The organism is Aquabacterium sp. A7-Y (assembly GCF_026153205.1).
In the GTDB taxonomy this organism is placed as follows: domain Bacteria; phylum Pseudomonadota; class Gammaproteobacteria; order Burkholderiales; family Burkholderiaceae_C; genus Caldimonas.
Map to the genome: position 1 here is coordinate 56,024 of NZ_JAPFBW010000001.1, position 223,596 is coordinate 279,619.

Below are 223,596 nucleotides of genomic sequence, written 5' to 3' on the forward strand. Positions count from 1 at the left end.
TCGGCGACGGCCTGGAGGCTGTCGTAGCTGCGCAGTTCCACCGGCTGCTTCAACTCGTCGAGCCACTTCGCGTAGCGCTTGGGTGCCTGTTCAGGGTGGCTGTCGGGCAGGCCGAAACCTTCGAGGTTGATGAGGCGGCGCACGCGCTGCGACCGCACCCCCGCGTAGAACATCGCGACGTTGCCGCCCATGCTGTGGCCCAGGAGGTCGATGGTCTGGCCGGGCAACAGCTGGTCGAGCAGGGCGTCGAGGTCGGCCAGGTAGTCGGGGAACCAGTAGGTGTCGAGGCCCGGACTTTGCGTGAGACCGAAACCGCGCCAGTCGGGCGCAAGCACGTAACGCTCCGTCTGCAGCGCATCCACCACAAACTGGAAGGAGGCAGCGACGTCCATCCAGCCGTGCAGCATCACCAAAGGGGGGCGCCCCGGAGAGACTGCCTCGGGTGATCCCCAGCTGCGGATGTGGTAGCGCAGGCCGCGCACTTGGGCGATCACCGAGGTCGAACGGCGGGCTGGGCTGTAGGGAGGCAGGTCTGCCTTCGTTCGCGCTTGTGCTTCTGCGTGCGTGGGCTGGTTCGGCTGCATGTCTACTCCATGGCCTGCGCGGCCACCATGCCTGCATACAGGCCGCCGCGCTCCATCAATTCCTTGTGTGTACCGGCTTCCACCACACGGCCGTCCGAGAGCACGTAGATGCGATCGGCATTGCGGACGGTGCTGAGGCGGTGGGCGATGAGGATGAGCGTCTTCTCGCCGTGCCACTGCTCGATGGACTGTTGCACGATCCGCTCGGATTCGGTGTCCAGGGCCGATGTGGCCTCGTCGAAGATCCAGACCTTCGCATTTTTGTAGAGGGCGCGGGCGATCGCCAGGCGCTGGCGTTGTCCTCCCGAGAGGCGGCTGCCGTTGGTGCCGACCATCGTATTGACGCCGTCGGGCTGTGCTTCGACGAACTCCCAAAGATTGGCGGCTTTCAGGGTGGCTTCGATCCGGTCTGCGTCCTTGGGTTGGGCGTATGCGACGTTGTCTGCAATGGAGCCGTCGAACAAGACGATGTCCTGGGAAACGACGGCAAACTGTTTTCGCAAGGACGCCTTGCGTATGGTTTGCACGTCAATGTTATCCAAAAGGATAGTGCCCGCGGTCGGTGCGACGAAGCCCAGTAACGCGCTGACGGCCGTAGTCTTGCCGGCACCTGAGGATCCAACCAAGGCGATGGTCTGTCCTGCAGGCACCGCGAGATCGAGGCCGTTCAGCGCTTTCTGCTCGCTGTCCTGATATACCACGCTGACGTGATCGAACTGGATCGCTCCCGAACAGGTCTCGAGCTCCTGGGTACCGGAATCGGGCTCGGGCGGAGTATCCATCAATTCGAAGCTCGCGTTCGCGGTGATGAGGCCGTTGATGATGGGTTGGGTGACATCAGTCAAGTGACGCATAGGCGAGATGGTCATCAACATCGCTGTGATGAAGGCCACGAATTCGCCCACCGTCGTCGCGCCCTTGTTCGCGTCGATCAAGGCAAGCGTGAGGATCAACGCAACGCCGGTGCTCGCCACCACCTGTGTCAGCGGTGTCATCATGGCACCAGCGGCAACGCTCTTCAGCGTAGCTCGCCGCAGTTTGGCTGCTTCGTCCGCGAAGCGCCGGCGTTCAAAGTCGCCGGCATCGAAGGTACGTACTACCCGCCAGGCCCTGGTGATGTCGTCGACAATTCCCACCAGTTTGACCTGAGACTCGTAGGACTGCCCGCCGACTTTCATGACCCGCTTGTGTACCCTGCGGACCACGAAGCCGAGCAAGGGCATGGTCACCAACGAAATGAGCGTCAGTTTCCAGTTCAAGTAAAACAGATAACCGAGCAGCGCTACCAGCGTCGTTCCATCGCGCAGAATGCTGGTGAGTGCGCTGGCCAGCGCTCCAGTGGCGCTTTGCGGGTCGTTGATGACCTTGGTGGCGGCCACCCCAGGACTGATACGGCTGTAGAGGCTGGCATCGGCTCGCATCACAGCCGTCACGAGATCGGTGCGGAGGGCCATTACGGCCTGCGAGGTCGACCAATTGAACAGGTATGTACCGGTGAACGCCAGGAGACCCCGGGTCGCGAACAGGCCGATGATCACGACGGGCACAAGCCAGGTGGGAAAGCCCAGGTCGGCTTTGAAGCCGCTGTCCAGCAGGGCTTTGAATAGAGCGGGAACCAGCGGCTCGATGGCGGCCGATAGGAAAAAACAGATGACGCCGAGGATCACGCCCGTTCCGTGTGGACGGATGTAGGCGAGCAGTCGCTTGGCGGCGGGTTTGAGGTTCATAGGTCTCTTCCATGAGCAGGCGCCGTTAGGCGTCCTGCAGGAGGTGCACAGTTGAGCCGGCGCAACCGTCAATAGCCGGTGATGGAGAGTCCCAGTCTCTTGCGCAGGCTGCGGATCCATTTGCGGCGCCGCTTTGCCCATTTGCCCTCGGAGAGGGATGCAGGCGACTGTTTGACGACAATGCTTTCCAGCGAGGCGGAACGGATCCGTCGGTTTTCATCTCTCAAATGAGCGATCGTCTTCGTGGCTGCCTGATACAGTTCCCACAGTTCGATGGCACCGCGGAACGACTGCGGCGCATAGGACAACGAGAGCGTAAGGGGAGCCGGTCCCCAACGTCCGACGTAATACGCGCAGGAGGCGGGCGTCGCGGCAGTGTTCTCCTGGGCCGGCAGTACCCATGTTCTCACGTGGTCGACACGACCTTTCATGATGTCGCGCGGCGAATCGGCTACCACGGGCGACGGGTGCAGCGGGAGGTGGCAGTGGCCGATCGCGGGGGTACCAAGGATCCACTCGTCAGCTTTTCCCAATACGCCTTCTGCAAGGGCCTGAAAATCGGCCAGGGTGTATTTGACGAGATGGAAGGGATTGTCAATCCACTCGTGGGCATGATCGTTGGGGCAACTCACGATCAAGGTACCGCCCGGAGCGAGTAGAGCGCGCAATGTCTCGAGGAACATCTTTGCATCGGGAACATGCTCGATGGTTTCCAGCGAGACGATTACGTCGAACCGCTCCTGCCCGAGGATGGAAAGAAGATCAGTGCCGTCGGTTCGAAGATAACGGACGTTCTCCCCGCTGAAGTACTTGTTCGCAGCAGCAATCGCCTCAACTGAAACGTCCACTCCGGTCACGGTGCTAGCGCCCCATTGACTCAGCAATTTGCTGCCGTAACCTTCCCCGCACGCTATGTCGAGGACCTTCTTCCCCTTGCAAGCCTCGGCTGCCACTGCGTAGCGGTTGAAATGCTCGCTGAAATTAAGCGCCTGGTATGTAGAACCGGAATCGGAAAAGCTCAGTCGTTCTTCAATCATTGCAAAAACCGCTCATTATCGGAGGACTCTAATATCTGCAGCGCCTGGTTGTGATGCACTTCGGGGCTGCGCTGTCGGTCGATGAGTTCGACCGCGATCGTGCTCATGCGCACAGCACCTTCGAAGTCGGCGTAAAAATCCGCGAGAGCGGATCGATAGTTGAGCGCCATGCGCTCGTCGTTGAACTCATGCGGCACAAGCTTGCCGCACCCTTCTCTCAGCACTTCACCGATCCCACCAACGTCTGGGGCGACAACTGGGAGCCCGTGAGCCAGGGCTTCGAGAATCATATTTGGCATCCCATCGAACCAGGAGGTGTAGAGCAGTCCGTCGTAGCGCGAAACGTCGATGTCCCCTAGCTTCGCGAAGGGCGGATTCACCGACACGTTTGGGGAAGCGATGAAAAGACTTCTCAGCTTAGCATGTTGTTCGGTCGCACCATACACATCGATGGAGATGGGGAGGCCCGTTTTGCGTGTCAGTGCCGCAATCATGACGAGGAGTTCGACGCGCTTTTGGGCGTCGATCCGTCCCGCCCAGACCATTCTTCCAGAGAACCTGCGCTTGTTCTGGTACGCCGGCGCGATGCCTACTGGTTTGTTTGCGTACGCGGGAAGGATATAGTAGTTCGGAAGTTTCTGCCCCAGCAGAAACTCGTCATCGCGCAAAATGCTTTCGCAATCGCAGATGATCTTGTTGATACGAGGGCGCATCCGGTCCAGCAAGGCGATGCTCCCCGGATTCTTATATTTTGCGCCCATGAAGTCGTTCATGCCATCGCACCACCGATAGTAGATGAACTTACATTCGGGCAGATGGATGGCATGTTGCTCGACGAAAGTATGTCCGAATTCCGATGGTTTGATGTGGATGCGGCTTCCCTGGGCGCTCGCCTGAATGAGGCGTAACACGGCTGACATCGCCGCAGCCTGGCTGAAGCTGGCGTAGTCGGAAAGCGGTAGGAAGGTCGTTTTGGAAGAGAGCCTTGTCCGCCAAATGTGGCGGGCCTGAGCCGAGGTGCCGACGACCAGCACACGGTTGTCGGCCCTTTGCTCAACGGCCTCGATCATCTGCAGCAGGTACTTTTCGCCGCCCCCGATTGACAGATCCGGAAGGAGAAAAACATCGGTGAATCGCGGGCCGCTCTTCTGCTCCAGTTGCTTGCAGATGTGATAATAAAGGCGACCTGCTCCATCGTTGCCCCGATATGCCAGATAAGGTTGCTGCCGAGTCGCCGTACCGGGGTCAATAGTGGGGTCTATGCCGGCGGCGAGCAGCACTGCGGAGACGACCTCCGGCGTTCCCCAGAATGTCTCGGCCACTTTGGCGGCAGTTTCTGAAGTGCTCACCACCCCCGCGGGAGCCGCGTTCATCTCGCCTGCGCACGCGGCAAGGTAAGCCGCCGGCTCAAACAGCCGGCTGTAGGCCTGCACCGGGCAGAAGGACTGCAGCCGAATGTCGGCCATGATGCTGCCGTGGCGCTGGCGGTAAAACAAGACGGTGTCTAGCGCAATCACGAAACGCCAGCCGTGCGACGCCGCTTCACAGTTGAAGTGCCAGTCTTCGAAAGCGTAGCCAAGTTCCTTCTGCGGATGCACATGCTGCAGTTGTTGGAACAACTCAGCTGGAGCGCATATCTGAGAAATATAGGGGTGCTGGTCGATCAGCAGGAGGTTCGGTGCTGCGTCGTAGCGTCCTACGAAGGATTTGACGCCGAAGGCAAGGATGTAGTGTGGCAGGACGATCGACTTGGGATTTGCTTGAGCCGTCGCGACCTTCTGCGACAAGGAGTTGAAGGACCAAAGGTCGTCCGCATCGGCGAGGCAGATATAGCGACCGCGTGCGACCCGGCAGCCGGCGTTGCGCGATTCCGCGAGAGAGCGGTTGCAGCATTCGACGAGCGTGAAACTGTCCCAATAGCCGAAGTCCCATCCTCGCACAAGGTCACTCGTGGCAGCGTCCGCGTCGTCGAGGACGATGACCAATTCGCAGGAGATGCCTCGCGCCTGGGCGTGGATGACGGTGTCGTACAGCGAACGGAGCGATCGGGCGATGTATACCGACTCCCGATGGGCGTTGAGCACGACCGAGATATCAATAGGGGGCAGTGCGGTCATGGAGTGACAGCTGTAGTGATGTCAATGTGGCAGAGCTTGAGGCGCCTTGTGGCTGCACGAAACCTTTTGGAAGCATGAAACCGGGATTTGGCGACTACTCGTGAGCGTAGGAGGTCGAAATGAAGGAGAAGAGACCTTTGTGTGCGACGCTCTTGAAGATGCGATAGATGGCTCGTCTCTTCTGAAGCGAACGGATGACCCGCGCAAGTGGTGGAAGAGATGTGACGATCTCCGCGCGCCCCGTCGGTACGATCGTCGATTCGAGCTCCCAGTCATGCTGCACGACGGGGGGGGAAATGAGCAAGGATTGCAGCCCGTGGCGCCAATACAGATTGAACTCGCGGTCTATCGGCAGGCACGGTTCCGAAATGACCGACAGCAGGCGCCGTGCCCCGGCGAGCGAGAGCAGGTAGCCCTGCGTACCGAACGGGTCCTTGGTGGGAAGGATCAAGGTTCGATCGTTCGCAAGCTGGCGTATCGGCTTTCCGATTTGCGGCTCAAGGCTCGACAGGCGCACCAGATCGAAGCTCAACGGCAGTGCGGCGAGTTCGGTGCAGACCGAAGCCAGGTCGCCGTGCAGGTCGACGTCGTCCTCGAGAACAAGTGCGAACGGGATGTTCTCGTCGGCGATCTTTCGCCAGACGCCTACGTGGCTGAGGTAGCAGCCCAGTTCGCCGTCCGAGAGCTGCGCTGCTTTTGCCCATAGTGAACGAGAGTTACGTCGCAACGTCCGGCCGTTCACGGCGTCGAAAAACTCCGCTTCGAGGCCCGCCTTTGTCAAACGCTCGGACATCAACGAGCGCCTTTCTGCCGATTCGGCCAGGCTGATGACCAGCGTTCTAATATTCGTGTTTCCCATGCCGCAGCAACCGAGTCTTGTGTAGTCATTCCGGCGCCGTCCTGGGGGCGCCCCTCCCGTTCCTCCGCGGCGCGGAAGCATGTCCTGATCCGACATCTTTCAGCTTGCGAGGCTCAGCCCCTCAGTGCACGCCATACATCGTCGACCGCGATGTCTTCGAGGCGATCGGCGCACAGCCCCTGGATGAGCGGGTCATGATCGAGCGCCGGACGATTCCCAAGCAGAACAAAGGTCCTGCATCCGGAAGCGGCCGCGATGCTGATCGCGCCGGTATCGTTGCCGACACACGCGTTCACAGAGTGAAGTGCCGCAGCGGTGTGTACCAGCGGGACTTGAGTCAGCGACATTATCGCGCGTGGTCGCTCCTGTCCGGCTGCCGCTTCGATTTGCTCGGCGAGTTGGCGCTCCCCGGGACCTCCAAGGAGCACCACGCCGCAACCGGTCCGCAGGAGACGACGCGCGAGGGCTGCGAACTTGTCCAAGCCCCATTGCTTGTGAGGTTCCGACGTTCCGATTGCGAAAGCATAGAGCGGTCTCGGGAGATGACTCAGCCGCTCCGACATCTCGGCGACAAGTTCCGCCGGCACTCTGATCCTCGGAACGATCGCGTCTTCGCAGAAGCCCTGAGCGATCGCGAACGCCGTTGCTTCTTTGTAAACCGCGACTGCCGGCCCCCGATACCGGGGGATGAACGGCGGTTCGGTCAGGAAAATTCGCTGCAGCCAGTGGTAGCCGTACCCGCTGCGTCGCGGTATGCCGGAAAGCGCCGCCAGCAGGCCTCGGCTCGGACGTCCGGAAAACAGGACGAGCCGGTCGAACTTCAGCTCACGAAGCTGCTTCGCCATGCGCCACATGCCTGTCAGTCCGCCATGAGCCGACGCTCGTCCTTCCGAACGCCGTCGTCGGTGGTCGTGATCGATGACCTCGGTGAGCCAGGGTTCATGCGCCAGCAGATCCCGTGCGAGCGTCGATGGTTGAGCGATGACGGCGACCTGACCGTCGCGGCTTTGGCGGGCGACGGCCTCAAAGTAGGGAATGTGCCAAACCAGATCGCCGATGCCGGTGAACTGATGTAGAACGGCTGTTTTGGGTCTCGTGTCCATCTGCCAGCTTCAAATTACTCCGGCGTACACGGCGCGGTTGCCGGCCACCATTGCCTGCACTGAAAATTCCTTCAGCGCCAGGATCCTGCCCGCTTCTCCGTATTCGCGACGGCGCTGTGGGCGCCCAAGCAGCTCGATGATGGCGGAGGCAAGTGCGGATGCGTCGCCCGGAGCCACCAACTCGCCGTTCACGCCGGACCGGACGATTTCCGGGATGCCGCCTGCGGCACAGGCGACGATCGGAATTCCGCAGGCTGCGGCTTGCAGCAGAGCCACGCCGAGGCCTTCCATCTCAGCGGGATGCGCGACGAGGTCGACACAAGGGAGCACCCGGTGCAGGTCACTGCGGAAACCAGCGAAAATCACGCGGTCCTGCAGCGGGCGCGCGCTCGCCAGCTTCTTGATTTCCGGCACTTCCGGGCCCTGGCCGAACAGCAGCACCCTGACTCTGGGGAAAGCCGCGAGGATGTCGGGAAGCGCCCGCAGCAAAACCCTGTGGCCCTTCCGGGGGATGAACTGCGCCACCATGGCGATCGTCAATTCATCGTTCATGAGGCCGAACTCCCGCCGGAACCAGCCTTGGTCAGCACCGTCGGGTGAATAGCGCTGTGTATCCACGGCGCTGTGCACGCAAACGACCTTGTCGGGCAGGACCCCCTCGCTCAGCAGCACTTGCCGAATGCCCTCAGAGATCGCAATGACGCGCTGGTAGAGTCGGTACTTGGCGGACGCCCAGGCGCGCGGCTCACGATTGTCTACACGTCGGCTGAGGACTGCAGGGACACCTTCAAGCCGTGCCGCTATGCCGCCCCACAGGTCGCAGCCCCGTCGACTGTGCAGGTGGACAACGTCAGGCCGTTCCTCGCGGATCAGCCGGCGCAGCCGGCCCACCATGCCGACGTCAGCGTCGCCCCTCATCTCGATCTCGTGCACACGCGCTGCATGCGCCCGCGCCGCCTCGGCAATCGCGCTGCCCCGCGGGCAGACCAGCACATGCTCGTCGCTTGGCCGGCGCAAGCCTTCCAACAGGAACACCACCTGCAGGGCCCCCCCGTACAGGTGCTTGCCGGCCTCCACGTGCATGACTTTCATGCAGACATCTCCATTTGCCTTCGTGCCTGCGCCAGTACACGCTCGACGGTGTGAAGCCGCATGCAATCGAAGCGGCCGCCGCAAGTCGGATGGCGTCGGCAGGGCGAGCAGGGCAGCACTTCATAGAGGACCGCAGTGCGTGGGGAGCCGCCGTCTTGATAGGGGCAGGTTGATCCGAACAGGGCCACAGTGGGTTTGTGAAGTGCGCTGCCCATGTGGGTCAACCCGGTGTCGACGCCGATCAGCAGGCGAGCCGATTCGATGGCCGCTACCGACTCGTCCAGCTTCAGCTCGCCGGCCAGGCTGACCAGCCCGGGAACTTGAGCGACGATGCGCTGTGCCGCTTCCCGGTCGGCCGGTCCGCCGAGCAGGACCGGCTGCAGGCCTTGGTGAAGCAGGCCCTGGGCCAACTCCACCCAGCGGTCTTCGAACCAGTGCTTCTGGGGCCGCGTGGTGAAGGGACACAACACGGCGTATCCGCCTTGCACACCCTGCCTCAGCAGGGCCGCATGGGCCACGTCGCGGGCGGCGCCGGCGACGACGAGGTCGAGCCGGTAGGCTTCGGGCGGCGCGCCTAGATGGCTCGCCAGGTAGCGGTATTCGGCGCCCAGCAGACGCGGCCTGCGGGGCGTGTCGCCAACGGCCGGGTGCAGGCACTCGGTGGCCAGACGATGGCTGCCCTCGCGGCCCTCCAGGCTGATGCGCCGGGGGGCTCCGCTCAGCCAGGACCACAGGCCGCTCTTGAGCAGCCCTTGCGTGTCCAGCACGAGGTCGAAGCGGCGCTCACGCAGTTCACGGCGGAAGATTCGAATCCGTTGCCATAGTTCGAGCCATCTGCGCTTGCGCCACAGTTCCTTCCATTGCCCGCGCTGCCAGACGATCACCTCGTTCAGCCGTGGGTTGTGGGTGAGCAGCGGCGCCGCGGCCGGCTCGACGAGCCAGGCGAGGTGAGCGTCGGGGTACAGCCGGCGTAGTGATGGAATGAGGCCCGAAGCCATCACCACGTCGCCGATGGCCGACAGGCGGATCACCAGGATGCGCGGCGCCGTCGTCGTCATGCCTTCGCCTCCATCTGCGCGCGGTACAGCGCGGCGGTGCGCTCCACCATCTGCTTGACGGTGAAGCGCTGGAGGTACTGGGCGTGCGCGGCCTGGCCGAGTGCCTGGGCCAACTGCCGCTCCTGCACCAACCGGCTCAGCGCGCCGTTCAGCGCCGCGGCGTCCTCGGTAGGCACCAGCAGACCGGTGCGACCGTCGACGACCAATTCGGGCACGCCGCCGACGGCGGTGGCGACGATCGGCAGCGCAGCCGCCGAGGCCTCGACCAGGGCGAGCGGAAAGGCCTCCCGCCGCGAGGCCGAGACATAGGCGTCAAAGGCTGGCAGCAGGGCCTGAACGTCGTCGCGATAGCCGAGAAAGCGGATGCGCGGGTCCTCGCCGGCAAGCGCCCGCACCTCCGCGCCGAACGGCGTCGCGGTGTCCCCGGCCAGAAACAGGCTCCAGCGTGTCCGGGACTGCCGCAGCGCCCGCACCATCAAGTCCTGCCCCTTGTCCCGGATGAAACGCCCGGCGCTGAACACCGCGAAGGTGTCGGGCCGGATGCCCAGTGCAGCGCGTTGTGCCTCCCGTTGCGGGGGCGGTCCGGGTGGCATGCCGTTGTGGATGACCGTCACGCCCGTGGTCGGGTAGCCGTGCCGTACCAGGTTGGCCTTGACCGCATCGGACACCGCAATGATGTGCCGGCAGCGCCGCATGTGCTTGGCCGCCGTGGTCGCGTGGGCGGTGCACAGTGCAGTCACACCGGGCAGGCGCGTCGCGGCGAGGCCGACGTACTGCGCGCCGCGCACCAAGTGCCCATGCGCAATGTCGGCCCGCCAGTCCTGCAGCAGGCGCCTCAGCTTGAGGTAGGAGGGCAGGTCGAAGAGCCCGGACATGCGCAGGCCTTCCGTCGAGAAGCCGGCACTGCGGCAAGCCTGTGCCAGCCAGCCGTCCTGCGGCCCGGCGTACAGCACCTCGTGGCCCTGCTCGCGCAGTCCTTGCATCAAGGTCAGTGCGTGACGTTCGGCCCCGCCATAGCCGTGGCTGTGCAGCACCTGCACGATGCGCATCGGGCGGTTCGGGGCAACCATCGACCAGGGGGGGAGGGGCCTGCGCTCGCCCATCAGTCGTAGACGTCCGGACCGGCACCGGGCCTGTCCTTGCGCGCGTGTTTCATGTGCAGCTTCCAGGCGTAGCCGAGGAGGTTGTCGCCCCAGGAAATCGCCTTGCGGGGGATCTCGAAGGCATTGTCGGCGGTGTTCGCCGCGCCCCGGATGCAAGTCAGGGCGAGCCGGTAGCCCGCCTCTGCGGCAAGATCGCGCGCCCGCACGTCGTAGTCGCCATAGGGATAGCAGAGATCGGGCACCGGCGCGCCGAGAAGGTCCTCCAGTGCCGCCTTGCTGTCGAAGATCTCCCGTCGCATCTGTGCCTCGGGCAGCTGCGAGAGGCGCGGATGGCTGAGCGTGTGCGAGCCGAAGTTCACGCCTTCGCCGGCGAGCCGGCGCACCGTTGCGCCGTCCATCAGGCGAGCCTTCTGAAAGCTGCTGTCCAGCCAGGCCGAATCCTTGCCGATCAGGTCGGTGACGAGGAAGACCGAGGCAGGAAAGCCGTGGCGCTGCAGGATCGGCCAAGCGTGCTCGCGGAAGTTCTCATAGCCGTCGTCGAAGGTGAGCACCACCGGTCGCGCCGGTAGGGACGCGCCCTCGAACACGCCACGCCACGCCTGCTCGAGGCTGATCACGCCGTAGCCGCCCCACTTGAGGAAGTTCATCTGCGCGGCGAAGCGCCGCACGTCGCAGAAGACGGCCCGGTGCGCCTTGGGCCGAGGGAACACGCCGACCTGGTGGTACATCAGCACCGACACTGGCGGCTGTCCGGTCACGGGGGGCTTCATCGGGACGATTCCTGGATGCGTTGCACGATGCCGCTGGTCGAGCGCCCTTCCACGAAGGGCAGGATGCGGACTTCACCGCCGCGCGCCAGCACGCCGCGGTGGCCGGCGATCTGTTCGACTTGGTAGTCGCCGCCCTTGACCAGCACGTCGGGCCCGACCGCGTCGATCAGGCGCTCAGGTGTGTCCTCGGAGAAGGGCACCACCCAGTCGACCGAGCGCAGGCCAGCCAGCACGGCCATCCGGTCCTCCGCCGGCACGATAGGCCGACTCGGGCCCTTGAGGCGTCGGACCGAGGCATCGTCGTTGACGGCGACGACCAGACGGTCGCCCAGTTGGCGGGCCTCGGCCAGGTAGCTCACGTGGCCCGGGTGCAGGATGTCGAAGCAGCCGTTCGTCATCACGACACGTTCCCCGCGGCGACGTGCCTCCTGCACCTGCTGCAGCAACTGGGCCTCGTTGACGATGCCCTGGCGGGACACGGCACGGTGCGGCGCTTCCGCCGCGTCGCAGAGCTCCTGAAGACTGACGGTGGCCGTGCCCAGCTTGCCGACGGCAATGCCGGCGGCGAGATTGGCCATCGCGACGGCCGAGGCCCAGCTCTCGCCAGCGGCACGTGCTGCGGCCAGCACCGCGATCACGGTATCGCCGGCGCCGGTAACGTCGTAAACCTCGTGAGCCTGCGCAGGCACATGGACCGGTGGGCGGTGCCGCTCGAGCAGGGTCATGCCCTCTTCGCTGCGGGTGATGACGAGAGCCTCCCAACCCATGGCCTCCAGCAGCTCTCGGCCCTTGGCGATCAATTCCTCTTCGTTGCGGCACACGCCGACGGCCCGCTCGAACTCGGCCCGATTGGGGGTGATGACGGAGGCGTGTCGGTAGACTCCCAGGTCGACCTGTTTCGGGTCTACCAGCACGGGCTTGCCGGCCGCGCGAGCGGCCTGGATGAGGTCCTGGACGTTCTGCAGGGCGCCCTTGCCGTAATCGGACAGGATCACGGCGTCGACACCTGACAGCTGGGCCTGGAAGGCGTCCAGCCGTACAGCGGCCGCCGGGGTCGGTGGGTCTTCGAAGTCCAGGCGGATCATCTGCTGGTGGATGCTGATCACCCGGAGCTTGGTGATGGTCGTCAGGCTGCGGTCCGACTCCAGCTCGCATTGCACCCCGCCGGCACGCAGCACCTCACGCAGGGTGGCCGCCGCTTCGTCCTGGCCGATCCGGCTGAGCAGGGTGACCGGCGTGCCGAGCGCCGCCAGTCCGAGGGCGACGTTGGCGGCGCCGCCTGCGCGCTGTTCCGCGCTGCGGATGTTCACGACGGGAACCGGCGCCTCCGGCGAAATGCGCGACGTCTTGCCCGACCAGTAGCGGTCGAGAATGACGTCTCCTGCCACGAGCAGGCGATGCTTGGAAAAATCAGGAATACGCATGACAGGACTTGTTCTCGGCGGACGTCCGCCTTCCCGGTGAGCCTCCGACCGGCGCTCGCCGGCGGCGCGAAGGATGCAAGGCGCGAAACCCCCAATTTTGCCTCGGATGGCCCGAGGGCCGCCGGCGCAGGCCCCTCGGACCGGTCAGATTGCTCGGCGGCCCGCTTGTTTTGACAGCGAATTCAGCGCCACGCGGTCTCCTGCCAGCGGCGCGGTGATGGCCTCGTGAGGCGCCCCGAAACTCACGGTGTGGCGTCGCCCCTGCAGGTTCCGCCAGGCTGCGGCACACTTGCCGCTTTGTTCTGGAGCCTGAACGATGGAGTTGAAGACGCTGGGCCGCAGTGAGCTGAAGGTGAGCCCGATCTGCCTGGGCACGATGACATTCGGAGAGCAGGTCGGCGAGGCCGCGGCCTTCGAGCTGCTCGACCATGCCGTCGCGCGCGGCGTCAATTTCATCGACACGGCCGAAATGTACTCGGTCCCGGCGCGCGCCGAGACCTTCGGTGCCACCGAGGCCATCCTGGGCCGCTGGTTCGCGTCCCGCCCCGGTTTGCGTGAGCGGGTCGTGCTGGCGTCCAAGGTGGCCGGGCCATCGCGCGGTTACGACTGGATCCGCAACGCCAGCCCCGACCTCACCGGCGCCGACATTCTGGCCGCCTGCGACAACAGCCTCAAGCGCCTGCGCACCGACCGCATCGACCTCTACCAGATCCACTGGCCGGCCCGGCACGTGCCGATGTTCGGCGGCGTCTACTTCGACCCGAAGCGCGATGTGCCGGTGGCGTCCATCCATGAGCAACTGCAGGCGCTGGACCGGCTGGTGCGCGAGGGTAAGGTGAGGGCGATCGGGCTGTCGAATGAAACGCCCTATGGCGTCGCCGAGTTCGTGCGGCTGGCCGAGCAGCACGGCCTGGCCCGCATTGCAACGGTGCAGAACCCGTATTCGCTGGTCAACCGCACCGTCGAGAACGGCCTCGACGAGCTGATGTACCGCCACGAGGTGTCGCTGCTGGCCTATTCACCGCTGGCCTTCGGCAGCCTGACCGGCAAGTACGACGAGGCGGGCCTGGCCGGCCCCGCGGCCGCCAGGGGGCGCCTGGCGTTGTTCGACAGCATGAAAAAGCAGCGTTGGGCCCGGCCCGAGACCCTGGCCGCCGCGCGTCGCTACAACCGCCTGGCTCGCGAGCACGGCCTCACGCCGACCCGCATGGCCTTGGCCTTCTGCTACACCAAGTGGCAGGTGGCGAGCACCATCATCGGTGTGACCAGCCGCGCCCAACTGGACGAGGACATCGATGCCTGGGGCAGCACCCTGAGCCCGGAAGTGCTGACCGAGATCGACCGCATCCGTTGGGAACAGCGCGACCCCGCACAGTGACACAGACCATGGCACGCAAGGACCACGCGAGCGAGACCCCGGCCACCACCTTCCTGCGCCAGCACGGGGTGACTTTCGAGCCGCACCTCTACGAGTACGAGGAACACGGCGGCACCAAGGTGTCAGCCCGCGAGCTGGGGGTGGACGAACACCTTGTCGTCAAGACGCTGGTGATGGAGGACGAGCGCAAACAGCCGCTGATCGTGCTGATGCATGGCGACATGACGGTCTCGACCAAGCAGCTGGCGCGCGAAGCGAAGGTCAAGACCGTCCAGCCCTGTCAGCCGGAGGTGGCGCAGCGCCACACCGGTTTTCTGGTGGGCGGGACCTCGCCCTTCGGCACCCGCAAGGCCATGCCGGTCTACATGGAGGCGAGCATCGCCGCCCTGGAGCACATCTACATCAACGGCGGGCGGCGGGGTTTTCTCGTGCGCATCGACCCCAGGGACGCGATCCGGCTGCTGACCCCGACCCTGGTGCAGGTCGGGGCGCGCTGAAGGGCGCCGCTCAGGGCAGGTCGCTGCCGGAGCCGCCGTTGCTGCCCGGCTCCTGCGAGTACTCCTTGAGCCGGTTGTAGAGCGTCTTGAGGCTGACGCCCAGGGCGGCCGCCGTCTTCTCCTTGTGGCTGCCGAAGTGCTGCAGGGTGGCCAGGATCAGCGAACGTTCGACGTCGGCCAGCGGCGTGCCGACACGCACCGACAGGTAGGGGCCGCGCGGCTCCTGGACCGCCGGGGTGTCGAACACCAGCCAGTCGTCGCCGATGACCGGGCCTTCCTCCATCACGTAGACGCGCTGCACCACATTGCGCAGCTCGCGCACGTTGCCCGGCCAGCGGTAGCTGCGCATCTTCTCGAGGGCCTGCGGGCCGAAGCGCTTGTTTTCGCCTTCGCGCTTGCAGACGTCGTGTAGGAAGTGCTCGGCCAGCAGGGTCACGTCCTCGGTGCGGTCGCGCAGCGGCGGCAGGTGGATGGGGAAGACGTTGAGGCGGTAGAGCAGGTCCTCGCGCAGCTTGCCCTGCTGCACCGCCTGCTCCGGCACCCGGTTGGTGGCGGCGATCACGCGCACGTCGGCTTCCTGCGACTGCGTGGAGCCGACCCGCATGAAGGTGCCCGTTTCCAGCACGCGCAGCAGCTTGACCTGCAGCTCGAGCGGCATCTCGGTGATTTCGTCGAGGAACAAGGTGCCGCCGTGGGCCCGCTCGAAGAAACCCTGGTGCATGCGATCGGCACCGGTGAAAGCGCCTTTTTCGTGGCCGAAGATCTCGCTCTCGATCAACTGCGGCGAGATGGCGCCGCAGTTCACCGCCAGGAAGGGCTTCTTGCGACGGCGGCTGAGTTCGTGGATGGTCTGCGCCACGACCTCCTTGCCGGTGCCGCTCTCGCCGGTGATCAGCACCGTCACCGCCGTGCTGGAGACCCGGGCCACCTGTTCGTAGACGCGCTGCATCGGCGCGGAACGTCCCCACAGCAGGCCGAAGCGGCCGCTGCGTTCGAATTCGGCCTTCAAGTCAGCCAGCTCGGCCTTCAAGGTCGAGGGCCGCATCACACGCGACAGGATGCCCTGCAGCTGCTTGATGTTGACCGGCTTGATCAGGTAGTCGGCCGCCCCCAGGCGCAATGCCTGGATGGAGGTGTCCAGGCTGGCATGGCCGGTGATCAGCACCACCTCGGTGTTTGCCAGGGTCTCGGGCTCGTTGAACAGTTCCATGCCGCTTCCGTCAGGCAGCATCAGGTCCAGCAGCACGATGTCGGGCTCCTGGAGTGCCAGCTGCCGCCGCGCGTCACGCAGGCTGTTTGCAGTCGCTGCCGTGAAGCCCTCGCTCGCGATCAGCGCTGCCATCATTTCGGCCGAATCCGCATCGTCTTCGACGATGAGTGCGTGCCCCATCTTCTTCCTCCGTGATCAGGCCCCTGCACGGTGGCATGGAGCCTGCGTTTGAACCCAGGGCCGCTCTCGGTGAGCGGCCCGCTCGCCGCCGCACCAGCGCAACGACGAGCAAGAAAAGCACCTGGAACCCTTGCGCGACCCTTCGAGCCACCAGAGTGAAACGTCGCGGGGGTATCCCTCATAGCTTGTTGTTCGGCTGCTCCCTGTCACAAGCCTCCGCTCCCTCGCCGCCCGCGCCTCGCTTTTCCGGACTGGAAGACCGGGGCGAAACGGGCATGCGCCTGGCCCGGGGCGGCTCCGGCGTGCAGTGTTCGACTGCACGCCTTGGAACCTGGCTTGCCGGGCATCGGCGGGTGCTGCGTTGCGAGCGTCAATTATGAGGCGCGGCGACGCCATTGCAACGCAGTGTCTGTCATTGTCGGCCGGCGAAAGACGAACGCAACCATTGCAAGATGTGTCGTTTCTCAGGCGCGCTGCGCCACGCGCTCCTGCCCGGGCCCTGGCCACGCTCACGATGGGGACGGGACCGCTTCGCGGCCAGTGACCATCTCGAGCAGCGTCTCGATCAGCACGGCGGAGTCGATCGGCTTGCCGATGTGGGCGTCGAAGCCCGCCGCGAAGGCCTTGGCGCGGTCGCGTGCGCTGGCGAAGGCCGTCAGGGCAACCGCCGGAACACGCTTCAGGCCCTGACGCAGCTCCTCGGCTCGCCAGCGGCGGATGAAGCTGTAGCCGTCCTCGTCGGGCATCGCGATGTCGGAAATCAAGGCGTCGGGCTGCTGCTGCGCGGGCAGTTCGGCGAGGTAGCGGAAGGCCGCCGCGGCATTGTCGAAGCTCGCGAGGTCGGCGTTCTGGTCGCGCAGGATGAAGGACAGGATCTCGCGGCCGTCCTGGTCGTCCTCGACCACCACGATGCGCTTGCGGGCCAGCGGGTGGGCGCGGCCGTCCTGGCTGCGTTGGCCGGCCGGCACGTCCTGGCGTGCCGCTTCGGCGAGGCGGCGCGGCAGCTCGACCACGAAGGAGGCGCCCCGGCCCGGGCCCTCGCTGCTGGCGCGCAGGCGACCCCCGTGCAGCTCGACCAGCTGGCGGGCCAGCGACAGCCCCAGGCCCAGGCCGCCCTGGCGCCGGGTGCTGGAGCCGTCAGCCTGGTGGAAGCGGTCGAACACTTGCGGCAGCAACTGCCTGTCGATGCCGATGCCCGAGTCGCGCACCTCGATTTCCAGCGCGTGCGGGCCCAGGTGGGTGGACACGCAGACACGGCCTTCGGACGGCGTGAACTTGATGGCGTTGGAGATCAGGTTGGCCAGCACCTGGCGCAGCCGCTCGACGTCCATGTCGACCATGCCGATCTGAGGATCGTGCGAGACGCTCAGCTGGATGTGCTTGGCCTCGGCACCGGGCCGGAAGTTCTCGACCGCCTGCTCGACCACCGGTGCCAGCGCCGCGCAGCGCGTCTCCAGATTGAGCTTGCTGCGCAGCAGTCGCTGCGTGTCCAGCAGATCGTCAACCATGCGCGCCTGCGCCTGGGTGTTGCGGTCGATCGCGTCGAGCGCGCGCAACTGCGCCGGGCTGAGCTCGCCGGTCTGCCTCAGCACGTGGGCCCAACCGCGAATGGCGTTGAGCGGTGAACGCAGCTCGTGGGAGACCACCGCGACGAATTCGTCCTTGGCCGAGGCCAGCGCCTCCGCCTCGGCGCGAGCGGCCCGTTCACGCTCCAGCAGCGCCTCGCGCTCGATCTCGCGCTCCTTGCGTTCGGTGATGTCCTCGGCGATGCCGCCGATGCGCACCACCACGCCGTCTGCGTCACGCAACTGGAAACGCCGGTCCCGGATCCAGCGCAGCTGGCCGTCGGCGCGGCGAATGCGGTACTCGCGCAGGGCGTCCTGAGTGCCGGGCGGCGCCGTCTCGGAGAAGAAGGGCGTTCCCAGGCCGGCTGCCTCGGGAGCCACCAAGGCATCGCGCCAGAGGCCGGGGTCGGCCTGCAGGGCCTGGCAGGGCCGGCCCCAGACCCGCTCAAAGGCAGGGCTGACATAGAGCAGCTGGCCGCCGCTGACGTCGGCGAGCCAGAAGACGTCGTCGCTGCTTTCGGCGAACTGGCGGAAACGCTGCTCGCTTTCCTCCAGCGCCGACACGGCGTGGCGGCGCTGCGTGATGTCGTAGGCGATGCACAGCACCGTCTCGACATGGCCCTCGCGGTCGAACTCCGGGATCAGGCGGCAGATGTAGTGGCTCACCGGGCGCGCCGGGTCCTGGCGCTGCACGCTGAACTGGCATTCCTGTTCCTGACCGCTGCGCAGCGCGGCGAGCGCCGTGCTGCGCCATTCCTCGGCCACCACGGCCGGCAGGCCCGCCTGGCCGCTGGTGCGGCCGATCAGGCCGGAAGGCGGCAGCCCGAAGGCGGTCTCGATGGCCCGGTTGGCGTAGACGTGGCGCAGCTGGCGGTCGAGTCGGGTGATGACGTCGGGCGCGTTTTCGACCAGGGTGCGGAACTCGCGTTCGCGCTGGTCGAGCGCGTCTTCCACCCGCTTCTGGTGTTCGATCTCGGTCGCCATGCCGGCCCACAGCAGCGGTTCGCCGCGGTGGTCGCACATCAGCTGGGCCCGCGACAGATGCCAGCGGAACTGCCCGCGCGCATCGCGCAGACGGAACTGGCCCTCGAACTTGCCGTCGTGCGCGTGCGCCTGCCGCCATTGCTCGACCAGCGCCAGGTGGTCGTCGGGGTGGACCAACTCGAGCCACTCGTCGGCGAGGGAGCAATCGTTGGCCAAGCCCGTGTATTCGAACCAGTGCTGGTTGACATACACCGCACTGCCATCCGGCGAGCAGGCGAACAGCAGCGCCGGCACCGCATGCGCGACGCCGGCGAAAGGCAAACCCGTGAGGGCCGGCAGCGGGGCCTGTCCGGCCGTGCCGGTGGCCCGCAGTGTATGGAAGCTGACCAGCCAGGCCGGCGCCGTCATGGTGTGCAAGGGCTGAACCTGCACATAGCCCTGGGTGTGGGTGCTGGTCCGCAGGCGCGCCACCGAGGCATGCGTCCCGGCCGCCGGGGGCAGGCCTTCGGCGTCGTCGAGCAGGCTGGTCGCGCCTTCGAGGAGCTCATCCAGGGGTTGGCCGATCACTTCGTCGGCCGGCAGTCCGAGGAGGTCTTCGAGGGCGCCGCCCGCGCTCGCGACACAGGGGCGGGCATTCGGGCCGCTTTGCATGGCCACGAAAAACAGTTCGCCGAGTGCCACCCCGGCGTCGGTGAGCATGGGGGCGGCGGCCGCGCTTGGGTGCGGTTGTGCTTGCATAGGTCCTCAGCAGGTGCCCGACGGGCGGCGCGAACGGCAGGGCAGTGGGCAGGTCGGCAACAAGTGCGGCAAGGAGGGTGGGGCACTAGCGGTAGCGGGTGGCACGCTCCCAGGGCTGCGGCAGGCTGCGGCGCGGGGCGTCCTCGCCCGGCTTCGGGCCCTGAGGGAGCCGGCCGTCCCGCGCGGTGTCAGGGCTGGCACCGGGCGGCGGCTCTAGGCCCTCCAGCACGCCGGGGGCACGCGTCACGCGGCCCGGCGGCGCGCCGAAGACATCATGGGCGGTGGAGCTGGCCATCGAAAATCTCCTGCACGAAGTCGCTGCCGACGCTGCGAGCGAGGAGCTTCCGGGCACCTGGCGCGCGCATCGGGGAATCAAAACTCCTCCCTCCAGACCCGCGCAAGCGGCAATTCAGACACATCGCGGCGGGTCCGGAGGGAGTGCACAACACGCTACAACGCAAACAGCGTGCCTGCCTTGCCCGGGCCCTCGCGAAGCGCCGCCGCAGGGCGGGCGGGATGGCGTCCCGGCACAGCTTGGCGCTCCGGGTTGGCAGTGCAGGAGAAACCCGCAGGGCTTACACCTGGTTGGGCATTTCGTTCGGTCGCTGCCCGTGTTCGGCGCCTCCTTGCAGGGCGCCCGGGACACCTCGCGGCACGCCGGTTGCTGCAGTCCCCAGTGTGAGAGGTGCAGTTGTCCGGCCTTTGTCAAGAGGCACTCGACTGCTGCTTCACACGACACTTCCCACCAACTCTGACAGGAGCCTGCCCGTGATCAACTTCATCATCTGGTTAGTTGTTGGCGGCGTGATCGGCTGGATCGCCAGCATGATCATGCGCACTGATGCCCAGCAAGGGGTCATCCTCAACATCGTGGTCGGCATTGTCGGCGCCGCGCTCGGCGGCTGGCTGATCTCCCCGCTGGTCGGCGTTCCAAGCATCAACCAGGACGCCTTCAGCCTAGGGGCCATGCTGGTATCCCTGGTGGGCGCGGTCGTCCTGCTGGCGGTCGTGAACCTGGTGCGACGCGGCAGCATGCGCTGACGCTACGGGCGGGGTGAGCAAACGGCCATCCCGCCCGGTGCAATTCTCTCTGCAATTCCTACCCAACCGCGGGCCTCGGGCCCGTCTACGGAGCACACTCATCATGGAAAACCAGCCTAGCACCTCCATTGGAACCTCTGGCGTCGGCAGCACCGGCTCGAGCAACGGGATCGGCTCGACCTCGGGCCTGGGCAGTTCCGCGGCGGGCGCCGGCAGCAGCTCTGCGTCCAGCATGGGCTCCACGGCCTCCAGCTCGAACGTGGTGGACCGCATGGCGCAGACCGCGCACGAGGCCGTCGACCGGGTCGCTGCCAAGGCCGGCCCCACGCTCGAGCGGCTGCGCGGCAGCGCCACGACGGCGCGCGAGCAGTTCAACGTCAAGCGCGGCGAATTCGGCGCCATGGAAGAGCAGTGGGTCGAGGCGGCCCGCGGCTATGTGCGCGAGCACCCCTTCACCGCCGTCACGGTGGCGGCGCTGGCCGGCATGCTGATCGCCCGCATCACGAGCCATCGCTGACCATGGGGCCCGCGACGTCGACCCAGGCGCCGGGCGCGATGGACGGAGCCGCCGCCCACCAGGCGGCAGCCGTCCATCAAGCGGCAGCCGTTCATCAAGCCGCAGCAGCCGCTGCCCCGGCCGAGTCCTTCGCCCGCGCTGCCGGTTCACTCTGGCATGAGCTGCGGGCTTCGCTGCAGGAGCGCGCCAAGCTGTTTTCGCTGGAGGCGCAGCGCACCGGGCTGACCCTGGTGCAGCTGGTGCTCTACGCGGTGCTGGCGGCGGTCCTCATCGTGACGGCCTGGCTCGGCCTCATGGGCGGCCTCGCTGCCTGGATGGTGATCAATGCCGAGATCCATTGGGGCCTGGCGCTGCTGACGGTGGTCGCGCTCAACTTGGTGGTCGCCGGCGTGCTCGCCTGGGCGATGCGCGGGCTGGTCCACCGCATGGGCTTCCCGGCGACGATACGGCAGCTCAAGCCCTTCGCCCAGCAGCCGAACACCCCGTGACTTCTATCACCGCTGGAGCCCACATGCTTCGTTCCCTCCTGACCCAGATCGACGCCCGGATCGAGCAGTCCGAGGCCCAGGTGCGGCTGCAGGACGCACGCACCTTTGCCAGTTGGCAGCAGGCTCAGCGAGCCGGCAAGCAGCGTGTGAAAGCCCTGGCGATCGGCGGCGCCACCACCCTGGTGACGGGCTGGCTGTGGCGGCGCCTGACGCGCGGCAAGGGCGGCGGCAAACGCGAGCGCCGGCGCAGCAGCTGGACGCGGACCCTGTTCGGGCCGGCCGTGGTACCGCTGCTGGCGTCGCTGGCGACGCCGCTGCTCGGACGCAAGGGCTCGGCCTTCCTGGCCGGGCTGGGGCTGCCGTTTGCGCAGCCGGAACTGGTGGCGCTGGGCACCGCTGCCCAGCTCAGCCTGGACCAGTACTGCGGCGTCTGGTACGAGATCGCGGCGCTGCCCCCGGCGCGCACCGAGGAGCTGGGTGCCAGCGACGTGGTCACCGTTTTCGAGCCGCTGCCCGATGGCGGCCTGAAAGTGACCACCGAATGCCTGCGCGGCGACGGCAGCGTACGCCGCGAGGAGGGCACGGCCCGCATACCCGATCCGGAACACCCGTCCCGGCTGGAGCTGAGCTTCGCGCCCGCGTGGTTGCGCTGGTGGCCCGGCTCGTGGACCGACTACTGGGTGTTGCACGTCGAAAGTGACTACTCCGCGGCGCTGGTCGGCACGCCGGAGCGCGACGGGCTGTGGCTGCTGTCGCGCACACCGACACTGGATGCCGGGACCTTCGACGACTTCGTCCGCCTGGCCCAGCAGGAAGGCTTCGACGTCAAGCGCCTGATCCGCACCGCGCACACCTCGGCGGCCGGGACCGACCCGACCCAGCCGCGCGCCGCGACGACAGCGCCGCTGGCCCCTGGCGAGTCGGACCGCCCGACGACCTACCACTGAAACAGCGCCGTCCCGGGGGACATGTCGGATCTGTTCGCCATCCGCGTGCCGCTGTGGGAGCTGGTCCTGCGCGGCACGCTGACCTACTGGTTCCTGTTCCTGATCTTCCGTTTCATCATGCGACGCGACGTCGGCTCGGTCGCCATCGCCGACGTGCTGCTGCTGGTGCTGATCGCCGATGCTTCGCAAAACGCGATGGCAGGCGGCTATGCGACCCTCGCCGAAGGTGCCGTGCTGGTGGGAAGCATCGTCGGCTGGAACTTCCTGCTGGACTGGGCCAGCTTTCGCTACCCGCTGGTGCGGCGTTTCGCCGAGCCGCCGCCCCTGCCGCTGGTGCGCCACGGCCAGGTGCTGCACCGCAACCTGCGCCGCGAGTACCTCTCGCTGGAGGAGTTGCAGAGCAAGCTGCGCCAGAAGGGCGTCGAGGATCTGACCGATGTCAAGGCAGCCTACATGGAGGCCGATGGCAATGTCAGCGTGATTCACGCCAAGCGCCGCGCGCCGCGTTCCAGCGCGCCCGGCGCCGAGGGCAGGGCACCCTGATTGCTGAACAAGCAGGGAACCCACAGCCACAGGAGCACACACCATGGCACAGAGCAGCATCCTCGGCGGACGCCGCGCGCCGCAACGCAACGAAGCCAGCCGCACCGGCATGCTGGGCCCGAGCGACACGTCCGACAGCGGCAGCGATGTCCAGGGCGGACCCGGGCTGGTGGACGCCCAGGCGCTGGGGCTGGACAGCGGCCCCACCTCGGACCTGGACCGTCGCGCTGGTGCCGGCGCGGACCTGGGTGACAGCGACCTCGACAGCGACAGCGATTCCGGCGGCAGCGGCGAACGCGCCCTGGCCGACCGCGACGGCGGCTGGGTCGAGGGCGCCGACATCGCGCCCGACCGCATCGAAGGCGGGGATGAACTCGCGCTCGCGGCAGAGGACGAAGAGCTGGAGGACATGACCGCGGACGAGCTGTCGCCCGAGGACGACGTCGACAACACCGACGAGCAGGGCCGACTGAAGGGCACCCATTGAGGTCCGGGAGCGTGGGCCTCCGCCTGCGCGCCTAGCTTTCGGCCAGGAAACGCTGCAACTCGCCCAGGTCGATGGGCTTGACCAGGTGGGCGTCGAAACCGGCCGCCAGGGCCCGCTCGACGTCCTGGGGCTGGCCATATCCCGACAGCGCCACCAGCCGGGTGCTGCGTCCTGCGGCGCGCAGTCGCTGCGCCACCTCGTAGCCGTTCAGGCCGGGCAGGCCGATGTCGACCAGGGCCAGGTCGGGCTGGCAGTCCATGACCTTCTGCAAGCCGGTCTCGCCATCCTCGGCCACCGTGACCCGGTGGCCGGCCAGGGTCAGCAGGTTCTCGATCGCATTGCGGGCGTCCTCGTTGTCCTCGACCACCACCACCTCGCGGGCGCCCGCGTTCATCGACGCGGACAGCGCCACCACCGCGGCCGGCGGGGTAGCGCGCTTCAGCCGCACCGTGAAGCAGCTGCCGAGATTGGGCCCGGGGCTCTCGGCCTCCACGGTGCCGCCGTGCAGTTCGACAATGCGCCGCACCAGCGTCAGGCCGATGCCCAGGCCGCCCTGGCGGCGGTCGAGCGCCCGCTCGCCCTGCACGAACAGGTCGAAGACCCGCGGCAGCAGGGTCGCGGGCATGCCCATCCCGCTGTCGCGCACCACCAGCACAGCATCCTCGCCGTCGACCTGAACGCGCACTTCAATGCGGCCGCCGCCTGGGGTGTACTTCACCGCGTTGGTCAGCAAGTTGGTGACGACCTGCTCGATGCGCATCGAGTCGACCTCCACCCAGACGTCCTCCAGTTCGACATCCAGCGTGTGCTGTTTCAGTGAGCCCGACACTTCCAAGGCGCCGATCGGGCGCTGAACCAGCTGCGCGAAGTTCAGGCACTGGCGGCTCAGCGTGATCTTGCCCGCGGTGGCGCGCGCCATGTCGAGCAGGTCGTTCATGAGGCGCGCCAGGTGGTGGGTCTGGCGGCCGATGATGCGCCGGGCGCTCTGTGCGGTGTCGTTCTGCGCGCCGACCCGGTTGAGCACCTCGACGGCCGCAGCGATGGCGCCGAGCGGGTTGCGCAGCTCGTGCCCGAGCATCGCGAGGAACTCGTCCTTGGCGCGGTTGGCGCTTTCGGCGTCGCGGCGGGCCACCTGCTCGCGCGCGACGAAGGCTGCGCGCTCCTGTTCCACGGTCTTCTGATCGGTGACGTCCACGCTCACGCCGATCATGCGGGCGGCCCGTCCCTGCTCATCGTAGGACAGCAGCACCCGGCTGGCGAGCCAGCGCAGCGAGCCGTCCGGGCGTTGCACGCGGAATTCGAAGGTGGTCTGCTCGGCGCGGCGCGCGACGGCGTCGTCCACCGCCTCGCGCACGACATGCACGTCTTCGCTGGCGAGCAGGCGGCTCCAGCCCTCCCAACTCGATTCCAGCGCTTCCGGACTGACCCCGCACAGCTTGGCGAGCCCCGAGGTCCATACCACCGCGTCCTCGGCAAAGTGGTAGTCGAAAAAGCCGACGTGGCCGGCTTCCTGGGCCAGCTCCACGAGGTTCTGGCTTTCGCGCAGCTTGCGCTCGGCGCTGATCAGGCGCTCCTCGGCGTGCTTGCGCTCGGTGATGTCGACGAAGGCGCCGATCGCGCCGCGCGGCAGGCCGCGGGCGTTGCGCAAGGGAACGGCATAGGCCAGCACGTTGACGGTGTGCCCGTCGGGATGCACGACGTCGAGCTCGACGTCGCTCAGCTCCACACCTTCAGTGCAGGCGCGCTGGATCGGCAACTCGTTGACGGGCAGCTCGCGGCCGTGTCGGAACACGTGAGGTGCACCGGGCGCCGGCGGCTGGCCGGGCAGGGGCAGTTCGTTACGGCCGGCCCGGGTGTTGAACATGGCGGCGAGCGCCGCGTTCATCAACACCGCCCGGCAGCCGGCGTCCTGCGCGATGGCCAGGCCGATCGGGCTGCTGGTGAACAAGGCCTCGAACTCGTCGGCCTTGGCCTGCAGCCGCTGCCGGGCCACCTCGCGCTGCTCGGCGGCCGACACCAGCGCATCGCGCAGCACCGCGATCTCGCGCACCACGATCTTGCCGCGGGCCGAGGCAGGCCCCTCGTTGGCCAGCTGCAACAGCGGGTCGGTCACCTGGCGGGCCACGATGAGGGCCAGGATCAGCCCGAGCGAGAGCGACAGGGCGCCCGCGCCCACCGCCGAAGCGACGGCCGAAAGCTGGGCGCGGTTGAGCGGCGCCGCGGCAATGCCCACCCCCACGCCCCAGCCCGCGATGGCCACCCGCTGCCAGGCCGCATAGGCGGCACTGGCCCCGACAAAGGGGGCCTTCTGCAGCCCGCCGGGGTCGCCTGCGATGGGCTGGCTGTCGTTCAGGTCCGCCCCGACCAGCTGGTCGGGGTGCAGGCTGTGGGCGATGATGCGCGAATTGGCGTCGAACAAGGACAGGAAACCGCCCTTGGGAACGCTCGCGTTGTGCATCAGCGCCTGCCAGTTCGAGGCCGTGATGCGCGCCCCCAGCACATAACGCAGCACGCCGTCGGACACCACCGGGACCTGCACCGCGGTCACGAGCTGGTCGCTGTCGTGCCCCAGCACCAGGTCGGTCACCACCGGCTGGCGGGTGCTTTTCAGCCGCTCGAACTCGGGCGAGCCTTCGACGTTGCCCAGCGTGTCGCCGAGCGGCCGGTCGGTCGAGAACAGCATGTCGCCGTTCGGCGCCACCAGGTAGGCACTGCTCCAGGTCGCGCGCAGGGTCGGCTGCTGGGTGAGCGTGCGGTAGAAGCCCGCGATGTCGTTGCGCTGCAGCGACTCCGAATAGGCGAGGATGGACAGCGCGTCGACGGAGGACACGATCTCGCGCTCCACCGCCAGCGCGAAGGTGTCGGCGGTGCGCTTCAGGCCGTCCTCCATCTGCGTGCGGCCGGTCAGCGTCTCCTGGTAGATCAAATAGGACACGAACACCGCCAGCGGCACCGTCGCTACCAGGATGACGATCACGAAGTAGACCCGCAGCGAGGAGGCCGGCCACTGGATGACCCGGCGCCACCGGCGGGTGTCCGCTGTGCGGGGTTGGGGCAACCAGCGGCGCCACTGCTTTGCTTCGAACATGAAAAGGGCGGAAATGGGAAATCGCAAGGGGACCAAGGCTGCAGCGCCTGCGGGCGCCAAGCGTGATGGTGCGCACCTTCGGGGCCCCAGGACCGAACTGAATGTAACCAAGCTGACCGCCGGCGCCCGGTCCCGATCGGCGCCCGGCGGGCTCCGACGGGCATATGCCTTGCCGCGCAGGAGCTGAGAGCTTCGTGTCGCGCGGTGCCCCAAGCGCAAACGTTTTTTCTGGGCACAGCCGCCGGCACCCGCGAGTTCTCCTTTACGAATCAAGCGAAAGGAGCCAGCGATGGACAGCAATATCTCGGGCCAGGGCGCCCGCATCGACATCAACAACAGCGGACCCGGTCCGCGTCTCATGACCGCGGACACCTTGACCGGTGACAAGGTCGTCAACCGCCAGGACGAAACCCTGGGGACCATCAGCGACATCATGCTCGACGTACCGCGGGGCCGCATTGCCTATGCCGTCATGACCTCCGGGGGCTTCCTGGGCCTGGGCGACAAGCTGTTCGCGATTCCCTGGAGCGCGTTGACGCTGGACACGGACCGCAAGTGTTTCGTGCTTGATGCCGACAAGAGCCTGTTCTCCAACGCCGAGGGCTTCGACAAGGACCACTGGCCGAACGCCGCCGACATCAGCTGGCACCAGAACCTGCACACGCTGTACAAGTCGCGGCCGTTTTGGGAGTGAAACATGGACAGCGCAGAGTTCAACCTCGAAACCGGCAAGCGTTTCATCGAGCGTGCCCGCGACTCCCTGATGAGCCGTGGCGCTGCCCTCCAATCCAACCGGGGCCTGTGGATCGCCCTCGCCCTGGGACTGATCGCCGGCGCCAGCGTGGCGGCGTGGCGGGTGCGTGAGAAACGCCGCCAGGCGGCTGCCGAGCCTGACTACCTGCAGCGGGGCCGCGGCTCCGAGGGCTACCTGCAAGGCGACGCCTCCGCGGAACCGTCGGCCACGCGCGGGCTCGGGGCCGACGAGAGGACCAGCCTGTCGCGTGCCTCGGATACCTATGGCAGCAATCGCGGCACCGACACACTGAAGACCGCACCGGGTAGCAGCACGCGCCAGTAGCCCGGGGTCGCGCGCAGAGAGGCCGGGGCAGCCGTCGTCAAGGCTGCGCCGGCCTTTTTTCCGTGCCCGCCGACTCACTCCCATCCCGCTAGGGAAGATTTACCGGCGGGCGCCCGCCACTTACCGGGACGCCGGGGCGAAGGACCTTCTCCCGTCATGGCGACCGAACGCGGCACGCCATTTGCCTCGGGGCGGTATCACTTCTAACGATGGATCACCATGAGATCACCCTCCAAACGATCCGCGCTGAAGATCGCACTCATCAGCGAACACGCGTCTCCGCTGGCCACCTTGGGCGGCATCGACGCCGGCGGCCAGAACATTTATGTGATGCATGTCGCGCAGTGCCTCGCACGTGCCGGCCACCACGTTGACGTTTTCACCCGGCGTGACGACGTCAGCCTGCCGACCGTCGTGCACCTGCGCCCCGGGCTGCGGGTGATCCATATCGACGCCGGGCCGCCGCGGTTCGTGCCCAAGGAACAGTTGCTGCAGTACATGCCCGAATTTGCCCGGGCTTGCGAAACCTTGTGCCGCAACGCCGGCGGCTACGACGTGGCGCACGCCAACTTCTTCATGTCCGGCTGGGTTGCCCTGCAGCTCAAGAACAACCTCGGCCTGCCTTTCGCGATCACCTTCCATGCGCTGGGCCTGGTTCGGCGCGAGCACCAGCGCGGCGCCGACGCCTTCCCCGAGGAGCGCATCGAGATCGAGAAGACCCTCGTCGAGGAGGCCGACTGCATCATCGCGGAGTGCCCGCAAGACCAGCAGGACCTGGTGCGCTTGTACGGCGCCGACGAGCACAAGATGGTGATGGTGCCCTGCGGCTTCGACCCCGCCGAGTTCGCCCCGATGGACCGCGGCATGGCCCGGCGCGAACTGGGCCTGGACGAGAACGAATTCGTGGTGCTGCAGCTCGGCCGCCTGGTACCGCGCAAGGGCATCGACAACGTGATCCGGTCGCTGGCCCACCTGGCCAGGGAGGTGCCGGCGCGCCTGCTGGTGGTCGGCGGCGAATCGGACCAGCCGGACGAAACCGTCACGCCCGAGATCGGCCGCCTGCGGCGCATCGCCGAGGACGTCGGCGTCGCTTCGCGCGTCACCTTCACCGGCCGGCGCCAGCGCGAGCAGCTGCGGCGCTACTACTGCGCCGCCGACGTGTTTGTCACCACCCCCTGGTACGAGCCCTTCGGCATCACACCGCTGGAGGCGATGGCCTGTGGTACCCCGGTCGTGGGCAGTGAGGTGGGCGGCATTCAGTACACCGTGATGCAGGGGGTCACCGGCTACCTGGTGCCGGCGCAGGACCCGGCGGCGCTGGCCGAGCGCCTCAGTCACCTGCATGCCAACCCGACGCTGGCGCGCGCGCTGGGCCGTGCCGGCATCCGGCGGGCGCGCTCGCTGTTCACCTGGGACCGCGTTGCCATGCAGCTGGGCGCGGCCTTCAGCACCTTGCACGCCACAGCCGCGCGTTCCGCGGTGGTGGTGCCGATGCGTCGCGGCACGGCGCGGCTGACCGCGGTCCAGACCGCCGCCACCTGATTCTTTCTCTCAACCCCGCTCCAGGAGATCCCTTCAGATGACAACCGCTTCAGCTCCCCAGATGACCTCGCTGGAAAACCAGACGGCCCTGGTCACCGGCGCAGGCAGTGGCCTGGGCGCCGAGATCGCACGTGCCCTCGCTGCCGCGGGCGCGCGTGTGGTGGTGGCCGACCTCCAGGGCGCCAAGGCCGACAAGATCGCTGGCGAAATCGATGCCGCCGGCCAGCACGCGCTGCCGATCACCCTCGACGTGGCCGATCCCAAGGCCGCCAGCGAAGCGGTCCTGCGCACGGTGGGGCATTTCGGCTCGCTCGACATCCTGATCAACAACGCCGGCACCGACGTCACCAAATCCATCGATGAGCTGAGCTTCGAGGAATGGGATCGTGTCATCGCGACGAATCTGCGCGGCCCCTTCGTGATGAGCAAGGCTGCCGTCGAGGCCCTCCGCCAGGGCGACCGCGGGCGCGGTGGCCAGATCGTCAATGTCGCCTCGACCGCGGCCAAACGTGCCTGGCCCAACGCGAGCGCGTACCACGCCAGCAAGTGGGGCCTGGTGGGCCTCTCGCATGCCTTGCATGCGGAGCTGCGGCCGCAGGGTGTGCGGGTCTCGACCCTGATCGCCGGCGGCATGCGCACCCCCTTCCTGCTGGACCGCTTCGAGGGCATCGACCAGAGCAAGCTGCAGGACCCGGCCAATGTCGCCGTGGCGGTGCGCATGCTGTTGCAGATGCCGCGCGAGTCGGTGATTCCTGAACTGATGGTGCTGCCGCTGCTGGAGACGTCATGGCCCTGATGCAATCCGGGGCCGCCAGCGGCCTCGCCAAGGCGGTTTTCCTGGACAAGGACGGTACCGTCGTCGAGAACGTGCCCTACAACGTCGATCCCGCCCAGCTGCGCTTCACGCCGCACGCCGTCGAAGGACTGCAGATGCTGGCCGACGAAGGCTACCGGCTGATCATGATCACCAACCAGCCGGGCGTCGGCCTGGGCTTGTTCGACATGGCCGCGCTGACCCGCCTGCAGCACGCTTTGGCCGAACGCCTGGCGCAGCACGGTCTGGTGCTGGACGGCTTCTACGCCTGCACCCATGCGCCGGGCTTGGACGCCTCGCGCGCGCCCTGCGAATGCCGCAAGCCGGCGCCCGGCCTGCTGCTGCAGGCGGCGCAGGAGCTGGGCCTGGACCTGGAGCAGTGCTGGATGGTGGGCGACATCCTGGACGACATCGAGGCCGGGCGGCGCGCCGGCTGCCGCACCGTGATGCTGGACGTCGGCAACGAGACGGTGTGGCGCACCTCCGAGCTGCGTGTCCCGCACCATCGAGCCCCCGACCTGGGCGAGGCGGCCCGCCTGATCCTGCGGTCCTCGCCGGCGGGTTGGCCGGCAGCAGTGAACCGGGACCTCGCGCATGCCACCCCCGCGAGGCTCTGAGGAGTCGGTGCGCGAGCGCTGGGGCCGCGTGCGGCGGCTGCTCGCGGTGCGGCTGGACAACCTCGGCGACGTCCTGATGACGACGCCGGCGCTGGCGGCTGTCCGGCGCAGCCTGCCCGGGGTCCACCTGAGCCTGCTGTGCTCGCGCTCGGGCGCCGCCGCGCGGCCCCACCTGGCCGACGTGGACGACGCCATCGTCTACGACGCGCCCTGGTCCAAGGGCAGCGCGCCGCGCGATCCGGCCGCCGACCGGCGGCTGCTGCAGCAGCTGGAGCAGCGCGGCTTCGACGCGGCGGTGATCTTCACCGTGTACACCCAGAGTGCGCTGCCGGCGGCGCTGATGTGCCGTCTCGCCGGTATCCCGCTGCGGCTGGCGCACAGCCGCGAGAACCCGTATGAGCTGCTGAGCGACTGGGTGCCGGATCCCGAGCCGGCACAAGGCATCCGCCACGAGGTCGAGCGGCAGCTCGCACTGGTCGCCGCGGTCGGGCTGCACTGCGACGACGACCGCCTGCGTTTCGCCTGTCGGGAGGCCGATGCCCAGGCCTTGTCGGCCCGTCTGGCCGCCGCGGGCATCGGGCCGCAGGAGCCGCTGCTGGTGGTGCACCCGGGTGCGACCGCCGCCTCGCGACGTTACCCGGCCGCGCATTTCGGCCTCGCGGCCGAGCGCGTGGCGCGCGACAGCGGCTTGCGTGTCGTGTTCACCGGCGGCGCGGACGAGGCCGGCCTCGTCGCCGAGGCGCGCTCCGTGATGCAGCAGCCCTCGCTGTCGCTGGCCGGCCTGCTGTCGCTGGGCGAGTTCGCGGCGCTGCTGCGGCGCGCCCGGGTGCTGCTGTCGAACAACAGCGGGCCGGTGCACATCGCCGCCGCCCTCGGCACGCCGGTGGTGGACCTGTACGCGCTGACCAACCCGCAGCACACGCCCTGGCGGGTGCCGGCGCGGGTGCTGAACCACGACGTGCCCTGCCGCAACTGCCTCAAGAGCGTCTGCCCGCAAGGCCACAACGATTGCCTGCGCAAGGTCGAGCCGCAGCAGGTCGCCGACGCGACCCTGGAACTGCTTGCCGAGTCCGGTGCCGCGCCCGCCCTGGCCCCCCTCTCTTCACCACCCATCGCCTACGCATGATCACACTCGGCATCAACGCAGCCTTCCACGACAGCTCCGCGGCCCTGGTGGTCGACGGTGTCCTCGTCGCCGCGGCGGAGGAGGAGCGTTTCACCCGCATCAAGCACGGCAAGCGGCCGCTGCCCTTCTCGGCCTGGGAGTTGCCTTTCCACGCGATCGACTACTGCCTGGCACAGGCTGGCCTCACGCTGGCAGAGGTGGACCACGTGGCCTACAGCTACGACCCGCAGCGTTTCATCCGGGAGCGTGTCCAGGGCGATACGGTGAGCTTGCCGATGCAGCCGTCGGCCCACGCGCCGGGAGCGTGGGAGAGCGTCTGGGACCCGCTGTTCGCCAGCTACATCGTCAATGCACCGCGCCAGCTGGCCTCCGGCGCACCGCACCACCTCAAGGCGCGCTTCGCCGGCGTGCGGCACGACGGGCCCTACCGCTGGCATTTCGTCGATCACCACCTCTCGCACCAGGCCAGCGCCTTCCTGGCCGCGCCCTACGAGCGCTGTGCCGTGATGACGCTGGACGGCCGGGGCGAGGAGGCCACCACCACCTACGGGCGTTATGCCGACGGGCGCTACGAGCCGCTCGGCGAGGTGACCATGCCGCATTCGCTGGGCATGCTGTACGAGCGCATCACCAGCCACCTGGGCTTCCTGCATTCGAGCGACGAATACAAGGTGATGGCGCTGGCCGCCCTGGGGCAGCCGCGCTATCTCGACACCTTCCGCGACCTGGTGCGGGTGCGGGAGAACGGCCGCTACGAGATCGCCCGTTTCGAGCCGGCCGCGCTGTTCGGTCCGGCGCGCGAGCGCGGCGCCCCGATGGAGCAGCGCCACTTCGACATCACCGCGTCGTTGCAGGCGGTGCTGGAGGACAGCGTGCTGGAACTGGCGCGCTGGCTGCGCCAGGCGAGCGGCGAACGCCAGCTCGCGATGGCCGGCGGCGTGGCGCTGAACTGCGTGATGAACGCGCGTGTACGCGACGCCGGCATCTTCGACGAGGTGTGGGTGCAGCCGGCCGCGGGCGACGCCGGCACCGCCCTGGGCGCGGCGTTGTGGATCGACGCGCATGAGCGCGCCGGCGGGAGCGCGGCGCTGGCGCCGCGGACCTGGAAGATGGAGCATGCCTACTGGGGCCCGGCCTACGACGACGCGGCCGTCGAGCAACTGCTGCGTTGGGCCAAGCTGCCCTACCGCCGCCTCGACGACGTCGCCGGCGAGACCGCCCGGCTGCTGGCAGAAAATCGCGTCATCGGGTGGTTCCAGGGCCGCATGGAGTTCGGGCCGCGGGCGCTCGGCGCGCGTTCCATCCTGGCCTCGCCGATCGATCCCGGCATGCAGGCGCGCCTGAACGAGCTGAAGGACCGCGAGGACTTCCGCCCGGTGGCGCCGGTGGTGCCTGAGGACGACCTGCCCGACTGGTTCACCCCCGCCGCGGCCAACGGCGGTTCGGCGCCCTTCATGCTGTTCATCTACGACGTGCTGCCCGGGCAGGCAGCCAGGATCCCTGCGGTCTGCCATGCCGACCACACCGCGCGGGTGCAGACGGTGCGGCGCGACACCAACCCGCCCTACTACGATCTCCTGAAGGCCTTTGCGACATTGACCGGCGTGCCGGTACTCGTCAACACTTCCTTCAATGTGCGCGGCGAGCCGGTCGTGTGCACGCCGCGCGATGCCATCAACGCGTTCTACAGCACCCCGCTGGACGCCTTGGTGATCGGGTCCTTCCTTTTGGAGAAAAACGCATGACGCTTCGTGTGTCGGTGGTCATCCCCACCTACAAACGACCGCAACTTCTGCTGCGCTGCCTCGAAGCCCTGGTGGACCAGAGCTTCGAGCCCACCGCCTACGAGGTCATCGTCGTCGACGACGGCCAGACCGACGACACCGAGGCCGCGGTGGCGCAGATCGCCGAGCTGACGCGCGGCTCGCCCGAGATCCGCTACCTGCGCCCCGAGGGCACCCGCGGCCCGGCCGCGGCGCGCAACCGAGGATGGCGCGCCGCCGAATCGCCGGTGATTGCCTTCACCGATGACGACACCATCCCCGATCGCGACTGGCTGCGCTACGGCATGCTGGCGATGACCATGGACCGCGCGGCGGCCTGGGGCCGGGTGGTGGTGCCGATCTCGGACCACCCTACCGATCACGAGAAAAACACCCGCGGGCTGGAGGACGCCGAGTTCGTCACCGCCAACGCCTTCGTCCGGCGCGACGCGCTGGAGGCGGTGGGCGGATTCGACGAGCGCTTCAAGCGCGCCTGGCGTGAGGACGCCGACCTCTACTTCTCGCTGCTGCAGCGTTTCGGCACCGTGGACCCGGTGCCGGCGGCGCTGGTCATCCACCCGGTACGGCCGGCCCGTTGGGGCATCAGCCTGTCGCAGCAGGCCAATATGTTCTTCGACGCGCTGCTCTACAAAAAACACCCGCGCCACTACCGCGAACTGATCCGGCGTTTGCCGCCCTGGCGTTACTACCTGATCGTGAGCTGCGCAATCGGTGCGCTGATCGCCGGGCTGGGCGGCTCGCCGGTGCTGGCCATGCTGCTGGCGATGGTGGCCTTGGGTTTCATCGGCGCCTTCGCCTGGCAACGCCTGCGCCACACCTCGCACGAGCCGCGCCACGTCGCAGAGATGGTGGTCACCTCGGTGGCGATCCCCTTCCTGTCGGTGTTCTGGCGCATCGCCGGTGCCGTGCGCTTTCGCGTGCCCTTCATCTGAGGTTCGCCGTCCATGCCCCTTGCCACCGCCGCTGTCCCCGGCCCGCTCGCTCCGTTGGCGCCGCCGCTGCCACGCTTTGCCCAGATCGAGCCGACCGGCAGCTGCAACCTGGCCTGCCGCATGTGCACCGTCACGCACCGGCCCGACGCCGGCGGCATGCTGAGCCTGGCGCAGTTCGAGCGGCTGCTGGAGCAGTTGCCCCAGCTCGAGGAGCTGCACCTGCAAGGCCTCGGCGAGCCCATGCTCAATCCGGCGTTTTTCGACATGGTGGAGCTGGCGGTGGCCAGGGGCATCCGCGTGACGGCCAACACCAACCTGACCCTGCTGACGCCCGAGCGGGCTGCACGCTGCGTCAGCAGCGGCCTGCACACGCTGTCGGTTTCGATCGACGCGGCGCGCCGTGAGCTCTACGAGGCGATCCGGGTCAAGGCCTCCTTCCACAAGGTGGTGCGCAACCTGGAACGCCTGTCGCAGGCCCGTCGTGAAGCCGCCGGGTCACGGCTGCAAGTGCGCCTGGTGATGGTGCTGATGCGCCAGAACCTTGACGAACTGGCCTCGGTGCTGCGGCTGGCGCAGCGCGTCGGCGTGCGAGACGTGCTGGTGCAACGGCTCTCCAGCGACCTGGAGCAGCCCGACCTGCCGGAGCGCTACATCCCGATCCGGGACTATGTCGAGCAGGCCGAGCTCGTCGCTTCCGACCGGCCGCATGCCATCCAGGTTTTTGCGCATGCCTCGCGGCTGGCCGCTGCGCTGGGCGTCACGCTGCACCTGCCGCGCTTGTCCGCCAAACCCGGGGCGCGCGGCTGCAGCTGGCCCTGGGATCAGCTCTACCTGACCGCGCGCGGCGACATGCTGCCCTGCTGCATGGTCGCCACCCCCGACCGCGCCAGCTTCGGCAATGTGCTGGAGGAGGGCCTGACGGCGCGCTGGCACGGCGAGGCGGCGCAGCGCTTTCGCGCCGAGCTGCAGAGCGAGCAGCCGCCTCCGGTGTGCCGGCACTGCGCGCTGTACCACGGCGCATTCTGAGGTCGAGCGCGATGGACAGGGCGCACACCTCGGTCTCGCGCAGCCTGCCGGTGCCCGGGCCGACGCAGCCCGTGCTGCCGGCCGCCGGCGTGCGGCGCATCCTGGTGTTCCGGGCCCTGATGTTGGGCGACCTGCTGTGCGCGGTGCCGGCGCTGCGCGCGCTCAAGGCCGCCTACCCGGAGGCAAAGCTGACCCTGGTGAGCCTGCCCTGGGCGCGCAGCCTGGCCGAGCGGCTGCCGCAGGTGGACGACTTCATCGCCTTCCCCGGCCACCCGGCGCTGCCCGAGCTCCCCGCCGACATGGCGGCCTGGCCGGACTTCCTGGAGCAGGTGCAGGCCTGCCGCGCCGACCTCGCGGTGCAGCTGCACGGCAGCGGCGGCATCGCGAACACGCTGGTGGCCTGCTTCGGCGCCCGCCGCATGGCCGGCTTCTGGCAGCCCGGCGCCTGGTGCCCCGACGAGCAGCTGTTCACACCCTGGCCCGAGGGCGGCCACGAGATCGAGCGCCTGCTGGCGGTGGTCGAGCGGCTGGGGCTGCCGCGCCGCGGCGAGCAGCTGGAGTTTCCGCTGCGCGATGAGGACCGCGCCGGCCTGCGGCGCGTCTGGCCGGAAGCGCCGCAGGGCGCTTATGTCTGTGTCCACCCCGGCGCGCAGCTGCGCTCGCGGCGCTGGCCGGTGCTGCGTTTTGCCGCGGTTGCCGATGCGCTGGCCGCCCAGGGGCTGCATATCGTGATCACCGGCACCGCTTCCGAGGCGCCGCTCGCGGCCCAGCTGCAAGCGGCGATGCAGGCGCCCGCGACCAACCTGGTTGGCCGCACCAGCCTGTGGGAGCTCGGTGCACTGATCGAGGGAGCGCGGCTGGTGCTCAGCAACGACACCGGCATCTCGCACGTCGCCGTGGCCTTGGGCTCGCCCAGCGTGGTGGTCAGCTCCGGCGGGGAGGTGCAGCGCTGGCAGCGCATGGACGCGCAGTTGCACCGGGTGTTGTGGGGCGACGTCGCCTGCCGCCCCTGCAGCCATGAACTCTGCCCGAGTGCGCACGAATGCGCGCTCGCCATCACCCCGGAGGCGGTCATCGCCGCTGCCCGGCACACCTTGTCCTCAGGAGCAAACGCCCATGTCCCGCAGTAAGCGGCTCAGGATCCTCACTTGGCACGTGCACGGCAACTATCTCTGGTACCTCACCCAGGTGCCGCACGACTTCTACCTGGTCACCGACGCGACACGCTCCCCGCACCACACCGGCCGCAGTGGCACGCTGCCATGGGGCGACAACGTCTTCGAGGCACCGGCGGAGCAGATCCGCGACCTGCAGTTCGACGTGGTGCTGTTCCAGTCGCGTGATGCCTGGGACGTCGGCCAGCACCAGCTGCTGAGCCCGGCGCAGCAGCGCCTGCCGCGCATCTACCTGGAGCACGACCCGCCCCAGGAGCACCCGACCAACACCCGGCACTGGGTGCAGGACCGGGAGGTGATGCTGGTTCACTGCACGCCCTTCAACGCGCTGATGTGGGACAGCGGCGTGACGCCGACCCGGGTGGTCGAGCACGGCGTGAAGCTGATGAGACCGGCGCGCTACAGCGGCGAGAAGGCCGAAGGCATCGTGGTGGTCAACAACCTGCAGCGGCGTGGCCGCCGCCTCGGGCTGGACGTCTACCGCCACGTGCGGCAGGCGGTGCCGCTAAGCCTGGTGGGCATGGGCGCCTCCGAGTTGCAGGACATCGGCGGGCTCGGCGAGGTCGAGAACCACCGGCTTGCCGAGGTGATGGCGCAGTACCGCTTTTTCTTCAATCCGATCCGCTACACCAGCCTGGGCCTGTCCATCATCGAGGCGATGATGGTGGGCCTGCCCATCGTCGGGCTGGCCACCACCGAGCTGGTCAGCGTGATCCGCAACGGTGAAAACGGCTATATCGACACACGTCCGCAGCGGCTCGTCGAGGCGATGCAGCGCCTGCTGGCCGATCCGCTGGAAGCGCGCGAGTGGGGCGCTGCAGCGCGCGAGACCGCGCTGCAGCGTTTCGGCATCGAGCGTTTCGTCGACGACTGGCTGGATGTGTTCCGGAGCGTCGCCGGCTGAAGCCCGAGGGCGGGGCTCAGGGGTAGAGCCCGCGTTCCTGGCGCGCCATCAGGATGCGCTCGCAGGCGACCGCGAAGGTCGCGGTACGCAGGGAGATGCGATGGCGCTCGGCGGTGTCCCAGATCTTCTTCAGGGCGTCGACCATGATTTTGTCGAGCCGCACGTTGATCTCGTCCTCGCTCCAGAAGAAGCTGGAGAAGTCCTGCACCCATTCGAAGTAGCTGACCGTCACGCCGCCGGCATTGCAGATCACGTCCGGCACCACCAGGACGCCGCGCTCCTGCAGCACGTCGTCGGCCGCGCGCAGGGTCGGGCCGTTGGCGCCTTCGAGCACCAGCTTGGCCTTGGTGCGGTTGGCGCGGTCGGCGGTGAGCTGGCCTTCCAGCGCCGCCGGGATGAGGATGTCGCAGTCGACGTCCCAGAAGGACTCGTTGTCGACGCGCTCGGCCTGGCTGTAGCCGCCCACGCCGCCGTCGGTGTGCAGGGTGTGCATCAGCGTGGCCATGTCCATGCCCTTGGCGTTGACGATGCTGCCGGTGTGGTCCTGCACCGCGACCAGCTTGGCTCCGGCCCCGACGAACAGCTCGGCCGCCGCGCTGCCCACGTTGCCGAAACCTTGCACCGCGACACGCGCGCCGTCGAGATTGAGGCCGATGCGGCGGGCCGCTTCGCGCCCGGTCACGAACACGCCCCGGCCGGTCGCCTTGACACGGCCCAGCGAGCCGCCCAGGTGGATGGGCTTGCCGGTGACGACACCGGTCGCCGTGGCGCCGACGTTCATCGAGTAGGTGTCCATCATCCACGCCATGATCTGGGCGTTGGTGTTGACGTCGGGGGCGGGAATGTCCTGCTGCGGGCCGATGATGAGGCCGATCTCGCTGGTGTAGCGGCGCGTCAGCTTCTCGACTTCCTTCAGCGACAGCTGCTTGGGATCGACCCGGATGCCGCCCTTGGCACCGCCGTAGGGCAGGTTCACCGCGGCGTTCTTCACCGTCATCCACGCCGACAGCGCCATCACCTCTTCCAGCGTGACGTCGGGGTGGTAGCGCACGCCGCCCTTGCCGGGACCGCGCGAGAGGTTGTGCTGGACGCGGAACCCTTCGAAGTGCCGCACCGTGCCGTCGTCCATCTCGATGGGGATGTCCACGACCAGCGCACGCTTGGGCCGCTTCAGCGTCTCGGCCCAGCGTGCCAGCGGCCCGAGATAGGGGATGACCCGGTCGACCTGCGAGAGGTAGGTGCCCCAGGGGCTGTCGGTGGAGGGCGTCACGTAAGACAAGGAGCTCACGCCATTTCCTTTCGATGAAAAGCTTCTTTCGGTTGGCCCGGCCTCGTGGGCCGTGCGCGTACCGAGACTGTAGGCTGGGCCGACCCCTTAAAGCCGACGGGGTCATGCAACTTATGCATGACCCCGTGGCATAGCGCTTCATGTCTGGTGCACCGCACCAAATGGCCGGTGTGCTAAGGCTGCTTCGCGCCGCAGAGCGCGAGGAACAGCATCAGCCTTTGCTCCGCGGCGGGCAGCCGGGTGGGGACCCGGATACGCCGGCAGGGGCGGCAGGTCTCGGCCAGCGTGCCGGCGACAAAACACTCCAGCACCCGAGGGTGCACATAGGACTTGCGGCACACGGCGACCGTGTTGCCAAGGCGCGAGGAGACGGCAGTCAGCGCCTCCTTGATGAGGCGGCGCGCCTCGGCCTTCGTCGAAGCGGCCAGGGGCAGCAGCCACTGCAGCGCCTGGGTCGAAGCGTGCCAGGTGCGGAAGTCCTTGGCGGTGAAGTCGGAGCCAGCGATCTCGCGCAGGTAGTCGTTGACGTCGCTGGAGCCGATGCTGCGCACCTCGCCGTCCTCGTCGAGGTACTGGAACAGCTCCTGCCCCGGCAAGTCCTGACAGCGTCGCACCACGCGCGCGATGCGGCGGTCGCTGACGCTGACCTCGTGCAGCACGCCGCTCTTGCCCTTGAACTTCAGCTTGAGCGTGTCGCCCTGCACGTCGGCATGCCGGTCGCGCAGGGTCGTGAGGCCGTAGGAGCCGTTGGTGCGCGCGTACTCGTCGTTGCCGATACGCAGGTAGGTGGTGTCGAGCAGGTGGACGAGGGTGGCGAGCACCTTCTCGCGTGACAGGCCGGGCAGCGCCAGGTCGCGCTGCACCCTGGCCCGCAGGCGCGGCAGCGCGGCGCCGAAGGCCGCCATGCGGTCGAACTTGTCGGCGTCGCGCTGCGCGTGCCAGCTCGGGTGATAGCGGTACTGCTTGCGTCCGCGGGCGTCGCGCCCGGTGGCCTGCAGGTGCCCCTCGGGCAGCGGGCAGATCCAGACGTCGGTATAGGCGGGTGGGATGGCGAGCTGACGAATGCGCTGCAGCTCGGCCTTGTCGCGCACCGGCCGGCCCTCCGCATCCAGGTAGGCGAAGCCCTTGCCGCGCCGCACACGGGTCAGGCCCGGCAGCGTGTCGGTCACGTACTCGAGCTTGACCGGCTCGGGCTGGAGCGCCTTCGCCAGCGCCGCACCGACGGCCTTGGCCGCCCGGCGCCTCGACGGGGTTTTGTCTCCGGCGGGCAGGGCCGCAGTCACGACTCCCATGGCCTGGCTCCTCAGCCCCCCGAGGCGCGCGGTAGTTTCTGCGCCGCGGCGAGGTGCTCGCGCAAGGCCGGCAGCATCTTGGCGGCGTAGGCCTTCACCTCGGCGTCTTTTGCCCCAGCGGCGGTCTTCTCGAACAGCCCGATGTCAGTCTTGTGGTTGTCGATGCCCACCGTCTGCACGAAGCCGCGGTCGAACTCGGTCCCCTTGGCCTTCAGCAACTGGTCGAGTGCAGGACGGCGGCCGGCCGGCACCTCCGACGCCAGCGCGACCTTCTTTCTGGCGGCCAGCGCGCGCAACTCGTCGAGCGCTGCCGTGTGGTCCTTCAACAAGGTCGCGGCATACCGCTTGACCTCCGCGCTGCCTGCGCGTTCGCCGGCGGCTCGCGCTGCATCGATCTGGTAGAGCGCAGAGCTGGCGGCGGTGGTCATGAAGTTCTGGTCTTCGAGCGCCAGCGCGCTGGGGTCGGTGGTGGCCGGCGAGGGCGCCGGCGTGGCCGTGTCGCTGACACCGCCGGTCAGCAGGTTGTTGCGTGCCGGGTTCGCTCGCGGGGAGTCGGCGCCTGCTCCAGCACCGCTGGCTGCGGGCGCCGCAGTGCTGCGGTCCATCGTTGTGCCGGCCCCCGCATCGGCGCGACGGGTGTCACCCCGCGCGCCGCCCGGAGAGTCGGCCGGCGGTGTGCCTTGCGCGCCGCGTTCCTGGCCGGTGCCGGTGGCCGCATCGGCCGAACCGCCGGTCGGCCCGGTACCGGTCGCTCCCGCCGTGCCGGTGTCCGAGGGACTGCCCGCCGCCCCGGTCGAAGTCGGCCCGGTCGGCGTGGGCACCGGTTGCGGCGCGCTGTCGGCCGGCCCGTCGGCCGTGGTGGACGGGGGGGCTTCCTTTTTCCCGCAGCCGGAAAGCGTCAGCAGGCCTGCGGTCGCCAGCGCGAGAAACAAGGCGTCGAAACGTCGCATGGGGTCTCCTGAAAAAAGTACAGCCTGCGGCAGTTTTGGGATCGGGTTTCGGCATGCAGTCCGAGGCCTCCAGGCCGGTCTGTAAGTGCTTGATGTCGACCCTCCTGCCGGCCTTGCCGGGGCACAGGAGCGGGGCTATCCACCTGCCCTGGCAGGGGCTGCAGGTAGGCGCTCACCCCCTGCCTAGACGGGCCGATCGGACTGGCGCCCCGCGTTCGAGCTGCATTCGTGAACCCGGCTTGTCCCGTCCCGGACCGCGGCCGGCCGGGGGGCCGCCGCGACGGCCGAGCGTGAAGAAAGCGCTCACTCGACCGGTGCGCCTTCGAAACATCGAAAAGTCTGATCGCGCACTCCTTGACTTTCAGGCCCGATCGATTCTCCGGCCCGGGCAGCAGCAAGGTGGCAGGTGGCGTGCCCGAGGTCTGGCAGGCACACCGTTTGCCTTTCGAGTGTGCTTCGGGGGTGCCGAGGGTGTCTGCTGCGTGACGCCCGAAGTGGGTCCGCGCCTTGATGGCGCGCCATTAGCCACACATTGCAAGAGGGAGCCCCATGAACCATCCGCGGCGGGCTGTTGAGCGCTCAGTTACCGAAACCCATATCTGGTTGCCTGCCCAACGGCAGGTGGACTTCGTCTGGGAAGCTTCCATGAACTCACCGAGCAAGCCGCGTGCAAGGCTGCTCGGCGGGGTGAGCGCCCGCTGGGGCGTCCGGCCGGCTGCAGGAGCGTGACATGGGCACCATCCATCTTGCCGACGTGACGATGTTCTGGAGCACCGCCAGCGGGGGCGTGCGCCGCTACCTGCATGCCAAGCGGGCCTGGCTGCAGCGCCACACCGGCTGGCGTCACACGATCGCCGCACCGGTGGTCGACACTGAACGGATGGTCCGCATGCCTGCCGTGCCCTTGCCGTTTTCGCACGGCTACCGCATGCCGTGGCAGCGAACCGCTTGCGCCGACAGGTTGGCCGGTCTCGCGCCCGACCTGATTGAGGCGGGCGATCCCTACCGCCTTGCGTGGTCCACCCTGGATGCGACACGCCGGCTGCAGATCCCCAGCATCGCCTTCTGCCACTCCAACCTCGCCGCCATGGCCGAGCGCGTCGGTGGCCGGCCGGCGGCGGCGCTCGCGCGGGCCTACATGAAGCGGCTGTACCGCCAGTTCGACCTGGTGCTGGCACCGAGCGAAGCCATGCAGGCCCACCTGGTCGACCTCGGGCTGGCCAATGTCGAGCGCCAGGCCCTGGGCGTCGACACGCACGTCTTTCACCCCAAGCGCAGCGACGCCGTCTGGCGCGCTTCCTTGGGGCTGCCGCCCAATGCGCGGGTGCTGGTTTATGCGGGGCGTTTCGCGCCGGAGAAGCACCTCGACCTGCTGTGCGGCGCGGTGGCCCGGCTCGGCCCGCCCTATGTCCTGCTGGCGCTCGGTGCCGGGCCCACTCCGCCCAGCGGGCCGCGTGTGATCGTCAGGCGCTTCGAGCACGACAGCCTGCGCCTGGCACGCGTGCTGGCCAGCGCCGACGCTTTTGTGCATGCCGGCGACCAGGAGACCTTCGGCCTGGCGGTCCTCGAGGCGCTCGCCTGCGGCCTGCCCGTGGTGGCGCGCAAGGCGGAAGGGCTGGCGGAACTGGTCGACGAGCAGGTGGGCATCGGTGTCGACCGTCCGCATGCCGACGATTTCGCGCAGGCGATCGAAGCCTGTTTCTCCCGCGACCGCCAGGTCCTGGCTCGCGCGGCACGCGCCAGGGCCGAGTCCTACGACTGGTCGAGCGTGATGCCCTCCCTGATGGCCCGCTACCACCGCCTGCTCACGCGGCGTGCGGCGGCGGTGCCCAGCTTGTCGCTCTCATCCCAAACGGAGGCTTGATGGAACCGAGTCTTTGTGTCGTGCTCCACGACGTCGCGCCCAGTACCTGGGCAGCGTGTCAACGGGTGATCGACGCCGTGGGCGAAGTCGCGCCCGTTCCCTTGACCCTGCTGGCCGTGCCGCGCTACCACGGAGCGCCGCGCACCCCCGAATTCGAAGAGACCCTGACGCAGCGCCATGAATGCGGCGACGAACTCGCCCTGCACGGCTACACGCACCAGGACGATGGCACGCCGGCCGGTCCGATCGACCGGCTGCGGCGCCAGTGGTACACCGCCGGCGAAGGCGAATTCGCCGACCTGAGCCGCGAGGCGGCGACCCAGCGCCTGGTCGCCGGGCTGCGCTGGTTCCAGGCCAATCGCTGGCCGCTCTACGGCTTCGTGGCGCCGGCCTGGCTGCTCAGTCCCGGCACCTGGGAGGCCTTGTCGGTCATCCCGCTGAGCTACACCAGCACGCTGCGGAAGATCTACACGCTGCCGCAGCGCCAGTCCATCAACAGCCCCAGCGTCGTCTACTCGACGCGCGCGGGCTGGCGGCGGCTGGCCTCGATCTGCTGGAACAACGCGCTCTACCAGGCGGGGCAGGACTCTCAGCTGCTGGTGCGCTTCGAGTTACACCCCCACGACGCCGATCACTTCTGGGTGCGGCGTTCGTGGCAGAAGCTGCTGGCCTGGCATCTGCAGTACCGCCGCGCGATGACGGTGGCCGAGTTCGTGCGGCAGTGGCAGGACAGCGCCTGCGCCAACACCCTGCCGGCGACCTACTGGCATCCTGTCGAGGAGGCGGCGCTCGCGCCGCCGCTGGTGGCCCCGGCGCTCGCCGCTCAGAACAGCCTCAGCACGCCGGCCGCCATCAACGCGCCGATCACCGCGCCGGCCAGGACATCGCTGGGGTAGTGCAGGCCCAGCACCACGCGCGAAAGCGCGATCAGCAGGGTGAAGGGCACCAGCACCACTGCCAGCAGCGGGTAGTACTGCAGCAGCACCACCGAGAAGGCCACCGCGTGCAGCGTGTGGCCCGACGGGAAACTGAACTGATCGAGCGCCCGGGTGCAGGCGCGGATGTCGGCGCAGGCGACGAACGGCCGGGGCCGGCCGGCCCAGCGCTTGAGCAGCAGATAGAGCGTGAGGTTGAGCAGTCCCAGCGCCATCATGCGCAGCGAGCAGGCCCAGCCGCGCGAGCCGCCCAGCAGCGGCAGCAAGGCCATCCCTGCATACCAGAGCACCCCGTTGCCGAGCCGGCTCACGAGCGCCAGCAGCAGCACCAGCGAGCGGTGGTTCGCGGCGCGGTGCAGGCGGCGGGTCCACAACAGGTCATGCTGAGCCCACAGCGCGCAGCGCTGCCGCAGTCCGCTCGCCTCAAGCCGGGCAAGCGGCCCGTGGGTGCGTGGCTTCCATTGCATGCGCGGCGTCCAGCAGGTGGGCTTCGAAACGTGTCAAGACCGAGCGCCACGTCGCCTCCAGCGCGGTGCGTCGGGCCGCTTCGCGCATCCAGCGCAACTGCGGCAGCTGGGCGGCCAGCGAGCAGGCGGCGGTGACGAAGCTGGCCTCGTGGCCAGGCCGCACGAGCAGCCCGCTTTCGCCGTCCTCGAGGTGCTCGCCGGCCGCTCCGCAGTCGTAGGAAACGACCGCCAGACCCGAAGCCATGGCCTCCAGCACCACATTTCCGAAGGTGTCGCTGAGACTGGGGAACAGGAAGATGTCGGACGACGCGTAGTGCTCGGCCAACTCGGCGCCCCGCAGCGGGCCGACGAAGCGGGCCGCCGGAAAGGCGTTCTCCCAGCGCCTGCGCATCGGACCGTCGCCGACCACCACCATCTGTGCGTGGGGCTGGCGCGCCCGGATTGCCTCGAAGGCCTGCAGCGCCAGCGGAACATTCTTCTCGGCGGCCAGCCGACCGACATAAAGCACCACCGGCGTGGTCCGCCCCGCGCCCCACTGCCGACGCAGGGCCTGGCTGCGCTGCTCGGGCGAGAAGCGCTCGGTGTCGACGCCTCGGCCCACCACGGCGAGCCGCTCGAAACCTTGGCGGGCCAGGCCGCGGCGTACCGCATAAGTCGGCACGAAGGTGCGGTGTGCGCCATTGTGCAGGCGGCGCAGGTAGCCGCACACGAGGCTCTCGCACCAGCCCAGTCCGTAATAGTGACTGTATTGATGGAAATTAGTGCGGAAGTCGCTGGTGACGGCCAGACGCAGGGAGCGCGCTGCACGGACCGCTGCCCAACCCAGCGGGCCCGGCGTCGCGACATGCACCAGCTGCGGCCGGCTGCGCTCCCAGCGCTGCTTCAGCGTGCGGCCAAGGGCCAGGCCGAAGCGCAGATCCCGGTACATCGGGATCGGCAGGCCGGCGGTGCGCCACTCCTCACGGTCGTCGCGCGGGGCCTCGTGGGGCTGGCGCGGCCGCACCAGTTCGACCTCGTGCGATGCGTCCCGCAGGTGGCCGACGCTGCGTTCGACGGTGAGAGCCACCCCGTTGAGTTCCGGCGGATAGGTTTCGGTGATGTAGGCGATGCGCACGGTGGACCCCTGGGAAAGACGCCCGAGGTGTTAGGCAAGCGATGTGCCCGTCCTGTCGCCAGGCAGCAGGAGCTCCAGACCCGAAGTGAGGCAAAACATTGCGACAGAGCGATGACAGGCGGGGGCATGAGACCTGCTGCACCGGCCCGGTGGGTTTTCCTCAACGGGGGGCATGCGTGAACCTGGATCTCTGGCTCGCTCGCCTGAGCGCCTACGACATCAGGCTGTTTTCCTTCAGCGGCACCACCTTCACGGCGCTGTCGCTGCTGCAGCTCGCCTTCGCAGTGGTGCTGCTGTTTTTCGCCGCCGGGACGCTCAAGCGCTGGATGGTGGCGCGGGTGCTGGTGCGCTTCCAGATGGACCTCGGCACGCGCCAGGCGATCGGCTCCATCGTGCGCTACCTGGTGCTGATCATCGGCTTCGTGGTCATCCTGCAGACCGCCGGCATCAATCTCACCGCCTTCAACGTCGTCGCCGGTGCTCTCGGTGTCGGGGTGGGTTTCGGGCTCCAGAACGTCTTCAGCAACTTCATCAGCGGGCTGATCATCATGTTCGAGCGGCCGATCAAGGTCGGCGACCGCATCGAGCTGACCAACATCGAGGGTGTGGTCCATGACATCGGCGCCCGCCGCACGACGGTGGTGACCAACGACAACGTGACCATCCTGGTGCCCAACCAGCGTTTCATCATCGACAACGTCGTGAACCTGGTCTACCTCGCCAGCCCGGTGCGCCTGCGGGTGCCGGTCAACGTCGCCGGCGCCAGCGATATCACGCTGGTGCGGCAGCTGCTGCTGGAGGCCGCGGCGGACAACTCCCAGGTGATGGCCGAGCCGCCGCCCTCGGTCTTTCTGCTGTCGCTCGGTGGCGGCGCGATGAGTTTTGAATTGCTGGTGTGGTACCAGCCGCGCGAATGCACGAGGCAACTGCTTACGAGTGAGCTCAACTTCGGGATTGGCGCCAAGCTGCGGGCGCACGGCATCAACAACGCCTGAGCGGCCTGGCGAGAGCCGCCCGGCTCTTCAAATCGCTTGAAGGCGGCATATCGATTGCTGCTGGTGCGTGAGCACGACTACTGCGAAAGCTGTCATGACACCACGCCCCATCCTGGTCGCCGGCGGAGCCGGTTTTCTCGGCAGCCATCTGGTCGACCGCCTGATCCAGGCCGGACAGGAGGTGCTGGTCCTCGACAACTTCTGCACCGGTTCGCCGCGCAACATCGAGCACCTCTCGAGGCACCCGCGTTTCGGTCTCAAGGTCCACGACGTGGTCGAGCCGATCTCGCTCGATGCCGACCGCATCTTCAATTTCGCCTGCCCGGCCAGCCCCGAGCACTACCAGCGCGATCCGGTCCACACCACGCTGTCCAGCGTGGTCGGCGTGCACCACATGCTGGAGCAGGCGCGGCGCTGCGGCGCGCGCATCTTCCAGTCCTCCACCAGCGAGGTGTACGGCGACCCGGAGGTGCATCCGCAGGTCGAGAGCTACTGCGGGCACGTCAACATCCTCGGTCCGCGCGCCTGCTACGACGAAGGCAAGCGCTGCGCCGAGACCCTGTGTTTCAACTACCACCGGCAGTACCGCGTGCCGGTGCGCATCGCCCGCATCTTCAACACCTACGGCCCGCGCATGCAGCCCGGCGACGGCCGTGTGGTGAGCAACTTCATCGTGCAGGCCCTGCGCGGCGAGGACATCACCATCTACGGCCGGGGCGAGCAGACGCGCAGCTTCTGCTATGTCGACGATCTCATCGAAGGCATCCTGCGCCTGATGGACGGCGAGGTCGAAGACCCGCTCAACCTCGGCAATCCTCACGAGAGCACGGTCTTGGAGCTGGCCGAGCTGGTGTTGCGCATGACCGGCAGCCGCTCACGCCTGGTGCACCGGCCGCTGCCCGCCGATGACCCCCGGCGGCGCTGCCCCGACATCGGTCGCGCGAAGACGCTGCTCGACTGGCAGCCGAGCGTCACCTTGGAGGACGGGCTGCGCGAGACCATCGCCTATTTCCGCCACCTGCTCGACACCGGTCGGCCGGTGGTGTCCCTGCCCGCCGCCGCGGGCGCAGAGGACGGCGAGGAGCTGGCGCCCGAATGGCTGGTGGCCGCGCAGGCGGCCTCGCAGCTGGCCGCGCAGCGCCTGGCCTGAAGCGGCGAGCCGGGCAGGGGCTTGCCCCTGGCGCTACTGCAGCGGACCGAGCCGTTGTGTCAGCCAGGCCAGCGTGCGGGCCTGCCAGCCGTCGACGGAGCCCGGCTCCGCACGAAGCTCCCGGCTGCGGCCCAGCTCCTGCAGGAACACCGCCTCGACGGCTTCGCCGAAGCCGTGGTCCAGCACCACCAGCTTGGCGTCGGCGCCCGGTCGCAGCAGCCGGGAGCCGTCGAATGGCCCCGAGCCCACCGTCGCCCAGACGCCGTCGATCAGCGCCAGGGCCAGCGCCGCCCGGGGCAGTTCGGCGCGGCGCTCGAACAGGCGCACGCCGGCGTCCAGCAAGGCCCGTTCACGCCCCTGCAGGGCAGGCCGGTCGGCGCGGGTCGGGCCGGGCAACACCACGCGCACATCCACACCGCGCCGGGCCGCCTCCGCCAGCGCGCGCTGCAGGCGCCGCGAGGGCAAGGGGCCCGAGGCGGCCAACAGGTGGACAGCTTGCTCGGCCGAGTCGATCGCTCGCAACAGCGCGCTGCCATACGGGTGGCGGCGGCGGCCCGCGTCGCCTGCGGCAATGGCGACCTGGTGCTCGCCGGCTGCCGCCAGCGGGGGAAAGTAGCGCGCCTTCTGCACCGCGGCACCTCGGGCGCTGCACCAGTGGTCGAGGAAGAGGCGCTGCAGGGTGGCCACCACCGGCCCTTCCACACGCAGGTGGGTGTCGAGCCAGGCCTCTCCGGCATGGGCTTCGGCGCGGACCAGCGCCGCGGCCTCGCAGCCGCCCGTGATGGCGATGCGGCCGTCGACGATCAGCAGCTTGCGCCGCTCGAGCGACGGCGGCTGGCTGCCGAGGGCCCGCTGCCAGCCGGTGGGCCGGTTGTATTCACACAGCTGGACGTCCGCGCGCCGCAGTGTTTCCAGCCACTCGCAGTCCTGGCCGCGCGCGCCGCAGCCGTCATAAAGAAGGTTGACCCGCACCCCCTCGCGCCGGCGGTCGACCAGCCGGCGCGCGAACTCCTGCGCCACGCCGGGCACTTCCAGGAGGCAGCACTCGATGTTGATGTGATTGCGCGCGGCGGCGATGGCCTGCAACATGGCCCTGCAGGTCGCGGACGCCTCGAGCAGCAGTTCGACCCGGTTGCCAGGGGTGACCGGCTGGTCCAGCGCATTGGCCAGGGTGGTGACGTGCCGAGCCAGGTGCCTCAACTCGCCGCCGTCGGCGCGTGGGCTGTCCGGCGCCGCCTCGGCACGCGGCCGACCTCCGGGCAGGGGTGGCATGGGTCTGAGACGCGGGGGCCGGGCGGGATGCCAGGCACCGGAAGCCATACGGGTGGAAGGCATAAGGGAAGACTGCACAGTCAGCGTTCGAGCTTGTCAGCAAGCGATGTGCCCGACCCTCCGGCACGGGCCTTGCCATCCCGGGCTGGGGAAGGCTGCCGGCGTGCGTGCGGGCGGCTTCCCGTCTTCGTTCAAAAGGAAGGAGCCGAGATGAGACGCCACCTGATGTCAGCGTTTTTCTGGATCGCCGCGGTTTGCGGCGCCCACGCCCAGACGAGTCCCGGCAGCCTGCCCGGCAGCCGGCCGGCTCCGGACACCTTGCCGCCGCCGGTGACCCAGCCGGACGCGGTCCGGCAGGCCGGCGGCAACGAGGCCGAGCGCTCGCAACCCAAGCTGTCGAGCACCGAGCGGGCCGAAACCCAGGCGCCGACCGCCCTCTCGCACTGCACCAGCCGGCCCCGCGAGTCGCGGGCCGACTGCGTGCGCCAGGTGCTGGACCTCGACGAGCGCGCCGAGCGCGACAGCGGCGCGGCGCGGGACGGCGGCAGCGGCATGAACCCGCCCCGCGAGCGCGGGATGTCGCTGCCGCGCTGAGGAGGGACCGGCCGGGTGCCTGGCCAATGAAGCAAAAGTGACCGACCCGCACGGCGGGCCGGTCACAGCGGGGCGCCGCGCGAGGCGGCGCTGCCTCTCTCAGGCGGCGATGGTGGTTTCGTTGGCCGCTTGGTCGGCCGCCTGCACCGTCACGCCGTCCGCATTCTGGGCTGCCTCGGCTGCCGCAGCGCCTCGGTAGAGCTCGACGAACATCGGCTGGCGCTCCAGCAGTTTCTCCACGCTGCCCACGTCCACCACCCGGCCGGCCGCCATCAGCACCACCTTGTCGAAGTGGGCCAGCAGACTCATGCGGTGCACCGAGGCGACGATGGTCGCGTCGGGGAAGGCGTCTTCCATGCGGTGATGCACATGCAGTTCGGTCAGCGGATCGAGCGCGCTGGTGGGCTCGTCCAGCAGGATCATCGAGCTGCGGCTCGCGGCCAGCACGCCGCGGGCGAGCGCCAGGCGCTGGCGCTGGCCGCCGGAGAGGTTGAAGCCGCGCTCCGAGATCGGCGTCTCCAGGCCCATCGGCAGGCGGTCGAGCACCGCATCGAAGGCGCTGACGTGCACCGCCTGCGCCACTGCCGTCTCGGGCGTCGGCATGTCGAAGGTGATGTTCTCGCGCACGCTGGCCTCGAAGATCTCGGCTTCCTGCGGAATCAGGGTCGAGATGCCGCCGAGGTGGCGCAGGCCCAGTTGTGCGACACCGTCCACCTCGTAGTGGCCGTGATGCGCGTCGTAGAGGCCGGCCAGCACACGCAGCAGGGTGCTCTTGCCCGAGCCGCTCGGGCCCACCAGCGCCACGCGCTCACCGCGTTCCAGCGTGAAGGACAGGTGCTTCAGGCCGCCGCGGTCCGCATCGGCACCGGCGTGGCTGTAGCTGATGTCGGCCAGCGCGATGCGCTGCCAGCCGGGCTCGATCTCGGGACCGGTGTGGGCGCGTTCGGGAGCGTCCCAGATCGGCGTGGAGGCGGCGAAGTTGGTGCGGATGCGGGCGAAGTTCTGGTAGTTGGAGGCCAGCGAGCCGACCACGCCGCCGGCCTGGTTGGCGTACTGATAGATCATGAAGAGGCTGCCCAGCAGCAGGGTGGAACCGGCACCGGCGACCTGCCAGGCGAAGCTCACCACCAGGCCCCAGGTCAGCGCGAGAGTCAGCAGGTCGACCGCACACCACTTGAACTCGGTCAGCACGATGGTGCGGCGCAAGGGGGCGAAGACGGCCATCAGGCGCTTGTCCAGCAGGCGTTGCGAGGCGGCCTGCAGGCGCAGGCTCATCACGGTGGAAATGTTGCCGACGAAGTCGAGCAGGCCCGCGGCATAGCGGCGGCCGGCCCGGTTCTCCTGCGAGGCCAGCACCATCAGCGCCTTGTCGAAGCGCACGATCACCAGGCCCACGAGCACGTAGCCGACGATGGCAATGCCGCCGGTCATCTGGGACAGCAGGCTCAGCGCGATCAGCGGGCCGAGCAGGTTGACGGCGTTCTGCAGGTAGATGAACTGGTTCTGTGCGAAATCGAACAGCGCGTGGCTGGCCTGGTCGACCCGGTGCTGCACATCGCCCGAATGGTGCTTGTCATGCCAGGCGAGCGGCACGCGGGTCAGCTTGCCGTAGAGCGCGTCGGCGACGCCGCGGCGCACCTTCACGCCGACCGAGCGTTCCATCACGCGGCCGGGGCCATGCATGCACCAGGCGCCGACGTAGACGCCGATGATGGCGGCGATCCACCAGCCGGCACGGGTGAGGCCGGCCATGCCGCCGGTCTGGATGGCGTTGATGGCCTGGGCGGCCAGCCAGGGCACGCTCAGCTTGATCAGCTGGGAGCTGACCAGCAGGCCCATGGCCAGCGTCCAGCGCAGCCGCACGCCGTCGGCGTAGTGCCAGACGCGGCGGTACAGATCGGCGATGCCGGTGGATTCGAGGACGGCGGACTGGCTCATTGCGATGGGCGTTCGAAAGGAGGCCTTGGTGGCAATGCCGGCCACTGTAGGCATCGTCTCGAAGCGGCAACAGTCGGGGCTGGGCCAGAGAAGTTGTCAGGCACTTTCCGACAGACGGTCGGGGCGACGTGGTGTCGCGGGGCCTGATGCGGCCCCCGGCGCGGCCTACGGGCCGTTCCCGCCTCAGAGGTCGTGCACGTCGCGGGGGTCGCTGATGTAGTTGCGCAGCAGCCGCAGCCGGGGCACGCGCCGGGCCACCGCGCGCAGGCCGAGCAGCATCGGCACCGCGATCAGGGCGCCGGCCATGCCCCAGATCCAGCCCCACAGCATCACCGACAGGAACACGAACACCGGGTTCAGCCGCAGCCTGCGGCCCATCAGCCAGGGGCCGACCAGGTTGCTCTCGATCGCGTTGAGGACCAGGAAGGCGAAGGCCGGCGCGAGCATCAGGGCGGCCGAGCTGAAGGTGGAGATTCCGGCGAGCAGCAGCAGCACCGTCATCAGCACCGGCCCGATGTAGAAGATGAAGTTGAGCACCGCCGCCAGCGTGCCCCAGAGGATGGGGTTGGGCAGGCCCAGCGGGTGCAGCACCAGGGCGGTCGCGACACCCAGACCGATGTTGAGCAGCGTCATGGTGCCGAGGAAGCGGCCGATGTCGCGTTGCGCCTCGCGCATGCCGGACAACACCAGCACGCGGGTGCGGCGCTGCCGCAGGGCCCTCACGGTGCAGTCGACCAGCCACTGTTCGCTGGCGAGCATGAAGTACAGCAGGATGACGGTGGCTGCGCCGGAGATCAGGAACTGCCAGAGCTCGCCCAGCACCACGCGGGTCAACAACAGGCCCTCGGTGCGCAATTGTTCACGCAGCTCGGCGCTGTCCGGGCCGCTGCTGCCGGCGCCGCCCGGCAGCGCCGCGCGCAGCCGCTCGATGGCCTCCATCAGCTGCTGCAGGTTGGCGGGGGCCCGCTCCCACCAGACGGCCGCCGGTGCCACCAGGGTGCTGCCGAACAGCAGCAGCGTGCCGAGCAGCGCCACCAGCACGAGACCGGCCCCCAGCGGCGGGGGCACGCCGGCGCGCTGCAGGCCGCGCACCGGCGTCGCGAGCACGAAAGTCATCATCACCGCGACCGCGACCGGCAGCGCCACCGACTTGCCGAGCTTGAGCAGCAAGACCAGCGCGATGCCCAGGAGCGCGAAGCCCACCCAGGCCGGCACGCTGCGTGACGGCGCCGGCCCGGGCGGCGGCGCGCTCGAAGGGAGCGGGTCGCTCACCGCGGCTCGATCTGGCCTTGCTCGTCGGAGAACAGCAGTTCGACGCGCCGGTTCAGCTGCCGGCCGGCAGCGGTCTCGTTGTTGGCGACCGGGTAGGCCTCTCCGCGCGGCTGCACCTCGATGCGCTCGGCGCCGACGCCGCGTGCCGTCAGCACCCGTTGCACCGCTTCGGCGCGCTGGCGCGACAGCTCCAGGTTGGTGGTTTCGCTGCCGGTGCTGTCGGTGTAGCCTTCGATCAGCAGGCGCCGCTCGGGGTGCTGCTTGAGCAGTTCGGCGACACGTTCGAGGGTGCGCTCCGCACCGGGCTTGAGGGTGGCCTGGCCGACGTCGAACAGCACGTCCTGAAGGGTCACCACCATGCCGCGGTCGGTGTTGCGGGCCGACAGTTGCTGCAGCTCCTGTTCGAGCGCGCGAGCCTGCTGCTGTGCCATCGTGGCCTGCTGCTGCGCGCTGTCCGCGCGCGCATGGGCGACCCGGGCCTCGCTGCTGCGCGCGTCGGCGCGCACCCGCTCGCGCTCGGCGCTGGCCTGCTGCACCCGGGCTTCGGCCTCGCGCTGGGCGCCGGTCTCCATCGCCACCACGGTGAGTTGCTTGGCGAGGTAGGCCAGGTGGTTGGTCTCGGCGCTGTCCCGGTTGTCGGTCCAGGCCTGGTCGGCCCGGTTGAGTGCCTGGCGCGCCCGGTCCAGCTCGACCGCCGCGCCCTTGGCGACCGACGGGCTGTTGCTGGTACGGCCATACAGCTGGCGCGCTTCCTCCAGGGCGGCGTTGGGCTGGGTCGGCGTGCTGCCGCATCCGGCCAGCAGTCCGCTGGCCAGCGCCAGCGCGGACAGACTGAATTGATGGTTCATGGCGTGCTCCTGTTGTTCTGTTCAAGACGCGGGGCGCGTGTTCGGCCGCGCCATCTCCTCGCGCAGCATGCGGATGCTCTGCTCGATCTCGGCGACAGCCTTGCGCGATTTTTCGGCATTGGCCTTGGCGCTGGCCGCCTGGGCATCGACCTCGGCCTGCTCCGCCAGGCGGCGCGCGGTCAGGGGGTCGTCGGTGCGCGCAGCGTTTTTGGCGCTGTCGAGCTTCTGCCGGGCCTGGTTGAGCTCCAGCGGGGCATGCTCGACGGCGCCCGCCGTCACGGCGGCATCGACGGCGGCCTGCGAGACCGCCATCTGGTCGGTGGGAGCAGCGGGTTTGCCGGCGCAGGCCACCAGCAGGGCCGCGGTGGCCAGTGGCAGCGCGAGCCGCCAGCAGATCGGTGAAGAGTCCTTCATGCACGTCTCCTTCTTTGACGGGGTGGAAGACGTCATCCAGGCAGCAGGTTTTGTTCCTGTCCTGTCAGGGGCGCTGCCCGGCAGGCGCCGGGGCCTGCCACAATCCGCGCCATGCCCGATCTTCTTTCTGCGGCGGCTCCCGTGCCGCAAGCCCCCTTGGCCGAACGGTTGCGGCCGCGCACCCTGGACCAGGTGATCGGCCAGCAACACCTGCTGGGGGCGGACAAGCCGCTGCGCGCTGCCTTCGAGTCGGGCCAGCCGCACTCGATGATCCTGTGGGGCCCGCCCGGCGTCGGCAAGACCACGCTGGCGCGCCTGATGGCCGATGCCTTCGACGCCCAGTTCATCCAGATCTCGGCCGTGCTGGGCGGCGTGAAGGACATCCGCGAGGCGGTCGAGCAGGCGCAGGTGGCGCGCAGCATGGGTCGCCAGACGATCGTCTTCGTCGACGAGGTGCACCGCTTCAACAAGTCGCAGCAGGACGCCTTTCTGCCGCACGTGGAGTCCGGCCTGTTCACCTTCATCGGCGCGACCACCGAGAATCCGTCCTTCGAGGTCAACTCGGCGCTGCTGTCGCGTGCCACGGTGCACGTGCTGCAGGCCATCGGGCCCGACGACATGCAGGCGCTGCTCGACAAGGCGCAAGCCTTGCTGAATTCACCCGGCCTGACCGAGGCCGCGCGCGATCGCTTGATCGGCTATGCCGACGGCGACGCCCGCCGCCTGCTCAACACCTACGAGAACCTGGTGCGCATGAGCGGGCCGCAGGGCGTGCTGGAAATCGACGAGGCGATGCTGGAACGCTCGCTCGGTGAGCAGCTGCGTCGCTACGACAAGGGCGGGGAGCAGTTCTACGACACCATCTCGGCCCTGCACAAGTCGGTGCGCGGCTCCGATCCCGACGCCGCGCTCTACTGGTTCGTGCGCATGGTGGACGGCGGCGTGGACGCCCGCTACATCTCGCGCCGGCTGATCCGCATGGCGGCCGAGGACATCGGCCTGGCCGACCCGCGCGCGCTGCGCCTGACCCTGGACGCCGCCGAGACCTATGAGCGCCTGGGCTCACCCGAGGGTGAGCTGGCCCTCGCCCAAGCCGTCGTCTATCTTGCAGTGGCGCCCAAGTCCAACGCGGTCTACGCCGCCTACAAGGCGGTGCGGGCCTTCGTGAAGCAGGACGGCACCCGACCGGTGCCCTTGCATCTTCGCAACGCTCCGACACAACTGATGAAGGACCTGGGGTACTCAAAGGGCTACCGCTACGCGCACGACGAGGAAGGCGCCTTTGCAGCCGGCGAAACCTACTTTCCGGAGGGCGTAGAGGCGGTGACTTTCTACCACCCCGCACCCAGGGGGCTGGAGATTCGCATCGGAGAAAAACTCGAAGAATTGCGTCAAAAGAACGAAGAATCGCGCAAAAAACGATGATCTTTTCGTGCGGATGTTGGATTCACGGGCTCTGAAGGGTAAACCCCGAACTTTTCACCAAGCCGCGGCTGGCTACAATCCGCGCCATTTTGGGGCCGCGGTGGCGCTGCTCGCCGCTGCCGGCTGCTGTCGGGCGCTTCGCTGACCGGTTTCCTGGCCTTCCCCTGCTGGTGAAGGCGGGCCCGGTTTTTGCTGCAGGCCGACATTTACCTTTTCTCCGGAGACCGACGGGATGGACATCTTTCTCCAACAGATCATCAATGGTCTGGTGCTCGGCAGCATGTATGCGCTCGTGGCACTGGGCTATACGATGGTCTACGGCATCATCAGCCTGATCAACTTCGCGCATGGCGAGGTGCTGATGGTCGGCGCCCTGACCAGCTGGACCGTGGTCAGCTTCCTTCAGGAGGTGGCGCCCACGATGCCCGGCTGGGCGATGATGCTGATCTCGCTGCTGTGCGCGATCGTGGTCTGCTCGGCGCTCAACTTCGCGATCGAGAAGATTGCCTACCGGCCGCTGCGCAACGCTCCCCGCCTGGCGCCCCTGATCACCGCGATCGGCATGTCCATCCTGCTGCAGACGCTCGCGATGATCCTGTGGAAGCCGAATCCCAAGCCCTATCCGCTGTTGCTGCCCACCGAGGTGGTGCCCATCGGCGGCGCCGTCATCACGGTGACCCAGCTGCTCATCCTCGGCACCACCGCCGTGCTGCTGGTGGGCCTGCTGTGGCTGGTGAACAAGACCAAGCTGGGCCGCGCGATGCGTGCCACTGCGGAGAACCCGCGTGTCGCCAGCTTGATGGGGGTGCGTCCTGACATGGTGATCTCCGCCACCTTCATCATCGGCGCCTCGCTGGCGGCGGTGGCTGGCGTGATGTGGGCCGCCAACTACGGCACGGTGCAGCACTCGATGGGGTTCCTGCCGGGCCTGAAGGCCTTCACGGCCGCGGTGTTCGGCGGCATCGGCAACCTGACCGGCGCGATGGTCGGCGGCGTGCTGCTGGGCCTGATCGAGGCGATCGGCTCGGGCTACCTGGGCGAGCTGACCGGTGGCGTGCTGGGCAGCCACTATGCCGACATTTTTGCCTTCGTCGTCCTGATTCTCGTGCTGACCCTGCGTCCTTCGGGCCTGCTGGGCGAGCGCGTGGCGGATCGCGCCTGACCGCCTGGAGACTGCCATGCTGCAAAAAAACAAGCTGCTTTCCTTTGTGCTGATCGCCATCGCACTGATGCTCGTGCCGCACATCGCGCTGTACTTCGGCCAGGGCTGGGTGCGCATCATCGACCTGGCGTTGCTCTACGTGATGCTGGCGCTGGGCCTGAACATCGTGGTCGGCTATGCCGGCCTGCTGGATCTCGGCTACGTGGCCTTCTACGCGGTGGGTGCCTACCTGTTCGCGCTGATGGCCTCGCCCCACCTGTTCGAGACCTTCCCCGCCATCGCGGCGATGTTCCCCACCGGCCTGCACACGCCGATCTGGCTGATCGTCCCGCTGGCCGCCGGCGTCGCGGCGCTGGCCGGCGTCTTGCTCGGCACCCCGGTGCTGCGCCTGCGCGGCGACTACCTGGCGATCGTGACGCTGGGCTTCGGCGAGATCATCCGGGTGTTCATGAACAACCTGGAGTACCCGGTCAACATCACCAACGGCCCGCGCGGCCTGAGCTCGATCGATTCGATGCGCATCTTCGGCTTCGACTTCGGCTCGCCGTTGATGATCGGCGACTACCGCCTGCCGCCGGTGGTGCTGTACTACTACCTGTTCATGGCACTGGTGCTGCTGTCCATCCTGATCTCGCACAACCTGCAGAACTCCCGCGTCGGCCGGGCCTGGATGGCGATCCGCGAGGACGACATCGCCGCCAAGGCGATGGGCATCAACGTGCGCAATATGAAGCTGCTGGCCTTCGGCATGGGCGCCACCTTCGGCGGCGTCTCGGGCTCGATGTTCGCGGCCTTCCAGGGTTTCATCTCGCCCGAGTCCTTCAGCCTGATGGAGTCGGTGATGATCGTCGCCATGGTGGTGCTGGGCGGCATCGGCCACCTGCCGGGTGTGGTGCTGGGTGCGCTGCTGCTGGCCGCGCTGCCCGAGGTGCTGCGTTATGTCGCGGGCCCGCTGCAGCAGATGACCGACGGCCGCCTGGACGCGGCCATCCTGCGCCAGCTGCTGATCGCACTGGCGATGATCGCCGTGATGCTCCTGCGGCCGCGCGGCCTGTGGCCCGCGCCCGAGCATGGCAAGGCGGCCCCCCAGCCGGCCGTGAAGTGAGGGAGCACGGAACATGAGCAACGACAACATCGTCCTGAAGGTCGCCGGCGTCTCCAAGCGTTTCGGGGGGCTGCAGGCCCTGTCCGACGTCGGCATCGAGATCCGCCGCGGCCAGGTCTACGGCCTGATCGGCCCCAATGGCGCTGGCAAGACCACCTTCTTCAACGTCATCACCGGCCTCTATGTGCCCGACTCGGGCAGCTTCGAGCTGGAAGGCAAGCCCTACAAGCCGGCTGCGGTGCACGAGGTCGCCAAGGCCGGCATCGCGCGGACCTTCCAGAACATCCGCCTGTTCGCCGACATGACCGCTGTCGAGAACGTCATGGTGGGGCGCCACATCCGCACCCACTCGGGCCTGTTCGGTGCGGTCTTCCGCACCAAGTCCTTCAAGGAGGAAGAGGCCAGGATCCGCGAGCGCGCGCTGTTGCTGCTGGAGTACGTGGGCATCGGCAAGTACGCCGACTACAAGGCGCGCACCCTCAGCTACGGCGACCAGCGCCGCCTCGAGATCGCCCGGGCGCTGGCCACCGAGCCCAAGCTGATCGCGCTCGACGAGCCGGCCGCCGGCATGAACGCCACCGAGAAGGTGGTGCTGCGCGAGCTGATCGACCGCATCCGCAAGGACGGCCGCACCATCCTGCTGATCGAGCACGACGTGAAGCTGGTGATGGGCCTGTGCGACCGCGTCACGGTGCTCGACTACGGCAAGCAGATCGCCGAAGGCACGCCTTACGACGTGCAGCGCAACGAGAAGGTGATCGAGGCCTACCTCGGCGCCGGCCATGCCGCCCACTGAGCTCGCCTCCGATAGAAAGCACTCGAAGATGACCCAGACCATCCTCAAGATCAGCGGCCTGAAAGTCGCCTACGGCGGCATCCAGGCCGTCAAGGGCGTGTCGCTCGAAGTCAAAGAAGGCGAACTCGTCAGCCTGATCGGCGCCAACGGGGCCGGCAAGACCACCACGCTGAAGGCCATCACCGGCACCCAGGCCATCGCCGACGGCAGCGTCGAATACCTCGGCCGCCCCTGCACCGGCAAGGGCGCCTGGGACCTGGTGAAGCAGGGCCTGGTGATGGTGCCCGAAGGCCGCGGCACCTTCACCCGCATGAGCATCACCGAGAACCTGCTGATGGGCGCCTTCATCCGCAAGGACAAGGAAATCCAGGCCGACATCGAGAAGGTGTTCGCGCTGTTCCCGCGTCTGAAGGAGCGCCGCAACCAGCTGGCGGGCACGATGTCGGGCGGTGAGCAGCAAATGCTGGCGATGGGCCGTGCGCTGATGGCGCGCCCCAAGCTGCTGCTGCTGGACGAGCCCTCGATGGGCCTGTCGCCCATCATGGTCGACAAGATCTTCGAGGTCGTGAACGACATCCACAAGCAGGGTGTCACGGTGCTGCTGGTCGAGCAGAACGCCAGCCGCGCGCTGGGCCTGGCCAACCGCGGCTACGTGATGGAGTCCGGCGAGGTGACCATGAACGGCCCTGCCGACCAACTGCTGAACGACCCTCGCGTGCGCGCTGCCTACCTGGGCGAGTGAGCCGCAGCGCGCCAGCACAGGCCGCCCTCGGGCGGCCTTTTTCATGCGCGAGGGGCGCTGCAGAGGCGGTGAGACCTCAAGCGGCCGTGGAAGCGGGCAGGACGCGCGTTGCTTCGACCCGGTCGAGCGCCTGTCGGAGCAGTTCGACCGCCAGTTCGATTTCAGCGGCGCTGCAGTTGAGTGCCGGTATGAAACGCAGCCTTTCTGGCCGGACCGGGTTCACCAGCAGGCCCGGCGTTTCGACGTCGGTCGCCAGGCCGAGCGCGGTTTCGGCGATCGGCCCCGCGAGCAGCCCGGGCGGCAGCTCCAGTGCCTGCAGCAGCCCGGCGCCTCGCCATGCGCCCAGGCCCCGCCGCCGGGCGAGACCTTGCAGGCCGGCCTTCAGCTGCTCGGCCCGATCGCGCACGCCGGCCAGGAAGTCGGGCTGACTCACACGCGCCACCACGGCCTGCGCCGCTGCGCAGACCAGGGCGTTGCCGTTGAAGGTGCCGCCCTGGTCGCCGGGCGCGAAGCAGCACACCTCCTCGCGCGCCAGCACGGCGCCGATCGGCACGCCGCCGCCCAGGCCCTTGCCGAGCGTTACCACGTCGGGCTTCAGGCCCGGGTGGTGCTCGAAGCCGAACAACCGGCCGGTGCGGCCGATGCCGGTCTGTACCTCGTCGATCATCAGCAGCAGGCCGTGCTCGTCGCACAGCCGGCGCAAGCCGCGCACGAAGTCCGGCTGCGCTTCGATCACACCCGCTTCCCCTTGCACCAGCTCCAGCAGCACCGCCACCGTGTCACGGTCGACCAGCGCCTCGACGCTGGCGAGCTCGTTCAAGCGCGCCTTGGCGAAGCCCGGTACCTTGGGCGGGAAGAGCCGGTCGAAGCCGGGCTTGCCGCTCGCGCTCATGGTCGCCAGGGTGCGGCCATGGAAGGCGTTCTCGAAGGTGATCACACGGTGGGCGCCACCCCGGTGGACCTGGCCGAACTTGCGCGCCAGCTTGATGGCGCCCTCGTTCGCCTCGGCGCCGTTGTTGGTGAAGAAGACCCGCGTCAAGCCGCTGAGCCGGCCCAGCTCGGCGGCGAGCTCGATGGCCCGGTCGTTGTAGAGTCCGGGTCCGCTGTGCAGCAGTCGCCCCGCCTGGCGGGCCAAGGCCTCGACCACCTCGGGTGCCGCGTGGCCCAGGGCATTGACCGCCCAGCCCTGCACGAAGTCCAGGTAGCGGCGGCCGGTGGAATCCCACAGCCAGCTGCCCTGGCCGCGCACGAAGACGTGCGGCGGCCGCTGGGCGACGTGCATCAGTGCGTCAACCGGGTAGTGGTTGAAAGGTGTGGCGGAATCGAAGTGCATCGCACCTCCTCGTTGAACGAACCAGAAAAAGAAAAAGGCCACGAGGGGAACCCGTGGCCTTTGGCGTGTCTCTCCGGCGCGAGCCAGGCAGAGCGGGTTCCTCAACATCGTCGTCGAGAGGAACGTCGCAGTGCGCGGTCAGTGGGGCGGAGAGTCGTCAACATGGGTGCAAAGGCTAAGGCAAAGGCTGCGGTGCGTCAAATGCCGCGGCCGCCTGCGTCACTCGATCTTGGCCCCGCTGCGCTGCACCACGCCCTGGTACTTGGCCAGCTCGGACTTCACGAAGGCCGCGAACTGCTGCGGTGTGGTTGGTGCCGGCTCGGCCATGAAGGTCGCGAAACGCGCCTTCACGTCGGGCATCGTGAGCACGTTGACGAAGGTCTTGTTGAGCTGCGCGACGACCTCTGGCGGCGTCTTGGCCGGGGCGAACAGGCCGAACCAGGTGTCGATCGCGAAACCCGGCAGACCGGCTTCAGCGATCGTCGGCAGATCGGGCATCGCGCTGCTGCGCTCGGCCGTCGTGACGGCCAGCGCCTTGAGCTTGCCGGCACGGATGTTGGCGGCGGCCGAGGCCAGATTGTCGAAATTCAGGTCGACCTGGCCCGACAGCAGGCCCAGTTGCGCCGGTGCCGCGCCCGCGTAGGGGATGTGCACCATGCTGACCCTGGCCTGGTTCTTGAACATCTCGCCGGCCAGGTGGCCGGCGCTGCCGTTGCCGCCCGAGCCGTAGTTGAGTTTGCCCGGGTTCTTGCGGGCGTAGTCGATCAGGTCCTTGACGCTGTTGATCCGCAGGCGCCTGGCGCTTTCGGCGTTGAGCACCAGCACGTTGGGCACGCGGGCCACCAGCGTGATGGGGGCGAAGTCGCGGATCGGGTCGTAGGGGATGCTCTTGTAGAGCCAGGGATTGATGGCGTGGGTGGCGACCGCGCCCATCACGAGCGTGTTGCCGTCCGGCGGCGCCTTGGCGACGAAGTCGGCGCCCAGGTTGCCGCCGGCGCCGGCGCGGTTCTCGACGATGACCGTACCCAGCGGGTCCTTGGCCTTTTCGGCGAGGACGCGGGCGAGCGCGTCCAGCGGACCGCCTGCGGTGTAAGGGACGACCAGCTTGACGGTGCGGCTCTGAGCGCGCAGCACAGCCGGGAAACACAAGGACCCGGCCAGGGCGGCCCGGGTCTGCAGCCAGGAGCGTCGGTTCATGGTTTACTGCTCGGTAAAAGCCGATGCCGACAAGGAAGGGCAGGGGCCAGCGCCCCGATGGGGATGCGCCGGCAGCAAGCGCAGCGCCCATCGTGGGGGCGCGCGCTCAGGGTCGGTGGAGTTCAGTGTTTGTCGGCTTCGGACGTGAAGGAATCAGCGTAGAACTCGCCCTCCGGCAGCCCGCAATGCGCAATGAAATCACGCTGAGCCGACTCTACCATCACGGGTGCGCCGCAGGCATAGACCTGGTAGCCGGACAGATCAGGAAGGTCCTGCATCACCTGCTGATGGACGAAGCCCACCGCGCCGCTCCATGCGTCCTCCGGCTTGGGCTCCGAGAGCACCGGCACGTAGCGCAAATGGGGCAGCTCGCGGGTCGCCTGCAGCGCCCACTCGTGGAGGTAGAGGTCCTGCTTGCTGCGGCAGCCCCAATAGAGCACGGTCGGGCGCGTGATGGCCTTGAACTGCATGTGCTCGATGATCGCCTTGATCGGCGCAAAGCCGGTGCCCGAGGCGAGCAGCACGATGGGTTTGTCGCTGTCCTCGCGCAGGAAGAAGCTGCCGAAAGGCCCTTCCATGCGAAGGATCTCCTTTTCCTTCATCGCACCGAAGACGTGGTCGGTGAACTTGCCGCCGACCATGTGGCGGATGTGCAGCTCGATGCCCGGCTTGTCCACCTGCGTGTGTGGGGCGTTGGCCATCGAATAGCTGCGCCGTGAGCCGTCGCGCAGGATGAACTCGACGTACTGCCCGGCGTGGTACTGCAGCCGGTCGTTCGCCGGCAGCTGCAGCTTCAGCACCGCGACGTCGCCGGCCGGCTTTTCGATGCTGCTGACGCGGCAGGGCATCTTCTTGACCGCGAACTGGCCGGCGCCGACCACCTCGCGCGATTCGATCACCACGTCGGTTTGCGGTGTGCCGCAGCAGGTGAGGGTGTAGCCAGCTTCTTCCTCGGCCGGCGACATGGCCTTGACCTGGTGGGCGCCGTGCAGCACACGGCCTTCCAGCAGACGGCTCTTGCAGGAGCCGCAGGCGCCGTCCTTGCAGCCGTAGGGCAGGCCGACGCCTTGTCGGATGGCTGCCGCCAGGATGGTCTCGTCGCGCTGGACCTCGAAGGTGTGGCCGCTGGGCTGCACGGTCACGGTGAATGTCATGGGGGGACCTTTTAAACTGAGCCGCCCGTGATTGTGCCCCGGTTCCGCGCGTCGGACCTTTTGCCTCCCTGTGCCCGACATGTCCCACCGTTCAGATCTGTGCCTTTCCTCTCTGTCACGAACTTGCCGCCTGCTGATCGTCGGTTGCGGCGATGTCGGGCAGCGTGTCATCAAGCTGCTCGCGCCCCGGGTTCGCGTGTACGCCCTGACCTCGCGCCCGGAGGCCATGGCCGGCCTGCGGGCGCTCGGCGCGGTGCCGCTGCTCGGCGACCTCGACCGGCCAGTCACGCTGGGCCGACTGGCGGGGCTCGCTGACAGGGTGCTGCACCTCGCGCCGCCTCCGGCGCAGGGCGACAGCGACACCCGCACCGCAGCGCTGCTGCAGGCATTCGCCCGCAAGAGCCGGGTGCGAACCCTGGTGTACGGCAGCACCAGCGGAGTGTATGGGGATGCGCAGGGGACGCGTTTCGACGAGACCCGCCCGCCCCGCCCGGCGTCCGCGCGGGCGCTGCGGCGTGTCGACGCCGAGCAGCGCCTGCGCGGCTTCGGCCGCGCCAGCGGTGTGCGCGTCACGCTGCTGCGCATTCCGGGCATCTACGCCGGCGACCGGCCCGGCGGTCACCCGCGCGAACGCCTGACGCGCGGCGTACCGGTGTTGCGCCCGGAGGATGATGTCTACACCAATCACATCCATGCCGACGACCTGGCGCGCGCCTGCGTGGCGGCGCTGTTCCGGGGCCGGCCGCAGCGGGTGGTGCACGCCAGCGACGACACCGAGCTGAAGATGGGCGACTACTTCGACCTCGCGGCCGACCTGTGCGGGTTGCCGCGGCCGCCCCGCCTCAGCCGCGCCGAGGCCGCCGAACGGCTCTCCCCGATGTCGCTGTCCTTCATGAGCGAGTCGCGCCGGCTCGACAACCGCCGCCTGAAGCAGGAGCTGCGCCTGCGGCTGCGCCACCCGACGGTGCACTCCGGGCTGCTGGACTGAAGCTTCAGATGCCCACGGCGCGGCGCAAGGTCTTCATGCGATCCACCGTGTGGGCCGTCTTGCTCTGCACGCTGGCGCCACGGCCGATCTCCAGCGTCACCTCGCGCTCGGCCTGGGCGTGGTCCCAGAGCTTCTTGTAGAACGCCTCCAGGCTGTTGATCGGCAGGCCGTCGAGCTTGAGGATGAGGTCGCCCGGTTCGACGCCGGCCTGCTCCGCCGGGCTGTCGGCGCTGACGCGCACCACCCGCACCAGGCCTTGCTGCTCGATGCAGTTGACGCCCAGCCAGGCACGCGTGCTGCGCGCCGAGGCACCGCGGGTGCGCAGCTCCGCCAGCACCGGCTTGAGCAGGTCCACCGGCACGAACATGTTGCCGGGCTCGGGCACGCCGGGGCTGGCTGCCTCCATCACGATCAGCGAGCCGATGCCGACCAGCTCGCCGCGGCGGTTGAAGAGGCCGGCGCCGCTGTGGTCCACCCGCGGCGGCACGGTGAACAACGCGTCCTCGATGTGGTACTCCCAGTAGCCCGAGAAGGGGCGACGCGCCACGACCTGCGCGAGGCTCATCTCGGCTTCGCTGCCGCCGCTGACGATCACGTGCGGCTCGGTTTCGTCGACGGCTCCCGAGGCGCCGAGCGGAGCCGGCTCGACGCCCATGGGCACGAGCGGCTTGAGCAGGCCGAAGCCGGTGGCGAGGTCGTAGGCCACGACGCGCGCCGGAACCACCTTGCCCGTGCCGGTCTCGAGGTCCACGCGCTCGGCTTCCATGATGAGGTAGCCGATGGTGAGCACGGTTCCGTCCTTGTCGATGACGACACCCGAGCCCATGCGCACCGGGCCCAGCGTGTCGGTCGAGTGCGCCTGCGGCGTGGCGACCGCGCGCACGCCGACCATGGCAGCGGCGGCGTGGCGCAGCACCCGGGCCTGTTTCTGGATCGCGGGGTCCGAAGCCGCGTCGCTCGCCGGGGTGGCGCGCGGCTCGGCGGCTGCGGCGGGCGTGTCCGGTACGGCGGCGCGTGCCGAGAGCCCGCAGGCCAGCGCCACGAAGAGGCATCCGGCCGTCAGGCGGCGGAGCAGGGACGACGGGAACGATGCACGCGATCCAAGCATGGCGCACCCCACTGCGATAAGAGCGGATGACGCAGCATCGCTCTTTCGGCATCCCTGCGCTTGTGGCAGGGGATTGCCGTCCCTGGTCGGGGCCGTCAGAAGCGGCGGCGCTTCTTGAAAGGGGGCTGCCCGCGCCAGTAGCGGATCATCAGGAAGCCGCCCAGCATGCCGCCCAGATGCGCGAAGTGGGCCACGCCCGAGCCGCTGGAGGCCACGCCGAAGGCGAGTTCGAGTGCGCCGAACACGGCGACGAACACCTTGGCCTTCATCGGGATGGGCGGGAACAGCGGCATGATGGTGCGGTTCGGAAAGGTCATGCCGTAGGCCAGCAGCAGGCCGAACAGGCCGCCCGAGGCGCCCACGGTCGGATAGATGGAGCCGGCCAGGAAGGTGACCAGCAGCTGCACCGCCGCCGCACTCAGGATGCTGGCGGCGTAGAACTGGATGAAGCGCTTGTCGCCCCAGAGGCGCTCCAGCTCGCTGCCGAACATCCACAGCCCGAGCATGTTGAAGAACAGGTGCAGGGTGTCACCGTGCAGGAAGGCATAGGTGACGACCTGCCAGGGCATGAACTGGCCGCTGGGCAGCGGCCACAGCGCCAGCGGCAAAGTGAGCTGGGGAGCCAGGATGTTGCGCACGCAGAAGGCGGCGACATTGATCAGCAGCAGGGCTTTGATGATGGGAGGCAGGGAGGGCATCGTGGCGGCCGTGCGACGGTTGGGGTCAAAAGCGCTCCATCATAGCGGCGGGCCTGTCAGCGTCCCACATGGGGACTTGGCGCTGCCTGGCGGCTTTCTTGCATGGCACGATGGCAGCCCTGCCTGCGGCCGCCATCGTGCCGCAGAGGATCCCCTCCGAGAAGGCGCGCCATGCTAGAGACCCTCCTGCGCAACTGCACCCTGCCGGACGGCCGCACCGGCCAGGACATCGCCATCGCCGACGGCCGCATCGTCGCGGTGCAGCCGGCACTGCCCGCCCAGGCGCAGCACGAGATCGATGCTGCCGGGCAGCTGGTGAGCCCGCCCTTCGTGGACGCCCACTTCCACATGGACTCGACCCTGAGCTATGGCCTGCCGCGCGTCAACCAGAGCGGCACCCTGCTGGAGGGCATCGCGCTGTGGGGCGAGCTCAAGCCCCTGCTGACCCAGGAGGCGCTCGTCGAGCGGGCGCTGGCCTATTGCGACTGGGCGGTGGCGCGCGGCCTGCTCGCGATCCGCACCCATGTGGACGTCTGCGACCCGCGGCTGCTCGCGGTGGAGGCCCTGCTGCACGTCAAGCAGCAGGTGCGGCCCTACCTCGACCTGCAGCTGGTGGCCTTCCCGCAGGACGGTGTGCTGCGCAAGGCCGGGGCCTGGGAGCCCTTGAAGCGGGCGCTCGACCTGGGGGTCGACGTGGTGGGCGGCATCCCGCATTTCGAACGCACGATGGCCGAGGGCGCCGAGTCGGTGCGGCTGCTGTGCGAGCTGGCGGCCGAGCGCGGGCTGCGGGTGGACATGCACTGCGACGAGACCGACGACCCGATGTCGCGCCACATCGAGACGCTGGCCTTCCAGGCCCAGCGTCTGGGGCTGCAGGGGCGGGTGGCCGGCTCCCACCTGACGTCGATGCACTCGATGGACAACTACTACGTCTCCAAGCTGATCCCGCTGATCCGCGAGGCCGGCGTGGCCGCCATTGCCAATCCGCTGATCAACATCACGCTGCAGGGCCGCCATGACACCTATCCCAAGCGTCGCGGCATGACCCGGGTGCCGGAGCTGCTGGCGGCCGGCGTCCCGGTGGCCTTCGGCCACGATTGCGTGATGGATCCGTGGTACGCCCTGGGCAGCGCAGACATGCTGGAGGTCGCGCACATGGGGCTGCACGTGGCGCAGATGACGTCCCAGGCGGCGATGCGGCAGTGCTACGCGGCGGTGACCAGTACGCCGGCCGCCGTGCTGGGCCTGGAGGGGTATGGCCTGGAGCCCGGCTGCCGAGCCGACCTCGTGCTGCTGCAGGCCCGCGACCCCGTCGAGGCGATCCGGCTGCGGGCCACGCGCTTGATGGTCATGCGGGCGGGCAAGGTGCTGGCAAGGACGGCGCCGATGGTCGTTGACCTGAGCCTGCCGGCGCGGCCGCAGCAGACCAGCTTTCAACGTTGAGCGAAGCGGCCGCCATGGCTGCATGCATCTGGTGCCCAGGGCCGGACTCGAACCGGCACGCCATCGCTGGCGAGGGATTTTGAGTCCCTTGCGTCTACCTATTTCGCCACCTGGGCAGGTGCGGGGCCGAAGAGCCGGCCCGCGTGCGAGGCGCTGATTATGTCATAGGCCCGGGCAGTGGGCGGGGTTGCCGCAAGCCTGAGACAATCGCCGCTGGAGGATGATCATGCCCGCGTACAAGACCATTGAAGACACCATCGGCCGGACCCCGCTCGTGCGGCTGCAGCGCCTGCCCGGCGCCGAGAACGAGCGCCGCGGCAACGTGATCCTGGGCAAGCTCGAAGGCAACAATCCCGCCGGCTCGGTCAAGGACCGCCCCGCGATCAGCATGATCCGCCGCGCCGAGGAGCGCGGCGACATCAAGCCCGGCGACACCCTCATCGAGGCGACGTCCGGCAACACCGGCATCGCGCTGGCGATGGCCGCCGCGATCCGCGGTTACCGCATGCTCTTGATCATGCCGGAGGACCTGAGCGTCGAGCGCGCGCAAACGATGAAGGCCTTCGGCGCCGAGCTGGTGCTGACCCCCAAGGCCGGCGGCATGGAGTACGCTCGCGACCTCGCCGAGCAGATGCAGCGCGACGGCAAGGGCCGCGTGCTGGACCAGTTCGCCAACGCCGACAACCCGCGCATCCACTACGAGACCACCGGCCCGGAGCTGTGGGACGAGACCGAAGGCCGCATCACCCACTTCGTCAGCGCGATGGGCACCACCGGCACCATCACCGGCGTTTCACGCTTCCTGAAAGAGAAAAACCGGCAGATCCGTATCGTCGGCGCTCAGCCCAGCGAAGGCTCGCGCATCCCCGGTATCCGCAAGTGGCCCGAGGCTTACCTGCCCAAGATCTACGAGCCGAGCCGGGTCGACGAGCTGGTCTACGTGAGTCAGGCCGATGCCGAGGACATGGCCCGCCGCCTGGCCAGCGAGGAGGGCATCTTTGCCGGCATCTCCGCGGCCGGCGCCTGCTGGGTGGCGTTGCAGCTGGCCCGCCAGGTCGAGAACGCGACCATCGTGTTTGTCGTCTGCGACCGCGGCGACCGCTACCTGTCCACCGGCGTGTTTCCGGCCTGAGCCGCGCCCACGGATCGGCTCGACACCTGCCACAGCGCGTGGCCCGACTCGCCGTATTTGCGCTCGAAGGGCGTCAGCGGCGGGTCGCCAGCCGGCACCGGGCCGACCTCGGCCGGGCGTCCGGCGAGCCGCAGCGCGAGCGCGAATTCTTCCGCATAGAGCCGCCAGTTGCTGCGCAACTCCAGCACACCGCCGAGTGCCAGCAGCTCGCGAAAGCGCGGGTGGCCGTGCCAGCGGCGCTGCAAGTGCTCGGATTTCGGCCAGGGGTTGGGGTAGAGCAGGTAGTGGTGCGACAGCCGGACCCCGTCGGCAGCCAGCAGCGCCCACAGCTCGGTGGCATCGGCGCGCAGCAGCAGCAGGTTCTCGGGCCGAGCGCTCGCGGCCAGCTTGCGCTGCCCGCGTTCCAGGCGCTCGGCCGACTGGTCGATGCCGACCACCAGTGCCTCGCCGTGGCGCCGCGCGAGCGTGGCGCTGCTTTCCCCGGTGCCGCAGGCACTGTCGAGCACCAGCGGCACACGGCCGTCCCAGGTGGTCAGGAGGCGCGCGTGCGCCTCACGGCTGTAGGCCGCGATGGGCGCCAGGAAGCGGCTTTCGAGGTGTTTGCGGACCCGCTTTTCCAGCTTCGGGTGGGGGCCGGACTGCGAACTGGTGACGACCCGGGAGGGGGAGCGCGCAGGCGACAGCGGCTCGGGCGCGGGCTGGGTAGGATGCATCGGTTTCCGGCCGCCAGGCCGCCACGAGGGAGTGTTTGTGAACAACTTCAGATTTTGCCCGTCCTGCGCCACCGAGCTGGGCTGGGTGCATGACGGCGAGCGCGACCGGCTACGCTGCCCGGCCTGCAGCTACACCCACTGGAACAACCCGACGCCGGTGCTGGCGGCCATCATCGAGCTGTCGGATCGTGGCGGTCAGTTGCTGCTGGCGCGCAACGCGGCCTGGCCGGGACGCTTTTTCGGGCTGATCACGGGCTTCATGGAGGCCGGCGAGTCGCCCGAGGAGGGCATCCGTCGCGAGATCGCCGAGGAGACCTCCTTGCAGGTGTCGTCGCTGAGCCTGCAGGGCGTGACCGACTTCCAGCGCATGAACCAGGTCATCATCACCTATCACGCGGTTGCGCACGGCGAGATCGTGCTGTCGCCCGAGCTGGTGGAATACCAGGTCCTCGCGCCCGAGGACGTCAAGTGCTGGCCGGCCGCCACCGGCCTGATGCTGGCCCGGTGGCTGGAATCGCGAGGGCACGAGCCCCAGTGGCTGGAGCTGCCGCGGGTCTGAGTCGGCTGCGAAACGCCATTCCAGGGTCGGTTGGCAGACGCCTAGAATGGCGTCGAGAAGGACCGAGCCATATGGACATTCACAAGGAACTCGACACCCGCGGGCTGAACTGCCCGCTGCCCATCCTCAAGGCCAAGAAGGCGCTGGCGGAAATGCAGAGCGGCGAACTGCTCAAGGTGGTCGCCACCGACCCCGGCTCCTTGCGCGACTTTCAGGCCTTCGCCAAGCAGACCGGCAACGAGCTGGTCGATCAGCAGACCCTGGAGAAGGAATTCATCCACGTGCTGCGACGCCGCTGAACCGGGCGGGTCGGCTAAAGCAAAGGCGCCCCGTGGGGCGCCTTTTTTGTCCGGGCCTGCCCTCGGCTCAGAGCTTCAGGCCCTGCAGATACTCGCGGAAGCCCGCGCCCAGCTGCGGGTGGGCCAGGGCCAGTTCGACCGAGGCCTGCAGGAAACCTTCCTTGCTGCCGCAGTCGTAGCGCACGCCTTCATAGCGGTAGGCAAATACCTTCTCGCGGCGCAGCAGGCCGGCGATGCCGTCGGTCAGCTGGATCTCGCCGCCGACGCCGCGCTCCTGCCGCCGGATCTCGTCGAAGATGCCCGAAGTCAGGATGTAGCGGCCCGCCACACCCAGGCGCGAGGGCGCCACTTCGGGGGCTGGCTTCTCGACGATCTGCTGGATGTCGAGCAGGCGGTCGTTGACGGCGATGCCGTCGACGATGCCGTAGCGCTTGGTGTGCTCGGGCGGCACTTCCTGCACCGCAACGATGGTGGCTTTCCAGTCGGCGAACTGGTCGACCATCTGCTTCATGATGGGCGGCTGGCCGACCATCAGGTCATCGGCCAGGATGACCGCGAAGGGGTGACCGTTGACCAGGGTTTCGGCGCACAGCACGGCATGGCCCAGGCCCAGCATTTTCGGCTGGCGGACGAACACGCATTCCATGTCGTCCGGTTTGATCGATTGCACGATTTTCAGCAATTCGTGCTTGCCGGCGGCCTCCAGCTCCGTTTCAAGCTCGTAGGCCATGTCGAAATGGTCCTCGATCGGGCGTTTGGTGCGCCCGGTCACGAAGATCATTTCGCGGATGCCGGCGGCATAAGCCTCTTCGACCGCGTACTGGACCAGCGGCTTGTCCACCACCGGCAGCATTTCCTTCGGCTGCGCCTTGGTGGCCGGGAGAAAGCGGGTGCCGAGTCCAGCGACAGGGAAGACGGCTTTTGTGACGTGCATGTGTTAATTCCTCCTGTTATGTCGAGCGACAGACCATATTGCAAGCTTCACGCCAGCCGGGAGATCTGGGAACGCACCTTCTCAAGGGTAACAGTGTTGTTGGCCAACCGTACTTTTTCCTGTTCCACCACGTTAGCGGCAGCGCGTGCCACGAAACTTTCGTTACTAAGTTTCGCTTGCGACTTTGAAATTTCGATTTCAAGGCGCTTGATTTCCTTGCCCAGGCGTTCGCGCTCGGCCTCGACGTTGATTTCGACGTGCAAGGCCAGGCGGATCGACCCCTGCACCGCCACCGGTGCCTGCAGCGTGGCCTGTGCGAAGGCGGCTTCGTCGTCGAAGATCTTCACCTCGCTGACCTTGGCGAGCGCCTGCAGCACCGGGGCCGCCTGCTCCACGAAGGCCGCATCGCCGATGGCATAGAGCGGCACGCGCTCGGCCGGCGACAGCCCCATGTCGCTGCGCAAGGTGCGGCTGGCGCCGACCAGGGCCTTGAGCTGCTCCATCCAGGCATCGGCCTGCGCATCGACGCGCTCCAGCTGGGGCCGGGGGTAGGGCGCCAGGACGATGGAGGTGTCCGAGTCGGCCGCCTTGCGGCCGGCCACCGGCGCGACCTTCTGCCACAACTCCTCGGTGATGAAGGGCGTGACGGGGTGCAGCAGGCGCAGCACCGTCTCCAGCACGCGGATCAGGGTGCGCCGGGTGGCGCGCTGGCGCGCCGCATCGCCGGTGGCGATCTGCACCTTGGCGATCTCCAGGTACCAGTCGCAGTACTGGTCCCAGACGAACTGGTAGATCGCGTTGGCGACGTTGTCCAGCCGGTACTCGGCGAAACCCTGTTCCACCGCGTGCTCGACGCGCTGCAGCTCGCTCGTGATCCAGCGGTCGGCGGGCGAGAAGTCGAGGTAGCCGCCCGGACCGCAGGCCTGCGAGCCGTGCTCGGCGAGGCCGCAGTCCTGGCCTTCGCAGTTCATCAGCACGAAGCGTGTGGCGTTCCAGAGCTTGTTGCAGAAGTTGCGGTATCCCTCGCAGCGCTTGGAGTCGAAATTGATATTGCGGCCCAGGCTGGCGAGCGCCGCGAAGGTGAAGCGCAGCGCGTCCGCACCATAACCCGGGATGCCCTCGGGGAACTCCTTTTTGGTCGCCTCGCGCACCTTGGGCGCGGTCTCGGGCCGGCGCAGCCCGGTGCTGCGCTTCTCCAGCAGCGGCTCCAGCGCGATGCCGTCGATCAGGTCCACCGGGTCCAGCACGTTGCCCTCGGACTTGCTCATCTTCTTGCCGTGCGCGTCCCGCACCAGGCCGTGGATGTAGACGTGGCGGAAGGGCACCTTGCCGGTGAAGTGCACGGTCATCATGATCATCCGGGCGACCCAGAAGAAGATGATGTCGAAGCCGGTGACCAGCACGCTGGACGGCAGGAACAGGTCCAGCTCCTTGGTCTGCTGCGGCCAGCCCAGCGAGGAGAAGGGCACCAGGGCCGAGGAGTACCAGGTGTCGAGCACGTCCTCGTCGCGTGTCAGTTCGCCCTCGTAGCCGGCCGCGCGCGCCTTGGCGCGGGCCTCTTCCTCGCTGCGTCCGACGAAAAGCTGGCCCTCACTGCCGTACCACGCGGGAATCTGGTGGCCCCACCAGAGCTGGCGCGAGATGCACCAGTCCTGGATGTTGTTCATCCACTGGTTGTAGGTGTTCACCCACTGCTCGGGCACGAACTGCACGCGGCCGTCCTGCACCACCTCGATGGCCTTCTCGGCGATCGACTTGCCGCTCGCGTCGGGCTTGCTCATCGCGACGAACCACTGGTCGGTCAGCATCGGCTCGATCACCTGGCCGGTGCGCTCGCAGCGGGGCACCATCAGCTTGTGCTTCTTGACCTCGACCAGGAAACCCTGGGCCTCCAGGTCCGCCACCACACGCTTGCGGGCCTCGAAACGGTCCAGCCCGCGGTAGGCCTCGGGCGCGTTGTCGTTGATCTTCGCATCCAGCGTCAGCACGCCGATGATGGGCAGGCCGTGGCGCTGGCCCACCGCATAGTCGTTGACGTCGTGCGCCGGCGTGACCTTGACCACGCCGGTGCCGAACTCGCGGTCCACGTAGGCGTCGGCAATCACGGGGATGGTGCGGCCGCACAGCGGCAGCGTCACCTGCCGGCCCACCAGGGCCTGGTAGCGCTCATCCTCGGGGTGGACCATCAGCGCGACGTCGCCCAGCATGGTTTCGGGCCGGGTGGTCGCCACGGTCAGCTCGCCTGAGCCGTCGGCCAGCGGGTAGCGGATGTGCCAGAGCGAGCCGTCTTCCTCTTCGCTCGCGACCTCCAGGTCCGACACCGCCGACTTGAGCACCGGGTCCCAGTTCACCAGGCGCTTGCCGCGGTAGATCAGGCCCTCTTCATAGAGGCGCACGAAGGTCTCGGTCACGACACTGGACAGCTTCTCGTCCATCGTGAAGTACTCGTGCTGCCAGGACACCGAGTCGCCCATGCGGCGCATCTGCTGCGTGATGGTCGAGCCCGACTGCTGTTTCCACTCCCAGACCTGGGCGACGAAGTTCTTGCGGCCCAGGTCGTGGCGCGACTGGCCCTTGGCCTGCAGCTGGCGTTCCACCACGATCTGCGTCGCGATGCCGGCGTGGTCGGTGCCGGGCACCCACAGGGTGTTCTCGCCGCGCATCCGGTGGTAGCGCGTCAACGAGTCCATGATGGTCTGGTTGAAGGCGTGGCCCATGTGCAAGGTGCCGGTCACGTTCGGCGGCGGCAGTTGGATGCAGAAGGAAGGCCGGTTCTCGTCCAGCGTCGGCGCGTACAGGCCGCGGCGCTCCCATTCGGGGCCCCACTTGGCTTCGATGGCTTTCGGTTCGAATGACTTGAGCAGGTCGGACATGGTGCCGGATGCGGAGTGTGAGAGTCGGGGACGGAAAACGAAGCGGCGTCCCGCAGGACGCCGCCGAGTCTGGGATGGCCCGATTTTAGGCCCTGGCCTTTACATCAACAGATGTTCGCCGGCGTTGTCGCCGCCCAGGATCACGTAGTTGACCTTGCGCACGTCGGCCAGGCAGCGGCCGCCGGCGTAGCTGATCGAGCTCTGCAGGTCCTCCTGCATCTCGCGCAGCGTGTCGGCCAGGCGGCCCTTGACGGGCTCCAGGATGCGCTTGCCCTCGACATGCTTGTACTCGCCCTTGTTGAAGTCCGACGCGCTGCCGTAGTACTCCTTGTAGAGCTTGCCGTCGACCTCCACCGTCTGGCCGGGCGATTCCTCGTGGCCGGCGAACAGCGAGCCGATCATCACCAGGGTCGCGCCGAAACGCACGCTCTTGGCGATGTCGCCGTGCTCGCGGATGCCCCCGTCGGCGATGATGGGCTTGGTCGCCACCCGGGCGCACCACTTCAGCGCCGAAAGCTGCCAGCCGCCGGTGCCGAAGCCGGTTTTCAGCCGCGTGATGCAGACCTTGCCCGGCCCTATGCCCACCTTGGTGGCGTCGGCGCCCCAGTTTTCCAGGTCGATCACCGCCTCGGGCGTGCCGACGTTGCCGGCGATCACGAAGGTGTCGGGCAGCTTCTGCTTGATGTGGCCGATCATGCGCTGCACCGAGTCGGCATGGCCGTGGGCGATGTCGATGGTGATGTAGTCGGCGCCCACGCCCTCGGCCGCCAGGCGGTCGATGACGGCGTAGTCGGCCGGCTTGACGCCCGAGCTGATCGAGACGAACAGGCCCTGTTCGCGCATGCGCTTGGCATAGACCACGTTGTCGAGGTCGAAGCGGTGCATCACATAGAAATAGCCGTTGGCGGCCAGCTGCTCGGTGATGCGCTCGTCCACCACGGTTTTCATGTTGGCGGGCACCACCGGCAGCTTGAAGCGGCGGCCGCCGAACTCCACCGAGGTGTCGCATTCGCTGCGGCTGTCCACGCGGCATTTGCGCGGCAACAGCAGGATGTTGTCGTAGTCGAAGATTTCCATCAGAGATCGCTCCGGAAGCAGATAGGACGCCGCGTTGAAGCAGTGCGCGTCGAGGCTGCGAGCGCTTGACTTGGGGACCCGGTCGGCCGCCGAAAGCCCCGGGGAGCGGGGTGGCTGCGCCTACATAAAAACCGGACGCCAAAATTTGGGCCCGGTGGCTGATTCTACTCACATGGAGCCGGATGCGCGCCTGGGGGCTTCTTCGCGCTCCCTAGAATCGCGGCATGAGTCTCGAATTCGCGCCCGCCGCCCCCCCGTCCCTGCTCAACAACCTCAACCCGGAGCAGCTGGCCGCCGTCACGCTGCCCAGCCGCCCGGCCCTGATCCTGGCGGGGGCCGGCTCCGGCAAGACGCGAGTGCTCACCACCCGCATCGCCTGGCTGATCCAGACGGGGCAGGTCTCGCCGGCCGGCGTGATGGCGGTGACCTTCACGAACAAGGCCGCCAAGGAAATGCTGACGCGCCTGGGCAACCTGCTGCCGATTCCCGTGCGCGGCATGTGGATCGGCACCTTCCACGGCCTGTGCAACCGTTTTCTGCGCGCCCACTGGAAGCTCGCCAACCTGCCGCAGAGCTTCCAGATCCTCGATTCGCAGGACCAGCTCTCGGCGGTGCGGCGCATCATCAAGGCGATGAACCTGGACGAAGAGCGTTTCGTGCCCAAGCAGGTGACCTGGTTCATCGCCGGCAGCAAGGAGGAGGGCCTGCGCCCCAAGGACGTCGACGTGCGCGACGAGCAGAGCCGCAAGCTGGCCGAGATCTACCAGGCCTACGAGGACCAGTGCCAGCGCGAAGGGGTGGTCGACTTCGCCGAGCTGATGCTGCGCACCTACGAGATGATGCGCGACCAGCCCGCCTTGCGCGAGCACTACCAGCGGCGCTTCCGCCACCTGCTGGTCGACGAGTTCCAGGACACCAACCGGCTGCAGTACGCCTGGCTGAAGATGTTTGCCGGACGCGAGACGAGTGTCTTCGCGGTGGGCGACGACGACCAGAGCATCTACGCCTTCCGCGGCGCCCAGGTCGGCAACATGTCGGACTTCGAGCGCGAGTTCGAGGTCGAGCACGTCATCAAGCTGGAGCGCAACTACCGCAGCTTCGGCAACATCCTCGACTCGGCCAACGCGCTGATCTCCCACAACACCCGACGCCTGGGCAAGAACCTTCGCACCGAGGCCGGCCCGGGCGAGCCGGTGCGCATCTACGAGTCCACCAGCGACTACGCCGAAGCGCAGTGGCTGATCGAGGAGGCGCAGCAGCTGCACCGCGACGGCACGGCGCGCGCCGAGATCGCCATCCTCTACCGCTCGAATGCCCAGTCGCGGGTGCTGGAAAGCGCCCTGTTCAACGCCGGCATCCCCTACCGCGTCTACGGTGGCCTGCGCTTTTTCGAGCGCGCCGAGATCAAGCACGCGCTGGCCTACCTGCGGCTGCTGGAGAACCCCAACGACGACACCAGCTACCTGCGGGTCGTCAACTTCCCCACCCGCGGCATCGGCGCCCGCACCCTGGAGCAGCTGCAGGACGCGGCGCGCACGAGCGGCCGCAGCCTCTACCAGAGCGCGGGCGCGGTCACCGGCAAGGGCGGCGCCAACCTGCAGGCGTTCAACCGGCTGGTCGACGCGATGCGCGACAACACCCGCGGGCTGACCTTGCGCGAGATCATCGAGCACGTGGTGCAGTCCTCGGGGCTGGCCGACTTCTACCGCAACGAGAAGGAAGGCCGCGAGCGGCTGGAAAACCTGGACGAACTGGTCAACGCTGCCGAGGCCTTCGTCACCCAGGAAGGCTTCGGCAAGGACGCCGTGGCCCTGCCGGTGGACGAGCAGGGCGCGTCGCCCGGCGCGATCGCCGAGGGCGACCCGCCGGCGGTGGCGCGTACCGAGCAGACGCCCGACGCCGATACCGGCGAGATCATGTCGCCGCTGGCGGCCTTCCTGACCCATGCCGCGCTGGAAGCCGGCGACAACCAGGCGCAGGCCGGCCAGGACGCGATCCAGTTGATGACCGTGCACGCGGCCAAGGGCCTGGAGTTTGACGTCGTGTTCATCACCGGGCTGGAGGAGGGCCTGTTCCCGCACGAGAACTCGCTGTCCGACCACCAGGGCCTCGAGGAGGAGCGCCGCCTGATGTATGTGGCGATCACGCGGGCGCGACAGCGCCTCTATCTCAGCCACAGCCAGACACGGATGCTGCACGGCCAGACCCGCTACAACATCAAGAGCCGGTTTTTCGAGGAGCTGCCCGAAGCCGCCCTCAAGTGGATCACCCCCAAGGCCCAGGCTTTCAGCAGCGGTTTTGCGCGCGACTACCAGGCCGCCTGGGCCAGCGGTTCCGGCCTCGGCTCCATCGTCGGCGCCGGAGAGAAGAAGATGGCGCCCAAGGTCGCCACCTCCGACGGCGTGGCGCTGCGCATGGGCCAGGCGGTTTTCCACACCAAGTTCGGCGAAGGCGTGATCGTCACGCTCGAAGGCAGCGGGCCGGACGCGCGGGCCCAGATCAACTTCGGCCGCCACGGCATGAAGTGGCTGGCGCTCAGCGTCGCCAAACTGACGCCGGTGGATTGAGGCGGACGCCGGCGGGGCGTTGGGAAATTCCTTAAGCCGGGCCGGAAACGGTCGATACCCGGTATGCGCGGCGACCTGCACACCAGGTTGCAACCTGTTTTCCTTACCGGGATCGCTCCATGAAGGGCTACAGCCTCCGTCAAAAATTCGCCTTCGGCCTGACTGCCGTCGTGGTCGTTTCGCTGCTGATCATGGTGGGCACCCGCCTGCTCGGCAAGGCTGCCTTATTCCACTACCTAGAGCGCGACCACCTCGCGACGGTGCTGCACCTGTCGCAGGCCCTGGAGCGCGTCACCGAGGGCAGCCGCCGCGCCGGGGAGGTCACGCGGGCCCAGATGGTGGCCGACATCGACAAGGCCATCGAGATCGCCTCGCGGGTGGACATCGAGCTGTTCGCGGTCGAAAGGGCCGCGATGTCGATGATGGGCTACGGCGACGTCATCCGCCTGCCGCGCAAGGATGTCGCCGAGCTGAACCGCATGCGCCAGATCATCGAGGCCGAGCCGGGCAGCGGAGTCAGCCCGGAGCTGGTCGCCCGGCTCAAGCCCGACATGGATCAGGTGCTGGACAACACCAACCGCTTCGGGCCTCTGGTGGCCGACGCGGTAGGCTTCATCAAGGCCTCGGTCATCACCATCAACCTGCTCGGCATCGCGGTGCTGCTGACGGCCTTCTGGGTCATCCGCAAGGCCACCCTGGGCCCGCTGCAGCAGGCCCTGGTCGCCGCCAACCGCATCGCCGAGGGCGATCTGAGCGGGCGCCTGAGCGCCACGACGCAAGACGAGGTCGGCCAGCTGATCGAGGCCCTGCGCACGATGCAGGACAGCCTGGTGCGGGTGGTCGGCAACGTGCGCGAGCGCTCTCACACGGTGGCCGAGCGCATGACCCGGATCGCGGGCGGCACCGCCGAGCTGTCGGCACGCACCGAGCGGCAAGCCTCCGCACTGGAGCAGACGGCGGCGACGATGGAGCAGATCACCGCCACCGTGAAGCAGAGTGCGCAGACCGTGCAGGAGGCCGACCGCATCGCCCGTGACGCCGCCGAGGTCGCGACGCAGGGTGGCCAGGCGGTGGACAAGGCGGTTCAGAGCATGAACGCCATCCTGAGCGCGTCGAAGAAGATCGCCGAGATCACCACCCTGATCAACGGCATCTCCTTCCAGACCAACATCCTGGCGCTCAACGCCGCGGTGGAATCGGCCCGTGCCGGCGAGCACGGCCGGGGCTTCGCGGTGGTGGCCGCTGAGGTGCGTACCCTGGCGCAGCGCAGTGCTGCCGCGGCCAAGGAGATCGAGGCGCTGATCCGGGATTCGGTCGAGAAGGTCGAGGCCGGCTCGGCGCAGGTGGGGGAGGCAGGCCAGACCATCCAGCAGGTGGTGGGCACGGTCGGCCAGGTCAGCCGGCTCATCGGGGATGTGGCGAATGCCTTCGGCGAACAGCAGAGCGGCATGGCCCAGATCGAGCAGGCGATCGGCGAGCTGGACCAGGTGACGCAGCAGAACGCGGCCATGGTGCAGCGCTCGGCGGCCACCGCGAACGTGGTGCGCGGCGAGTCGGAGCAGCTGGTCGAGGCTGTGGCCGTCTTCAAGCTGGCCGACTGAGTCGGTCCGGCACCCCCGGCTTCAGCGCCGCAGCTTGCCGTCGGCGCCGATCACCGTCACCTCGACATAACGCGAGCCATTGCGGTTGCCGGCGCCGAAGCCCACCTTGAAGCCCCCGGCGTCGTACTCCTTCAGGCCGTCCAGCGCGGCCAGCACCTTCTGCCGGGTGGGCTCGGGGCCGGCACGCCGCAGCGCCTCGACCATCACCTTGGCCGCGATGAAGGACTCCAGGCTGGCGTAGGAGATCACCTTGCCCGGCGCGTACTGGGCCATCAGGGTGTGGAACTCGCGCACCACCGGGGTCGAGGCCGCATACGGGAAAGGCATCACCTGCGAGATCCCGACGCCGCGCACCACCGCTTCGCCGGCGTTGTGGAGCAACTCCTTGAAGTTCACCACCGAGATGCTGAACAGCTGGGCCCGACTCCCGGCAGCTCGCAGCTTTTTGATGAAGACCGAGGACGCGCGGTTGACCGAGACCATGATCACAGCGTCCGGGTTGGCCGGCACGATGGCGGCGACTGCGGCATCGACCTCCTCGGGCTTGGTGCGGTCGTAGCTGCCGGTGGCGACCGACTTCAGCCCCAGCTTTTGCATCGCTGCCTCGGCGCCTGCCAGGCCGGCCTTGCCGAAGGCATCGTCCTGGTACAGGACCGCAAAACGCCTCAGACCCACGGTGTGCAGGTGCTCGACCATCTTGGCGGTTTCGTCGGCGTAGCTCGCGCGCACGTGGAAGAGGTAGGGGTTGATCGGCACGCGCAGGTCCATCGCGCCGGTGTAGGGTGCCAGCAGTGCGATGCCGGCCTCGCTCAGCACCTTGTGTTTGGTCAGCGCCAGCACGTTGGCGGTGCCCACGAAACCGAACAGCGCGAGCGGCTTGTCCTGTTCCAGCAGCTCACGGGTGCGCTCCAGGGTCAGTTCGGGCCGGTAGCCGTCATCCTTCACGACCACCCGGATCTGCCGGCCGAGCACCCCGCCCCTGGCGTTGACGTGAGCGAAGTAGGCCTGCGCTCCCGCCACGTACTCCTCGCCGGTGCCGGTGATGACACCCGTCAGCGGAGCAACCTGACCGATGACCAGGTCGGCTGCCGCGGCGGGCAGGGCCGCCGCGCTCATCAGCAAGGACAGGGTGAAAGCGCGCAGACGGCCGGCGGCCGAAGCAGGCAAAGACATCATTTTCTCCTTGTGCCTGCCGACCCGCTGCCGGTCAGGCTGACCCGAACAGAAAAGCGGGACGCCAATGGCGTCCCGCTCGGTGCTTGTTGTGTTCAGCTCAGTGTAAGGAGATGCTTGCGCGCCCCGCTCAGGGACGGCCCTGAGAACTTGTCATGCTGGCGACAGCGGCGGCCAAGAAAACCGGGCCACCGCGAACAATGTCACGCCGGCCGCGACAGCTCAGCGTAGCGCTGCAGGTGCCAGTCGGTGTCGCCGGCGCTCAGCTCGATCGCCATCAGGCGCTTGAACTGGTGGCTCACGATGAGCTCGTCGGTCATGCCCATGCCACCGTGCAGCTGCACTGCCTGCTGGCTCACGTAGCGGCAGGCGCGGCCCACCACCACCTTGGCGGCCGAGAGCACCCGGGCGCGCTCGGCCGCATCGGCGTCGCGGCAGCGCACCGCCGCCAGGATGCTCATCGAGCGGGCCTGCTCGTAGTGCATCAGCAGGTCGGCCGCGCGGTGCTGCAGTGCCTGGAAGCGGCCGATGGGCTGGCCGAACTGCTGGCGCGTCTGCAGGTACTCGACGGTCGCGTCGACCGCCGCCTTGATCACGCCGACCGCTTCGGCGCACAGCGCCGCGAGGCCGATGTCCAGCGCCCGCGACAAGGCTTCCCAGGCCTGGCCCTCCTCGCCCAGCCGGTCGGCGCTGGAGACGCGCACCCGGTCGAGCACGATCTCGGCAGCGCGCAGGCCGTCCACCGTCGGGTAGTCGCGCAGCGTCAGCCCGGCCGCCTTGCGAGGCACCAGGAACAGTGAAATGCCGTGGCGATCGCCGGCCTCGCCGGCGGTGCGCGCCGACACGATCAGGAGGTCCGCGGCATTGGCGTGCAGCACGACGGACTTCCGCCCGCTCAACACATAGCCGTCGCCCTCGCGCTCGGCACGCGTCTCCACGTGCAGGTCAGCGCCGCGGCCGGGCGCTTCGTCATGCGCCGTCACGGCCACGCATTCGCCGCCGGCCAGTGCCGGCAGCCAGCGCGCCTGCTGGGCCTCGCTGCCCGCGCTGCGCAGCAGCTCGGTCGCGATCACGGCGCTCGCGAGGTAGGGCTCCAGCACCAGGCCCTCGCCCAGGGCCTGCATCACCAGCATGGTCTCCACCGCGCCGGCGTCCAGCCCTCCGTGCGCCTCGGGCACATGCAACGCGAGCAGGCCCAGCTCGGCCATCTGCGACCAGACCTGGCGGTCGATGCCTTGCCCGGCGTCGCGGATGGCGCGACGGCGTTCGAAGCCGTATTCGCCGGCGACAAAACGGCGCACCGTGTCTTCCAGCAGCTGCTGTTCTTCGCTGAGGTTGAAGTTCATGGTCTCGCGGCCTCTCTCACAGTCCCAGCAGGCGCTGGGAGATGATGTTCTTCTGGATCTCGTTGGAGCCGCCGTAGATCGACAGCTTGCGCATGTTCAGGTAGTTGGCGGCCAGGCTGACCGCATGGGACGGGCCGATCGGGTCGTCCTGCCAGCCGGCCTCCAGCGCCTCGCGCCGGAACGGCAGGGCATAGGGGCCGACCGCCTGCACCAGCAGCTCGGTGATGCCCTGCTGGATCTCGGTGCCCTTGATCTTCAGGATGGACGCTTCCGGCCCCGGCGCGCGCTTCTGCGCCTCGGCGGACAACACGCGCAGGTTGGTGAGTTCCAGCGCCATCAATTCGATCTCCAGCTCCGCCAGGCGCGCGGCAAACAGCGGGTCCTCGATCAGCGGGCGACCGCGCTTGCGCTCGATGGCCGCGATGCGCTTGAGCCGCGCCAGCTCGCGCTTGGCGATGCCGATGCCGGCGATGTTGGTGCGTTCGTGGCCGAGCAGGAACTTGGCATAGGTCCAGCCCTGGTTCTCTTCGCCCACCAGGTTCTCCACCGGCACGCGCACGTCCTCGAACCAGACCTCGTTGACCTCGTGCGCGCCGTCCAGCGTGATGATGGGGCGCACCGTGATACCGGGGCTTTTCATGTCGATCAGCAGGAAGGAGATGCCGCGCTGCGGCTTCACCTCCGTGTCGGTGCGCACCAGGCAGAAGATCCAGTCGGCATGCTGGCCCAGCGTGTTCCAGGTCTTCTGGCCGTTGACTACGTAGTGGTCGCCGTCGCGCCGCGCGCGGGTGCGCAGCGAGGCCAGGTCCGAGCCAGCGCCCGGCTCGGAGTAGCCCTGGCACCACCATTCCTCCGCCGAGGCGATCTTGGGCAGGAAACGCTGCTGTTGCGCCGCGTTGCCGAAGGCCATGATCACCGGCGCCACCATCTTGAGCCCGAAGGGGATCAGGCGCGGCGCGCCGCCGGCGGCGCACTCCTCGTCGAAGATGTACTGCTGCACCGGGCCCCAGCCGGGGCCGCCGAACTCCTTCGGCCAGCCCGGTGCGCCCCAGCCGCGCGCGTGCAGCGCGCGTTGCCAGCTCACGTGGTCCTGCTTGGTCAGGTGCAGCCCGTTGTGCACCTTGTGGCGGATGTTCTCGTCGAGGTGCTCGCGCACGAAGCTGCGCACCTCCTCGCGGAAGGCCTGTTCTTCGGCCGTGAAATTCAGATCCATGGTCAAGGTCTTCTAGTGGGGCTCGTGGCCGGGTTCAGACTCGTTCGATCACCATCGCCAGGCCCTGGCCGACGCCGATGCACAGGCTCACGACCGCATAACGGCCCTGGCGGCGCTGCAGCTCGCGGGCGGTGCTCAGGGCCAGCCGGGCGCCCGAGGCGCCGAGCGGGTGGCCGACCGCGATGGCGCCACCGTTGGGGTTGACGCGCGCATCGTCGTCGTCGACCTGCAGGCCGCGCAGGCAGCCCAGCACCTGGGAGGCGAAGGCCTCGTTGATCTCGATCAGATCGAGCTCGCGCAGCGACAGCCCGGCACGCTCGACCGCCTTGCGGATCGCCGGCACCGGGCCGACCCCCATGATGCGGGGCTCCACCCCCGCGGCCGCGGCGCTCAGGATGCGCGCCAGCGGCGCCTTGCCGGCGCGCTCGCCGGCGGCGCGGCTGCCCACCAGCAGGGCCGCCGCGCCGTCGTTGATGCCCGAGGCATTGCCGGCCGTCACCACACCGCCCTCGAAGAGCGGCTTGAGCCGGGCCAGGCTCTCCAGGGTCGAGTCGGCGCGCGGGTGCTCGTCCTCGGCCACACGCAGCGGCGGCGTCTTGCGGCCGGTGGGCACCTCGATCGGGTGGATCTCGCCCTCGAAAAAGCCGGCGGCGCGGGCGCCTTCGTATTTCGCCTGCGAAGCGGCGGCGAAACGGTCGGCCTGCTCGCGCGTGATGCCGAACTCGCGCGCCACGTTGTCGCCGGTCTGCGGCATCGTGTCGTTGCCGTACTGGCGGGTGACCCGGGGATTGGGGAAGCGCGCGCCGATGGTGGTGTCGAAGACCTGGAAGTCGCGGCTGTAGGCGCTTTCGCTCTTGCCCACCACGAAGGGGGCCCGGCTCATGCTTTCGACACCGCCGGCGAGATACAGCTCGCCCTCGCCGCAGCTCACCGCCCGGGCCGCATCCACCACCGCGGCCAGGCCGCTGGCGCACAGGCGGTTGACCGTCTGCCCCGGCACGCTGACCGGAAAGCCGGCCGCCAGCAGCGCGTTGCGCGCGATATTGCGCGAGTCCTCGCCCGCCTGCGTGGTGCAGCCGAGGATCACGTCCTCGATCTGTTCGGCTTTCCAGGGCGAGCGCGTCACCAGGGCACGCATCACCTCGGCGACCAGGTCGTCGGGCCGCACCGGGGCCAGGGCACCGGCATGGCGGCCGAAGGGCGAGCGCAATCCGTCGTAGATATAAGCATCGAGCATGGGGGTCATTCCTCTTCGGTCAACAGGGACACGCCCAGGCGGGCGCGGCGGCGCAGCCAGGGGCTGGCGCGGTAGCGGGGGTCTCCGGTGCTGTCCTGCAGGTCCTGCAGGATGCGCAGCACGGTGGCCGGGCCGAGCCGGTCGCCCCAGGCCAGTGGGCCGACGGGATAACCCAGGCCCAGCGTGACGGCGCGGTCGATGTCGGCCGGTGCGGCGATGCCTTGCTGGGCGATCTCGGCGGCGATGTTGACGATGGTCGCGATCACCCGCGGCGCGACGCCGCCGGCGCTGTCGCGCACCAGCGAGACCGGCACGCCGTCGGCGCCGAGCAGCCCGCGCGCCGCTTCGCGCGTCTCGCGCGAGGTCAGCGGGGTGCTCATCACGACGCGACGCCGGCGGGTGTCGAACAGCCAGTCCACCGCGACGGTGCGGCTCGCGTCCAGGCCCTCGGCCACCGCGCAGCTGGTCGCGTCGTGGCCGTAGGGGGTGACGATGCAGAGGCTGTCGGCGGCGGGTGTCGCGCCGTCGTCCAGGACCGCCCCGAGCGATTGCAACAGCGTCGTGATGCGCTGATGAGCGACCGGGACGGCGCGGCTGACCCAGACCCTCGCGGGCCGGGCGGTGGATGCGGGCGCGTCCTCGACACGCTCCTGCTGGCCCGCCTCGTAGCGGTAGAAGCCGCGGCCGACCTTCCGCCCCACCAGCCCGGCGGCGAGCATCTGGCGCGTCAGCGGCTGGGGCCGGAAACGCGGCTCCTCGTAGTACTGGTGGTAGATCGACTCCATCACCGGGTGCGAGACGTCCAGCGCGGTGAGGTCGAGCAGTTCGAAGGGGCCGAGCTTGAAGCCCGCGGTGTCGCGCAGGATGCGGTCGAGCTGGTGGAACTCGGCCACGCCCTCGGCCAGCAGCCTCAGCGCCTCGGTGCCGTAGCCGCGCCCGGCGTGGTTGACGATGAAGCCCGGCGTGTCCTTGGCCCGCACCGCGGTGTGGCCGCAGCGCCGTCCGAGGCCGAGCAGGAAGTCGGTGACCCAGGGCTCGGTCAGCAGGCCGTCGATGACCTCGACGATCTTCATCAGCGGCACCGGGTTGAAGAAGTGGAAGCCGGCGACCCGCTGCGGTCGCTGCAGGCCGGCCGCGATCGCGGTGACCGACAGCGAGGAGGTGTTGCTCGCGAGCACGCAGTCGGGCCCGACGACGGCCTCCAGTTCAGCGAACAGCGCGCGCTTGACGCCGAGGTCCTCCACCACGGCCTCGACCACCGCGGCGCAGCCCGCCAGCTCCTGGATGGCCTCGGCCGCGTGCAGGCGCTGGCCGGCCGCCGTCGCGAGCTCGGGCGTGAGCTTGCCCTTGTCGACCAGGCGGCCGAAAGTGGCCTGCAGTTCGCGCAGTGCCTCGGCGGCGGCGCCCGGCCGCTTGTCGAGCAGGCTGACGCGCACTCCGGCCTGCGCCGCGATTTGCGCAATGCCGCGGCCCATCACGCCGGCACCGACGACGGCGATGTGCAGATCTGGAGAAGAATAATTCTGCATTGCGGAATTAAGTTCTGAAATGAAGAAAACTGCCACATCATGGAGCAGCGGCGGCGGACGGTCAACCCATGCGGTGGGCCGAGTTGTGAGCTAACACCGCTCTGCAGGCGGCCGGTGTTCTGCATTCAGGAACAAGGTTCCGTTCCGGCATTGACGGAGTCGGTCGAGCGTGCCAGGATTCGGCCCGGAACCGCCCGCAATACGGAACGCTTTTCGCCATGGTTTTTGCCTCCCAGCTCCCCCACGTCCCGCTGCCCACGCGCCTGCATGGCGTGATCGATCCTTGGGTGGCCAGCCGCCCCGACGCGCCGGCCATCGAGGACGCCACCGTGCGCCTGAGCTACGGCGAGCTGGCGGGGCAGGTGGCGTCGGCGCGCGCCGCATTGACCGAGGCCGGCCTGCGCGCCGGTGACCGCTTGCTGGTGGTGACCGAGAACTGCGTCGCGGCCGCGGTGCTGGCGCTCGCGGCCAGCGGGCTGGACGTCTGGTTCTCGCTCGCGAACGCGCGGCTGTCGGCGCGCGAGATCGACAACCAGGCGGCCCACTCGGGGGCCCGCCGCATCGTTTTCCTGGCTCAGGCCTCGCCCGAGGCGGCCCGGCATGCCGAGCGCCTGGAGGCGCAGCCGATGGCCTGGCCGGGGGGCGGCTCGGTGTTCCTGTCGGCCCTCAACGAGGCCGCCGTGCCCGAGCCGGTCGAGCTCGATCCGGCCCGCCAGGTCGCGACCTTGATCTACACCACGGGCACCTCCGGCAGCCCCAAGGGCGTGATGCTGACGCACGCCAACCTGCTGTTCATCGCCGAGAACAGCCGACGTGTGCGCCGACTGTCGCCGACCGACCGCGTCTGGGGCGTGCTGCCGATGTCGCATGTCTATGGCCTGACGGCCGTGCTGCTCGCCACCTTGCACGCCGGCGCCAGCCTGGTGCTGGTGCCGCGCTTCGACCCGGAGCAGACCGCCCTCGCGCTGGCGGGCGACGGCATCACGGTGCTGCACGGCGTGCCGGCGATGTATGCCAAGCTGCTGGAGTGGGGCCGCCGCCCCGGCCACCGCCTGCACGCGCCGACGCTGCGCATTGCACAGTCCGGCGGCGCGCCGCTCGACCAGGCGCTCAAGGACAGCTTCGAAGCGGTCTTCGGGGTGGTGCTGCAAAACGGCTACGGCATGACCGAGGCGGCGCCTTCCATCGCCCAGACCCGGCTCGACGACCCGCGGCGCGACTGCTCGGTGGGGCCGCCCATTCCCGGCATCGAGGTCCGCGTCGTCGATCTGCAGACGCGCGCGCCCTTGCCGCAGGGCGAGGCCGGCGAGCTGTGGGTGCGCGGTCCCAATGTCATGAAGGGCTACTATGGCAATCCGGCGCTGACGCGCGAGACGCTCAGCGAGGACGGCTGGCTCAACACCGGCGACCTGGCGCGCGTCGAGCCCGATGGCGCGCTGCAGGTGGTGGGGCGCTCCAAGGAGCTGATCATCCGCTCCGGCTTCAACGTCTACCCGGTGGAGGTCGAGCAGGTGCTGTGCGCCCACCCGCTGGTGGTGCAGGCGGCGGTGGTGGGCCGCAGCGTGCCGGGCAACGAGGAGGTGGTGGCCTACGTCGAGCCGGCGCCCGGCAGCGAGTTGGCCCGCGGCGAGTTGGAGCAGTGGCTGCGCGAGCGGCTGTCGCCTTACAAGCTGCCGTCGGACATCGTGATGCTGGCTCAGCTGCCGGCGTCGCCCACCGGCAAGGTTTTCAAGGCGCGGCTGCGCGAGATGGCGCAGCAGGCGTTGGACAAGGAGGTTTGAGATGCAAGGCGTGGCTCCGGTTCGCGACGAGGCCGACACCCCGGCAGCCGACGAGGCCGCGGACGACATGGACATCGACGAGGGGCTGAACAGTCCGACCCCCGCCGCCGGGACGGCCCCGGCGCGCAGCGGCAAGGTCAAGGAGGACCGGCATTTCGTCACCGCGCTGGCGCGCGGGCTGGAGGTGCTGAGCTGCTTCCGCTCCAGCGACAAGATGCTCGGCAACCAGGAGCTGGCGCGGCGCTGCGGCCTGCCCAAGTCCACCGTTTCGCGCCTGACCTACACGCTGACCAAGCTCGGTTTTCTGGACTATGTGGAGGAGACCGGCCGCTACCGCCTGGGCAGCGCGACGCTCTCGCTCGGCAGCGCGATGCTGGCGCGCATGGACGTGCGCCAGGTGGCGAGGCCGCTGATGCAGGAGCTGGCGGACTTCTCGCAGGCCATGGTCTCGCTCGGCTCGCGCGACCGGCTCAGCATGATCTATGTCGAGAACTGCCGCAGCCAGTCGGCCCTGACCTTGAGCCTGGACGTCGGCTCGCGCATTCCGCTGGCGACCACCGCGATGGGGCGGGCCCACCTGGCCTTGTGCTCGGACAGCGAACGCGGCGACCTGATGGACCGCATCCGCGAGCTCGACGAGATGGCCTGGCCGAGGATACGCCAGGGCATCGAGACGGCCATCGAGCAGTACCGCGAACTGGGGGTGTGCTGCTCCTTCGGCGACTGGCAGCGTGACGTCAACGCGATCGCGATCGCCTTCCGCCCGGAAGGCAGCCGCCAGCTGATGGCGATCAACTGCGGCGGGCCGGCCTTCAATCTGAGCCGCGAATTCCTGCTGGAAGAAGTGCGCCCCCGCCTGGTGGCGCTGGGCGCCCGGCTGGAGCGCGGGCCGCTGCGCTGACACGCAGCCCGGCCGGGCGGACAGGGCGGCTGCGGCCGCTCAATCCTCGTTGTCGTCGTCCGACACGGCGTCGACGCCGGCTTCCACCACCGCACCGGTGACCTTCACGCCGGTGCTGACCACCGCACCCGTGACCGAGATGGCTGCGCCCGCCGCGGCGCCGGCCACGCTCACCACCGCGCAGCCGCCCAGCAGCGAGCCGGCCAGCGCGGTCAGGACCGCGAGGCGCATCAGGGCAGGGAGGCGATGCGTGGCGCGCATGGTTCAGATCTTCAGTGATTGTCTGGGCGCATTATCGGCGCCGTGCCAGCCTGCGGTGCGCCGCCTGTCGGGCAGGCGTCACGGCTTCGTCATCAATGTGTAACGTGGGCTTCATGCGGGCTCCCTAAGCTGCCGCCGTCTTTCACCACGCCCACCAGAGGACGGACTCCATGAGCAAAACGCTCGGCTTCACCCCGCAAGCCATCGACCACGATGACATCGACAACAACAATTCGGGCAACCCCAGCTTCGACGCCGTGCTGCAAGCTCGCCTGAGCCGCCGCTCCTTGCTGCGCGGCGGTGTGGGCAGCGCTGCGACCGCCGTGCTCGGTGGCCTGTCGCTGGCCGCCTGCGGCGGCGGCGATGGTGACGATGAGGACGACGACAACGGCGGCAACCCGCCGCCGGCCGAAACCCTGCTGGGCTTCCACGCGGTGGCCAAGAGCCGGGCCGACACGGTGGTGGTGCCCGAGGGCTACAGCGCCAGCGTGCTCTACCGCATGGGCGACCCGATCGCGGCCGGCGTGGCCGCGTACCAGAACGACGGCAGCGACGACAACTACGAGCAGCGTGCCGGCGACCACCACGACGGCATGGAGTACTTCGGCCTGAACGCCGCCGGCACGGCTCGCGACGCTGGCGGCTCGGAGCGCGGCCTGCTGGCGATGAACCACGAGGCGACCTCCGACGACGGCGGCCGCGTGATCTTCATGCACCCCGCCGGGGGCAGCCCCAACAACGCCCGTCTCGCGGCCGAGGTGGACAAGGAAGTCGCGGCCCACGGCATCTCCATCGTCGAGGTCCGCAAGGTCGACGGAAGCTTCGCGTATGTGCAGGACTCGGACTACAACCGCCGCTTCACGCCGCTGACCCCGGTGCGCCTGTCCGGCCCGGCGCGCGGCAACGACCTGCTCAAGACCAAGTACTCGCCGGCCGGCACCGACACGCGCGGCACCCTCAACAACTGCGGCACCGGCTATACCCCCTGGGGCACGCTGCTGTCGGGCGAAGAGAACTGGGCCAACTACTTCCGCCGTGGCGCCGACAAGGCGCTGCGTGGCCAGGCCGACGTGGCCCTGGAGCGCTATGGCCGCAAGGAAAATTCCAGCACCCGCCACGGCTGGGAGAGCGCCGGCAGCGAGGACCGTTTCGCCCGCTGGGACATCACCCAGAGCGGCGCCTCGGCCGCCGCCGACTACCGCAACGAGATGAACACCTACGGCTACATCGTCGAGGTCGATCCCTACGACCCGACCTCGACGATGCGCAAGCGCACCGCGCTGGGCCGTTTCGCGCACGAAAGCGCGGCGTTCTCCAAGCTGGTGGCCGGCAAGCCGCTGGCGGTGTACATGGGTGACGACTCGCGCGGCGAGTACATGTACAAGTTCGTCTCGACCGCGACCTGGAACGCTGCCGACGCCGAGCCCGCCAACCGCATCACCACCGGCGACAAGTACCTCGACGAGGGCAGGTTGTATGTCGCGAAGTTCGCGGCCGACGGCAGCGGCCAGTGGATCGAGCTGAACATCGCCAACACGGCGATCGCCAGCTACGACAAGTACGACTTCGCCGACCAGGCCGACGTGCTGGTCAACGCCCGCCTGGCGGCCGACGCCGTCGGTGCGACCAAGATGGACCGCCCCGAGTGGTGCGCGACCCACCCGACCACCGGCGAGATCTACTACACGCTGACCAACAACAGCAACCGCAAGGTCGAACCCAGCGGCTCCTCGCAGGTCGCCGTGGACGCGGCCAATCCGCGCTCCTATGCGGACGCTTATGGCGGCACAGCGGCCGACCCGACCAAGGCCGGCAACCACAACGGCCACATCATCCGCATCCGCGAAACCGGTGACGAGGCGGCAGCGCTCACCTTCAGCTGGGATGTCTATCTGTTCGGCGCGGAAGCCGGTGCGGACGCCGCGCTGGTGAACCTGTCGGGCCTGACCGCCGACCAGGACTTCTCCAGCCCCGACGGCCTGTGGTTCAGCCGCGCTACCGGCATCTGCTGGATCCAGACCGACGACGGCGCCTACACCGATGTCACCAACTGCATGATGCTGGCGGCCCTGCCGGGCCAGGTCGGCGACGGTGCCAGGAAGACGCTGACCCATGCCAGGGCCGACGGCAGTACGCTGACCCTCGAGACCCCGGTGGGCAAGGCGGCGACGGCCGGGACGCTGAAGCGTTTCCTGGTCGGCCCGGTCGGCAGCGAGATCACCGGCTGCGCCGAGACACCGGACGGCAAGACCTTGTTCGTCAACATCCAGCACCCGGGCGAAAGCACCCAGCTGGCCGACATCGGCACGCCGGCCAACTACACCAGCCACTGGCCGGACGGCGGCAACGCCCGCCCGCGCTCGGCCACGGTGGTGATCACCAAGGACGACGGAGGCCGCATCGGCAGTTGAGTCGGGCAGGCGCTTCAGCGCAAGGGGCCGGCGGCGCGGCTGCCGGCCCCTTGCGCCTTCATGGCGTCTTGCAGGAGCCGCTCATGGCGGCGTGCACCAGGGAGGGAATGGCAAGCAGGCCGCCGAGGGGAACCGCCGAATGTTTCAGTGCGTCTTCGCGCAGACAGTCGGGAATGGCGGCGTGTTCCATCTGCCCGCTCAAACGCTGACTGGCAGAGGGCGCATCGTTGATCAGCGAGCCGGCATGGCTGCGCTCGGCCATCTGTGACACAGCGCCTTTGCTCCCTTGCGTCGCCTGTTTCATCACGCCCGACCCGAGGTCCAAGTCCGGCGTCGCGGCCGGCTGCTCCTTGGATCCCTCACCCCTGAGAGGCGCCACCTCGTCGCCTGCGCCGTCGCGCTCACGCACCGCTTGTCTGTCCCCAGCGGTCAGCGCGGGCTCAGGTGTCGCGGTGGCGGGAGCTTTGGTCGCTCGCGGCGCAGGGGCCCGCGTGCTCGCCGGGATGGCGTGTTCCCGGGTGACCTCGGTCGGTGCCGTCGGACCTTGCGTCGAGGTCTCGGAGGGGCGCGCCTTGTTCTCGGCGCGGGCGGGGAGAGTGATGTAAACCATCCTCCTCGAGGTATCGGGCGCGGGGTGCGGGTGCGGCGATGGAACCCGGCGCCCGACCCAGCCGATCACCGCGATGTGAAGGGCAAGCACGGCCAGCACGCCGGCAGAGCGGTAGCTTCCGGAGGGCCAAGGCGCAGCCGGGGTCGCGGGTCCAAGCAGATCCGATACCTTCATATCCAGACCTTCCGAGCGCTTCCCGGCCCGTGGTCACTGCGCCGGGTGCGGCCGCTCGCTGTGTTCCGGCATGTAGCCCTTGCCGTCGCGCACGCCCTTGCGGCCCAGCCCCTGCCAGCGTGTGCGGCTGCCGAGCAGCCCGGCGAGGAATTCCAGCTCCTCGTCGGTGTGGTTGAGCAACTGGGCCGGGCGCAGGCGCTGGCGCAGCGGCCGGTCGGGCTCGGCCCAGACCGCCTGGTGGTAGTCCGACTGCGACAGCAGCCGGGTGTCGCCGGAGCTGAGCTCCACGGTGCCGTAGCAGTTGCAGAAATAGGTCCGGCCGTCGTCGCGCGCCTCGGTGTAGACCCCGGTGCCGCGGATGCCGATGGTCAGGGTGGGGGTGGTGATCAGGCGGGTCGTCTCGCGGTGGGTCCAGACCGACACCAGCCCGCCGGTCAGCAGGCGCAGCGCCGAGACCAGGTTCACCGAGCGGCCCCTCTCCAGCGTCAGGCGCGTGTTCTGACGCAGGTGGAAGGCCGACGTGCCGAGCACGAAAACCAGCATCGACGCGGGGCCGGTGTGCAGCGTGTCGCCGCTCTGGATCACGTCGTCGCGATGCAAGGGCCGGCCGTTGAGCAGTGCCTCGCCGATCAGCGTGACGATGTTGCCGCGGCCCCGGGCGGTGACGCCACCGCTCGCGCACGCGGCGGCGAAGGCCGCCGCGCCGAGCAGGGTCTCGCGCCGGCTCAGCCACTCCAGCTCGTGCGCTCCCCGTCCCTCAAGTCGATGTGTTGTTGTCATCCGGCAGCTCCAGCTCGAAGCAGTCCCTGAATGTGAAGTACAGCGAAATGTAGAACACCGTCATGAACATCAGCGCGGCGGGATAGGCCGCCAGCGGTACCAGCTGCGGTGCCGACAGCAGCGAGAACACCAGGCTGGACAACAGTCCGAACAGGGCCAGCACGCCAGCCCAGGTGATGGCGTAGACCACGAAGGCGCCCTTGTTGCGCCAGCAGGCCACGACACTGAAAAAGACCGACTTCACGGCGCTCACGCCCCCCCAGTGCACCAGCGCCGGCGCATGCCAGAACATCAGGCTCAGCGGCAGCGCCAGCAGCGCGCGCAGCAGCAGGCTGCGCTGGAACGCCGGGTCGGCCAGCACCTCGCCGCCCACCTGGCCGCGTTCCATGGCCTGCTGCAGCGCGGTCGAGTCGCCCTCCAGCCACTGCAGCACCAGCATCAGGAACAGCGAGGCCAGCGCGTAGGCCACGCCCAGCTGGATGAGCGCCTTGGCATTCGCGCGACTGACGCGGAAGGGCGCGATGAAAACGCCCGGCATGGGGAAACGTTCGCCGTTCTCGGCCTGGTGGGTCGCGATCATGAAACCCAGGGTGCCGGCCGGCAGCAGGGTCAGCAGCGCCAGCGGCCCCACCAGCGGCAGCACCAGCAGCAAAAAGGCCGCGAACAGCGCGATGAACAGCAGCGCCGTGAAGGCCAGCGGTTGGCGGAAAAACACCCGGAACGCCTGCTGCACCCACAAGGTGCCGCGGCGGGCCCTCACCAGTCGAAGTTTCATGAGCTCGCGTCGGAAGTGGCGGGTCGTCGGCCGACCGCCGACGGGCTCCGATGATAGTGGCCCCGCCGGGGGGTCAGTGCTCACCCCCGGATGTAGTGCCAGGGTGCGAGGATGCGCTGGCGCAGGATGCGCTCGAAATGGCCGGGGTCGTGCGCCTTCAGCACCTGCGCCTCGCGGGGCAGGTGGTAGTCCCACAGGCGAGACAGCCAGAAGCGCAGCGCCCCGGCGCGCAGCAGCGCCGGCAGCAGGCGCGACTCGGCGTGGGTGATCTCGCGCTCGCGGTCGTAGGCGGCCAGGAAGGCGGTCGCGCGTTCCTCCACGAGGCGGCCGCTCTCGAGGTCGACGCACCAATCGTTGAGGCAGACCGCGATGTCGAACAACCAGGTGTCGATGCCAGCGAAATAGAAGTCGAAAAAGCCGCTGAGCGTGTCGCCCTCGAACATCACGTTGTCGCGGAACAGGTCGGCATGGATGGGCCCGCGCGGCAGCTCGGCATACAGCGGCGAGCTGTACAGGGTCTGCTGGAAGGTCAGCTCCGCCTCCAGCAGCTCGCGCTCGGGCGCGCTCAGGTAGGGCGCCACCACCGGCACCGTCTCGGCCCACCATTCGATGCCACGCAGGTTGGGCTGGCTGCGCGGGTAGTCGCGCCCGGCCAGGTGCAAACGGGCCAGCATCGCACCGACCTGCTCGCAGTGCTGCTGGCTGGGCGCCAGCTGGTGGCCGCCGCGCAGCCTGTCCACCACCGCGGCCGGCTTGCCCTGCACGGTGTGCAGGATCTCGTCGGCAGCGTCGGCCTGCGGCTCGGGCACCGGGATGCCGCGCACCGCGAGGTGTTTCATCAGGTGCAGGTAGAAGGGCAGCTGCTCGAAGCTCAGGCGCTCGAACAAGGTGAGTACGTACTCACCTTTCGCGGTGCTGAGGAAGTAGTTGGTGTTCTCGATGCCGGAGCTGATGCCCTTCAACGCGGTGACGGCACCGAGGCCGAGGCGGCCCGCCAGGGCGGAGGCATCTTCGAGGGAAACGGGCGTGAAAACGGCCATGACGGTCGGCGTGCGCTGCACGCGGCTGGATGAAACGGAAGACGGCGGCGGCTCAGAACGACAGGAGGTGCCAGACGCGTTGGCCGGCGGCACCCCGCCCGCCCTCGTTCGACAGGTCGCGGCTGCCATCAGCCGGCAGCACTTCGTAGGCCGCGCCGCCCTTCTTGGGTTGCACCGCGATGCGGCGGTTCTGGCCGCGCACGCGCAACTCGTCGATGCGCGCGTTGTCGTCCTCGATGCGGGTGCGCTGCACCGCTTCTTCCTGGGCGCCGCCGCGTGCGCCTTGCGCGGCCTGAGGGGCGGTGGCCGCGGCGGGCTGCGCGCTGCCGGGCACCGCCGCACCGGGCTGGGCGAGGGCGGGGACGGCTGCGGCGGCGAGCAGGGCGGCCAGACAGGACAGGCGGCAGGCAAAGCGCTTCATCATGGCCCCGATTTTAGGCCCGCTTGCATCTGCCGGCGCGGCGCGGGCAGGGCTTGCAGGAAAATGCCGCCATGAGCGACAACACCCTGCTGCTGGTCGACGGCTCCAGCTACCTCTATCGCGCCTTCCACGCCATGCCCGATCTGCGCAATGCGCAGGACGAGCCGACCGGCGCGATCTACGGAATGATCAACATGCTGCGCAGGCTGCGCGAGCAGTTCCCGGCCCGCCACGCGGCCTGTGTCTTCGATGCCAAGGGCGACACCTTCCGCACCCAGTGGTATGCCGACTACAAGGCCCACCGCCCGCCGATGCCCGAGGCGCTGGCGGCCCAGATCGAGCCCATCCATGCGGTGGTGAAACTGCTGGGCTGGCCGGTGCTCGAGGTGCCGGGCGTGGAGGCCGACGACGTCATCGGCACGCTCGCCTCGATGGCTTGCAAGCACGGCCGCCGGGTGATCGTCTCGACCGGCGACAAGGACATGGCCCAGCTCGTCAACGAGAACGTCACGCTGATCAACACGATGAGCAACGAGACGCTGGACGTCGCGGGCGTGCAGGCCAAGTTCGGTGTGCCGCCGGAGCGCATCATCGACTACCTGACCCTGATCGGCGACGCGGTCGACAACGTGCCGGGTGTCGACAAGGTGGGTCCGAAGACCGCGGTCAAGTGGATCCTCGAGCACGGCTCGCTCGACGGTGTCGTCGCCGCGGCCGACAAGATCAAGGGGGTGGCCGGCGAGAACCTGCGCAAGGCGCTGGCGTGGTTGCCGCAGGGCCGCCGGCTGATCACCGTGGTGACCGACTGCGACCTCAGCGGCCACGTGCTCAGCTGGCCCGAGTTCGATGCTCTGGAGTTCCGCGAGGTCGATCGCGAAGGCCTGCTGGCCTTCTTCACGCGCTACGGCTTCAAGACCTGGCGCAAGGAACTGGAGGAGCAGCTGGGCCGCCAGGCCGCGCTGCCGGCCGGCGAGACCGCCGACCTGTTCGGCGTCGGCGGGGCGCCCGCCGCTGCGGCCGCCCCGCCAGTGACGGACAAGCGCTACGAGACGGTGCTGGACTTCGCGGCGCTGGAGGCCTGGATCGCGCGGCTGAAGAGCGCGCCGCTGGCGGCGGTGGACACCGAGACCGACTCGCTCGACCCGATGCGCGCGCGTATCGTCGGCATCTCCTTCAGCGTGGCCCCGGGCGAGGCGGCTTATGTCCCGCTGCAGCACAGCTACGGCGACGTGCCCGAGCAGCTGCCGCTGGCCGAGGTGCTGGAGCGGCTGCGGCCCTGGCTGGAGGACCCGGCCTGCGCCAAGGTGGGCCAGCACATCAAGTACGACCTGCACGTGTTCGCCAACCATGGCATCGCGGTGCAGGGCTACCGGCACGACACGATGCTGCAGAGTTATGTCTTCGAGGCGCACAAGCCGCACAACCTGGAAAGCCTGGCGGCGCGCCACCTGGACCGCCAGGGCCTGAGCTACGAGGATGTCTGCGGCAAGGGCGCCAACCAGATCCCCTTCGCCCAGGTCGACGTGCAGCGCGCCACCGAGTACTCGGGCGAGGACAGCGAGATGACCCTGCACGTGCACCAGACCCTGTGGCCGCGCCTGGAGGCCGAGCCCGGGCTGCGCTGGGTCTACGAGCGCATCGAGATGCCCGTGTCGGCGCTGCTGCAGCGCATCGAGCGCAACGGCGTGCTGATCGACGCGGCGCTGCTGGCCCGCCAGAGCCAGGAGCTGGCGCAGCGCATCGTGGCGCTGGAGGGCGAGGCCCATGCGCTGGCCGGCCAGCCCTTCAACCTGGGCAGCCCCAAGCAGATCGGCGAGATCCTGTTCGGCAAGCTGCAGCTGCCGGTGGTCAAGAAGACCGCCAGCGGCGCGCCGTCCACCGACGAGGAGGTGCTGGAGAAGCTGGCCGAGGACTACCCGCTGCCGGCGCGCATCCTCGAGCACCGCAGCCTGTCCAAGCTCAAGGGCACCTACACCGACAAGCTGCCCTCGATGATCAACCCGGCCACCGGCCGGGTGCACACCAACTACGCGCAGGCGGTGGCGGTGACCGGACGCTTGTCGAGCAACGAGCCCAATCTGCAGAACATCCCCATCCGCACGCCGGAGGGCCGGCGCATCCGTGAGGCCTTTGTCGCGCCACCGGGGCATGTCATCGTCTCGGCCGACTACTCGCAGATCGAGCTGCGCATCATGGCGCACATCTCCGAGGACGCCACCTTGATCAAGGCCTTCACCGAGGGCATGGACGTGCACCGGGCCACGGCCGCCGAGATCTTCGCCGTGCCGCCCGAGGCGGTCACCAGCGAGCAACGCCGTTATGCCAAGGTGATCAACTTCGGCCTGATCTACGGCATGAGCGCCTTCGGCCTGGCGAGCAACCTGGGCATCGAGCAGAAGGCCGCGCGCGACTACATCGACCGCTACTTCCAGCGCTACCCGATGGTCAAGCGCTACATGGACGAGACGCGCGCCTCGGCCAAGGACAAGGGGTATGTCGAGACGGTCTTCGGGCGCCGGCTTTGGCTGCCCGAGATCAACAGTCCGAACGGACCGCGCCGCGGCGGCGCCGAACGCGCCGCCATCAACGCGCCCATGCAGGGCACCGCCGCCGACCTGATCAAGCTGTCGATGCTGGCGGTGCAAGAGGCGCTGGACGCCGCCGGCAAGGCGACGAAGATGGTGCTGCAGGTGCACGACGAACTGGTCTTCGAGGTGCCCGAGGCCGAGCTCGACTGGGTGCGTAGCGAGGTGCCGCGTGTGATGGCCTCGGTCGCCCAGCTCAAGGTGCCGTTGCTGGCCGAGGTCGGCGTGGGCCCCAACTGGGACCGCGCGCACTGAGTCCCGTGCCGACCGCGGGCATGCCCCCTGCCCCGACTGGAGCATGGACTTGCACGCATGGAAGCAGCGCGCCTGGAGCGCGGTGCCCCGGCCCCTGCGCCGGCCGGTCGCCGTGACGATCCAGGCGGTCAACGTGTGGGCCGACGAGCAGGGCCCGCAGCTGGGCGCCTCGATCGCGTTCTACTCGATGTTCGCGCTGGCGCCCCTGCTGGTGATCGTGATCACGATCGCCGGCGCCGTGTTCGGCGAGGAGGCCGCGCGCGGGCAGATCGTCGGTCAGATCCAGGAGCTGGTGGGCCTCGACGCGGCGCGCAGCATCGAGGCCATGATCGCGTCGTCCTGGCGCAGCGACAACAGCGGTCTGGCCGGCCTGCTCGGCGTGGCGGCGCTGCTGGTGGGGGCGAGCGGGGTGTTCGTGGCCTTGCGCAACGCCCTCAACCGGCTCGGGCGCCTGACCGAGCAGCCGACCGGCCTCGGCGCCTTCGTGCGGGCGCGGCTGGTCGCCTTCGCGCTGGTGCTGGGTTTCGGCTTCCTGTCCATCGTCTCCTTGATCGCGAGTGCGGCGCTGGCCGCGCTGGGAGCCTATCTGTCGCAGCGTTTCCCGCCGCTTGGCGGCGTGATCGCGGCGCTGGACGTGACGGTTTCCACCATCGTGCTGTCCTTTGCCTTCGCGGCGCTGCTGCGCTGGCTGCCGGAGTCGCCGCCGGCGTGGCCGGCCGCCTGGCGCGGCGCGCTGGTCAGCGCTTTGCTGTTCGCGGTCGGCAAGCACCTGATCGGCCTCTACCTGGGCCGCGCCAGCGTCTCCTCCAGCTACGGCGCAGCCGGCTCCTTCGTGGTGCTGATGCTGTGGGTCTACTACGCCTCGCAGATCCTGCTGCTGGGCGCGGCCCTGGCGTGGTGCCTAAATGGCGCGCGCGGCGTGCCGCCGACGGCGCCATCCTGACGCGGGAGCAGGGGGTTCAGTGCTTGGCGGCACCGGGCCCGCCCCGGTTGCCCTGCGGCGGGGCCGGCGGCAGGCGGTGGCCCGAAGGCAAGGAGCCGGTCTCGTGCGCCTGGTCCTTCATCGAGTAGACCTCCAGCCGGTTGTAGAGCGTCTTCAGGCTGATGCCCAGCACCTCGGCGGTCTTGCGCTTGACCTGACCGCAGCGCTCCAGGGTGGCCATCGTGACGCGGCGCTCGACCTCGTCGAGCGGGGTGCCGATGCGGATGCTGATGACGTCGGCCGGCCCGGACTCCATCGTGGTCTCGCTGGTCTCGGCCGCCTCGACGACGTCGTCGGCCAGGATGAAGGCGCGCTGCACGTAGTTGCGCAGCTCGCGCACGTTGCCGCTCCAGTTCTGCTCGTAGAGCCGTGCGATGGCCTGCGGAGAGAAGCTCTTGAGCGTGCCTTCCTGGCGGTTCAGCTCATCGAGGAAATGCTGCGCCAGCGTCTCGATGTCGTTGCCGCGTTCGCGCAGCGGCGGCAGCACCACCGGGAAGACATTGAGGCGGTGGTAGAGGTCCTCGCGGAAGCGACCCTCGGCGACGGCTTTCTCGGGCAGCCGGTTGGTGGCGGCGACCAGGCGCACGTCGGTCGAGATCGGCTGGGTGGTGCCCACGCGCACGAAGCTGCCGGTTTCCAGCACCCGCAGCAGCTTGACCTGCAGCTCCATCGGCATCTCGGTGACCTCGTCGAGCAGCAGGGTGCCGCCGTTGGCGCGCTCGAAAAAGCCGATGTGCTGGCGGTCGGCGCCGGTGAAGCTGCCCTTTTCGTGGCCGAACAGCTCGCTTTCGATCAGCTGCGGCGAGATTGCGCCGCAATTGACGCCCAGGAAGGGACAACGCTTGCGCCGGCTCAGGTCGTGCAGCGTGCGGGCGGCCAGCTCCTTGCCGGTGCCGCTTTCGCCGATCAGCAGCACCGTGGCGGAGGTCGGTGCCACCCGCGCCAGCTTGTCGTAGAGCGACTGCATGGCGGGCGATGCGCCCAGCAGCAGGCCGAAGCGGCCGGCCCTGCGCAGCTCGCCTCGCAGCTCACCGATCTCGTGGCGCAATTCGGCCGCCTCCGGCTGGCGCTTGAGGATGCCGCGCAGGCGCTCGACGTCGACCGGCTTGACCAGGTAGTCGGTGGCACCCAGGCGCAGCGCCTCGACCACGCTGTCCACCGAGGCGTGGCCGGTGATGGCGACGACCTCGGTCTGGGCCGGGGCTTCCAGGTCGTGCACCAGCTGCAGGCCGTTGCCGTCGGGCAGCTGGATGTCGGTCAGCAGCACCTCGGGCTGCTGACGCACCAGCTGGACCCGCGCGGCACGCAGCGAATCCGCAGTGGCCACGGTGCAGCCTTCGGCCTCTGCGACCTCGCTCATCCACCCGAGCTCGTCGGGCGAATCGTCAACAATCAGGACATGCGGCATGTGACGTGACGCGCTGAGTCTCGGGGGACAACAGGGCCGGTCGGATTTGCTGTGCGATTTACACAAGCGCCGGCCGGCCGTGCGACGGCAGGTTTACTTGTCGGCAGGGCGCACGATGATGTCGTTGCGCACGCTCTTGGCGCCCGGAACGCTGCGCGCCAGATCGGCGGCTTTCTGGCGCTCGGCCTCGCTGGCGGCGAAACCCGCCAGCTGGACCGTGCCATTCTGCACTTCTACCTGAATGCGCGAGGCCGCGACGGTCGAATCCTGCGCAAACTTGGTCTTCACGCGGGTGGCGACCGTCGCGTCGTCGACGTACTCGCCCACCGAACTTTGGCCGCTGGTGACGGCGCAGCCGGTGCTGGCCAGCACGGCAGCGGTGGCAATCATCCCGGCGACAAACAGCTTCTTCATGGATCACTCCTTGGTGTTGATAAACCCTCGCGGCCTGTGGCCGCCAGCCCCAGGCAGGAACGCAACCAGCGTGCCCGGCCCCCCGTTTCAGGCTCCCGCCGGCTTGGCCGCCGCCCGCCGCCCGGTGCCGCTGCGGCTGCCGGCATGCCCTGTCGGGTGTCCCGCGGCGTGCCCGTTCGCATGGCCGTTCGTGTGTCCGTTCGCATGTGCGCCGGCGTGGCCGTTCGCCGGTTTCGCCGGATGCGGGCCAGGGAGGGCGGCCGCATGGCCGGCGCTGCTCGGGCGCGGCGCCGGCGCAGTCCGCACGCCTCGGGCCAGGCGGGCCAGCAAGTCGCCGGTGGCCGCCACACCTTCGGCCAGGTTGAAGTGCCGCTCGGCGCGCTCGCGCGCGTGTTGTCCCATGGACCTCAGGGTTTCGGGCTGTCCGAGCAGCTTGACGATCAGCGCGCCCATCCCGTCAAAGTCGCCAGGGCTGACCAGCGCACCTGTCAGACTGTGCTGGACCATGTCGGGCACGCCGCCGACCCGGGTCGCGACCACCGGCAGCCCGCACGCCATCGCCTCCATCAACGCCAGCGGCATGGCCTCGGTGTGCGAGGTGGAGACCACCAGGTCGAGTTCGGCGAAGACCGCCGGCATGTCGGCCTGCAGCCCCGCGAGGTGGGCGTAGCCGCTCATGCCGAAGCTCTCGATGAATCTGGCGCACTGCTGGGCCATCGGACCGTCGCCGACCAGGACAAAACGCGCCTCGGGGCAGCGGCCATGGGCGATCAGCGCCGCACGCAGAAAGCTCTCCGGCCCCTTCTCCCACGACAGTCGGCCGACGAAACCGACCAGGGGCGCCTCGGCGGCAATGCCGAAGCGCTGTCGCAGCGCGCCGTCGCGCACCCGCTGCGGGCGAAACACCTCCAGGTCGGCCCCATTGGGGATCAGGTGCAGCTGCGCCGCCGCCACGCCCAGGGTCAGCGCGTGGTAGTAGGTGTACTGGCAGACCACGCTGAGGTGGGTGCCGGCGAGCCGGTGGGCCTCCAGGTCGGCCACGTGCAGTTGCCGCCCGTGCACGGTGGCGAGCACCGGTGTCTCGGTGAGGCGGCCGGCGAGGGCTGCGAGCAGGTGGGCGTTGGGCAGATGCGCCTGGACCACGTCGATGCCCTGGGCGCGGATCAGCGCCGCGGTGGTCTGGATCGAGGCCCAGGGCGGGTCGTCGGGCATGGGCACGATCAGCACCTCGGCGTCCAGCGCGCGCAGCTGTTCGCTGAACGGGCTCTCCCAGGGGCACAGCGCGGTGACCCGGAAACGCTCGCGAGGCAGCCGCTCGATGAGGCGCGAGACATAGGTCTCCATGCCGCCGACGATGGCGTTGCCGACGATTTGCAGGACGTGGGTCTGCTCGGGGGTGTGCGTTGAAGCCATGGTGCGCAGGACGGTCGACGCTGCCTTTCAGCAGCACACAGGGGACAAGCCCGGCGGGCGGTCTTCGTCCCCACGGAGGAGAGAGGTGAACAGGCGGCCGGTGGAGGCCAGCAGCCGCGACTCCGGCTCAGCCTCCGGCGGGCCTTGTTTCGCTCGGGCCGCCCGCATGGCGGCCTCTCCCGCATCCAGGCCGAGCCAGGCCGCCGCGGTGCCGCTCCAGATGCGCTCGCGTCCGCGCGCGTCGACCTCCAGCTCGTCCAGCAGATCGACCACCCAGCCCTTGCGCTCGGCGATGTGGGCACCGCTGCAGGGCAGGAAACAGTCGCTGCCGAACTGCAGCAGGTCGGGCCCCAGCACCGCCAGCGCCTTGGACAGCACCTCGCGCCGGTAGACGGGTGGGGGGCCGAAGGAGATGTCGAAGCGGAACATCACGTGGTCCGGCGCGACGCCGTGGATCAGCTCGATCAGGCCGACGGCGATCGCCTCGTCGGTCCAGGGCCAGCCCAGGTGGGCCAATGCCACCTTGAGGCCGGGGTAGTCGCGCAGCGCCTCGAAAAAGGTCGGCCGGCAGAAGCGCCCGGAGCGCCCGTCGATGAAGATGCCGCTGTGGAACAGCAGCGGCAGCTTCAGCTCGTGGGCCTTGGCGAACAGCGGCTGCACCTCGGTGTCATAGGGATACCAGCCGGTGGGCACCATCTTCACGCCGCGCAGACCCTGATCATAGGCGCGCTGCAGGTCCTCGGGGGCGTCCTTGCTGCGCGGGTCGAGCACCGCGAAGCCGATCAGCCGGTCCTCGTGGCCGCGCACCAGTCGCGCCAGATGCGCGTTGCCGCGGCGCAGCGAGGCCGGGTCCTCGAGCGAATAGCCTTCGCTGAGGAAGGGCGCCAGCAGCACCGCCATGTCGATGCCGGCCTGGTCGAGCGAGCGCAGCACCTCGCTGCTGCGCTCCTGGCCGGTACAGTGGACGTGGGCGTCGATGATCATGCCGCCGACCCGGCCCGGACGACCGATGCTGCCGTGCCCGCCGCCTGGGCCTGCGCCTGCTCGGCGGCGCGACGGCCGGCCAGGAAGGCATGGTCGGAGTTGTAGTACTCCCACTCGCTGTAGCGGCCGGCCAGCACGATGCCGTGTCCCGCCAGCCAGTCGCGGATGCGCGCGACGTGGCCGGCGCGGGCATGGTCGTAGACCACGTAGGCGCCGGGCATGTCGACCTGGTGGCTGCAGATCAGGCGGTCGTCCTCGCGCAGCATGCCGACGCGGCGGCAGTCGTCCACCACGCGGTCGATCAGCGCCTGGCCCTCGCAGGGCAGCGGCTTGGAGGCCGAGTGGGTGATCTCGCAGGTCAGGCCGAAGCCGCCGGGCGGGTTGCAGTGCGGGCTGGCGTTGCCCTGCACGAAGATGCGGTGGAACACCGTGTCCTCGGGGTAATAGATCCAGTGCTTGTCGGTGAGCGCCTCGCGCGCCACACCCAGGTTGACGCAGCGCACCGAGACATGCCGCAGACCCGCGGCGGCGGCCTTGACCTCGGCCGGCGCCTCGGGGCCGCAGGCGGCCACCAGCTGGGGCAGGGCCATGGTGCTGATGAGGGTCTCGTACTGCAGGGTGCGGCCGTCGTCCAGGCGCACCAGGCGCTGCGAGGGCGAGACCTGCACGACCCGGGTGTTGAGCGACAGCTCGGCCTGCAGGTGCGGCAGGAAGGCGTCCATCAGCGCCTGGAAGCCGCCGCGCAGCGGGTAGCCGAAGCGCGCATTGGGCCCCATTGGCGGCGGTGACGGCTGCAGCGCCCCGGCGATCATCTGTTCGAGGTCGGGCAGCGGCACCCGACCGCCCAGCCAGGAGGTCTCCATCTCCGACAGCGGCACGGCCCAGAGCTTGCGGTTGTAGGGGACGGCGAAGTGGCGGGCGATGCCGGCGCCCCAGACTCGGTAGATGAACTCCTCGAAGTTGGCCGGCGGCGCGCTGTCGGTCGGGGGCGATGCGGCCCCGCCCTTGAGCGGGCCGAAGCGGGCCTCGATCGCGCCCACCAGGCATTCCTGCAGTACCTCGGGTGGCAGCCCGTAGAGCGAGCCCTGGAAGGGATAGCGGGTGTAGACCTGCTTGCTGTAGATCCAGGCCTCACGGTTCTGCCAGTGCAGGTTGTCGCCCAGCAGCGTGTCGTACATCTCCAGGACGTAGGGATCCTGCGAGAACAGGATGTGACCCGCGTGGTCGAAGGTGAAGCCCTGGTCCCGGATCGAGCGGCACCAGCCGCCGACGCGGTCCTCGCGCTCGATCAACACGGTGTCCGCGCCCAGGTGGTAGGCGGCCGACAGCCCGGTGGGCCCGGCGCCGATCACGACGTGGCGCACCGAGCGCAGCGCCGGCGCCTGGCTGGCCCCGCTGCCGGGTGCCAGCGGCACGGCCGGCGCCGTGGTGCCCGGCGCCGCGCCGGTCGAGGCAGGCTGGCGCGACGCACGGCGATGCAGCGCCGCGTCGATCAGCGCGCCGATGGCGCGCGCGGTCGCGTCCCACGAAGTGCTCGCCACGCAGGCCCGCATGACCTCGACGCGGACGCTGCGCTCGGCCTCCGACTCGGCCAGCGCGTCGGCGCAGGCCGCGATGAAGGACGCCGGGTCGTGGCCGACCCGCACGTGCTCGCCGTAGAGACCCGTGACGTCGCGGATGGGCGTGCTGACGACCGGCTTCTCGGCGGCCATGTACTCCAGCGTCTTGGTCGGGCTGATGAAACGTGTCGACTCGTTCAGCGCGAAGGGCAGCAGACAGACGTCCCAGCCGGCCACCAGCGCCGGCAGGCGCTCGTAGGGCTGCTGGCCGAGCCAGTGGATGTTGGGCCGCTGCGGCAGCTGGGCCGGGTCGATCTTGACGACGGGCCCGGCCATCACCAGCTGCCAGTCCGGGCGGGCGTCGGCGAGTGCCGCCACCAGGGGAGCGTCCAGGCGTTCGTCGATGACGCCGAAAAAGCCCAGCCGCGGGGCCGGGATATTGGCGTGCAGGGCGTGGGCAGCGTTCGCCTCGGGCGAGCGCCCCGCCGTCGCGGGCGCGAAATGGCCGGCGTCCACCGAGCTGGGGAAACAATGCAGGTGCGGGTTCTGGCCGCGCTTGGCCTCGTAGAGGCTGGGGCCGCCGGTGATAACCAGGTCCGCCGTCTTCATCAGGGCCGACTCGCGCTGGCGCATCTGGCGCGGCGCGAACTTGAAGGCCGACAGCTCGTCCATGCAGTCGTAGATGACGGCGCGCGGCTGCAGGCCGGTCAGCAGCGGCAGCGCCATCGGGGTGTAGAACCAGACCAGGTAGTCGGCGATGCCGTGGGCTTCGATGTGCTGCTGCACCAGCGGCTTCAGCACCGAGAGCTGGTCGTCGTGGAAGCCCGCGGCGTCCACCGGCGTATGCGGCCGCAGCACCTCCACCCCCTCGCAGGGATGGAAGGACTGCAGGCGCGGCGCGCCCTCCTCATGCACCGGTTCCTCGACAAACAGCACCCGGTACTGAACCGCCAGGCGCGACAGCAGGTGCTGCGGACGCTGGTAGACGAAGTCCCAGCGCAGGTGCGAGAAGACGAGCAGGGTGGGTCGTGACATCGTGGTGCTTCCTGTTGAAGTGCAAGTCGCCGAGGCGCTGCTGCCAGCGGCGCAAAACCCGTGCATAGGGCCGGTTCAGGACGCGCCCGGGCGGCTGCCCGGGCGGCCGGGCGCTGCCCGGGGTCGCGACGTCCCACAGGCCGCTGTGGTGCCAGTGGCCCTCGTCGTCCCAGTCGTGCCGGTCGACGATGGGATAGAGGCAGAGACCCAGCAGCGGCACGCCGGCCTGGCGGATGCGCTCGGTCTCCTGCGCCATCTCGTGCAGCCACTGGCCCCGGCCGACGCCGACATGGCTGGTCTCGGCGACGATCATCGGGTGCCGATAGCGCTCCCAGGCCTCGCGCGCAAGCTCGCCGAAGGGCAGGCGGCGCGGATCCCGGAGGTGCCACTGCAGGCGCCTTTCGGTGCCCGCCTCCCACTGGCCGCTGTGGTAGTGGTTCAGGCCCAGCAGGTCCAGCGCCGCCTCGCTGCCGCCCAGCTCGGGCTCGAGCCGGCCGGCAAGCAGGTCCCAGGTCTGCCACTGGTAGCTGCGGATCTCCGCGGCCAGCGGCGCCAGCTCGGGCCGGTCATTCGGCGCGACCACGTGCAGCACCGGCTCCACGTGCAGGAAGCGCGCGCGCGGATCCACTGCCCGCATTGCCTGCATCGCCTCGATCGCTGCCCGCACCAGGCGACGCTTGACGCTGTAGCCGCTGGCGCGGGTGCTGCCGCTGGCGCCGTCGGAACGCGGCCCGTAAGGCGAGACCAGCCGCGTTTCGCTGACCGCCCACGAGAGGAAGCTGATCTCGTTGATCGGCGTGTAGACAGGGGGGAGCTCCGACAGCGGCTTGAGCGCCCGCGCGACGGCTTCGGCAAAACGCACGAAGCGCGGGATGAAACGGTCGTCGAAGATGTCGACGTCGGCCGGCATGCCGTAGTGCATCAGCGTCCACAGGACCTGCAGCCCGTGGTGCTGCGCCGCTCGGGCCAGCTGCAGGGCGCGTCCGAGGTCGATCGCGCCACCCTGCGGCTCCGCCAGCCGCCAGCCTATGCTCTCGCGCACCGTGCGCAAGCCCCAGCGAGCCAGGTGTCGGTAGTCGGCGTCGAGTTGGTCGAGGTGGCCGGTGCTGCGCACCATGTCCAGCGGCTGGTCGCGGCTGTTGCGATGGTCGGCGCCCTCGAAGCCGGCCATCCAGAACGAGGCCAGCGGAGGGCAGGGCCAGGGGCCTTGCTGCTGCTGCCGGCCCCCGGACGACGGGAGCGAGGGCGAGCGCGACATGGGCGGTGCGGCAGCGGCCTTCAGCGGGCGGCCTTGCGGTTGGACTCGTGGCGGCCGGCGCGGGCCGCTGGCGAGACCTCGGTCTCGACGTGCTCGCTCTCGGCTTCCTCGTGGCCGGCGTGGTCCTCGCCCGCGGCCACGCCCATCTCGTTCTCGAGCTCGAGGCGGCGCTCGGTCATTTCGTCGAGCAGGTCCTCCCACTCGACGCGCGCCCGGCTGAGCTTCTCGAACAGCTCGCCTTCCTCTTCCTTGATGTGGTGCTTGACGTACTCGCCCAGCACGGTGAAGGTGGCGGCGAACTTGGGATCCTCGGCGGACATGCTGCGCAGCTGCTGGATCAGCGACTTCGCCGAGGCGTGCTCGACCTCGGCCTCCTCGATCAGCTCGGGCTCGTCCATGCCGCCGCGCGCAGCCGGGTAGAACAGCTCCTCCTCGAGCCGGGCATGCAGCTCCAGGTCGCTGCACGACCGATCGACAAGCTGCCGGCATGCCTTCACGTCGCGCTCGGGGTCCAGCCTCGCGAAGTCCCTGAAGGCCTTCTTCAGGCGCTTGTGGTCTTCCTTCAGCATCTCCAGAACATCCGAGCGCGCGCTCGAGGTGCGGGTCGTCATGACGTACTCCTTCTTGGCCCATGAAGTCGGTGAGTCAAGCAAGCCTTCAGCAATCGCTGTTCCTCGCCTGCTGCAAGGCGCTATCGCAAGCGGGCCGGGCAGTGGGCGGGCGCTGCCGGACGGCACGCCCCTTGCCCGACACGCAACATCATTGCCAGGAGACATTGCATGCCAACGAGCCGCCCACAGCCCGGCAGCGAGCCTCTCGGACGGCCCCCGTCCACCGAGCGGGACGGGCCGCGTCCCGACATCGGACAACGTGTGCAGACGGGGCAGACCACCAACAACGTGGCCCACAAGCGCAACCCGCGCCTGCCGCACGAGCGCGACGAATCCGCCGACAGCCAGGACCAGCAGCAGCCTCAGCAGGACGAGGTGATGCAGCAGGCCCACGACGACGTCGAGCGCGGCCTGGTGGACACGGACCGCGGCACGGTGATGGACAAGGTCTACAACGAGAAGCTCAAGGGCGACCGTCGATGAAGCTGCCGGCTTGCCTGCGGCGTGTCCTCGGCGGCGACAAGCGCGCAGAGCTTCCCCAGCCGCCGCGGCGTGGGCTGACGCTGCGCCGGGCGCTGATTCCTCTCGGCGGCGCCGAGCCGGTCGGCTGGTCGGCCCTGCGGGCGCTTCCCGTCGAGCTGCTGCCGGTGGTCGACCGGCCGCTGATCCACTACGCGATCAACGAGGCGCTGGCCGCCGGCATCGACGAGCTGGTGTTTGTCGTCGAGCGTTCGCACGAGGCGGTGGACGAGCAACTGGACGCCGAACTCGCGGTGCTGCCTGGCGGCGTGAAAGCGCATGTGCTGCGCCCCGGGGGCGAGGGCGGCCTGGCGCGGGCGCTCGCCAGCGCGCGGCCGCTGCTCGAGGATGACGCCTTCGCGCTGCTGCTGCCGGCGGAGTTTCTGCAGGGCGAGCCCGGTGTGCTGGCCCAGATGGCGGCGCAGTTCCCGCGTACGCCGGGCAGCATGGTGGCGGTCGAGGCAGCTGGCGCCGGAACCTCGGCGACCGCGGCACTCTGGGTGGAAACGGCGGTCAGCGACCTGCGGCTGGCCTGCGTCCGCGCGGTAGGGCAGGGCCGTCCGGCCGGCGCGCAGGGGCCGCAAGCCCGGATATGGACGGCGGCCGGCCGCTGCGTCTTCACACCTCGAGTCTTCGCCAACCTGGAGCCCTTGCGGCATGGCGCGCGGACGCGGAGTCCCGGCCTTCGCGACGCGCTCGCCGCGACGCTGCTGACCGAGCCGGTGTTCGCCTTTCGTTATACGGGTCGACGCTTCGATTGCGCCGCCCCATTGAGCTGGCTCGAGGCCAACCTCGTCCAGGCGTCCCGGCACCCCCAAGTTGCGGGGGAGTTTCAGCATTTATTGCGGCAAACCGCACAATTTGTTCCTGCCTCAGAGGATTTGTCGCAGGTCCAGGCGCGGGCTTTGCCTCTCCCTGGCCGGGCCGTTACGGGTCGCCCGCGGCTGACCTTGGTCAGAAATTAGGCAGGGCCCGCCCCTCGCCTGTTCCCTCCGCGGAGCCGGGAGCCAATACCGGGGCGGCTTGCGACACGCCGAGCCGCCGGTTGGGCGGCTGCGCCGCGCTGGAGACGCCGCACGGGCGTCCTCCATGGACTTTTGCTTCCCGATTGCTTGGCACAGGGGTTGCTCAAACAGGACGCGCCCGGGCCGGAGCACTGCCACCTCCGGCGGGTGCCGCCCGCTGCCGGGCAGGAGTTTCATTTCCCGCATCCACACTGATCCAGCCACCTCTGCCGTGCCGTACCGTCCTGCCTCCGCGCTCTCAAAGACACAGCGTGTCCCCCGCGGGAGCAGCTTGCGGACGTCACCGGCCTGTCTCATTTGTTTTCCATCCTTGCTCATTCTTATGCGCAACCCCATCCATCTGCCGGTAGCAGTCATGGGGGCTTTCATCGGGAGGACTGCATGAACGCACCGGTCATTCGACTCGAGCACCGGCAACACCAGACCCTGACGCCGCGCCTTCAACAGGCGGTCCGCCTGCTGCAGCTGTCGTCCCTCGACTTCGCTCAGGAGGTCAACCAGGCGGTAGGCAGCAATCCCTTCCTCGAGGAAGACAGCGACGCCCACGCCACGCCCCAGACGGCCCCGGACGCCGCCGCTGCGGAGCCGGCGGCCACCTGGAATGAAGTGACGCCGGTGTCGGCCCCGGCGGCCGACACCCCCTGGGACCGCGAAAGCTGGGGTTCCACGGGCGGTGGCTCGGGCCGCGGCGGCAGTGGCGACGGCGACCTCGACCTGGTCGAGATGGTGGCCGCCGACATCTCGCTGCGCCAGCACCTGCACAGCCAGATCAACGTCATGCCGCTGTCCCAGCGCGACCGGACCCTGGCCGGCACCATCATCGAAGCACTCGACGACGACGGCTACCTGCGCCTGACGCTGGAGGAGCTGCAGGGCCTGGTCGAGTGCTCGCCGGCGGCGGACGACACCGAGATGAACGTTGCGCTGAAGCTGGTCCAGTCGCTCGATCCGAGCGGCATCGCGGCGCGCGATGTGCGCGAATGCCTGCTGCTGCAGCTCAAGGACATCCAACCGGCCTCGGAACAGGAACTGGCGTGCCGCATCGTCGGCGAACACCTCGACCGCCTCGCCACGCGCGACGTCAACGGCTTGGCGCGCGCGCTCGGTGCCAGCGTGGCCCAGGTCGAGGCGGTGTGCGAGCGCATCCGCCACCTCGACCCGCGGCCCGGCTGGCGCTTCGGTCCCTCGAACACCCAGTTCGTCACGCCCGACGTGATCGTGCGCAAGGTGCGCGGCATCTGGACCGCCACGCTGAACCCGGACGTGATTCCCAAGGTGCGCCTGAACCAGGTCTATGCCGAGCTGTTCCAGCGCCACCGTGACTCGGGCCACTCCGAGCTCGCCGCCCACCTGCAGGAGGCGCGCTGGACGGTGCGCAACGTCGAGCAGCGCTTCGCGACCATCCTGCACGTGGCCCAGGCCATCGTGAAGCGGCAGCGGCACTTCCTGGAGTACGGCGCGCTGGCGATGAAGCCGCTGGGCCTGCGCGAGATCGCCGAGGAGCTGGGCCTGCACGAGTCCACCGTCTCGCGCGTGACCAACAACAAGTACATGGCGACGCCGTTGGGCGTGTTCGAGCTCAAGTACTTTTTCTCGCGTGCGCTGCCCACCGTCAGCGGCGGTTCCTGCTCGGCCACCGCGATCCGCGGCGTGATCAAGGACATGATCGAGGCCGAGGACGCGATGGATCCGCTCTCGGACGCCCAGATCGCACGCCAGCTGGCGCGCCAGGGACTCAGCGTGGCGCGCCGCACGGTCACCAAGTACCGTCAGATGATGCGCCTGCCCTCGGTCGAGAAGCGCCGCAAGCACGTCTGAGGGCGCGCTCTCGCGAGAGGAAGAAACACGCCGGCAATGCCGGCGTGTTTTGTTGGGGGCCGGGAGGTGGGCCTCCCGGCCGGCCTCACTTGGTCCTGGACGACGACGAGCCGCCCTGCGCCACCGAGCTGCCCGGCTGACCGCTGGCGCGGTTGCTCGCGTCGCTGCCGGCGGCCGAACCGGTGCTGGCCGACAGGCCGGCGCTGCCTGCGGTCGAACCGGTGGAGCCGGCGCCGCTGCTGCCCGCGTTGGCCGTGCCCGAACTCGCGCCCAGGCCCGAGGAGGTGTCGCCGGTGGTGGTGCCGGTGCTGCCGGCGGCTGAGCCGCCTATCCCGGAACCGCCCATGCCCTGGCTGCCCTGGCCGGCGCTGCCCGACTGGCGGCCCTGGCGCCACTGGTTGAACTCATCGGAGAACTTCTTGTAGCGCTCCTGGCGCCACTGGTGGTAGTCCTCGTCGAGGTTGCGCAGCTGCTCGGTGCGCCACTGGTGGTAGTCCGGATCGACGTGGCGCTGGCCCTGGTAACTGTAGCCCTCGTGCCCGCCAGCGCCGCCATAGTTGCGCTGGTAGGTGCCGCTGGAGTGCTCGTCATAGGACTGGCCGCCGTAGCCGCCGCCCCGGTAGTCGTCGCCCTGCACGCTATAGCCGCCGCCGTAGCCCGCGCCGCTGCTGCCACTGCCGTAGCCGCCGTAGACGCTGCCGTAGCGGCCAGCCTGGGGATCGCGCTGCTGACCGCCGTACTGGCCGCGCTGCTCCTGGCCCCCGCCGTAGCCGCCGCCCTGCGCTTGGCCGAACTGGTTGCCTTGCTGCTGCCCGTACTGGCCACGGCCTTGCTGGCCACCGCCGTATTGCTGCTGCCCGCCGCCGTACTGGCTGCCGCCGCGCTGGCCATAGGACTCGTCCTGCCCACCGTAGCCGCGCGAGCCTTCCCAGCCTTGCGAGCCGCCCTGCGGCCCCTGCGAACCGTAGCTGCCGGCGTAGCCGCCGGTGCTGTACTGGCTGCCGCGCTGGCCGCCGGTGTAGTAGTCGCCCATCGAGCCGCGGCCGCTGTCGAAATCGCTGCCGCCCTGGTAGTTCGAGCCGCCGCCGTAGCCGCCTCCGAACTCGCTGCTGCGGGCGCCTTCATAGTCGCGCCCCTGGCCGCGGCCCTGCCAGCGCTCGGGCGAGCCCCAGCGGTCGTCGCTGCGCGAGCGGTAGTCGTCGTCGCTGCCCTCATTGCGACGCTGATCTCCATAGTTTCGTTGCTGCATCGTTGATCCTTTCAAGCCTGGTGGTGATCGAGCTCCTGACTGCGCCATCTGCAGAAAACGTTGAGGACCGACGCTCGCTGGCGGACGGGGCACTTCTACAAGTCCGTGTAGCCTTTACCAGGCACGCAGGGCGGCGTCAGGCCTCGGTTTTTGGGTCTTCGTTTCCTTCACGCAGCACACCAATCGAGCAAGGGCTGTTCCTGTGGCTTAGTCCACTGAATCAGGGAATGGCACCCCCGCCGGGGAGTCTGAGGGGGCGAGGCTAGGCGCGGCGCGCAGCCCAGGCTGGACGCCTGGGCAAGCGGCGCAACGACGCCTCGGCCCCTCAGACTCCCCGGCCCGCAGGGTGAGGCCCCAAGCCGGCCCACTCGTCGTTGCGAGCCTTCGCCGGGGCCCGACCCCGGCTGTGTCTCGCGCCTAGATTGGGCCGGCTTGGGGCCTCACGGGGGTGCCATTTCCCTGATTCAGTGGACTAAGGACCAGGGCCGGCCGTGCACAATGCGGGTTGCTACAGACCACAGGCCACCGGCCGCCAGCAGGATTCCATGGAGACCCTTTACCTCGTTCTCGCCGTGATCGGCGCCTACCTGATCGGCTCGCTGTCCTTCGCGGTGATCGTCAGCCGCGTGATGGGGCTGAGCGACCCGCGCACCTACGGCTCCAACAACCCGGGCGCCACCAACGTGCTGCGCTCGGGCAACAAGACCGCGGCCATCCTGACCTTGCTGCTGGACGCCGTCAAAGGTGTGGTGCCGGTGCTGTTGGTGCGGGCCTGCGGCGAGCCTTTCGGGCTCGGCGAAGGTGCGGTCGCCCTGGCCGGCCTGGCGGCTTTCCTCGGCCATCTGTTTCCGGTGTTCTTCCGCTTCCAGGGCGGCAAGGGTGTGGCGACGGCGGCCGGCGTGCTGCTCGCGATCAATCCCTGGCTGGGCCTCGCGACCCTGGCCACGTGGCTGATCGTCGCCTTCTTCACTCGCTATTCCTCGCTGGCCGCGCTGGTCGCCGCGGCGTTCGCGCCGTTTTTCCAACTGCTGGGCTGGGGCCCGGGCGCCACGCTGGGGGCGGTGCTGGTGATGAGCCTGCTGCTGGTCTGGCGGCATGCGGCCAACATCCGCAAGCTGATCGAAGGCAAGGAAAGCAAGATCGGCCAGAAGTCCTCGCCGGCGGCCCCGGCCGCGGCACCGAAAAAAGGGGCCTGAGCGATGGTCACGCGTTTCCATGTCGGCCCCCGCCTGTCGGAGATGGCGGTTCACAACGGCACCGTCTGGCTGGCAGGCCAGGTGCCTGACAACGAGACCCTGGACATCCGCGGCCAGACCGCCGAGGTGCTGGGCATGGTCGACCGGCTGCTGGCCGAGGCCGGCACCGACAAGCGCCACATGTTGATGGCGCAAATCTTCCTCGCCGACCTGGCCGACTTTGCGGGCATGAACGAGGTCTGGGACGCCTGGGTCCCGGCGGGTCATGCGCCGCCCCGGGCCACGGTGCAGGCGGCGCTGGCCCGTCCCGGCTGGCGCATCGAGGTGGTGGTCACCGCGGCCCTGCCGGCCGCATCGTCGTGAGTCGGGTGCGCCGCTTCCTGAGCCTCGCCGTGATCGCCGGCGTGCTGCTCGGCGGTGCGGCGCTGGCGCGCTGGTGGAGCGAGCGGGAGATCGAGCGGGCGCTGGTGAGGCACGCCGGCCCGCACGACATCGTCATGTTCACGACCACCGACTGCCCTTACTGCGCCGAGGCGCGCAGCTGGCTCGATGCGCGGCAGGTGCCCTACACCGAATGCAACACCAGCACCAGCGCCGCCTGCCGCACCAGCTACGAGCGGCTGCGGGCGCCCGGCGTGCCGACGCTGGTGGTGCGCGGCGAGCGCCAGGTGGGCTTCGACCCGGAGCGCATCGCCCGGGTGCTGCAGCGCTGATCCGGGCCGAGGACCCGCTCAGGCCAGGCCCAGCACGTCCAGCGCTCCGCGGCCGACGCGCACCACGCGCGGTGCGTCCTCGGTGAGGTCGATCACGGTGGTCGGCTGCATCGGGCAGGCGCCGGCATCGACCACGGCCTGGAGGGACTTCTCGAAGCGCTCGCGGATCTCGGCCGCATCGTTCAGCGGCTCGTCCTCGCCCGGCGGGATCAAGGTGGTCGCGAGCAGCGGCTGGCCGAGCACGGCCAGCAACTCCTGGGCGACACCATGCCCCGGGACACGCAGGCCTATCGTGCGCCGCGAGGGGTGCGAGACGCGGCGCGGCACTTCCTTGGTGGCTTCGAGGATGAAGGTGTAGGCGCCCGGCGTGCCGAGCTTGAGCAGGCGGTACTGCCGGTTGTCGACCTTGGCGTAGCTCGCCAGCTCCGAGAGGTCGCGGCACAACAGCGTGAGGTGGTGTTTGTCGTCGACGCCGCGGATGCGGCGCAGCGACTCGGCCGCGCCCTTGTCGTCGAGGTGGCAGACCAGCGCATAGCTGGAGTCGGTCGGGATGGCCGCGATGCCGCCCGCGTGCAGGATCTGGGCGGCCTGCTTGAGCAGGCGCGGCTGGGGATTGTCGGGATGGACTTCGAAGTACTGGGCCATGGACCCATTGTCGGCGCCGACTCAGGGCCGGCTGGTCACCGACCGTTTCGAAGCCTGCCCGTCACACCTGCACACGCTCGCTCAGGGCCTCCCAGACCGGGCTCAAGCCGCTGCTCAGGAAGGGCAGGCTGCCGAGGTCGGTGTGGCTCTCGGAGGGCGAATGAAAGTCGGAGCCGCGCGAGGCGAACAGGCCGAACTCGGCCGCCACGCCCGCGTACTTGACGTAGTCCTGGGCCGTGTGGCTGCCGGTCACCACCTCGACGCCACGGCCGCCGATGTCCTTGAAGTGCGAGAACAGCGCGTACTCCTCGTTGGCGCTGAACTTGTAGCGCCCGGGGTGGGCCACCACCGCGATGCCGCCGGCGCCGGTGATCCAGGCCACCGCATCGTCCAGCGTGGCCCAGCGGTGTTCGACATAACCGGGCTTGCCCTCGGTGAGGTACTTGCGGAAGACCTCCTGGGTGTCGCGGCAGGCGCCCACCTCGACCAGATAGCGGGCGAAGTGGGTGCGCGAGATGAGGTCGGGGTTGCCGACGTACTTCAGCGCGCCTTCGTAGGCGCCGGCGATGCCGACACGCTCCAGGTCGGCCGACATCTCGCGCGCCCGCAACTCGCGCCCGCCGCGCGTGCGCGCCAGGCCGGCCGCGAGCCCGGGGTCGGCCACGTCGAAGCCCAGGCCGACGATGTGCACGGTCTCGCCGGCGAAAGTGACCGAAATCTCGGTGCCGCTCAGGTAGGGCAGGCCGAGTGCTGCGGCAGCCTGTGCCGCGCGCTGCTGACCGCCGACTTCGTCGTGGTCGGTCAGCGCCCACAACTCCACCCCGTTCGCCTTGGCGCGGGCGGCGAGTTCCTCCGGCGTGAGGGTGCCGTCGGAAACGTTGGAGTGGCAGTGCAGGTCGGCGTTCTGGATGTTCACCGGCACATTGTAGGGAGCCCGCTTCGGCGCCGCCGGCGCAGCGAGCAAAGTCCTTGCCCGCTGCTGCGGCGACCGCCCGTCGCCCGGCCCACGCCGTTCAAGGCTGCAGCCGCACGATCCGGCCGTCCTCGCTGTCGGTCAGGATGTAGAGCCAGCCGTCCGGGCCTTGCCGCACGTCGCGGATGCGCTCGTGCAGGGTCTGCAGCAGGCGCTCCTCGCGCACCACCTTGCGGCCGTCGAGTTCGAGCCGCACCAGCACCTGCGCGCGCAGCGCACCGACCACCAGGTTGCCCTGCCAGCCGGGATAGCGCTCGCTCGTCACGAAGGCCATGCCGCTGGGCGCGATCGACGGCACCCAGTGGAGCAGCGGCTGTTCCATGCCCGCCTTGGTGTTGCCTTCGCCGATGCGCAGGCCGGTACCGTACTCGCGGCCGTAGGTGATCACGGGCCAGCCGTAGTTCTTGCCACGCTCGGCGATGTTGACTTCGTCACCGCCCTGCGGCCCGTGCTCGTGGGTCCACAACTCGCCGGTCTGCGGATGCAGCGCCGCGCCCTGCACGTTGCGGTGACCCCAGCTCCAGATCTCCGGCCGCCCCGGCGGCTTGCCCACCAGCGGGTTGTCCCCGGGGACCCGCCCGTCGGCCTCGATGCGGACGATCTTGCCCAGGTGGTTGTCCAGCTCCTGGGCCTGCTGGCGCGGACCGAAGCGGTCGCCCAGGGTGACGAACAGCCGGCCGTCGCGGCCGAACACCAGGCGCGAGCCGAAGTGGTTGCCGCCCTTGTATTTGGGCGCCTGCCGGAAGATCACGCTCAGCTCGGTCAGCCGCTCGCCCTGCAGCCGGGCACGCGCCACCGCGGTGCCGCTGCCACCTTCGCCCGCCTCGCTATAGCTGAAGTAGATCCAGCCGTTGTCCTTGAAGCGTGGATCGACGGCGACGTCGAGCAGGCCACCCTGGCCGCCGGCGTCGATGGCGGGCAGCCCGGCCAGCGGCGGGCCCAGCCGGCCCTGGGGCGAGACCAGACGCAGCCGGCCGGGGCGTTCGGTCACCAGCATGCGGCCGTCGGGCAGGAAGGCGAGACCCCACGGGTTCTGCAGCCCGCGCGCCACCGTCACCGGCTTGAGGGCTGCGGCAGACAGGGGCCAGGCCCCGGCGATCAGGGCCAGGGTGAGCAGGGCGGCACGTGAGAGCCGCGGCACGAGGGTGGGGCGGACGGACCGAGGGCACATGCAAGACTCCGTGGGCGTTGTGCTGGGGGCCATCCTACTGTGTATGGTGCCGCCCGGCACCGTGCTGCCGCCTTGCCCGCCGGTCCCGCCGTCTCAGGCCTCGATGCGCAAGATGCTCGCGGGTGCGCCGTCGGTGAGCAGGTAGAGGCCGCCGTCCGGGCTCTGCTGCACGTCACGCAGCCGCTGGCCCAGTTCGGCAAACAGCGGCTCGCGCCTGAGCACCTGGGGCTCGGCCGGGCTGCCGCCCAGCTCGATGCGCCACAGCGCAAGTCCGGCCAGCGTCGCGACGAACAGGCTGCCGCGCCACTGGGGGAAACGCCCGCCGGTATAGAGCAGCAGGTTGCTGGGGGCGATCGAGGGCTGGCCCCACCAGGTCAGCGGCTGCTCCATGCCGGCCTTGGTCGGCCCCTCGCCGATCGCCGCGCAGCCGTCGTACTCGCAGCCGTAGGTGATCACGGGCCAGCCGTAGTTGCGGCCGTGGCGGGTGATGTTGATTTCGTCGCCGCCGAAAGGGCCGTGTTCGCTGGTCCAGAGCTCGTCGGAGTCGGGGTGCAGCATCGCGCCTTGCGGGTTGCGGTGGCCGTAGCTCCAGATCTCCGGCAGCGCGCCCGGCGTGTGCACGAAGGGGTTGTCGCCGGGCACACTGCCATCGGTTCGGATGCGCACCACCTTGCCCTGGTGGTAGGCGAGGTCCTGGGCGTGCACCCGCTCGCCCGGCTCGCGGCGGTCGCCGAGGGTGATGAACAGCATGCCGTCCCGGCTCACGGCCAGCCGGCCGCCCAGGTTCTCGCCGCTTTCCACCGGCGGCCACTGCCGGAAGATGGGCTGCAGGTTTTCCAGCGCGGTGGCATCGGCGCTCAGGGTCGCGCGGGCGGCCATCAGGCAGTTGAGCGGCGGCTCATCGCCGGCGCAGGCGGCGGTGTAGCTGAGGTAGACCTGCCGGTTGCGCTCGAAAAAACGGTCCACCACGATGTCCAGCAGTCCGCCGTGGCCGCGGTATTCGACCTCCGGAACGCCGGCCACGGGTGCCGACACGAGCCGGCCGTCGACCTCGACGAGGCGCAGTCGGCCGGGCCGCTCGGTGACCAGCAGCCGGCCGTCGGGCAGGAAGGCCATGCCCCAGGGCAGCTCCAGCCCGGTGGTGTGGGGCAGCGCGCGGGGCCCCGGGGGCGCGGCCGCCCCGGTGGCGCAGCCGGTCAGGCCGGCGAGCGCCCCGGCGGCGGAGAGGGCGCCGACCTGCAAGCAGAGGCGGCGGCCGGGAGAAGCGACCGCGTCGTCCGGGCAGGCCGGACGACGGGGAGGGGCAAGGTACTGCATCGGGTGGAATTCCAGCGGGCGGCCAAGCGGCCCCAAAACCCGGCAGGGTAACGCGACCAGAGGCCTGCCCGGTGCTTCACATTGAAACCGATTTTCCCTGCCGTGACGCTCCCTCGCCGGCTCGGCAGCCGGCCCTCAGCGCTCCAGGCGGTAGATGCGCGAGTTGCTCTCGTGGTCGGTCAGCACGTAGAGCCAGCCGTCCGGCCCCTGCCGCACATCGCGGATGCGCGCGCCGAGGTCCGCCAGCAGCTTCTCCCGGCCCACCACCCGATCCCCCTCGATTTCCAGCCGCCACAGCGCCGTGCCCTTCAACGCCCCGGTGAAGAGGTGGCCCTTCCACTCCGGGAACCGGTCGCCGGTGTAGAAGGCCAGCCCGCTCGGTGCCGTCGAGGTCGGCGTCCAGGTGGTCAGGGGCTCCGGGTACTGCGGGGCGTGCGTGCCGCCGCCGATACGGCATGCGTCGCCCTCCGGCGAGCCGTACTCGCAACCATAGCTGACCAGTGGCCAGCCGTAGTTCTGGCCGGCGCGCACGATGTTGATCTCGTCGCCGCCCTGCGGGCCGTGCTCGCAGACCCACAGCTCGCCGGTCCCGGGGTGCAGGGCCGCGCCCTGCGGATTGCGGTGGCCGCGGCTCCAGAGCGCCGCCTGCGGGCCGCTCGCCGTGGCCCACGGGTTGTCGGGAGGAATGCTGCCGTCACTGCGGATGCGCACGACCTTGCCGAGGTGGTTGTCCAAGGTCTGCGCCTTGACGCGCGTCGCGGCGTCCGAGCGCTCGCCCAGCGTGATGAACAGCGTGCGGTCGCGGCGGAACACCAGGCGGCCGCCGAAGTGCTTGTCGCCGTTGTACTTGGGGGCCTGGCGGAAGATCACGGTCACCTCTTCGAGCCGGGTCTCGTCCTGGCTCAAGCGAGCCCTGGCGACCGCCAGCCCGTTGGCGTCGCTCTGGGCCGACTCGCGCTCGGAGTAGCTGAGGTAGAGGCGCCGGTTGGTGGCGAAGTCGGGGTCGAGCACCACGTCGAGCAGGCCGCCCTGGCCGACGTGGGCCACGTCCGGAACCCCCGCCAGCGGGACGCCGGTGCCGCCCAGGTTGCTGCTGAGCAGGCGAAGCTGGCCGGGCTTTTCGGTCACCAGGGCCCGCCCGTCCGGCAGGAAACACAGGCTCCAGGCCGAAGCCAGGCCGCCGGTGAGCGCAGTGACTTTGAGCGGTCCTGGCGGGCGCGGCGGCGGAGGAGGCGGCGGCGGTGGCGGCGGATCCGGATCGTCGGAGCCGCCGCAGGCGGCCATGCCGGCCGCGCTCAGGGCGCTGAGGGCCGCCAGGCGAGCCAGGACACGGCGTCGGTCGGGATGGGGGAGGGCGTCTTGGTCTTCTCGGTCCATGCTGGCACTTCGGCTGTGGCAGTGAAGGAATTGCCAGAGTAGCCAGCTGGGAAACGTTCACGCAACGGAGGGTAACCGGTCGGCGGGTCAGCGGCACGCTCCCGCCGGCACGGGCGCCCGGGTCCGCGGCGCGGTGCTCAGGCCAGTGCCTCGACCACCATCTGCACCCGCTGGGCGCCGTTGTACTCGTCCAGCGAGAGCCGGTAGGCCAGCACGCTGCGCTCGGGCACCGGCTCGCTGCGGCCGAACCAGATCGCCTCGCGCAGCGCGCCGCCGCAGCGCACCGTGAGCTTGAGGTGGCGTTCGCCGACGATACGCTGCGAGACGATCTCGACCTCGTCGCTGAACACCGGGGCCTCGAAGGCCTGGCCCCAGACCTCGCGCTCCAGCGCCTGCACCACCTCGGGCGCGTACCAGCGCGCTTCCAGCGGGCCGTCGGTGGCGACGGTGCGGGCCAGCAGGCCGGGGTCCAGCCACTCGTCGGCGACCTGCTGGAAGGCCTGCTCGAAGACGTCGAAGTCCTCCTCCTCGAGAGTGCAGCCGGCCGCCATCGCATGACCGCCGAACTTCTTCAGCACGCCCGGGTGGCGCTTGCTGACCAGGTCCAGCGCGTCGCGCAGGTGAAAACCCGGGATGGAGCGGCCCGAGCCCTTGAGCAGGCCGTCCTGGCCGAGCGCGAACACGAAGGTCGGCCGGTGCAGCTTGTCCTTCAGGCGCGAGGCCACGATGCCGACCACCCCTTCATGGAAGTCGGGGTCGAAGATCGCCAGCGCCGGCGGCGGTTCGTCCTCGGGCATCAGCGACTCCAGCATCGCCTCGGCCTGCTCGCGCATGCCGGCCTCGACGTCGCGCCGCTCGCGGTTGATCGCGTCCAGGGTCTGGGCCAGCTCGGCGGCCCGGCCCGCGTCGTCGGTCAGCAGGCACTCGATGCCCAGGGTCATGTCGGCCAGCCGGCCGGCGGCGTTGATGCGCGGCCCGAGCGCAAAGCCGAAGTCGAAGCTGCTGGCGCGCGCCGGATCGCGGCCCGCCGCCTTGAACAAGGCCGCCACGCCCGCGTGCATGCGCCCGGCGCGGATGCGCTTGAGGCCCTGGGCCACCAGGCGCCGGTTGTTGGCGTCGAGCTTGACGACGTCGGCCACGGTGCCGAGCGCCACCAGGTCGAGCAGGGTATCCAGGCGGGGCTGCTCCTGGGCGCTGAAGGCGCCACGCCGGCGCAGCTCGGCGCGCACCGCCAGCAGCACGTAGAACATCACGCCCACACCCGCCAGGCACTTGCTGGGAAAGCCGCAAGCCGGCTGGTTGGGGTTCACGATCACGGTGGCTTCGGGCAGCACCAACCGCTCCTCCACCAGCGCCGGCAGGTGGTGGTCGGTGATCACGACGTCGAGGCCGAGGGCGCGCGCGTGCGCCACGCCCTGCAGGCTGGCGATGCCGTTGTCCACCGTCAGCAGCACGTCCGGGCGACAGGCCATCGCGAGGTCCACCACCGCCGGCGACAGGCCGTAGCCGTGCACCGCGCGGTCGGGCACCACGTAGCCGAGCTGCTCGGGCCGGGCGCCCAGCAGGCCCAGGCCGCGCAAGGCCACCGCGCAGGCCGTGGCGCCGTCGCAGTCGTAGTCGGCCACCACGCAGATCCGCTTGCCCGCGGCGATCGCGTCGGCCAGGAAACACGCGGCCTCGGCCGCGCCGTGCAGGCTGTCAGGCGGCAGCAGGCGGGCCAGCGAATCGTCCAGGTCCTCGGAACTGGCGATACCGCGCGCGGCGAACAGCCGCGCCAGCAGCGGGTGGACGCCGGCCTGTTCGAGCGCCCAGGCGGCGCGGGGAGGGATGTCTCGGGAAGTGATTTTCATCGCCACAACAACAAAGCAGGTCTTACCAGGCCTCGCCCAGGTCCGGGGCCTCAGAGATTCAGCAGCACGTCGGCCGGCTGCGTGCGCTGCCAGCGTTGTTTCAGGCGCGTCCACCAGCCGCCGTCGCGCAGCTCGAAGTCCTGGGCGCTGCGTTCGCCGCACAAGGTCAGCCGCACCGGCGCGCCACGCTGCAGCGCCGCCAGAGCCAGGGTCAGCGGTCCGCGCTCCAGCTCGTGCCAGGCTTCGGCCCAGGCGGCCCAGTCCTCGGCGAACCAGGCGTCGCGCAGCCGCGTATCCACCACCAGCGCGGGAGGGTCGAGGGCCGGCTGGGCCGGGCCGCAGCCGCTCAGCCAGAAGGAGTTGACGGGCGGCAGGCCGCGCTCGATGCGCCGGTCGGTCAGTGTATGGGTGTAGAGCAGCATCTGCACCTCGTTCTGCAGCCGCCGCACGCGCGAGAACTGGGGGTGCTCCGGCATCCAGGCGTGCACGTTGCGGCCGATCACCCGGTCGGGCGAGGCGGTGGGCAGTTCCCGGAAGCTCTCGTGGGCCGCGTACCAGCGTGTCGCCGCGCCCCAGACCAGCACATACCCCTCGGACTCGAACAGCTCGCGCACCGCCTCCAGCAGCTCTCGCGACTCCTCCTCGCCGAGCTGCAGGGTCTGCGGATCCAGCATGGTGACCTGGTCGGTGCCGACATGCCAGTGCGCTGGCGTCAACAGGGCCCAGTTCAGGTCGCCGGTGGTGATGCCGTCGCGGGCCGCCAGCCAGGCGCCCCAGGGCAGGCCGCCGTCCGGGCCGCTGAGACCGAGCGCGCGCGCCAACGCGCGCTCGTGCGGCGGCGAGAGCGAGTCCTCGTCAGCTTGGCTGCGCAAGGCCGGCGCCAGCCGGGCGAGCACCTGCGTCAGCACCGGCAGCTGCAAGTCCTTCAGGGTGTGCTGGCAGGCGTCGGACAGCGCCGAGGCATAGGGGATCAGCAGGTGCATGGGCGGCAATTATCGGGGGGGCGGGCCGGGCGGCGGCTCGGTTAGCATCGAACGCTTCGCGAAAACGGCGCATTTTTGTCGGCAGCGCCGCCACACTCCCATGAACTGGCCTTACGAACTGCAGATCGGCTGGCGCTACACGCGCGCGGGCCGCGCCACCCGGCGCAACGGATTCATCTCCTTCATCTCGGGCGTCTCGATGCTGGGCATCTCGCTGGGCGTCGCCGCGTTGATCATCGTGCTGTCGGTGATGAACGGCTTCCAGAAGGAGGTGCGCGACCGCATGCTGTCGGTCGTCTCGCATGTCGAGGTGTATGCCGCCGGCGGCCAGGCGCTGCCCGACTGGCGCGCGACCGCGACCCAGGCACGCGAGAACCCGCAGGTGCTGGGGGCCGCCCCCTTCATCGCGACCCAGGCCCTGGTGGCGCGCGGCGACGAGATGCGCGGCGCGATGATCCGCGGCATCTCGCCCGAGGACGAACCCGAGGTGACGCCGCTGGCCCGGCAGCTCAAGGACACCGTGCTCACGCGCCTGGTGCCGGGCGAGTGGGGCATCGTGCTGGGCGGCGAGCTGGCCCGCATGCTGGGCGTGCAGACCGGCGACAAGGTGACGCTGGTCTCGCCGGGCGGGCAGATGACGCCGGCCGGCGTGGTGCCCAGGCTCAAGCAGATGACGGTGGTGGGCAGCTTCGACGCCGGCCACTACGAATACGACAGCGCGCTGGCGCTGATGCACATCGACGACGCCGCCAAGCTGTTCCGCGTCGAGGGCCCGACCGGCGTGCAGCTGCGCCTGAGCGATGTGCACCAGGCGCCGCGGGTGGCCCAGGAACTCAGCCGCGGCTTGAGCGGCGACCTCCTGATCAGCGACTGGACCCGCACCAATCGCAACTGGTTCGCGGCCGTGCAGCTGGAGAAGCGCATGATGTTCATCATCCTGACGCTGATCGTCGCGGTCGCGGCCTTCAACCTGGTCTCCACGCTGGTGATGACCGTGACCGACAAGCGCGCCGACATCGCCATCCTGCGGACGCTGGGCGCGAGCCCGGGCTCCATCATGGGCGTCTTCATGGTGCAGGGCGCCGTTTCGGGCATCATCGGCACCGCCACCGGCCTGGGCCTGGGCCTGCTGGTGGCCTTCAATATCGATGTGATCGTGCCTTTTCTCGAACGCCTCTTCAATGCCAGCTTCCTGCCCGGCAGCATCTACCTGATCAGCCGCATGCCCAGCGACCCGCAGGCCGCCGACATCGTGCCCATCGGCCTGATCTCGCTGGTGCTGGCCTTCCTGGCCACGATCTACCCGAGCTGGCGTGCCAGCCGCGTGCAACCGGCGGAGGCGCTGCGTTATGAGTGACGTGGTCCTTAGCGCGCGCGGCCTGCACAAGCGGTTCCGCGAGGGCTCGCTCGACGTGCACGTGCTGCGCGGCGTCGACATCGCGGTGGCGCCCGGCGAGACCCTCGCCATCGTCGGCGCGTCGGGCTCGGGCAAGAGCACCCTGCTGCACCTGCTGGGCGGGCTGGACGCGCCCACCGCCGGCGAGGTGCAGCTGCAGGGCCGCAAGCTCGCGGCCCTGGGCGCGGCCGAGCAGGGGCAGTGGCGCAACCGGCACCTGGGTTTCGTCTACCAGTTCCACCATCTGCTGCCCGAGTTCACCGCGCTCGACAACGTCGCGATGCCGCTGCGCATCCGCCGCCTGCCCACGGCCGCGGCACGCGCACGCGCCCAGGAGATGCTGCAGCAGGTGGGCCTGGGCGAGCGTGTGTTGCACCGCCCGGCCGAGCTCTCGGGCGGGGAGCGCCAGCGTGTCGCGATCGCCCGGGCGCTGGTGTCCGAGCCGGCCTGCGTGCTGGCCGACGAGCCGACCGGCAACCTCGACCGCGGCACCGCCAACGTGGTGTTCGACCTGATGCTCTCGCTGGCGCGCCTGCGCGGCACGTCTTTCGTGGTGGTGACCCACGACGAGGCGATCGCGCGGCGTTGCGACCGGGCGGTGCACCTGGTCTCCGGCCTGCTGGTCTGAGCGGGTCGAGGACGGGATCCGGCACCGATGTGGATCGACACCCATGCCCACCTGGATGCCGCCGAGTTCGACGCCGACCGCCCGGCGATGATCCAGCGTGCCCGGGCGGCGGGGGTGGCCCAGGTGGTGCTACCCGCCATCGGCTGCGGCAACTTCGACACGGTGCGTGAACTGGCCGCGGCCGAGGGCCTGAGCTATGGGCTCGGCATCCATCCCATCGTCGTCAACAGCGAGCCGGACGATGCGCCGGAGCGGCTGCGCACCGCCTTGCAGGCGCACCGCGACGACCCGCGCCTGGTCGCCGTGGGCGAGATCGGGCTGGACCTGTTCGTGCCCGGTCTGCAGCGCGAACGCCAGGAAGCCTGGTTCGCGGCGCAGCTCAAGCTGGCGCGCGAGTTCGCCTTGCCGGTGCTGCTGCACACGCGCCGAGCGGTCGACGTGGTGCTCAAGCATCTGCGCCGCGTCGAGGTGCCGGGCGGCATCGCCCACGCCTTCAACGGCAGCGAGCAGCAGGCGCAGGTGTTCATCGAGCTGGGCTTCAAGCTCGGCTTCGGCGGCGCGCTGACCTTCGAGCGGGCCCACCAGATCCGCCGGCTGGCCCAAACGCTGCCCGTCGACAGCCTGGTGCTGGAGACCGACGCGCCCGACATCCCGCCGCACTGGCTCTACAAGACCGCCGCCCAGCGGGCCGCCGGCGAGAGCAGCCGCAACGAGCCGGCCGCGCTGCCGCGCATCGCGGCCGAGCTGGCGGCACTGCGCGGCATGCAGCTGGCCGAGCTGCAGCATCGCAGCCGTGCCAACACGCTGGCGGCGCTGCCGCGGCTGGCGGCCCTCGTGGAGCCCTGAAATGACCTTGCTGCAAGGCCTGGCGCCGGTGCTCGCGCCGCACACGCGGCTGATCGTGCTCGGCAGCTTTCCGAGCGTGGCGTCCCTGCAGGCCCAGCAGTACTACGCCCACCCGCGCAACCACTTCTGGCCCATCCTGTCGGCGCTGTGGGAGGTGGACCTGCGCGCGCTGCCCTATGCCGAACGCCTGGCGGTGGTGCGCGAGCGCGGCCTGGGCATCTGGGATGTCTACGCCAGCTGCCGCCGCGAAGGCAGCCTGGACAGTGCCATCGAGCAGGCCTGCCCCAACGACCTGGCCGGCCTGCCGCAACGCGCCCCCGCCTTGCAGGCGCTGGCCCACAACGGCGGCGAGTCGGCCCGCGCAATGGCCATCACCCGGGGCCTGGGCCGGGCCGTCTACCGGCTGCCCTCGACCAGCCCCGCGAACGCCTCCTGGAGCTTTGAGCGCAAGCTCGCGGCATGGAAGGCGGTTTTCGAACAACACGATCTCGCATGACCCGACGCAAGACCCCGGCCCTGGCGCCCGTGACCGTTTCCGAATCCGACGGCGTGCGCTTTCTCCACCTCGGCACGATCTGGGTGCAGGGGGCGATGCGTGTGCGCAAGCCCTATGCGCTCGAACTCGAATACATCCAGCGCATGATGGCCTGGATGCTGCTGCGGCCCGAGGAGGCGCTGACGGCCGGTCACGCGGTGCAGCTGGGCCTGGGCGCGGGGGCCATCACCAAGTTCTGCCACAAGACGCTGCAGATGCGCTGCACCGCGGTGGAGCTGAATCCCGAGGTGATCTCGGTGTGCCGCAGCCTGTTCCGCCTGCCGCCCGACGACGAGCGGCTGACGGTGCTGGAGCAGGACGCGGCCCGCTACGCCGAGGATCCGGTCCATGCCGGCAGCGCCGACGCGCTGTGCGTCGACCTCTACGACCACGAGGCCGCCAGTCCGGTGCTCGACGACGAGCGCTTTTATGCCGCCTGCCACCAGCTGCTGGCGCGCGGCGGCGTGATGAGCGTTAACCTGTTCGGTCGTGACGCCAGCTTCGAGCGCAGCGTCGAGCGCATTGCGGCGACCTTCGGCCGCGGCGCCTTGTGGACGCTCAAGCCGACCAGGGAAGGCAACACCGTTGTATTGGCCACCAAGGGCCTGCCCCCGGTCGACCGGGCCGTGCTTGCCGGGCGCGCCGAAAACATCGAAACTCGCTTTTCGCTGCCGGCCCGGAAGTGGCTGCGCATGATCAAGCACCTCGGTTCGTGAAACAGGGCTCATGGGCGCCACTCCTTCCGCCACCGCCGTCTCCCCCGTGTCGTCTCCCCGCTTCAAGGGCCGCCTGCAATGGCGGCCGCTGCTCGACTGGCTGCGCGAGGATGGCCTGGTCAGCCCGGCCGAGGCCGAGCGTACCGCCCAGCGCCTGGCCGCCGCGGACAGCGTGCAGCACCCGCTGGTGCGGCTGGCCAATGTCGGCATGGCGCATGCGCGCAGCGGCCGGCCGCTGGATGTCGAGGGGCTGACCGAATGGCTGGCCGGCCGCTGTGGCAAGGACTACCTGCGCATCGACCCGCTGAAGGTCAACGTCGGCCGGGTCGCCGACATCATGTCGGTCAACTATGCCGAGCGGCGCCGGGCCTTGCCGGTGCAGGTGGGCATGCAGGAGGTCACCATCGCCACCTGCGAGCCCTTCGATACCGACTGGATCGCCGAGATCGAGGGCCACACGCGCAAGACGGTCCGGCTGGTGCTGGTCAGCCCGCCCGAGCTGCAGCGCTACACGACCGAGTTCTACACCCTCGCCAAATCGGTCAAGGCGGCCCAGAAGACCGGCGAGGGGGCGGCCGGGCCGGCCAACTTCGAACAGCTGGTCGAGCTGGGCAAGAGCAAGCAGCTCGATGCCAACGACCAGGGTGTGGTGCAGGTGGTCGACTGGTTGTGGCAGTACGCCTTCGACCAGCGCGCCTCGGACATCCACCTCGAGCCGCGCCGCGACATGGGCGCGGTGCGCTTCCGCATCGACGGCGTGATGCACACCGTCTACCAGCTGCCGCTGACCGTGATGGCGGCGGTGACCAGCCGCATCAAGCTGCTGGGCCGCATGGACGTGGTGGAGAAACGCCGCCCGCTGGACGGCCGCATCAAGACCCGCAATCCCGACGGCGAGGAGGTGGAGATGCGGCTGTCGACCCTGCCCACCGCCTTCGGCGAGAAGCTGGTGATGCGCATCTTCGACCCGGACTCCACCGTCAAGAGCCTCGATGCCCTCGGCTTCGGTCCCCACGAGGCGCAGCGCTGGGAGCAACTGGTGACGCAGGCGCACGGGGTTATCCTGGTCACCGGGCCGACCGGCTCGGGCAAGACCACCACCCTGTATTCCACCCTCAAGCGTCTGGCCACCGACGAGGTCAACGTCTGCACCATCGAAGACCCGATCGAGATGATCGAGCCGGCCTTCAACCAGACCCAGGTGCAGCCCCAGCTGGACCTGGGTTTTGCGAACGGCCTGCGCGCGCTGATGCGCCAGGACCCGGACATCATCATGGTGGGCGAGGTGCGCGATCTTGAAACCGCCGAGATGGCGATCCAGGCGGCGCTGACCGGCCACCTCGTTTTCACCACTCTGCACACCAACGACGCCACCTCGGCCGTGACGCGGCTGCTGGACCTGGGTGTGCCGGCCTACCTGCTCAATGCCACCCTGCTGGGCGTGCTGGCGCAGCGCCTGGTGCGCACACTGTGCCCGCACTGCAAGCAGCCGGACGAGAACTTCCCGCGCGAATCGCTCGCCGAGGCGATCCAGCCCTGGCGCATGAGCGGCGGCTTCCGGCCCTGCCGGCCAGTGGGCTGCATCGAGTGCCGCATGACCGGCTTCCGGGGCCGCGCCGGCTTGTACGAACTGCTCACGGTCAGCGAGCCGCTGAAAGCGCTGGTCGGGCAGACGCCCGATTTGGCCAAGCTGCGCCAGCAGGGCGCCCAGGATGGCATGCGCCCACTGCGCCTGGCCGGCGCGATGAAGGTGGCCGAAGGCCTGACCACCCTCGAGGAAGTGCTGCGAGCGACCCCGGCCTGGGAGCGCTGAAATCGGGCGGCATCGGCAGCGCTGCGCCCGGTCGTCCCGCGGTGCAGGACGCGGTTTCGCGCTACGTGTAATCCACAGCGCTTTGCCGCGGGGCGGCTTCCTAGAATCGCTGCAGTTTTAAAAAGGCTGAAAATGAGGAGCGCAACATGAAGATCAAAAGCCAGCGGGACTTTGTCTCGGGGCTCATGTTCATCGTCGTCGGACTGGGTTTTGCCTGGGGCGCGACCAACTACTCGTTCGGCAGTTCGGCCTCGCCCGGTCCGGGCTACTTCCCCTTCGGCCTCGGCCTGATTCTGGCCGTGCTGGGCGCGATGGTGACCTTCAAGTCGCTCACCATCGAGACCGAAGACGGCGACCCGATTGGCGCCATCGCCTGGAAGCCGCTGCTGCTGATCCTCGGCGCCGTCGCGGTGTTCGGCTTCGCGCTGCCGCGCCTCGGCCTGATCATCACCATCGCGCTGCTGGTCGGCCTCGCCAGCCTGGCCGGCGACGAGATCAAGTGGAAGCAGACGGCCATCCTGGCCGTGGTGCTGATGGTCGGCTGCTATCTCGTGTTCGTGAAGGGTCTGAGCCTCGTGCTGCCGATGTGGCCGAGCTTCCTCGGCTGAACGCCGCCACGTCCCCGAGCAACGACGATCAACGAGGATTCCATGGATCTCATCAACAACCTCGCGCTGGGTTTTCAAACCACCCTGACGTTCTCCAACCTGACCTATGCCTTTTTCGGCTGTGTGCTCGGGACCCTGATCGGCGTGCTGCCCGGCCTGGGGCCGGTCGCCACCATCGCGATGCTGCTGCCGTCGATCTACTCGCTGGACGCGACGCCGGCGCTGATCATGCTGGCCGGCATCTACTACGGCTCGCAGTACGGCGGCTCGACCACCGCCATCCTGATCAACGTGCCGGGTGAATCGGCCTCGGTGGTCACCGCGCTGGACGGCTACCAGATGGCCCGCCAGGGCCGCGCCGGCGCCGCGCTCGCGGTGGCGGGGCTGGGCTCCTTCTTCGCCGGCTCGGTCGCCACGCTGGTGCTGGCTGCCTTCGCGCCGCCCCTGACCGAGATGGCCTTCAAGTTCGGCTCGGCCGAGTACTTCTCGCTGATGGTGGTGGGCCTGATCGGCGCCGTGGTGCTGGCCTCCGGCTCGCTCATCAAGGCGATCGCGATGATCCTGCTGGGCCTGCTGCTCGGCCAGATCAACACCGACGTGATCTCCGGCGTGCCGCGCTTTTCCTTCGACGTGCCCGAGCTGAGCGACGGCATCAACTTCGTCGTCATCGCGATGGGCCTGTTCGGCTTCGGCGAGATCATCGCCAACCTGGGGCAGCCGGCCGAGGAGCGCGAGGTCTTCACCAAGGACGTCAAGGGCCTGTGGCCGACCCGCCAGGACTTCAAGGAGGCCGCGCCGGCGGTGCTGCGCGGCACGGCGCTGGGCTCCATCCTGGGCGTGCTGCCCGGCGGCGGCTCGCTGCTGTCGGCCTTCGCGTCCTACACGCTGGAGAAGAAGCTCTCGAAGACGCCCGAGAAGTTCGGCAAGGGCGCCATCCAGGGTGTGGCCGGTCCCGAGTCGGCCAACAACGCCGGTGCCCAGACGTCCTTCATCCCGATGCTGACGCTGGGCATCCCGCCCAACCCGGTGATGGCGCTGATGGTGGGTGCGATGACGATCAAGGGCATCCAGCCCGGCCCGCAGGTGATGGCGAGCAACCCCGAGCTGTTCTGGGGCCTGATCGCGTCCATGTGGATCGGCAACCTGATGCTCGTGATCCTGAACCTGCCGCTGATCGGCATCTGGATCAAGCTGCTGACCGTGCCCTACCGCTTCCTGTTCCCGGCCATCCTGCTGTTCTGCTGCATCGGGTTGTACACGCTGAACAACAACAACTTCGACGTCTACATGTCGGTGCTGTTCGGTGTCGTGGGTTATGCCTTCTACAAGCTCGGCTGCGAACCGGCGCCGCTGTTGCTCGGCTTCATTCTCGGGCCGATGATGGAGGAGCATCTGCGACGTGCGCTGCTGCTGTCGCGCGGCGACTGGAGCACCTTCCTCACGCGGCCGCTGTCGGCCAGCCTGCTGGCGGCCGCCGCCTTGCTGCTGCTGATCGTGACCCTGCCGAACGTGCGGCGCAAGCGTGAGGTGGCGTTCAGCGAAGGCGACTGAGGCCGCTCTCACTGCCTCGCTGCCGAGGGCCGCCATGTGCGGCCCTTTTTCGTCATGTGAAGCGGCTGCCTCATCCACCTGGGCAGCGGAGCCGCCACTTCGCTGTCTGACCAGTGCTGGCGCCGCCGCGGGCTCTGCCGCAGCGCACCATAATCGGTGCGCACAAGGAGGAAACCCGACAATGCCGACACCGCATCCGCTGCGCGAAGTGCTGCACAACGAAGTTCACGCGCGGCCCTACGAACGTCTGTCGGCGCCGCTGGCGCTGTCGCACCTCGCGCTGCTCACGCCGCCGGGCGAGACCCGCAGCCGCGAGCATCTGCACACCCTGCTGCGTTCGCGCCACCTGCCGCTGCCCGCGGCCGACGCCGGTCACCTGAGCATCGACCTGGGCGGGGTCCACCTGCGCTGGGAGCAGCACACCGAGTTCCAGACCTACACCTTCTGGCGTCAGCTGCCCGAGAACCCGGCGTCCTTCGAGCCGTCCGCGGTGGCCTCGGTGCCCCAGGACTGGCTGCGCGGGGTGCCCGGGCAGTGGCTGGTGGGCATGCATGTGATGGTGACGTCCAGCCGCGAGGACGGCAGCGATCCGCTGGTGCGCGGCTCGCTGGACGAGGACAGCCTGGTCGCCTCGGTGGTGATGGACGGGCAGGCCGAGGTGTACACCGACTTCCGCCTGCATGGCGACGGCTTTGCTCGGGTGGTGCTGGTGGCCGCCAGCATGCACCCGCGGCGCCTCGGCCGGGCGGTGCAGCGGCTGCTGGAGATCGAGACCTACCGCATGACGGCCTTGCTCGGCCTGCCGGCGGCGCGCGAGGTGTCGGCGACGCTGGCGGACGCCGAACGCGACCTGGCCCGCATCGCCAGCGAGATCCGCAGCGCCGAGCGCGACCGGGAGCCCGAGCTGCTGCGCCAGCTGACCCAGCTGGCCGGCCGTGTCGAGAGCCTCTATGCCAGCACGCACGCGCGTTTCTCGGCCAGCGCGGCCTACTTCGAGCTGGTGCAGCGGCGCATCGACGAGCTGCACGAGCACCGCCTCGCGGGCCTGCAGACCATCGGCGAGTTCATGGACCGGCGCCTGGGCCCGGCGATGCAGACCTGTGCCTGGGCCGGGCGGCGCCAGCAGCAGCTCTCCGAACGCATCTCGCGCACCAGCAATCTGCTGCGCACGCGGGTCGAGATCGAGCAGCAGCAGAGCAGCCAGGACCTGCTCGATGCGATGAACCGGCGCCAGCTGGTGCAACTGCGCCTGCAGAGCGCGGTCGAGGGCCTGTCGGTGGCGGCCATCACCTATTACGGCGCGGGGCTGGTCGGCCATCTCGCGAAGGGCGGCAAGGAAGCGGGGCTGCTGCCGCTGTCGCCGGAGGTGCTGGTGGCGCTGGCGGTGCCGCTGATCGCGCTGGGGGTGTGGTCGGGGCTCCGGCGCATGCACCAGCTGGTGTGGCGGGCGGCGCAGTAGGGCGGGTTGCGGAGGTATTGAACCGCTTTGAACCGACTTGGTTAAATTTAACCCTCATGGTTAAAAACATTCCGGATCCGGGGCTCGTGGCATCAGCCTTCTGCGCGGGCAGGCCGTCGCGTGGAAGCCCGCTTTCGCGGGCGCGCCCCTGCGGGGCGGTTGCCGGGATGTGCGCCCGGCAGCGCACCTACTTCTCTTGTCTCGCCAAGAGAAGTAGGCAAGAGAAGGCGACCCCGAGCAGGGCGCCCTGCTCGGGCTTGGGAGGCGGCTGCGCAACTCGGCCTTTTTGAAGGGCGCTTCGCACCCTTCAAACGGACCTCGGACAGTGCTCGCCGACCCCGCCCTGCGGGCGGGGCAAGCTCCCAAGCCCTGCGCTCCTCGCCGCCCCACACGGGGCCCCACTGCATACGGCTCGCTACGCATCGCCGCGCGCTGGCTCCCGGTTGCTAGGCAACCGGTTCGGGGACGTCCATCAGCGCATGTCGTGGCCCGCTGAACCCACGCTGAACGCCTGCACGCCCCTGCCCGCAAGCCGATAATCTCCGGCGCAGTTGCGAGGTGCGCGATGAAGTCCTTCCAGTACAGCTTCCCCTATCCCTCCGCCCGTCTTCCGGTGTTCGGTCGCAATGTGGTTGCGACCTCGCACCCGGCGGCCGCCGCGGCCGGGCTGCGCATGCTGATGCGCGGCGGCAATGCGGTGGATGCGGCGATCGCCACGGCGGCGGCGATGACCATCGTCGAGCCGGTCAGCAACGGACTGGGCAGCGACGCCTTCTGCATCCTCTGGGACGGCGAGCGCCTGCACGGACTGAACGCCTCGGGTCGCGCGCCGCAGGCCTGGACCCCCGAGTACTTTCGTGCCAAGTACGGCGCCGATGCCAAGAGCCCGCCGAAGCGCGGCTGGGACTCGGTCACCGTGCCGGGGGCGGTCGGCGGCTGGGTTGCCCTCAGCGAGCGCTTCGGCAAGCTGCCCTTCGCCGACCTGATGGAGCCCGCCATCGAGCTGGCCGAGCGCGGTTACGTGGTGCCGCCCGTGGTGGGGCAGAAGTGGGCCGCGCCGGTGGCCGAGCTGCAGGGCCTGCCGGGTTTCGCCGAGGCCTTCCTGCCGCGCGGCCGGGCGCCGGCGGTGGGCGAGTGGTGGCAGTTCAAGGCGGCCGCGCGCACCTTGCGCCTGATTGCCGAGACCCGCGGCGAAGCCTACTACCGCGGCGAGATCGCCGAGGCGGCGGCCCGCTTTGCCGCCGAGCATGGCGCCGCCATGACGGCGGCCGACTTCGCGGCCTGCCGGCCCGACTGGGTCGAGCCCATCGGGCGCGACTACCGCGGCCACACGCTGCACGAGATTCCGCCCAACGGCCAGGGCATCGCGGCGCTGATCGCGCTCGGCATCCTGTCGCGCTTCGACCTCGCGTCGCTCGCGCCCGACGGCGTCGAGGCCCAGCACCTGCAGATCGAGGCGATGAAACTCGGCTTCGCCGACACCTACCGCTATGTGTCGGACCCGGCCAGCATGGAGCTCACCCCGGCGCAGATGCTCGACGAGGCCTATCTCGCGAGCCGCGCCCGGCTGATCGATCCCCGGCGCGCGCAGGTGTTCGGCCCCGGCAATCCCTCCAAGGGCGGCACCATCTACCTGACCGCGGCCGACGAGCGCGGCATGATGGTCAGCTTCATCCAGAGCAATTACATGGGTTTCGGCTCGGGTGTGGTGGTGCCCGGCTACGGCCTGTCGCTGCACAACCGCGGCCACGCCTTCTCGCTCGACGCGGCCAGCCCCAACGTGGTGGCGCCGGGCAAGCGACCCTTCCACACCATCATCCCGGCCTTCCTGACCCGGGACGGCCAGCCGGTCATGAGCTTCGGCGTGATGGGCGCCAACATGCAGCCGCAGGGCCACCTGCAGACCCTGGTGCGTTTGCTGGACCACGGCCAGAACCCGCAGGCGGCCTGCGACGCGCCGCGCTGGCGCTACAACTCGGGCCTCTCGCTCAATGTCGAGGCCAGCATGGACCCGGCCGTGGTGCAGGGCCTCATCGAGCGGGGCCACCAGATCGAGGTGATCCAGGATTCCTACCAGGACTTCGGCGCCGGGCAGTTCATCTGGCGTTTGGGAGATCCGGGGGTCGAGGGGTATGTCGCCGCCAGCGACCCGCGCCGTGACGGACAGGCGGTGGCCTTTTGACCGCCGCCGCGACCACTCCCAAGGCCCACGGCTCCTCCGCGTCCGGCCTCGCGCTCGCCCTGCTCGGGTCGATCGCCTTCTCGGGCAAGGCCATCATCGTCAAGCTGGCCTATCGCCACGGCGTCGATGCCGTCACGCTGATCATGTACCGCATGCTGTTTGCGCTGCCGCTGTTCGCGCTGATGGCCTGGTGGGCCGGGCGCGGCAAGCCGCCGATGTCGCGGCGCGACTGGCTGGGCATCATCGGGCTGGGCATCAGCGGCTACTACCTGGCGAGTTATCTCGACTTCCTGGGGCTGCAGTACATCACCGCGAGCCTGGAGCGGCTCATCCTCTACCTCAACCCCACGCTGGTGCTGGTGCTGGGCGTGCTGCTGTTCAAGCAGAAGGTCACGGGGCGGCAGCTGGTGGCGGTCGCCGTCAGCTACAGCGGCGTGCTGCTGGTATTCGGGCAGGAAGCCAACTTCCAGGGCAGCCACGTGATGCTGGGCGCGACGCTGGTTTTCGCCAGTGCGGTGTCCTATGCGGTCTACCTCGTCTACAGCGGCGAGATGGTGCGGCGTTTCGGCTCGCTGCGCCTGGTGGGCTGGGCCAGTCTGGTCGCCTGCGTGCTGTGCATTGCCCAGTTCGTGCTGCTGCGGCCGCTGTCGGCAGCGCTGGTAGCGCCCGAGGTGGTGTGGCTGTCGGTACTCAACGCGACCCTGTGCACGGTCGCCCCGGTGCTGATGGTGATGATGGCGATCGAGCGCATCGGCGCCACGCTGGCGGCGCAGACCGGACTGGTCGGGCCGCTGTCCACCCTCATCATGGGCGTGTTGATCCTGGGCGAGCCCGTCACGCCCTGGATCGTCGCCGGCACGGCGCTGGTGCTGGCCGGCATCTGGCTGCTGGCGCGGGCGCGCCGGCTCGCCGCAGAGAACGGTAAGTAGGAGCAAGGAAGATGGATCTCGGACTGGCAGGCAAGTGGGCGCTGGTGTGCGCCTCCAGCAAGGGCCTGGGCAAGGGCTGCGCGCAGGCGCTGGTGCAGGAGGGTGTCAACGTGGTGGTGACCGCACGCGGTGCCGAGGCGCTGGAGGCCACCGCGGCCGAGCTGCGGGCCCTGGGCCGCGGCGCGGTGAGGGCGGTGGCCGGCGACATCGCGACGCCCGAAGGCCGGGCCGCGGCGCTGGCGGCCTGCCCGCAGGTCGACATCCTGATCAACAACGCTGGCGGCCCGCCGCCCGGCGACTTCCGCGAGTGGTCGCGCGAGGACTGGATCAAGGCCCTGGATGCCAACATGCTGACCCCCATCGAGCTGATCAAGGCCACGGTGGACGGCATGATCGAGCGGCGTTTCGGTCGCATCGTCAACATCACCTCGGGCGCGGTGAAGGCGCCGATCGATGTGCTGGGTCTGTCCAACGGCGCACGCTCGGGGCTGACCGGTTTTGTCGCGGGACTGGCGCGCAAGACCGTGGTCCACAACGTCACGATCAACAACCTGCTGCCAGGAGCCTTCGACACCGACCGGCTGAAGAAGACCATGGAAGCCTCGGCGCGCGACCGCGGCGCCAGCTACGAGGCCACCCGCGAGGCGCGCATGAAGGGCATCCCGGCCGGACGCTTCGGCACCGCCGAGGAGTTCGGCGCGACCTGCGCCTTCCTGTGCAGCCGCCAGGCCGCCTACATCACCGGGCAGAACTGGCTGCTCGACGGCGGCGCCTACCCCGGCACCTTCTGAACCAATGCGTTGCCTCAGCGCCGCGACGACACCACGATGCCGGCGACGATCAGTGCGAAGGCCGCACCGTGGAACCACTGCGGCGCTTCGCCCAGCAGCGCAGCCGACAGCAGCGCCGCGAACACCGGCGTCAGGTTGCTGAAAAAGGCCGCGATGGACGGCCCGACGGCCGCCACGCCCATGCCCCAGCACCGGTAGGCCACCAGCGAGGCCAGCACCGCGACGTAAAGCAGCCCGGCCAGAACAGGCAGCGACCAGGGCACCGCAATGTCGCGGACGCGCGCCTCGCCCGCCGCGAAACCGGCCGCCCAGACCACCCCGAAGGCGATCTGCGCCAGCAGGAACTCGGCCCAGTGCCACTCGCGTGCCGAGTTGTCGCTGGGCTTGGCCAGCATCCAGCTGTAGAGCGCCCACAGCGCGACGGCCAGCAGCATGTAGAGATCGCCAGGCACCAGCTGCACCTGCTGCAAGGTGGCCCAGCTGCCGCGCGAGATCACCAGCACCACCCCCAGCAGGGACAGCACCGCGCCGAGCAGCTGCATCGGGCGGGCCCGCTCGCGCCAGAACAGCGCGCCGGCGGCCAGCATCCAGACCGGCATGCTGGCGGCGATCAGCGTCACGTTGATGGGCGTGGAGGTCTGCAGCGCCAGGTACTGCAGCGAGTTGTAGCTGCCGACGCCCAGCAGCCCGAGCAGGATGAAACGCCGCCAGCGTGACCACAGCGGGCTGCCGGGCCGCAGCACGCGCCAGCCCAGCGGCAGCAGGATCAGCGCGGCCAGCAGCCAGCGCAGGAAGTTCAGGGTCAGCGGCGCCACGGCCCCCACCATCAGCCGGCCCACCACGGCATTGCCGGCCCACAGCAGCGGCGGCAGCGTGAGCAGCAGGGCGGTCTTGGGGGTGATGGGGTGGTTCATGCGGGGTCGTGCTGGGTCGAGAGGAAGGCGAGGGGCGGCGCCCGGCATGTTAGCGCCGGGTGTTTCGCCTGGCATCCAGAGGCCTTTGCGGTGCCGGCCGTCGGCCCCCTGCAAAAACGCCGCGGCTGGCGTAAGGTGACGGCCTGAAGCGGTCGTGCCCGACCCTTTGCCCCCTGAAGACGGAGAAGACACCATGCCCCTGGCCATCCAGATCCACGAGTTCGGCGGTCCCGAGAACCTGCGCTTGGTCGACCTGCCGGTCGGTGAGCCCGGCCCCGGCGAGATCCGCATCCGCCACCGCGCCTGCGGCCTCAACTACATCGACATCTACCAGCGCACCGGGCTCTACACCGGGCCGCTGCCGCTGACCCTGGGCATGGAGGCCTCCGGTGTGGTCGAGGCGGTGGGGGAGGGCGTCACGCACCTCCAGCCCGGCGACCGGGCCGCCTACACCAGCCAGCCGCCCGGCGCCTACAGCGAGGCCCGCGTGATGCCGGCGCGTTGTGTCGTGAAGCTGCCGGATCAGATCGACGACGAAACCGCCGCGGCGATGATGCTCAAGGGCCTGACGGTGCAGTACCTGCTGCGCAAGACCCAGCCGCAGGGCGGGCTGATGCCGGGCGACTTCGTGCTCTTCCATGCCGCCGCGGGCGGGGTGGGGCTGATCGCCTGCCAGTGGGCCCGCGCGATGGGCCTGCGCCTGATCGGCACCGCGGGCAGCGACGAGAAGTGCCGGCTCGCGATGGAGCACGGCGCCGACGCCGTGATCAACTACAGCCGCGAGGACTTCGTCGCCCGCGTGCGCGAGATCACCGGGGGGCAGGGTGTGAAGGTGGTCTACGACGCGATCGGCAAGGACACCTGGGAGCGCTCGCTCGACTGCCTGCGGCCCTTCGGCCTGATGGTCAGCTACGGCAACACCTCGGGGCCGGTGCCGCCGGTCTCGCTCGGGGTGCTGGCCGCCAAGGGCTCGCTCTACGTGACGCGACCCAGCGTCTTCACGCACCTGGCGACACGCGAGTCCACCCAGGCCATGGCCGACGAGCTGTTCGAAATGGTCGCCAACGGGCAGATCCGCATCCGCGTGGACCAGCGCTACGCGCTGAAGGACGTGGCCCAGGCCCACCGCGACCTGGAAGGCCGCCGCACCACCGGCTCCAGCGTGCTGCTGCCCTGAGCGACAAGACAGGAAAGAGCGCCGCCCGGGCGGGCGGCGCCCGCTGCCTCAGCGGCCCTGTCGTACCCGGCGCAGCTCGTCCAGGATGAGCAGCGCGGCGCCGACCGTGATGCCGCTGTCGGCGACGTTGAAGGCCGGGAAGTGCCAGCCGGCGGCATGGAAGTCGAGGAAGTCCACGACATAGCCGTGCAGCGCGCGGTCGATCACGTTGCCGACGGCGCCGCCCAGGATCAGCGCCAGCGCCCAGGAGAACATCTTCTGGCCGCCGTGTTTCTTGAGCATGTAGACGATGAAGATCGCCGCCGCCACGCCCAGCCCGATGAAAAACCAGCGCTGCCAGCCCGCCGCCTTGGCCAGGAAGGAGAAGGCCGCGCCGGTGTTGTGAACCCGCACGATGTTGAAGAAGCCGGTCACCTCGGTGGACTGCCCCAGCGTGTAGTAGCCGAGGATCAGGGTCTTGGTGAACTGGTCCAGCAGGATCACGACCAGCGCGATGCCCAGCCAGGGCCACAGCGAGGCGCCGCCGGAGCGCGTGCCCGATGCGCCGCCGGAAGACGGCCTTTTTTTGCTGCCCGCCGCCATCACGCCACCTTGCGCGGCTCGCCCGCACCGAAGAGGTTGGTGGTGCAGCGGCCGCACAGGCCCGGGTGCTGCGTATCGTGGCCGACGTCCTCCCGGTAGTGCCAGCAGCGCTCGCACTTGGGCGCCGTCGACGGCGCCACGGTGATCTGCAGCGCCTCGCCCGGCACCACCTCGACCGCGGACGTGATCAGCACGAACTTGAGGTCCTCACCCAGTGCCTGCAGCAGGCGGCGGTCGTCCTCGCCGGCGGCGATCGTCACATTCGCCTGCAGCGAGGCGCCGACCTTGCCTTCGGCCCGCACGGACTCGATCTCCTTGTTCACCGCGTCGCGGATCTCGCGCAGCCGGGCCCACTTGATCAGCAGCGCCTCGTCGTCGCCGGCGAAGGACCAGTAGGTCTCGACGAAGATCGAGGGGGACTGGCCGGCGCTGACGATCTTCCAGGCTTCCTCGGCGGTGAAGCTGAGGAAGGGGGCCATCCAGCGCAGCATCGCCTGGGTGATCTGCCACAGCGCGGTCTGCGCCGAGCGGCGCGCGTGCGAGCCGGGCGCCGTCGTGTAGAGGCGGTCCTTCAGCACGTCCAGGTAGAAGGCGCCCAGGTCCTCCGAGCAGTAGACCTGCAGCTTGGCGACCACCGGGTGGAACTCGTAGACCTCGTAGTGCGCCAGGATCTCGGTCTGGAAGGCCGAGGCGCGGGCCAGCGCATAACGGTCGATCTCCAGCAGCTCCTCGAAGGGAACCGTGTGCTGCGCCGGGTCGAAGTCGCTGGTGTTGGCGAGCAGGAAACGCAGCGTGTTGCGGATGCGGCGGTAGGCGTCGACCACGCGGGCCAGAATCTTGTCGTCGCCGGCGATGTCACCCGAGTAGTCGCTCGCGGCCACCCACAGGCGGATGATTTCGGCGCCCAGCTTCTTGGACGTTTCCTGCGGGTCCACGCCGTTGCCAAGCGACTTGCTCATCTTGCGGCCCTGGCTGTCCACCGTGAAGCCGTGCGTCAGCAGCCCCTTGTACGGCGCCTCGCCGTACATCGCGCAGGCGGTCAGCAGCGAGCTGTGGAACCAGCCGCGATGCTGGTCGTGGCCCTCCAGGTACAGGTCGGCCGGCCAGTTCGACTGGTCGGCATGGCTCTTCTGCAGCACGTGGTAGTGGGTGGTGCCGGAGTCGAACCAGACGTCCAGGATGTCGGTGCTTTTCGTGTAGTGCTCGGCCTCGTCGCCCAGCCAGTCGCGCGCATCGAGCTTGGCCCAGGCTTCCACGCCGCCCTGCTCGACCAGCTGCGCGGCGCGCTCGATCAGGGCCAGCGTGTCGGGGTGCAGCTCGCCGCTCGCCTTGTGCAGGAAAAACGGCAGCGGCACGCCCCAGTTGCGCTGGCGCGAGATGCACCAGTCGGGGCGGCCGGCGATCATGTCGCGCAGCCGGGCCTTGCCGTTCTCGGGGTAGAAGCTGGTCTTCTCGATCGCGTCCAGCGCCAGCTGGCGCAGCGTCCGCGGCGCCTTGTCGACGCTGAACACCCCCTCGCCCTCGTCCATGCGGACGAACCACTGGGCGGCGGCGCGGTAGATCACGGGCGTCTTGTGACGCCAGCAGTGCGGATAGCTGTGCACCAGGTCGGAGGACGCGAACAGGCGGCCGGCCTCACGCATCGCCTCGATGATCTTGGAGCCCGCCTTCCAGATGTGCTGACCACCGAACAGCGGCAGCTGGTCGGCGAACACGCCGTGGCCCTGCACCGGGTTCAGGATGTCGTCGTACTTGACGCCGTGCGCGATGCAGGAGTTGAAGTCGTCCACGCCGTAGGCCGGCGCCGAGTGCACGATGCCGGTGCCGTCCTCGGCGGTCGCGTAGTCGGCGAGGTAGACCGGCGAGAGGCGGTCATAACCCGGGTGCACATGCGCGAGCGGGTGGCGGAAGTTGATGCCGTCCAGCGCCTGGCCTCGGGTGGTCGCGACCACCCGGCCTTGCAGCCCGTAGCGCGCCAGGCACTTCTCGACCAGGGCCTCGGCCACCAGCAGCAGGCCGCGCTCGGTGTCGACCAGCGCGTAGTCCAGCTCGGGGTTCAGGTTGAGCGCCTGGTTGGACGGCAGCGTCCAGGGTGTGGTGGTCCAGATCAGCGCGTAGGCCGCCTTCTCCAGCCGGGGCAGGCCGAAGGCGGCGGCGAGCCGGTCCGGCTCGGCGGCCAGGAAACCGACGTCCAGGGTCTGCGACTTCTTGTCGGCGTACTCGATCTCGAACTCGGCCAGCGAGGACGCGCAGTCGAAACACCAGTACACCGGCTTCAGCCCGCGATAGACGAAACCGCGCTCCATGATGCACTTGAGCGCGCGGATCTCGTTGGCCTCGTTGCCGAAGTCCATCGTGCGGTAGGGCCGCTCCCAGTCGCCCAGCACGCCCAGGCGCTTGAAATCGGCCATCTGCTGCGCGATCTGCTCGCCCGCGTACGCGCGGCTCTTGGCCTGCACCTCGTCGCGGCTGAGCTTGCGGCCGAAGGTCTTCTCGATCTGGTTCTCGATCGGCAGGCCATGGCAGTCCCAGCCGGGGACGAAGACGGCGTCGAAGCCGGCCAGCTGGCGCGCCTTGACGATCATGTCCTTGAGGATCTTGTTGACCGCGTGGCCCATGTGGATCTGGCCGTTGGCATACGGCGGGCCGTCGTGCAGCACGAAGCGCGGCTTGCCGCAGCGCGCGTCGCGCAGCTTCTTGTAGATGCCTTGTTCCTCCCACTCCTTGACCCAGCCCGGCTCGCGCTTGGGCAGGTCGCCGCGCATCGGGAAGGGCGTGTCGGGCAGGTTGAGGGTGGCTCGGTAGTCTTGCGGGGTGTCGCTCATGATGGGCCGGCGCAGCAGGGCGCATGAAGGCTGGAAAGGGGCCGTCCGGGGTGGCGGGCGGGCCCGGCTCGCGGGGGGCGGCGAGCGTTAAATTCGGTCGCGTGTGGTCTGGCGCCGGGTCTGGCCGTGGAGCGAGGCGAAATACGCACGTGCGTCGTCCGCATCCTGCCGGATGGCGTGGGTCAGGGCGTCGAGGCTGTCGTAGCGGGCCTCGTCGCGCAATTTGTGCAGCAGTTCCACACGCACCAGTTTACCGTAGCCCCCTTCGGCGCCGAGCGCGGCGGGCCAGTCCAGGCAGTGCACCTCCAGCAGCACGCGCCCGGCGTCCTCCACGGTCGGGCGCACCCCGAGGCTGGCGACCCCGTCCAGCGGTGCCTCGGTCAGGCCGTAGGTGCGCACCGCGAAGATGCCCATCGCGGCCGGCTTGCGGTGGTGGAAGCGCAGGTTCAGGGTGCGGAAGCCGAGGTCGCGGCCCAGCTTGCGCCCGTGGATCACATGGCCGCTAATGCTGTAGGGCCGGCCCAGCAGACCGGCCGCGCGCTCCATGTCGCCGGCGGCCAGCGCCTCGCGCACCGCCGAGCTGGAGACACGCAGGCCGTGCACCTCGTAGCTGTTCATGCGCGCCACGTCGAAGCCGTGCAGCTCGCCGGCGGCGTCCAGCATCGCGTAGTCGCCGGCGCGCTTGGCGCCGAAGCGGAAGTCGTCGCCCACCAGCACGTAACGCGCGCCCAGACCGTCGAGCAGCACCTCGCGCACGAAGTCCTCGGGCGACAGCCGCGACAGCCGCTGGTCGAAGGGCAGCACCACCACCTGGTCGACGCCGCAGCGCAGCAGCTCGCTGAGCTGGTCGCGCAGGGTCGCGATGCGGGCCGGCGCCAACTCGGGCTTGCCGGCCTGGGCGGCGAAGAAGTCGCGCGGGTGGGGCTCGAAGGTCAGCACGCAACTGGGCAGGCCGCGGTGCTCGGCCTCGACCTTCAGCAGCGCCAGCATGGCCTGGTGGCCCCGGTGCACGCCGTCGAAGTTGCCGATGGTGAGGGCGCAGGCCGGGGCCAGCGCCGCATGGTGGAAACCGCGGAAGACTCGCATGGGCACTGATTATCGCGGTGTGCCGAGGATGTCCTGCGGTCCGGCCAGCCAGCGCCACTGCCCGGGCGCCAGCTCGCGGCCCAGCTCCAGTGCGCCGAAGCGGCTGCGGTGCAGGCGCGCGACCTCGTTGCCGACCGCCGCCACCATGCGCTTGACCTGGTGGTACTTGCCCTGCACCAGGGTCAGGCGCAGCTCGCGCTCGCCGGTGATCTCGCAGGCCGCAGCGGCGACCGGCTTGGGATCGTCGTGCAGCACCACGCCGGCCAGCAGCCGGGCCACCTGCGTTTCGGTGACGGGGTCGGTGGTGCCGACCTCGTAGACCTTGGGCACGTGTTTCTTGGGCGAGGTGAGGCGGTGGATCAGCGCCCCGTCGTCGGTCAGGATCAGCAGACCGGTGGTGTCCTGGTCGAGCCGGCCCACCGCCTGCACGTCGCGCAAGCGCAGCGGCGAGGGCAGCAGGGTGTAGACGCTGGGCCAGGCCGAGGGCTTGTGCGAGCACTCGTAGCCGGCTGGCTTGTGCATCAGCACATAGGCTTTTTCCTGGTAGGGCCAGTCGCGGCCTTCGACGCTGAAGACCAGGCCTCGCGGGTCGACCTCGTGGTCGGGATCGTCGCAGACGACACCCTGAATGGCGACCTCGCCGGCGAGGATGAGGTTGTCGCACTCGCGGCGGGTGCCGAAACCTTGAGAAAAGAGCACCTGGGCCAGGCGCATGGTGCGTCTCCGAACTGCAGTGGGGGCAGCAAAGGGGGAGAGTCTAGCCGTTCCGGGCCGGGCCGTGCGGGCCCCGCTCCGGGTTTCCTCTCCCTGACGATCCCTGCATTCGAGGGTCCTCCGGCCCGGGCACTGCGCCTAACATCGCCAGGCCTGCGAGTCTGACACGGGCCGCGCGCACAGCCGACTTCACGCAGTACGCCGGCGCGTCGTCCTGCGGGGCTCGGAGTGCGTTCCAGCATCCCGACAATGCAACTCAGGAGGTTCACATGGCAACCATCAACGGTACCGAGGGCGACGACTCCCTGGCGGATGTCGCCGCCGGCGAGTCCTCTTCCTTCAATTCGAACTGGTCTGGTGGCGAAGACGTCATGCGCGGCGGCACCGGGGACGACACCTACCACATCAACTCCCAAGGCGACCGGGTGGTCGAGCGGGGCGGCGAAGGACACGACGTCGTGGTGTCGAGGCTTTACAACTACACGCTGGCGCCCAACGTGGAAGTGCTCCAGCTCAGCAACGCCCCCACCGAGCAAGTCGAGTTTCCCGATGGCCATGTCGAGGACCGGCCGGCCGCCTACATCGGCCTCGGCAACGCTATGGACAACGAGATCAGCGGCAACTGGAACGGCAACACGCTGATGGGTCTGGACGGCAACGACACGATCTACGGACGCGACGGTGACGACCTGCTGTTCGGCGGCAACGGCGACGACTTCCTGAGCGGTGGCTCGGACGGCGACATCTACGGCCGCGACGACTTCCTCGTGGGGGGCAACGGCAACGACACGCTGTTCGGCAGCCGGGGCAAGGACGTGCTGCTGGGCGGCAACGGCAACGACACGCTGATCGGCTATGCCGACGGCGACGCCGACCACATGGACGGCGGCCGGGGCAACGACATCTACCGGGAGGTGGAGGCCATCGACACGGTGACCGAGGAGGACCGCGGCGGCGTGGACACCGTGTACGCCTACGACAGCTTCACGCTGTCGGCCAACATCGAGAATCTCGTGCTGACGGACTGGGCCCGTGAGTCCGACGGCCGCGGCAACGCCCGGGCGAACCAGATCACGGGCAACCAGTGGACCAACGTGCTTCGCGGCGAAGGCGGCAACGACACGCTGAACGGCGACGCCGGCTTCGACACCCTCGACGGTGGTGCCGGCAACGACACGCTGTACGCCCACATGCTCGGTGACGTGCTGACCGGCGGCAGCGGCGGGGACCGCTTCGTCTTCGGGCTGGAGCGGCCCTCGGACGCCTACCACCACACCATCACCGACTTCTCGCACCGCCACGACACCCTGGTGCTCAGCGATGCGCTCGACCAGTTGATGGCCGGCGGTGTCGCGAACGGCCTGGTGGGCTTGCAGTTCGACGGTGGCGCGGCCGCCGGCCACCGGCTGTCGGTGAGCAGCTTCTTCAAGGGCGCCGGCGCCACCGGCCAGGCCGCGGACAGCCTTGCGGGCCTTTATGTCGACACGGCCAGCGGCGCCCTCTGGTACAACCCGACCAGCGGCACGGGCGGCGACGCGTGGCTGTTGGCGAAGGTCGGCACGGGCGCGGCTGCCGCGCTCGACACCTCCGACTTCATCTACGGCGCCTGAGCGTTTTGGAAGGCCGGGCCTGAGCCACGGTGCAGGCCCGGTCTGGCCCATCCTTGCGGGAGGTCAGACAATGAACAGCACAAGGATCGGGCACCGCTATCGCGATGCCGCATCGGGAAAGGCGCTCGATGTGTGGTTTCCCCGTTCGAATGAGGCTATCGAGCGGCACTGCCTGGCTGAAAAGCTCGGCTTGATCGTGGGCGACTTCGTCACCCTGTCCTTGCCATCGCCGAATAGGCCGCCGACCAGCGCGGAGGACGTCTATCTGCGGCTGCACCTGCTGTCCGAGCTCGCATTCCGTCCGAACACCCTGAACCTGGACGGCCTGTTCGATCTGCTGAACAACGTGGCATGGACCAGCGTCGGGCCGGTCCTTCCCTCGCGCGTGCCGGAGCTTCGCGTCAAGCTGCAGCACGTCACCCACCACCTGGGCATCCCGTCGATCGACAAGTTTCCCCGGATGACGGACTACGTCGTGCCGGAGGGGGTGCGAATCGCCGACGCGGATCGGGTCCGCCTCGGCGCGCATCTGTCACCCGGCACCACCGTGATGCACGAAGGGTTCGTCAACTTCAACGCCGGGACGCTGGGGGAATCGATGATCGAGGGGCGCGTGACGCCCGGGGTGGTGATGGGACGCAACGCCGACGTCGGCGCGGGTGCATCGATCATGGGCACGCTGTCCGGCGGAGGCAAGCAGGTCAACTCGGTCGGGGAACGCAGCCTGATCGGGGCGAATGCCGGCATCGGCATTTCCCTGGGCGACGACTGCATCGTCGAAGCCGGCCTCTACGTGACCGCAGGCAGCAAGGTGCGCACACCTGGCGGCAAGGTCGTCAAGGCCCGGGAGCTGTCCGGCATGTCGGGCTTGCTGTTTCGGCGTAACAGCCAGTCGGGCAGCATTGAATGCGTTGCTACCGATGGGAGATCCTGGGGCGGGCTGAACGACGACCTCCATCAAAGCAACTGAAGGTCTTGCGCCACCTGAGGCCGTCCGGCATTGGCAGGCACGGTGCCCGGCGCCCGCCCGGGGCGGGCAGGCACCGGCCCGCCGCCGTTCAGGCGAACACGCCCGCCGTGTCCTGCATGCGCGCCGACACCTCCGCCAGGTGGTGCAGCGTGTCGCCGAAGCTCATTTCGATGCAGGTGAGCCGTTTGAAGTAGTGGCCGGCGATGTACTCCTCGGTCACGCCGATGCCGCCATGCAACTGGATGGATTGCTGGCCGACGAAACGCATGGCCTGGCCCAGTTGCACCTTGGCCTGCGAGATCGCGCGGCGGCGCTGCGCCGGGTCGTCGTTGAGCTTGAGCGTCGCGTAGTAGCTCATCGAGCGCGCCAGCTCCAGCTGCATCTTCATGTCGGCGACGCGGTGGCGCAGCGCCTGGAAGCTGCCGATGGTCACGCCGAACTGCTTGCGCGTGTTGAGGTACTCCACCGTCACCTTCAGGAGCTGGTCCATCGCGCCCACCGCCTCGGCGCACAGCGCTGCGATGCCGACGTCGGCCGCCGTCTCCAGCGCGAAGTAGCCGTCGTCCGGTCCGACCAGCAGGCGTGCCGGCGCGTCGGCGAAGCTCACCTCGGCGGCCCGGCCGCCGTCCTGCGTCGGGTAGCCACGGGTGCTGACACCGCTGGCGCCGCGCTCGACGAGGAAGAGGCCGATGCCCTGGCTGTCGTCGACCGCGCCCGAGACGCGGGCCGAGACGATGTAGGCATCCGCCTGGTCGCCCACCGGCACCACGCTCTTGGTGCCGCTCACCCGCCACTCGTCGCCCTGGCGGCGCGCGCTGGTGTTCACATGGCGCAGCACGTAGCGCGCCTCGCGCTCCTGGTGGGCCAGCACCACGATCGCCTCGCCGCCGGCCAGGCGCGGCAGCCATTCGGCCTGCACCTCCTCGGGGGCGTGGCCGCCGAGCAGGCTGCCGGCCACCAGGGCCACCGGCGCGTAGGGCTCCAGCACGATGCCGCGGCCGAGTTCCTCCATCACCACCATCGCCTCGACCGGGCCGAAACCCATGCCGCCGTGTGCCTCCGGCACGGCCAGGCCCATCAGGCCCAGCTCGGCCATCTGGCCCCAGGTCTCACGTGAAAAGCCGCCGGCCTTGACGATGGCCTGACGACGGGCGAAACCGTAATCCTTTTCGACCCACTTGGCGACGGCGTCGCGAAGTTGCTGCTGGTCGTCGCTGTATTCGAAATCCATGCGATGTCTCCTGGCTCGCGATCCGCGCTCAGCCCATCACCGTCTGGGCGACGATGTTGCGCTGCACTTCGTTGGAGCCGCCGTAGATGGTGGTCTTGCGCACGTTGAAGTAGGTGGAGGCGAGCGGCGCGCAGTGCATCGCGCCGACGTAGTCGCCCTGCCAGCCGGCTTCCATGGCCTCGAAGATGAAAGGCAGCGAGTAGGGGCCCGCCGCCAGCATCATCAGCTCGGTGTAGCGCTGCTGGATCTCCGAGCCGCGGATCTTCAGCAGCGCCGCGACGTCCAGCGCCTGCTTGCCACCGCGCTCGGCCGACAGCACCCGCAGCACCATCATCTCCAGCGCCACGATGTCGACCTCCAGCAGCGCGATCTGGTCGCGGAAGCGCACGTCGTCGATCAGCGCACGGCCGCCGGACTTCTCGACCCGGGCAATGCGCTTCAGGCGCTCCAACTCGCGCTTGGCGCGGTTGACGTCGGCGATGTTGGTGCGCTCGTGGGCCAGCAGATGCTTGGCATAGGTCCAGCCCTTGTTCTCCTCGCCCACCAGGTTCTCGACCGGCACCTCGACGTTGTCGAAGAACACCTCGTTGACCTCGTGCTCGCCGTCCAGCGTGATGATGGGGCGCACGCTGATGCCGGGCGACTTCATGTCGATCAGCAGGAAGGAGATGCCGGTCTGCGGCTTGCCCTCGTTGCTGGTGCGAACCAGGCAGAAGATCCAGTCGCCGTACTGGCCCAGCGTGGTCCAGGTCTTCTGGCCGTTGACGATGTACTTGTCGCCACGCCGCTCGGCGCGCGTCTTGACGGAGGCCAGGTCCGAGCCCGAACCGGGTTCCGAGTAGCCCTGGCTCCACCACACATCGCCGCTCATGATGCCGGGCAGGAAGCGCTTGTGCTGCTCGGGCGAGCCGAAGGCCATGATGACGGGGGCGACCATCACCGGCCCGAAGGCCACCACCCGCGGCGCGCCCGCCAGCGCGCACTCTTCCTCGAAGAGATGGCGCTGCACGGCGTTCCAGCCGGGGCCGCCGAACTGCTTGGGCCAGGCCGCACCGTGCCAGCCCTTCTTGCCCAGGATGCGGGCCCAGGTCTGCATGTCGTTTTTGTCCAGCCGGAGCCCGTTGTGCACCTTGTGGCTGATTTCCTTGGGCAGGTTGGCCCTGACCCACGACCGCACCTCTTCCCGGAAAGCCTGCTCTTCCGGCGTGAAGTTCAAATCCATCGCTGTCTCCTTGGGTGCCGGCCCGCGCGGGGCGGCTTGACGGGACAGTTTAAGTACGATCGTTCGGAAATGTTTGTCCCGGTCGCGACATCAGGGTCGTTCCGGGGGGCGCGGGGGAAGCGGGGCGGCGTTCAGAAACGCTTGTCCAGCGTGAGCTGGTCGTTCTCGCGCTTGAGCTGGAAACGGCTCAGGAAGCTGTTGCCGAGCAGGATGTAGGGCATGTCGCGCTGCGCCACCACACCTTGCACATTGAAAACTTCGACGTCGCCGACCCGCACCCGGTCGAGCGACACCAGATAGCCGGGCACGACGCCGTTGGCGGTGCTGAGGTTGATGCGCTGGCCGTCCTGGTACTTCAGGCCGATGCGCTGCGCGTCCGACACCGCCATCGAGATCAGCGTGGCTCCGGTGTCGACCATGAAACGCACGCTGCGCCCGTTGATCTGGCCGTCGGCGTGGAAATGCCCGCCGCTGCCGGCGCTCAGCACGATGCGGGCGCCGGACGACGTGCCGCCCAGACGCACTGGCGAGCCGCCGAGCACCAGGGTCTGCTGCCGTCCACCGGCCTCGATGCGGGCCTGGCCGTCGGTCAGGCTCAGCAGGCGCACGCCGTCGACGCTGCTGCCGACCGCGACCGTGCGGGCCTTGCCGTCTATCATCAGCAGCGCCTTGCTGCCGAGGCTGCCGGTCAGCGCGACGCTCTGCGCCAGGGCGGCCTGGCACAGCAGGACCAGGGCGGCGGCCAGGCCGCGCTTGCAAGCGAGTTTCATGGTGGGGGCGACGGAGCGGGTCAGTCGCGGAAGTTGTTGAAGGTCAGCGGCACTTCGGTGACGTCCTTCTTCAGCAGCGCGATGGCTGCCTGGAGGTCGTCGCGCTTGGTGCCGCTGACGCGCACCGTGTCGCCCTGGATGCTGGCCTGGACCTTGATCTTGCTGCCCTTGATGAGCTGCTGGATCTTCTTGGCCAGCTCGGTCTCGATGCCGGCCTTGATCTTGACCACCTGCTTGACCTTGTCGCCGCCGATCTTCTCGATCTTGCCGATGTCGAGGAAACGCGCATCCACGCTGCGTTTGGTCATCTTCAGGGTCAGGATGTCGAGCACCTGGCCGAGCTGGAAATCGCTGTCGGCGTACAAGGTCAGCTCCTTGTCCTTGAGCTCGATGCGGGAGTCGGAGCCCTTGAAGTCGAAACGGGTGCCGATTTCCTTGTTGCTCTGGTCGACCGCGTTGCGCACTTCGACGAGATTGGGTTCGAGGACGGTATCGAAGCTGGGCATGGTGGTGGCGCGTTCGGATGAGGAAATGAGGACAGAAGGCGAATCGGAGAAAATTCTGCCATGCAAATCGAAACAGGCGTGAGCCTGAAACCGTATAACACCTTCGGCCTGCCGGCGCTGGCCCAGACCCTGGTTCGCATCGAGAGCGACGCCGACGTGCGCCGCGTGCTCGACCATCCCGAACTCGGCAAGCTGCCCAAATTCGTTCTCGGCGGCGGCAGCAACATCGTGCTGACGCGCGACGTCAGCCAGGTGGTGCTCAAGGTCGAGGTCAAGGGCCGGCGTATCGTCGAGGAGCGCGCCGACGCCTGGATCGTCGAGGCCGGCGGGGGCGAGAACTGGCACGACTTCGTCACCTGGACCTTGGACCAGGGGCTGCCCGGGCTGGAGAACATGGCCTTGATTCCCGGCACCGTCGGGGCTTCGCCGGTGCAGAACATCGGCGCCTACGGGGTCGAGCTGAAGGACCGCTTCGAATCGCTGGACGCCGTCTACCTCGTCACGGGCCGCGGCGCCACCCTGGACCGGCCCAGCTGCCGCTTCGGCTACCGGGACAGCGTCTTCAAGCAGTCGCTGGCGGGCAAGAGCCTGATCACCCGGGTGCGCTTTCGCCTGCCCAAACCCTGGCAGCCCCTGCTGGGCTACCTCGACCTGGAGCGCAAGATGGCCGAGACCGGCCAGCACGCCCCGACGCCGCGCCAGGTCTACGACTGGGTGTGCGAGATCCGGCGCGCCAAGCTGCCGGATCCGGCGGTGGTCGGCAACGCCGGGAGTTTCTTCAAGAATCCGGTGGTCACGGTCGAGCAGTGCCGCGACATCATCGGTCGCGACCCTGAGATCGTGCACTACCCGATGCCCGACGGCAGCTTCAAGCTGGCCGCCGGCTGGCTGATCGACGCCTGCGGCTGGAAAGGCAAGAGCATCGGACGGGCCGGCGTCTACGAAAAGCAGGCGCTGGTGTTGATCAACCGAGGCGGCGCGATCGGCGCCGAGGTGGTCACCCTGGCGCGCGCCATCCAGGAAAGCGTTTACGGGCGCTTCGGCATCCGTCTGGAACCCGAGCCCGTGGTGGTTTAGGGACAGGCGCCGGGCTCGGGAGGGGCGCGGGAGGCCGCTGTCACGCAAACGTCATGAAGCGCGGCAATAGTGCGCGGCAAGAACAACAACAAAGGAGAAAAACAAGAATGACGACGTCCTATGTCATCCCGGCCGGTTCCCCCTTGTGGCGCCTGCCCAGGTACCTGGCGCTGCTGGTCGCTGGCGCCGCCTGGTGGCCGGTGCTGACCGGTCCCGGCTCGGTGGGGCTGGCCATCCTTGCCAGCGTGCTGTGCCTCGCGCTGCTGGCGGTGGCCGGCGAAGCCCACCGCAAGCGACGTGAGCACTTCCTGCGCCACGCCCCCTTGCCCCGCCACCTGCGCGGCGCGGTGCGCAAGACCTACCCCCACCTGCAGCCCGAGCAGCTCGCACTGGTCGAGAAGGGCTTGCGACAGTTTTTTGTGGTGTGGCTGCACGGCCGCGATTTCGTCGCGATGCCCTCGCAGGTGGTGGACCGGATGTGGCACGAGTTCATCCTCGACACCGCGGCCTACCGCGAGTTCTGCCATCGCGGCTTCGGCCGATTCCTGGACCACAAGCCGGCCGCGACCCTGGACCAGACCCAGGCGGGCGCCAAGGCGGGGCTGCGCCACGCCTGGCAGCATGCCTGCCGCTCGCAGGGCATCGATCCGGCACGGCCGACGGCGCTGCCGCTGCTGTTCGCGCTTGACGCCCAGCTGGCCATCCCCGACGGGTTCCGCTACAGCCTGGACTGCCGCGAATTCGCGCCCGACGACCCGCGAGCCACTTATTGCGCCACCGCTCTCGACGGTTCGGGCTGCGGTGGCGGCACGCTCGGCGGTGGCTGCGCGGGAGATGGCGGCGGTGGAGACGGTGGGGGTGGCGGGTGCGGCGGCGGCTGCGGCGGGGGTGGCGGCGACTAGTTAGGCGCCGAGCGCGGCGGCACGATCCACCTCGGCCTTGAACTGATGGACCAGTTCGCCCGTTGTACTACTAAGCCACTCCCCATTCTTCGCGACAATCAACCCGGCATCCAGGCAATAGACGAGGCGATCGAAATATTCGCCCAAGTTGGCAGCCAGCACATCAACCGGTCCGCCGCTTGGTCCTTGCATGAAGATCTGACCGACCACCCCCGCAGGACCGGGGTCCGTGTCGATGTAGGTCACGCATCCGGTGGCATCCCGAGCAATCGGTAGCCAACCAGACCAGTAGAAGCAGGGACGAACGACGTGCCCCGGCTGCAAATCGCCGCACCCGAGTTCCGGCATGTCACGCTCCAGTTCTCGCGCCAGCTGCCACTCGGGAAGCACCTCGTCCCATGCTAGCGGTGTCTCGAAGCACTCAATGGGCGCCGGCATGTCATCGCCGTGAGGATCGACCCAGTCGAGAAACGGCCGACAGCTGTAGGAGTAAAGTTCCCGAAACGCCGGCGGTAGCTCGACGCCGGTCACGTGCTCCAGTTCTTCCAACGCTTCGGAGGGGACCCCAGGTGCAACGACACCCCCTCGGGGCGAGAACCCGTGCAGGCGCAGCTTGGCGTCCAGTTGATGTGGCGAAATCATCTGCAGGTAGGGAGGGGTGTCCCCCTCCGTTCACTTATTTGACGTAGACCCAGAACGGATCGGTGGCAACCTTCTCGGGAAGGACGCGTTCGCGCTGGAGGAATCCGCCGTAGAGCCCTCCCGACGATCGATTATGGGTCGCGAGAATATGGCGCGTCGAGGTCGACCCGGGACGGTAGTAGGCCCCCATGTTGGTCTTCGCGAACGGGCGCGAAACCGGCCCGATCCGGGCGCGAGACACAGCCAGGGTCGAGCCCCGGCGAAGGCTCGCAACGACGAGTGGGTCGGTGTGGGGCTCGGTCCGCTTCGGCGAGCACTTGCTCCGCCAGCGCAAAGAAGGGTAGCCGCGCGACGCCACCACCGCATCGCCCGCCGGGGCGTGCTGCTTCAGCGCAGCTTGCCGCCTGATGCGCTGATGCCGGCCACCCGCCACCGACGAGCCGCTCGTCGAGCAGCGTCCGGTGGCGCAGGCCGGCGGGGAATTCGGCGACGTGCCCCGTGCACAAGTGGATCTCGCTGCGCCCGCTCGCAGTGCCCGACAACAGGTAAGGCATGCAACAAGCACACCGGTGTCTTCGGGCGATGTCCGTTCGCGTTCGGGCATTGCCGCCCGAGTCGCCCAGCCGGCGAGAGAGATCCGCTGCGTCCCGACCTCGATTGATCGACGAATGTCTTTCACCGCCGTCCAAGTTCGAACCATTGGAAAGGGAAAAGCACCGTTCCTAACCAACGGCTCATCGACCATTTTTTGACCGGTCGCTCCCGCAAGTTGCCATGCGCATTCTGCCGTCTTGGAGAGTGGCCCATCGACGAAGTCACAGGACCTGTTGTGAGGTCGCCGCGCGGCCGCGCCGCAAGGTCCAGCGTGGCGTCGAACAAATCCGCCCGAAGTCGTCTACCAACTCAGGAGCTTCCACCAATGACTGCCCTGTCTCATCCCTCTTTGGCAACGCCGGCGCTTGCCGCGCCACCGGGATCGTTCAAGCCCGCATCGACGAACGCGGACAACATGAACTCCGGGGCCCGGTACCGTCTGTTGCGCACCTTCCTGGTCGCTGCCTTGGCGGCTTCGGGCGCGCTGATGGCGCCCCAAGGTGGACACGCGCAGGAGGCCGATCTCGCCCGTCCGCAAGCCGCAGCGAAATCCAAGGTGGGCGGCACCATCACCCGCAGCGAAGTCATCAGCAGGGCGATGTACTGGGTGAACCGGCACGTGCCATACAGCATGTCCAAATACCACCGCGATCCGCAGGGCAAGCGCTACCGTACCGATTGCTCCGGGATGGTCTCCATGGGCGTGCACCTCCCCAGAAGCGAGACAACCCGAAGTCTGCCAGGTGATCTCAGGCGCATTGGCCGGGGTAGCCTCAGAAAGGGCGACGTCGTGGGCACGCTCGGCACCCCGAACGGCAGCCGCTACAACCACGTGGTGATTTTCAATGGTTGGGCGAATGCCGCCCGCACGAAGATCCATACCCTCGAGCAAAGGGGAGGGCATGGCGCCATCAAACATATCCGCGCGGTGAACTACAAGGTGGGTAATCGGTATGCGAAGCCCTATCGGTACAAGAAGATCGCGGCTGCTGCGCAGGTGAGCTGATGCGGGCGACGCAGCGGCAGCAGCGGCGTGACTGTCATCCCGTCTCACTGAAACGATGAGGACAACATGGGAATCCTCTCTCAGCGTACTTCGTCAGGGCGCTTGTCGACCCTGACATTGACCGCCGTCATCAGCGGCCTCACCGGTGCCGGGCTGGGCTGGTCCATCGCCGAAACACCCGCCACGGCTGAAGCGGGACAAGACGGTTCGCCGATGCACGCAGCGACCGGTAGTCCCTTGACATCGCCCACGGCGCTCGCCCAGGGCCGTCCTCAGGGACCGGCGACACCGAGTGTGTCGGGACCGACGGCGGGTGGTGCCGGGCGGCTTTCCGACGCCGAGCAGAGATGGCAGTCGCTGCAGGCGATGACGCCGGACGAGTTGATCCGGCGCGTGCAGGGCGACAAAAAGCTGGCGGCCGAGATGGCCGATCAGATCATGCGAGGCAAGGACGCCGACCCGGAGCTGCTGCAGTTCCTGGCGACCACACTCTCCCAGGCACAACCGAAGCTGCTGGAGCGCTCCGCCGAAGTCCTGCTGCGCAATCCCGACGTTCAAGCGAGGCAGAAGGCCTTCGACTTGCTTTCCTCCTTGCCTGATCCCCCTGCGGCCCTGGCGACCGCCGCAAGGCAGGTCGTGTTGACCGAAGGGAACCCGCAAGTACTGGCGGGTGCGATCAGTGCGTTGCGAGATTCCGGAAGCCTCGCCGACATGCACATCGATGAAGCGCTGGTTCAGCAACTGCGACAGCACGTCAGCAGCCCCGATCCGCAGCTGCGTCGGGAGAGCGTCGCGACCCTGATTCAAGCCGACCGCACCAACTCGGTCGAGCCTCTCGTGCGCCAGGCCGTGGCCGACACCGACCCGACGGTGCAGATCATCGGGATCGGGGCCGTCGTCGATGCGGGCATCCGTTCGAGCGAAGCCAAGTCGCAGTTGCTCGAGATCAGCTTCAATCCACAGGCCGATCCGGAGGTCCGCTCCGAGGCCATGGATGCCTTGCAGTCCTTCCGTCTTACGAAAGAGGAAACGGCTCGACTTGCTGCGCTGCAACAGCAGCAATAGGCGAGCGGCGTGGTGTGCCCCCGCCTGCCTGGACCGCGGCACCGCCGGTGCCACGGTCGCTCTGGCACATGTCTTGTGTGCCGGGCGACACGCCCCCTCCTTCTCCTGCGATCCCATCGTGCAACTTTGAGCCCCACGACAGCCACGAAGAGACGCCAGAAAGCCGTACCGCCGTCCCGTCGCGGTGGCGCCCAGTCCCTCAACTTAGGGACAGCCAAGCCCGAAACTACTCGATACCATCGCTGGGCTTTGGAGCCTGCGCACCTTGCCGGCCGACGCACACGGGGTGCGCGGCGCCGGGCGCAGGAAGCGATCTGACGGGAGCGGGTATGCAAGCGGTGTCTGAATTGAAGAGTAGGTCGGGCTGGCAGGCGGGTGGGCGCACCGCAAGCGCCCTGGGAGTTGCCCTGGTGCTGGCAGGCTGCATGGCCACCGCACCGAGCATCGGCGACAGCCGCGCCCGCACCGCCGCCACCGGCGCGACGGCCGGCTCCACCTCCGAAAACGCCAATCCCGCGATGGAGCGCTGCACCGAATCGCTGGGCACCGTCGCGCTGGTCGAAGACCAGGGCTCCTCGTGGTACTCGGACCTGCGCACGCACAACCTGCAATCCACCATCCCGGTGCTGCGCATGCTGGTGCAGCAGTCCAACTGCTTCGTGGTGGTCGAGCGCGGCGTGGCGATGCGCAACATGCGCCAGGAGCGCGGCCTGCAGGACAGCGGCGAACTGCGCGAGAACAGCAACTTCGGCAAGGGCCAGATGGTCGCCGCCGACTTCACGATGAGCCCGAGCGTCACGATCAGCGCCAAGGACACGGGTGGCGTGAGCGGCCTGGTGGGCGGGCGTGTCGGCAGCGTGCTGAGCGCGGTCGGCGGCTCGATGAAGTACAACGAAGCCTCCACGATGCTGACCCTGATCGACAACCGCTCCGGCGTGCAGCTGGCCGCGGCCGAGGGCAGCTCGGGCAACATGGACTTCGGCCTGCTGGCCGGGGTCTACCGCAATGCCGCGGTCGGCGTGGGGGCCTACGGCAAGACGCCGCAAGGCAAGGTGGTGGTGGCGGCCTTTGCCGACTCCTACAACCAGATGGTGCGCGCGGTCCGCAACTACAAGGCACAGGAAGTGCGCGGCGGCCTGGGCACCGGCGGGCGCCTGGGCGTGCAGGGCGGCAGCACGCCGGCCAGCAAGGGCCGCTGAACGCCGTCGCTTCGCGCAGATTCAGGGAGCCGGCGGGCCGCAAGCCCGCTGCACAAGAAAGCAAAAAGGCCGCTCTGCGGCCTTTTTGCATGGGGCGAGCGTGTCGCTCAGCCGAAATGGCAGACGTAATGGTAGGGCTCGCCCTCGACCTTGATCTCGAAGCTGGACTGGGCCGGCACCTCGAAGGACTGGCCGGCCTCGTAGTGTTTCCATTCGCTTTGGCCGGCCAACTTGACCTGGCAGGCGCCGGCGACGCTTTCCATCACTTCGGGCGCGCCGGTGTTGAAGGTCAAGGTCGCGGGCAGGATCACGCCGACGCTCTTGCGGGTGCCGTCGGCGAAGGTGAGGGTGTGCGAGACGCACTTGCCGTCGAAGTAGACGTTGGCCTGGGCGTTGACGGAGACGTTGGCGATCTGCTTGCTCATGGTGCTGCGGTGGACAGAGGGAGGTGAATGCGAGCTTGCGATGGTACATCGGCGCCGCTTTGCATCCCCTTGCTTGAGGGGCGCAGGGCCCTCCCGTGGGGGATGGTGGAGCCGCGCCGCTCGGGTCACACTGAGCTCCACGCTGCCATCGCGCGAGAGCACACCGCCACATCGGTGGCCTCGGCGCCGCAAGAGGGCCGGCCGGTCGGGGATCCGGACCTGTCGCGATGTGCAGTACCGCCGGCGATGCCGGCGGCCGTCTCCTCGGAAGCGGTCGATAGAGGCAGGGCCTGCGGCGCAGGTCTCTGTCAGGGAGGCGACCGACTTCCGGGGGCCCTGTCCCCAGAGCCCCTCTGTGCCGGCGTGGCGTCGCCACGCCGGCTTTCCCGCTGCTTCTTCGCGCTCCCCTCAGCTTGGAAAACGCGTCGCCTGGGGCTCCAGCGGCAGTCGCAGCCCGTTGGCGAAGCTCGACACGGTGCGGTAGAAGCCGGCGAGCGCGATCAGCTCCAGCTGCAGTTCGCTGCACAGATCGAGGATGGCCTGCTCGTCGGTTGACCCGTCGGCCGGCGGCCAGCGAGCGCAGCTGGGCCTCGCCAAAGCCCGACCGCCTGACTCCGCTGGGCTCGCAGTTGCTGGAGGCCTTCGAACCGCTGACCCGCTGGGCCCTGCGCCGGCGCAAGGCAGGGGGCGTGTCGCACACGGGCGACGCAGCGTAGAAAAAAAGCCAGGGCCCCGTGGGGCCCTGGCCGGAGGGTGCGGCGATGTCTCGCCGGAGGCCTTACTTCTTGGCCTTCTTGGCGGGAGCCGCAGCCTTCTTGGCAGCCGTCTTGCCGGCCGCCCTGGCAGCACCGGAGCGCTTGGCCTGGGCGTTCGCGGCGATGCGCATGCGCAGCGCGTTGAGCTTGATGAAACCTGCCGCGTCCGCCTGGTTGTAGGCGCCGCCGTCGTCGTCGAAGGTCGCGATGGTGGGGTCGAACAGCGAGTCGGTCAGCGATTCGCGGCCCACGCACATGATGGTGCCCTTGTAGAGCTTCAGGCGCACCTTGCCGTTGACGGTGGCTTGGGAGGCGTCGATCAGGCCCTGCAGCAGCACGCGCTCGGGGCTGAACCAGTAGCCGTTGTAGACCATGCGCGCGTAGCGGGGCATCAGGTCTTCCTTCAGCGCCAGCACTTCGCGGTCCAGCGTGATCGATTCGATCGCGCGGTGGCCGGCCAGCATGATGGTGCCCCCGGGGGTTTCGTAGCAGCCGCGGCTCTTCATGCCGACATAGCGGTTCTCGACCTTGTCGAGGCGCCCGATGCCGTGGCGGCCGCCGATGCTGTTGAGCGTCTCCAGCACGGTGGCGGGCGACATCTTCTGGCCGTCGATCGCGACGATGTCGCCGCGCTCGTAGGTCAGCTCGACGATCTGGGGTTTGCCGGGCGCCTTCTCGGGCGACACCGTCAGGCGCCACATGCTGGCCTCGGGTTCGAAGTTGGGGTCTTCGAGGATGCCGCCTTCATAGCTGATGTGCAGCAGGTTGGCATCCATCGAGTAGGGTGCGCCGCCGCCCTTGCGCTTCTTGAAGTCGACCGGGATCTTGTGTTGGTCGGCATAGGCCAGCAGCTTCTCGCGCGACAGCAGGTCCCACTCGCGCCAGGGGGCGATGACCTTGACGTTGGGCATCAGCGCATAGGCGCCGAGCTCGAAGCGCACCTGATCGTTGCCCTTGCCGGTGGCGCCGTGGCTGATGGCGTCGGCGCGGGTCTTTTTCGCGATGTCGATCAGGCGCTTGGCGATCAGCGGGCGCGCGATCGAGGTGCCGAGCAGGTATTCACCTTCGTACAGCGCGTTGGCGCGGAACATCGGGAACACGAAGTCGCGCACGAACTCCTCACGCAGATCGTCGATGAAGATGTTCTCGGGCTTGATGCCCATCTTCAGGGCCTTGGCGCGGGCCGGCTCGACTTCCTCACCCTGGCCGATGTCGGCCGTGAAGGTCACGACTTCGCACTGGTACTGGTCCTGAAGCCACTTCAGGATCACCGAGGTGTCGAGGCCGCCGGAATAGGCGAGGACGACTTTCTTGATCTGCTGGGACATGAAGGCAATCTCTTTTTGGGTTGCGCGGAAAAGGAGAGATTCTACGGGGGGCGGCCTCCCGGTGCGGTGTGCGGCACTGCATGCGAGTGGACGAGCGGCGCGGTCGGCCCGGGAAGGAAACGCTCGAACCAGGCCGCCGCGAGTTGCACGACGAGGTCCAGCGTGCCGGCCTCCTCGAACAAATGCCCGGCGCCGGGCACCAGCGTCAACTCCTTGATGCCGGCGAGGCGCTCGAAGGCGGCCTCATTGAGCGGGACCACCGGCAGGTCCAGGCTGCCGACGAGCAGCAGTGTCGGGGCCTCGACGTCGTGCAAGGCCTGGCCCGCGAGGTCGGGCCGGCCGCCGCGCGACACCACGGCGGCGATCCGGTGCTCGCTTCGCCTGGCAGCGATCAATGCAGCGGCAGCACCGGTGCTTGCGCCGAAGTAGCCGGTGGCGAGAGGGCTCGTGTCCTCCCGCGAGCGCGCCCACACGGTCGACTCGCCGAGGCGCGCGGCCAGCAGGGGAATGTCGAACACGCTCGCGCGGCTGCGTGCTTCCTCCTCCGTCAGCAGGTCCAGCGACAGGCACCGCCAGGACCGTGCGCCGCGGCCCCTGCTGCTGGAGCGCCTGCTCGTCCCGCAGAGGCAGGAGTGCGCGGGCCAGCTGCCGGCCCGCCTCGCGGCGGTCGGCGAAACGGCCTCTCGATGTGTGGGGGGCTCCGGCGTCCACACCGCCGAGGCGTGCAACACCCATTCCTGCCGGCTCCGGGGGCGCGCAAGGCGGCCGGGACGTCGTGAGAAGGGGTCGGATTTACAGCCCCCTGGCGCGGAACCGACCCCGCAGGGGCACGGAGTGGCAACGCGAGCAGCTGCCGTTCCCGCGCGACACCCTGCGGCCGGGGAGGCGGGGTACCCGCAGAGGGAACGGGCGTTGCTCCAGCTGTGGTGTGGCGGTCTCCGAACCTCCGGGTGTCAGGCCGTCGGGGGGCACAGCAGCCCGTCGGTCCGCGGAGGCGGGCGGTTCACCGCCGGGCGCGAGGAGGGAGGCAGCGAGCCAAAGCAGGAGTGAAACCATGGACATGCACGACAGAAACCGCGCAGATCGGGACCGCGCCTCAGCCCGCGGCGAGCGCGAACGAGACAGGGATCTCCGCGACATGGGCGGCGGCCACTGGGCCCATTCGCAGGGCGGCGGGGGCGAGGGCCAGGACGATGGGCAGTTCGCCGACGAGTACGACCGCCCCTATCGGCCCGGCGCGCCCAGCCGCAGCTATGGCGGCCATGCCGGCGGGGGCCAGGAAGGCGGCGGCAGCTATGGCGGCGGCCAGCGCGACTTCTACCTCGGAGCCCACCACGACCCCGACTTCCAACAGTGGCGCTCCGAACACGCGCGCGCGCTCGACGAGGACTACCGTCGCTGGCGCGAGGAACGGTACAAGCAGTTTTCCGAGGAGTTCGACCAGTGGCGCCGGATCCGTCAGTCCGGCCCGGACAAGGGCGGCCCGGGCTCGTCCGGGGCACGATGAGCCGCGGGCGCCTTCGCGCGCCTTTTTCCGCGCCTTTTCAGAGATCGGTCCTCAGCTTCCAGATCTCGGGGAACAGCACCACGTCCAGCATCTTGCGCAGGTAGCTCACCCCCGAGGTTCCGCCGGTGCCCCGCTTGAAGCCGATCACCCGCTCGACCGTGGTCACGTGCCGGAAGCGCCACAGCCGGAAGCTGTCCTCGACGTCGGTCAGCTCCTCGCCGAGCTGGTAGAGGTCCCAATGACGCTGCGGGTCACGGTAGACCTGCAGCCAGGCCTGCTCGACCTGCGGGTCCTCGCGGTAGGCCTGGCTCCAGTCGCGCTCGGTATGCGTCGCCGGCACCGGCAGCCCGCGCCTGGCCAGCAAGCGCAGCGCCTCGTCGTACAAGGACGGTGTGTGCAAGGCCGCCTCGACCTCGGCCAGGCGCGAACCGTGGTGCGCGTGCGGCTTCAGCATCGTCGCGTTCTTGTTGCCGAGCGCGAACTCGATGCAGCGGTACTGCCAGCTCTGGAAGCCGCTGGAGTTGGAGAGGTAGGGCCGGATCGCCGAGTACTCCGGCGGCGTCATCGTCGCCAGCACGTCCCAGGCGTGCACCAGCTGCTCCATGATCTTGCTGACCCGGGCGAGCATCTTGAAGGCCGCCTGCAGCTCGTCGCGCGCGACGCAGGCCATCGCCGCGCGCAGCTCGTGCAGCATCAGCTTCATCCACAGCTCGCTGGTCTGGTGCTGCACGATGAACAGCATCTCGTTGTGGTCCGGCGACAGGGGATGCTGCGCACCCAGGATCTGCTCCAGGTGCAGGTAGTCGCCGTAACTCATGTCGCGCGAGAAATCCAGCTGTGCCTTCTCGTCGTGGACGATCTGCTCGGGGGCGGGCGGGGTGGCGGTCATCACGGGCTCCTCTCGATCTCGCGGCGTCTCGCCGTGCTCATCATCATCGGCTTCAGGTCACGGCGTGGCGTCGGTTGAACTCAGGGCGCTGCCATTCGCCGCTCGCCAGCACCTCACGCAGTTGTTCCACTGCGTCCCACACGTCCACATGGCGGCAGTACAGCGGCGTGAAGCCGAAACGCAGGATGTCCGGCGTCTCGGCGTCGCCGGCGCGGAAATCGCCAATCACGCCGCGGGCGATCAGGGCCTGCACGATCGCGTAGCCGCCCTCGCCGCGCGTCAGACAGACCTGGCTGCCGCGTTGCGCCGCCTCACGCGGCGAGACCACCGCGAGGCCGTGGCCGGCGCAGCGCGTCTCGACCAGCTGCGCGAACAGCTCGGTCAGCGCGATGGACTTCTCACGCAGTGCCGCCATGCCGCCCAGTGGTTCAGCCGCCAGCACCGTGTCGACGCCGCATTCGAGCGCGGCCATCGAGATCACCGGGGGCGTGCCGCAGACATAACGCGCGATGCCCGCCGCGGGCCGGTAGTGCGGGTTGAACTCGAAAGGGGCGACATGGCCCAGCCAGCCGGACAGCGGCTGCGAGAAGCGGTCGGCGTGGCGCGGGTGCACCCAGACGAAAGCCGGTGCGCCGGGGCCGCCATTGAGGTACTTGTAGCCGCAGCCCACGGCATAGTCGGCGTCGCTCGCGTGCAGACCCACCGGCACGGCGCCGGCCGAGTGGCACAGGTCCCACACGACCAGCGCGCCGGCCGCGTGCGCGCGCCGGGTCAGCCGGTCCATGTCGTGCATGCGGCCGCTGCGGTAGTTGACGTGAGTCAGCATCAGCACTGCCAGCTGGTCGTCGAGGCTGGCCTCGATCTCGTCGGGCTCGACCAGCGCCAGGGTCCAGCCCAGCGCCTCGCAGACACTCTCGGCGATGTAGAGGTCGGTCGGGAAGTTGCTGCGCTCGGACAACAGCACGCGGCGCGCCGGCGCGCGGTCGCGCTGCAGGCGTCCGGCGGCCATCAATACCTTGTAGAGGTTGACCGAGGTCGAGTCGGCCACCACCACCTCGCCTTGCGCAGCGCCGATCAGGCGGGCGATCTTGTCGCCGACGCGTGCCGGCAGGTCGATCCAGCCGGCGCTGTTCCAGCTCTTGATGAGGTCGCGACCCCACTCCTGGAGCACCACCTGGTGCACCCGGGCCGGGGTGGCGCGCGGCAGCACCCCCAGCGAGTTGCCGTCCAGGTAGAGGGTGCCCTCGGGCAGCTCGAAGAGCTCGCGCAAAGGCGCAAGCGGGTCGGCCCGGTCGAGGGCCAGGCAGGCGTCACGGGTGGTCATGGAAACTCCTGTGTCGGGGCGCAGGCTCGCCGCCCCGGGGGTCGAATCGGGGCGCTTGTTTTTTCAGAGTTCGCGCAGCACCGCGCGCACTGGGCTCGCATCCGCCTGCAGCAGCTTCAGCGGCAGGGCGATCAGCTCGTAGTCGCCGGCCGGCACGTCGTCCAGCACCAGGTTCTCGAGCACACGCAGGTCACGCTGCAGCAGGATCTGGTGGGCATCCAGGGTCTTGCTGGACGCCGGGTCCACCGAGGCGGTGTCGATGCCGACCAGCTGCACGCCGTGGTCGGCCAGCCACGCCAGCGCCTCGGGCGCGAAGGCCGCGAAGTCGTCGACCCAGCGGTGCACCGGCGCCTGCTCGAAGGTGCGCACCAGCACGCGCGGCGGCAGCGCGTCGACGTGGTCCTGCAGGTCCTCGATGCGGATCAGCGGGCCGCGACCGATGCAGTGCACCACCCGGCAGGGACCCAGGTAGGGCTGCAGGTCCAGCAAACCGGCCGGCGCGGCCCCGTTGGCGTAGTGCAGCGGCGCGTCGGCGTGTGCGCCGACATGCGGCGAGAGGGTCAGCTGGCCGACATTGACGGGGCAGCCCGGCCCGAGCCGGGCGCTCCACCGTTGCTGGTAGGGCGTGTCGCCCGGGAAGACCGGGCTGCCGTCGTAGACCGGCGGCGAGATGTCCCAGAGGCGTTTCATGCAAAGCAGTATGGAAGCAGGCAAGCCCGGTTTCTAGCACCCCGAAAATAGCCGTGGTGTCGGTTAATTCCAACGCTGCTCGCTTTCCCCGATGGCTGCCGGCGGCGTGCGCCGGCGCCGCCTCACTCCGAGTGACCCTGGCGGGCGGCCCGCCGCGCCAGCTCGATGAACTCGCTGCGCTGTCCGTCGCGGTCGCGTCCGCGGTGGCGCTCGGCGAGTTGCAGCACGTCGGGCCAGCCATAACCTTGCAGGTGGGGCGAACCTTGCAGCAGCTGGCCGAAGCCGGCGACCGCCATCGCAAAGCCGAAGTCGCTGTCGACGCGGTCGAAGGCGCGTGCGCGGCGCGCCAGCACATGCTCCATCAGCCGGCTCTCGGTCTCCCCGGGCCGCTTGTAGCGCAGCTTCAGGAAACCGAGCTCGTCGGCGCCGCCGGCGCCTGCGACGGGGCCCGCCGGCCGGTTGGCCGCGTAACGCTCCTCGTCATGCAGCCCGCGCTCGCCGGCCAGCGTGATTTCGTAGAGCGCCGTGACCCGGTGGCCGGCGCCGACATCGCCCGCGTCGACGCGGTCGTTGTTGAAGTCCTCGCGGGCCAGCTGGCGGTTGTCGTAGCCGATCAGGCGGTATTCCTTCACCACCGCCGGGTTGAACTCGACCTGCAGCTTGACGTCGCTGGCGACCGTCGCGAGCGTGGAGGTGAACTCGTCGACCAGCACCTTGCGCGCCTCGGCCACGGTGTCGAGGAAGGAGTACTTGCCGTCGCCGACGTCGGCGATCTGCTCCATCAGCGCGTCGTTGTAGCTCGCATGGCCGACGCCCAGCGTGGACAGTCCGATGCCGCTGCGCCGCTCGGCCGCCACGATCTCCTTGAGCTGGTCGATGTTCGTCACGCCGACGTTGAAGTCGCCGTCGGTCGCCAGCAGGATGCGGTTGATGCCGCCCTCGATGTAGCCGTTGCGTGCCTGCTCGTAGGCCAGCCGCAGGCCCGAGGCCCCGGCGGTGCTGCCGCCGGCGCGCAGCGACTCGATGGCGCGCCGGATCTCCTCCTTGCGATCGCCCGGCACCGATTCCAGCAGCACCCGCGTGCTGCCCGAGTAGGTCACGATGGACACGCGGTCGCGCGCGCGCAGCTGGTCGACGAAGGCGAGCAGGCCCTGCTTCACCAGGGGCAGGCTTTGCGGGATGTTCATCGAGCCCGAGACGTCGACGAGGAAGACCAGGTTGGCCGGCGGCAGCGTCTCCTTGGCAGGGTCGGCTGCCTGGATGCCGATCTTCAGCAGCCGGGTGCGCGGGTTCCAGGGGGTCGTCGCGAGCTCGCTGTGCACCGCGAAGGGCAGGCCGCTGCGGGCGTCGGGGCGCGGGTAGTCGTAGCTGAAATAGTTCAGCATCTCTTCGACCCGGACCGCGTCGCGCGGCACCGCCAACCCGCGCCGGAGCAGGCTGCGCACGCTGCTGTAGGAGCCGGTGTCGACATCGATCGAGAAGGTGGAGACCGGCTCCACCGCAACCCGCTTGACTGGATGGGGCGTGGCCCCGCGCGTGGTCACGCCCAGGTAGGCGCTGTCGCGCCCGACGTCCTGGACCGGGTGGGGCAGATAGGGTGTGGACAGCGGCGCCGCCGCGACCGGCGGGGTCGGCTGCGCCTCGCGCGACAGCACACCGGCCTCGGCACGGCTGCGCTTGTCGGCGGCCGGCGCGGCGGTCGGGGCCGGTGGAACGGCCGAACCGGTGGCCTGCGGCTCGGCCGGCCGAGTGGCAGGGCCGCTGGACGAGCAGGCGGTCACGGCCAGGGCCAGCAGGGTAGCCAGCAGGCGCTGGGGCAGGGCGCGCGCGGGCGCCGGCGGTTGATGGGTCATGGCAGTCTCTCCGTTGTGCATGAGGCCGCCCCGGCGGGGCGATGTCGGAGAGAAACGCGCGGTGCGCCGAAACGGGGTTGAACGGCGCGAGAAAAGTCGGCGGCAGGCTGCGTCAGCGCGTCTCGGCGGGCTTCGGCCGGCCCAGCGGAGCCAGGCCATGGCGCGCCCGCGCCCGGCTACAGGCCTCGTCGCCGACCCCGATCGAAGCCCACTGGCCGAACTCCCGGCAGGGCGAGGGTCGCCACTCGTAGATGCCGCAGGACACCTTGACGCCCACCGTGCCGACGAGGGCGGCGCAGCGCGGCCTCGCGTGATCGGTGCCGCGCATGCGACAGGTGTGCTGCGTCACGTCCACCGCCAGTCCGGCGGGCACGCGGCCGCCGTTGTCGTCCAGCTCCTCGCGGGCGAAGTCGACACGAAAGCTGGCGCAGCAGGCGCCGCAAGAGGTGCAGAAGTCGGTCGGGCTGGCGTGGCTCATCCAGGACTGGGGCGAAGATCCGTCGGATTCAGCCGGCGGGAGCGGCCTGCAGGCGGGTCAGGGCGCGCTCCATGTTGGCACGGGCGGCCTGCTCGTAGCGTTGCCGGAAGGGCTCGGTGGTGTAGATGTGGGGCCGGTCCAGAAAGCTCTGCAGCACCCGGCCACGGCCGTCGGCATAGGCGGCGGCCGGCACCCAGCGGTACTCGCTGCGCACGCCGGCCTCGAACAGGTCATAAACCTCGGGCGGCTGGCCCAGGATCGCGAGGTCGATGTCCACCACCCAGGCGGCATCGCCGGCCGGCGGTCCGCTGTGGTGCTGGGTCGCCATGATCAGCGCGTCGACCTTGTCGGCCAGTTCGCGGGCGCGCTCCTCGGGCAGGCCGGCGTGGCGGATGAAACGGCAGGCCCAGTCGGCGCTGCGTCGCTCGTTCTGTTTCGACCACGGCCAGTAGACGGCGTCGTGAAACCACAACGCCAGCGCCACCGCGTCCGGGTCCTCACAGCGCGGCGCGAACTCGCGCCAGTGCCGGATGCAGGCCAGCAGGTGGTTGGCGTCGTGGTAACGACGCGGCCAGCGGCTCCAGGCCGACACCAGGCTCTCGCCCACGCCGGTGCAGGCCCGGCCCGCGAGGCCGAGGCGCTCGCACAGCCGCTGCCAGTCGGCCAGCAGTTCCTGGCGGTGTTCGGGAAGCAGTCGCATGGGTGCGCAGGCTACCACCCGCCTGCGCGCCGGCTGCAAGCGGGTGTGCGGCCAAGGCGGTAACCCATCACGAAGCCGGCGCTTATCCCTCAAATGGGCGACACCCGCCCACCGGCCGCACCAGGGGGCCACGATAGAATTCCGGCTCGTGTTTCCGCTTGACACAACCTGCTTCGACTTACCGTGGTTGCTCGTCATCCCGGCGCAGCGCTCACCGTCTTCATCCGCATGCAACCCACAGCCACCACTTCCTCTGCAGCCTCCTTGGAATGCGAGGTGCTTATTGTCGGAGGGGGACCGGCCGGCGCAACGCTGGGCACTCTGCTTGCTCGCAAGGGCCGCGACGTCGTCGTGATGGAGAAGGCGCACCACCCGCGCTTCCACATCGGCGAGTCGCTGCTGCCGGCCAATGTCGAGCTGTTCGACCAGCTGGGCCTGCGCGCCGAGATCGAGCGCATCGGCATGGCGAAGTGGGGCGTGGAATTTGTCTCGCCCGAGCATGCGCAGCGCAGCTATATCGAGTTCGGCGACGCCTGGGACAAGTCCATGCCCTATGCCTGGCAGGTGCGCCGCTCCGAGATGGACGAGCTGCTGTTCCGCCAGGCAGGTCGCGAGGGCGCGCGCACGCTGGAAGGCCGTCGTGTCCGCGAGGTGAAGTTCGACGCCGAAGGCGCGACGGTGCAGGTCGAGCTGGACGACGGCGCGCGCCAGACCTGGCGCACCCGCTTCCTGGTCGATGCCTCGGGGCGCGACACCCTGCTGGCGAACCAGTTCAAGTGCAAGGTCAAGAACCCCAAGCACAACAGCTCCGCGCTGTTCGGCCACTTCCGCAATGCGCGCCGGCTGGAAGGCAAGCTCGAAGGCAACATCAGCATCCTGTGGTTCCCGCACGGCTGGTTCTGGTTCATCCCGCTGGCCGATGGCACCACCAGCGTCGGTGCGGTGTGCTGGCCCTATTACCTGAAGTCGCGCAGCAAGCCGCTGGCGGAGTTCTTCCGCGACACCATCGCGATGGCGCCCGAGCTGGCCGACCGGCTCAAGGATGCCGAGCTGGTCGACGACCAGGTGCACGCCACCGGCAACTACGCCTACAGCGCCAGTCATTGCAGCGGCGAGCGCTACCTGATGCTGGGCGACGCCTTCACCTTCATCGACCCGGTGTTCTCCTCCGGCGTCTACCTGGCGATGAAAAGCGCCTTCCACGGCGTCGAGGTCATCGAAGCGACGCTGGACCGCCCGGCCGAAGCGGCCGCGGCGCGGCAGCGCTTCGAAGCGCTGTCGCGCTTCGGGCCGCGCGAGTTCTCCTGGTTCATCTTCCGCGTCACCAACCCGACCATCCGGGAGTTTTTCATGGGGCCGGTCAACCGCTGGCGCGTCAAGGAGGCGCTGCTGTCGCTGCTGGCCGGCGACATCTACGGCAAGACGCCGATCTGGCGCTCGCTGCGCATCCTCAAGGGCCTCTACTACATCGTGTCGCTGAGTCACCCGGTGCGCACCTGGAAGGCCTGGCGGCAGCGCCAGGTCAACATCCGTGACGTCGGGATGAGCAACTCGTGAGCGCGGCCTTCGATTCCACGGCGGGCGGGCCCGACCACGCCCTGGCTCACCGTCGCTACCGCGCCGAGGCCGCGGAGCGGCTCCCTGCCGGCTTGCACTTGCTGTCACGCCGCGGCCATGCGGTGATCGAGGGGGTCGAGCAGGCCGCCCCGGCGCTGCTGCTGCCCACCTCGCCGGTGTTCGAGGAGTGGCTGGTGCACCGGGATGTGCGCAGCGAGCAGCGCGGCTGCCTGAGCTGGAGCTGCGATGGCGAGTGGCTGCACGGCACTGCGTTGGTCGACGACCGGGCGCTCCGGGGCGGGCTCGAGGCCGCCGCGCTGCAGGCCTACAGCGAGCTGTTCGAGCTGCTGGAGACCAGCGGCTGCCCGCACCCTGCTGCGGCTGTGGAACTATGTGCCCGGCATCAACCACGGCAGCGCCGGCCTCGGAGCGCTACCGCCACTTCAACATCGGCCGCCAGCAGGCCTTCCTGGCCGCGCGCCGCAGTGCCTTCGACGGCTCGCCGGCCGCCTGCGCGCTGGGCACCGAAGGCGGCATGCTGACGGTGCACTTCCTGGCCGGGCGGCGGCCGCCGCGCGCGGTGGAGAACCCGCGTCAGGTCAGCGCCTACCACTATCCCAAGGAGTACGGGCCGCGCAGCCCGACCTTCTCGCGGGCGGCGGTGGCCGAGCTGGGCCCCGGGCGCGAGGCCCTGTTCATCTCCGGCACCGCCAGCATCGTCGGCCACGCGACCCTGCACCACGGCGACGTGCGCCGCCAGACCGAGGAAACCATGGCCAACATCGAGGCCGTGCTGCGGGCCGCTGCACCGCACAGCCGCGCCCCGGACGCCCACCGCATCGACGCGCTGGACTACACCGTCTATGTGCGTGACAGTCGCGACCTCGACGCGGTGCAGCAGACCTTCGAGCGTTTTATCGGGCCGCGCTCCGCCGGCGCGCGCGAGGCGATCTACCTGCGCGCCGACATCTGCCGCGCCGACCTGCTGGTCGAGATCGAGGCCCAGAACATCGTGACGATCAAGGACGCCACGTGACGTTTCACAACTTGCCCCAAGGGCGCGTCGTTTTCGGCCTGGTCCTGGCGCTCGGGGCGGCTGCCGCCTCGGCCCAGGACACCCTGGCCGCCCCGGAACCCGCCGCTGCAGCGGCGCAGCCGCTCGACAAGCGCTCCGCGCAGCGCCCCTTGTGGGAACTCGGACTGGGGGTCGGCGGGCTGACCCTGCCCGACTACCGCGGTTCGGCCGAGCGCAGCAACTACCTGCTGCCGCTGCCTTACGTGGTCTACCGCGGTACCTGGCTGAAGGCGGACCGCGAGGGCGCCCGGGCAGTGCTGTTCGACGCCCGCCGCGTCGAGGTCGACATCAGCGTCAACGGCTCGCCGCCGACCCGCGGCGAGTCGCGCGGCGCGCGCGCCGGCATGGACGACCTGCCGGGCACCGTCGAAGTGGGGCCCAACGTCAATGTCACGTTGTGGCGCTCGGGCTCCAAGGGGGCGCGGCTGGACCTGCGTCTGCCGGTGCGCACCGCCATCACGCTGGAGCGTTCGCCACGCACGATAGGCTCGGTGTTCACGCCCAACCTCAACCTCGACATCGCCGGCGTGGCCGGCGGCTGGAACGTCGGACTGCAGGGGGGGCCGATGTTCGCGACGCGCCGTTACCACCAGCACTTCTACGGTGTCGAGGCGGCCGACGCCACCGCGACGCGCCCGGCCTACCGCGCCAGCGGCGGCCACGGCGGCTGGCAGACGCTGGCGGCCGTGTCGCGTCGCTTCGAGCGCACCTGGGTCGGCGCCTTCGTGCGTTACGACCACCTCCGAGGGGCGGTGTTCGAGGACAGCCCGCTGGTGGAGCGCCGTCATCACCTGAGCGCCGGCATCGGCGTGTCCTGGGTGCTGGCGACCTCCGAGCAGATGGTGCAGGTCGACGATTGACAGGACCTGGCCGTCTATGCTGATCCGCGCTCTGCTCACCGTCTGGCTCTGGGTGCTGCTGCTCTGGCTGGGGTTGATGTCGCTGGCCTGGAACCTGATCGCCTTCCTGCTCTACCCGCTGCTGCCGCGCCCGCGCGGCACCGTGGTCGGGCGTGCCGGCATCGCCTGGGGCTACCGCATCTACTGGGCCTGCGCACGCGCCAGCGGCCTGATGCGGATCGACACCCGGGCGCTCGACGCGCTGCACCGGCTGCCGGGCGGCCTCATCATTGCGGCCAACCACCCGAGCATGGTCGACGCGTTGCTCATCGTGGCAAGGCTGCCCCGCAGCGTCTGCATCATGAAGGCCGCGCTGATGCGCAACGTCTTCCTGGGTGCCGGCGCGCGGCTGGCGCGCTACATCTGCAACGACTCGCCACGCAAGATGGTCCGGCACGCGGTCAAGAGCCTGCAGGAAGGGGGACAGCTGGTGCTGTTCCCCGAGGGCACGCGTACCGAGGGCGGCCGGCTCAACCCCTTCCGGCCGGGCATCACGCTGATCGCGGAAAAAGCCGGGGTGCCGATCCAGACCGTGTTCATCGAGACCGACAATCAGGTTCCCTACCTGGGCAAGGGCTGGCCGATCTGGCGCCTGCCGCGCGAGCCCATCGTGTTCCGCCTGCGCCTGGGCGAGCGTTTTGCCCCCGACGGCGACCACCATGCCGCGCTGGCGGCGCTCGAAGACTACTTCAGGAAGGAGCTGGGCCAGTGAGCTCCCGACCGACCGCTCGTCATGCGGTAGTCATTCCAAGCTACAACACCGGGCCCAAAGTCTACGAGACGGTGCGTGCGGCGCGCGCGCAGTGGGCGCCGGTGTGGGTGGTGGTCGACGGCAGCACCGACGGCACGGCGGAAGGCCTTCAAACCATGGCGGCCGAGGACCCCGAGCTGCGTGTGCTGGTGCTGCCGCACAACCGCGGCAAGGGCTCAGCGGTGCTGCTCGGTTTGCATGCCGCCCAGGCCGAGGGCTACACCCACGCGCTGACGATGGACTCCGACGGCCAGCATCCGGCCGCGCTGATCCCCCACTTCATGGAGGTGTCGGCCCGCCGTCCCGAAACCATGGTGCTGGGCCGCCCGGTCTTCGATGCCAGCGCGCCGCTGCTGCGGGTGCGCGGGCGCCGCATCTCGAACTGGTGGACCAACCTCGAGACGCTGGGCGCCGGCGTGGGCGACTCGCTCTACGGCTTCCGTGTCTACCCGATCGCCGAACTGATCGCGGTGATGCAGGGCCAGCCCTGGATGCGCCGTTTCGACTTCGACACCGAGGCGGTGGTGCGGCTGGCCTGGCGCGGTGTGAAGCCGGTCAACCTGGACGCTCCGGTCAAGTACCTGCGGGCCGACGAAGGCGGCGTCTCGCACTTCCGGTATGGGCGCGACAACGTGCTGCTGACCTGGATGCATACGCGGCTGATGCTGGGCTTTCTGCTGCGGCTGCCGCTGCTGCTGTCGCGCCGCCTGGCGGGGCGTCCGCCTTTCCAGGACTGATCGCGACGGTCCTCGGGCGCCTGCACGCCTGCCTCACCGGCAGGCGTGCAAGGACTCAGAAGCGGTAGCTCGCCGTGGCGACGATCTTGCGCCGGGTGCCGTACCAGCAGTCGCCGCGCTCCTGGCAGGCGACGAGGTAGGTCTTGTCGGCCAGGTTGCCGATGTTCAGTGCATACACCCAACTGCCGGTGTTCCAGGCCGCCATCGCGTCGAGGAGCGTCGCCGACGGTGTGGTGAAGGTGTCGCTGCCGTCCCAGGTCTTGCCGATGTGGCGCACGCCCAGGCCCGCCTTCACCCCGCGCAGGCCCAGGTGGTCGAAGCGGTGCACCGCCCACACCGAGGCGCTCTGCTCGGGCTCGTTGGGCAGGCGCTTGCCGGTGCTGCGGTCGCGGGTCTCGGTGCGCGTGTAGTTGGCGACCAGGTCCCAGGCCTGGAGGCGGCCGTTGAAGGACAGCTCGAGGCCCTTCACCGTGACTTCGCCGCGCTGGATCTCCCGGCTGCCCGTGTCCTCGGGATCGTCCATCTTGCGGTTCGTTTCGCGCAGCGTGTAGAGCGCGGCCGTGGCCGTCACCGGTCGGTCGTCCGGCGCCCATTTCACGCCGGCCTCGAACTGTTTGCCACGCTTGGGCCGGAAGCTGCCGGCCTCATTGAAGCCGGCCACCGGCTCGAAGGACTCGCCATAGCTCGCATAGGGCGCCCAGCCGCCGTCGGCGAGATAGACCACGCCCAGGTTTTTGGTCCAGGCGACGTCGCTGCTGGAGTTCCCGGCCTGGCTCGATGTGGTCTTGGCACGGTCGCGCCGCAGGCCCAGCACCACCACCCAGCGTTCGCCAAACTTCATCTGGTCCTGCAGCAGCAGGCCGTACTGCCTCACCCGGCTGCTGCCGCTGCTGGGCTCGTCCATGGTGGCGGGGGTGAGCTCGGGATGCGGGAAGTTGCCGTAGACCGGGTGGTAGACGTCGATGTCGTTGGCTGCGCCGACCCAGTACCGCCTGCTGCTGCGCGCGTTCATCGCGTCGACGCCCGTGAGCAGGGTGTGCTGCACGCCGCCGATACGCAGGCGGCCCTCCAGCATCAGGTCCGCGTTGGTGATGCGGCCCTCGTCGTCGCTGGCGTACCAGGTGCGGCCGATGTTGCGGCCGTCCGGCCGGTAGCCCTCCCAATAGTTGGCATACATGCTGCGCAGTGCTCCTTCCACATCGTCATGGCGCAGGTGATGGCGCAGGGTCCAGGCCTCGTCGAGGCGGTGCTCCAGCTCCCAGCCGGTGCGCCAGCGCCGTCCGCCATAGGTGTCCCAGTCGGGTTCGCTGACGAAACGCTCGAGCGGGATGCGGCCGCCGGGGCGGTCGTGGAGCGTGCCTTCGACCGGGAAAAAGCCTTCGGTGTTGCGGCTGCGGTCGCGCTGGTACTGCAGGTAGGCGGTGAAGTGGGTGCCGGGGGTGGGCTTCCACGTCAGCGAGGGCGCGACGTACTGGCGCTCCATGTCGGCGTACTCGACCTGGGTGCCGCTGTCGCGCGTGAGGGCGACCAGGCGGTAGAGCAGCCGGCCCTCGGCATCGACAGGCCCGGTCAGATCGGCCGCCAGCTGCTGGTGCTGATGGTTGCCCAGCTGCACCGAGATCTCGCGCTGGGCTTCGGGCTGGGGCCGCTTGGAGACCAGGTTGACCAGCCCGCCGGGGCCGTTCTGCCCCGCCATCACCGAGGCCGGGCCGCGCAGCACCTCGACGCGCTCGAAGGCATAGGGCTCGTTGCGCACCACGCCGTACCAGCCGGACAGCGGCAGCCTGAGGCCGTCGAGCAGGGTCGAGCCTTCGCTGCCGCCGCGCATCGTGAACCAGTCGCCGCGGTTGTCCAGGCCGTAGACCTCGGCATGCACACCGGCCGTGTAGCGCAGCACTTCCTGCAGGGTCTGGGCGTTCTGGTCGCGGATCTGCTCGGCGCCGATGACCGAGACCGACTGCGGCACCTCCTTCAGCGGCGTGTCGGTGCGGGTGGCGGTGGCGCTGCGTGTCGCGCGGTAGCCGCCCACCGGGCCGGTGGCGGTCTCCTGCATCGCATTCGAACGCACCCGCAGCTCGGGCAACTGGGTGGGGTCGCTTGCAGCCGGCGTGGCGGACTCCTGGGCATGGACGCTCCAGGCGCAGGCGTGAAGGACGGTGGCGGCGACGAGGCCGAGCCGGGGGATAGAGGCCATGGGGCCATGCTCCTGAGGGTAAAGAGGCGCATGGCTGGCGTAGCGGGGCAGGGGAGGCTGGCTGGCGCGACCGAAAGCTTGGGGTTGGAACGCTGCGGCTGAAGCCGCAACACTTCATATGATAACGATTCTTATTCGCGAGAACCAGGGGTGGCGTCGGCGGCGTCCGCGAGCGGTGCGAACAGCGGACAGGCGAACTCCGGTGAGGGGCAGGGTGGGGGATCGGGCGGCGTCGCGGGGACCGGCCGGTGCAGCAGGCCGCACGAGCGGTCCTCGTCGTCGAAGCAGCCGGCCAGCAAGGCCGGGCTCAACGATGCGAGCTGCATGAGGCGACGGTCGATCTCCATGACAGGCGGGCTGTCCCACCGTTCGCTCCCGGCGTGCTCAAGACGTGCCGGGCGAAGGGGACAAACGACGCCGGATGGACTAGATCATCCCGCCGTTGATGGAGAGCACCTGTCCCGTGATGTAGCCGGCCTCCGGCCCGGCCAGGAAGGCCACCAGCGCGGCCACCTCGTCGGGCGTGCCGGCCCGCTTGGCGGGGACCATCTGCGCGATCGTCGCGGCGTCGAATACGGCGTCGGCCATCGGCGACTGGATGATGCCGGGCGCCACCGCGTTGACCGTGATGCCGCGGCTCGCGACCTCCAGCGACAGCGCCTTGGTGGCGCTGTTGAGCGCGCCCTTGGCCGCGGCGTAGTTGACCTGCCCGCGGTTGCCGGCCACGCCGGCCACCGAGGAGATGTTGACGATGCGGCCCCAGCGGCTGCGGATCATGGGCATCATCAGCGGCTGGGTCACGTGGTAGAAGCCGTGCAGCGAGACGTCGATGACACGGTGCCACTGCTCCTCGCGCAGCGCGGGGAACACGGCGTCGTCGTGGAGGCCGGCATTGTTGACGACGATCTGCACCGGGCCGGCCGTCAGCAGGCCTTCCAGCGCCTGGTGGGATGCGGCACGGTCGGTGACGTCGAAGGCAATGGCCTCGGCCGAGCCGCCGGCTTCGCGCAGTTCGGTGGCCAGCGCCTCGGCCGCGGCGAGCCGGGCGTTGCCGTGCACCACCACATGCGCGCCCTCGCGCGCCAGCCGGCGCGCGATCGCGCTGCCCAGTTCACCGCTGGCGCCGGTGACCAGCGCGCGCTTGCCTTGCAGGGGAAGGTTCATGGGGAGGTCTCCGAGGGCGGCGCCGGGGCGGCCAGGGGCGTGTTGAGGACCACGGCGGCCCGCCCGTCGGCGACCGGCCGGCCGGCGTGGCGCACGCAAAAGGCGTACAGGATCTGCCGCTCGTCGCCGGCCTGCCGGGTCGCTTCGACCTCCAGCGGGCCGTCCAGGTCGTCGAGCCGCAGGCGGTGAAACTGCACGCCCCGCGCGCTGGCGAGGAAGCCGGGTCGGGCCGTGCCGCCGGCGGCACGGGCCAGCAGCGCGCCGTGCAAGGCCATCGCCTGCGCAGCGTATTCGATCGCGGCGCTGCTCAGCAGGCCGCTGGCGCTGCGCAGCGGGTGGTCGGGCGCGGTGTGGCTGACGGCCTCGCAGCGTATCGTCGTCGCGTCCCAGGCCAGCAGCCGTTCCAGCAGGCACATGCGGCCGGCATGCGGGATCAGCGCGGCGATGCCGGCGTGGTCCAGCGCGGCGGGCAAGGCCGGCGTCATGGCAGCACCTGCAGCAGCAGATGCAGGCTGCTCTGGTACTCGATCACCACCGGCTCGTGGCGCTCGGCGGCCAGGGCTTCGAGCAGCGGCAGGGCACGCGCGGCCGGGATGCTGCGGCGCAGAGCCTCGAGCGCGGGGTCGGTACAGCGCGACGGCGCCGGGCCCTGCTGCGCCGCGACCGGCCGCACCGACAGCCGGCGCCCGCCCGCGGCCGGGCCGCCCAGTACCAGCGCGACCCCGAAGCTGTCCGGCAGCGGCCGGGTGGCGTTGAGCGGCTCCGGATACGGCGTGTCGCTCGCGACCAGCAGCAGCGGGCCGGCGCCGGCGTGCAACTGCATCACGGCCTCGACCAGTCCGGCGCCGAAGCTCGCGTCGTAGGCGCACAGGCTGGTCGAGCTCTCCTGGTTGCCCACCGCGATGTGCCAGTAGCCGGCGGCCGCGTTGTGCACCGAGTTGGTAAAACGGGTCGGCGAGATCAGCCGGTCCTCGCCGGCCAGCGCCTCGCACAGCGCATGGCAGTTGCTGCCGTCGCCGCTGGAGGAGGTGAACACGGTCGACAGCGCCTGCGGCGCGATCGCCGCGTCGGCGCAGGCCGACTCGGCCACCGCCAAGGCCAGCTTGATCGCCAGTCCCGCGCGGCGCCGTTCAGCGGCCGGCAGGCGTTGCGGCGCCGGCACGACGGTCGGCTGCGCCTGGCAGCTCGCCTGGCCCGCCAGCACCGCGCGGGCCTCGGCCCAGCCCGGCAGCCCGGGGCCCAGCAGGCCGACACCCAGCAGGGAAACGGTCAAGGGCGGCATCAGGCGGCTCCCAACACGAGGCTGGCATTGGAGCCGCCGAAGCCGAAGGAATTGCTCAGCACGGTATGCAGCGGGGCGTGCCGGTTGCGGCCGAGGTAGTTGGCCTGCAGCGCCGGGTCGCGTTCGTCCAGGTGCAGGCCGCCGGGCATCAGACCCTGCTGCAGTGCGATCACGCACAGCGCGGCTTCCACCGCGCCGGCTGCCCCCAGGGTGTGGCCGGTCGCGCCCTTGGTCGAGCTGCAGGGCGTGTCGACGCCGAACACCTCACGCACCGCGCGGTCCTCCGCGGCGTCGTTGCCTGGCGTGGCCGTGCCGTGCAGGTTGATGTAGTCGATCTGGCCGGGCGCGAGGCCGGCCTCGTCGAGCGCCTGGCGCATCGCCGCGACCGCGCCGGCCCCCTCGGGGTGGGGGGAGCTCATGTGGTGGCCGTCGCTGCTTTCGCCGCTGCCCAGCAGCCAGGCTTCGGGCGCCGCGGCCTCGCGCTCCAGCAGCGCATAGGCGCCGGCCTCGCCGAGCGACAGGCCACGCCGCTTTGCATCCCAGGGGCGGCAGATCTCGGGCGAGAACAGCTCCAGCGAGTTGAAGCCGTAGAGCGTCGTCAGGCACAGGCTGTCGACCCCGCCGACCACCGCCGCATCGGCCCAGCCGGCCTCGATCAGGCGGGCCGCCGAGGCGAACACCTTGGCGCTCGACGAGCAGGCGGTCGAGACCACCATGGCCGGGCCCGACAGGCCCAGCGCTTCGGCGACGAAGGCCGCCACCGAGCTGCTGTTGTGGGTCTCGGGGTAGCGGAAATCGGCCGGCAGCGCGCCCGCGGCGTCGCGGCGCCGGTAGGCCAGCTCGGTTTGCAGGATGCCCGAGGTGCTGGTGCCGAGCAGCACTGCGACGCGCGCCGCCCCCCAGCGCTCGCGGGCCGCACGTGCTGCATCCGCGAAGCCGTCCTGCTGCAGCGCCAGCCAGGCCAGGCGGTTGTTGCGGCAGTCGTAGCGGGCCAGGGCCTCGGGCAGCTGCACGGCGTCGACGCCGGGGACTTCACCGACATACCCCTGCAGCTGCACGTCGCCGAAGGCGCAGGGTGCCAGGCCGGTGCGGCCGTCAAGCAGCGCCGCCAGGTGGGCGGCCTGGCCGGCGCCCAGCGCGCTGGTCACGGTGAAGGCGCTGATCGGCAGCGGGGCGCGTTTCATGCGGCGGCTCCTGCGGTGCTGCGGCGAGCCACCAGCAGCACGTTGGCGAAAGGCGTGCCCTGGCTCATCGGGCGCGGCTCGACCTCGAAGCCGAGCGACTGCAGCTGCGCGATCCAGGCCGTCAGTGGTCGCCCGAAGGTGGGCGGCACACGGTGGCCGCGCACCCGCGTAACCACCCGGTCGACCCACTGGCTGATCGCGAAGCCGCGCCTGGCCTGCGCGTCGCCGACCCGCAGCAGCAGCCGGCCTCCGGGCGACAGCGCGTCGTGCACCCGCTGCAGCACGCGGTCCTGCTCGGCATGGCTGATGTAGTGGAGCACATCGAGGATGACCACCGCCTCCGAGGGCGGAAAGTCGGCGCTGCGCATGTCGCCGCAGACGAAACGCGCCGCCTCGCCGGCCGCGCCGAGCGCCGCGCGGGCGCGCTCGACGTCGGCCGGCATCAGCTCGATGCCGGTGACGCGGACGCCTTGTGGCGCGGCCTGCCAGCCGGCCGGCCAGCCGGTGGCCGGGGTGCGTGCCGCCGCCAGCAGCAGGCTGGCGAGCAGCCCCTGGCCGCAACCGATGTCCAACACACGGGCGCCGGGCGGGATCAGCCCCTGGCTCAGCAGGTGACGGAACACCGGGTCCATGCCCAGCTTGCCCCGCGCGAAGTGCCAGGCGAAGCGGCCGGCGGCACGGTAGGGCTCGGAGGCTGCGTCAAGCAGGCGGCGCCACGCCGCGTCGGAGGAAAGGGGACTACTCATCGGATCGTTTCCAGGGGAGGCTCGCGGCCGGCCAGCGCTTCGGGCAGCGTGACCGGTCGCAGGCCGGCGGCGGCGCAGCGCTGCAGCAGCCGCGGCAGCACCTCCAGCACGACCGGGCGACCGGCGGCGCTGCGGGCGGCATGGCCGTCGTGCAGCAGCAGGATGTCGCCGGCGGCCAGGCCGTCGGTGAGGCGCTCCAGCACCCGGGCGGGGTCGCGCTCGCGGGTGTCGAAGCCGCGCCGGGTCCAGCTGACCAGGGCCAGGCCATGGCGGTGCAGCACCGGCGCGAGAAAAGGATTGCGAAAGCCGGCCGGCGCACGGAACAAGGTCGGCGCGCTGCCGGTGAGGCGGGTGAAGCTCGCCTGCGAGGTGCGGATCTCGCGCTCGAAGCCGCGCGGGCCGAGCAGCGAGAAGCGGTGTGAATGGCGCTGCGTATGGTTCTGCACGCTGTGGCCGCGGCGCAGGATCTCCTGCAGCAGCGCCGGATGGGCGGCGGCCCGGTCGGCGATGCAGAAGAAGGTGGCCCGGGCTCCGGCGGCGTCGAGCAGGTCGAGCACCGCCGGCGTGACCTCGGGATCGGGGCCGTCGTCGATGGTCAGCGCGATCTCGCGCCGCGCGATGGCGGCGGCCGGCAGGCGTGTCATGTTCTGGCCCAGCCAGTGGGAGCGCGGCCAGAGGCCGGCTGCCGTGAGCACCGCGTGGTTGACGACCAGCAGCGTCACCGCCCAGGGCCAGGCGGCCGGCACCGCCAGCGGCAGGGCCGCGGCCAGCAGGTGGCAGGCGAGGCTGGCCTTCAGCAACACGGGAGGCCGCCAGGCGGGCAGGGGATGCGGCATGGAGCTCATGGTCGGTGGGGGAGGGCGCATCGGGCGCAAGGGGCAGGCCCGGGCTCGAAGGCAGGCGTCATGGCGGTATCAGCCGGTCAATTGTCCCATACGCCCCCCGCCTGCCATCCCCCCAGAAGGGGCGATAAAGGCCGCTGCCAGCAGCAGGGCCAGCAGCGCGCCGGGCGCGACGACCTGGCCGATGGCAGCCAGTGCCGGCACTTCGGAGGTGGCGAGCAGGCCGAAGGACACCACGGTGGTGAGGTTGGCCATCAGCAGCGAGGCCAGGGTTTCGTCGTCGGCCTCGCCATGCTGGCGCAGGTGGTCGAAAAAGAGCGCGTAGTTGGAGCCCACCGCGACCACCAGCAGCAGCCCGACCAGGTGCAGCACGCCCAGCGGCGCCCCGGCCGCACTTTGTGCGGCCAGCACCAGCACGACGCTGGCGGCCAGCGGCAGCGCCAGGCGCAGCAGGCGCCTCAGCGAGCGCAGGTGCAGCCCGAGCAGCACCAGCACCGCGGCCCCGCCCAGCAGCGCCTGCCACAGCGCTTCCTGCAGATAGTGGCGGTAGAGGCCGTCGAGCTCGGCCTGGATCTGCACCACCCGGGTCCCGGGCAGGCCGTCGAGTGCCTGGCGCAGGCCGGCCGGGTCGATCGCGCCACGGGGCGGCAGCTGCAGGCTCATCAGCGCGGTCCAGGGCCCGCCGTCGTGGCCCGGCAGCAACTGCGCCTGCAGCGCACTCGCCAGCGGCGTGCCGGCCAGGCTGGCGCGCGTCAGCAGCGGGGCGCTGCGCTGGGCCTGCACGTCGGCGATGAAGGGGGCCAGGCGTTCGGCCGGCAGCGGCCCTCCCTCGGCAGCTTCGGCGAGGCGTCGGCGCAGGGTCTCGGCATCCGGCAGCGCCGCGCGGCGGGCCGCCTGGGTGGCGGGGCTGGGCAGCAGCCGCGCCGGCGATTCGTAGCCGAGCAAGCGGCCTTGCTCGACCAGCGGGTCCAGCCGCGCACCGGCCTGCTCGGCCCGCTGCAGCACGCCTGCTTCGTCGGGCGCCTCGATGGCGACCAGGGTGCCGGCTTCGGAGGCGCCCAGGTCGGCGCGCAGCGAAGCGTCGAGCTGCAGCGCGGCGGCGGGCACCGGGCTCAAGCTCGCCAGCGTGCCGCGCCAGGCATCGGGCTGCGCGGCCAGCACCAGCAGAGCGCCGGCGCAGACGAAGGTCAGCACCCAGCGCAGCCGCGGCAGCACGGCGGCGGCGCGAGCCACCGCGCGGCCCAGCGGCCGGCGCAGCCCCAGGCCGGGCGCGCCATCGGGCGCCAGGCGCGGCAGCAGGAAACGGGTCGTGGCGGCCGCGGCGGCCAGCCCGGCGAGCGAAAACAGGCCCAGCTGGGCCAGCCCCGCGAAGCCCGAGAACACCAGGGCGGCGAAGCCCGCCATCGAGGTCCACAGGCCCAGCCGCACCGTGGGCCAGCTCTGCTCGCGCCACTGCAGGTGGCCCTTGCCGGCGGGGCCGCCGGTGCCGACGGGGCGGGCCTGGATCAGGTAGTAGATGGCGTAGTCGACCGCCTCGCCGATCAGCGTCGTGCCGAAGCCCAGCGTGATGCCGTGGACCTCGCCGAAACCCAGGCTGACCGCCGCGATGCCGGCCAGCACCCCGCTGGCCACCGGCAGCAGCGCGATGCCGACCGACTTCAGCGAGCCGAAGGCCAGCAGCAGCAGGACCACCATCGCGACCGTGTCGGCGGCGGCCAGGCGCTCGACCTCGGACTGCACCTGGCGGCGCGAGTCCACGCCCATCACGCCCGGTCCGGACAGCTCCAGCGCCAGGCCGCGTGCGACCCAGGGCGCGGCGGCCTCACGGATCGCCGCGATGGCGCGGGCCTGGCCGTCGAGGTCGGCGCCTTCGGCCCGTGTGGTCGCCACCAGCAGGGCGCGCGGCTCGGTGCGCGAGGCCCAGACGCCGGCTTCGATACGCGGCGCCTGCGCCGGCATCATTGCTTCGGCCATGCGCACCGTCTCGCCGGTCGGATCGCGCCAGAGCAGCGGCTTGATCATGGTGCCGGCGGGCGTGCCGAGCAACGACACCGTCTCGGCCATGCCCTCGCGCAGACCTTCGACGCTGAAACGCTGCGCATCGACCGCCGGGCTGAGCAGGTAGCGGTGATCGAGCAGCCGTTGACCGGCGTCCTGCCAGGCGCTCTGGTCGCCGTTGTGCACCGCCTCGAATTCAGCGCCAGCGCGCAGCGCCGCGGCCAGGCTCCTGGAGGCCTCGGCGCGCAGCGCGGGGTCGGCGCCGCGCAGCCCGATCAGCATCACCCGCGCGGTGCCGCCGCGCTTGAGCTGCTCCATCAGCACGCGCTGCTCGCCGGTGGGCGCCTCGGGCAGGAAGGCCGAGAGGTCGGCCACATAGGTGGTGCGCCAGGCCAGCAGCAGCCCGAGCACCATCAGCGCCAGCCAGGTCCAGACGGCCCGGCTGCGCAGTGCGGCCCATTTCATTATTTCGTCCCGGCGTCGGGGGCCAGGGGCTCGATCTGCATGACCGAGAGGTCGCCGTCGGTGAGCAGGATGCGCACTTCGCGCAGCTCGGCCTGGCGGCCGGTCACGGCGACGCGCGCAACCTGCCCGCGCAGGCGCGGCTCGCGCGGCACCAGCTCCAGGGTCCAGCGCTCCAGCGTGCCGCTGAGCTGCTGGGTGAAGTGGCGCTCCAGCGCGGCGGCGTTGCCGGTGAGCGTGCCGCGCACCGCCTCGACGATGGCCTCGGCCTCGGGCGCGCTGTCCAGCGCCATGGTGCGGCTGCGCTGGCCCTGGCTCATCGTCACGGTGTTGCCGCTGACGGCCAGGCGTTCGCGGCGCGGCTTCAGGGTCTCGCGCACGAAGGTGTCGGGGGCGTTGAAGGACAGGCGGCCCGAAGACTCCAGCGTCTGCTGCAGCTCGCCGACCTGGCGCTTTTCGGTGAAGCGGGCCTCGCCGGATTTGACCTGGGCCAGCGTGGCCATCAGGTGTTCCAGGGTCAAGGGCCCGGCCTGGGCAGGGCTGGCCGCCATGCCGAGCGCGGCGGCCAGCAGCAGGGCGAGCAGGCCGCGCCGCGGGGCGGCGGCGCGCTCAGGCAGCGAAGCGGGAGGACGAAGCGGCAGGCGGGTCATCGGCGGCGGGGGTGACGGAGGGCGCTTCGGCCCCAGCCGGCGCCGAGGCGCCGGGCGGCTGGGTCCAGAAGTCGAAGAAGTTGAACCAGTTGTAGGGCGTCTCGCGGCACAGCGCTTCGACGATGGCGACATAACGCTGCAGCGCCTCGCGCACCGCCGCGTCCACCGCGCCGGGGCCGCGCGGGCGTTCACGGAAGTCCGCCACCGGCAGAAAACGCAGTTCGTAGCGGCGCCCGCCGTGGTAGAGGCCGGCCATGAACACGACCTGCCGGCGCAGCAGCGCGGCGAGCCGGAACGGGCCGTCGGAAAAAGGGGCCGGCGAGCCGAGGAAGGGCAGCCAGTGGGTCCCGGAACGCTGGCCCTGCGCGGGCAGGGTGCGGTCGGCCAGCAGCCCGGCGACGCCGCCGCCGTCCAGCCACTCGCGCAAGCTCAGCATCGCCTCGAGGCGGCCCAGCGGGATCGTGGTGAGCTCTGCGTCGGGCGCGATCGCCTGCAGCGTGCGGTTGATCAGGCGCGCGTTGTCCTCGTACATCAGCATCGCGACACGCACGCCGCGGCGGCCCTGGCCGAGAGCCCGCAGGGCTTCGAAGCTGCCGAGATGGGCGCCTGCCAGCAGTGCACCCTGGCCCTGGGCCAGCACGGCATCGACGTGCTCGACGCCTTGCAGCTCGATGTCGAAGGCCTCGAAGCGCTCCTGCAGCAGGTAGACCCGGTCGAGCACGGTGGCGGCGAAATGGTGGATATGGCGATAGCGCTCGGCCAGCCGTGGCGGGCGTCCCAGCACGCGCTCGAGGTACTGCCGCGAGGCCTGGGCGGCGGCGCCGCCGTGGCAGAGGAAATAGACCGTGATGGGGTGCAGCACCGCGCGCGCGATGCGCCGCCCCAGCGTGGTGGCGATCCAGCTCATCAGCCGCAAGGTGCGCAGGTTGCTGCGCTCGCGCTGCACGGTCCACGCCGCGGCTGCCGCGCCTTCGGCCGGCGCGGCGTTCGCGGTGTTGGCTGTGCGTGTGTTCATCGGCCCGGATCCCCTGCCTCGAAGTGGCCACTGGCGGCTGGTGTCGCGGCTGTTTCGTCGAGACGCAGGACCTCGAAGCGCAGCCGGCCTGCGGCCTCTTGCCACTCAACGCGCAAGCGGGCGCCCGGGCCGACAGGCGCGAGGAATTTGGCGGCGCCCAGGCGGGGCGCAGGCCCCAGCAGGCGCGCTGCACCGGCATCGGCCAGCAGGATTTCCAGCACCTCGGCCAGCAGCACCACGCCGGGCAGGATGGGATGACCCGGGAAGTGGCCGGCAAAGCTGGCATGGTCAGCGGGGATCTGCAGCATCGCGCCGGGCATGACGGCTCCTGTCAGGCCCGGCGCGGCGCTGCGTCGCGGCCGAGCAGCTCGGTGGCCAGCGCGGCCAGTCGCGTGGCCGGCAGCTTGCCGGTGCCGTCGCGCGGCAGCGCGTCGACCATCACGATGCGGCGCGGCAGCAGCACCGCGTCGACACGCTGGCGCAGCTCGGCCAGCAGTGCCTGGCGGCTCAAGCCGGGCGCGACGACAAACGCCACCAGCCGGGCCACGTCCTCGACCTCGCCGGCCTCGGGCAGCCAGAAGGCGCCGTCGTGCACGCCGGCGATGCTGTTGAGGTGGTAGTTCAGGTGCGAGAGCGAGCTGCGTTTGCCGGCGACGTTGATCAGGTCGTTGGAGCGGCCCAGCAGCCGGAAGCGGGTCGGCGAGATCACCTCCAGCACATCGGCCAGCGCCGTGGGCTCCGGCACATGGCCGCCCTGCACGCTGGCCTGCTCGCCGTCGCCGGACAGCTGCAGGCCGCGGTAGGTGCGCCACTCGGGCCCGTCGGTGGTGCGGCGCGTGGCGACCTGGCCCGCCTCGGTGCAGCCGTAGATCTCCATCAGCGGTGCGCCCAGGGCGGCCTCGGCGCGCATCGCCATCTGGGGTGACAAGGGCGCGGTGGCCGACACGCAGAGGTCCACGGCGGGCAGCGCCAGGCCGGACTCGAGCAGGGTTTTCAGATGGAAGGGGGTGGTGACCAGCACCCGCGGGCGCGGCAGGCGCTCCAGCACCTGCACGATGTCGGCCGGAAAGAAGGGTCGTTCGGCCGCGAAGGCCGCGCCGCCCAGCATCGCGATCAGCACGGTGGACTCGAAGCCGTACATGTGGTGCGGCGGCACCGTGCCGACGATGGTGACACCCTCCAGGCTGGAGCGGCCCATGTGCTCGGCGATGCGCTCGGCTTCCGCGCCGATGTTCTCGACCAGCCCGCCCCAGTGCTTGGCGTGCACGCCGGGGGTGCCGGTGGACCCGGAGGTGAGCACGCGGGCCACCACGGTGTCGGACGCGAAGCCGGGCAGCGGCGCCTCGCCGGCCGGGACCTCGGGGCTGGGGAAGGCCAGCGAGCGCATCGCGACCGGCGGCGAGCCGGGCTCGACCAGGGCGTAGGCGTCGGGGAAAAGGCCCTGCAGGCGGGCCACCGTGTCGGGCGTGTGGTTGGGCGGCAGCAGGCTGGCCTGGCCGCGCAGCAGCGCCGCGCCGAGCGCCAGGGCAAAACGCCAGCGGTCGCCGGTCATCGCCAGCAGCGGCCCGCCGGCGGGCAGCGCGGCGGCCAGCGCCTGGACCTCCGCCAGGTAGGCGCGGCGGCTTAACGGCCGGCCGTCGCGCCAGGCCAGCGGGGCGTCGAGGTCGGCGCCGGACAGCAGGGGCGCGAGCGCCGCACTCATTGCGGCTCCCCCCGGCCTTGCGCGGGGTCGTAGCTGTTCCAGGCGTGTATCGCCGCGGTGATGCCGACTCGCTCGAACTCGGGATGCAGGCGGTAGCGCAGCAGGTATTCGGCCGCGAACATCAACACCAGCGACAGCGGCGTCAGCACATTGGCGAACAGCGACCAGGCCTCGAACGGCGCGCCGGCATACAGACCCAGCGAGACGGAGGTCATGACGGCGAAGTAGACGCACCAGGCGGCTGTCACCTTGCGGGTGTAGCCGGCCAGGGCCGGGCTCAGGCCGCCATGGGTGCGTTCGGCCAGCGCCGAGATCAGCGGCTGGCGTCCGGGCCGCAGCGTGCTGGCGAACCAGACGCCCAGCCCGAAGTGGATGCCGGCGTGCTGGCCCAGGTAGAGCCACTGGGGCGGGATGCGCCCGCCCTGCGCGGCCTGCACGGCGAGCGCCAGGCAGACCCCCCCGAGCAGCGCGGCCAGCACACGCCGGCCGCCGCGCCACAGGCTGAGCAGGGCCAGGCCCGCCATCGGGCCGAGCAGCGCCAGCAGCGCCAGCGGCTGGTCCGCGGCGCGCGTCATCAACTGATGCGACAGGACTGCGTAGGCAAGGCCGCCGGCCGCTCCGAGCAGGCAGCGGGCGCGCGTGTCCATGCTCAGAGCGTGCGGTGGGCCGCGATGTGTTCGGTCAGGCTGGCCAGCGAGGAGAAGATGCGCACATTGTTTTCGTCGTCCGAGCGCAGCTGGAAGCCATACCGCTTGGAGACCACCAGGGCCAGTTCCAGGATGTCGATGGAGTCCAGGCCCAGGCCTTCCCCGTAGAGCGGGGCCTGCGGGGCGATCGATTCGGGAGCGATCTCGAGGTTGAGGCTGTCAACCAAGAGGGCTGCCACCTCCCGCTGCAAATTCTCGTCGGCAGAAGTCATGCTTGCCTGTCCTGTACCTGGGTATTGTCTCGCCGCCCCCCTCGGGCGGCTGCAAGCGTCTGCCGCGCGGAAGGCGGCATCGCATCGGCCGGGCACCTGTTTTTGTTGAGCGCTGGGGCCCGTGCCCGGCAGTCCCCGCGCGACGCCTGGCCGCGCGACGGGAAAGCGGGCAGTTTAGCAGAGGGTCTCCATTCGTATCGTCCCCGCTTTGGGGGACCGTGTGACGGAGTACCATGACTGCCAGCCCACAGTGCCCGGGCCGGTGGGCCAGCCACGGCACCTGCCGCGATCCATGCTCCAGAAATCCCCTCCCGGCGGCGCGGACCGGCCCCTCGTGCACCTGCCGCACACCCCGCTGAACGACTATTACCGCGAGGGCGACGACGAGGCCCGCGAGCGTTTCCTGCGTGCCACCTTCGACGACACCGCGGTCGACTACGACCGGCTGGAACGTATCCTCGGCCTCGGCACCGGCTCCTGGTACCGCCGCCAGGCCTTGCAGCGGGCCGGCCTGAAGCCCGGCATGGACGTCGTCGACGTCGGCATGGGCACCGGGCTGGTGTCGCAGGAGATCCTGCGCCTGACCGGCGAGCCGGGCCGGCTGGTGGGGGTGGACCCCAGCCCCGGCATGATGGGCCAGGCGCGGCTGCCGGCCGAGGTGCGCTGCCTGGAAGGGCGGGCCGAGGCCATCCCGCGCTCCGACGCCAGCGCCGATTTCATCGTGATGGGCTATGCCTTGCGCCACATCGCCGACTTCTCCGCCGCCTGCGCCGAGTTCCGGCGCGTGCTGCGCCCGGGCGGCCGCCTGCTCATCCTCGAGATCACGCGCCCGCAGGGGCGGCTCTCGAACGCGCTGCTCAAGGCCTACATGCGTGGCGCGGTGCCGCTGCTGGCGCGGCTGGTGTCGCGCGCGCCGGCCACGCCGATGCTGTGGCGCTACTACTGGGACACCATCGAGGCCTGCGTCGCGCCGGCCGACGTGATGCGCACCTTGCAAGGCAGCGGCCTCGCCGCGGTCGAGCGCTACGTCGAGCTGGGCATCTTCTCGGAGTACCGCGCGCGGGGCTGAGCCGCGCTGGCCGGGGCCGTCTGTCCTCAGCCGATGCGGCCGAGCAGCAGGTACTCCATCAAGGCCTTCTGCACGTGCATGCGGTTTTCGGCCTCGTCCCAGACCACTGATTGCGGGCCGTCGATCACCTCGGCAGTGACTTCCTCGCCGCGGTGGGCCGGCAGGCAGTGCATGAACAGGGCGCCCGGCTTGGCGGCCGCCATCATGTCGGCGTCGACGCACCAGTCGGCGAAGGCTTTCTGGCGCGCCTCGTTCTCGGCCTCGAAGCCCATGCTGGTCCAGACGTCGGTGGTGACCAGGTCGGCGCCGCGGCAGGCGTCCATCGGGTCGCGGAAGGTCTGGTAGCAGGAGCGGTCCTGGATGCCGGCCAGCTGCGGGTCGATCTCGTAGCCGTTGGGCGTGCTGACATGCACCTTGAAGCCCAGCACCTCGGCCGCCTGCAGCCAGGTGTTGGCCATGTTGTTGCCGTCACCGACCCAGGCCACCGTCTTACCCTGGATGGAGCCGCGGTGCTCGATGTAGGTGAAGACGTCGGCCAGGATCTGGCAAGGGTGGAACTCGTTGGTCAGCCCGTTGATGACCGGGACCCGCGAGTAGGCGGCGAAGCTCTCCAGCTTGGCCTGCTCGTAGGTGCGGATCATCACCAGGTCGACCATGCGGGAGATCACGCGCGCGCTGTCCTCGACCGGCTCGGCACGGCCCAACTGGCTGTCGCCGGTGGTCAGGTGCACCACCGAGCCGCCCATCTGGTACATGCCGGCCTCGAAGCTGACCCGGGTGCGGGTGGAGGCCTTCTCGAAGATCATCGCCAGCGTGCGGTCCGACAGCGGGGTGTACTTCTCGTAGTTCTTGAAGCGGCGCTTGATGATGGCGGCGCGCTCGAACAGATAGGCGTATTCCTCGGCGCGGAAGTCCTTGAACTGCAGGTAGTGCTTGATCAGCGTGTGGCCAGGTTTCATACGGGACTCATGCGGTCGGTTCGGTCAGGAACTGCTTGATCAGGGGGCAGAGCAGCGCGACGACCTGGGCCGCCTCGGACTCGCTCAGGATCAGCGGCGGCACCAGGCGGATCACCCTGTCGGCGGTGACGCTGATCAGCAGGCCCGCTTCCATTGCGCGGTTCAGCAGCACGCCGCAGGGGCGGTCGAGCTCGATACCCAGCATCAGCCCCTGGCCGCGGATCTCGGTCACGCCGGCGACGCCCTGCAGCTCTCGCTGCAGCCCGGCCCGCAGCGCCTCGCCGACGCGCCGGGCGTTCTCCAGCAGGCCGTCCTCCTCCATGATGCGCAGGGTCTCGACAGCCGCGCGCATCGCCAGCGGGTTGCCGCCGAAGGTGGTGCCGTGGTTGCCCGGCTGCAGCACGTTCGCGGCCCTGGGGCCGGCCACCACCGCGCCGACCGGCACGCCCGAGCCCAGGCCCTTGGCCAAGGGCATCACGTCGGGGCGGATGCCGGCCCACTGGTGCGCAAACCACTTGCCGGTGCGGCCCAGGCCGCACTGCACCTCGTCGATCATCAGGAGCCAGTCGCGCTCGTCACAAAGGCGGCGCACGCCCTGCAGGTAGTCGGCGCGGGCCGGGTTGACGCCGCCCTCGCCCTGGATGGTCTCGAGGAACACCGCGACCACGTTGGGCCGGCTGCGCGCCACCTCCTCGAGGGCCGCGAGGTCGTTCAGCGGCACCCGGACGAAACCCGTCACCAGCGGCTCGAAGCCCTTCTGCACCTTGGTGTTGCCGGTGGCCGACAGGGTCGCGATCGAGCGGCCGTGAAAGGCCTTCTCGTAGACCACGATCTCGGGCAACTCGATGCCCTTGTCGTGACCGTACTTGCGTGCGATCTTGAGGGCCGCCTCGTTGGCTTCCAGGCCGCTGTTGCAGAAGAAGGCATTGCTCAGGCCCGACAGCTCGGCGAGCTTGGCGGCCAACTGCTCCTGCAGCGGCATCTGGTAGTAGTTCGAGCAGTGGATCAGCTTGGCGACTTGCTCCTGCAGCGCGGGCACCAGCTTGGGATGTCCATGGCCCAGGGTGTTGACGGCAATGCCGCCCAGCGCGTCGAGGTACTTGCGGCCCTCGGTGTCCCAGACCCAGGCGCCCTGGCCGTGCGACAGCGCGATGGGCAGGCGGCCATAGGTGTTCATGACATGGGTCATCTGGGGTGTCATCGCTTTCTCCGGGCGTGTCTGTCGGGCCGAAAACAAAAATCGCGGAGGCAGCCAGGCGCCCTCTGCGCCGGACCCAACTCCGCGTTGGAAGGCCATTCTATAAGCTCACCCGGCACGCCGCGAAAGCGGGATGACAGCGTGAACTGCGATGATGGCGACTTGCTCGCGCAGAGCCAGCGGCGGCGGTGTCACCAAGGCGACGATCGCCCCGGGTCTTCTATAAGATATCGTCCCGGACAGGAATGCTGCGCCGCAGCGAAGTACCCTGCGTTGCGCTTGCCGTCACGAGCGGCACCACTACGGCTCACTACTGCATGACGACTGCCAAACCCCGCGAGATCTTCATTCAGGGGATCACCTCAGACGGCCGCACCTTCCGCCCCAGTGACTGGGCCGAGCGGCTTGCGGGTGTCATGTCCTGCTTCCGCCCCGGCGGCGAGGCGCCCTCGCGCGGCGGCCACATCAGCTATTCGCCCTATTGCGTGCCGACGGTGATCAACGGGGTCAAGTGCGTGGTGGTCAACGAGGCCGTCAGGGCGGTCGAGCCGATGGCCTGGGACTTCGTGATGAATTTCGCGCGCGACAACGACCTGCAGGTGGCCGAGGCCTGCCTGGTGCCCGACGGGCAGTTCAAGCCGCGCTGAGCGAAGCGGACGGAGCGCCAGAGGACTGGCACCGGGCGAGCTCTGAAGCCAAACAAAAGGGCCCGCGATGCGGGCCCTCGGGCAAATGCAAAACTGCAAAACTGCAAAACAAATGCAAAAGGGCTCGCAGCGCGAGCCCTCGGTTTGCCAACCCGGGAGGTTTTTTACTGGGCGGCCGACATCGCCTTGATGGCGGTCGACAGGCGGCTCTTGTGGCGAGCGGCCTTGTTCTTGTGGAAGATGCCCTTGTCAGCCACCGAGTCGATGACCTTCTGGGCGCTCGTGAAGAGGTCGGCTGCCTTGGCCTTGTCGCCGGCCAGCACAGCCTTTTGCACGTTCTTGATGACCGTGCGGAATTTGGAACGGAGCGCGGTGTTCGCGGCGTTCAGCTTGACGTCCTGGCGGGCGCGCTTGCGGCCAGACGCGATGCGAACGGTTTTCTTGGCTTTGGAAGAGGTGGCCATGCTTGGATACTTTCCGGGTTGGGCAAAGAGGGCGGAGTATAGCAGCTTCTGTCGGTACAAGGCAACGTGCGCCGACCCGAAAGCGAGCGGGTGCTTCCTATAATCCCGCGTCTTCCACCCCAGGCCCCTCCGCTGCCGCATGCCAGGCGCGGCTGCCGCCCGCCATGAACCTGCTCCGCGCCGCCTCCACGGTCTCGCTCTTCACGCTCGCCTCGAAGATCACCGGCCTCGTCCGCGACACCCTCGTGGCCGCCTTTTTCGGCGCCAGCGCCTGGACCGATGCCTACAACGTCGCCTTCCGCATCCCCAACCTGCTGCGCCGGCTGTTCGCCGAGGGCGCCTTCTCGGCCGCCTTCGTGCCCATCCTGGGCGAGAGCCGGGCGCGCGCCGGCGACGAGGCCACGCGCAGCCTGGTCGACGCGGTCGCGACGGTGCTGATGCTGGCGCTGGTGGTGACCTGCGTGCTCGGGGTGGTGGGGGCGCCGGTGCTGGTCTACATCATGGCCGCCGGCCTGCGCAGCACGCCCGAGGCCTTCGACGCCGCGGTGGTCATGACCCGCTTCATGTTCCCCTACATCGGCTTCATGTCGCTGGTGGCGCTGGCGGCCGGCATCCTGAACACCTGGAAAAAGTTCGTCGTGCCGGCGGCCACGCCGGTGCTGCTCAACGTCGCGATGATCCTGGCGGCCGGCTGGCTGGCGCCGCAGTTCGAGCGTTGGGACATCCTGCCGATCTACGCGATGGCGGCCGGGGTGGTGCTGGGCGGCATCCTGCAGCTTGCCGTGCAGTTCCCGGCGCTGGCCGGCATCGGCATGCTGCCGCGTCTGCGGCGGCCCTCGGCCGCCTGGCAACACGAGGGTGTGCGGCGGGTGCTCAAGCAGATGGCGCCGGCGGTGCTGGGCGTCTCGGTGGCCCAGCTGTCGCTGCTGATCAACACCCAGATCGCGTCCTTCCTCGGCCCCGGCACGGTCTCGTGGCTGTTTTATGCCGACCGCCTGATGGAGTTTCCGACCGGGCTGCTGGGCGTGGCGCTGGGCGTGGTGCTGCTGCCGCAGCTGTCGGCGGCGCGCGCGCTGCGCGACGACGCCGCCTATTCCGGCCTGCTGGACTGGGGCCTGCGCCTGGTCGTGCTGCTGGCCCTGCCCAGCGCGGTGGCCCTGGTCACCTTCGCCGAGCCGCTGGTGGCGACGGTGTTCCACTACGGCGCTTTCGACGCTCGCGACCTGCAGCAGACCGTCGTGTCGCTGCGCGGCTACGGCGTGGGCCTGCTCGGCCTGATCGCGATCAAGGTGCTGGCGCCCGGCTTCTACGCCAAGCAGGACACCCGCACGCCGGTACGCATCGCCGTGATCGTGCTGTGCCTGACGCAGCTGATGAACCTGGTGTTCGTGCCGCTGATCGGGCACGCCGGGCTAGCGCTGTCGATCGGCCTGGCGGCCCTGGTCAACGCGGGCTGGCTGCTGTGGGGGCTGCGCCGGCGCGGCTCCTATGTGCCGGCGCCGGGCTGGTGGGCCTTCCTGTTCAAGGCCGGTTTCGCGACCGCGGTACTGGGCGCGGGCCTGGCCTGGGCGTCGCGCGCGCTGGACTGGGCCGCGCTAGGCGCCCAGCCGGGGCTGCGTATCGTCTGGCTGGCGCTCATCGTGTCGGCCGGGGCGCTGCTGTACTTCGCGCTGCTGCTGGCCACCGGCGTGCGGCCGCGCCAGTTCATGCGCCGCGCCAGCTGAGCGGGACGGCCGCCTCGCATTGGTGCGTCGGCGGGGCGGCGACTACACTGCAGTTATGCATTTCTCGGCTCCTTCCGTCATCGAGTATTTCTCGTCCCTGGTGGCCGACGATGCCAGCTTCGCGCTGACCGAGGTCGCGCTGTCGCTGGCCCAGGACGAGTTCCCCGAGCTCGACCTGCAGGGCTCCCTGGCCGAGATCGATCTGCTGGCCGAGCGGCTGCGCAGGCGCCTGGCGGCCGATGCCTCGGCGATTCAGCGGCTGCGCCTGCTGAATCGCTACTTCTTCCAGGAGCTCGGCTTCGCGGGCAACGTCAACGACTACTACGACCCGCACAACAGCTGCCTCAACGCCGTGCTGCGCACCCGTCGCGGCATCCCGATCTCGCTGGGGGTGCTCTATATGGAGCTGGCCGGCCAGATCGGCCTGACGGCGCGCGGCGTGTCCTTCCCCGGCCACTTCCTGGTCAAGCTCAAGATGCCGCAGGGCGAGGTGGTGATGGACCCGTTCTCGGGCTCCTCGCTGTCGCGCGAGGAGCTCGACGAGCGGCTCGACCCCTACAAGCGCCAGCAGGGCCTGGTGGGCGACTTCGACGTGCCGCTGGGCCTGTTCCTGCAATCGGCCACGCCGCGCGAGGTGGTCGCGCGCATGCTGCGCAACCTCAAGGAGATCTACCGCAGCCGGGAGGACTGGCCGCACCTGCTGCGGGTGGCGCAGCGGCTGGTCATCCTGCTGCCCGGCGCGCTGGAGGAAAGGCGCGACCGGGGTTTGGCCTATGCCGAGCTCGGCCAGTGCGACGCGGCCATCGCCGACCTGTCGGCCTATGTGCAGCTGGCCGGCGAGGCCGGCGACCGGCTGGCCGTCGCGGAGCGGCTGGAAGGCCTGCGGCGCAACGGTCCGGCGCCCTTGCACTGAGCGGCGCCGGGTCGCCGGCTCAGACCACCTGGGTCTGGTGCTCGTCGCCCTGGCGGGCCTCGATGCGGCCGATGCGCGAGACCGTCTGACCTTGCGCGGTCAGCACCTCGGTCGCGCGCGCGGCCTCCTCGGCGGCGACGATCACGACAAAACCGATGCCGCAGTTGAAGGTGCGGTGCATCTCGCTTTCCAGCACGCCGCCTTCCTGCTGCAGCCAGTCGAACAGCTCCGGGCGCTGCCAGCTGGAGGCGTCGAGCACCGCCTTGGTGGACTCGGGCAGGCAGCGCGGGATGTTCTCGACCAGGCCGCCGCCGGTGATGTGGGCCATGCCCTTGATCTTCACCGCCTGCATCGCCGCCAGCACCGGCTTCACATAGAGCCGGGTGGGCGCCATCACGCGCTCGCGGAAGGGCTGGCCGTCGAGGCTGGCGGGCAGGGCGCTGCCGGCGCGTTGGACGATCTTGCGCACCAGCGAGTAGCCGTTGGAATGCACGCCGCTGGAGGCCAGGCCCAGCACCACGTCGCCCGGGGCAATGCTGCGGCCGTCGACGATGCCGCTCTTCTCGACGGCGCCGACGCAGAAGCCGGCCAGGTCGTATTCGCCGGCCGGGTACATGCCCGGCATCTCGGCGGTCTCGCCGCCGATCAGCGCGCAGCCGGACTCCTCGCAGCCGCGCGCGATGCCGCCCACCACGCGGGCGGCGGTGTCGACGTCGAGCTTGCCGCAGGCGAAGTAGTCGAGGAAAAACAGCGGCTCGGCGCCTTGCACCAGCACGTCGTTGACGCTCATCGCGACCAGGTCGATGCCCACCGTGTCGTGCATGCCCCACTCGAAGGCCAGCTTCAGCTTGGTGCCGACGCCGTCGGTGCCGCTGACCAGCACCGGCTCCTTGTAGCGCTTGGGCACCTCGAACAGCGCGCCGAAACCGCCGATGCCGCCCAGCACGCCTTCGCGCAAAGTGCGCTTTGCCAGGGGCTTGATGCGATCGACGAGCGCGTCGCCAGCGTCGATGTCGACGCCGGCATCACGGTAGGACAAAGGGGTGTTGGACATGGTCGGGATACCGGCCCGCGCGGGCCGGCCTATAGAATTTGCGCGGATTTTACCGGCTGGGCTGCGCAATTCCGCGCCGCGCGCGTCGTCCATCGCTCCATGACCTTCACCTCCGTCCGAATTCCTGCCCGGGCCGGCCACGGCGCTGGCGCTCTTGCGGCCCGGTCGCCGACTCCGGCGCGCCGGCCGCGCCTCGCCGCGCACCGGCCCCGGAGCGGGGCCGCAGCCCGGGGGCTCGCATGGTGATGCGCCAGATCCCGCTCGGGCTGGGGCTCGAGGAAGCGCACACCTTCGAGAACTTTTTCGCCGGTTCCCAGGACGCCAACGCGGCGGCGCTCGCCCACCTGCAGGCGCTGAACGGGCAGGCACAGCCCGCGCCGGTCTACCTGTGGGGCGAGACTGGTGCCGGCAAGACGCACCTGCTGCAAGCCCTGGCTCACGAGGTCGCCTCGCTGGGTGGGCGCGTCGGCTGGTTCGATGCCGGCAGTTCGCTGGCGATGGATTTCGACGACACTTGGCGTTTGCTGGTGCTCGACCAGTGCGAGCTTTACGGGCCCGCGCAGCAGCAGCGGGCCTTCTCGCTGTTCGTGCAGGCGACCGGCCAGGGCCGCCTGATCGCCTCGGCCGGGCGCCTGCCGCCGGTGGACCTGCCGCTGCGAGACGACCTGCGCACCCGGCTCGGCTGGGGCCACGTGTTCCAGCTGCAGCCGCTGTCGGAAAACGACTGCCGGGCCGTGCTGCGGCGGGCGGCCGACCGCCGCGGCATCTTTCTTTCGGATGAAGTGATGAGTTATCTCCTGACGCGCTTCTCGCGCGACCTGGGCAGCCTGATGGCGCTGCTGCTGCGCCTGGACAGCTTCGCGCTGGCCGCCCAGCGGGCCGTGACGGTGCCGCTGCTGAAGCAGATGCTGGCGGAGGAGGGTGCATGACGGCCACACGCAACCTCTGCCTCTTCGACCTCGACCACACGCTGCTGCCCATCGATTCGGACCATGCCTTCGGCGACTTCATGGTGCGCATCGGCTGGGCCGACGCCCAGGTCTTCAAGCGCGGCAACGACGAGTTCTACGCCCAGTACCTGGCGGGGCGGCTGGATATCGACGCCTACATGCGCTTCACCACCGCGCCCTGGCGTGACCGCAGCGCCGCCGAGCAGGCCTGGGTGCAGGAGCGTTTCCTGGCCGAGGTGGTGCGGCCCCGCATGCTGCCGGCGGCCCTGGAACTGGTGCGGCGCCACCAGGCGATGGGCGACCTGGTGGCCATCGTCACCGCGACCAACGAGTTCGTCACCGCGCCGATCGCGGCGGCCTTCGACGTCGAGCACCTGCTGGCCGTCGAGCTCGAGCGCGACGCGACCGGTACCATCACGGGACGCATCCGCGGCGTGCCGTCCTACCAGGCGGGCAAGGTCACCCGGGTGGATCAGTGGTTGCAGGGGCTGGGCGCACGGTGGGAAGATTTCAGCCGCACCAGCTTCTACAGCGACTCCCCCAACGACCTGCCGCTGCTGGAGCGCGTCAGCGACCCGGTGGCGACCAACCCCTCGCCCGCCCTTCAGCAAACCGCGCAGGAGCGCGGCTGGCGTATCCTGAAACTGTTCAATGATCAAGAAATTCATCGATAGGCTGCTGGGCAAATCCACGGCCACGGGCGACGCCAAGGCGGCGAAGGCTCCCCAGGCCGAGAAGTCCGCGGGCCACATCGGCAAGCGGGTCGAGGTGCCGCAGAGCGAGCACGGCATCGACCGCTCGCTGGTCGACGAACGGGCGATGAAGGTGGTGGCGACGCTCAAGGACGCCGGCCACGAGGCCTATATCGTCGGCGGCGCGGTGCGCGACCTGATCCTGGGCCTGCGCCCCAAGGACTTCGACGTCGCGACCAATGCCACGCCGGAGCAGGTCAAGTCGCTGTTCAAGCGCGCCTTCATCATCGGCCGGCGCTTCCGCATCGTGCACGTGGTGTTTGGGCGAGGCCGCGAGCACGAGGTGATCGAGGTCTCGACCTTCCGGGCCTACCTCGACAACGCCGCCGCCGAGCAGGTCGAGGGCAACGAGAAGACCTCCAAGGCCGACCTGGCCGGCAAGACCCACGTGGTGGACGCCAGCGGCCGGGTGCTGCGCGACAACGTCTGGGGCCCGCAGATCGAGGACGCGGCGCGGCGCGACTTCACCGTCAACGGCATGTACTACGACCCGCAGAGCGAGATCGTGGTCGACTATCACCAGGGCATCCGCGACGCCAAGCAGCGTGTGCTGCGCATGATCGGCGACCCGGAGAGCCGCTACCGCGAGGACCCGGTGCGCATCATCCGGGTGGTGCGCTTCGCGGCCAAGCTGGGCTTCGAAATCGAGCCCAAGACGCGCGAGCCGATCAAGCGCATGGCGGCGCTGCTCGACAACGTGCCGCAGTCGCGCATGTTCGACGAAATGATCAAGCTGCTGCAGACCGGCCACGCACTGGCCTCGCTGGAGCAACTGCGCAAGGAAGGCCTGCACCGCGGCGTCTTCCCCATCCTCGACGTCGTGCTCGACGAGCAGCAGCGCCACGACGGGCGCGAGAAGTTCGTGCAGCTGGCGCTGGCCGACACCGACCGGCGCGTCTCGGAGGGCAAGCCGGTAGCGCCCAGCTTCATGCTGGCCTGCATGCTGTGGCACGACGTGCTGGACGGCTGGGCGCGTCGTCGCAGCCGGGGCGAGCACCCCTTCCCCTCGCTGCAGGCGGCCATCGACGAGGTCTTCGACGCCCGCATCGGTGACATCTCGGGCCGCGGCAAGCTGGCCGCCGACATGCGCGAGATCTGGATGATGCAGCCGCGTTTCGAGAAGCGCAGCGGCAACGGCCCCTCGGTGCTGGTCGAGCAGCCGCGCTTTCGCGCCGGCTTCGACTTCCTGCGCCTGCGTGCCGACGCCGGCGAGATCGACCCCCAGCTGGCACGCTGGTGGGAGGACTTCTCGATGGGCGACGCGACGGAGCGCCGCGAGCTCATCGAGCAGGCGCGCGGTCAGGACGCCGGCCGCCGCACCGGCGGGGCGCGCCGCACGGCACCCCGGACCGCGGGCGATGCCGCGGAGGCCAGCGGCGCCCCGGTTGCCGAGGAGGGCGGGCCCAGCGAGGAGGGCGCGGCCGCCCCGGCCAAAAAGCGGCGGCGGCGCCGCCGCAAGCCCGCCGGGGAGGGCGGCGGCGATGCGCCGCCCGACGACGGCGGTGGCGCCGGCACCGGCACCGGCACCGACTGACCCGGGAGCACCGCATGCGCGGGTACATCGGCCTGGGAGCCAACCTCGGCGAGCCGCTCGTCGCCTTGCGGGAGGCGGTGCAGTCCCTGCGGGGCCTGGACGGTGCACGCGGGCTGCGGGCGTCCTCGCTCTATCGCAGCGCACCGGTCGACGCGAGCGGTCCGGACTACCTCAACGCCGTGGTCGAACTCGAGGGCGAGTGGGCGCCGGCCGCGCTGCTGGCGCAGCTGCACGCCATCGAGCGGGCCCACGGCCGCGAGCGTCCCTGGCGCAACGCGCCGCGCACCCTGGACCTCGACCTGCTGCTGTGGGGGCAGACATGCTGCGACAGCCCCGAGCTGACGCTGCCGCACCCGCGCCTGCACCTGCGCGCCTTCGTGCTGCAGCCGCTGGCCGAGCTGGCGCCCGGGCTGCGGATCCCGGGCCACGGCACGGTCGAGTCGCTGCTGCCTGCCGTCCAAGACCAGGCGATCGAGCGCCTGGACCGGGCCTGGTTGCCCCCTGCGGCGTCGACCCGAGCTTCCTTCTGACTGAACGCTTCCTGCAATGAACGCCTTGCCCGTCTCCCTGCAGACCATCCTGCTGCTGGTCGCCTCCAACGTCTTCATGACCTTCGCCTGGTACGGGCACCTCAAGAGCCTGTCGGCCAAGCCGTGGTTCGTCGCGGCGCTGATCAGCTGGGGCATCGCGCTGTTCGAGTACCTGCTACAGGTGCCGGCCAACCGCATCGGCTACGCCGGCGGGGCCTTCTCGCTGGCCCAGCTGAAGATCCTGCAGGAGGTCATCACGCTGGCGGTTTTTGTCCCCTTCGCGATGTTCTACATGAAGGTGCCGTTCAAGCTCGACTTCCTGTGGGCCGGGTTGTGCCTGGTGGGCGCGGTCTATTTCATGTTCCGTACTTCATGAACACCTTTTCCTTCGAGGCCTGCCGCCACATCGTCGTCGAGGGGCCGATCGGCGTCGGCAAGAGTTCACTGGCGCGCCGGCTGGCGCGCCACCTGAGGGCCGAGCTGATGATGGAAAAGCCCGAGGAAAACCCCTTCCTCGCCCGCTTTTACGCCGACGGCAGCCGCTACGCCTTCCAGACCCAGATGTTTTTCCTGTTCCAGCGCCTGGAGCAGTACCGCGAACTGGCCCAGCCGGGCATGTTCGCGGGGCCGGTGGTGAGCGACTTCCTGTTCGCCAAGGACGCGCTGTTCGCCCAGCTCACCCTGAGCGACGACGAGTACGCGCTCTATGCGCAGATGTACGCCCACCTGGCGCCGCAGATCCCGCAGCCCGACCTGGTGATCTGGCTGCAGGCCGAGCCGGCCACCTTGCTGCAGCGCATCGCCCGTCGCGGCATCCCGATGGAGCAGGGCATAGACGCGGACTACCTGCAGCGACTCAGCGATGCCTACTTCGAGCACTTCAAGGTCGAGCAGGGCGCGCCGCTGTTCGCGATCGACACCGAGGGCTTCAACCCGATCGACCGCGAGGCCGACTTCGATCGCCTGATCGAGACCTTGAAGGGGTTTGACGGCACGCGTGCCTTCTTTTCCCCGCGCATGATGCAGGTGGCCTGAGGCGGGCAGCGCGGCGCCCGGCCTGCCGGCCAGGCATGTCAGGTGCTGTCACAATATCGCCTTTTTCCGGCACGCCCGCCGCTGGCGGACGGGGCGCCTGCACCCCCGGGCCCTCGGGCCGGGAGGGGTCGCACCAAGGTCCACGTACAAGGTTTCCACCATGATCTTCGGCAAGCTGTTGCCTCGTGAAGGTAATTTCTTCGAACTGTTCAACCAGCACGGCGAGAAGATCGTCGAAGGCTCGCGCGCATTCATCCTGATGGTCGAGAACTATGCCGACCCGGCCGCCCGCGAGCGCCATGCCGAAGCCGTCATCACCGCCGAGCGCCAGGCCGACAAGATCACGGCCGAAGTGAACCGCTTGCTGCACACCACCTTCATCACGCCGATCGATCGAGAGCAGATCCACTCGCTGATCAACGCGATGGACGACATCGTCGACCTGCTGCAGGACGCCAGCGAGACCATGTCGCTCTACGACGTGCGCGCGATGACCGAGGAGGTGGTTCGCCTCGCCCATCTGAGCGCCAAGTGCTGCGAGCGGGTCCAGCACGCGGTCTCGCTGCTGGGGCGGCTCAGCAAACACGACGCGGCCCAGGCCGCCATCAAGACCTGCGAGGAGATCGACCAGCTCGAGTCGGACGCCGACCGCGTCATGCGCTCTGCGATGTCCAAGCTGTTCCGCGAGGAGCAGGACGTCCGCGAGCTGATCAAGCTCAAGGCGATCTACGAGCAGCTGGAGTCCATCTCGGACCGCTGCGAAGACGTTGCCAATCTGATCGAGGGCATCGTCCTCGAGAATTCCTGAGCCGCGCGCTTTCGATTCGGAGACACTGAATGGAAGCGGTACAGGTAGGCTTCTGGGTTGTCGTGCTGCTGGTCGTGCTGGCGATCGCGTTCGATTTCATGAACGGATTCCACGACGCGGCGAACTCGATTGCCACCGTGGTGTCGACCGGGGTGCTCAAGCCGCAGCACGCCGTGCTGTTCGCGGCGGCGTTCAATTTCGTTGCGATCGCGATCTTCCACCTCAGCGTCGCGGCGACGGTGGGCAAGGGCATCGTGATGCCGGGCGTGGTCGACCACCACGTCGTGTTCGGCGCGCTGATCGGGGCGATCGCCTGGAACGTGATCACCTGGTTCTACGGCATCCCGTCGAGCTCCTCGCACGCGCTGATCGGCGGCATCGTCGGCGCCACGATGGCCAAGGCCGGCGCCCACGCGCTGATCGCCAAGGGCGTGTGGAAGACGGTCGCCTTCATTTTCGTGTCGCCCCTGCTGGGTTTCCTGCTCGGCTCGCTGCTGATGGTGGCGGTGGCATGGGTCTGCCGGCGCAGCTCGCCGCTGCGGGTGGACAACTGGTTCCGGCGCCTGCAGCTGGTGTCTGCCGGGCTCTACTCGCTGGGCCACGGCGGCAACGACGCGCAGAAGACCATCGGCATCATCTGGATGCTGCTGATCGGCTCGGGCTACGCCGCCGCGACCGACAGCGCGCCGCCCACCTGGACCATCTGGGCCTGCTACATCGCCATCGCACTCGGCACGATGTTCGGCGGCTGGCGCATCGTCAAGACCATGGGTCAGCGCATCACCAAGCTCAAGCCGGTGGGCGGCTTCTGCGCCGAGACGGGCGGAGCCATCACGCTTTTCCTCGCCACCTCGCTGGGCATCCCGGTGTCGACCACCCACACCATCACCGGCGCCATCGTCGGGGTGGGCTCGACCCAGCGCGCCTCGGCGGTGCGTTGGGGCATTGCCGGCAACATCGTCTGGGCCTGGGTCTTCACCATCCCGGCCTCGGCCTTCATCGCCGCAGTGTTCTACTGGGTGGGGATGCAGTTGCTCTGAGCCGCCCGGGCGCCGCGCCGGTGCACCGGCGGGCTTACTGGCTGATCTTGCGGGCTTCCTCGACCTGCACTTCGAAGTAGCGCTGCATGCCGAAGGCGATGGTCGCCATCAGGATGCCGGCGCCGATCATCAGCGACAGGATCACGCCCATGACGTTGGCCCAGCCGGTGCGGTGCTGCGGTCCCTCGGGATTGAAGTGGGCGTTCCAGCGCTCGTCCGGCATCAGGCCCCAGACGATGCCCGTCAGCATGCTCTGCGAAAGCATCAGCCCGAGCAGCGGGATCAGCAGCCAGCTCAGCCGGTCGTCCTGGCCCAGTTCCAGCATGCGCTGCACGCCCACGATGCCGAGCAAGGTCGGCCCCGGGTGCAGCCAGCCCAGCCAGTCCGAGAAGCCGAAGAGATAAAAGCGGTGCAGCCCCAGGCTGCCGCCGAGCAGGGCGATCCAGGTGGCGAGGGTCTTGGATTTGTAGCCGGGCGAGGGTTTTTTCATGGCGGCGTACTGTAACGAAGGCGCGGCCCCTGAGCGGCTCTGGCGAAATTTTGCTGAGCCAAGCTATAATTTTCGGTTCTCAACGCCGGCCGGTCGGGTGACTGGCACGTATCTACGGTGTTGGTACTTCCCCGGAAGCTTTGCGCCTGAGTGTCTCCTGGTGCGGCGGCCCAACAAGAGATTCAAAGGAAACATCATGGTCGTGATCCGACTCGCCCGCGGCGGCTCCAAGAAGCGCCCCTTCTACAACATCGTCGCCTCCGACTCGCGCAACCGCCGCGACGGCCGCTTCCTGGAGCGCGTGGGCTTCTACAACCCGGTGGCCTCCGGTGCCGCCGAGTCGCTGCGCGTGGCGCACGACCGCGTCGACCACTGGGTCAGCAATGGCGCCCAGGTGTCGCCCACCGTCGCTCGCCTGATCAAGCAGGCCAAGGCCGCCGCCTGAGGCGCTGCCGACCCGCTTCCCGCCCGATGAATCCGAACCAGCCGGCCGCGTCCGCTGACGACCTGGCCTGGCCGGAGGATGCCGTCGAGGTGGGGCGGATCGTCGATGCCTTCGGCATCAAGGGGTGGATCAAGGTCCAGCCCTATTCGGCCGATCCCCAGGCCCTGTTCTCCTCGCGGCGCTGGTTCGTCAAGCCGCCCGAGGGGCCGCGCCGGGGCAAGGCCGGCCTGGCGCAGCCCGTGCTGCTCAAGATCACCCAGGCCAAGGATCATGGCGACGTTGTCGTGGCCTGCGCCCAGGAGGTCGAGGACCGCAACGCGGCCGAGGCGCTCAAGGGCGCCCGCGTGTTCGTCTCGCGCGCCAGCTTTCCGACCGCCGAGGCGGACGAGTTCTACTGGGTTGATCTGATCGGCCTGGTGGTCGTCAACCGGCAGGGCGAGGCGCTGGGCAGCGTCGCCGACTTGCTGGATACCGGCGCGCACAGCGTGCTGCGGGTGCTGGATGCCTCGCAGCCCGAGCCCGTCGAGCGGCTCATTCCCTTCGTCAGCGCCTATGTCGACGAGGTCGACCAGGCCCAAGGTCGCATCGTGGTGGACTGGGGCCTGGACTACTGAGTCCGCCGTCTGGGGCCTGCCATGCGCTTCGATGTCCTGACGCTGTTTCCTGAACTCTTCACACCTTTCCTGAGCCAGGGCGTTACCCGCCGTGCCTTCGACAGCGGCCAGGTGGATGTGCGCCTGTGGCAGCTGCGCGACTTCGCGGACGGCAACTACCGCCGGGTCGACGACCGTCCCTTCGGCGGTGGTCCCGGCATGGTGATGCTGGCCGAGCCGCTGGAGCGGGCGCTGGCGGCACTGCGCCGCAGCCGCGCCGAGGCCGGGGCGCCGGCGGCGCCCGTGGTGTTGTTCACGCCCACCGGGCGGCGTATCGACCAGGGCCTGCTGCGCGAATGGAGTCAGGGGCCGGGCGCGGTGTTGCTGTGCGGCCGCTACGAGGGGGTGGACCAGCGTTTCGTCGACCGTCACGTCGAGCTGGAGCTGAGCCTGGGCGACTTCGTGCTGTCGGGCGGTGAATTGCCGGCGCTGGCGCTGCTGGACGGCGTCGCGCGGCTGCAGCCCGGTGTGCTCAACGACGCCCAGTCGCATCAGCAGGACAGCTTCAGCGACGGCCTGCTCGACTGCCCCCACTACAGCCGGCCCGAGGTGCTGCAGACCGACGAGGGCCCGCTGCCGGTGCCGCCGGTGCTGCTGTCGGGCCACCACGCCCAGATCGCCCGCTGGCGGCGCGATCAGTCGCTGCGCCTGACGGCCCAGCGGCGGCCCGAACTGATCGCCGCGGCGCGCGCGGCCGGTACTTTGTCGCTGGCCGATGAGCGCTTTCTTTCCGAGCTTGGGCTATAATCGCGAGCTTTTCGATCCTCTGCCGGCCATCTACTTTTCAAGCCCGGGGCCTTCCGGGCGGTTTTGGTCGCTGTCGCTTGCTTACGTTGACGTCAGCGAACCAGGCCTTCAAGGTCCGGCACGATCACAAGGAGAACCCATGGATTTGATCGCTCAACTCGAGCAAGAAGAAATTGCTCGACTGAACAAGAACGTGCCGGCCTTCGCCCCCGGCGACACGGTGATCGTCAGCGTCAACGTCGTCGAAGGTACGCGCAAGCGTGTGCAGGCCTACGAAGGTGTGGTGATCGCCAAGCGCAACCGCGGCCTGAACTCCAGCTTCATCGTGCGCAAGATCTCCAGCGGCGAAGGTGTCGAGCGGACGTTCCAGCTCTATAGCCCGCTGATCGCTGGGATCGAAGTCAAGCGCCGCGGCGATGTGCGCCGCGCCAAGCTGTACTACCTGCGCCAGCGCAGCGGCAAGTCGGCCCGCATCAAGGAAAAGCTGGCCTGATCGCCGCGTCTGCCGCGTATCAGCCGAGCCGCCTGCCGCATTCCGCCAGGCGGCTTTTTCACGTCTGAAGGGGTCCGATGATCTTCAATCCCCACGAGATCCCCGTCGTCGGCACCGACCATCACCTGCCGCCGGTGCCCGGCGAGCGTCTCACGCCCGAGGCTTTGCGGGCGCGCTTCCGCCATCCGCCCGAGTGGTCGCCCGAGGTCGCCACCGAACAGCCCACCAGTGGCCGCGCTCCCGCACATGCCTCGGTGCTGGTGCCGCTGGTGATGCGCGACGAGCTCACCGTGCTGCTGACGCGCCGCACCGAGCACCTGCGCGACCATGCCGGGCAGATCAGCTTTCCGGGGGGGCGGGCCGAGCCACACGACGCCGACACGGCGGCCACGGCCTTGCGTGAGGCCGAGGAGGAGGTGGGCCTGCCCCACCACCACGTGGAGGTGATCGGCCAGCTGCCCATCTACTCCACCGTGTCGGCCTTCCTGGTCACGCCGGTGGTGGCCCTGGTGCAGCCCGGCTTCCTGCCGCAGCCCGACCCCTTCGAGGTGGCCGAGGTCTTCGAGGTGCCGCTGGCCTTCCTGATGCAGCCGGCGCACCACCAGCGCCATGCCTTCGAGTTCGGCGGCCAGCGCCGCGAGTTCTTTTCCATCCCCTGGAGCGGCAGCGCGGCGAGCCCGTATTTCATCTGGGGCGCCACGGCGGCGATGCTGCGCAACCTGTACCGCTTCCTGGCGGCCTGAGAGGCCTGCCGGCCGGCGGGCCGGTCGTCCCCCTCGCCGGTATCATGCCGGCCATGAGTTTTCTCTCTGTCCTCTTCGCGCTGCTGATCGAGCAGCTCAAGCCCTTGCGCGGGGGCAACTTCGTGCACCAGGCGCTGATGGGCTGGGTGCGCTGGACCGGGCGCAACTTCGATGCCGGCAAGGCCGTGCATGCCTGGGTGGTGTGGAGCATCACGGTGCTGGTGCCCGCGCTGCTGACCTGGGGCATCGCGGCCCTGATCGCGCAGTTCAGCGTGCTGCTCGCGCTGGCCTGGAACGTCGTGGTGCTCTACCTGACGCTCGGCTTCCGGCAGTTCAGTCACTACTTCACCGACATCCGTGACGCGCTGGAGCGCGGCGACGAGCTCGCCGCCCGCCAGCTGCTGGCCGAGTGGCGGCACCTCGATGCCAGTGAGCTGCCTCGGGCCGAGCTGCTGCGCCACGTCATCGAGCACTCGCTGCTGGCGGCGCACCGGCATGTCTTCGGGGTGTTTTTCTGGTTCGTGCTGCTGCACAGCTTCGGCCTGGGGCCGGCCGGCGCGGTGCTCTACCGGATGGCGGAGTTCTCGAGCCGCTACTGGGCCTACAAGAGCCGCACGATCGGCGTGCCGAGCAACCCGCGCCTGATGGAGCTGGCGCAGCAGCTGTTCGGCTGGCTGGATCACATTCCGGCCCGCCTGACCGCCTTCGGCTTCGCGGTGGTCGGCAACTTCGAGGAGGCGGTCGACAGCTGGCGCCGCCATGCACGGCTGTGGCGCTTCGCGAACGACGGCATCATCCTGTCCGCTGCAGCCGGCGCAGTGGGCGTGCGGCTGGGCGGCAGCAGCGCGCCCGGCGTTACGCCCGACCGCTCCAAGACCTTCGAGATCGGCTCGGCCGCCGAGGCCGCCGACGCCGAGGGCTCGACCGGCGGCATGCCGCCCGAGGCCGGTCACCTGCGCAGCATCGTCGGCCTGGTGTGGCGCTCGGTGGTGCTCTGGATGCTGCTGCTGGCCTTGCTGTCGCTGGCCAACCTGATCGGCTGAAAGGCGTCCCCATCTCCATTCCGCTCGCAAGGGTGTGAAAAGGGCGCGTCCAGGTCCGTGGCAGTATTTCCCCAAGCTGCGAGGGGGGAGCCATGGAGGGCAGTTCAGAGTCGAGCCGTACCGCCATCGGCGGTCGAGCCGGGGCGCCGGACCCGGCGCGCGGCCTCAGGGTGCGGGCGATCGGCCGCGCCCAGCTGCTGCGGCAGTTCCTGCTGACACGCCTGACGCACCGCATCAGCCGCAGTGTCAGGGCCAAGGGGTACCCGATGCTCGCGGTCGTGCCCTCGGACGCCGTGGGACAGCAGATCTTTGCGGACGGTCTCTACGAGGAAGACCTCCTGCTGGCGCTGTTCGACGTGGTGCTGGCTGGCCGTGAAGAGGCCTTCCGGCGGGGCGTGGCGCTCGACGTGGGCGCCAATGTCGGCAACCACAGCCTGTTTTTCGCCCGGCGCTTCGCGCACGTCATTGCCTTCGAGCCCAACCCTCCGGTGGTCAAGATCCTGGAGGCCAACATCGATCTCAACGACGCCGGCAATGTCACCGTGGTCCCGGTCGGGTTGGCCGACGCCAGCTGCAACCTCAGCTTCGTGCAGGACAACAGTGGCAACCTGGGCGGCTCCGGCTTCGTGGCCGGTGGCGCGGCGCCGCGCAGCGGGCGCGAGCGGGTGCTGCCAGTGCGGGTGGGGGACGCCGAGCTGCGGCGCCTCGGGCTGGAGTTGCCGGTGAAGTTGCTCAAGATCGACGTGGAGGGCCACGAGCTCGCGGTACTGCGCGGCCTGCAGGACCGTATCGAGGCCGATGCGCCGCTGATCCTGTTCGAGTCCAACCGCGCCACCGGCCCCGGCGGGGGCAGCGAGGTGGTGGCCTGGTTGCGGCGCCGCGGCTACGCCCACATCTACAGCGTCGGCCGCCGTTGGGAGGTGCCGCCGAGGGTGCGCGGCGTGCCCAAGCTGCGCGGCCTCATCGAGCTGCTGATCGGCTGTGCCCGGGGCGGGCACTTCTGGCTGGAGGAGGTCGACCGGCTGGAGGAGCGCGCCTACAGCCTGTTGCTGGCGAGCCGCGAGCCGGTGGCGCCACCGGGGCTGCCGCCTCAGTAGAGGCTGCGGGTCAGCTGCTCGTGGATCTCCGCGTAGATGCGGTAGCGCGAAGGCGTGATCTGGCCATGCTCGAGCGCGGCGCGCACGCCGCAGCCCGGCTCGTGCAGGTGAGTGCAGTTGTAGAAGCGGCACTGGCCGGCATGCTCGCGCAGGTCGGGCATCAAGGCGGGCAGCTGCTGGGCCTCGACCTGGCGCAGCCCGAACTCCTGGAAGCCGGGCGAATCGATCAAGCCGCTGCGGCGCTCGGCGTCCAGCCAGTACCACTGTGTGGTGGTGGTGGTGTGGCGGCCCGAGTTGAGCGCCTGCGAGACCTCGCCGACCTGGGCCCGGGCCTCAGGCACCATCAGGTTGATCAGGGTGCTCTTGCCGGTGCCCGAGGGGCCGAGCACCAGGGTGCTGCGGCCCTCCAGCCGGGGCGCGAGCTGCGCACGGGCCTCGTCCGGGCGCGCCTTGAGCGCCAGTTCCAGCAGTTCGTAGCCCATCGCACGGTAGGGGGCGAGGCGCTCGCGGGCCGCCGTCGCCTGGGGCAGATCGACCTTGTTGAGCACCAGGCAGGCGGGAATGCCGGCATGCTCGGCCGCGATCAATGAGCGGCTCAGCTGCGACTCGCTGAAAACCGGCTCGGCGGCGACCAGCACCAGCAGCTGGTCGAGGTTGGCCGCGAAGGACTTGGTGCGCCATTCGTCCTGCCGGTAGAGCAGGTTGCGGCGGGTCTCGATGCGTTCGATCACGCCTTCGTCGCCACCGGCGGTGGTCAGCTGCCAGTGCACCCGGTCGCCGACCACGCAGTCGCTCTTTTTACCGCGCGGGTGGCAGGTCAGGCGCCGGCCTTCGGGGGTCTCGACGATGTAGTGGCGGCCATGGCCGGCGACCACCAGGCCGAGATCGAGTTCTGTGGAGCGGGCCAAGATGCTCAGCCGAGCCGGGCGGCGGCGCCCGGGGTGCAGGGGAGAGGGGAGGGCAGCGGATGCATGGGACTCAGGCGGGGTGAAGCTGCAGGGCCGCCAGGCGCTGGGATGCCGGCGGATGCGAGTAGTAGAAACGCACGTAGACGGGGTCCGGCGTCAGGGTCGACGCATTGTCCTCGTAAAGCTTGAGCAGCGCGCCGGCCAGGTCGCGGCCGCTGGACTGGGCGCAGGCGTAGGCGTCGGCCTCGAACTCCTGGCGGCGCGACAGCCCGGCCATCCACGGCGAAACGAAATACATGAACACCGGCACGACCAGCAGGAACAGCAGCAGCGCCAGTGCGTCGTTGGGCGCCGCCAGGTTGGGGCGCACCCCCAGGCTGGTGTAGAACCAGGCCTGGCTCGACAGCCAGCCCAGCAGCGCGAAGCCCAGCAGGCTCATGCCGAAGATGCCGAGCATGCGCTTGAGCACGTGGCGGTGCTTGAAGTGGCCCAGCTCGTGGGCCAGCACGGCCTCGACCTCCTGGGGCGACAGCTTGTTGAGCAGGGTGTCGAAAAACACCACCCGCTTGGAGGCGCCCAGGCCCGTGAAATACGCGTTCGCATGCGCCGAGCGGCGCGAGCCGTCCATCACGAACAGCCCCTTGGCGGCAAAGCCGCAGCGAGCCATCAGGCGTTCGACCCGATCGCGCAGGCCGGGATCGTCGAGCGGCTTGAACTTGTTGAACAGCGGCGCGATGACGGTCGGGTAGAGCACCAGCATCAGCAGACTGAAGCCGACCCAGGCGCCCCAGGCCCACAGCCACCAGAGCGGGCCGGTCGCTCCCATCAGCCAGAGGATCAGCGCTGCCAGCGGCAGTCCCAGCAGTGCACCGACCAGCGCACCCTTGACCAGGTCCGCGATGAACAGCCCCCAGGTCATGCGGTTGAAGCCGAAACGCTGCTCGATGCGGAAGGTGCTGTAGGCCTCGAAGGGCAGGTCCAGCAGGCTGGAGATCGCCATGAAGGCCGCCAGCAGCGCCAGCTGGTAGGCCAGGTCGCCGGCCACCGGCTGCACGGCGTCGCGCAGCGCCAGGTTCAGCGCGTCCAGCCCGCCCAGCAGGGTCCAGCCCAGCAGCACCGCGCTGCCGAAGGCGGTGCTCAGCAGGCCGAAGCGGGTTTTCGCGATGGTGTAGTCAGCGGCGCGCTGGTGGGCCTGCAGGGTGACCGTGTCGGTGAAGGCGCCCGGCACCGCGTCGCGGTGCTGCGCGACATGGCGGATCTGACGGCCCGCGAGCCAGAACTTCACGAGCAGCGAGGCGAGCAGCGCCGCCGCGAACGCCAGGGTCAGGGGGGAGAGTGCTTGCATAGGGTGCAAGTGTAGGGCGGGGCCGTGTCCGGCGCTGTCCGGCAGCGCGGCGCCTCGCCGGATGACCGAGAATCGGGCCATCGGCACCCGCGGCGCAGGGCCCGGGTCGCCTTCCAGGAGCCCGCATGACCGATGTTTCCCCGCCGCCCGCCAGCTTGCCGTTCAACGACCAGAACCTGGTCTGGATCGACCTCGAGATGACCGGCCTGTCCCCGGAGCGCGATCGCATCATCGAGATCGCGGTCGTCGTGACCGACGCCCAGCTGAAGCTGCGTGTCGAAGGCCCGGTGTTCGCGATCTACCAGAGCAACGAGACGCTCGACCGCATGGACAACTGGAACAAGGGCACCCACGGCCGCTCGGGCCTGATCGACCGTGTCAAGGCCTCGACCGTGACCGAGGCGGAGGCCGAGCAGCACGTGATCGATTTCCTCAAGCAGTTCGTCTCGAAAAACACCTCGCCGATGTGCGGCAACTCGATCTGCCAGGACCGCCGCTTCCTCGCCAACTACATGCCCAAGCTGGAGGCCTTTTTCCACTACCGCAACCTCGACGTCAGCACGCTGAAGGAACTGGCGCGGCGCTGGAAGCCCGAGGTCATGGCCGGTTTCAAGAAGGCGCAGAAGCACACCGCACTGGCCGACATCCACGAATCCATCGACGAGCTGGTTTACTACCGGCAGTACCTCCTGCTGCCCTGAGGCCGGGCCTCAGGCGGCAGCCGGCCAGCGCTCCCGCCACGCCGCGACCGCCGCGCCGAGCGTGTCGGCCGGCGTGCCGCCTTCGGGCAGCGCCAGGCCCAGTGCCGCAGCGGCGCGCGCCAGCGCCACGCGCGGGCGGCTGTCGTCGAAGGCCAGCGCTCCGTTCTGCTTGGACAGCTTCTCGCCGTTGGCGCCCAGCACCAGCGGCGTGTGCAGATAGCTTGGTGTCGGCAGTCCCAGCAGGCGCTGCAGGTGGATCTGGCGCGGCGTGTTGTCGGCCAGGTCCTCGCCACGCACGACGTGGCTGACTTGCTGCTCGGCGTCGTCGACCACCACCGCCAGCTGGTAGGCCCAGAGCCCATCGGCCCGCTGCAGCACGAAGTCGCCCACCGCGCGGCTCAGGTTCTGCCGCTGGGGGCCGAGCCGGCGGTCCTGCCAGGCGATCTCGATGTCGGTCCAGCCGCCGCCGCCGTGGCGCGTCGCGCACAGCGCCCGCATCGCGCGAGGTGGCTTGCCCTGCAGCCCGTTGCGACAGGTGCCGGGGTAGACCAGCTCGCCGTGGCGCTCGCGCACCCGACCTTGCGCGGCCAGCGCGTCGGCGATGTCCTTGCGGGTGCAGCCGCAGGGGTAGGCCCAGCCCTCGGCCAGCAGGCGCTCCAGTGCCTGCCGGTAGCGCTCACCCCGATGCGACTGCCACAGCGGGGTGTCGTCTGGCAGCAGGCCGCAGGCGGCCAGCTGGCGCAGGATGATCTGGTCGGCGCCCGGGACGCAGCGCGGCAGGTCCACGTCTTCGATGCGCACCAGCCAGCGTCCGCCGTGGGCGCGCGCATCCAGCCAGCTGGCCAAGGCCGCGACCAGCGAGCCCTCGTGCAAGGGCCCCGTCGGCGAGGGGGCGAAACGCCCGACATAGCCGGCCATGGTGAACGCCGTCTCAGCCCAGCAAGCCAGGGCGCCACCCGCTGTGGCGCTCCAGCAGCGCGGTGCGGGTGGCGGGCCGCTCCAGCTGGGCCAGCCACCATTCCAGCGCCAGGCCCGGCCGGGCGCGCGAGCGGGTGCCGCTGCCCGGCGGCAGCCGCCAGGCATAAAAGAGCTTGCCGCTCACACGCGGGCGCTCGACCTGCCGCACCACCAGCCGGCCCACCTCGACGTGTTCCCGCACCAGGGTCTCGGGCAGGAAGCCGCCACCCAGCCCGCGCAGGATCGCCTCGAGCTTGGAAGCGACGCTGGGCACGGTGAACACGTCCTGCCCAGGCAGCAGGTTGACGGTCAGCGGTGTCAGACGCTGCGCCGAGTCGGCCACGGCCACCGCGCGGTGGTGCACCAGCTCGGCGTCGCTGAGGGGCTGGCTCGTCCGCGTCAGCGGGTGGTGGGGCGCGACGACGTAGACGATCTTGAGTTCACCCAGCGGCTGCATCGTGATGTTGGAGGGCGGGCTCTGCACCGCCGAGATGCCGATCGCCAGGTCGGCCACCCCGGTGACCAGCGCCTCCCAAGTGCCGGCCAGCACCTCCGAGCGCAAGCGCAGCCGCGTGCCGGGCCCGTGTGGCGGGTTCAGTGCGTAAAACGCCTCGCACAGCTCGAACACGGTCAGGCTGGACAGGATGCTGTCCACCGCGACGCAAAGCTGGCTCTCCCAGCCGGAGGCGACGCGGCGCACCCGGTTGGCGACCGCATCCATCTCCTGCAGCAGGCGGCGGCCCTCCTCCAGCAGCTCCTCGCCGGCGGCGGTCAGGCGCGCCTGGCGCGAGCGGCGGTCGAACAGCAGCACGTCGAGCGCTTCCTCCAGCTGGCGCACGCTGTAGGTGAGGGCCGAAGGCACCTTGCCGAGTTCGCGCGCGGCGGCGGCAAAGCTGCCGGTGCGCGCGATGACGTCGACCATCGCGAGGGCTTCGGGGGTGAGGACGTTGCGGCGCTCGGTCATCTGTTCAACGGAATTGAACGATGTTATCAAGCCGCGGCGACCCGCGTGCCGCCTCCCACGCGCACCATGGCGGACATCACACACCACGAGGACAGCACGCCATGATCACCTTGCGCAAATCCCTGGAACGCGGCCATGCCGACCATGGCTGGCTGAAGAGCTTCCACAGCTTCTCCTTCGCCGAGTACTTCGATCCGGCCCACATGGGCTTCGGCCCGCTGCGGGTGATCAACGAGGACCGCATCGCGCCGGGTACCGGCTTCGGCACCCACGGGCACCGCGACATGGAGATCATCTCGTATGTGCTCGAAGGCGAGCTGGCGCACCGCGACTCGATCGGCAACGGCGAGGTGATCCGGCCCGGCGAGGTCCAGCGCATGAGCGCCGGGCGCGGCATCCGCCACAGCGAATACAACCATGCCGAGCAGCAAACGACCCACTTCCTGCAGATCTGGATCCAGCCCGACGAGCTCGGCATCGATCCGGGCTACGAGCAGAAGGCCTTCTCGGCCGAGGAAAAGCGCGGCCGCCTGCGCCTGGTGGCTTCGCCCGATGCGGTCGACGGCTCGGTGAAGCTGCATGCGGACGCCCGCCTCTACATCGGCCTGTTCGACGCCGGCGAGCAGGCGGCCGTCACGCTCGACCCCGAGCGGCTGGCCTATGTGCACGTCGCACGCGGCGAGCTGTCCGTCAACGGCCAGCGCCTGCGGGCAGGTGACGCGGCCCAGCTGCAGGCCGAGGCGGCGCTGACCCTGGCCGAAGGCCGCGCGGCCGAGGTGCTGGTCTTCGACCTCGCGCGCTGAGCCCGGCGCGCGGCCCGCGCCGCGCGCTAAAGTGGCGGCCATGGACCTGACCGCGCTCAAGACCTTCAAGATCCTCACCCTGCTGCCTTGGGCCGACTGGCTGGCGCTGGCGACGTTTTTCGTCGGCTGGATCGGTTACGCCGGGTTTGCCCGGCGGCGCAGCGCCTCATCGATGTCGCTGCTCGCGACCACCAACCACTTCCGGCGCCTGTGGATGCTGCAGACGACCTGGCGTGACGTGCGTGTGGTCGACGGCGTGATCGTGCAGAACCTGTCGACCAGCCCCTCGTTTTTCGCCTCCACCACGATCCTGATCATCGGCGGCCTGCTGGCGGTGCTCGGCACCTCCGAGAAGGCCAGCGTGCTGGTCAAGGAGATCCCGTTCGCGGCCGCCACGACTGCCCTGGTGTTCGACCTCAAGGTGCTGGTGCTGACCGGTGTGTTCGTCTATGCCTTCTTCCGCTTCACCTGGTCGCTGCGCCAGTACACCTTTGGCGCACTGGTGATGGGCGCGCTGCCGGATTTCCGGGTCTTCGAGCGTGGTGAGGCCTCGCGCGAGGAATACGCCGACCGCGCCGGCCGCGTGATGGGGCTGGCAGCCGAGAGCTTCAACGACGGGCTGCGGGCCTACTACATGGCCTTCGCGGTGGTGGGCTGGTTTTTTTCGCCGCTGTGGTTCGTGTTGGGGACGGTCGGCGTGGTTTATGTGCTGTACCAGCGCGAGTTCCACTCCGATGTGCTGGCGGTGCTGAAGTCGTAACCTTGAGCGAGGGCTCCCGGCCGGTCGGCTGGCCCATCAGTTCGGCGTGGTGTCTTCTGTAACGGTGGTTCACCGTTTCTTTGCAGAGTCACGGCAGGCTGGCAGGATCGCCTGGCCGCAATCGCACGAGACCCCTCATGGCCTTTCTCATCGACGACAGCTCCTGGCGTTACATCGCGCCCCCGCCCCCGCCCCCGCCTCCGCCGCCGCCACCACCACCAGCACCTCCCTATGACAAGCCCCACCTGCGTTATCAGGTGCAGGGCGGCGAAACCCTCGCCGAGATCGCCGCGCGCCATGGCGTCTCGCTGACCTCGGTGGAGGCCGCCAACCCGCAGCTGCAGCGCGGCGAACAGCCGCTGCCGACCCAGGAGATCGTGGTGCCGCTGCCGGCGGTCGATGCCGACCTGCCCACGGCCTACCAGGTCCAGACGGGCGACAACGTGAGCACGATCGCGAAGGACCACGGGGTTCCCTCACCCTTGCTCCTGCAGGCCAACGGCCACAGCGTGCAGGACCCGCAGCAGCTGAATGCGGGACAGGTTCTCTGGATCCCCGCCAAGGCGCCGCAGCAGCCGGCGTCGGCTGCCGCGGCGACCGACCAGGCCGCTGCCGACGTGGCCGAAGCCCGCACCCGACTGAACGCCGAAGAGTCGGCCACCAACGGCAGCGGGGCGGCTCTGCCCTACCTGCGCAGCAAGCTGGAGGCGGCCCAGGGCCGGCTCGACCTCGCGGTGCAGGACGAGATCGACCAGCGCGCCCGCAGCGAGGGCAAAACCAAGGCGAGCCCCGAGGACATCGAGCGTTACGGGGCCGACATCGTCGCCCGCTATGCCGGCCGCCCCGGCGAGGCAGCCGCGGTCGGGGCCACCGTCAAGGACCTGAAGACCGACGCCGAGGTGCAGGCGACGCTCGACAAGGCTGCCTCGCATGCAGACCCGCTCGACAAGCTGAAGGCGATCAGCCCAGGGTACGACTCGCTGTCACCGGAAGCCAAGCTCAAGCTGCAGACGGACAGCCGCGTGCAGGACTGGGTGAACCAGGTGTCCAAGCGCGCCAACGAGCCGCTCGTCGACATCGGGGGCGACACGCGCAACTACACCAATCCCTGGCAAGGCCCGTCGAACGCGGCCTTGACCCGGCTCGAAGAGTTCACGCGCGACCTGTCGCCCGAGCTGGCGGGCGCTGTGGTCGCGCATTCGCTGCCCGAGTACGAGGCGGCCTACCGCAAGGCCCAGCAGGAGGGGGCCGGGCAGCTGATCGGCATGGGCGGCACCGAGAAGCTCGTCATCTTGTCCAGCCGGGTGGCCGGGACGCCGAATGGCGGGGCCCTGGTGGAGCGCATGGTGGGCCTGGACGGCTTCGATTCGAACGGCATGCTCACGGCGCTGCGCGACGGCGCCGGTCCGGCCTACCTGATCGAGGCGGCCCGCCGGATCAAGGCCGAAGGCGGCGATCCGTCGATGCTGCTGCAGCTTGCCCGCGAGGGCGTCGAGCAGTTCAAGGGCCAGGTTGCCGACCACGTCAAGGAGTACAGCCAGCACACCGAAGAGCTGGCCTGGCTGGTGCACAACCACGGCGGCGCGATGACGCCGGAGCAACTCAACCAGGCCATCGAGGCCTATGCCAAGTCAAAAGGCGACGGCTGGCAGCAGCGGGCCACCGAATTGCGGGATGGCCTGGCGCAGGACGGCGAGAAGCTGCTTCGCCAGATCGCCCAGCTCGGACAGCTCCCCACGGAATTGTCGGGGTACCAGGGTGAGGTCGACCCGCTGCTGCAGAAGCTCGCCGAGGACCCGAGCGCGAACCTCGCGATGACCCTGGCCCTGCAGAAACACCCGGAGATCACCACCGGGCCCGACAGCAAAGCCCTGCTGGACTTCTTCAAACAGGCCAAGCTGGCCGATCAGGGGCGCAAGCTCGGCCAGGAGTTCGCCACCGCCTATGTGAAGGCCCAGGTGCTCGGGAAGATCACCAACCTCGACACCCGCGACCCGGCCAGCCTGCAGCAGGCGAAAGACCGGCTGGAGGCGCTCAAGGGCGGCACCATGGCGAAGCTGCTGGGTGTGTCGTCGGGCGAGTTCGACAAGGCCATCGACGCGGTCAAGGCTTCGATGCCGCAGCCCGGCGATACGCCCGAGCAGGTCCAGAACCGGCTGCGCGAGCTTGATAACAAGCTCAAGGAGCTGGACGGGCAGACCGGCCTGCGGTCCTTCGACAAGTCCTCGCCCGCGGGGCTGATGCTGCGAGGCCTCGGCTTCGCCCTCGGCGCCGTGGGGCTGGCCAACTCGGGGCAGCTCGCGCTCAACGACCCGAATGCGAGGACCGTGGGTCGGGTCCTGGTGGATGCCGCCGGCCTCGGGCAGAAAGGCGCGGAGCTGGCGCTGGGCCTTGGCCGTATCGATGAAGAGTCCTTCCTCGGCAAGTTCGGCGGCGGCTGGAAGGTGGCGGGCCGCTTCGGCGCCGGCGACCTGCTCGGCGGCGTCGGGGCCTTGTTCGATGTCTGGAATGCGGTGGACGCGATGAGCAAGGGCGACTATGTCGGCGGCGCGCTCTATACCACCGCAGCGGCCGGCGGCCTTGCGACGGCCTTCGGCGCGGGGACCATCGCCGGCCCCATCGGCATCGCCGTGGTGGCCGTGGCGACCTTGGGCCTCGGCTGGCACCAGAAGGTGAAGGCGTCCAACCAGCACGACAACGACACCTCGGCCGCCTTCCTGCAGCAAAGCGGTCTCAGCCCCGAAGCGTCCAAGGCCCTGGTCGACCAGAGCGGCGACGGGCACAGCCCGGTGCCCTTCCTGATGCACTACGGCAAGTCCAAGGGCTTGACTCAGCAGCAGACGGTGGACTGGTTGAACGGCCTCAAGCCCGAGCAGTTGGCCGAGATGCGCGACATCGCCCACCACACGCTCGACGACATCGACGGCGATCTGGGCAAGTTCGGCGCTGGCGAGCCCGGCGACGCCGACTTCTACCAGACCTACATCCCGCCCTACCATCCGCGCGCCGTGCCGCCTCCACCGCCGCCCCCGCACACGGCGATGCAGTTCGACAGCTGGCTGCGCGATCAGGGGATCCCGGTGCCGGCTTGACGTGACGAGTCGCTCGCGCCTGCACGTCCGGCCCGGCTGAACGCGCAGCGCCGGGTGTTCAGCGCTCCTGCGCCGGGGCGTCGGCTGTCGGCTCGAGCGCCGCGCCGAGCGCCTCGCGTTCGTCGAAGACAAAGCAGCTGCCGTGGTAGTGCGCCCCGCCGGTCTCCTCGAAGTACTTGAGGATGCCGCCTTCGAGCTGCCAGACATGGTCCAGCCCGGCTTCCTGCATGAAGATGGCGGCCTTCTCGCAGCGGATGCCGCCGGTGCAGAAGCTCACCACGGTCTTGCCCCGCAGTTCCTCTCGGTGCGCCAGCAGGGCGGCCGGGAAGTCGCTGAATTTCTCGATGCGCCAGTCGATCGCGCCGTCGAAGCTGCCGTAGTCGACCTCGAAGGCATTGCGCGTGTCCAGCGTGACCACCGGGCGGCCTTCGTCGTCGTGGCCCTGGTCCAGCCAGCGCGTCAACGTGCGGGGGTCCAGCGCCGGGGCCCGCCCGGCCTCGGGGCGGATCGAGGGGTGGTTCATGCGGATGATCTCGCGCTTGACCTTGACCAGCAGCTTGCGGAAGGGCACCTCGCTCGACCAGCTCTCCTTGGGCGCGAGGTCGGCAAAACGCGCGTCCGAGCGCAGCCACCCGACAAAACCGCGCACTGCTTCGCCAGGGCCGGCCAGGAACAGATTGATGCCTTCCTCGGCGAGCAGCACGGTGCCTTTCAGGCCGTCTTGCGCGGCGCGTGAGTGGATGCTCTCGCGCAGTTCGGCGGCGTCGGGCAATCGCACGAACTTGTAGGCGGAAATGTTCAGGATCTGGTTCACGGCGGGCATTTTAGGCAGGCGGTCCTCCTAAAATCCCCGGATGCCTTTCGTACACCTTCGCACCCACACCGAGTTCTCGGTGGTGGACGGCACCGTGCGTGTCGACGACGTGGTGGCCGCCGCCGCCGCCGACCAGCAGGTCGCGCTCGCGATCACCGACCTGAGCAACCTGTTCGGTGCTATCAAGTTCTACAAGGAAGCGCGCGGCACGGGCGTCAAGCCCATCATCGGCGCCGACGTCTGGCTGGAGCCCGCGCACGGCGAAAAAACACCCAGCCGCCTGCTGCTGCTGATCCAGGACAAGGCCGGCTACCTCAACCTGAGCGAGCTGCTGGCCCGGGCCTGGACCCAGAACGTCAACGCTGCCAAGGCCTGCCTCAAGTGGGAGTGGCTGGAAGCCCTCAACGGCGGGCTGATCGCGTTGTCGGGCGCCGACCTGGGCGCCGTGGGTCAGGCCCTGCTCGCGCGCGACGAGGCGCGCGCCGAAGCCGCCGCGCGGCAGCTCGCGGGGATCTTCCCGCAGCGCTTCTACATCGAGCTGCAGCGCGCCGGCCAGAGCGGCAACGAGGCGCATGTGCGTGCCGCGGTGCCCTTGGCCGCGCGCCTGGGGCTGCCGGTCGTCGCGACCCACCCGGTGCAGTTCCAGACGCCCGACGACTTCGAGGCGCACGAGGCACGTGTCTGCATCGCCGAGGGCGAGACGCTGACCAACCCCCGGCGCATCAAGCGCTTCACGCGCGAGCAGTACTTCAAGAGCCAGGCCGAGATGGAGGCGCTGTTCGCCGACCTGCCATCGGCCCTCGCCAACACGGTGGAGATCGCGAAGCGCTGCAGCCTCACGCTGGTGCTCGGCAAGCCGCAGCTGCCTGACTTCCCGACCCCCGAGGTCGAGGGCCGGCGCATGCCCATGGAGGAGTACTTCCGCTACGCCTCCCACGAGGGCCTGAAGGAGCGCATGGTGCTGCTCTTCCCCGACGAGGCGAAGCGCGCCGAGGCGATGCCGCGTTATGTGGAGCGGCTGGACTTCGAGATCAACACGATCCTGAAGATGGGCTTCCCCGGCTACTTCCTGATCGTGGCCGACTTCATCAACTGGGCCAAGAACAACGGCTGCCCGGTGGGCCCGGGCCGGGGCTCCGGGGCCGGTTCGCTGGTGGCCTACGCGCTGAAGATCACCGACCTGGATCCGCTGCGCTACAACCTGCTGTTCGAGCGTTTCCTGAACCCCGAGCGGGTCTCGATGCCCGACTTCGACATCGACTTCTGCCAGTCCAACCGCGACCGCGTGATCGACTACGTGAAGGAGAAGTACGGTCGCGACGCCGTCTCGCAGATCGCCACCTTCGGCACCATGGCGGCGAAGGCCGCGCTGCGCGACGTGGGCCGGGTGCTGGGCATGGGCTACGGCCATGTCGACGGCATCGCCAAGCTGATCCCCGCGCCGCCGGGCAAGACCGTGACGCTCAAGCGCCCCGGCGACAAGCCCGACCCCGGCATCATCTACGCGCGCAAGGAAGCCCCCGAGATCGAGGAGCGCGAGAAGAACGAAGAGGAGGTGGCCGAGCTGCTGAACCTCGCTGAGCGTGTCGAAGGCATGGTGCGCAACATCGGCATGCACGCCGGGGGCGTGCTGATCGCGCCCGGCAAGATCACCGACTTCTGCCCGCTCTACATGCAGCCCGGCAGCGACTCGGCGGTCTCGCAGTACGACAAGGACGATGTCGAGGCGATCGGCCTGGTGAAGTTCGACTTCCTGGGTCTGGCGACGCTCACCATCCTGGAGACCGCCAAGGAATTCATCGTCAAGCGGCATCCCGACCAGCGCGACTTCGCCTTCGAGAAGATCCCGCTCGACGACAAGGCCTCCTACCAGCTGCTCTCCGAAGGCAAGACGGTCGCGGTGTTCCAGCTGGAAAGCCGCGGCATGCAGGGCATGCTGCGCGACGCCAAGCCCAGCGTCTTCGAGGACATCATCGCGCTGGTGGCGCTCTACCGCCCGGGCCCGATGGACCTGATCCCCAGCTTCTGCGCCCGCAAGCACGGCCGTGAGGAGGTCGAGTACCCGCATCCCCTGATGAAGGAGGTGCTGGAGGAGACCTACGGCATCATGGTCTACCAGGAACAGGTGATGCAGGTGGCGCAGCGCCTGGGCGGCTACTCGCTGGGCGGCGCCGATCTGCTGCGCCGCGCGATGGGCAAGAAGAAGGCCGAGGAGATGGCGAAACACCGCCTGATCTTCGCCGAGGGCGCGGCCAAGAACGACATCCCGCCCGAGCTGGCCAACGAGATCTTCGACTTGATGGAGAAGTTCGCGGGCTACGGCTTCAACAAGTCGCACGCCGCGGCCTACGCCCTGCTGGCCTACCACACGGCCTGGCTCAAGGTGCACTACCTGGCCGAATTCGTCGCGGCCAACATGACCGTCGCGCTCGACGACACCGACAAGCTCAAGATCTTCTACGACGACGCGGTGCAGCTCGGCCTCACCTTCGAGCCGCCCAACGTCAACACCGGCGGCTACCGCTTCGAGCCGGTGGCGAACAAGGTGGTGCGCTACGGCCTCGGGGCGGTCAAGGGCACCGGCCAGAGCGCGATCGAAGCCATCGTGCAGGCGCGCGAGGAGGGCGGCCCCTTCAAGAGCCTGTTCGACTTCTGCGCCCGGGTCGACCGCAGCCGCATCAACAAGCGCACCGTCGAGGCCCTCATCAAGGCGGGTGCCTTCGACTCGCTGGAGCCCAACCGCGCCGCGCTGATCGCCAGCATCGGCCTGGCCTTCGAATACGCCGGCGCCCAGGCGGCCAATGCCGACCAGGGCGGCCTGTTCGACTTCGGCGACTCGCACGCCTCCTCCTCGGCGGAGCCGGACCTGGTCGCCGCCGAGCCCTGGAGCATCAAGGAACGGCTGGGCTTCGAGAAGATCGCGATCGGCTTCTACCTCTCGGGCCACCTGTTCGACGAGTACGAACCGGAGGTGCGCCAGTTCGCCAAGCGCAAGATCGCCGACCTGATCGACAGCCGCGAGCCGCAGATGCTCGCCGGCATCGTCAGCGACCTGCGGGTCGTCAACGGCCAGCGCGGGCGCGTCGCGATCTTCAAGCTCGACGACCGCAGCGACGTGATCGAGGCGGTGGCCAACGAAGAGCTGCTGGACGCGCACCGCGAGCTGTTCCGCGACGACGAGCTCATCGTCGTGCAGGGCAAGGTGCAGCCCGACCGTTTTTCGGGCGGCCTGCGCCTGAATGTCCAGCAGGTCTGGGACCTGACCAGCGCGCGCTGCCGCTTCGGCAAATACCTCCGGGTGGCGGTCAACGGCTCGGCGCCGCCGGTGGGCGAGCTGGTGCGCCAGTTCCCGCCGAAGCGCACCGCCACCGAGCACGGCGACCTGCTGCAGGGCCTGACCGTGCGCCTGCTGCTGCACCGCAGCATGGCCTACGGCGAGCTCGACCTGGGCGAGGAAGCGCGCTTCTACCCCAGCGACGAGGCGCTGCAGCGCTGGCGCCAAGGAGCGCAGCAGGGCCAGGCGACGGTGATCTACGAGGAACCGCAAAAAGCGATGTAGGCGCGGCGTGACATGCGTCCGCCTTTCAGGGGCCGCGAGGGCTCGCCTGTCCGGAAACTGGGCGGCTTTCCCTTTCATGGCGCCAAAGCACACTAAGATGCGGGCTTTCAAGACAGCGCGGACCGCTTGGTTCCCTGACGCAGTGGACCAGGGCGGCCGTATCGGGAGCCCGCAGTGAAAGCAGTTGCAGCAGCATTCGTCGGCCTGGCGCTGGCCGCCGGGGGGCAGTTGGCGTCGGCCCAGGACGTCGGCGTGTCGGTGAGCATCAGCCAGCCGGGCGTCTATGGTCGCATCGACATCGGCAACCGGCCGCCCCCGCCGCTCTACTACCCCCAGCCGGTGATCATCACCCAGCCGCGTGTGGTGCAGCAGCCGATCTACATGCACGTGCCGCCGGGGCATGCCAAAAACTGGCGCAAGCATTGCCACCGCTACGATGCCTGCGGCACGCCGGTGTATTTCGTGAAGTCCGGCGCAGGGCATGGCGGGCGGCGCGATCACGACCATGGTCACCACGGGCATCATGGCCACCATGACCACGACGAGCATCGCGGGCACCACGGCCACAAGCACAAACACAAGCACGACCACTGAGCCCGTCGCGGCCTTCGGTGGGGGCGACTCCTTGCGGACCGGGCCGGCGGTCGCCCAGCCCCTTGCCGCACCGGAGAAGACCGGCTCCGCGTCCGCCACCCCGATGAGCAGCACCGGTTTGGTCCTGATGGGCGGCGGGGCGCGGGCGGCCTACCAGGTGGGCGTGCTGGAAGCCCTGGCCGACATCTACCGGGACCGCGGTGCGGCGGCCTGCGGCAATCCCTTTCCGATCATCGCCGGCACCTCGGCCGGCGCGATCAACGGCGCTGCGCTGGCCTGCCGGGCCGACGACTTCGTCGCCGCGGTCGGCGTGCTGCGTGAGGTCTGGGCCAATTTCCGCGCCGAGCAGGTCTACCGGGCCGACTCCTTCGGGGTCATGCGGACCGGGGCGCGCTGGCTGTCCATGCTGTCGCTGGGCTGGGTCATCGCACGCTGGCGCCGGGCGCGCCCACGCTCTTTCCTGGACAACACGCCGCTGGCGGCGCTGCTGCAGCAACTGGTGGATCTGGACCGGCTGCAACCGCTGATGGCCCAGGGGCACCTGCAGGCCCTCGCGGTGACGGCCTCGAGCTATTCCTCGGGCCAGCATGTCACCTTCTACCAGAGCCGGGCCGACATCCGGCCGTGGACGCGCACCCAGCGGCTGGCCGTGCGCGATCAGCTCACCCGCGAGCACCTGCTGGCGTCCTCGGCGATTCCCTTCGTATTTCCGGCCGTTCCACTGGGTTTGTCCGGTGCCACCGAGTACTTCGGCGACGGCTCGATGCGCCAGGCCGCGCCGATCTCGCCCGCCGTGCACCTGGGCGCGCGCCGCATCCTGGTGATCGGGGCGGGGCGTTTGCACGAGCCGCCCGGGCGGCGCCTGGTCTCGCAGGACTATCCGAACCTGGCGCAGATTGCCGGCCATGCGCTGTCCAATATTTTTCTCGATGCGCTGGCGGTGGACGTCGAGCGGTTGCAGCGCATCAACCACACCCTGGCCCTGATGCCGCCTGAACTGCGCGAGCGCAGCTCGCTGCGCCCACTGGACGTGCTGGTGATCGCGCCCAGCCAGCGCCTGGACGATATCGCGGGCCGCCATGTCGGCGCGCTGCCGGTGCCCATCCGCGCGATGTTGCGGGCGCTGGGTGTCACCAGCGTGCCGGGCGATACCCGGGGCGCGGCGCTGGCCAGCTACCTGTTGTTCGAGGCCGACTACACCCGGGAGCTGATGGCGCTGGGGCGTGACGACACGCTGGCGAGGCGCGAGGAAGTCGAGCGCTTTTTCGGTTGGTAGCTGGCGCAGAACGCAAAAAAAACGCCCCGGATGACGGGGCGTTGTCTCGTGCCGGGTCGGCGCGTCAGGGCTGTTTCGTCGCCTTTTGAGCGGCGGGTTTGGCATTCTTTTCCGCCGGCTTCGCCTCCGCCTTGGTGTCGGTCTTGGCGTCGCCTTCCGCATAGGGGCTGCCGTTGACAGTCAGGCCTTCCTTGGAGAGGCGCGATGCACTGCCCTTGCCCACCCCGGCAACGCGCGCGATGAAGTCGTTCCAGTCCTTGTAGGGACCCGTCTTGCGCTCGGCGATGATGCGGGCGGAGAGCGTCGCGCCGACGCCTTTGACGGTCTCCAGCTGGGCCTGGTCGGCTTTGTTGACGTCTACCGCGGCGAAGGCGGTTGCGGCGAGCAAGGCCAGAACTGCAAACAGCATTTTTTTGAGCATGGGCTCCTCCCTGTGCGGTTGGCTGAACTGCAGCCGGCCGGGCCCTCCCGGCGGCTGCCCGGAATATAGGGAAGCACGCTGGAGGCGTCAGCCTGTCAAGCCATGCAGAGCCGCAGGCGCGCGGCGCGGCCCACCCTCAGTAGTCTTCGATGCGGCGCGGGGGATAGCTGTCCCAGGTGTGGCAGCCGGGGCATTGCCAGAAGTAGTGCGAGGCTTCGAAACCGCAGGCGGCGCAGCGGTAGCGCTGCAGCGGTTTGGCGGAGTGGGCCAGCACCTGGTGCAGGTGCTTGAGCTCGCTGCCTGTGAGGGCCTGCGGCTGGCCGCTGCTTTCGTCGAGCAGGTTCAGCGCCGAGGAGATCGAGGGATGTTTGGCGAGGTGCTGCGCAATCCAGTCGCGGCGCAAGGCCGGGTCTTCTTCCAGTTGGCGCAGCGCGCCCAGCAGGTCCACCGAGGGCGCACGCTCATACAAGGCGCGCAGCTTCTCCTTGGCCGGTGCGGACAGGCGTGCGGCCAGCGCCGAGGCGGCATAGTCGCGCGCCACCAGCGAGAAGGCGGTCGGGTTGGCCGTGATCAACTCGTTCCACAACTCGACGGCTTCGGCATGGCGCTCCAGCCTGGCCATGCGCTGGCCCGCGACCACCAGCGGCCGCGGCGCCTGGGGCGCGACGCGACGGGCTTCGGCCAGGGCCTCCGAGGCGGCCTGGGCATCGCCCTTGGCATCGGCATCGAGAGCGATCTCGCACCAGCAGTGCGCGATGCGGCTGGCGAAGGAGCCGGCCGCCGCGGCTTCGAGCTTGCGGGCCACGTCGATGGCCTTGCCCCAGTCGCGCGACCGTTCGTAGAGGCTCAGCAGGGCCAGCCAGGCATCGGTGCGGAAGGCCGAACCTTCGAGGGCCTGGTAGGCCATCTCGGCGCGGTCGAACAGGCCGGCCTTCAGGAAGTCCTGGGCAAGCGCGAACTGGGCCCGCTCGCGCTCCTCGCGGGGCAGGTCGGCCCGGCTCAACAGGTGCTCGTGCACGCGCACCGCGCGTTCGTACTCGCCGCGCCGGCGGAACAGGTTGCCGAGCGCGAAGTGCAGGTCCGAGGTGTCGGGGTCGTGCTGCACCGCCTCGATGAAGGCGTCGATGGCCTTGTCCTGCTGTTCGTTGAGCAACAGGTTCAGGCCTTTGAAATAGGCCCTGGGCGAGCGGCGTTCGGCCGAGCGCAACTGGCGGTTGTCGATGCGGGACGCGAGCCAGCCGAGCGCGAAGGCCACCGGTAGGCCGAGCAGCAGCCACTGGATGTCAAAGTCCATCGCGCGGCGGGTGCATCAGGGGGAGGGCTTCGTCTTCGGCCGCGACGGGCGCAGGGGCGGCGGCGGGCGCCTCGGTGCTGCTGGTCGAGGGCAGCTGCCGCGCGGCGCGGCGGTGGCGCCACCAGCTGGGCACCATCGCGAGCACGCCGAAGACGCAGCCGAGCGCGAAGGCGGCCAGCACGATGAAAACCGTCGGGGCCTGGGACTGGTAGCCGAAGAACCAGTGCAACACCGCCTCGTGCTGGTTGTTCAGCGCGAAGGCGAAAAGCAGGAAAAAGATGGCGGCTCGCAAGAGCCAGAGCAGTGCTCGCATCGCCCGGATTCTAGCCGTGCGAAGGAGTGCTCACGGGGAGTGATGGAGTCGGGACGCAGTCGCGCCGAGTGGCGCTCAGGCTGCGGCCTTGTCGACCGGCGCGGCCGCATCGGCCTGGCGGTCCTGGGTGGCTGTCTCGCCGGGCTGGGCGTCAGGCTCGGACAGCACCGTGCGGGCGTCCACCGCTTCGCGCAGGGCCTTGCCCGGCTTGAAGTGAGGGACCAGCTTCTCGGGGATGATCACCTGCTCGCCGGAGCGGGGGTTGCGCCCCACCCGCGGCGGGCGGCGATTGATCGAGAAGCTGCCGAAACCCCGGATCTCGATGCGGTGCCCGCGCGCGAGCGCGTCGGACATCGCATCCAGGATGGTCTTGACCGCGAACTCGGTGTCGCGATGGGTCAGCTGGGAGAAACGTTCCGCCAGCTGGTTCACAAGATCGGATCGGGTCATGAATCCTGGTGTTGAGATCGGGGCGTCGGGTGGTCAGTCCAGCGGCTGGAATCAGCCGTTGTTCTGCTGGTCGCTCAGCTTGGCCTTGAGCAGCGCGCCCAGGCTGGTGGTGCCGGCGTTTTCGCGGTTGTCGGCCGACAGGCGCTGCAGCGCTTCCTGTTGCTCGGCGTTGTCCTTGGCCTTGATCGACAGCTGCAGACCGCGGGTCTTGCGGTCGATGTTGATGATCAGGGCGGTGACTTCGTCGCCTTCCTTCAGGACGTTGCGGGCGTCTTCGACGCGGTCGCGCGAGATTTCCGAGGCACGCAGATAACCGATGACGTCGTCGGCCAGCTGGATCTCGGCGCCGCGGGCGTCGACGCTCTTCACCGTGCCGGTGACCGTGGCGCCACGGTCATTGACGGCGGTGAAGTTGCTGAACGGGTCGGCGTCCAGCTGCTTGATGCCCAGCGAGATGCG

The 223,596-nt window shown here is 69.3% G+C and carries 210 protein-coding genes and 1 tRNA gene (2 of these 211 only partly in view); 100 read left to right on the forward strand and 111 right to left on the reverse strand.

Translation table 11 applies throughout. The annotated features are described in order from the left end of the window. The 11 genes from OOT46_RS00260 to hldE form a co-directional block, all read right to left on the reverse strand. A protein-coding gene (locus tag OOT46_RS00260) for an alpha/beta fold hydrolase (RefSeq protein ID WP_265401566.1) crosses the window boundary here: on the reverse strand, positions 1-584 show its 5' portion. Its footprint begins 382 nt before the window's first position; the window shows 584 of its 966 coding nt (coding positions 1-584); its start codon is at positions 582-584; its stop codon lies off the left edge, out of view. A gap of 2 nt (positions 585-586) precedes the next feature. Then, positions 587-2,311, reverse strand: a complete 1,725-nt coding sequence (msbA, locus tag OOT46_RS00265) for a lipid A export permease/ATP-binding protein MsbA (protein WP_265401567.1) — start codon at positions 2,309-2,311, stop codon at positions 587-589. Positions 2,312-2,379: 68 nt separating this feature from the next. Further along, the gene (locus OOT46_RS00270) at positions 2,380-3,348 is read right to left on the reverse strand and encodes a class I SAM-dependent methyltransferase (RefSeq protein ID WP_265401568.1); all 969 of its coding nucleotides are present in this window, start codon (positions 3,346-3,348) and stop codon (positions 2,380-2,382) included. Continuing rightward, complete coding sequence (locus tag OOT46_RS00275; protein WP_265401569.1) at positions 3,345-5,465, reverse strand: glycosyltransferase; 2,121 nt, start codon at positions 5,463-5,465, stop codon at positions 3,345-3,347. The genes OOT46_RS00270 and OOT46_RS00275 overlap by 4 nt, the downstream gene beginning before the upstream one ends. A gap of 94 nt (positions 5,466-5,559) precedes the next feature. After that, a complete protein-coding gene (locus OOT46_RS00280; RefSeq protein ID WP_322114215.1) occupies positions 5,560-6,420 on the reverse strand; it encodes a glycosyltransferase family 25 protein in 861 nt (286 codons plus the stop codon). 17 nt (positions 6,421-6,437) lie between these two features. After that, the gene (locus OOT46_RS00285) at positions 6,438-7,427 is read right to left on the reverse strand and encodes a glycosyltransferase family 9 protein (protein WP_265401571.1); all 990 of its coding nucleotides are present in this window, start codon (positions 7,425-7,427) and stop codon (positions 6,438-6,440) included. 9 nt (positions 7,428-7,436) lie between these two features. Continuing rightward, the gene (locus OOT46_RS00290) at positions 7,437-8,519 is read right to left on the reverse strand and encodes a glycosyltransferase (RefSeq protein ID WP_265401572.1); all 1,083 of its coding nucleotides are present in this window, start codon (positions 8,517-8,519) and stop codon (positions 7,437-7,439) included. After that, on the reverse strand, positions 8,516-9,577 hold the full coding sequence (locus tag OOT46_RS00295; protein WP_265401573.1) for a glycosyltransferase family 9 protein: 1,062 nt from the start codon (positions 9,575-9,577) through the stop codon (positions 8,516-8,518). The genes OOT46_RS00290 and OOT46_RS00295 overlap by 4 nt, the downstream gene beginning before the upstream one ends. Beyond that, the gene (locus tag OOT46_RS00300) at positions 9,574-10,647 is read right to left on the reverse strand and encodes a glycosyltransferase family 4 protein (protein ID WP_265401574.1); all 1,074 of its coding nucleotides are present in this window, start codon (positions 10,645-10,647) and stop codon (positions 9,574-9,576) included. The genes OOT46_RS00295 and OOT46_RS00300 overlap by 4 nt, the downstream gene beginning before the upstream one ends. A gap of 32 nt (positions 10,648-10,679) precedes the next feature. Next, a complete protein-coding gene (locus OOT46_RS00305; protein ID WP_265401575.1) occupies positions 10,680-11,450 on the reverse strand; it encodes a polysaccharide deacetylase family protein in 771 nt (256 codons plus the stop codon). Then, positions 11,447-12,874 carry a bifunctional D-glycero-beta-D-manno-heptose-7-phosphate kinase/D-glycero-beta-D-manno-heptose 1-phosphate adenylyltransferase HldE gene (gene hldE / locus OOT46_RS00310; protein ID WP_265401576.1) on the reverse strand — a complete coding sequence of 476 codons (1,428 nt, stop codon included), beginning with the start codon at positions 12,872-12,874 and terminating at the stop codon, positions 11,447-11,449. The genes OOT46_RS00305 and hldE overlap by 4 nt, the downstream gene beginning before the upstream one ends. A gap of 316 nt (positions 12,875-13,190) precedes the next feature. On the opposite strand from hldE, the gene OOT46_RS00315 reads away from it, so the two are divergent. Further along, positions 13,191-14,252: an aldo/keto reductase gene (locus OOT46_RS00315; RefSeq protein WP_265401577.1), complete on the forward strand. Its 1,062-nt coding sequence runs from the start codon at positions 13,191-13,193 to the stop codon at positions 14,250-14,252. Between the two features lie 8 nt (positions 14,253-14,260). Continuing rightward, on the forward strand, positions 14,261-14,749 hold the full coding sequence (ybaK, locus tag OOT46_RS00320) for a Cys-tRNA(Pro) deacylase (RefSeq protein WP_265401578.1): 489 nt from the start codon (positions 14,261-14,263) through the stop codon (positions 14,747-14,749). A 10-nt stretch (positions 14,750-14,759) separates the two neighbouring features. Here ybaK and OOT46_RS00325 read toward each other — a convergent pair whose 3' ends face one another. From OOT46_RS00325 to OOT46_RS00335, 3 genes are all read right to left on the reverse strand, one after another. After that, on the reverse strand, positions 14,760-16,139 hold the full coding sequence (locus tag OOT46_RS00325; RefSeq protein ID WP_265401579.1) for a sigma-54-dependent transcriptional regulator: 1,380 nt from the start codon (positions 16,137-16,139) through the stop codon (positions 14,760-14,762). A gap of 509 nt (positions 16,140-16,648) precedes the next feature. Next, positions 16,649-19,387: a PAS domain S-box protein gene (locus OOT46_RS00330; protein ID WP_265401580.1), complete on the reverse strand. Its 2,739-nt coding sequence runs from the start codon at positions 19,385-19,387 to the stop codon at positions 16,649-16,651. A gap of 124 nt (positions 19,388-19,511) precedes the next feature. After that, positions 19,512-19,721 carry a hypothetical protein gene (locus OOT46_RS00335; protein ID WP_265401581.1) on the reverse strand — a complete coding sequence of 70 codons (210 nt, stop codon included), beginning with the start codon at positions 19,719-19,721 and terminating at the stop codon, positions 19,512-19,514. A 476-nt stretch (positions 19,722-20,197) separates the two neighbouring features. Between OOT46_RS00335 and OOT46_RS00340 the strand changes: the two genes are divergently transcribed. From OOT46_RS00340 to OOT46_RS00365, 6 genes are all read left to right on the forward strand, one after another. Continuing rightward, positions 20,198-20,467 (forward strand): GlsB/YeaQ/YmgE family stress response membrane protein, encoded by a 270-nt coding sequence (locus OOT46_RS00340; protein ID WP_265401874.1) that lies wholly within the window; start codon positions 20,198-20,200, stop codon positions 20,465-20,467. A 103-nt stretch (positions 20,468-20,570) separates the two neighbouring features. After that, entirely contained in the window at positions 20,571-20,984 is a 414-nt protein-coding gene (locus OOT46_RS00345; RefSeq protein WP_265401582.1) for a DUF883 family protein, read from the forward strand. 2 nt (positions 20,985-20,986) lie between these two features. After that, the gene (locus tag OOT46_RS00350; RefSeq protein WP_265401583.1) at positions 20,987-21,472 is read left to right on the forward strand and encodes a phage holin family protein; all 486 of its coding nucleotides are present in this window, start codon (positions 20,987-20,989) and stop codon (positions 21,470-21,472) included. Between the two features lie 23 nt (positions 21,473-21,495). After that, positions 21,496-22,419 (forward strand): lipocalin family protein, encoded by a 924-nt coding sequence (locus OOT46_RS00355; RefSeq protein ID WP_265401584.1) that lies wholly within the window; start codon positions 21,496-21,498, stop codon positions 22,417-22,419. 21 nt (positions 22,420-22,440) lie between these two features. Beyond that, entirely contained in the window at positions 22,441-22,962 is a 522-nt protein-coding gene (locus tag OOT46_RS00360) for a DUF421 domain-containing protein (RefSeq protein WP_265401585.1), read from the forward strand. A 43-nt stretch (positions 22,963-23,005) separates the two neighbouring features. After that, positions 23,006-23,449 carry a hypothetical protein gene (locus OOT46_RS00365; protein WP_265401586.1) on the forward strand — a complete coding sequence of 148 codons (444 nt, stop codon included), beginning with the start codon at positions 23,006-23,008 and terminating at the stop codon, positions 23,447-23,449. A 31-nt stretch (positions 23,450-23,480) separates the two neighbouring features. On the opposite strand, the gene OOT46_RS00370 is transcribed toward OOT46_RS00365, so the two are convergent. Beyond that, a complete protein-coding gene (locus OOT46_RS00370) occupies positions 23,481-26,537 on the reverse strand; it encodes an ATP-binding protein (protein WP_265401587.1) in 3,057 nt (1,018 codons plus the stop codon). Between the two features lie 289 nt (positions 26,538-26,826). Between OOT46_RS00370 and OOT46_RS00375 the strand changes: the two genes are divergently transcribed. The 11 genes from OOT46_RS00375 to OOT46_RS00425 all read left to right on the forward strand — a co-directional run bounded on the left by OOT46_RS00375 (position 26,827) and on the right by OOT46_RS00425 (position 37,535). Next, positions 26,827-27,231 carry a PRC-barrel domain-containing protein gene (locus OOT46_RS00375; protein WP_265401588.1) on the forward strand — a complete coding sequence of 135 codons (405 nt, stop codon included), beginning with the start codon at positions 26,827-26,829 and terminating at the stop codon, positions 27,229-27,231. Between the two features lie 3 nt (positions 27,232-27,234). Further along, positions 27,235-27,615: a hypothetical protein gene (locus OOT46_RS00380; protein ID WP_265401589.1), complete on the forward strand. Its 381-nt coding sequence runs from the start codon at positions 27,235-27,237 to the stop codon at positions 27,613-27,615. A gap of 219 nt (positions 27,616-27,834) precedes the next feature. After that, positions 27,835-29,157 carry a glycosyltransferase family 4 protein gene (locus tag OOT46_RS00385; protein WP_416136126.1) on the forward strand — a complete coding sequence of 441 codons (1,323 nt, stop codon included), beginning with the start codon at positions 27,835-27,837 and terminating at the stop codon, positions 29,155-29,157. A 37-nt stretch (positions 29,158-29,194) separates the two neighbouring features. Next, a complete protein-coding gene (locus tag OOT46_RS00390) occupies positions 29,195-29,953 on the forward strand; it encodes an SDR family oxidoreductase (protein ID WP_265401590.1) in 759 nt (252 codons plus the stop codon). Continuing rightward, positions 29,944-30,588: a D-glycero-alpha-D-manno-heptose-1,7-bisphosphate 7-phosphatase gene (locus tag OOT46_RS00395; RefSeq protein WP_265401591.1), complete on the forward strand. Its 645-nt coding sequence runs from the start codon at positions 29,944-29,946 to the stop codon at positions 30,586-30,588. Before OOT46_RS00390 ends, OOT46_RS00395 begins: the two co-directional genes overlap by 10 nt. Beyond that, positions 30,566-31,714, forward strand: coding sequence for a glycosyltransferase family 9 protein (locus tag OOT46_RS00400; protein ID WP_265401592.1), 1,149 nt, complete (start codon positions 30,566-30,568; stop codon positions 31,712-31,714). The genes OOT46_RS00395 and OOT46_RS00400 overlap by 23 nt, the downstream gene beginning before the upstream one ends. Beyond that, positions 31,711-33,459, forward strand: a complete 1,749-nt coding sequence (locus OOT46_RS00405; RefSeq protein ID WP_265401593.1) for a carbamoyltransferase — start codon at positions 31,711-31,713, stop codon at positions 33,457-33,459. Before OOT46_RS00400 ends, OOT46_RS00405 begins: the two co-directional genes overlap by 4 nt. Beyond that, the gene (locus tag OOT46_RS00410; protein WP_265401594.1) at positions 33,456-34,430 is read left to right on the forward strand and encodes a glycosyltransferase family 2 protein; all 975 of its coding nucleotides are present in this window, start codon (positions 33,456-33,458) and stop codon (positions 34,428-34,430) included. The genes OOT46_RS00405 and OOT46_RS00410 overlap by 4 nt, the downstream gene beginning before the upstream one ends. Before the next feature lie 12 nt (positions 34,431-34,442). Then, the gene (locus OOT46_RS00415; protein ID WP_265401595.1) at positions 34,443-35,456 is read left to right on the forward strand and encodes a radical SAM protein; all 1,014 of its coding nucleotides are present in this window, start codon (positions 34,443-34,445) and stop codon (positions 35,454-35,456) included. Between the two features lie 11 nt (positions 35,457-35,467). Next, positions 35,468-36,586, forward strand: a complete 1,119-nt coding sequence (locus OOT46_RS00420; protein ID WP_265401596.1) for a glycosyltransferase family 9 protein — start codon at positions 35,468-35,470, stop codon at positions 36,584-36,586. Next, positions 36,573-37,535, forward strand: a complete 963-nt coding sequence (locus OOT46_RS00425) for a glycosyltransferase family 4 protein (RefSeq protein WP_265401597.1) — start codon at positions 36,573-36,575, stop codon at positions 37,533-37,535. Before OOT46_RS00420 ends, OOT46_RS00425 begins: the two co-directional genes overlap by 14 nt. A gap of 16 nt (positions 37,536-37,551) precedes the next feature. On the opposite strand, the gene OOT46_RS00430 is transcribed toward OOT46_RS00425, so the two are convergent. The 3 genes from OOT46_RS00430 to OOT46_RS00440 all read right to left on the reverse strand — a co-directional run bounded on the left by OOT46_RS00430 (position 37,552) and on the right by OOT46_RS00440 (position 41,065). Then, positions 37,552-38,823, reverse strand: coding sequence for a Glu/Leu/Phe/Val family dehydrogenase (locus OOT46_RS00430; protein ID WP_265401598.1), 1,272 nt, complete (start codon positions 38,821-38,823; stop codon positions 37,552-37,554). 173 nt (positions 38,824-38,996) lie between these two features. Then, positions 38,997-40,115, reverse strand: a complete 1,119-nt coding sequence (locus OOT46_RS00435) for a DNA topoisomerase IB (protein WP_265401599.1) — start codon at positions 40,113-40,115, stop codon at positions 38,997-38,999. 11 nt (positions 40,116-40,126) lie between these two features. Continuing rightward, a complete protein-coding gene (locus tag OOT46_RS00440; RefSeq protein ID WP_265401600.1) occupies positions 40,127-41,065 on the reverse strand; it encodes a DUF4142 domain-containing protein in 939 nt (312 codons plus the stop codon). Between the two features lie 730 nt (positions 41,066-41,795). Here OOT46_RS00440 and OOT46_RS00445 point away from each other — a divergent pair. Next, positions 41,796-42,929 (forward strand): glycosyltransferase, encoded by a 1,134-nt coding sequence (locus OOT46_RS00445; RefSeq protein ID WP_265401601.1) that lies wholly within the window; start codon positions 41,796-41,798, stop codon positions 42,927-42,929. Continuing rightward, positions 42,929-43,825, forward strand: coding sequence for a polysaccharide deacetylase family protein (locus OOT46_RS00450; RefSeq protein WP_265401602.1), 897 nt, complete (start codon positions 42,929-42,931; stop codon positions 43,823-43,825). Before OOT46_RS00445 ends, OOT46_RS00450 begins: the two co-directional genes overlap by 1 nt. Here OOT46_RS00450 and OOT46_RS00455 read toward each other — a convergent pair. Together OOT46_RS00455 and OOT46_RS00460 are read right to left on the reverse strand one after the other, a co-directional pair. Further along, positions 43,753-44,331 (reverse strand): phosphatase PAP2 family protein, encoded by a 579-nt coding sequence (locus tag OOT46_RS00455; protein ID WP_265401603.1) that lies wholly within the window; start codon positions 44,329-44,331, stop codon positions 43,753-43,755. The genes OOT46_RS00450 and OOT46_RS00455 overlap by 73 nt on opposite strands. Continuing rightward, positions 44,288-45,445 (reverse strand): glycosyltransferase family 4 protein, encoded by a 1,158-nt coding sequence (locus tag OOT46_RS00460; RefSeq protein ID WP_265401604.1) that lies wholly within the window; start codon positions 45,443-45,445, stop codon positions 44,288-44,290. The genes OOT46_RS00455 and OOT46_RS00460 overlap by 44 nt, the downstream gene beginning before the upstream one ends. Before the next feature lie 176 nt (positions 45,446-45,621). Between OOT46_RS00460 and OOT46_RS00465 the strand changes: the two genes are divergently transcribed. Together OOT46_RS00465 and OOT46_RS00470 are read left to right on the forward strand one after the other, a co-directional pair. Then, a complete protein-coding gene (locus OOT46_RS00465) occupies positions 45,622-46,440 on the forward strand; it encodes a mechanosensitive ion channel family protein (protein WP_265401605.1) in 819 nt (272 codons plus the stop codon). A 94-nt stretch (positions 46,441-46,534) separates the two neighbouring features. Continuing rightward, positions 46,535-47,590 (forward strand): UDP-glucuronic acid decarboxylase family protein, encoded by a 1,056-nt coding sequence (locus OOT46_RS00470; RefSeq protein WP_265401606.1) that lies wholly within the window; start codon positions 46,535-46,537, stop codon positions 47,588-47,590. A 33-nt stretch (positions 47,591-47,623) separates the two neighbouring features. On the opposite strand, the gene OOT46_RS00475 is transcribed toward OOT46_RS00470, so the two are convergent. After that, on the reverse strand, positions 47,624-48,862 hold the full coding sequence (locus OOT46_RS00475; RefSeq protein WP_265401607.1) for a phospholipase D-like domain-containing protein: 1,239 nt from the start codon (positions 48,860-48,862) through the stop codon (positions 47,624-47,626). A 210-nt stretch (positions 48,863-49,072) separates the two neighbouring features. Between OOT46_RS00475 and OOT46_RS00480 the strand changes: the two genes are divergently transcribed. After that, entirely contained in the window at positions 49,073-49,456 is a 384-nt protein-coding gene (locus tag OOT46_RS00480; RefSeq protein WP_265401608.1) for a hypothetical protein, read from the forward strand. Positions 49,457-49,555: 99 nt separating this feature from the next. Here the strand turns inward: OOT46_RS00480 and OOT46_RS00485 are convergent, their stop codons facing one another. The 4 genes from OOT46_RS00485 to OOT46_RS00500 form a co-directional block, all read right to left on the reverse strand. Next, on the reverse strand, positions 49,556-51,394 hold the full coding sequence (locus OOT46_RS00485) for an ABC transporter ATP-binding protein (RefSeq protein ID WP_265401609.1): 1,839 nt from the start codon (positions 51,392-51,394) through the stop codon (positions 49,556-49,558). Between the two features lie 183 nt (positions 51,395-51,577). Beyond that, positions 51,578-52,666 carry an AI-2E family transporter gene (locus OOT46_RS00490; protein ID WP_265401610.1) on the reverse strand — a complete coding sequence of 363 codons (1,089 nt, stop codon included), beginning with the start codon at positions 52,664-52,666 and terminating at the stop codon, positions 51,578-51,580. Continuing rightward, positions 52,663-53,514 (reverse strand): OmpA family protein, encoded by an 852-nt coding sequence (locus tag OOT46_RS00495; protein ID WP_265401611.1) that lies wholly within the window; start codon positions 53,512-53,514, stop codon positions 52,663-52,665. The genes OOT46_RS00490 and OOT46_RS00495 overlap by 4 nt, the downstream gene beginning before the upstream one ends. Positions 53,515-53,535: 21 nt before the next feature. Next, positions 53,536-53,928, reverse strand: coding sequence for a DUF4398 domain-containing protein (locus tag OOT46_RS00500; protein ID WP_265401612.1), 393 nt, complete (start codon positions 53,926-53,928; stop codon positions 53,536-53,538). 111 nt (positions 53,929-54,039) lie between these two features. Between OOT46_RS00500 and OOT46_RS00505 the strand changes: the two genes are divergently transcribed. The 5 genes from OOT46_RS00505 (at position 54,040) to OOT46_RS00525 (ending at position 59,158) form a co-directional block, all read left to right on the forward strand. Further along, positions 54,040-55,353 (forward strand): replication-associated recombination protein A, encoded by a 1,314-nt coding sequence (locus tag OOT46_RS00505; protein WP_265401613.1) that lies wholly within the window; start codon positions 54,040-54,042, stop codon positions 55,351-55,353. A gap of 232 nt (positions 55,354-55,585) precedes the next feature. After that, positions 55,586-56,515 (forward strand): branched-chain amino acid ABC transporter permease, encoded by a 930-nt coding sequence (locus OOT46_RS00510; protein ID WP_265401614.1) that lies wholly within the window; start codon positions 55,586-55,588, stop codon positions 56,513-56,515. Between the two features lie 16 nt (positions 56,516-56,531). Then, positions 56,532-57,620, forward strand: a complete 1,089-nt coding sequence (locus tag OOT46_RS00515; RefSeq protein ID WP_265401615.1) for an ABC transporter permease subunit — start codon at positions 56,532-56,534, stop codon at positions 57,618-57,620. 13 nt (positions 57,621-57,633) lie between these two features. Beyond that, the gene (locus tag OOT46_RS00520; protein WP_265401616.1) at positions 57,634-58,416 is read left to right on the forward strand and encodes an ABC transporter ATP-binding protein; all 783 of its coding nucleotides are present in this window, start codon (positions 57,634-57,636) and stop codon (positions 58,414-58,416) included. Between the two features lie 28 nt (positions 58,417-58,444). After that, positions 58,445-59,158 (forward strand): ABC transporter ATP-binding protein, encoded by a 714-nt coding sequence (locus OOT46_RS00525; RefSeq protein WP_265401617.1) that lies wholly within the window; start codon positions 58,445-58,447, stop codon positions 59,156-59,158. A gap of 76 nt (positions 59,159-59,234) precedes the next feature. On the opposite strand, the gene OOT46_RS00530 is transcribed toward OOT46_RS00525, so the two are convergent. The 3 genes from OOT46_RS00530 to OOT46_RS00540 form a co-directional block, all read right to left on the reverse strand. Further along, the gene (locus OOT46_RS00530; protein WP_265401618.1) at positions 59,235-60,491 is read right to left on the reverse strand and encodes an aminotransferase class III-fold pyridoxal phosphate-dependent enzyme; all 1,257 of its coding nucleotides are present in this window, start codon (positions 60,489-60,491) and stop codon (positions 59,235-59,237) included. 219 nt (positions 60,492-60,710) lie between these two features. Then, positions 60,711-61,688 (reverse strand): Bug family tripartite tricarboxylate transporter substrate binding protein, encoded by a 978-nt coding sequence (locus OOT46_RS00535; RefSeq protein ID WP_265401619.1) that lies wholly within the window; start codon positions 61,686-61,688, stop codon positions 60,711-60,713. 122 nt (positions 61,689-61,810) lie between these two features. After that, positions 61,811-62,842 carry a CDP-6-deoxy-delta-3,4-glucoseen reductase gene (locus OOT46_RS00540; protein ID WP_265401620.1) on the reverse strand — a complete coding sequence of 344 codons (1,032 nt, stop codon included), beginning with the start codon at positions 62,840-62,842 and terminating at the stop codon, positions 61,811-61,813. A gap of 79 nt (positions 62,843-62,921) precedes the next feature. On the opposite strand from OOT46_RS00540, the gene OOT46_RS00545 reads away from it, so the two are divergent. Beyond that, a complete protein-coding gene (locus OOT46_RS00545; protein ID WP_265401621.1) occupies positions 62,922-63,830 on the forward strand; it encodes an SDR family oxidoreductase in 909 nt (302 codons plus the stop codon). A 4-nt stretch (positions 63,831-63,834) separates the two neighbouring features. Here OOT46_RS00545 and OOT46_RS00550 read toward each other — a convergent pair whose 3' ends face one another. Both OOT46_RS00550 and OOT46_RS00555 read right to left on the reverse strand, forming a co-directional pair. Continuing rightward, entirely contained in the window at positions 63,835-64,938 is a 1,104-nt protein-coding gene (locus tag OOT46_RS00550; RefSeq protein ID WP_265401622.1) for a S1C family serine protease, read from the reverse strand. A 95-nt stretch (positions 64,939-65,033) separates the two neighbouring features. After that, entirely contained in the window at positions 65,034-65,636 is a 603-nt protein-coding gene (locus tag OOT46_RS00555; protein WP_265401623.1) for a rhomboid family intramembrane serine protease, read from the reverse strand. 171 nt (positions 65,637-65,807) lie between these two features. Between OOT46_RS00555 and OOT46_RS00560 the strand changes: the two genes are divergently transcribed. Next, positions 65,808-67,079, forward strand: coding sequence for an amidohydrolase family protein (locus OOT46_RS00560; protein WP_265401624.1), 1,272 nt, complete (start codon positions 65,808-65,810; stop codon positions 67,077-67,079). 29 nt (positions 67,080-67,108) lie between these two features. On the opposite strand, the gene OOT46_RS00565 is transcribed toward OOT46_RS00560, so the two are convergent. Continuing rightward, a tRNA-Leu gene (locus OOT46_RS00565) sits at positions 67,109-67,195 on the reverse strand. A 110-nt stretch (positions 67,196-67,305) separates the two neighbouring features. Here OOT46_RS00565 and cysM point away from each other — a divergent pair. After that, positions 67,306-68,211: a cysteine synthase CysM gene (cysM, locus tag OOT46_RS00570; RefSeq protein ID WP_265401625.1), complete on the forward strand. Its 906-nt coding sequence runs from the start codon at positions 67,306-67,308 to the stop codon at positions 68,209-68,211. Here cysM and trmB read toward each other — a convergent pair. Further along, entirely contained in the window at positions 68,181-68,924 is a 744-nt protein-coding gene (gene trmB, locus OOT46_RS00575; RefSeq protein WP_265401626.1) for a tRNA (guanine(46)-N(7))-methyltransferase TrmB, read from the reverse strand. The genes cysM and trmB overlap by 31 nt on opposite strands. Positions 68,925-68,961: 37 nt before the next feature. Here trmB and OOT46_RS00580 point away from each other — a divergent pair, with 37 nt between their 5' ends. Then, positions 68,962-69,483: an NUDIX domain-containing protein gene (locus tag OOT46_RS00580; RefSeq protein WP_265401627.1), complete on the forward strand. Its 522-nt coding sequence runs from the start codon at positions 68,962-68,964 to the stop codon at positions 69,481-69,483. Between the two features lie 71 nt (positions 69,484-69,554). Then, entirely contained in the window at positions 69,555-69,782 is a 228-nt protein-coding gene (locus OOT46_RS00585) for a sulfurtransferase TusA family protein (RefSeq protein WP_265401628.1), read from the forward strand. A gap of 67 nt (positions 69,783-69,849) precedes the next feature. On the opposite strand, the gene galU is transcribed toward OOT46_RS00585, so the two are convergent. The 3 genes from galU to OOT46_RS00600 all read right to left on the reverse strand — a co-directional run bounded on the left by galU (position 69,850) and on the right by OOT46_RS00600 (position 74,666). Further along, entirely contained in the window at positions 69,850-70,716 is an 867-nt protein-coding gene (galU, locus tag OOT46_RS00590) for a UTP--glucose-1-phosphate uridylyltransferase GalU (protein WP_265401629.1), read from the reverse strand. Between the two features lie 47 nt (positions 70,717-70,763). Then, complete coding sequence (locus OOT46_RS00595; RefSeq protein WP_265401630.1) at positions 70,764-73,589, reverse strand: valine--tRNA ligase; 2,826 nt, start codon at positions 73,587-73,589, stop codon at positions 70,764-70,766. Positions 73,590-73,688: 99 nt separating this feature from the next. Continuing rightward, complete coding sequence (locus tag OOT46_RS00600) at positions 73,689-74,666, reverse strand: GMP reductase (protein WP_265401631.1); 978 nt, start codon at positions 74,664-74,666, stop codon at positions 73,689-73,691. Between the two features lie 224 nt (positions 74,667-74,890). On the opposite strand from OOT46_RS00600, the gene OOT46_RS00605 reads away from it, so the two are divergent. Both OOT46_RS00605 and OOT46_RS00610 read left to right on the forward strand, forming a co-directional pair. Continuing rightward, positions 74,891-77,233, forward strand: coding sequence for a UvrD-helicase domain-containing protein (locus OOT46_RS00605; RefSeq protein WP_265401632.1), 2,343 nt, complete (start codon positions 74,891-74,893; stop codon positions 77,231-77,233). Positions 77,234-77,352: 119 nt separating this feature from the next. Beyond that, on the forward strand, positions 77,353-78,834 hold the full coding sequence (locus OOT46_RS00610) for a methyl-accepting chemotaxis protein (RefSeq protein ID WP_265401633.1): 1,482 nt from the start codon (positions 77,353-77,355) through the stop codon (positions 78,832-78,834). 21 nt (positions 78,835-78,855) lie between these two features. Here the strand turns inward: OOT46_RS00610 and OOT46_RS00615 are convergent, their stop codons facing one another. From OOT46_RS00615 to OOT46_RS00635, 5 genes are all read right to left on the reverse strand, one after another. Further along, on the reverse strand, positions 78,856-80,007 hold the full coding sequence (locus tag OOT46_RS00615) for an ABC transporter substrate-binding protein (protein WP_265401634.1): 1,152 nt from the start codon (positions 80,005-80,007) through the stop codon (positions 78,856-78,858). A gap of 203 nt (positions 80,008-80,210) precedes the next feature. Further along, entirely contained in the window at positions 80,211-81,353 is a 1,143-nt protein-coding gene (locus OOT46_RS00620; RefSeq protein WP_265401635.1) for an acyl-CoA dehydrogenase family protein, read from the reverse strand. A gap of 16 nt (positions 81,354-81,369) precedes the next feature. Continuing rightward, positions 81,370-82,566, reverse strand: a complete 1,197-nt coding sequence (locus OOT46_RS00625; RefSeq protein WP_265401636.1) for an acyl-CoA dehydrogenase family protein — start codon at positions 82,564-82,566, stop codon at positions 81,370-81,372. A 34-nt stretch (positions 82,567-82,600) separates the two neighbouring features. Further along, the gene (locus OOT46_RS00630) at positions 82,601-83,803 is read right to left on the reverse strand and encodes a 3-oxoadipyl-CoA thiolase (RefSeq protein WP_265401637.1); all 1,203 of its coding nucleotides are present in this window, start codon (positions 83,801-83,803) and stop codon (positions 82,601-82,603) included. Between the two features lie 5 nt (positions 83,804-83,808). Next, positions 83,809-85,332: a 3-hydroxyacyl-CoA dehydrogenase gene (locus OOT46_RS00635; RefSeq protein WP_265401638.1), complete on the reverse strand. Its 1,524-nt coding sequence runs from the start codon at positions 85,330-85,332 to the stop codon at positions 83,809-83,811. A 218-nt stretch (positions 85,333-85,550) separates the two neighbouring features. On the opposite strand from OOT46_RS00635, the gene OOT46_RS00640 reads away from it, so the two are divergent. Next, positions 85,551-87,113 carry a class I adenylate-forming enzyme family protein gene (locus OOT46_RS00640; protein ID WP_265401639.1) on the forward strand — a complete coding sequence of 521 codons (1,563 nt, stop codon included), beginning with the start codon at positions 85,551-85,553 and terminating at the stop codon, positions 87,111-87,113. A gap of 67 nt (positions 87,114-87,180) precedes the next feature. Continuing rightward, complete coding sequence (locus OOT46_RS00645; RefSeq protein ID WP_416136132.1) at positions 87,181-88,014, forward strand: IclR family transcriptional regulator; 834 nt, start codon at positions 87,181-87,183, stop codon at positions 88,012-88,014. Positions 88,015-88,053: 39 nt separating this feature from the next. On the opposite strand, the gene OOT46_RS00650 is transcribed toward OOT46_RS00645, so the two are convergent. Then, positions 88,054-88,275, reverse strand: a complete 222-nt coding sequence (locus OOT46_RS00650) for a hypothetical protein (protein WP_265401641.1) — start codon at positions 88,273-88,275, stop codon at positions 88,054-88,056. 170 nt (positions 88,276-88,445) lie between these two features. Between OOT46_RS00650 and OOT46_RS00655 the strand changes: the two genes are divergently transcribed. Then, complete coding sequence (locus OOT46_RS00655; RefSeq protein WP_265401642.1) at positions 88,446-90,686, forward strand: PhoX family protein; 2,241 nt, start codon at positions 88,446-88,448, stop codon at positions 90,684-90,686. Between the two features lie 58 nt (positions 90,687-90,744). Here OOT46_RS00655 and OOT46_RS00660 read toward each other — a convergent pair whose 3' ends face one another. The 5 genes from OOT46_RS00660 to OOT46_RS00680 form a co-directional block, all read right to left on the reverse strand. Continuing rightward, a complete protein-coding gene (locus OOT46_RS00660) occupies positions 90,745-91,395 on the reverse strand; it encodes a hypothetical protein (protein WP_265401643.1) in 651 nt (216 codons plus the stop codon). A 108-nt stretch (positions 91,396-91,503) separates the two neighbouring features. After that, positions 91,504-92,250 (reverse strand): iron dicitrate transport regulator FecR, encoded by a 747-nt coding sequence (locus OOT46_RS00665; protein ID WP_265401644.1) that lies wholly within the window; start codon positions 92,248-92,250, stop codon positions 91,504-91,506. Then, entirely contained in the window at positions 92,228-93,025 is a 798-nt protein-coding gene (locus OOT46_RS00670; protein ID WP_265401645.1) for a BPSS1780 family membrane protein, read from the reverse strand. Before OOT46_RS00670 ends, OOT46_RS00665 begins: the two co-directional genes overlap by 23 nt. A gap of 80 nt (positions 93,026-93,105) precedes the next feature. Further along, complete coding sequence (locus tag OOT46_RS00675; RefSeq protein WP_265401876.1) at positions 93,106-94,065, reverse strand: homoserine kinase; 960 nt, start codon at positions 94,063-94,065, stop codon at positions 93,106-93,108. 52 nt (positions 94,066-94,117) lie between these two features. Continuing rightward, the gene (locus OOT46_RS00680) at positions 94,118-94,489 is read right to left on the reverse strand and encodes a hypothetical protein (protein WP_265401646.1); all 372 of its coding nucleotides are present in this window, start codon (positions 94,487-94,489) and stop codon (positions 94,118-94,120) included. 68 nt (positions 94,490-94,557) lie between these two features. Between OOT46_RS00680 and polA the strand changes: the two genes are divergently transcribed. Together polA and OOT46_RS00690 are read left to right on the forward strand one after the other, a co-directional pair. Continuing rightward, positions 94,558-97,326, forward strand: coding sequence for a DNA polymerase I (gene polA, locus OOT46_RS00685; RefSeq protein ID WP_265401647.1), 2,769 nt, complete (start codon positions 94,558-94,560; stop codon positions 97,324-97,326). 43 nt (positions 97,327-97,369) lie between these two features. Continuing rightward, positions 97,370-98,269 carry a YihY/virulence factor BrkB family protein gene (locus OOT46_RS00690; RefSeq protein ID WP_265401648.1) on the forward strand — a complete coding sequence of 300 codons (900 nt, stop codon included), beginning with the start codon at positions 97,370-97,372 and terminating at the stop codon, positions 98,267-98,269. A gap of 16 nt (positions 98,270-98,285) precedes the next feature. On the opposite strand, the gene OOT46_RS00695 is transcribed toward OOT46_RS00690, so the two are convergent. The 7 genes from OOT46_RS00695 to OOT46_RS00725 form a co-directional block, all read right to left on the reverse strand. Continuing rightward, positions 98,286-99,716, reverse strand: coding sequence for a sigma-54-dependent transcriptional regulator (locus OOT46_RS00695; RefSeq protein ID WP_265401649.1), 1,431 nt, complete (start codon positions 99,714-99,716; stop codon positions 98,286-98,288). Positions 99,717-99,809: 93 nt separating this feature from the next. After that, the gene (locus OOT46_RS00700) at positions 99,810-100,130 is read right to left on the reverse strand and encodes a BON domain-containing protein (protein WP_265401650.1); all 321 of its coding nucleotides are present in this window, start codon (positions 100,128-100,130) and stop codon (positions 99,810-99,812) included. 87 nt (positions 100,131-100,217) lie between these two features. Beyond that, positions 100,218-101,543 (reverse strand): glycosyltransferase, encoded by a 1,326-nt coding sequence (locus tag OOT46_RS00705; RefSeq protein WP_265401651.1) that lies wholly within the window; start codon positions 101,541-101,543, stop codon positions 100,218-100,220. 27 nt (positions 101,544-101,570) lie between these two features. Continuing rightward, positions 101,571-102,527, reverse strand: a complete 957-nt coding sequence (locus OOT46_RS00710; protein WP_265401652.1) for an amidohydrolase family protein — start codon at positions 102,525-102,527, stop codon at positions 101,571-101,573. Further along, positions 102,524-105,106, reverse strand: a complete 2,583-nt coding sequence (locus tag OOT46_RS00715; protein ID WP_265401877.1) for an FAD-dependent oxidoreductase — start codon at positions 105,104-105,106, stop codon at positions 102,524-102,526. The genes OOT46_RS00710 and OOT46_RS00715 overlap by 4 nt, the downstream gene beginning before the upstream one ends. Beyond that, positions 104,994-106,379, reverse strand: a complete 1,386-nt coding sequence (locus tag OOT46_RS00720) for a hypothetical protein (protein WP_265401653.1) — start codon at positions 106,377-106,379, stop codon at positions 104,994-104,996. The genes OOT46_RS00715 and OOT46_RS00720 overlap by 113 nt, the downstream gene beginning before the upstream one ends. A 20-nt stretch (positions 106,380-106,399) precedes the next feature. Beyond that, positions 106,400-106,990, reverse strand: coding sequence for a hemerythrin domain-containing protein (locus OOT46_RS00725; RefSeq protein ID WP_265401654.1), 591 nt, complete (start codon positions 106,988-106,990; stop codon positions 106,400-106,402). Between the two features lie 168 nt (positions 106,991-107,158). Between OOT46_RS00725 and OOT46_RS00730 the strand changes: the two genes are divergently transcribed. The 3 genes from OOT46_RS00730 to OOT46_RS00740 all read left to right on the forward strand — a co-directional run bounded on the left by OOT46_RS00730 (position 107,159) and on the right by OOT46_RS00740 (position 110,352). Then, the gene (locus OOT46_RS00730; RefSeq protein WP_265401655.1) at positions 107,159-107,473 is read left to right on the forward strand and encodes a hypothetical protein; all 315 of its coding nucleotides are present in this window, start codon (positions 107,159-107,161) and stop codon (positions 107,471-107,473) included. Beyond that, a complete protein-coding gene (locus OOT46_RS00735; RefSeq protein ID WP_265401656.1) occupies positions 107,470-108,474 on the forward strand; it encodes a sugar phosphate nucleotidyltransferase in 1,005 nt (334 codons plus the stop codon). Before OOT46_RS00730 ends, OOT46_RS00735 begins: the two co-directional genes overlap by 4 nt. 441 nt (positions 108,475-108,915) lie before the next feature. Next, a complete protein-coding gene (locus OOT46_RS00740; RefSeq protein WP_265401657.1) occupies positions 108,916-110,352 on the forward strand; it encodes an RNA polymerase factor sigma-54 in 1,437 nt (478 codons plus the stop codon). Positions 110,353-110,437: 85 nt separating this feature from the next. Here the strand turns inward: OOT46_RS00740 and OOT46_RS00745 are convergent, their stop codons facing one another. Further along, positions 110,438-111,601 carry a hypothetical protein gene (locus OOT46_RS00745; RefSeq protein WP_265401658.1) on the reverse strand — a complete coding sequence of 388 codons (1,164 nt, stop codon included), beginning with the start codon at positions 111,599-111,601 and terminating at the stop codon, positions 110,438-110,440. A 545-nt stretch (positions 111,602-112,146) separates the two neighbouring features. Between OOT46_RS00745 and plsY the strand changes: the two genes are divergently transcribed. The 3 genes from plsY to OOT46_RS00760 are packed head-to-tail and all read left to right on the forward strand — an operon-like array spanning position 112,147 to position 113,510. Continuing rightward, positions 112,147-112,797 carry a glycerol-3-phosphate 1-O-acyltransferase PlsY gene (plsY, locus tag OOT46_RS00750; protein ID WP_265401659.1) on the forward strand — a complete coding sequence of 217 codons (651 nt, stop codon included), beginning with the start codon at positions 112,147-112,149 and terminating at the stop codon, positions 112,795-112,797. A gap of 3 nt (positions 112,798-112,800) precedes the next feature. Beyond that, positions 112,801-113,160, forward strand: coding sequence for a RidA family protein (locus OOT46_RS00755; RefSeq protein WP_265401660.1), 360 nt, complete (start codon positions 112,801-112,803; stop codon positions 113,158-113,160). After that, positions 113,157-113,510 carry a glutaredoxin family protein gene (locus OOT46_RS00760; protein WP_265401661.1) on the forward strand — a complete coding sequence of 118 codons (354 nt, stop codon included), beginning with the start codon at positions 113,157-113,159 and terminating at the stop codon, positions 113,508-113,510. Before OOT46_RS00755 ends, OOT46_RS00760 begins: the two co-directional genes overlap by 4 nt. A gap of 18 nt (positions 113,511-113,528) precedes the next feature. Here OOT46_RS00760 and OOT46_RS00765 read toward each other — a convergent pair whose 3' ends face one another. The 7 genes from OOT46_RS00765 to OOT46_RS00795 form a co-directional block, all read right to left on the reverse strand. Continuing rightward, positions 113,529-114,155 carry an L-threonylcarbamoyladenylate synthase gene (locus tag OOT46_RS00765; RefSeq protein WP_265401662.1) on the reverse strand — a complete coding sequence of 209 codons (627 nt, stop codon included), beginning with the start codon at positions 114,153-114,155 and terminating at the stop codon, positions 113,529-113,531. Between the two features lie 61 nt (positions 114,156-114,216). Next, positions 114,217-115,071 carry a 3',5'-nucleoside bisphosphate phosphatase gene (locus tag OOT46_RS00770; RefSeq protein ID WP_416136127.1) on the reverse strand — a complete coding sequence of 285 codons (855 nt, stop codon included), beginning with the start codon at positions 115,069-115,071 and terminating at the stop codon, positions 114,217-114,219. 97 nt (positions 115,072-115,168) lie between these two features. Beyond that, the gene (locus OOT46_RS00775; RefSeq protein WP_265401664.1) at positions 115,169-116,299 is read right to left on the reverse strand and encodes a PQQ-dependent sugar dehydrogenase; all 1,131 of its coding nucleotides are present in this window, start codon (positions 116,297-116,299) and stop codon (positions 115,169-115,171) included. A 93-nt stretch (positions 116,300-116,392) separates the two neighbouring features. Next, positions 116,393-117,616: a PQQ-dependent sugar dehydrogenase gene (locus OOT46_RS00780; RefSeq protein WP_265401665.1), complete on the reverse strand. Its 1,224-nt coding sequence runs from the start codon at positions 117,614-117,616 to the stop codon at positions 116,393-116,395. A 135-nt stretch (positions 117,617-117,751) separates the two neighbouring features. Then, positions 117,752-118,993 (reverse strand): PQQ-dependent sugar dehydrogenase, encoded by a 1,242-nt coding sequence (locus OOT46_RS00785; RefSeq protein WP_265401666.1) that lies wholly within the window; start codon positions 118,991-118,993, stop codon positions 117,752-117,754. Positions 118,994-119,130: 137 nt separating this feature from the next. Then, the gene (gene recJ / locus OOT46_RS00790) at positions 119,131-120,843 is read right to left on the reverse strand and encodes a single-stranded-DNA-specific exonuclease RecJ (RefSeq protein ID WP_265401667.1); all 1,713 of its coding nucleotides are present in this window, start codon (positions 120,841-120,843) and stop codon (positions 119,131-119,133) included. 50 nt (positions 120,844-120,893) lie between these two features. After that, a complete protein-coding gene (locus OOT46_RS00795; RefSeq protein WP_265401668.1) occupies positions 120,894-121,826 on the reverse strand; it encodes a hypothetical protein in 933 nt (310 codons plus the stop codon). 100 nt (positions 121,827-121,926) lie between these two features. Between OOT46_RS00795 and OOT46_RS00800 the strand changes: the two genes are divergently transcribed. From OOT46_RS00800 to OOT46_RS00855, 12 genes are all read left to right on the forward strand, one after another. Next, on the forward strand, positions 121,927-123,183 hold the full coding sequence (locus tag OOT46_RS00800) for a lipoprotein-releasing ABC transporter permease subunit (protein WP_265401669.1): 1,257 nt from the start codon (positions 121,927-121,929) through the stop codon (positions 123,181-123,183). Next, on the forward strand, positions 123,176-123,850 hold the full coding sequence (gene lolD / locus OOT46_RS00805) for a lipoprotein-releasing ABC transporter ATP-binding protein LolD (protein ID WP_265401670.1): 675 nt from the start codon (positions 123,176-123,178) through the stop codon (positions 123,848-123,850). Before OOT46_RS00800 ends, lolD begins: the two co-directional genes overlap by 8 nt. 27 nt (positions 123,851-123,877) lie before the next feature. Further along, a complete protein-coding gene (locus OOT46_RS00810; protein WP_265401671.1) occupies positions 123,878-124,696 on the forward strand; it encodes a TatD family hydrolase in 819 nt (272 codons plus the stop codon). 1 nt (position 124,697) lies between these two features. After that, positions 124,698-125,192 carry a DNA-deoxyinosine glycosylase gene (locus tag OOT46_RS00815; protein WP_265401672.1) on the forward strand — a complete coding sequence of 165 codons (495 nt, stop codon included), beginning with the start codon at positions 124,698-124,700 and terminating at the stop codon, positions 125,190-125,192. Then, a complete protein-coding gene (locus tag OOT46_RS00820; RefSeq protein WP_265401673.1) occupies positions 125,189-125,947 on the forward strand; it encodes a methyltransferase domain-containing protein in 759 nt (252 codons plus the stop codon). The genes OOT46_RS00815 and OOT46_RS00820 overlap by 4 nt, the downstream gene beginning before the upstream one ends. Before the next feature lie 10 nt (positions 125,948-125,957). Further along, entirely contained in the window at positions 125,958-127,760 is a 1,803-nt protein-coding gene (locus OOT46_RS00825) for a GspE/PulE family protein (RefSeq protein ID WP_265401674.1), read from the forward strand. A 146-nt stretch (positions 127,761-127,906) separates the two neighbouring features. Continuing rightward, positions 127,907-128,368 (forward strand): tripartite tricarboxylate transporter TctB family protein, encoded by a 462-nt coding sequence (locus tag OOT46_RS00830; RefSeq protein ID WP_265401675.1) that lies wholly within the window; start codon positions 127,907-127,909, stop codon positions 128,366-128,368. 42 nt (positions 128,369-128,410) lie between these two features. Beyond that, positions 128,411-129,919 carry a tripartite tricarboxylate transporter permease gene (locus OOT46_RS00835; RefSeq protein WP_265401676.1) on the forward strand — a complete coding sequence of 503 codons (1,509 nt, stop codon included), beginning with the start codon at positions 128,411-128,413 and terminating at the stop codon, positions 129,917-129,919. Positions 129,920-130,100: 181 nt separating this feature from the next. Next, positions 130,101-131,378 carry a DUF3422 family protein gene (locus OOT46_RS00840; protein WP_265401677.1) on the forward strand — a complete coding sequence of 426 codons (1,278 nt, stop codon included), beginning with the start codon at positions 130,101-130,103 and terminating at the stop codon, positions 131,376-131,378. A gap of 565 nt (positions 131,379-131,943) precedes the next feature. Further along, positions 131,944-133,560 carry a gamma-glutamyltransferase family protein gene (locus OOT46_RS00845; RefSeq protein WP_265401678.1) on the forward strand — a complete coding sequence of 539 codons (1,617 nt, stop codon included), beginning with the start codon at positions 131,944-131,946 and terminating at the stop codon, positions 133,558-133,560. Continuing rightward, positions 133,557-134,489 (forward strand): DMT family transporter, encoded by a 933-nt coding sequence (locus OOT46_RS00850; RefSeq protein ID WP_265401679.1) that lies wholly within the window; start codon positions 133,557-133,559, stop codon positions 134,487-134,489. The genes OOT46_RS00845 and OOT46_RS00850 overlap by 4 nt, the downstream gene beginning before the upstream one ends. Positions 134,490-134,500: 11 nt before the next feature. Continuing rightward, on the forward strand, positions 134,501-135,280 hold the full coding sequence (locus OOT46_RS00855; RefSeq protein ID WP_265401680.1) for an SDR family oxidoreductase: 780 nt from the start codon (positions 134,501-134,503) through the stop codon (positions 135,278-135,280). A gap of 14 nt (positions 135,281-135,294) precedes the next feature. On the opposite strand, the gene OOT46_RS00860 is transcribed toward OOT46_RS00855, so the two are convergent. Further along, positions 135,295-136,194 (reverse strand): DMT family transporter, encoded by a 900-nt coding sequence (locus OOT46_RS00860; protein ID WP_265401681.1) that lies wholly within the window; start codon positions 136,192-136,194, stop codon positions 135,295-135,297. Between the two features lie 193 nt (positions 136,195-136,387). Here OOT46_RS00860 and OOT46_RS00865 point away from each other — a divergent pair, with 193 nt between their 5' ends. Beyond that, on the forward strand, positions 136,388-137,371 hold the full coding sequence (locus OOT46_RS00865; RefSeq protein WP_265401682.1) for a quinone oxidoreductase family protein: 984 nt from the start codon (positions 136,388-136,390) through the stop codon (positions 137,369-137,371). Positions 137,372-137,419: 48 nt separating this feature from the next. Here OOT46_RS00865 and lspA read toward each other — a convergent pair whose 3' ends face one another. The 4 genes from lspA to OOT46_RS00885 all read right to left on the reverse strand — a co-directional run bounded on the left by lspA (position 137,420) and on the right by OOT46_RS00885 (position 142,578). Next, positions 137,420-137,953: a signal peptidase II gene (lspA, locus tag OOT46_RS00870; RefSeq protein ID WP_265401683.1), complete on the reverse strand. Its 534-nt coding sequence runs from the start codon at positions 137,951-137,953 to the stop codon at positions 137,420-137,422. Then, positions 137,953-140,778: an isoleucine--tRNA ligase gene (gene ileS, locus OOT46_RS00875; protein ID WP_265401684.1), complete on the reverse strand. Its 2,826-nt coding sequence runs from the start codon at positions 140,776-140,778 to the stop codon at positions 137,953-137,955. Before ileS ends, lspA begins: the two co-directional genes overlap by 1 nt. Positions 140,779-140,865: 87 nt before the next feature. After that, positions 140,866-141,864: a bifunctional riboflavin kinase/FAD synthetase gene (locus OOT46_RS00880; protein WP_265401685.1), complete on the reverse strand. Its 999-nt coding sequence runs from the start codon at positions 141,862-141,864 to the stop codon at positions 140,866-140,868. Positions 141,865-141,873: 9 nt separating this feature from the next. Beyond that, entirely contained in the window at positions 141,874-142,578 is a 705-nt protein-coding gene (locus tag OOT46_RS00885) for a pseudouridine synthase (protein ID WP_265401686.1), read from the reverse strand. Positions 142,579-142,847: 269 nt separating this feature from the next. On the opposite strand from OOT46_RS00885, the gene OOT46_RS00890 reads away from it, so the two are divergent. Together OOT46_RS00890 and OOT46_RS00895 are read left to right on the forward strand one after the other, a co-directional pair. Next, on the forward strand, positions 142,848-144,188 hold the full coding sequence (locus OOT46_RS00890; protein WP_265401687.1) for a calcium-binding protein: 1,341 nt from the start codon (positions 142,848-142,850) through the stop codon (positions 144,186-144,188). Between the two features lie 70 nt (positions 144,189-144,258). Then, entirely contained in the window at positions 144,259-145,158 is a 900-nt protein-coding gene (locus OOT46_RS00895) for a DapH/DapD/GlmU-related protein (protein ID WP_265401688.1), read from the forward strand. A gap of 88 nt (positions 145,159-145,246) precedes the next feature. On the opposite strand, the gene OOT46_RS00900 is transcribed toward OOT46_RS00895, so the two are convergent. The 4 genes from OOT46_RS00900 to OOT46_RS00915 form a co-directional block, all read right to left on the reverse strand. Beyond that, the gene (locus tag OOT46_RS00900) at positions 145,247-146,389 is read right to left on the reverse strand and encodes an acyl-CoA dehydrogenase family protein (RefSeq protein WP_265401689.1); all 1,143 of its coding nucleotides are present in this window, start codon (positions 146,387-146,389) and stop codon (positions 145,247-145,249) included. A gap of 28 nt (positions 146,390-146,417) precedes the next feature. Continuing rightward, complete coding sequence (locus OOT46_RS00905) at positions 146,418-147,611, reverse strand: acyl-CoA dehydrogenase family protein (RefSeq protein ID WP_265401690.1); 1,194 nt, start codon at positions 147,609-147,611, stop codon at positions 146,418-146,420. A 131-nt stretch (positions 147,612-147,742) separates the two neighbouring features. Beyond that, positions 147,743-148,381: a retropepsin-like aspartic protease family protein gene (locus OOT46_RS00910; protein ID WP_265401691.1), complete on the reverse strand. Its 639-nt coding sequence runs from the start codon at positions 148,379-148,381 to the stop codon at positions 147,743-147,745. A 20-nt stretch (positions 148,382-148,401) separates the two neighbouring features. Beyond that, complete coding sequence (locus OOT46_RS00915; RefSeq protein WP_265401692.1) at positions 148,402-148,887, reverse strand: YajQ family cyclic di-GMP-binding protein; 486 nt, start codon at positions 148,885-148,887, stop codon at positions 148,402-148,404. A gap of 60 nt (positions 148,888-148,947) precedes the next feature. On the opposite strand from OOT46_RS00915, the gene murB reads away from it, so the two are divergent. Next, positions 148,948-149,964, forward strand: a complete 1,017-nt coding sequence (gene murB, locus OOT46_RS00920) for a UDP-N-acetylmuramate dehydrogenase (RefSeq protein WP_265401693.1) — start codon at positions 148,948-148,950, stop codon at positions 149,962-149,964. 107 nt (positions 149,965-150,071) lie between these two features. Continuing rightward, entirely contained in the window at positions 150,072-150,866 is a 795-nt protein-coding gene (locus OOT46_RS00925; RefSeq protein ID WP_265401694.1) for a glycine-rich domain-containing protein, read from the forward strand. Here the strand turns inward: OOT46_RS00925 and OOT46_RS00930 are convergent, their stop codons facing one another. Next, entirely contained in the window at positions 150,867-151,508 is a 642-nt protein-coding gene (locus OOT46_RS00930; protein ID WP_265401695.1) for an SMI1/KNR4 family protein, read from the reverse strand. Between the two features lie 919 nt (positions 151,509-152,427). Here OOT46_RS00930 and OOT46_RS00935 point away from each other — a divergent pair. The 3 genes from OOT46_RS00935 (at position 152,428) to OOT46_RS00945 (ending at position 155,372) form a co-directional block, all read left to right on the forward strand. Next, positions 152,428-153,108, forward strand: a complete 681-nt coding sequence (locus OOT46_RS00935) for a hypothetical protein (RefSeq protein WP_265401696.1) — start codon at positions 152,428-152,430, stop codon at positions 153,106-153,108. A 66-nt stretch (positions 153,109-153,174) separates the two neighbouring features. Next, the gene (locus tag OOT46_RS00940) at positions 153,175-154,173 is read left to right on the forward strand and encodes a HEAT repeat domain-containing protein (protein WP_265401697.1); all 999 of its coding nucleotides are present in this window, start codon (positions 153,175-153,177) and stop codon (positions 154,171-154,173) included. A 425-nt stretch (positions 154,174-154,598) separates the two neighbouring features. Then, on the forward strand, positions 154,599-155,372 hold the full coding sequence (locus OOT46_RS00945) for a CsgG/HfaB family protein (protein ID WP_265401698.1): 774 nt from the start codon (positions 154,599-154,601) through the stop codon (positions 155,370-155,372). A 107-nt stretch (positions 155,373-155,479) separates the two neighbouring features. Here the strand turns inward: OOT46_RS00945 and OOT46_RS00950 are convergent, their stop codons facing one another. The 4 genes from OOT46_RS00950 to OOT46_RS00965 form a co-directional block, all read right to left on the reverse strand. Further along, on the reverse strand, positions 155,480-155,797 hold the full coding sequence (locus OOT46_RS00950) for a pyrimidine/purine nucleoside phosphorylase (protein ID WP_265401699.1): 318 nt from the start codon (positions 155,795-155,797) through the stop codon (positions 155,480-155,482). Between the two features lie 408 nt (positions 155,798-156,205). Further along, a complete protein-coding gene (locus tag OOT46_RS00955; protein ID WP_265401700.1) occupies positions 156,206-156,394 on the reverse strand; it encodes a hypothetical protein in 189 nt (62 codons plus the stop codon). 181 nt (positions 156,395-156,575) lie between these two features. Further along, positions 156,576-157,880 carry an argininosuccinate synthase gene (locus tag OOT46_RS00960; RefSeq protein WP_265401701.1) on the reverse strand — a complete coding sequence of 435 codons (1,305 nt, stop codon included), beginning with the start codon at positions 157,878-157,880 and terminating at the stop codon, positions 156,576-156,578. Positions 157,881-157,921: 41 nt separating this feature from the next. Continuing rightward, positions 157,922-158,398, reverse strand: coding sequence for a dienelactone hydrolase family protein (locus OOT46_RS00965; protein ID WP_265401702.1), 477 nt, complete (start codon positions 158,396-158,398; stop codon positions 157,922-157,924). Between the two features lie 536 nt (positions 158,399-158,934). On the opposite strand from OOT46_RS00965, the gene OOT46_RS00970 reads away from it, so the two are divergent. Continuing rightward, positions 158,935-159,387: a hypothetical protein gene (locus OOT46_RS00970; RefSeq protein WP_265401703.1), complete on the forward strand. Its 453-nt coding sequence runs from the start codon at positions 158,935-158,937 to the stop codon at positions 159,385-159,387. Between the two features lie 37 nt (positions 159,388-159,424). Here OOT46_RS00970 and kynA read toward each other — a convergent pair whose 3' ends face one another. The 6 genes from kynA to OOT46_RS01000 form a co-directional block, all read right to left on the reverse strand. Further along, positions 159,425-160,276 carry a tryptophan 2,3-dioxygenase gene (kynA, locus tag OOT46_RS00975; protein WP_265401704.1) on the reverse strand — a complete coding sequence of 284 codons (852 nt, stop codon included), beginning with the start codon at positions 160,274-160,276 and terminating at the stop codon, positions 159,425-159,427. Between the two features lie 52 nt (positions 160,277-160,328). Next, the gene (gene kynU / locus OOT46_RS00980) at positions 160,329-161,600 is read right to left on the reverse strand and encodes a kynureninase (protein WP_265401705.1); all 1,272 of its coding nucleotides are present in this window, start codon (positions 161,598-161,600) and stop codon (positions 160,329-160,331) included. A 63-nt stretch (positions 161,601-161,663) separates the two neighbouring features. Beyond that, positions 161,664-162,290, reverse strand: coding sequence for an arylformamidase (gene kynB, locus OOT46_RS00985; protein WP_265401706.1), 627 nt, complete (start codon positions 162,288-162,290; stop codon positions 161,664-161,666). 122 nt (positions 162,291-162,412) lie between these two features. Continuing rightward, on the reverse strand, positions 162,413-164,143 hold the full coding sequence (locus tag OOT46_RS00990; protein WP_265401707.1) for a vWA domain-containing protein: 1,731 nt from the start codon (positions 164,141-164,143) through the stop codon (positions 162,413-162,415). 112 nt (positions 164,144-164,255) lie between these two features. Next, complete coding sequence (locus tag OOT46_RS00995) at positions 164,256-164,621, reverse strand: YkgJ family cysteine cluster protein (RefSeq protein ID WP_265401708.1); 366 nt, start codon at positions 164,619-164,621, stop codon at positions 164,256-164,258. Positions 164,622-164,649: 28 nt separating this feature from the next. Continuing rightward, complete coding sequence (locus tag OOT46_RS01000) at positions 164,650-165,321, reverse strand: hypothetical protein (protein WP_265401709.1); 672 nt, start codon at positions 165,319-165,321, stop codon at positions 164,650-164,652. 228 nt (positions 165,322-165,549) lie between these two features. Between OOT46_RS01000 and OOT46_RS01005 the strand changes: the two genes are divergently transcribed. Genes OOT46_RS01005 through OOT46_RS01025 form a run of 6 tightly spaced genes read left to right on the forward strand, consistent with a single transcriptional unit; the run spans position 165,550 to position 170,340 of the window. Beyond that, a complete protein-coding gene (locus OOT46_RS01005) occupies positions 165,550-166,878 on the forward strand; it encodes an NAD(P)/FAD-dependent oxidoreductase (protein WP_265401710.1) in 1,329 nt (442 codons plus the stop codon). Next, positions 166,875-167,420 (forward strand): hypothetical protein, encoded by a 546-nt coding sequence (locus OOT46_RS30855; RefSeq protein ID WP_416136128.1) that lies wholly within the window; start codon positions 166,875-166,877, stop codon positions 167,418-167,420. Before OOT46_RS01005 ends, OOT46_RS30855 begins: the two co-directional genes overlap by 4 nt. Beyond that, complete coding sequence (locus OOT46_RS01010; protein ID WP_416136133.1) at positions 167,348-167,914, forward strand: Rid family hydrolase; 567 nt, start codon at positions 167,348-167,350, stop codon at positions 167,912-167,914. The genes OOT46_RS30855 and OOT46_RS01010 overlap by 73 nt, the downstream gene beginning before the upstream one ends. Beyond that, positions 167,911-168,813, forward strand: coding sequence for a MipA/OmpV family protein (locus OOT46_RS01015; RefSeq protein ID WP_265401712.1), 903 nt, complete (start codon positions 167,911-167,913; stop codon positions 168,811-168,813). The genes OOT46_RS01010 and OOT46_RS01015 overlap by 4 nt, the downstream gene beginning before the upstream one ends. 16 nt (positions 168,814-168,829) lie before the next feature. Then, positions 168,830-169,564, forward strand: a complete 735-nt coding sequence (locus OOT46_RS01020; RefSeq protein ID WP_265401713.1) for a lysophospholipid acyltransferase family protein — start codon at positions 168,830-168,832, stop codon at positions 169,562-169,564. After that, on the forward strand, positions 169,561-170,340 hold the full coding sequence (locus OOT46_RS01025; protein ID WP_265401714.1) for a glycosyltransferase family 2 protein: 780 nt from the start codon (positions 169,561-169,563) through the stop codon (positions 170,338-170,340). Before OOT46_RS01020 ends, OOT46_RS01025 begins: the two co-directional genes overlap by 4 nt. Before the next feature lie 55 nt (positions 170,341-170,395). On the opposite strand, the gene OOT46_RS01030 is transcribed toward OOT46_RS01025, so the two are convergent. From OOT46_RS01030 to OOT46_RS01100, 15 genes are all read right to left on the reverse strand, one after another. Next, entirely contained in the window at positions 170,396-172,534 is a 2,139-nt protein-coding gene (locus OOT46_RS01030; protein WP_265401715.1) for a TonB-dependent siderophore receptor, read from the reverse strand. Positions 172,535-172,665: 131 nt separating this feature from the next. Beyond that, a complete protein-coding gene (locus OOT46_RS01035) occupies positions 172,666-172,881 on the reverse strand; it encodes a hypothetical protein (RefSeq protein ID WP_265401716.1) in 216 nt (71 codons plus the stop codon). A gap of 79 nt (positions 172,882-172,960) precedes the next feature. Continuing rightward, positions 172,961-173,698 (reverse strand): 3-oxoacyl-ACP reductase FabG, encoded by a 738-nt coding sequence (fabG, locus tag OOT46_RS01040; RefSeq protein ID WP_265401717.1) that lies wholly within the window; start codon positions 173,696-173,698, stop codon positions 172,961-172,963. Continuing rightward, a complete protein-coding gene (locus tag OOT46_RS01045) occupies positions 173,695-174,183 on the reverse strand; it encodes a hydroxymyristoyl-ACP dehydratase (protein ID WP_265401718.1) in 489 nt (162 codons plus the stop codon). The genes fabG and OOT46_RS01045 overlap by 4 nt, the downstream gene beginning before the upstream one ends. Then, positions 174,180-174,980 carry a beta-ketoacyl synthase chain length factor gene (locus tag OOT46_RS01050; protein ID WP_265401719.1) on the reverse strand — a complete coding sequence of 267 codons (801 nt, stop codon included), beginning with the start codon at positions 174,978-174,980 and terminating at the stop codon, positions 174,180-174,182. Before OOT46_RS01050 ends, OOT46_RS01045 begins: the two co-directional genes overlap by 4 nt. Next, positions 174,980-176,164 carry a beta-ketoacyl-[acyl-carrier-protein] synthase family protein gene (locus OOT46_RS01055; RefSeq protein ID WP_265401720.1) on the reverse strand — a complete coding sequence of 395 codons (1,185 nt, stop codon included), beginning with the start codon at positions 176,162-176,164 and terminating at the stop codon, positions 174,980-174,982. Before OOT46_RS01055 ends, OOT46_RS01050 begins: the two co-directional genes overlap by 1 nt. Continuing rightward, on the reverse strand, positions 176,161-176,910 hold the full coding sequence (locus OOT46_RS01060) for a class I SAM-dependent methyltransferase (protein ID WP_265401721.1): 750 nt from the start codon (positions 176,908-176,910) through the stop codon (positions 176,161-176,163). Before OOT46_RS01060 ends, OOT46_RS01055 begins: the two co-directional genes overlap by 4 nt. Further along, positions 176,907-177,746, reverse strand: a complete 840-nt coding sequence (locus OOT46_RS01065; RefSeq protein WP_265401722.1) for a polysaccharide deacetylase family protein — start codon at positions 177,744-177,746, stop codon at positions 176,907-176,909. The genes OOT46_RS01060 and OOT46_RS01065 overlap by 4 nt, the downstream gene beginning before the upstream one ends. 78 nt (positions 177,747-177,824) lie before the next feature. Then, complete coding sequence (locus tag OOT46_RS01070; RefSeq protein WP_265401723.1) at positions 177,825-180,215, reverse strand: MMPL family transporter; 2,391 nt, start codon at positions 180,213-180,215, stop codon at positions 177,825-177,827. Next, entirely contained in the window at positions 180,215-180,862 is a 648-nt protein-coding gene (locus tag OOT46_RS01075; RefSeq protein WP_265401724.1) for a LolA family protein, read from the reverse strand. The genes OOT46_RS01070 and OOT46_RS01075 overlap by 1 nt, the downstream gene beginning before the upstream one ends. Beyond that, positions 180,822-181,877 (reverse strand): acyl-CoA synthetase, encoded by a 1,056-nt coding sequence (locus OOT46_RS01080; RefSeq protein ID WP_265401725.1) that lies wholly within the window; start codon positions 181,875-181,877, stop codon positions 180,822-180,824. Before OOT46_RS01080 ends, OOT46_RS01075 begins: the two co-directional genes overlap by 41 nt. Continuing rightward, entirely contained in the window at positions 181,874-182,197 is a 324-nt protein-coding gene (locus OOT46_RS01085) for a hypothetical protein (RefSeq protein WP_265401726.1), read from the reverse strand. Before OOT46_RS01085 ends, OOT46_RS01080 begins: the two co-directional genes overlap by 4 nt. Before the next feature lie 11 nt (positions 182,198-182,208). Next, the gene (locus tag OOT46_RS01090) at positions 182,209-183,579 is read right to left on the reverse strand and encodes an AMP-binding protein (protein WP_265401727.1); all 1,371 of its coding nucleotides are present in this window, start codon (positions 183,577-183,579) and stop codon (positions 182,209-182,211) included. After that, a complete protein-coding gene (locus OOT46_RS01095) occupies positions 183,576-184,226 on the reverse strand; it encodes a hypothetical protein (RefSeq protein ID WP_265401728.1) in 651 nt (216 codons plus the stop codon). The genes OOT46_RS01090 and OOT46_RS01095 overlap by 4 nt, the downstream gene beginning before the upstream one ends. A 2-nt stretch (positions 184,227-184,228) precedes the next feature. Continuing rightward, positions 184,229-184,498 carry a phosphopantetheine-binding protein gene (locus OOT46_RS01100; protein ID WP_265401729.1) on the reverse strand — a complete coding sequence of 90 codons (270 nt, stop codon included), beginning with the start codon at positions 184,496-184,498 and terminating at the stop codon, positions 184,229-184,231. A gap of 292 nt (positions 184,499-184,790) precedes the next feature. On the opposite strand from OOT46_RS01100, the gene OOT46_RS01105 reads away from it, so the two are divergent. Beyond that, the gene (locus OOT46_RS01105; RefSeq protein WP_265401730.1) at positions 184,791-185,567 is read left to right on the forward strand and encodes a class I SAM-dependent methyltransferase; all 777 of its coding nucleotides are present in this window, start codon (positions 184,791-184,793) and stop codon (positions 185,565-185,567) included. 26 nt (positions 185,568-185,593) lie between these two features. On the opposite strand, the gene argF is transcribed toward OOT46_RS01105, so the two are convergent. Together argF and OOT46_RS01115 are read right to left on the reverse strand one after the other, a co-directional pair. After that, positions 185,594-186,526, reverse strand: coding sequence for an ornithine carbamoyltransferase (gene argF / locus OOT46_RS01110; protein WP_265401731.1), 933 nt, complete (start codon positions 186,524-186,526; stop codon positions 185,594-185,596). Between the two features lie 7 nt (positions 186,527-186,533). Beyond that, positions 186,534-187,727, reverse strand: coding sequence for an aspartate aminotransferase family protein (locus tag OOT46_RS01115; protein WP_265401732.1), 1,194 nt, complete (start codon positions 187,725-187,727; stop codon positions 186,534-186,536). Positions 187,728-188,041: 314 nt separating this feature from the next. Between OOT46_RS01115 and OOT46_RS01120 the strand changes: the two genes are divergently transcribed. Continuing rightward, positions 188,042-188,371: a DUF3579 domain-containing protein gene (locus tag OOT46_RS01120; RefSeq protein ID WP_265401733.1), complete on the forward strand. Its 330-nt coding sequence runs from the start codon at positions 188,042-188,044 to the stop codon at positions 188,369-188,371. A gap of 164 nt (positions 188,372-188,535) precedes the next feature. On the opposite strand, the gene rpsT is transcribed toward OOT46_RS01120, so the two are convergent. Further along, positions 188,536-188,835 carry a 30S ribosomal protein S20 gene (rpsT, locus tag OOT46_RS01125; protein ID WP_265401734.1) on the reverse strand — a complete coding sequence of 100 codons (300 nt, stop codon included), beginning with the start codon at positions 188,833-188,835 and terminating at the stop codon, positions 188,536-188,538. A 164-nt stretch (positions 188,836-188,999) separates the two neighbouring features. Between rpsT and murJ the strand changes: the two genes are divergently transcribed. After that, a complete protein-coding gene (gene murJ / locus OOT46_RS01130; RefSeq protein ID WP_265401735.1) occupies positions 189,000-190,559 on the forward strand; it encodes a murein biosynthesis integral membrane protein MurJ in 1,560 nt (519 codons plus the stop codon). Positions 190,560-190,614: 55 nt separating this feature from the next. Beyond that, a complete protein-coding gene (locus OOT46_RS01135; protein WP_265401736.1) occupies positions 190,615-191,472 on the forward strand; it encodes a SirB1 family protein in 858 nt (285 codons plus the stop codon). Between the two features lie 19 nt (positions 191,473-191,491). Here the strand turns inward: OOT46_RS01135 and purM are convergent, their stop codons facing one another. Then, a complete protein-coding gene (purM, locus tag OOT46_RS01140; protein WP_265401737.1) occupies positions 191,492-192,526 on the reverse strand; it encodes a phosphoribosylformylglycinamidine cyclo-ligase in 1,035 nt (344 codons plus the stop codon). A gap of 245 nt (positions 192,527-192,771) precedes the next feature. Here purM and hda point away from each other — a divergent pair, with 245 nt between their 5' ends. The 8 genes from hda (at position 192,772) to OOT46_RS01180 (ending at position 199,175) form a co-directional block, all read left to right on the forward strand. Beyond that, positions 192,772-193,455 carry a DnaA regulatory inactivator Hda gene (hda, locus tag OOT46_RS01145; protein WP_265401878.1) on the forward strand — a complete coding sequence of 228 codons (684 nt, stop codon included), beginning with the start codon at positions 192,772-192,774 and terminating at the stop codon, positions 193,453-193,455. Then, the gene (locus tag OOT46_RS01150) at positions 193,452-194,150 is read left to right on the forward strand and encodes an HAD family hydrolase (RefSeq protein ID WP_265401738.1); all 699 of its coding nucleotides are present in this window, start codon (positions 193,452-193,454) and stop codon (positions 194,148-194,150) included. The genes hda and OOT46_RS01150 overlap by 4 nt, the downstream gene beginning before the upstream one ends. Further along, a complete protein-coding gene (pcnB, locus tag OOT46_RS01155) occupies positions 194,128-195,762 on the forward strand; it encodes a polynucleotide adenylyltransferase PcnB (RefSeq protein WP_265401739.1) in 1,635 nt (544 codons plus the stop codon). The genes OOT46_RS01150 and pcnB overlap by 23 nt, the downstream gene beginning before the upstream one ends. 14 nt (positions 195,763-195,776) lie before the next feature. Continuing rightward, positions 195,777-196,292, forward strand: a complete 516-nt coding sequence (gene folK, locus OOT46_RS01160) for a 2-amino-4-hydroxy-6-hydroxymethyldihydropteridine diphosphokinase (protein ID WP_265401740.1) — start codon at positions 195,777-195,779, stop codon at positions 196,290-196,292. Positions 196,293-196,308: 16 nt separating this feature from the next. Continuing rightward, a complete protein-coding gene (locus tag OOT46_RS01165) occupies positions 196,309-196,668 on the forward strand; it encodes a DMT family protein (RefSeq protein WP_265401741.1) in 360 nt (119 codons plus the stop codon). Beyond that, a complete protein-coding gene (locus OOT46_RS01170; protein ID WP_265401742.1) occupies positions 196,665-197,327 on the forward strand; it encodes a deoxynucleoside kinase in 663 nt (220 codons plus the stop codon). The genes OOT46_RS01165 and OOT46_RS01170 overlap by 4 nt, the downstream gene beginning before the upstream one ends. A 160-nt stretch (positions 197,328-197,487) precedes the next feature. Further along, complete coding sequence (locus OOT46_RS01175; RefSeq protein WP_265401743.1) at positions 197,488-198,135, forward strand: DUF47 domain-containing protein; 648 nt, start codon at positions 197,488-197,490, stop codon at positions 198,133-198,135. A gap of 29 nt (positions 198,136-198,164) precedes the next feature. Beyond that, positions 198,165-199,175 carry an inorganic phosphate transporter gene (locus OOT46_RS01180; protein WP_265401744.1) on the forward strand — a complete coding sequence of 337 codons (1,011 nt, stop codon included), beginning with the start codon at positions 198,165-198,167 and terminating at the stop codon, positions 199,173-199,175. A gap of 34 nt (positions 199,176-199,209) precedes the next feature. Here OOT46_RS01180 and OOT46_RS01185 read toward each other — a convergent pair whose 3' ends face one another. Next, on the reverse strand, positions 199,210-199,665 hold the full coding sequence (locus tag OOT46_RS01185; RefSeq protein WP_265401745.1) for a hypothetical protein: 456 nt from the start codon (positions 199,663-199,665) through the stop codon (positions 199,210-199,212). A 196-nt stretch (positions 199,666-199,861) separates the two neighbouring features. Here OOT46_RS01185 and rpsP point away from each other — a divergent pair, with 196 nt between their 5' ends. The 7 genes from rpsP (at position 199,862) to OOT46_RS01220 (ending at position 204,886) form a co-directional block, all read left to right on the forward strand. Next, a complete protein-coding gene (rpsP, locus tag OOT46_RS01190; RefSeq protein WP_265401746.1) occupies positions 199,862-200,110 on the forward strand; it encodes a 30S ribosomal protein S16 in 249 nt (82 codons plus the stop codon). Positions 200,111-200,136: 26 nt separating this feature from the next. Then, positions 200,137-200,724 (forward strand): ribosome maturation factor RimM, encoded by a 588-nt coding sequence (rimM, locus tag OOT46_RS01195; RefSeq protein ID WP_265401747.1) that lies wholly within the window; start codon positions 200,137-200,139, stop codon positions 200,722-200,724. Between the two features lie 21 nt (positions 200,725-200,745). Continuing rightward, a complete protein-coding gene (gene trmD / locus OOT46_RS01200; protein ID WP_265401748.1) occupies positions 200,746-201,510 on the forward strand; it encodes a tRNA (guanosine(37)-N1)-methyltransferase TrmD in 765 nt (254 codons plus the stop codon). A gap of 139 nt (positions 201,511-201,649) precedes the next feature. Then, the gene (rplS, locus tag OOT46_RS01205; RefSeq protein ID WP_265401749.1) at positions 201,650-202,003 is read left to right on the forward strand and encodes a 50S ribosomal protein L19; all 354 of its coding nucleotides are present in this window, start codon (positions 201,650-201,652) and stop codon (positions 202,001-202,003) included. 77 nt (positions 202,004-202,080) lie between these two features. Continuing rightward, the gene (locus OOT46_RS01210; protein WP_265401750.1) at positions 202,081-202,746 is read left to right on the forward strand and encodes a CoA pyrophosphatase; all 666 of its coding nucleotides are present in this window, start codon (positions 202,081-202,083) and stop codon (positions 202,744-202,746) included. 53 nt (positions 202,747-202,799) lie between these two features. Next, a complete protein-coding gene (locus OOT46_RS01215; protein ID WP_265401751.1) occupies positions 202,800-203,789 on the forward strand; it encodes a CobD/CbiB family protein in 990 nt (329 codons plus the stop codon). A gap of 92 nt (positions 203,790-203,881) precedes the next feature. Next, on the forward strand, positions 203,882-204,886 hold the full coding sequence (locus tag OOT46_RS01220; RefSeq protein ID WP_265401752.1) for an FkbM family methyltransferase: 1,005 nt from the start codon (positions 203,882-203,884) through the stop codon (positions 204,884-204,886). On the opposite strand, the gene rsgA is transcribed toward OOT46_RS01220, so the two are convergent. Continuing rightward, a complete protein-coding gene (gene rsgA / locus OOT46_RS01225) occupies positions 204,880-205,794 on the reverse strand; it encodes a ribosome small subunit-dependent GTPase A (RefSeq protein ID WP_265401753.1) in 915 nt (304 codons plus the stop codon). The genes OOT46_RS01220 and rsgA overlap by 7 nt on opposite strands. 70 nt (positions 205,795-205,864) lie before the next feature. Then, entirely contained in the window at positions 205,865-207,139 is a 1,275-nt protein-coding gene (locus OOT46_RS01230) for a M48 family metallopeptidase (RefSeq protein WP_265401754.1), read from the reverse strand. 125 nt (positions 207,140-207,264) lie between these two features. On the opposite strand from OOT46_RS01230, the gene orn reads away from it, so the two are divergent. After that, positions 207,265-207,840 carry an oligoribonuclease gene (gene orn, locus OOT46_RS01235; RefSeq protein ID WP_265401755.1) on the forward strand — a complete coding sequence of 192 codons (576 nt, stop codon included), beginning with the start codon at positions 207,265-207,267 and terminating at the stop codon, positions 207,838-207,840. A gap of 9 nt (positions 207,841-207,849) precedes the next feature. Here orn and gluQRS read toward each other — a convergent pair whose 3' ends face one another. After that, positions 207,850-208,758 (reverse strand): tRNA glutamyl-Q(34) synthetase GluQRS, encoded by a 909-nt coding sequence (gene gluQRS, locus OOT46_RS01240; protein WP_265401756.1) that lies wholly within the window; start codon positions 208,756-208,758, stop codon positions 207,850-207,852. Between the two features lie 13 nt (positions 208,759-208,771). Beyond that, positions 208,772-209,761: a LysR substrate-binding domain-containing protein gene (locus OOT46_RS01245; protein WP_265401757.1), complete on the reverse strand. Its 990-nt coding sequence runs from the start codon at positions 209,759-209,761 to the stop codon at positions 208,772-208,774. A gap of 101 nt (positions 209,762-209,862) precedes the next feature. On the opposite strand from OOT46_RS01245, the gene OOT46_RS01250 reads away from it, so the two are divergent. The 3 genes from OOT46_RS01250 to OOT46_RS01260 all read left to right on the forward strand — a co-directional run bounded on the left by OOT46_RS01250 (position 209,863) and on the right by OOT46_RS01260 (position 214,416). Further along, on the forward strand, positions 209,863-210,564 hold the full coding sequence (locus tag OOT46_RS01250; RefSeq protein WP_265401758.1) for a pirin family protein: 702 nt from the start codon (positions 209,863-209,865) through the stop codon (positions 210,562-210,564). A 40-nt stretch (positions 210,565-210,604) separates the two neighbouring features. Further along, positions 210,605-211,324: a DUF599 domain-containing protein gene (locus OOT46_RS01255; RefSeq protein WP_265401759.1), complete on the forward strand. Its 720-nt coding sequence runs from the start codon at positions 210,605-210,607 to the stop codon at positions 211,322-211,324. 137 nt (positions 211,325-211,461) lie between these two features. Beyond that, the gene (locus OOT46_RS01260; RefSeq protein WP_265401760.1) at positions 211,462-214,416 is read left to right on the forward strand and encodes a LysM peptidoglycan-binding domain-containing protein; all 2,955 of its coding nucleotides are present in this window, start codon (positions 211,462-211,464) and stop codon (positions 214,414-214,416) included. 58 nt (positions 214,417-214,474) lie between these two features. Here the strand turns inward: OOT46_RS01260 and OOT46_RS01265 are convergent, their stop codons facing one another. After that, entirely contained in the window at positions 214,475-215,239 is a 765-nt protein-coding gene (locus OOT46_RS01265; RefSeq protein WP_265401761.1) for a sulfurtransferase, read from the reverse strand. 31 nt (positions 215,240-215,270) lie between these two features. Here OOT46_RS01265 and dnaE point away from each other — a divergent pair, with 31 nt between their 5' ends. The 3 genes from dnaE (at position 215,271) to OOT46_RS01280 (ending at position 220,659) form a co-directional block, all read left to right on the forward strand. Next, positions 215,271-218,789, forward strand: coding sequence for a DNA polymerase III subunit alpha (gene dnaE / locus OOT46_RS01270; protein ID WP_265401762.1), 3,519 nt, complete (start codon positions 215,271-215,273; stop codon positions 218,787-218,789). Positions 218,790-218,963: 174 nt separating this feature from the next. Next, positions 218,964-219,383 (forward strand): hypothetical protein, encoded by a 420-nt coding sequence (locus OOT46_RS01275; protein ID WP_265401763.1) that lies wholly within the window; start codon positions 218,964-218,966, stop codon positions 219,381-219,383. 103 nt (positions 219,384-219,486) lie between these two features. Beyond that, the gene (locus OOT46_RS01280) at positions 219,487-220,659 is read left to right on the forward strand and encodes a patatin-like phospholipase family protein (RefSeq protein WP_265401764.1); all 1,173 of its coding nucleotides are present in this window, start codon (positions 219,487-219,489) and stop codon (positions 220,657-220,659) included. A gap of 64 nt (positions 220,660-220,723) precedes the next feature. On the opposite strand, the gene OOT46_RS01285 is transcribed toward OOT46_RS01280, so the two are convergent. The 5 genes from OOT46_RS01285 to rpsA form a co-directional block, all read right to left on the reverse strand. After that, a complete protein-coding gene (locus tag OOT46_RS01285; RefSeq protein WP_265401765.1) occupies positions 220,724-221,080 on the reverse strand; it encodes a ComEA family DNA-binding protein in 357 nt (118 codons plus the stop codon). 136 nt (positions 221,081-221,216) lie between these two features. Further along, complete coding sequence (lapB, locus tag OOT46_RS01290) at positions 221,217-222,374, reverse strand: lipopolysaccharide assembly protein LapB (RefSeq protein ID WP_265401766.1); 1,158 nt, start codon at positions 222,372-222,374, stop codon at positions 221,217-221,219. Further along, entirely contained in the window at positions 222,364-222,687 is a 324-nt protein-coding gene (locus OOT46_RS01295; protein ID WP_265401767.1) for a LapA family protein, read from the reverse strand. The genes lapB and OOT46_RS01295 overlap by 11 nt, the downstream gene beginning before the upstream one ends. 75 nt (positions 222,688-222,762) lie before the next feature. Continuing rightward, positions 222,763-223,137, reverse strand: coding sequence for an integration host factor subunit beta (locus tag OOT46_RS01300; protein ID WP_265401768.1), 375 nt, complete (start codon positions 223,135-223,137; stop codon positions 222,763-222,765). 51 nt (positions 223,138-223,188) lie between these two features. Then, positions 223,189-223,596 carry the final stretch of a 30S ribosomal protein S1 gene (rpsA, locus tag OOT46_RS01305; RefSeq protein ID WP_265401769.1) on the reverse strand. 1,308 nt of this gene lie beyond the right edge of the window, so the window shows 408 of its 1,716 coding nt (coding positions 1,309-1,716); its start codon lies off the right edge, out of view; it ends in the stop codon at positions 223,189-223,191.

Coding starts and splice junctions, on each gene's coding strand:
- msbA (WP_265401567.1), bottom strand. CDS start 2,311: ATGAACCTCAAACCCGCCGCCAAGCGACTGCTCGCCTACATCCGTCCA.
- OOT46_RS00270 (WP_265401568.1), bottom strand. CDS start 3,348: ATGATTGAAGAACGACTGAGCTTTTCCGATTCCGGTTCTACATACCAG.
- OOT46_RS00275 (WP_265401569.1), bottom strand. CDS start 5,465: ATGACCGCACTGCCCCCTATTGATATCTCGGTCGTGCTCAACGCCCAT.
- OOT46_RS00280 (WP_322114215.1), bottom strand. CDS start 6,420: ATGTCGGATCAGGACATGCTTCCGCGCCGCGGAGGAACGGGAGGGGCG.
- OOT46_RS00285 (WP_265401571.1), bottom strand. CDS start 7,427: ATGGACACGAGACCCAAAACAGCCGTTCTACATCAGTTCACCGGCATC.
- OOT46_RS00290 (WP_265401572.1), bottom strand. CDS start 8,519: ATGAAAGTCATGCACGTGGAGGCCGGCAAGCACCTGTACGGGGGGGCC.
- OOT46_RS00295 (WP_265401573.1), bottom strand. CDS start 9,577: ATGACGACGACGGCGCCGCGCATCCTGGTGATCCGCCTGTCGGCCATC.
- OOT46_RS00300 (WP_265401574.1), bottom strand. CDS start 10,647: ATGGTTGCCCCGAACCGCCCGATGCGCATCGTGCAGGTGCTGCACAGC.
- OOT46_RS00305 (WP_265401575.1), bottom strand. CDS start 11,450: ATGAAGCCCCCCGTGACCGGACAGCCGCCAGTGTCGGTGCTGATGTAC.
- hldE (WP_265401576.1), bottom strand. CDS start 12,874: ATGCGTATTCCTGATTTTTCCAAGCATCGCCTGCTCGTGGCAGGAGAC.
- OOT46_RS00315 (WP_265401577.1), top strand. CDS start 13,191: ATGGAGTTGAAGACGCTGGGCCGCAGTGAGCTGAAGGTGAGCCCGATC.
- ybaK (WP_265401578.1), top strand. CDS start 14,261: ATGGCACGCAAGGACCACGCGAGCGAGACCCCGGCCACCACCTTCCTG.
- OOT46_RS00325 (WP_265401579.1), bottom strand. CDS start 16,139: ATGGGGCACGCACTCATCGTCGAAGACGATGCGGATTCGGCCGAAATG.
- OOT46_RS00330 (WP_265401580.1), bottom strand. CDS start 19,387: ATGCTCACCGACGCCGGGGTGGCACTCGGCGAACTGTTTTTCGTGGCC.
- OOT46_RS00335 (WP_265401581.1), bottom strand. CDS start 19,721: ATGGCCAGCTCCACCGCCCATGATGTCTTCGGCGCGCCGCCGGGCCGC.
- OOT46_RS00345 (WP_265401582.1), top strand. CDS start 20,571: ATGGAAAACCAGCCTAGCACCTCCATTGGAACCTCTGGCGTCGGCAGC.
- OOT46_RS00350 (WP_265401583.1), top strand. CDS start 20,987: ATGGGGCCCGCGACGTCGACCCAGGCGCCGGGCGCGATGGACGGAGCC.
- OOT46_RS00355 (WP_265401584.1), top strand. CDS start 21,496: ATGCTTCGTTCCCTCCTGACCCAGATCGACGCCCGGATCGAGCAGTCC.
- OOT46_RS00360 (WP_265401585.1), top strand. CDS start 22,441: ATGTCGGATCTGTTCGCCATCCGCGTGCCGCTGTGGGAGCTGGTCCTG.
- OOT46_RS00365 (WP_265401586.1), top strand. CDS start 23,006: ATGGCACAGAGCAGCATCCTCGGCGGACGCCGCGCGCCGCAACGCAAC.
- OOT46_RS00370 (WP_265401587.1), bottom strand. CDS start 26,537: ATGTTCGAAGCAAAGCAGTGGCGCCGCTGGTTGCCCCAACCCCGCACA.
- OOT46_RS00375 (WP_265401588.1), top strand. CDS start 26,827: ATGGACAGCAATATCTCGGGCCAGGGCGCCCGCATCGACATCAACAAC.
- OOT46_RS00380 (WP_265401589.1), top strand. CDS start 27,235: ATGGACAGCGCAGAGTTCAACCTCGAAACCGGCAAGCGTTTCATCGAG.
- OOT46_RS00385 (WP_416136126.1), top strand. CDS start 27,835: ATGAGATCACCCTCCAAACGATCCGCGCTGAAGATCGCACTCATCAGC.
- OOT46_RS00390 (WP_265401590.1), top strand. CDS start 29,195: ATGACAACCGCTTCAGCTCCCCAGATGACCTCGCTGGAAAACCAGACG.
- OOT46_RS00395 (WP_265401591.1), top strand. CDS start 29,944: ATGGCCCTGATGCAATCCGGGGCCGCCAGCGGCCTCGCCAAGGCGGTT.
- OOT46_RS00400 (WP_265401592.1), top strand. CDS start 30,566: ATGCCACCCCCGCGAGGCTCTGAGGAGTCGGTGCGCGAGCGCTGGGGC.
- OOT46_RS00405 (WP_265401593.1), top strand. CDS start 31,711: ATGATCACACTCGGCATCAACGCAGCCTTCCACGACAGCTCCGCGGCC.
- OOT46_RS00410 (WP_265401594.1), top strand. CDS start 33,456: ATGACGCTTCGTGTGTCGGTGGTCATCCCCACCTACAAACGACCGCAA.
- OOT46_RS00415 (WP_265401595.1), top strand. CDS start 34,443: ATGCCCCTTGCCACCGCCGCTGTCCCCGGCCCGCTCGCTCCGTTGGCG.
- OOT46_RS00420 (WP_265401596.1), top strand. CDS start 35,468: ATGGACAGGGCGCACACCTCGGTCTCGCGCAGCCTGCCGGTGCCCGGG.
- OOT46_RS00425 (WP_265401597.1), top strand. CDS start 36,573: ATGTCCCGCAGTAAGCGGCTCAGGATCCTCACTTGGCACGTGCACGGC.
- OOT46_RS00435 (WP_265401599.1), bottom strand. CDS start 40,115: ATGGGAGTCGTGACTGCGGCCCTGCCCGCCGGAGACAAAACCCCGTCG.
- OOT46_RS00440 (WP_265401600.1), bottom strand. CDS start 41,065: ATGCGACGTTTCGACGCCTTGTTTCTCGCGCTGGCGACCGCAGGCCTG.
- OOT46_RS00445 (WP_265401601.1), top strand. CDS start 41,796: ATGGGCACCATCCATCTTGCCGACGTGACGATGTTCTGGAGCACCGCC.
- OOT46_RS00450 (WP_265401602.1), top strand. CDS start 42,929: ATGGAACCGAGTCTTTGTGTCGTGCTCCACGACGTCGCGCCCAGTACC.
- OOT46_RS00455 (WP_265401603.1), bottom strand. CDS start 44,331: ATGCAATGGAAGCCACGCACCCACGGGCCGCTTGCCCGGCTTGAGGCG.
- OOT46_RS00470 (WP_265401606.1), top strand. CDS start 46,535: ATGACACCACGCCCCATCCTGGTCGCCGGCGGAGCCGGTTTTCTCGGC.
- OOT46_RS00475 (WP_265401607.1), bottom strand. CDS start 48,862: ATGCCACCCCTGCCCGGAGGTCGGCCGCGTGCCGAGGCGGCGCCGGAC.
- OOT46_RS00480 (WP_265401608.1), top strand. CDS start 49,073: ATGAGACGCCACCTGATGTCAGCGTTTTTCTGGATCGCCGCGGTTTGC.
- OOT46_RS00485 (WP_265401609.1), bottom strand. CDS start 51,394: ATGAGCCAGTCCGCCGTCCTCGAATCCACCGGCATCGCCGATCTGTAC.
- OOT46_RS00495 (WP_265401611.1), bottom strand. CDS start 53,514: ATGAACCATCAATTCAGTCTGTCCGCGCTGGCGCTGGCCAGCGGACTG.
- OOT46_RS00500 (WP_265401612.1), bottom strand. CDS start 53,928: ATGAAGGACTCTTCACCGATCTGCTGGCGGCTCGCGCTGCCACTGGCC.
- OOT46_RS00505 (WP_265401613.1), top strand. CDS start 54,040: ATGCCCGATCTTCTTTCTGCGGCGGCTCCCGTGCCGCAAGCCCCCTTG.
- OOT46_RS00510 (WP_265401614.1), top strand. CDS start 55,586: ATGGACATCTTTCTCCAACAGATCATCAATGGTCTGGTGCTCGGCAGC.
- OOT46_RS00515 (WP_265401615.1), top strand. CDS start 56,532: ATGCTGCAAAAAAACAAGCTGCTTTCCTTTGTGCTGATCGCCATCGCA.
- OOT46_RS00520 (WP_265401616.1), top strand. CDS start 57,634: ATGAGCAACGACAACATCGTCCTGAAGGTCGCCGGCGTCTCCAAGCGT.
- OOT46_RS00525 (WP_265401617.1), top strand. CDS start 58,445: ATGACCCAGACCATCCTCAAGATCAGCGGCCTGAAAGTCGCCTACGGC.
- OOT46_RS00530 (WP_265401618.1), bottom strand. CDS start 60,491: ATGCACTTCGATTCCGCCACACCTTTCAACCACTACCCGGTTGACGCA.
- OOT46_RS00535 (WP_265401619.1), bottom strand. CDS start 61,688: ATGAACCGACGCTCCTGGCTGCAGACCCGGGCCGCCCTGGCCGGGTCC.
- OOT46_RS00540 (WP_265401620.1), bottom strand. CDS start 62,842: ATGACATTCACCGTGACCGTGCAGCCCAGCGGCCACACCTTCGAGGTC.
- OOT46_RS00545 (WP_265401621.1), top strand. CDS start 62,922: ATGTCCCACCGTTCAGATCTGTGCCTTTCCTCTCTGTCACGAACTTGC.
- OOT46_RS00550 (WP_265401622.1), bottom strand. CDS start 64,938: ATGCTTGGATCGCGTGCATCGTTCCCGTCGTCCCTGCTCCGCCGCCTG.
- OOT46_RS00555 (WP_265401623.1), bottom strand. CDS start 65,636: ATGCCCTCCCTGCCTCCCATCATCAAAGCCCTGCTGCTGATCAATGTC.
- OOT46_RS00560 (WP_265401624.1), top strand. CDS start 65,808: ATGCTAGAGACCCTCCTGCGCAACTGCACCCTGCCGGACGGCCGCACC.
- cysM (WP_265401625.1), top strand. CDS start 67,306: ATGCCCGCGTACAAGACCATTGAAGACACCATCGGCCGGACCCCGCTC.
- trmB (WP_265401626.1), bottom strand. CDS start 68,924: ATGCATCCTACCCAGCCCGCGCCCGAGCCGCTGTCGCCTGCGCGCTCC.
- OOT46_RS00585 (WP_265401628.1), top strand. CDS start 69,555: ATGGACATTCACAAGGAACTCGACACCCGCGGGCTGAACTGCCCGCTG.
- galU (WP_265401629.1), bottom strand. CDS start 70,716: ATGCACGTCACAAAAGCCGTCTTCCCTGTCGCTGGACTCGGCACCCGC.
- OOT46_RS00595 (WP_265401630.1), bottom strand. CDS start 73,589: ATGTCCGACCTGCTCAAGTCATTCGAACCGAAAGCCATCGAAGCCAAG.
- OOT46_RS00600 (WP_265401631.1), bottom strand. CDS start 74,666: ATGGAAATCTTCGACTACGACAACATCCTGCTGTTGCCGCGCAAATGC.
- OOT46_RS00605 (WP_265401632.1), top strand. CDS start 74,891: ATGAGTCTCGAATTCGCGCCCGCCGCCCCCCCGTCCCTGCTCAACAAC.
- OOT46_RS00610 (WP_265401633.1), top strand. CDS start 77,353: ATGAAGGGCTACAGCCTCCGTCAAAAATTCGCCTTCGGCCTGACTGCC.
- OOT46_RS00615 (WP_265401634.1), bottom strand. CDS start 80,007: ATGTCTTTGCCTGCTTCGGCCGCCGGCCGTCTGCGCGCTTTCACCCTG.
- OOT46_RS00620 (WP_265401635.1), bottom strand. CDS start 81,353: ATGAACTTCAACCTCAGCGAAGAACAGCAGCTGCTGGAAGACACGGTG.
- OOT46_RS00625 (WP_265401636.1), bottom strand. CDS start 82,566: ATGGATCTGAATTTCACGGCCGAAGAACAGGCCTTCCGCGAGGAGGTG.
- OOT46_RS00630 (WP_265401637.1), bottom strand. CDS start 83,803: ATGCTCGATGCTTATATCTACGACGGATTGCGCTCGCCCTTCGGCCGC.
- OOT46_RS00635 (WP_265401638.1), bottom strand. CDS start 85,332: ATGCAGAATTATTCTTCTCCAGATCTGCACATCGCCGTCGTCGGTGCC.
- OOT46_RS00640 (WP_265401639.1), top strand. CDS start 85,551: ATGGTTTTTGCCTCCCAGCTCCCCCACGTCCCGCTGCCCACGCGCCTG.
- OOT46_RS00645 (WP_416136132.1), top strand. CDS start 87,181: ATGGACATCGACGAGGGGCTGAACAGTCCGACCCCCGCCGCCGGGACG.
- OOT46_RS00650 (WP_265401641.1), bottom strand. CDS start 88,275: ATGCGCGCCACGCATCGCCTCCCTGCCCTGATGCGCCTCGCGGTCCTG.
- OOT46_RS00655 (WP_265401642.1), top strand. CDS start 88,446: ATGAGCAAAACGCTCGGCTTCACCCCGCAAGCCATCGACCACGATGAC.
- OOT46_RS00665 (WP_265401644.1), bottom strand. CDS start 92,250: ATGACAACAACACATCGACTTGAGGGACGGGGAGCGCACGAGCTGGAG.
- OOT46_RS00670 (WP_265401645.1), bottom strand. CDS start 93,025: ATGAAACTTCGACTGGTGAGGGCCCGCCGCGGCACCTTGTGGGTGCAG.
- OOT46_RS00675 (WP_265401876.1), bottom strand. CDS start 94,065: ATGGCCGTTTTCACGCCCGTTTCCCTCGAAGATGCCTCCGCCCTGGCG.
- OOT46_RS00680 (WP_265401646.1), bottom strand. CDS start 94,489: ATGATGAAGCGCTTTGCCTGCCGCCTGTCCTGTCTGGCCGCCCTGCTC.
- polA (WP_265401647.1), top strand. CDS start 94,558: ATGAGCGACAACACCCTGCTGCTGGTCGACGGCTCCAGCTACCTCTAT.
- OOT46_RS00690 (WP_265401648.1), top strand. CDS start 97,370: ATGGACTTGCACGCATGGAAGCAGCGCGCCTGGAGCGCGGTGCCCCGG.
- OOT46_RS00695 (WP_265401649.1), bottom strand. CDS start 99,716: ATGCCGCATGTCCTGATTGTTGACGATTCGCCCGACGAGCTCGGGTGG.
- OOT46_RS00700 (WP_265401650.1), bottom strand. CDS start 100,130: ATGAAGAAGCTGTTTGTCGCCGGGATGATTGCCACCGCTGCCGTGCTG.
- OOT46_RS00705 (WP_265401651.1), bottom strand. CDS start 101,543: ATGGCTTCAACGCACACCCCCGAGCAGACCCACGTCCTGCAAATCGTC.
- OOT46_RS00710 (WP_265401652.1), bottom strand. CDS start 102,527: ATGATCATCGACGCCCACGTCCACTGTACCGGCCAGGAGCGCAGCAGC.
- OOT46_RS00720 (WP_265401653.1), bottom strand. CDS start 106,379: ATGTCGCGCTCGCCCTCGCTCCCGTCGTCCGGGGGCCGGCAGCAGCAG.
- OOT46_RS00725 (WP_265401654.1), bottom strand. CDS start 106,990: ATGACGACCCGCACCTCGAGCGCGCGCTCGGATGTTCTGGAGATGCTG.
- OOT46_RS00730 (WP_265401655.1), top strand. CDS start 107,159: ATGCCAACGAGCCGCCCACAGCCCGGCAGCGAGCCTCTCGGACGGCCC.
- OOT46_RS00735 (WP_265401656.1), top strand. CDS start 107,470: ATGAAGCTGCCGGCTTGCCTGCGGCGTGTCCTCGGCGGCGACAAGCGC.
- OOT46_RS00740 (WP_265401657.1), top strand. CDS start 108,916: ATGAACGCACCGGTCATTCGACTCGAGCACCGGCAACACCAGACCCTG.
- OOT46_RS00745 (WP_265401658.1), bottom strand. CDS start 111,601: ATGCAGCAACGAAACTATGGAGATCAGCGTCGCAATGAGGGCAGCGAC.
- plsY (WP_265401659.1), top strand. CDS start 112,147: ATGGAGACCCTTTACCTCGTTCTCGCCGTGATCGGCGCCTACCTGATC.
- OOT46_RS00755 (WP_265401660.1), top strand. CDS start 112,801: ATGGTCACGCGTTTCCATGTCGGCCCCCGCCTGTCGGAGATGGCGGTT.
- OOT46_RS00765 (WP_265401662.1), bottom strand. CDS start 114,155: ATGGCCCAGTACTTCGAAGTCCATCCCGACAATCCCCAGCCGCGCCTG.
- OOT46_RS00775 (WP_265401664.1), bottom strand. CDS start 116,299: ATGTGCCCTCGGTCCGTCCGCCCCACCCTCGTGCCGCGGCTCTCACGT.
- OOT46_RS00780 (WP_265401665.1), bottom strand. CDS start 117,616: ATGCAGTACCTTGCCCCTCCCCGTCGTCCGGCCTGCCCGGACGACGCG.
- OOT46_RS00785 (WP_265401666.1), bottom strand. CDS start 118,993: ATGGACCGAGAAGACCAAGACGCCCTCCCCCATCCCGACCGACGCCGT.
- recJ (WP_265401667.1), bottom strand. CDS start 120,843: ATGAAAATCACTTCCCGAGACATCCCTCCCCGCGCCGCCTGGGCGCTC.
- OOT46_RS00795 (WP_265401668.1), bottom strand. CDS start 121,826: ATGCACCTGCTGATCCCCTATGCCTCGGCGCTGTCCGACGCCTGCCAG.
- OOT46_RS00800 (WP_265401669.1), top strand. CDS start 121,927: ATGAACTGGCCTTACGAACTGCAGATCGGCTGGCGCTACACGCGCGCG.
- lolD (WP_265401670.1), top strand. CDS start 123,176: ATGAGTGACGTGGTCCTTAGCGCGCGCGGCCTGCACAAGCGGTTCCGC.
- OOT46_RS00810 (WP_265401671.1), top strand. CDS start 123,878: ATGTGGATCGACACCCATGCCCACCTGGATGCCGCCGAGTTCGACGCC.
- OOT46_RS00815 (WP_265401672.1), top strand. CDS start 124,698: ATGACCTTGCTGCAAGGCCTGGCGCCGGTGCTCGCGCCGCACACGCGG.
- OOT46_RS00820 (WP_265401673.1), top strand. CDS start 125,189: ATGACCCGACGCAAGACCCCGGCCCTGGCGCCCGTGACCGTTTCCGAA.
- OOT46_RS00825 (WP_265401674.1), top strand. CDS start 125,958: ATGGGCGCCACTCCTTCCGCCACCGCCGTCTCCCCCGTGTCGTCTCCC.
- OOT46_RS00830 (WP_265401675.1), top strand. CDS start 127,907: ATGAAGATCAAAAGCCAGCGGGACTTTGTCTCGGGGCTCATGTTCATC.
- OOT46_RS00835 (WP_265401676.1), top strand. CDS start 128,411: ATGGATCTCATCAACAACCTCGCGCTGGGTTTTCAAACCACCCTGACG.
- OOT46_RS00840 (WP_265401677.1), top strand. CDS start 130,101: ATGCCGACACCGCATCCGCTGCGCGAAGTGCTGCACAACGAAGTTCAC.
- OOT46_RS00845 (WP_265401678.1), top strand. CDS start 131,944: ATGAAGTCCTTCCAGTACAGCTTCCCCTATCCCTCCGCCCGTCTTCCG.
- OOT46_RS00855 (WP_265401680.1), top strand. CDS start 134,501: ATGGATCTCGGACTGGCAGGCAAGTGGGCGCTGGTGTGCGCCTCCAGC.
- OOT46_RS00860 (WP_265401681.1), bottom strand. CDS start 136,194: ATGAACCACCCCATCACCCCCAAGACCGCCCTGCTGCTCACGCTGCCG.
- OOT46_RS00865 (WP_265401682.1), top strand. CDS start 136,388: ATGCCCCTGGCCATCCAGATCCACGAGTTCGGCGGTCCCGAGAACCTG.
- lspA (WP_265401683.1), bottom strand. CDS start 137,953: ATGGCGGCGGGCAGCAAAAAAAGGCCGTCTTCCGGCGGCGCATCGGGC.
- ileS (WP_265401684.1), bottom strand. CDS start 140,778: ATGAGCGACACCCCGCAAGACTACCGAGCCACCCTCAACCTGCCCGAC.
- OOT46_RS00880 (WP_265401685.1), bottom strand. CDS start 141,864: ATGCGAGTCTTCCGCGGTTTCCACCATGCGGCGCTGGCCCCGGCCTGC.
- OOT46_RS00885 (WP_265401686.1), bottom strand. CDS start 142,578: ATGCGCCTGGCCCAGGTGCTCTTTTCTCAAGGTTTCGGCACCCGCCGC.
- OOT46_RS00890 (WP_265401687.1), top strand. CDS start 142,848: ATGGCAACCATCAACGGTACCGAGGGCGACGACTCCCTGGCGGATGTC.
- OOT46_RS00895 (WP_265401688.1), top strand. CDS start 144,259: ATGAACAGCACAAGGATCGGGCACCGCTATCGCGATGCCGCATCGGGA.
- OOT46_RS00900 (WP_265401689.1), bottom strand. CDS start 146,389: ATGGATTTCGAATACAGCGACGACCAGCAGCAACTTCGCGACGCCGTC.
- OOT46_RS00905 (WP_265401690.1), bottom strand. CDS start 147,611: ATGGATTTGAACTTCACGCCGGAAGAGCAGGCTTTCCGGGAAGAGGTG.
- OOT46_RS00910 (WP_265401691.1), bottom strand. CDS start 148,381: ATGAAACTCGCTTGCAAGCGCGGCCTGGCCGCCGCCCTGGTCCTGCTG.
- OOT46_RS00915 (WP_265401692.1), bottom strand. CDS start 148,887: ATGCCCAGCTTCGATACCGTCCTCGAACCCAATCTCGTCGAAGTGCGC.
- murB (WP_265401693.1), top strand. CDS start 148,948: ATGCAAATCGAAACAGGCGTGAGCCTGAAACCGTATAACACCTTCGGC.
- OOT46_RS00925 (WP_265401694.1), top strand. CDS start 150,072: ATGACGACGTCCTATGTCATCCCGGCCGGTTCCCCCTTGTGGCGCCTG.
- OOT46_RS00930 (WP_265401695.1), bottom strand. CDS start 151,508: ATGATTTCGCCACATCAACTGGACGCCAAGCTGCGCCTGCACGGGTTC.
- OOT46_RS00935 (WP_265401696.1), top strand. CDS start 152,428: ATGACTGCCCTGTCTCATCCCTCTTTGGCAACGCCGGCGCTTGCCGCG.
- OOT46_RS00940 (WP_265401697.1), top strand. CDS start 153,175: ATGGGAATCCTCTCTCAGCGTACTTCGTCAGGGCGCTTGTCGACCCTG.
- OOT46_RS00945 (WP_265401698.1), top strand. CDS start 154,599: ATGGCCACCGCACCGAGCATCGGCGACAGCCGCGCCCGCACCGCCGCC.
- OOT46_RS00950 (WP_265401699.1), bottom strand. CDS start 155,797: ATGAGCAAGCAGATCGCCAACGTCTCCGTCAACGCCCAGGCCAACGTC.
- OOT46_RS00960 (WP_265401701.1), bottom strand. CDS start 157,880: ATGTCCCAGCAGATCAAGAAAGTCGTCCTCGCCTATTCCGGCGGCCTC.
- OOT46_RS00970 (WP_265401703.1), top strand. CDS start 158,935: ATGGACATGCACGACAGAAACCGCGCAGATCGGGACCGCGCCTCAGCC.
- kynA (WP_265401704.1), bottom strand. CDS start 160,276: ATGACCGCCACCCCGCCCGCCCCCGAGCAGATCGTCCACGACGAGAAG.
- kynU (WP_265401705.1), bottom strand. CDS start 161,600: ATGACCACCCGTGACGCCTGCCTGGCCCTCGACCGGGCCGACCCGCTT.
- kynB (WP_265401706.1), bottom strand. CDS start 162,290: ATGAAACGCCTCTGGGACATCTCGCCGCCGGTCTACGACGGCAGCCCG.
- OOT46_RS00990 (WP_265401707.1), bottom strand. CDS start 164,143: ATGACCCATCAACCGCCGGCGCCCGCGCGCGCCCTGCCCCAGCGCCTG.
- OOT46_RS00995 (WP_265401708.1), bottom strand. CDS start 164,621: ATGAGCCACGCCAGCCCGACCGACTTCTGCACCTCTTGCGGCGCCTGC.
- OOT46_RS01000 (WP_265401709.1), bottom strand. CDS start 165,321: ATGCGACTGCTTCCCGAACACCGCCAGGAACTGCTGGCCGACTGGCAG.
- OOT46_RS01005 (WP_265401710.1), top strand. CDS start 165,550: ATGCAACCCACAGCCACCACTTCCTCTGCAGCCTCCTTGGAATGCGAG.
- OOT46_RS01020 (WP_265401713.1), top strand. CDS start 168,830: ATGCTGATCCGCGCTCTGCTCACCGTCTGGCTCTGGGTGCTGCTGCTC.
- OOT46_RS01030 (WP_265401715.1), bottom strand. CDS start 172,534: ATGGCCTCTATCCCCCGGCTCGGCCTCGTCGCCGCCACCGTCCTTCAC.
- OOT46_RS01035 (WP_265401716.1), bottom strand. CDS start 172,881: ATGGAGATCGACCGTCGCCTCATGCAGCTCGCATCGTTGAGCCCGGCC.
- fabG (WP_265401717.1), bottom strand. CDS start 173,698: ATGAACCTTCCCCTGCAAGGCAAGCGCGCGCTGGTCACCGGCGCCAGC.
- OOT46_RS01045 (WP_265401718.1), bottom strand. CDS start 174,183: ATGACGCCGGCCTTGCCCGCCGCGCTGGACCACGCCGGCATCGCCGCG.
- OOT46_RS01050 (WP_265401719.1), bottom strand. CDS start 174,980: ATGCCGCCCTTGACCGTTTCCCTGCTGGGTGTCGGCCTGCTGGGCCCC.
- OOT46_RS01055 (WP_265401720.1), bottom strand. CDS start 176,164: ATGAAACGCGCCCCGCTGCCGATCAGCGCCTTCACCGTGACCAGCGCG.
- OOT46_RS01060 (WP_265401721.1), bottom strand. CDS start 176,910: ATGAGTAGTCCCCTTTCCTCCGACGCGGCGTGGCGCCGCCTGCTTGAC.
- OOT46_RS01065 (WP_265401722.1), bottom strand. CDS start 177,746: ATGCCGCATCCCCTGCCCGCCTGGCGGCCTCCCGTGTTGCTGAAGGCC.
- OOT46_RS01070 (WP_265401723.1), bottom strand. CDS start 180,215: ATGAAATGGGCCGCACTGCGCAGCCGGGCCGTCTGGACCTGGCTGGCG.
- OOT46_RS01075 (WP_265401724.1), bottom strand. CDS start 180,862: ATGACCCGCCTGCCGCTTCGTCCTCCCGCTTCGCTGCCTGAGCGCGCC.
- OOT46_RS01080 (WP_265401725.1), bottom strand. CDS start 181,877: ATGAACACACGCACAGCCAACACCGCGAACGCCGCGCCGGCCGAAGGC.
- OOT46_RS01085 (WP_265401726.1), bottom strand. CDS start 182,197: ATGCCCGGCGCGATGCTGCAGATCCCCGCTGACCATGCCAGCTTTGCC.
- OOT46_RS01090 (WP_265401727.1), bottom strand. CDS start 183,579: ATGAGTGCGGCGCTCGCGCCCCTGCTGTCCGGCGCCGACCTCGACGCC.
- OOT46_RS01095 (WP_265401728.1), bottom strand. CDS start 184,226: ATGGACACGCGCGCCCGCTGCCTGCTCGGAGCGGCCGGCGGCCTTGCC.
- OOT46_RS01100 (WP_265401729.1), bottom strand. CDS start 184,498: ATGACTTCTGCCGACGAGAATTTGCAGCGGGAGGTGGCAGCCCTCTTG.
- OOT46_RS01105 (WP_265401730.1), top strand. CDS start 184,791: ATGCTCCAGAAATCCCCTCCCGGCGGCGCGGACCGGCCCCTCGTGCAC.
- argF (WP_265401731.1), bottom strand. CDS start 186,526: ATGAAACCTGGCCACACGCTGATCAAGCACTACCTGCAGTTCAAGGAC.
- OOT46_RS01115 (WP_265401732.1), bottom strand. CDS start 187,727: ATGACACCCCAGATGACCCATGTCATGAACACCTATGGCCGCCTGCCC.
- OOT46_RS01120 (WP_265401733.1), top strand. CDS start 188,042: ATGACGACTGCCAAACCCCGCGAGATCTTCATTCAGGGGATCACCTCA.
- rpsT (WP_265401734.1), bottom strand. CDS start 188,835: ATGGCCACCTCTTCCAAAGCCAAGAAAACCGTTCGCATCGCGTCTGGC.
- murJ (WP_265401735.1), top strand. CDS start 189,000: ATGAACCTGCTCCGCGCCGCCTCCACGGTCTCGCTCTTCACGCTCGCC.
- OOT46_RS01135 (WP_265401736.1), top strand. CDS start 190,615: ATGCATTTCTCGGCTCCTTCCGTCATCGAGTATTTCTCGTCCCTGGTG.
- purM (WP_265401737.1), bottom strand. CDS start 192,526: ATGTCCAACACCCCTTTGTCCTACCGTGATGCCGGCGTCGACATCGAC.
- hda (WP_265401878.1), top strand. CDS start 192,772: ATGCGCCAGATCCCGCTCGGGCTGGGGCTCGAGGAAGCGCACACCTTC.
- OOT46_RS01150 (WP_265401738.1), top strand. CDS start 193,452: ATGACGGCCACACGCAACCTCTGCCTCTTCGACCTCGACCACACGCTG.
- pcnB (WP_265401739.1), top strand. CDS start 194,128: ATGATCAAGAAATTCATCGATAGGCTGCTGGGCAAATCCACGGCCACG.
- folK (WP_265401740.1), top strand. CDS start 195,777: ATGCGCGGGTACATCGGCCTGGGAGCCAACCTCGGCGAGCCGCTCGTC.
- OOT46_RS01165 (WP_265401741.1), top strand. CDS start 196,309: ATGAACGCCTTGCCCGTCTCCCTGCAGACCATCCTGCTGCTGGTCGCC.
- OOT46_RS01170 (WP_265401742.1), top strand. CDS start 196,665: ATGAACACCTTTTCCTTCGAGGCCTGCCGCCACATCGTCGTCGAGGGG.
- OOT46_RS01175 (WP_265401743.1), top strand. CDS start 197,488: ATGATCTTCGGCAAGCTGTTGCCTCGTGAAGGTAATTTCTTCGAACTG.
- OOT46_RS01180 (WP_265401744.1), top strand. CDS start 198,165: ATGGAAGCGGTACAGGTAGGCTTCTGGGTTGTCGTGCTGCTGGTCGTG.
- OOT46_RS01185 (WP_265401745.1), bottom strand. CDS start 199,665: ATGAAAAAACCCTCGCCCGGCTACAAATCCAAGACCCTCGCCACCTGG.
- rpsP (WP_265401746.1), top strand. CDS start 199,862: ATGGTCGTGATCCGACTCGCCCGCGGCGGCTCCAAGAAGCGCCCCTTC.
- rimM (WP_265401747.1), top strand. CDS start 200,137: ATGAATCCGAACCAGCCGGCCGCGTCCGCTGACGACCTGGCCTGGCCG.
- trmD (WP_265401748.1), top strand. CDS start 200,746: ATGCGCTTCGATGTCCTGACGCTGTTTCCTGAACTCTTCACACCTTTC.
- rplS (WP_265401749.1), top strand. CDS start 201,650: ATGGATTTGATCGCTCAACTCGAGCAAGAAGAAATTGCTCGACTGAAC.
- OOT46_RS01210 (WP_265401750.1), top strand. CDS start 202,081: ATGATCTTCAATCCCCACGAGATCCCCGTCGTCGGCACCGACCATCAC.
- OOT46_RS01215 (WP_265401751.1), top strand. CDS start 202,800: ATGAGTTTTCTCTCTGTCCTCTTCGCGCTGCTGATCGAGCAGCTCAAG.
- OOT46_RS01220 (WP_265401752.1), top strand. CDS start 203,882: ATGGAGGGCAGTTCAGAGTCGAGCCGTACCGCCATCGGCGGTCGAGCC.
- OOT46_RS01230 (WP_265401754.1), bottom strand. CDS start 207,139: ATGCAAGCACTCTCCCCCCTGACCCTGGCGTTCGCGGCGGCGCTGCTC.
- orn (WP_265401755.1), top strand. CDS start 207,265: ATGACCGATGTTTCCCCGCCGCCCGCCAGCTTGCCGTTCAACGACCAG.
- gluQRS (WP_265401756.1), bottom strand. CDS start 208,758: ATGGCCGGCTATGTCGGGCGTTTCGCCCCCTCGCCGACGGGGCCCTTG.
- OOT46_RS01245 (WP_265401757.1), bottom strand. CDS start 209,761: ATGACCGAGCGCCGCAACGTCCTCACCCCCGAAGCCCTCGCGATGGTC.
- OOT46_RS01250 (WP_265401758.1), top strand. CDS start 209,863: ATGATCACCTTGCGCAAATCCCTGGAACGCGGCCATGCCGACCATGGC.
- OOT46_RS01255 (WP_265401759.1), top strand. CDS start 210,605: ATGGACCTGACCGCGCTCAAGACCTTCAAGATCCTCACCCTGCTGCCT.
- OOT46_RS01260 (WP_265401760.1), top strand. CDS start 211,462: ATGGCCTTTCTCATCGACGACAGCTCCTGGCGTTACATCGCGCCCCCG.
- OOT46_RS01265 (WP_265401761.1), bottom strand. CDS start 215,239: ATGCCCGCCGTGAACCAGATCCTGAACATTTCCGCCTACAAGTTCGTG.
- dnaE (WP_265401762.1), top strand. CDS start 215,271: ATGCCTTTCGTACACCTTCGCACCCACACCGAGTTCTCGGTGGTGGAC.
- OOT46_RS01280 (WP_265401764.1), top strand. CDS start 219,487: ATGAGCAGCACCGGTTTGGTCCTGATGGGCGGCGGGGCGCGGGCGGCC.
- OOT46_RS01285 (WP_265401765.1), bottom strand. CDS start 221,080: ATGCTCAAAAAAATGCTGTTTGCAGTTCTGGCCTTGCTCGCCGCAACC.
- lapB (WP_265401766.1), bottom strand. CDS start 222,374: ATGGACTTTGACATCCAGTGGCTGCTGCTCGGCCTACCGGTGGCCTTC.
- OOT46_RS01295 (WP_265401767.1), bottom strand. CDS start 222,687: ATGCGAGCACTGCTCTGGCTCTTGCGAGCCGCCATCTTTTTCCTGCTT.
- OOT46_RS01300 (WP_265401768.1), bottom strand. CDS start 223,137: ATGACCCGATCCGATCTTGTGAACCAGCTGGCGGAACGTTTCTCCCAG.